The sequence below is a fragment of the Streptomyces sp. NBC_01116 genome (assembly GCF_041435495.1).
GTDB lineage: Bacteria > Actinomycetota > Actinomycetes > Streptomycetales > Streptomycetaceae > Streptomyces.
In genome coordinates this window covers 2,463,548-2,694,233 of the sequence record NZ_CP108644.1, presented here as the reverse complement: position 1 = coordinate 2,694,233, position 230,686 = coordinate 2,463,548, and the positions used below count along the sequence as shown (strand labels likewise).

195 protein-coding genes, 6 tRNA genes and 3 pseudogenes (2 of these 204 cut by a window edge) are annotated in these 230,686 nt (G+C 71.6%); 132 read left to right on the top strand and 72 right to left on the bottom strand.

All coding sequences use genetic code 11. The annotated features are described in order from the left end of the window. The 9 genes from OG245_RS11725 to OG245_RS11685 form a co-directional block, all read right to left on the bottom strand. Positions 1-952 carry the 5' portion of a hypothetical protein gene (locus OG245_RS11725; protein ID WP_371623460.1) on the bottom strand. 413 nt of this gene lie to the left of the window's left edge, so the window shows 952 of its 1,365 coding nt (coding positions 1-952); it begins with the start codon at positions 950-952; the stop codon falls past the left edge of the window. 118 nt (positions 953-1,070) lie between these two features. Continuing rightward, on the bottom strand, positions 1,071-2,108 hold the full coding sequence (locus OG245_RS11720; RefSeq protein WP_371623459.1) for a glutamate ABC transporter substrate-binding protein: 1,038 nt from the start codon (positions 2,106-2,108) through the stop codon (positions 1,071-1,073). Positions 2,109-2,119: 11 nt separating this feature from the next. Next, complete coding sequence (locus OG245_RS11715) at positions 2,120-3,508, bottom strand: hypothetical protein (RefSeq protein ID WP_371623458.1); 1,389 nt, start codon at positions 3,506-3,508, stop codon at positions 2,120-2,122. Positions 3,509-3,911: 403 nt separating this feature from the next. Continuing rightward, entirely contained in the window at positions 3,912-4,907 is a 996-nt protein-coding gene (locus OG245_RS11710) for an N-acetylglucosamine kinase (protein WP_371623457.1), read from the bottom strand. After that, on the bottom strand, positions 4,898-6,163 hold the full coding sequence (locus OG245_RS11705) for a 6-phospho-beta-glucosidase (protein WP_371623456.1): 1,266 nt from the start codon (positions 6,161-6,163) through the stop codon (positions 4,898-4,900). Before OG245_RS11705 ends, OG245_RS11710 begins: the two co-directional genes overlap by 10 nt. A 1-nt stretch (position 6,164) precedes the next feature. Further along, a complete protein-coding gene (locus OG245_RS11700; RefSeq protein ID WP_050360789.1) occupies positions 6,165-7,070 on the bottom strand; it encodes a carbohydrate ABC transporter permease in 906 nt (301 codons plus the stop codon). A 3-nt stretch (positions 7,071-7,073) separates the two neighbouring features. Next, a complete protein-coding gene (locus OG245_RS11695) occupies positions 7,074-8,015 on the bottom strand; it encodes a carbohydrate ABC transporter permease (protein WP_371623455.1) in 942 nt (313 codons plus the stop codon). 6 nt (positions 8,016-8,021) lie between these two features. Beyond that, positions 8,022-9,353, bottom strand: coding sequence for an ABC transporter substrate-binding protein (locus tag OG245_RS11690; protein ID WP_007455060.1), 1,332 nt, complete (start codon positions 9,351-9,353; stop codon positions 8,022-8,024). Positions 9,354-9,413: 60 nt separating this feature from the next. Continuing rightward, positions 9,414-10,637: an ROK family protein gene (locus tag OG245_RS11685; protein WP_371623454.1), complete on the bottom strand. Its 1,224-nt coding sequence runs from the start codon at positions 10,635-10,637 to the stop codon at positions 9,414-9,416. 236 nt (positions 10,638-10,873) lie between these two features. Between OG245_RS11685 and OG245_RS11680 the strand changes: the two genes are divergently transcribed. Then, the gene (locus tag OG245_RS11680) at positions 10,874-11,395 is read left to right on the top strand and encodes a hypothetical protein (RefSeq protein WP_371623453.1); all 522 of its coding nucleotides are present in this window, start codon (positions 10,874-10,876) and stop codon (positions 11,393-11,395) included. Positions 11,396-11,450: 55 nt separating this feature from the next. Here the strand turns inward: OG245_RS11680 and OG245_RS11675 are convergent, their stop codons facing one another. Further along, on the bottom strand, positions 11,451-12,518 hold the full coding sequence (locus tag OG245_RS11675; protein ID WP_371623452.1) for a mechanosensitive ion channel family protein: 1,068 nt from the start codon (positions 12,516-12,518) through the stop codon (positions 11,451-11,453). A gap of 314 nt (positions 12,519-12,832) precedes the next feature. Here OG245_RS11675 and OG245_RS11670 point away from each other — a divergent pair, with 314 nt between their 5' ends. After that, entirely contained in the window at positions 12,833-13,369 is a 537-nt protein-coding gene (locus OG245_RS11670; RefSeq protein ID WP_003969129.1) for an HNH endonuclease, read from the top strand. Between the two features lie 83 nt (positions 13,370-13,452). Here OG245_RS11670 and OG245_RS11665 read toward each other — a convergent pair whose 3' ends face one another. Then, complete coding sequence (locus OG245_RS11665; protein WP_371623451.1) at positions 13,453-16,443, bottom strand: beta-N-acetylglucosaminidase domain-containing protein; 2,991 nt, start codon at positions 16,441-16,443, stop codon at positions 13,453-13,455. 363 nt (positions 16,444-16,806) lie between these two features. Here OG245_RS11665 and OG245_RS11660 point away from each other — a divergent pair, with 363 nt between their 5' ends. The 5 genes from OG245_RS11660 to alc all read left to right on the top strand — a co-directional run bounded on the left by OG245_RS11660 (position 16,807) and on the right by alc (position 21,974). Further along, the gene (locus OG245_RS11660) at positions 16,807-17,118 is read left to right on the top strand and encodes a hypothetical protein (RefSeq protein ID WP_371623450.1); all 312 of its coding nucleotides are present in this window, start codon (positions 16,807-16,809) and stop codon (positions 17,116-17,118) included. Further along, positions 17,119-19,458 carry a 4-alpha-glucanotransferase gene (gene malQ, locus OG245_RS11655; RefSeq protein ID WP_371623449.1) on the top strand — a complete coding sequence of 780 codons (2,340 nt, stop codon included), beginning with the start codon at positions 17,119-17,121 and terminating at the stop codon, positions 19,456-19,458. A gap of 38 nt (positions 19,459-19,496) precedes the next feature. Continuing rightward, positions 19,497-19,709, top strand: coding sequence for a hypothetical protein (locus OG245_RS11650; RefSeq protein ID WP_003969133.1), 213 nt, complete (start codon positions 19,497-19,499; stop codon positions 19,707-19,709). 136 nt (positions 19,710-19,845) lie between these two features. Continuing rightward, a complete protein-coding gene (locus tag OG245_RS11645) occupies positions 19,846-20,754 on the top strand; it encodes a LysR family transcriptional regulator (RefSeq protein WP_371623448.1) in 909 nt (302 codons plus the stop codon). A 65-nt stretch (positions 20,755-20,819) separates the two neighbouring features. After that, positions 20,820-21,974, top strand: a complete 1,155-nt coding sequence (gene alc / locus OG245_RS11640) for an allantoicase (protein WP_371623447.1) — start codon at positions 20,820-20,822, stop codon at positions 21,972-21,974. 99 nt (positions 21,975-22,073) lie between these two features. Here alc and OG245_RS11635 read toward each other — a convergent pair. Continuing rightward, positions 22,074-22,607: pseudogene (locus OG245_RS11635) on the bottom strand (hypothetical protein). A 186-nt stretch (positions 22,608-22,793) separates the two neighbouring features. On the opposite strand from OG245_RS11635, the gene OG245_RS11630 reads away from it, so the two are divergent. Beyond that, the gene (locus tag OG245_RS11630; RefSeq protein ID WP_371623446.1) at positions 22,794-23,255 is read left to right on the top strand and encodes a hypothetical protein; all 462 of its coding nucleotides are present in this window, start codon (positions 22,794-22,796) and stop codon (positions 23,253-23,255) included. Between the two features lie 76 nt (positions 23,256-23,331). Here the strand turns inward: OG245_RS11630 and pepN (OG245_RS11625) are convergent, their stop codons facing one another. Continuing rightward, on the bottom strand, positions 23,332-25,908 hold the full coding sequence (gene pepN / locus OG245_RS11625) for an aminopeptidase N (RefSeq protein WP_371623445.1): 2,577 nt from the start codon (positions 25,906-25,908) through the stop codon (positions 23,332-23,334). 124 nt (positions 25,909-26,032) lie between these two features. On the opposite strand from pepN (OG245_RS11625), the gene OG245_RS11620 reads away from it, so the two are divergent. After that, on the top strand, positions 26,033-26,533 hold the full coding sequence (locus OG245_RS11620; protein ID WP_371623444.1) for a DUF1203 domain-containing protein: 501 nt from the start codon (positions 26,033-26,035) through the stop codon (positions 26,531-26,533). Positions 26,534-26,609: 76 nt separating this feature from the next. Here the strand turns inward: OG245_RS11620 and OG245_RS11615 are convergent, their stop codons facing one another. From OG245_RS11615 to pepN (OG245_RS11600), 4 genes are all read right to left on the bottom strand, one after another. Beyond that, positions 26,610-27,638, bottom strand: coding sequence for an aspartate-semialdehyde dehydrogenase (locus OG245_RS11615; protein WP_361868288.1), 1,029 nt, complete (start codon positions 27,636-27,638; stop codon positions 26,610-26,612). 302 nt (positions 27,639-27,940) lie between these two features. Continuing rightward, a complete protein-coding gene (locus OG245_RS11610) occupies positions 27,941-31,249 on the bottom strand; it encodes a S8 family serine peptidase (protein ID WP_371623443.1) in 3,309 nt (1,102 codons plus the stop codon). A gap of 406 nt (positions 31,250-31,655) precedes the next feature. Further along, positions 31,656-32,729, bottom strand: a complete 1,074-nt coding sequence (locus OG245_RS11605) for a hypothetical protein (RefSeq protein ID WP_371623442.1) — start codon at positions 32,727-32,729, stop codon at positions 31,656-31,658. A gap of 246 nt (positions 32,730-32,975) precedes the next feature. After that, positions 32,976-35,579, bottom strand: a complete 2,604-nt coding sequence (gene pepN / locus OG245_RS11600; protein ID WP_371623441.1) for an aminopeptidase N — start codon at positions 35,577-35,579, stop codon at positions 32,976-32,978. 163 nt (positions 35,580-35,742) lie between these two features. On the opposite strand from pepN (OG245_RS11600), the gene OG245_RS11595 reads away from it, so the two are divergent. After that, positions 35,743-36,393 (top strand): DsbA family protein, encoded by a 651-nt coding sequence (locus tag OG245_RS11595; RefSeq protein WP_371623440.1) that lies wholly within the window; start codon positions 35,743-35,745, stop codon positions 36,391-36,393. 75 nt (positions 36,394-36,468) lie between these two features. Beyond that, positions 36,469-36,816, top strand: coding sequence for a VOC family protein (locus OG245_RS11590; protein WP_371623439.1), 348 nt, complete (start codon positions 36,469-36,471; stop codon positions 36,814-36,816). Between the two features lie 75 nt (positions 36,817-36,891). On the opposite strand, the gene OG245_RS11585 is transcribed toward OG245_RS11590, so the two are convergent. Continuing rightward, complete coding sequence (locus tag OG245_RS11585) at positions 36,892-38,340, bottom strand: NCS2 family permease (RefSeq protein WP_371623438.1); 1,449 nt, start codon at positions 38,338-38,340, stop codon at positions 36,892-36,894. A gap of 336 nt (positions 38,341-38,676) precedes the next feature. On the opposite strand from OG245_RS11585, the gene OG245_RS11580 reads away from it, so the two are divergent. After that, on the top strand, positions 38,677-39,303 hold the full coding sequence (locus OG245_RS11580) for an XRE family transcriptional regulator (RefSeq protein ID WP_371623437.1): 627 nt from the start codon (positions 38,677-38,679) through the stop codon (positions 39,301-39,303). A gap of 170 nt (positions 39,304-39,473) precedes the next feature. Continuing rightward, positions 39,474-40,064 carry a hypothetical protein gene (locus tag OG245_RS11575; RefSeq protein WP_371623436.1) on the top strand — a complete coding sequence of 197 codons (591 nt, stop codon included), beginning with the start codon at positions 39,474-39,476 and terminating at the stop codon, positions 40,062-40,064. Positions 40,065-40,079: 15 nt separating this feature from the next. Here OG245_RS11575 and OG245_RS11570 read toward each other — a convergent pair whose 3' ends face one another. Further along, the gene (locus tag OG245_RS11570; protein ID WP_371623435.1) at positions 40,080-40,742 is read right to left on the bottom strand and encodes a CatB-related O-acetyltransferase; all 663 of its coding nucleotides are present in this window, start codon (positions 40,740-40,742) and stop codon (positions 40,080-40,082) included. Between the two features lie 192 nt (positions 40,743-40,934). On the opposite strand from OG245_RS11570, the gene OG245_RS11565 reads away from it, so the two are divergent. Further along, positions 40,935-41,669 carry a hypothetical protein gene (locus OG245_RS11565; protein WP_371623434.1) on the top strand — a complete coding sequence of 245 codons (735 nt, stop codon included), beginning with the start codon at positions 40,935-40,937 and terminating at the stop codon, positions 41,667-41,669. Between the two features lie 46 nt (positions 41,670-41,715). Here OG245_RS11565 and OG245_RS11560 read toward each other — a convergent pair whose 3' ends face one another. From OG245_RS11560 to OG245_RS11550, 3 genes are all read right to left on the bottom strand, one after another. After that, positions 41,716-42,465, bottom strand: coding sequence for a DUF2071 domain-containing protein (locus OG245_RS11560; RefSeq protein WP_371623433.1), 750 nt, complete (start codon positions 42,463-42,465; stop codon positions 41,716-41,718). After that, positions 42,462-42,806 carry a metalloregulator ArsR/SmtB family transcription factor gene (locus OG245_RS11555; RefSeq protein ID WP_371623432.1) on the bottom strand — a complete coding sequence of 115 codons (345 nt, stop codon included), beginning with the start codon at positions 42,804-42,806 and terminating at the stop codon, positions 42,462-42,464. The genes OG245_RS11560 and OG245_RS11555 overlap by 4 nt, the downstream gene beginning before the upstream one ends. 166 nt (positions 42,807-42,972) lie before the next feature. After that, positions 42,973-43,614: a superoxide dismutase gene (locus tag OG245_RS11550; protein ID WP_371623431.1), complete on the bottom strand. Its 642-nt coding sequence runs from the start codon at positions 43,612-43,614 to the stop codon at positions 42,973-42,975. A 329-nt stretch (positions 43,615-43,943) separates the two neighbouring features. On the opposite strand from OG245_RS11550, the gene tkt reads away from it, so the two are divergent. Together tkt and OG245_RS11540 are read left to right on the top strand one after the other, a co-directional pair. After that, the gene (gene tkt / locus OG245_RS11545) at positions 43,944-46,166 is read left to right on the top strand and encodes a transketolase (protein ID WP_371623430.1); all 2,223 of its coding nucleotides are present in this window, start codon (positions 43,944-43,946) and stop codon (positions 46,164-46,166) included. A 73-nt stretch (positions 46,167-46,239) separates the two neighbouring features. Continuing rightward, entirely contained in the window at positions 46,240-46,911 is a 672-nt protein-coding gene (locus tag OG245_RS11540) for a Dps family protein (protein WP_003969161.1), read from the top strand. A 30-nt stretch (positions 46,912-46,941) separates the two neighbouring features. Here OG245_RS11540 and OG245_RS11535 read toward each other — a convergent pair whose 3' ends face one another. The 4 genes from OG245_RS11535 to OG245_RS11520 all read right to left on the bottom strand — a co-directional run bounded on the left by OG245_RS11535 (position 46,942) and on the right by OG245_RS11520 (position 52,667). Further along, positions 46,942-48,177: an epoxide hydrolase family protein gene (locus OG245_RS11535; RefSeq protein WP_371623429.1), complete on the bottom strand. Its 1,236-nt coding sequence runs from the start codon at positions 48,175-48,177 to the stop codon at positions 46,942-46,944. Positions 48,178-48,271: 94 nt separating this feature from the next. Beyond that, on the bottom strand, positions 48,272-49,342 hold the full coding sequence (locus OG245_RS11530) for a glycerophosphodiester phosphodiesterase family protein (protein WP_371623428.1): 1,071 nt from the start codon (positions 49,340-49,342) through the stop codon (positions 48,272-48,274). A gap of 256 nt (positions 49,343-49,598) precedes the next feature. After that, positions 49,599-51,074: an amino acid permease gene (locus OG245_RS11525; protein WP_371623427.1), complete on the bottom strand. Its 1,476-nt coding sequence runs from the start codon at positions 51,072-51,074 to the stop codon at positions 49,599-49,601. Positions 51,075-51,194: 120 nt separating this feature from the next. After that, positions 51,195-52,667 carry an amino acid permease gene (locus OG245_RS11520; RefSeq protein WP_371623426.1) on the bottom strand — a complete coding sequence of 491 codons (1,473 nt, stop codon included), beginning with the start codon at positions 52,665-52,667 and terminating at the stop codon, positions 51,195-51,197. Positions 52,668-53,022: 355 nt separating this feature from the next. Between OG245_RS11520 and OG245_RS11515 the strand changes: the two genes are divergently transcribed. Continuing rightward, positions 53,023-53,616, top strand: coding sequence for a biotin transporter BioY (locus OG245_RS11515; protein ID WP_371623425.1), 594 nt, complete (start codon positions 53,023-53,025; stop codon positions 53,614-53,616). Between the two features lie 6 nt (positions 53,617-53,622). Here OG245_RS11515 and OG245_RS11510 read toward each other — a convergent pair whose 3' ends face one another. Next, positions 53,623-54,909 carry an FAD-binding oxidoreductase gene (locus tag OG245_RS11510; RefSeq protein WP_371623424.1) on the bottom strand — a complete coding sequence of 429 codons (1,287 nt, stop codon included), beginning with the start codon at positions 54,907-54,909 and terminating at the stop codon, positions 53,623-53,625. 99 nt (positions 54,910-55,008) lie between these two features. Further along, complete coding sequence (locus tag OG245_RS11505; protein ID WP_371623423.1) at positions 55,009-56,460, bottom strand: amino acid permease; 1,452 nt, start codon at positions 56,458-56,460, stop codon at positions 55,009-55,011. A 225-nt stretch (positions 56,461-56,685) separates the two neighbouring features. On the opposite strand from OG245_RS11505, the gene OG245_RS11500 reads away from it, so the two are divergent. The 3 genes from OG245_RS11500 (at position 56,686) to OG245_RS11490 (ending at position 59,447) form a co-directional block, all read left to right on the top strand. Further along, positions 56,686-57,174 (top strand): ribose-5-phosphate isomerase, encoded by a 489-nt coding sequence (locus OG245_RS11500; RefSeq protein ID WP_371623422.1) that lies wholly within the window; start codon positions 56,686-56,688, stop codon positions 57,172-57,174. A gap of 113 nt (positions 57,175-57,287) precedes the next feature. Continuing rightward, positions 57,288-58,112, top strand: coding sequence for an Fpg/Nei family DNA glycosylase (locus OG245_RS11495; protein WP_371623421.1), 825 nt, complete (start codon positions 57,288-57,290; stop codon positions 58,110-58,112). A 189-nt stretch (positions 58,113-58,301) separates the two neighbouring features. Further along, positions 58,302-59,447: a PP2C family protein-serine/threonine phosphatase gene (locus tag OG245_RS11490; RefSeq protein WP_371623420.1), complete on the top strand. Its 1,146-nt coding sequence runs from the start codon at positions 58,302-58,304 to the stop codon at positions 59,445-59,447. A 135-nt stretch (positions 59,448-59,582) separates the two neighbouring features. Here the strand turns inward: OG245_RS11490 and OG245_RS11485 are convergent, their stop codons facing one another. Continuing rightward, complete coding sequence (locus tag OG245_RS11485; protein WP_371623419.1) at positions 59,583-60,770, bottom strand: cation:proton antiporter; 1,188 nt, start codon at positions 60,768-60,770, stop codon at positions 59,583-59,585. 272 nt (positions 60,771-61,042) lie between these two features. Between OG245_RS11485 and OG245_RS11480 the strand changes: the two genes are divergently transcribed. Next, the gene (locus tag OG245_RS11480; RefSeq protein ID WP_371623418.1) at positions 61,043-61,543 is read left to right on the top strand and encodes an HD domain-containing protein; all 501 of its coding nucleotides are present in this window, start codon (positions 61,043-61,045) and stop codon (positions 61,541-61,543) included. A gap of 90 nt (positions 61,544-61,633) precedes the next feature. Here the strand turns inward: OG245_RS11480 and OG245_RS11475 are convergent, their stop codons facing one another. Further along, entirely contained in the window at positions 61,634-62,800 is a 1,167-nt protein-coding gene (locus OG245_RS11475; RefSeq protein ID WP_371623417.1) for an acyltransferase family protein, read from the bottom strand. A gap of 510 nt (positions 62,801-63,310) precedes the next feature. Here OG245_RS11475 and OG245_RS11470 point away from each other — a divergent pair. After that, positions 63,311-63,505, top strand: a complete 195-nt coding sequence (locus OG245_RS11470) for a hypothetical protein (RefSeq protein ID WP_371623416.1) — start codon at positions 63,311-63,313, stop codon at positions 63,503-63,505. 61 nt (positions 63,506-63,566) lie between these two features. On the opposite strand, the gene OG245_RS11465 is transcribed toward OG245_RS11470, so the two are convergent. Beyond that, a tRNA-Gly gene (locus OG245_RS11465) sits at positions 63,567-63,640 on the bottom strand. Positions 63,641-63,817: 177 nt separating this feature from the next. Here OG245_RS11465 and OG245_RS11460 point away from each other — a divergent pair. From OG245_RS11460 to clpX, 5 genes are all read left to right on the top strand, one after another. Further along, positions 63,818-63,894 (top strand) — tRNA-Pro (locus OG245_RS11460). A gap of 150 nt (positions 63,895-64,044) precedes the next feature. Continuing rightward, positions 64,045-65,457 (top strand): trigger factor, encoded by a 1,413-nt coding sequence (tig, locus tag OG245_RS11455; RefSeq protein WP_371623415.1) that lies wholly within the window; start codon positions 64,045-64,047, stop codon positions 65,455-65,457. 310 nt (positions 65,458-65,767) lie between these two features. Next, entirely contained in the window at positions 65,768-66,373 is a 606-nt protein-coding gene (locus OG245_RS11450) for an ATP-dependent Clp protease proteolytic subunit (protein WP_169808568.1), read from the top strand. Positions 66,374-66,455: 82 nt separating this feature from the next. Next, positions 66,456-67,139, top strand: a complete 684-nt coding sequence (locus tag OG245_RS11445; protein ID WP_007448931.1) for an ATP-dependent Clp protease proteolytic subunit — start codon at positions 66,456-66,458, stop codon at positions 67,137-67,139. A 156-nt stretch (positions 67,140-67,295) separates the two neighbouring features. Further along, positions 67,296-68,594 carry an ATP-dependent Clp protease ATP-binding subunit ClpX gene (gene clpX / locus OG245_RS11440; RefSeq protein ID WP_007448932.1) on the top strand — a complete coding sequence of 433 codons (1,299 nt, stop codon included), beginning with the start codon at positions 67,296-67,298 and terminating at the stop codon, positions 68,592-68,594. Positions 68,595-68,682: 88 nt separating this feature from the next. On the opposite strand, the gene OG245_RS11435 is transcribed toward clpX, so the two are convergent. Then, complete coding sequence (locus OG245_RS11435; protein WP_371623414.1) at positions 68,683-69,687, bottom strand: hypothetical protein; 1,005 nt, start codon at positions 69,685-69,687, stop codon at positions 68,683-68,685. A gap of 299 nt (positions 69,688-69,986) precedes the next feature. On the opposite strand from OG245_RS11435, the gene OG245_RS11430 reads away from it, so the two are divergent. From OG245_RS11430 to OG245_RS11340, 19 genes are all read left to right on the top strand, one after another. Continuing rightward, entirely contained in the window at positions 69,987-72,608 is a 2,622-nt protein-coding gene (locus OG245_RS11430; RefSeq protein WP_371623413.1) for a valine--tRNA ligase, read from the top strand. Between the two features lie 135 nt (positions 72,609-72,743). Continuing rightward, positions 72,744-74,276: a folylpolyglutamate synthase/dihydrofolate synthase family protein gene (locus OG245_RS11425; RefSeq protein WP_371623412.1), complete on the top strand. Its 1,533-nt coding sequence runs from the start codon at positions 72,744-72,746 to the stop codon at positions 74,274-74,276. 8 nt (positions 74,277-74,284) lie between these two features. Further along, positions 74,285-74,638 (top strand): DUF4233 domain-containing protein, encoded by a 354-nt coding sequence (locus OG245_RS11420; protein WP_371623411.1) that lies wholly within the window; start codon positions 74,285-74,287, stop codon positions 74,636-74,638. Between the two features lie 239 nt (positions 74,639-74,877). Further along, on the top strand, positions 74,878-75,291 hold the full coding sequence (ndk, locus tag OG245_RS11415) for a nucleoside-diphosphate kinase (RefSeq protein ID WP_217229759.1): 414 nt from the start codon (positions 74,878-74,880) through the stop codon (positions 75,289-75,291). Positions 75,292-75,579: 288 nt separating this feature from the next. Beyond that, positions 75,580-76,599 (top strand): rod shape-determining protein, encoded by a 1,020-nt coding sequence (locus OG245_RS11410; RefSeq protein ID WP_007448937.1) that lies wholly within the window; start codon positions 75,580-75,582, stop codon positions 76,597-76,599. Between the two features lie 200 nt (positions 76,600-76,799). Beyond that, complete coding sequence (mreC, locus tag OG245_RS11405) at positions 76,800-77,861, top strand: rod shape-determining protein MreC (protein ID WP_371623410.1); 1,062 nt, start codon at positions 76,800-76,802, stop codon at positions 77,859-77,861. An 11-nt stretch (positions 77,862-77,872) separates the two neighbouring features. Continuing rightward, on the top strand, positions 77,873-78,538 hold the full coding sequence (mreD, locus tag OG245_RS11400; RefSeq protein ID WP_371623409.1) for a rod shape-determining protein MreD: 666 nt from the start codon (positions 77,873-77,875) through the stop codon (positions 78,536-78,538). A 64-nt stretch (positions 78,539-78,602) separates the two neighbouring features. Continuing rightward, a complete protein-coding gene (gene mrdA, locus OG245_RS11395; protein WP_371623408.1) occupies positions 78,603-80,825 on the top strand; it encodes a penicillin-binding protein 2 in 2,223 nt (740 codons plus the stop codon). Continuing rightward, positions 80,825-82,018: a rod shape-determining protein RodA gene (gene rodA, locus OG245_RS11390; RefSeq protein ID WP_371623407.1), complete on the top strand. Its 1,194-nt coding sequence runs from the start codon at positions 80,825-80,827 to the stop codon at positions 82,016-82,018. Before mrdA ends, rodA begins: the two co-directional genes overlap by 1 nt. Before the next feature lie 30 nt (positions 82,019-82,048). Then, on the top strand, positions 82,049-83,575 hold the full coding sequence (locus tag OG245_RS11385) for a CHAD domain-containing protein (protein ID WP_371623406.1): 1,527 nt from the start codon (positions 82,049-82,051) through the stop codon (positions 83,573-83,575). A gap of 52 nt (positions 83,576-83,627) precedes the next feature. Then, the gene (locus tag OG245_RS11380) at positions 83,628-85,556 is read left to right on the top strand and encodes a TIGR03960 family B12-binding radical SAM protein (protein WP_371623405.1); all 1,929 of its coding nucleotides are present in this window, start codon (positions 83,628-83,630) and stop codon (positions 85,554-85,556) included. An 85-nt stretch (positions 85,557-85,641) separates the two neighbouring features. Beyond that, the gene (locus OG245_RS11375) at positions 85,642-86,844 is read left to right on the top strand and encodes a hypothetical protein (protein ID WP_371623404.1); all 1,203 of its coding nucleotides are present in this window, start codon (positions 85,642-85,644) and stop codon (positions 86,842-86,844) included. Positions 86,845-86,966: 122 nt separating this feature from the next. After that, positions 86,967-87,749, top strand: coding sequence for a TIGR03936 family radical SAM-associated protein (locus OG245_RS11370; RefSeq protein WP_371623403.1), 783 nt, complete (start codon positions 86,967-86,969; stop codon positions 87,747-87,749). 228 nt (positions 87,750-87,977) lie between these two features. Continuing rightward, positions 87,978-92,246: an Rne/Rng family ribonuclease gene (locus OG245_RS11365; protein WP_371623402.1), complete on the top strand. Its 4,269-nt coding sequence runs from the start codon at positions 87,978-87,980 to the stop codon at positions 92,244-92,246. Positions 92,247-92,579: 333 nt separating this feature from the next. Next, positions 92,580-93,698 carry a DegT/DnrJ/EryC1/StrS family aminotransferase gene (locus OG245_RS11360; RefSeq protein WP_371623401.1) on the top strand — a complete coding sequence of 373 codons (1,119 nt, stop codon included), beginning with the start codon at positions 92,580-92,582 and terminating at the stop codon, positions 93,696-93,698. After that, positions 93,695-94,714: a Gfo/Idh/MocA family protein gene (locus OG245_RS11355; protein ID WP_371623400.1), complete on the top strand. Its 1,020-nt coding sequence runs from the start codon at positions 93,695-93,697 to the stop codon at positions 94,712-94,714. The genes OG245_RS11360 and OG245_RS11355 overlap by 4 nt, the downstream gene beginning before the upstream one ends. Then, the gene (locus tag OG245_RS11350; protein WP_371623399.1) at positions 94,704-96,284 is read left to right on the top strand and encodes a glycosyltransferase family 4 protein; all 1,581 of its coding nucleotides are present in this window, start codon (positions 94,704-94,706) and stop codon (positions 96,282-96,284) included. Before OG245_RS11355 ends, OG245_RS11350 begins: the two co-directional genes overlap by 11 nt. After that, complete coding sequence (locus OG245_RS11345) at positions 96,281-97,897, top strand: glycosyltransferase family 2 protein (RefSeq protein ID WP_371623398.1); 1,617 nt, start codon at positions 96,281-96,283, stop codon at positions 97,895-97,897. The genes OG245_RS11350 and OG245_RS11345 overlap by 4 nt, the downstream gene beginning before the upstream one ends. A 4-nt stretch (positions 97,898-97,901) precedes the next feature. Further along, positions 97,902-99,188, top strand: a complete 1,287-nt coding sequence (locus tag OG245_RS11340; RefSeq protein ID WP_371623397.1) for a nucleotide sugar dehydrogenase — start codon at positions 97,902-97,904, stop codon at positions 99,186-99,188. Positions 99,189-99,285: 97 nt separating this feature from the next. On the opposite strand, the gene OG245_RS11335 is transcribed toward OG245_RS11340, so the two are convergent. Next, on the bottom strand, positions 99,286-99,888 hold the full coding sequence (locus OG245_RS11335; protein ID WP_371623396.1) for an acyltransferase: 603 nt from the start codon (positions 99,886-99,888) through the stop codon (positions 99,286-99,288). Positions 99,889-100,189: 301 nt separating this feature from the next. Between OG245_RS11335 and rplU the strand changes: the two genes are divergently transcribed. The 12 genes from rplU to OG245_RS11275 all read left to right on the top strand — a co-directional run bounded on the left by rplU (position 100,190) and on the right by OG245_RS11275 (position 116,370). Beyond that, positions 100,190-100,510 carry a 50S ribosomal protein L21 gene (rplU, locus tag OG245_RS11330; protein WP_003969204.1) on the top strand — a complete coding sequence of 107 codons (321 nt, stop codon included), beginning with the start codon at positions 100,190-100,192 and terminating at the stop codon, positions 100,508-100,510. Positions 100,511-100,524: 14 nt separating this feature from the next. Further along, complete coding sequence (rpmA, locus tag OG245_RS11325; protein WP_026291105.1) at positions 100,525-100,782, top strand: 50S ribosomal protein L27; 258 nt, start codon at positions 100,525-100,527, stop codon at positions 100,780-100,782. A gap of 145 nt (positions 100,783-100,927) precedes the next feature. Next, positions 100,928-102,364: a GTPase ObgE gene (gene obgE / locus OG245_RS11320; protein WP_371623395.1), complete on the top strand. Its 1,437-nt coding sequence runs from the start codon at positions 100,928-100,930 to the stop codon at positions 102,362-102,364. A 343-nt stretch (positions 102,365-102,707) separates the two neighbouring features. Beyond that, positions 102,708-104,207 (top strand): SDR family NAD(P)-dependent oxidoreductase, encoded by a 1,500-nt coding sequence (locus tag OG245_RS11315; protein ID WP_371623394.1) that lies wholly within the window; start codon positions 102,708-102,710, stop codon positions 104,205-104,207. A 225-nt stretch (positions 104,208-104,432) separates the two neighbouring features. Beyond that, positions 104,433-106,538, top strand: coding sequence for a hypothetical protein (locus OG245_RS11310; protein ID WP_371627861.1), 2,106 nt, complete (start codon positions 104,433-104,435; stop codon positions 106,536-106,538). A 196-nt stretch (positions 106,539-106,734) separates the two neighbouring features. Continuing rightward, complete coding sequence (locus OG245_RS11305) at positions 106,735-107,973, top strand: glycosyltransferase family 2 protein (RefSeq protein ID WP_371623393.1); 1,239 nt, start codon at positions 106,735-106,737, stop codon at positions 107,971-107,973. A gap of 194 nt (positions 107,974-108,167) precedes the next feature. After that, entirely contained in the window at positions 108,168-110,936 is a 2,769-nt protein-coding gene (locus tag OG245_RS11300) for a CDP-glycerol glycerophosphotransferase family protein (RefSeq protein WP_371623392.1), read from the top strand. A gap of 171 nt (positions 110,937-111,107) precedes the next feature. Then, on the top strand, positions 111,108-112,262 hold the full coding sequence (proB, locus tag OG245_RS11295) for a glutamate 5-kinase (protein WP_371623391.1): 1,155 nt from the start codon (positions 111,108-111,110) through the stop codon (positions 112,260-112,262). 128 nt (positions 112,263-112,390) lie between these two features. Then, positions 112,391-112,882, top strand: a complete 492-nt coding sequence (locus OG245_RS11290; RefSeq protein ID WP_371623390.1) for a hypothetical protein — start codon at positions 112,391-112,393, stop codon at positions 112,880-112,882. A 150-nt stretch (positions 112,883-113,032) separates the two neighbouring features. After that, a complete protein-coding gene (locus tag OG245_RS11285) occupies positions 113,033-114,316 on the top strand; it encodes a glutamate-5-semialdehyde dehydrogenase (RefSeq protein ID WP_371623389.1) in 1,284 nt (427 codons plus the stop codon). A gap of 127 nt (positions 114,317-114,443) precedes the next feature. Beyond that, positions 114,444-115,019, top strand: coding sequence for a hypothetical protein (locus OG245_RS11280; protein WP_371623388.1), 576 nt, complete (start codon positions 114,444-114,446; stop codon positions 115,017-115,019). 205 nt (positions 115,020-115,224) lie between these two features. Further along, positions 115,225-116,370 carry a hypothetical protein gene (locus tag OG245_RS11275; RefSeq protein ID WP_371623387.1) on the top strand — a complete coding sequence of 382 codons (1,146 nt, stop codon included), beginning with the start codon at positions 115,225-115,227 and terminating at the stop codon, positions 116,368-116,370. Here OG245_RS11275 and OG245_RS11270 read toward each other — a convergent pair. Further along, the gene (locus tag OG245_RS11270; RefSeq protein ID WP_371623386.1) at positions 116,285-117,451 is read right to left on the bottom strand and encodes a M48 family metallopeptidase; all 1,167 of its coding nucleotides are present in this window, start codon (positions 117,449-117,451) and stop codon (positions 116,285-116,287) included. The two genes, OG245_RS11275 and OG245_RS11270, sit on opposite strands and share 86 nt — an antisense overlap. A gap of 111 nt (positions 117,452-117,562) precedes the next feature. Between OG245_RS11270 and OG245_RS11265 the strand changes: the two genes are divergently transcribed. From OG245_RS11265 to OG245_RS11200, 14 genes are all read left to right on the top strand, one after another. Beyond that, on the top strand, positions 117,563-117,715 hold the full coding sequence (locus OG245_RS11265; protein ID WP_003969217.1) for a hypothetical protein: 153 nt from the start codon (positions 117,563-117,565) through the stop codon (positions 117,713-117,715). 84 nt (positions 117,716-117,799) lie between these two features. Next, positions 117,800-117,964 carry a hypothetical protein gene (locus tag OG245_RS11260; protein WP_371623385.1) on the top strand — a complete coding sequence of 55 codons (165 nt, stop codon included), beginning with the start codon at positions 117,800-117,802 and terminating at the stop codon, positions 117,962-117,964. A gap of 37 nt (positions 117,965-118,001) precedes the next feature. Continuing rightward, positions 118,002-118,619, top strand: a complete 618-nt coding sequence (gene nadD / locus OG245_RS11255; RefSeq protein ID WP_371623384.1) for a nicotinate-nucleotide adenylyltransferase — start codon at positions 118,002-118,004, stop codon at positions 118,617-118,619. A gap of 19 nt (positions 118,620-118,638) precedes the next feature. Next, positions 118,639-120,450, top strand: coding sequence for a LytR C-terminal domain-containing protein (locus tag OG245_RS11250; protein WP_371623383.1), 1,812 nt, complete (start codon positions 118,639-118,641; stop codon positions 120,448-120,450). Between the two features lie 183 nt (positions 120,451-120,633). After that, positions 120,634-121,065, top strand: a complete 432-nt coding sequence (gene rsfS, locus OG245_RS11245) for a ribosome silencing factor (RefSeq protein ID WP_007449662.1) — start codon at positions 120,634-120,636, stop codon at positions 121,063-121,065. After that, a complete protein-coding gene (locus tag OG245_RS11240; protein WP_371627860.1) occupies positions 121,062-121,715 on the top strand; it encodes a histidine phosphatase family protein in 654 nt (217 codons plus the stop codon). Before rsfS ends, OG245_RS11240 begins: the two co-directional genes overlap by 4 nt. 140 nt (positions 121,716-121,855) lie before the next feature. Beyond that, positions 121,856-121,928, top strand: a tRNA-Ala gene (locus OG245_RS11235). A 323-nt stretch (positions 121,929-122,251) separates the two neighbouring features. Continuing rightward, positions 122,252-122,485 carry a hypothetical protein gene (locus OG245_RS11230; protein ID WP_371623382.1) on the top strand — a complete coding sequence of 78 codons (234 nt, stop codon included), beginning with the start codon at positions 122,252-122,254 and terminating at the stop codon, positions 122,483-122,485. Positions 122,486-122,617: 132 nt separating this feature from the next. After that, positions 122,618-122,690, top strand: a tRNA-Ala gene (locus tag OG245_RS11225). A 380-nt stretch (positions 122,691-123,070) separates the two neighbouring features. Then, complete coding sequence (gene leuS / locus OG245_RS11220; protein WP_371623381.1) at positions 123,071-125,944, top strand: leucine--tRNA ligase; 2,874 nt, start codon at positions 123,071-123,073, stop codon at positions 125,942-125,944. Positions 125,945-126,102: 158 nt separating this feature from the next. Next, positions 126,103-126,897, top strand: coding sequence for a hypothetical protein (locus tag OG245_RS11215; RefSeq protein ID WP_371623380.1), 795 nt, complete (start codon positions 126,103-126,105; stop codon positions 126,895-126,897). Between the two features lie 130 nt (positions 126,898-127,027). Continuing rightward, positions 127,028-127,873 carry a DegV family protein gene (locus OG245_RS11210; protein ID WP_371623379.1) on the top strand — a complete coding sequence of 282 codons (846 nt, stop codon included), beginning with the start codon at positions 127,028-127,030 and terminating at the stop codon, positions 127,871-127,873. Positions 127,874-128,270: 397 nt separating this feature from the next. After that, positions 128,271-129,230 carry a helix-hairpin-helix domain-containing protein gene (locus tag OG245_RS11205; protein ID WP_371623378.1) on the top strand — a complete coding sequence of 320 codons (960 nt, stop codon included), beginning with the start codon at positions 128,271-128,273 and terminating at the stop codon, positions 129,228-129,230. Beyond that, positions 129,227-131,809 (top strand): ComEC/Rec2 family competence protein, encoded by a 2,583-nt coding sequence (locus OG245_RS11200; protein ID WP_371623377.1) that lies wholly within the window; start codon positions 129,227-129,229, stop codon positions 131,807-131,809. The genes OG245_RS11205 and OG245_RS11200 overlap by 4 nt, the downstream gene beginning before the upstream one ends. 26 nt (positions 131,810-131,835) lie before the next feature. Here OG245_RS11200 and OG245_RS11195 read toward each other — a convergent pair whose 3' ends face one another. Continuing rightward, positions 131,836-132,294, bottom strand: a complete 459-nt coding sequence (locus OG245_RS11195) for a pyridoxamine 5'-phosphate oxidase family protein (protein WP_371623376.1) — start codon at positions 132,292-132,294, stop codon at positions 131,836-131,838. Between the two features lie 278 nt (positions 132,295-132,572). Between OG245_RS11195 and OG245_RS11190 the strand changes: the two genes are divergently transcribed. Continuing rightward, positions 132,573-133,427 carry an arylamine N-acetyltransferase gene (locus tag OG245_RS11190; protein WP_371623375.1) on the top strand — a complete coding sequence of 285 codons (855 nt, stop codon included), beginning with the start codon at positions 132,573-132,575 and terminating at the stop codon, positions 133,425-133,427. Between the two features lie 219 nt (positions 133,428-133,646). After that, positions 133,647-134,528: a YceI family protein gene (locus OG245_RS11185; RefSeq protein ID WP_371623374.1), complete on the top strand. Its 882-nt coding sequence runs from the start codon at positions 133,647-133,649 to the stop codon at positions 134,526-134,528. A 66-nt stretch (positions 134,529-134,594) separates the two neighbouring features. Here OG245_RS11185 and OG245_RS11180 read toward each other — a convergent pair whose 3' ends face one another. Then, the gene (locus tag OG245_RS11180) at positions 134,595-134,840 is read right to left on the bottom strand and encodes a hypothetical protein (RefSeq protein ID WP_371623373.1); all 246 of its coding nucleotides are present in this window, start codon (positions 134,838-134,840) and stop codon (positions 134,595-134,597) included. Between the two features lie 125 nt (positions 134,841-134,965). On the opposite strand from OG245_RS11180, the gene holA reads away from it, so the two are divergent. Continuing rightward, positions 134,966-135,952: a DNA polymerase III subunit delta gene (gene holA / locus OG245_RS11175; protein WP_371623372.1), complete on the top strand. Its 987-nt coding sequence runs from the start codon at positions 134,966-134,968 to the stop codon at positions 135,950-135,952. A gap of 414 nt (positions 135,953-136,366) precedes the next feature. Here the strand turns inward: holA and rpsT are convergent, their stop codons facing one another. Then, complete coding sequence (gene rpsT / locus OG245_RS11170; protein ID WP_003969243.1) at positions 136,367-136,633, bottom strand: 30S ribosomal protein S20; 267 nt, start codon at positions 136,631-136,633, stop codon at positions 136,367-136,369. Between the two features lie 215 nt (positions 136,634-136,848). Here rpsT and lepA point away from each other — a divergent pair, with 215 nt between their 5' ends. Both lepA and OG245_RS11160 read left to right on the top strand, forming a co-directional pair. After that, a complete protein-coding gene (lepA, locus tag OG245_RS11165) occupies positions 136,849-138,723 on the top strand; it encodes a translation elongation factor 4 (protein ID WP_371623371.1) in 1,875 nt (624 codons plus the stop codon). Positions 138,724-139,036: 313 nt separating this feature from the next. Beyond that, a complete protein-coding gene (locus OG245_RS11160) occupies positions 139,037-140,926 on the top strand; it encodes a long-chain fatty acid--CoA ligase (protein ID WP_371623370.1) in 1,890 nt (629 codons plus the stop codon). Between the two features lie 68 nt (positions 140,927-140,994). Here OG245_RS11160 and OG245_RS11155 read toward each other — a convergent pair whose 3' ends face one another. Continuing rightward, positions 140,995-142,191 (bottom strand): MFS transporter, encoded by a 1,197-nt coding sequence (locus tag OG245_RS11155; RefSeq protein ID WP_371623369.1) that lies wholly within the window; start codon positions 142,189-142,191, stop codon positions 140,995-140,997. A gap of 335 nt (positions 142,192-142,526) precedes the next feature. Between OG245_RS11155 and OG245_RS11150 the strand changes: the two genes are divergently transcribed. From OG245_RS11150 to hemW, 3 genes are all read left to right on the top strand, one after another. After that, positions 142,527-143,024 carry a DedA family protein gene (locus OG245_RS11150; RefSeq protein ID WP_371623368.1) on the top strand — a complete coding sequence of 166 codons (498 nt, stop codon included), beginning with the start codon at positions 142,527-142,529 and terminating at the stop codon, positions 143,022-143,024. A 221-nt stretch (positions 143,025-143,245) separates the two neighbouring features. Next, positions 143,246-145,219 carry a SpoIIE family protein phosphatase gene (locus OG245_RS11145; protein ID WP_371623367.1) on the top strand — a complete coding sequence of 658 codons (1,974 nt, stop codon included), beginning with the start codon at positions 143,246-143,248 and terminating at the stop codon, positions 145,217-145,219. 106 nt (positions 145,220-145,325) lie between these two features. After that, on the top strand, positions 145,326-146,567 hold the full coding sequence (gene hemW, locus OG245_RS11140) for a radical SAM family heme chaperone HemW (RefSeq protein ID WP_371623366.1): 1,242 nt from the start codon (positions 145,326-145,328) through the stop codon (positions 146,565-146,567). A 15-nt stretch (positions 146,568-146,582) separates the two neighbouring features. Here the strand turns inward: hemW and OG245_RS11135 are convergent, their stop codons facing one another. The 3 genes from OG245_RS11135 to OG245_RS11125 form a co-directional block, all read right to left on the bottom strand. Further along, positions 146,583-149,459 carry an ABC transporter substrate-binding protein gene (locus tag OG245_RS11135; protein ID WP_371623365.1) on the bottom strand — a complete coding sequence of 959 codons (2,877 nt, stop codon included), beginning with the start codon at positions 149,457-149,459 and terminating at the stop codon, positions 146,583-146,585. A 171-nt stretch (positions 149,460-149,630) separates the two neighbouring features. After that, complete coding sequence (locus tag OG245_RS11130; protein ID WP_371623364.1) at positions 149,631-150,449, bottom strand: DUF3097 domain-containing protein; 819 nt, start codon at positions 150,447-150,449, stop codon at positions 149,631-149,633. Positions 150,450-150,483: 34 nt separating this feature from the next. Continuing rightward, positions 150,484-151,296, bottom strand: a complete 813-nt coding sequence (locus OG245_RS11125; RefSeq protein WP_371623363.1) for an MBL fold metallo-hydrolase — start codon at positions 151,294-151,296, stop codon at positions 150,484-150,486. 165 nt (positions 151,297-151,461) lie between these two features. Here OG245_RS11125 and hrcA point away from each other — a divergent pair, with 165 nt between their 5' ends. From hrcA to OG245_RS11090, 7 genes are all read left to right on the top strand, one after another. Then, positions 151,462-152,478: a heat-inducible transcriptional repressor HrcA gene (gene hrcA / locus OG245_RS11120; protein ID WP_003969255.1), complete on the top strand. Its 1,017-nt coding sequence runs from the start codon at positions 151,462-151,464 to the stop codon at positions 152,476-152,478. Continuing rightward, entirely contained in the window at positions 152,479-153,618 is a 1,140-nt protein-coding gene (dnaJ, locus tag OG245_RS11115; RefSeq protein WP_007449607.1) for a molecular chaperone DnaJ, read from the top strand. It abuts the gene before it with no gap. A 134-nt stretch (positions 153,619-153,752) separates the two neighbouring features. Then, a complete protein-coding gene (locus OG245_RS11110) occupies positions 153,753-154,826 on the top strand; it encodes a nitronate monooxygenase (protein ID WP_371623362.1) in 1,074 nt (357 codons plus the stop codon). Beyond that, positions 154,823-155,569 (top strand): 16S rRNA (uracil(1498)-N(3))-methyltransferase, encoded by a 747-nt coding sequence (locus OG245_RS11105; protein WP_371623361.1) that lies wholly within the window; start codon positions 154,823-154,825, stop codon positions 155,567-155,569. Before OG245_RS11110 ends, OG245_RS11105 begins: the two co-directional genes overlap by 4 nt. Before the next feature lie 89 nt (positions 155,570-155,658). Further along, positions 155,659-156,018: a histidine triad nucleotide-binding protein gene (locus OG245_RS11100; protein WP_371623360.1), complete on the top strand. Its 360-nt coding sequence runs from the start codon at positions 155,659-155,661 to the stop codon at positions 156,016-156,018. Positions 156,019-156,033: 15 nt separating this feature from the next. Next, the gene (locus OG245_RS11095; protein ID WP_371623359.1) at positions 156,034-156,945 is read left to right on the top strand and encodes a ribonuclease Z; all 912 of its coding nucleotides are present in this window, start codon (positions 156,034-156,036) and stop codon (positions 156,943-156,945) included. A gap of 71 nt (positions 156,946-157,016) precedes the next feature. After that, entirely contained in the window at positions 157,017-158,009 is a 993-nt protein-coding gene (locus tag OG245_RS11090; protein ID WP_371627859.1) for an adenosine deaminase, read from the top strand. Here OG245_RS11090 and OG245_RS11085 read toward each other — a convergent pair. Then, positions 157,994-159,334 carry an MFS transporter gene (locus OG245_RS11085; RefSeq protein WP_371623358.1) on the bottom strand — a complete coding sequence of 447 codons (1,341 nt, stop codon included), beginning with the start codon at positions 159,332-159,334 and terminating at the stop codon, positions 157,994-157,996. The two genes, OG245_RS11090 and OG245_RS11085, sit on opposite strands and share 16 nt — an antisense overlap. Before the next feature lie 423 nt (positions 159,335-159,757). Between OG245_RS11085 and OG245_RS11080 the strand changes: the two genes are divergently transcribed. From OG245_RS11080 to OG245_RS11060, 5 genes are all read left to right on the top strand, one after another. Further along, the gene (locus OG245_RS11080) at positions 159,758-160,891 is read left to right on the top strand and encodes a carbohydrate kinase family protein (RefSeq protein ID WP_371623357.1); all 1,134 of its coding nucleotides are present in this window, start codon (positions 159,758-159,760) and stop codon (positions 160,889-160,891) included. Between the two features lie 141 nt (positions 160,892-161,032). Then, entirely contained in the window at positions 161,033-162,097 is a 1,065-nt protein-coding gene (locus OG245_RS11075; RefSeq protein ID WP_371623356.1) for a PhoH family protein, read from the top strand. A gap of 12 nt (positions 162,098-162,109) precedes the next feature. Next, the gene (gene ybeY, locus OG245_RS11070; protein ID WP_003969265.1) at positions 162,110-162,607 is read left to right on the top strand and encodes an rRNA maturation RNase YbeY; all 498 of its coding nucleotides are present in this window, start codon (positions 162,110-162,112) and stop codon (positions 162,605-162,607) included. Further along, the gene (locus OG245_RS11065) at positions 162,604-163,902 is read left to right on the top strand and encodes a hemolysin family protein (protein WP_371623355.1); all 1,299 of its coding nucleotides are present in this window, start codon (positions 162,604-162,606) and stop codon (positions 163,900-163,902) included. Before ybeY ends, OG245_RS11065 begins: the two co-directional genes overlap by 4 nt. Beyond that, positions 163,899-164,252, top strand: coding sequence for an MmcQ/YjbR family DNA-binding protein (locus tag OG245_RS11060; protein WP_371623354.1), 354 nt, complete (start codon positions 163,899-163,901; stop codon positions 164,250-164,252). Before OG245_RS11065 ends, OG245_RS11060 begins: the two co-directional genes overlap by 4 nt. A gap of 64 nt (positions 164,253-164,316) precedes the next feature. Here OG245_RS11060 and OG245_RS11055 read toward each other — a convergent pair whose 3' ends face one another. Beyond that, positions 164,317-165,753 carry an MFS transporter gene (locus OG245_RS11055; RefSeq protein WP_371623353.1) on the bottom strand — a complete coding sequence of 479 codons (1,437 nt, stop codon included), beginning with the start codon at positions 165,751-165,753 and terminating at the stop codon, positions 164,317-164,319. 101 nt (positions 165,754-165,854) lie between these two features. Between OG245_RS11055 and OG245_RS11050 the strand changes: the two genes are divergently transcribed. The 5 genes from OG245_RS11050 (at position 165,855) to era (ending at position 170,858) form a co-directional block, all read left to right on the top strand. Beyond that, positions 165,855-166,748 (top strand): helix-turn-helix transcriptional regulator, encoded by an 894-nt coding sequence (locus tag OG245_RS11050; RefSeq protein WP_371623352.1) that lies wholly within the window; start codon positions 165,855-165,857, stop codon positions 166,746-166,748. An 86-nt stretch (positions 166,749-166,834) separates the two neighbouring features. After that, complete coding sequence (locus tag OG245_RS11045; RefSeq protein WP_361322160.1) at positions 166,835-167,188, top strand: cytidine deaminase; 354 nt, start codon at positions 166,835-166,837, stop codon at positions 167,186-167,188. A 240-nt stretch (positions 167,189-167,428) separates the two neighbouring features. Continuing rightward, positions 167,429-168,775, top strand: a complete 1,347-nt coding sequence (locus OG245_RS11040; protein WP_371623351.1) for a beta-xylosidase — start codon at positions 167,429-167,431, stop codon at positions 168,773-168,775. A gap of 100 nt (positions 168,776-168,875) precedes the next feature. Beyond that, positions 168,876-169,823 carry a WxL protein peptidoglycan domain-containing protein gene (locus tag OG245_RS11035; RefSeq protein ID WP_371623350.1) on the top strand — a complete coding sequence of 316 codons (948 nt, stop codon included), beginning with the start codon at positions 168,876-168,878 and terminating at the stop codon, positions 169,821-169,823. A gap of 60 nt (positions 169,824-169,883) precedes the next feature. Continuing rightward, on the top strand, positions 169,884-170,858 hold the full coding sequence (era, locus tag OG245_RS11030; protein ID WP_176739489.1) for a GTPase Era: 975 nt from the start codon (positions 169,884-169,886) through the stop codon (positions 170,856-170,858). A 25-nt stretch (positions 170,859-170,883) separates the two neighbouring features. Here era and OG245_RS11025 read toward each other — a convergent pair whose 3' ends face one another. Next, the gene (locus OG245_RS11025) at positions 170,884-171,150 is read right to left on the bottom strand and encodes a protealysin inhibitor emfourin (protein ID WP_371623349.1); all 267 of its coding nucleotides are present in this window, start codon (positions 171,148-171,150) and stop codon (positions 170,884-170,886) included. A gap of 59 nt (positions 171,151-171,209) precedes the next feature. Further along, positions 171,210-172,286, bottom strand: coding sequence for a M4 family metallopeptidase (locus OG245_RS11020; protein WP_371623348.1), 1,077 nt, complete (start codon positions 172,284-172,286; stop codon positions 171,210-171,212). 289 nt (positions 172,287-172,575) lie between these two features. Here OG245_RS11020 and leuA point away from each other — a divergent pair, with 289 nt between their 5' ends. From leuA to OG245_RS11000, 4 genes are all read left to right on the top strand, one after another. Continuing rightward, positions 172,576-174,381: a 2-isopropylmalate synthase gene (gene leuA, locus OG245_RS11015; protein ID WP_371623347.1), complete on the top strand. Its 1,806-nt coding sequence runs from the start codon at positions 172,576-172,578 to the stop codon at positions 174,379-174,381. A 223-nt stretch (positions 174,382-174,604) separates the two neighbouring features. Further along, positions 174,605-175,309, top strand: coding sequence for a TerB family tellurite resistance protein (locus tag OG245_RS11010; protein ID WP_371623346.1), 705 nt, complete (start codon positions 174,605-174,607; stop codon positions 175,307-175,309). 57 nt (positions 175,310-175,366) lie between these two features. Continuing rightward, positions 175,367-176,113 carry a DNA repair protein RecO gene (recO, locus tag OG245_RS11005; RefSeq protein WP_026237355.1) on the top strand — a complete coding sequence of 249 codons (747 nt, stop codon included), beginning with the start codon at positions 175,367-175,369 and terminating at the stop codon, positions 176,111-176,113. Positions 176,114-176,215: 102 nt separating this feature from the next. Then, entirely contained in the window at positions 176,216-177,061 is an 846-nt protein-coding gene (locus OG245_RS11000) for an isoprenyl transferase (protein ID WP_073958752.1), read from the top strand. Positions 177,062-177,142: 81 nt separating this feature from the next. Here OG245_RS11000 and OG245_RS10995 read toward each other — a convergent pair whose 3' ends face one another. The 4 genes from OG245_RS10995 to OG245_RS10980 form a co-directional block, all read right to left on the bottom strand. Next, complete coding sequence (locus OG245_RS10995; RefSeq protein ID WP_371623345.1) at positions 177,143-177,577, bottom strand: Fur family transcriptional regulator; 435 nt, start codon at positions 177,575-177,577, stop codon at positions 177,143-177,145. Positions 177,578-177,681: 104 nt separating this feature from the next. Beyond that, the gene (locus OG245_RS10990) at positions 177,682-178,581 is read right to left on the bottom strand and encodes a metal ABC transporter permease (RefSeq protein ID WP_371623344.1); all 900 of its coding nucleotides are present in this window, start codon (positions 178,579-178,581) and stop codon (positions 177,682-177,684) included. Beyond that, on the bottom strand, positions 178,581-179,387 hold the full coding sequence (locus tag OG245_RS10985) for a metal ABC transporter ATP-binding protein (RefSeq protein WP_371623343.1): 807 nt from the start codon (positions 179,385-179,387) through the stop codon (positions 178,581-178,583). The genes OG245_RS10990 and OG245_RS10985 overlap by 1 nt, the downstream gene beginning before the upstream one ends. Before the next feature lie 38 nt (positions 179,388-179,425). Beyond that, complete coding sequence (locus tag OG245_RS10980) at positions 179,426-180,442, bottom strand: metal ABC transporter substrate-binding protein (RefSeq protein ID WP_371623342.1); 1,017 nt, start codon at positions 180,440-180,442, stop codon at positions 179,426-179,428. Between the two features lie 188 nt (positions 180,443-180,630). Here OG245_RS10980 and OG245_RS10975 point away from each other — a divergent pair, with 188 nt between their 5' ends. From OG245_RS10975 to OG245_RS10965, 3 genes are all read left to right on the top strand, one after another. After that, the gene (locus OG245_RS10975) at positions 180,631-182,013 is read left to right on the top strand and encodes a glycine--tRNA ligase (RefSeq protein WP_371623341.1); all 1,383 of its coding nucleotides are present in this window, start codon (positions 180,631-180,633) and stop codon (positions 182,011-182,013) included. 100 nt (positions 182,014-182,113) lie between these two features. After that, positions 182,114-182,317 carry a hypothetical protein gene (locus tag OG245_RS10970; RefSeq protein WP_371623340.1) on the top strand — a complete coding sequence of 68 codons (204 nt, stop codon included), beginning with the start codon at positions 182,114-182,116 and terminating at the stop codon, positions 182,315-182,317. Positions 182,318-182,548: 231 nt separating this feature from the next. Continuing rightward, positions 182,549-182,770 carry a DUF6243 family protein gene (locus OG245_RS10965; RefSeq protein ID WP_371623339.1) on the top strand — a complete coding sequence of 74 codons (222 nt, stop codon included), beginning with the start codon at positions 182,549-182,551 and terminating at the stop codon, positions 182,768-182,770. 108 nt (positions 182,771-182,878) lie between these two features. On the opposite strand, the gene OG245_RS10960 is transcribed toward OG245_RS10965, so the two are convergent. The 4 genes from OG245_RS10960 to OG245_RS10945 are packed head-to-tail and all read right to left on the bottom strand — an operon-like array spanning position 182,879 to position 184,391. Continuing rightward, positions 182,879-183,250, bottom strand: a complete 372-nt coding sequence (locus OG245_RS10960; protein ID WP_371623338.1) for a hypothetical protein — start codon at positions 183,248-183,250, stop codon at positions 182,879-182,881. Between the two features lie 9 nt (positions 183,251-183,259). Then, positions 183,260-183,661, bottom strand: a complete 402-nt coding sequence (locus tag OG245_RS10955) for a hypothetical protein (RefSeq protein WP_371623337.1) — start codon at positions 183,659-183,661, stop codon at positions 183,260-183,262. A gap of 44 nt (positions 183,662-183,705) precedes the next feature. Continuing rightward, positions 183,706-184,086, bottom strand: a complete 381-nt coding sequence (locus OG245_RS10950; RefSeq protein WP_371623336.1) for a hypothetical protein — start codon at positions 184,084-184,086, stop codon at positions 183,706-183,708. Positions 184,087-184,124: 38 nt separating this feature from the next. After that, entirely contained in the window at positions 184,125-184,391 is a 267-nt protein-coding gene (locus tag OG245_RS10945) for a hypothetical protein (RefSeq protein ID WP_371623335.1), read from the bottom strand. A gap of 106 nt (positions 184,392-184,497) precedes the next feature. Between OG245_RS10945 and OG245_RS10940 the strand changes: the two genes are divergently transcribed. The 3 genes from OG245_RS10940 to OG245_RS10930 all read left to right on the top strand — a co-directional run bounded on the left by OG245_RS10940 (position 184,498) and on the right by OG245_RS10930 (position 185,924). Continuing rightward, entirely contained in the window at positions 184,498-185,325 is an 828-nt protein-coding gene (locus tag OG245_RS10940; protein WP_371623334.1) for a Scr1 family TA system antitoxin-like transcriptional regulator, read from the top strand. After that, on the top strand, positions 185,322-185,531 hold the full coding sequence (locus tag OG245_RS10935; protein ID WP_371623333.1) for a DUF397 domain-containing protein: 210 nt from the start codon (positions 185,322-185,324) through the stop codon (positions 185,529-185,531). The genes OG245_RS10940 and OG245_RS10935 overlap by 4 nt, the downstream gene beginning before the upstream one ends. A gap of 183 nt (positions 185,532-185,714) precedes the next feature. After that, entirely contained in the window at positions 185,715-185,924 is a 210-nt protein-coding gene (locus OG245_RS10930; protein ID WP_371623332.1) for a DUF397 domain-containing protein, read from the top strand. A 45-nt stretch (positions 185,925-185,969) separates the two neighbouring features. Here the strand turns inward: OG245_RS10930 and OG245_RS10925 are convergent, their stop codons facing one another. Continuing rightward, positions 185,970-186,824 carry a sigma-70 family RNA polymerase sigma factor gene (locus tag OG245_RS10925; RefSeq protein WP_371623331.1) on the bottom strand — a complete coding sequence of 285 codons (855 nt, stop codon included), beginning with the start codon at positions 186,822-186,824 and terminating at the stop codon, positions 185,970-185,972. A 133-nt stretch (positions 186,825-186,957) separates the two neighbouring features. Between OG245_RS10925 and OG245_RS10920 the strand changes: the two genes are divergently transcribed. The 4 genes from OG245_RS10920 to OG245_RS10905 all read left to right on the top strand — a co-directional run bounded on the left by OG245_RS10920 (position 186,958) and on the right by OG245_RS10905 (position 188,689). Beyond that, positions 186,958-187,314: a DoxX family protein gene (locus OG245_RS10920; RefSeq protein ID WP_371623330.1), complete on the top strand. Its 357-nt coding sequence runs from the start codon at positions 186,958-186,960 to the stop codon at positions 187,312-187,314. A gap of 145 nt (positions 187,315-187,459) precedes the next feature. Continuing rightward, positions 187,460-187,723, top strand: a complete 264-nt coding sequence (locus OG245_RS10915; protein WP_371623329.1) for a hypothetical protein — start codon at positions 187,460-187,462, stop codon at positions 187,721-187,723. A gap of 96 nt (positions 187,724-187,819) precedes the next feature. Next, a complete protein-coding gene (locus OG245_RS10910) occupies positions 187,820-188,080 on the top strand; it encodes a hypothetical protein (RefSeq protein ID WP_371623328.1) in 261 nt (86 codons plus the stop codon). Positions 188,081-188,116: 36 nt separating this feature from the next. Further along, entirely contained in the window at positions 188,117-188,689 is a 573-nt protein-coding gene (locus OG245_RS10905) for a hypothetical protein (RefSeq protein WP_371623327.1), read from the top strand. 170 nt (positions 188,690-188,859) lie between these two features. Here the strand turns inward: OG245_RS10905 and OG245_RS10900 are convergent, their stop codons facing one another. Beyond that, complete coding sequence (locus tag OG245_RS10900) at positions 188,860-189,681, bottom strand: trypsin-like serine protease (RefSeq protein ID WP_371623326.1); 822 nt, start codon at positions 189,679-189,681, stop codon at positions 188,860-188,862. A gap of 206 nt (positions 189,682-189,887) precedes the next feature. After that, positions 189,888-190,637 (bottom strand): alpha/beta hydrolase, encoded by a 750-nt coding sequence (locus OG245_RS10895; protein WP_371623325.1) that lies wholly within the window; start codon positions 190,635-190,637, stop codon positions 189,888-189,890. Positions 190,638-190,891: 254 nt separating this feature from the next. Here OG245_RS10895 and OG245_RS10890 point away from each other — a divergent pair, with 254 nt between their 5' ends. Beyond that, a complete protein-coding gene (locus OG245_RS10890; RefSeq protein ID WP_371623324.1) occupies positions 190,892-191,569 on the top strand; it encodes a hypothetical protein in 678 nt (225 codons plus the stop codon). Between the two features lie 116 nt (positions 191,570-191,685). Continuing rightward, the gene (locus tag OG245_RS10885; RefSeq protein ID WP_371623323.1) at positions 191,686-192,339 is read left to right on the top strand and encodes an HAD family hydrolase; all 654 of its coding nucleotides are present in this window, start codon (positions 191,686-191,688) and stop codon (positions 192,337-192,339) included. A 55-nt stretch (positions 192,340-192,394) separates the two neighbouring features. Here the strand turns inward: OG245_RS10885 and OG245_RS10880 are convergent, their stop codons facing one another. Next, positions 192,395-192,700 (bottom strand): cupin domain-containing protein, encoded by a 306-nt coding sequence (locus OG245_RS10880; protein ID WP_371623322.1) that lies wholly within the window; start codon positions 192,698-192,700, stop codon positions 192,395-192,397. Positions 192,701-192,996: 296 nt separating this feature from the next. On the opposite strand from OG245_RS10880, the gene OG245_RS10875 reads away from it, so the two are divergent. Continuing rightward, the gene (locus tag OG245_RS10875) at positions 192,997-193,965 is read left to right on the top strand and encodes a glutaminase (RefSeq protein WP_215103728.1); all 969 of its coding nucleotides are present in this window, start codon (positions 192,997-192,999) and stop codon (positions 193,963-193,965) included. A gap of 109 nt (positions 193,966-194,074) precedes the next feature. Here the strand turns inward: OG245_RS10875 and OG245_RS10870 are convergent, their stop codons facing one another. Beyond that, complete coding sequence (locus OG245_RS10870; RefSeq protein WP_371623321.1) at positions 194,075-194,812, bottom strand: class I SAM-dependent methyltransferase; 738 nt, start codon at positions 194,810-194,812, stop codon at positions 194,075-194,077. Between the two features lie 119 nt (positions 194,813-194,931). Beyond that, positions 194,932-195,858 (bottom strand): NADP-dependent oxidoreductase, encoded by a 927-nt coding sequence (locus tag OG245_RS10865; RefSeq protein WP_371627858.1) that lies wholly within the window; start codon positions 195,856-195,858, stop codon positions 194,932-194,934. A gap of 88 nt (positions 195,859-195,946) precedes the next feature. Here OG245_RS10865 and OG245_RS10860 point away from each other — a divergent pair, with 88 nt between their 5' ends. After that, positions 195,947-196,558, top strand: coding sequence for a TetR/AcrR family transcriptional regulator (locus tag OG245_RS10860; protein WP_371623320.1), 612 nt, complete (start codon positions 195,947-195,949; stop codon positions 196,556-196,558). Here the strand turns inward: OG245_RS10860 and OG245_RS10855 are convergent. After that, complete coding sequence (locus OG245_RS10855) at positions 196,539-197,717, bottom strand: PP2C family protein-serine/threonine phosphatase (RefSeq protein WP_371623319.1); 1,179 nt, start codon at positions 197,715-197,717, stop codon at positions 196,539-196,541. The two genes, OG245_RS10860 and OG245_RS10855, sit on opposite strands and share 20 nt — an antisense overlap. Positions 197,718-197,893: 176 nt before the next feature. Between OG245_RS10855 and OG245_RS10850 the strand changes: the two are divergent. The 6 genes and pseudogenes from OG245_RS10850 to OG245_RS10825 all read left to right on the top strand — a co-directional run. Beyond that, a pseudogene (locus tag OG245_RS10850) lies at positions 197,894-198,706 on the top strand (arginine deiminase family protein); the annotation flags it as partial. 301 nt (positions 198,707-199,007) lie between these two features. Next, positions 199,008-199,280 carry a hypothetical protein gene (locus tag OG245_RS10845; protein ID WP_371623318.1) on the top strand — a complete coding sequence of 91 codons (273 nt, stop codon included), beginning with the start codon at positions 199,008-199,010 and terminating at the stop codon, positions 199,278-199,280. A 122-nt stretch (positions 199,281-199,402) separates the two neighbouring features. Beyond that, positions 199,403-200,551 (top strand): tRNA dihydrouridine synthase DusB, encoded by a 1,149-nt coding sequence (dusB, locus tag OG245_RS10840; protein WP_371623317.1) that lies wholly within the window; start codon positions 199,403-199,405, stop codon positions 200,549-200,551. A gap of 561 nt (positions 200,552-201,112) precedes the next feature. Then, positions 201,113-203,824 (top strand): pyruvate, phosphate dikinase, encoded by a 2,712-nt coding sequence (ppdK, locus tag OG245_RS10835; protein ID WP_371623316.1) that lies wholly within the window; start codon positions 201,113-201,115, stop codon positions 203,822-203,824. 664 nt (positions 203,825-204,488) lie between these two features. Continuing rightward, positions 204,489-205,541, top strand: a complete 1,053-nt coding sequence (locus tag OG245_RS10830; RefSeq protein WP_371623315.1) for an ArsR/SmtB family transcription factor — start codon at positions 204,489-204,491, stop codon at positions 205,539-205,541. A 189-nt stretch (positions 205,542-205,730) separates the two neighbouring features. Then, positions 205,731-206,135, top strand: coding sequence for a VOC family protein (locus tag OG245_RS10825; protein WP_371623314.1), 405 nt, complete (start codon positions 205,731-205,733; stop codon positions 206,133-206,135). A gap of 66 nt (positions 206,136-206,201) precedes the next feature. Here the strand turns inward: OG245_RS10825 and OG245_RS10820 are convergent, their stop codons facing one another. The 3 genes and pseudogenes from OG245_RS10820 to nirB all read right to left on the bottom strand — a co-directional run bounded on the left by OG245_RS10820 (position 206,202) and on the right by nirB (position 210,490). Beyond that, on the bottom strand, positions 206,202-207,368 hold the full coding sequence (locus OG245_RS10820) for an alkaline phosphatase PhoX (RefSeq protein ID WP_371627857.1): 1,167 nt from the start codon (positions 207,366-207,368) through the stop codon (positions 206,202-206,204). A 171-nt stretch (positions 207,369-207,539) separates the two neighbouring features. Continuing rightward, positions 207,540-207,902: pseudogene (gene nirD / locus OG245_RS10815) on the bottom strand (nitrite reductase small subunit NirD); the annotation flags it as partial. Then, positions 207,902-210,490 (bottom strand): nitrite reductase large subunit NirB, encoded by a 2,589-nt coding sequence (nirB, locus tag OG245_RS10810; RefSeq protein WP_371623313.1) that lies wholly within the window; start codon positions 210,488-210,490, stop codon positions 207,902-207,904. The pseudogene nirD and the gene nirB, both read right to left, overlap by 1 nt. 177 nt (positions 210,491-210,667) lie before the next feature. Here nirB and OG245_RS10805 point away from each other — a divergent pair, with 177 nt between their 5' ends. Then, a complete protein-coding gene (locus OG245_RS10805) occupies positions 210,668-211,459 on the top strand; it encodes a TSUP family transporter (RefSeq protein ID WP_371623312.1) in 792 nt (263 codons plus the stop codon). Positions 211,460-211,474: 15 nt separating this feature from the next. Here the strand turns inward: OG245_RS10805 and OG245_RS10800 are convergent, their stop codons facing one another. The 4 genes from OG245_RS10800 to OG245_RS10785 form a co-directional block, all read right to left on the bottom strand. Continuing rightward, a complete protein-coding gene (locus tag OG245_RS10800; RefSeq protein WP_371623311.1) occupies positions 211,475-212,107 on the bottom strand; it encodes a class F sortase in 633 nt (210 codons plus the stop codon). A gap of 82 nt (positions 212,108-212,189) precedes the next feature. After that, a complete protein-coding gene (locus tag OG245_RS10795; protein ID WP_073801515.1) occupies positions 212,190-212,735 on the bottom strand; it encodes a hypothetical protein in 546 nt (181 codons plus the stop codon). Positions 212,736-213,133: 398 nt separating this feature from the next. Beyond that, positions 213,134-213,613, bottom strand: a complete 480-nt coding sequence (locus tag OG245_RS10790) for a DUF5990 family protein (RefSeq protein ID WP_371623310.1) — start codon at positions 213,611-213,613, stop codon at positions 213,134-213,136. Positions 213,614-213,686: 73 nt separating this feature from the next. Then, complete coding sequence (locus tag OG245_RS10785; protein ID WP_371623309.1) at positions 213,687-214,499, bottom strand: aminotransferase class IV family protein; 813 nt, start codon at positions 214,497-214,499, stop codon at positions 213,687-213,689. 95 nt (positions 214,500-214,594) lie between these two features. Between OG245_RS10785 and OG245_RS10780 the strand changes: the two genes are divergently transcribed. From OG245_RS10780 to OG245_RS10770, 3 genes are all read left to right on the top strand, one after another. Beyond that, positions 214,595-215,221 carry an NADPH-dependent FMN reductase gene (locus OG245_RS10780; RefSeq protein ID WP_371623308.1) on the top strand — a complete coding sequence of 209 codons (627 nt, stop codon included), beginning with the start codon at positions 214,595-214,597 and terminating at the stop codon, positions 215,219-215,221. A gap of 71 nt (positions 215,222-215,292) precedes the next feature. After that, positions 215,293-215,634, top strand: a complete 342-nt coding sequence (cutA, locus tag OG245_RS10775) for a divalent-cation tolerance protein CutA (protein ID WP_371623307.1) — start codon at positions 215,293-215,295, stop codon at positions 215,632-215,634. A gap of 8 nt (positions 215,635-215,642) precedes the next feature. Beyond that, complete coding sequence (locus OG245_RS10770; RefSeq protein ID WP_371623306.1) at positions 215,643-216,119, top strand: gamma-glutamylcyclotransferase family protein; 477 nt, start codon at positions 215,643-215,645, stop codon at positions 216,117-216,119. Between the two features lie 327 nt (positions 216,120-216,446). On the opposite strand, the gene OG245_RS10765 is transcribed toward OG245_RS10770, so the two are convergent. Continuing rightward, positions 216,447-217,235 (bottom strand): vancomycin high temperature exclusion protein, encoded by a 789-nt coding sequence (locus OG245_RS10765; RefSeq protein ID WP_371623305.1) that lies wholly within the window; start codon positions 217,233-217,235, stop codon positions 216,447-216,449. Between the two features lie 240 nt (positions 217,236-217,475). Here OG245_RS10765 and OG245_RS10760 point away from each other — a divergent pair, with 240 nt between their 5' ends. The 5 genes from OG245_RS10760 (at position 217,476) to OG245_RS10740 (ending at position 224,597) form a co-directional block, all read left to right on the top strand. Next, entirely contained in the window at positions 217,476-218,414 is a 939-nt protein-coding gene (locus tag OG245_RS10760; protein ID WP_371623304.1) for a sirohydrochlorin chelatase, read from the top strand. A gap of 53 nt (positions 218,415-218,467) precedes the next feature. Then, on the top strand, positions 218,468-219,817 hold the full coding sequence (locus OG245_RS10755) for a deoxyguanosinetriphosphate triphosphohydrolase (protein WP_371623303.1): 1,350 nt from the start codon (positions 218,468-218,470) through the stop codon (positions 219,815-219,817). A gap of 125 nt (positions 219,818-219,942) precedes the next feature. Then, positions 219,943-221,202, top strand: a complete 1,260-nt coding sequence (locus OG245_RS10750; RefSeq protein ID WP_371623302.1) for an NAD(P)/FAD-dependent oxidoreductase — start codon at positions 219,943-219,945, stop codon at positions 221,200-221,202. 127 nt (positions 221,203-221,329) lie between these two features. Next, complete coding sequence (gene dnaG, locus OG245_RS10745; RefSeq protein ID WP_371623301.1) at positions 221,330-223,252, top strand: DNA primase; 1,923 nt, start codon at positions 221,330-221,332, stop codon at positions 223,250-223,252. A gap of 262 nt (positions 223,253-223,514) precedes the next feature. Beyond that, positions 223,515-224,597, top strand: a complete 1,083-nt coding sequence (locus OG245_RS10740) for an RNA polymerase sigma factor (protein WP_371623300.1) — start codon at positions 223,515-223,517, stop codon at positions 224,595-224,597. A gap of 16 nt (positions 224,598-224,613) precedes the next feature. Here OG245_RS10740 and OG245_RS10735 read toward each other — a convergent pair whose 3' ends face one another. The 4 genes from OG245_RS10735 to OG245_RS10720 all read right to left on the bottom strand — a co-directional run bounded on the left by OG245_RS10735 (position 224,614) and on the right by OG245_RS10720 (position 230,382). Continuing rightward, entirely contained in the window at positions 224,614-226,542 is a 1,929-nt protein-coding gene (locus tag OG245_RS10735; protein ID WP_371623299.1) for an ABC transporter ATP-binding protein, read from the bottom strand. Continuing rightward, positions 226,542-228,275: an ABC transporter ATP-binding protein gene (locus OG245_RS10730; protein ID WP_371623298.1), complete on the bottom strand. Its 1,734-nt coding sequence runs from the start codon at positions 228,273-228,275 to the stop codon at positions 226,542-226,544. The genes OG245_RS10735 and OG245_RS10730 overlap by 1 nt, the downstream gene beginning before the upstream one ends. Positions 228,276-228,558: 283 nt before the next feature. Further along, positions 228,559-230,010 carry an FGGY family carbohydrate kinase gene (locus OG245_RS10725; RefSeq protein WP_371623297.1) on the bottom strand — a complete coding sequence of 484 codons (1,452 nt, stop codon included), beginning with the start codon at positions 230,008-230,010 and terminating at the stop codon, positions 228,559-228,561. A gap of 66 nt (positions 230,011-230,076) precedes the next feature. Beyond that, positions 230,077-230,382 carry a YtxH domain-containing protein gene (locus tag OG245_RS10720; RefSeq protein WP_371623296.1) on the bottom strand — a complete coding sequence of 102 codons (306 nt, stop codon included), beginning with the start codon at positions 230,380-230,382 and terminating at the stop codon, positions 230,077-230,079. Positions 230,383-230,564: 182 nt separating this feature from the next. Between OG245_RS10720 and OG245_RS10715 the strand changes: the two genes are divergently transcribed. Together OG245_RS10715 and OG245_RS10710 are read left to right on the top strand one after the other, a co-directional pair. Beyond that, a tRNA-Asn gene (locus OG245_RS10715) sits at positions 230,565-230,637 on the top strand. Positions 230,638-230,642: 5 nt separating this feature from the next. Further along, a tRNA-Asn gene (locus OG245_RS10710) sits at positions 230,643-230,686 on the top strand; it runs 29 nt beyond the window's last position.

Here is a 230,686-nt window from a genome sequence, read left to right as displayed (position 1 = left end):
GGAGGGCGGTCGGCGGCCCGCTGACCGCGGGCACCTCGGAGGCGGCGATCTTGGCCAGCACCTCGCCGCGCGCCGCCCTCGCCTCCGTCAGGGTGCGGTCGGCCCGCGAGAGCACGTCCCGCAGCCGCACCAGCCGCGCCTCGGCGTCCTGCCGGACCGCGAGCACCGCCTCGATCTCCCGCCGTACGTCCTCCAGGGCGCGGGCCGCCCGGTCGTAGCGCGAGGTGTCGGGGCGGCCGCCGCCCGGCGCGGCGCTGCCGGGCCCGGGCAGCCAGAACGCCAGCGGGTCGGAGATCACCTGAACCCGCAGTGTGGCCAGCTCCTCGGTGATCTCCGCCAGGTCGTCCCCGGCCGGATGCTCACCGGGCCGCACCCCCACGGAGTGCGCCAGCGAACGTGTGCGGTGCAGCTCGGCGGCGAGCAGATCGATCCGGGCGGGCAGCGCCGACCACACGGAGTCGGAGGAGACGACCATGTCCAGGGACCTGGCGTACAGCTCGTTCATCCGGGCGACCAGCTCCTGGAGGGAGAACCGCTCGGAGAGCCTGGCCGGACCCGCGACCGGGGGCGGCGGCACGGCGCCCGGGTTGGCGACGGTGACCGACTCGCCGCGCAGCAGTTCGGTCAGCGCGGTCAGGTCCTCCCGGTTCGGGTGGCGCCGCCGCGCACGGATCTCCCGGGCCTCGGACAGGGCGCCGGCGTACGCGTCGAAATAACCCCACAGCAGGGTGATCGACTGCTCGGTCGTGGCCCAGCGCTCCCGGGTGACGCCGGTCAGCTCGGCGCCCTCCAGGAGCCGGCGGCCGGCATGGTCCTGGAGCGCGAGGAGCGAGGTCTCGATGGCCTCGTGCTCCGCGCCGAGCCGGGCCAGCGCACGGTCCGCCTCCTCCCGGTCCAGGACCGGGCCGGGGGGCCTCCCCGCGAAGCTGGGGAAGGATCCCGCGACGCCCATCGATCACCTCTCCGCTCTCCCCGCCGGGCCGGTGGGCCCCGCGGGATCGGTCTGTCTCGGTCTGCTCGCCCTGTCCCGGTCCACCCTCCCCGGCCCGTGCGCGGGGGTGCGCTCCGGGTCAGTCGCCCCGGTACTTGGGGGCGGGCGGGCCCTCTATGCCGGGCAGCCCGGCCGCCAGCCACTTGCGGTACGACGTCATCCAGGGGCTGTTGTCGCCGCCCGCCCGGTAGTCGACGAGGACCTTGTTCACCCGGGCCACCAGGTCGTCGGCGCCCTTCTTCGTCGCGACGCCGTAGTACTCCGTGGTGAACGGGGCCTTCCCCTTGAGCTCCACCGCCGGGTCCTGCGCCGCCTGACCGGCCGCCAGGGCGTTGTCCGTGACGACCGCGTCGACCTCGCCGAGCTGGAGCCGCACCAGGCAGTCCAGTTGGTTGGGCACGGTCAGCAGGTCCCGGTCGCGCCCGGTGCCGTCGAAGTCGTCCTTGTAGAGAGCCCCGAACGACTTCCTCTCCAGCGCCTCGTACGCCGTGGAGCCCTCGGCCGAGCAGACCCGCTTGCCCTTCAGGGACTCGTCGTAGCCGGTGATGGTCGACCCCTTCGGGGCGAGCACCTGCTGCCCGGCCTGGAAGTAGGCGGTGGAGAAGGAGACCTGCTCCAGCCGCTTGCAGTTGATCGTCATCGTCCGCACGACGACGTCGACTCGGTCGTTCTCCAGGGCGGCGATGCGCTGGTTGGTGGGGATGGCACGGAAGATCACCGCGTCCGGGTCGCCCAGGACGTCCGTGGCGATGGCCCGCACCAGGTCGATGTCGAACCCTTCCAGCTCCCGGGCCTCCGGATTGCGGTAGCCCCAGCGGAAGCTGTTCTGGTCGACGCCCGCGATCAGCTTGCCGCGCTCCTTGATCTTCTCGATGCTGGGCCCGTCGGCGCTCGACGCGGGCAGGCTCGCCTCCGGCTCGGTGCACTCCTCGGCCCGGGCCCGGTCGGCCGTCACCGCCCCGCCGCCCGGGGCGTCCGCCCCTGCCGCCCCGCCGCTGTGGTGGGCCAGCGGCAGCAGGGTGACCGCGGCGGTGACCGCGCACGCCGCCGCCATCCCCGCCACGCCACCCCAGCCGCGCAGGCCTCCGCGTGCGGAACGCTCCCTCGACCTGCTCATCGCTGCCCCTCTCACCGGTACTCCGAGAGCCTGCGGTTGACCCCGACGATCACGGCGGCGGCCCCCAGGACCGCCAGCGCCGCGGCGCCGATCGGCAGGCCCCGCAGGGCCCCCCGCCCGTCCTCCGCCGCCGAGGTGAACTCGTCCTGCTCATGGGAGAGCGCCTTCTCCAGTGCGGCGTCCACCTGCTGGAAGGACTGCCCGGTGGACTCGTCGGTCCCGATGATCTGCTTCAGGGCACCGTCGTAGTCGCCGCGGTCGTCCGTGGCACGCGCCTCGCGGTGGCGGACCTGCCACTGGGCCACGCCCTTGGCCGCGTCGGCCACCGGCGCCTTCCCGCTCTCGTCGTCCGCGAGCCGGCCGGCCTTCTCCAACCGGTCCGTCAACGCCTTCATCCCCGTGCCGTAGTCCGCCTCGTACTGGTCGGCGGAGCCGTCGGGGGTCAGCACCGCGCCGCGCGCCACCAGCGTGAGGTTCTCGTTGGCGCGGGCCTTCAGGGAGCTGATCCGCGCGTCGTTGAGCACATCCAGGGACGCCTGGCCGTGCACCATCGCCGACCGCAGCTCCGCACGGGCCACCGCGTGCCCCACGGCCAGCCAGAGCACCACCACCGAGGCGGCGGCCGTCGCCGCCAGCAGCCCGTGGTTCAGCACCCGGTTCGTCCGGCGGTAGGTCCGCCGCTGCATCCACACCAGCGCGCCGAGCACCAGGATCCCGGCGCCGAGCGACAGGACGGGCCACTGCCGGGCGTCGGCGGAGTCCGTCTCCAGCCGACCCGTCTCCGCCGCGTACAGCCGCTCGGCGGCCGGCAGCATCTCGCCGGTCATCTTCTGGTTCGCGTACCGGAGATAGGCGCCGCCCAGCGGCAGGCCCTGGCGGTTGTTGGCGCGGGCGCGCTCGATCAGGCCCGTGTAGACCGGGAGCAGCTTGTTGAGGGTGGCTATCTCACGGCCGGCCGCGCTGTCGGAGCCGGTGTTCCCCGACGCCTCCACCAGCAGCCGGGCCGCCTCCTCGATGTCCTTCCGGTACTGCTCCTGCACGGCCTCGGGCTCCTGCGCGCCCGCGAGGAACCCACTGGCCGCCGTCGTGTCCGCGTCCGCCAGGAAGCGGTAGATGTCCGCCGCGTCGGCGCTCAGCGGCTGACTGCGGTTGACCACGTCGTCGGCCGACGACGCCCGCGACGAGATCTCCAGGGTGGTCACCGCGCCGAACGCCAGGACCAGCAGCGCCAGGACGGCCCCGATGATCTGGAGCCGGCCGGGCTCGGTCGTCGCCGCGGTGCGCAGGCGCTCCGCCTGCGCGGCCCACGTGGTGCGGCGCTGTGCGGGCATGCCGGTGTGCGCGGACACCGGGTCCGGCGTGCGCAGCGCCTGCGAGCCGCCGCTCGGCGGGTGTGTCACTCGACCTCCCCCTCGGTCACTGACGGTGGGCCCTCGTCCCCGGCCCAGGGACGCGCACCCGGCCAGAAGTATGGCCGCGGGGACGGACATCCACACCAGGAACGCCGGTTTCCCGCGACGGCCCCCGTCCCCGTCCCGGCTTCGGTCCCCACATCAGTCCCCGCATTCGATCAGGGCGGACGCGGCCGATCAAGACAAGCGGTGCAACGTGCCCTGAAACATCCCCATAAGCGAACGGACTCCCCATCAGGTACACGTTCCAGGAGGCCGATCGGTTCCCCCGTGCCCCGCCTGTCCCCGGCTTTCACCCGTACGAGGAACGTCCCCCCACGCGAACCGCGTGGGGGGACGTTCCGTGACGTACGGCGTGCTCCGGTCCTCGGACGAACGGTGCTCCTCGGACCTACCGCGCTCCTCGGACGTACTGTGCGCGCAGCCTCCGCTGGACCTCCGGCGTCGCGCCCGTACGGTCCAGGCCCAGCAGCGCCGCGCCCAGCACCGGCGGCTCGGACACGACGCGCACCCCGGCCTTCGGGGCGCGTGCCGCGAGGAGTTCGGTGATCCGGTCGTTCAGCTGCGGATGGCGCGCGGCCAGCACGCTGCCGCCCAGCAGCACCGGAGCCTCCTCCGCCAGCAGACCGAGCCGGCCCAGCGCGACCGACGCCATCGCCACCACCTCCTCGGCCAGCCGCTCCACCAGCGCGAGGGCCACCGGGTCGCCGCCCGCGGCCGTCGCGAACAGCACGGGCGTCAGCTCGTGCCGCCGCGCCGACGGGATCGCGCCCCGGTGCAGCGCCTCGATGAGCGCGTACATCGAGTCGAGCCCGAAGTGGCCGGGCAGCGCACGGGTCAGCTCGGAGGGTTCGCCGCGTCCGTCCTCGGCGCGCGCGGCGAACCACAGCGCCTCCTCCGCGAGCCCCGAACCGCCGCCCCAGTCACCGGATATCCGCCCGATCGCGGGGAAGCGGGCGGTCCGCCCGTCCGGGGTCATGCCCACGCAGTTGATCCCGGCCCCGCACACCACCGCGACGCCCCGGGGCTCGTCCACCCCGGCGCGCAGGATGGCGAAGGTGTCGTTGCGCACCTCCACCGAGGAGCCCCAGCCGCGGGCCTCCAGGGCCCCGGCCAGCTCGGCCTCCTCGACCGGCAGATCGGCGTTGGCCAGGCACGCGGAGACATGGGCGGACGCGCCGAACGCGCCACCGGCGTCCGGCAGCTCCGCGACGGCCCGTCCCAGCGCGGCGGCCAGCACGTCGATCGCGGCCTCCACCCCCACCACGGGCGGCTGGAAGCCGCCGCCGCGCGCCGAGGACAGCACCGTGCCGTCCTCGCCGATCAGTGCCACGTCGGTCTTGCTGTTGCCCGCGTCGATGGCGACGACCGACACGTTCACGCCCACGAAAGGTGCTCCCGGTTGTGCGCGATCAGCCGGTCGGTGAGGCCCTCGGCGTAGTCGTACTGGCCGATCAGCGGGTGGGCGAGGAGTGCCTTGAAGACCCGGTCCCGGCCGCCGCGCAGCGCGGCTTCCAGGGCGAGGTCCTCGTACGCCGTCACGTTGGCGATCAGACCGGCGTACAGCGGGTCCAGCGCGGGGACGGCCAGCGGTGTCGCGCCGTCGCGCCCGACCCGGGCCTGGACCTCGATCACCGCGTCGTCCGGGAGGAACGGCAGGGTCCCGTTGTTGTACGTGTTGACCACCTGGACCGGGGAGCCGCCGTCGCCCAGCAGGGAGGCCGCCAGGTCCACGGCCGCCTCGGAGTAGAACGCGCCGCCGCGCTTGGCGAGCAGCTCGGGCTTCGTGTCCAGCGTCGGGTCGCCGTACATCGCGAGCAGTTCCTTCTCCATCGCCGCGACCTCGGCGGCCCGGGACGGCTTGGTGCCGAGCTCCCTGACCACCTCGTCGTGGGAGTAGAAGTAGCGCAGGTAGTAGGAGGGGACGACGCCGAGCCGGTCGACGACCTGCCGGGGCATGTGCAGGTCGTCGGCGATGGCGTCGCCGTGCTCGGCGAGGAGCTTCGGCAGGACGTTCTCGCCGTCCGGGCCGCCCAGGCGGACCCCCAGCTCCCAGGTCAGGTGGTTGAGCCCGACGTGGTCGAGGTGCACCTCGGAGGGGTTCACGTCCAGCAGCCGGGCGAACTTCCGCTGGAAGCCGATCGCCACGTTGCACAGGCCGACGGCCTTGTGCCCGGCCTGGAGCAGGGCGCGGGTGACGATGCCGACCGGGTTGGTGAAGTCGATGATCCAGGCGTCCGGGTTGGCGCGGCGGACCCGCTCGGCGATGTCCAGGACGACCGGCACGGTGCGCAGGGCCTTGGCGAGGCCGCCGGCACCGGTGGTCTCCTGGCCGACGCAGCCGCACTCCAGCGGCCAGGTCTCGTCCTGGTTGCGCGCGGCCTGTCCGCCGACGCGCAGCTGGAGCAGGACCGCGTCGGCGTCGGCGACGCCCGCGTCGATGTCGGTGGTGGTCGTGATCCTCCCGGCGTGGTCCTGCTTGGCGAAGATCCGCCGGGCGAGACCTCCCACCAGGTCCAGGCGGTCGGCCGCCGGATCGACGAGCACCAGCTCCTCGATCGGCAGCGTGTCCCGCAGCCGGGCGAATCCGTCGATCAGTTCAGGGGTGTAGGTGGACCCGCCACCCACTACTGCGAGCTTCATGTCAGCCCTTTACTCCGGTCAGTGTGACGCCCTCGACGAATGCCTTCTGGGCAAAGAAGAAGACGGCGATCACGGGGGCCATGACCAGAACGGTCGCGGCCATGGTCAGGTTCCAGTCGGTGTGGTGTGCGCCCTTGAAGGATTCGAGGCCGTAACTGAGCGTCCAGGCGGCCGGGTTCTCCGAAGCGTAGATCTGTGGTCCGAAGTAGTCGTTCCAGGCGGCGAAGAACTGGAAGAGGGCGATGGCCGCGATGCCGGGCTTGGCCATCGGCAGGACGACCTTCATCAGCGTGCGGAACTCACCGCAGCCGTCGACCTTGGCGGCGTCCAGGTACTCGTTCGGGATGGTCAGCAGGAACTGCCGCAGCAGGAAGATGGAGAACGCGTCGCCGAAGGCCATCGGGATGATCAGCGGCCACAACGTGCCGGAGAGGTCCATCTGCTTCGCCCAGAACAGGTACATCGGGATGATGACGACCTGCGGCGGCAGCATCATCATCGAGATGACGAGCATCAGCGACAGCTTGCGGCCCCGGAAGCGGAACTTCGCCAGCGCGTACGCCACCGGGACGGACGAGACGACGGTCAGGACGGTGCCGACACCCGCGTACAGCAGGGTGTTGCGCCACCAGGTCAGGAAGCCCGGGGTGTTGAAGACCCGCTCGTAGTTTCCCCACTCCCAGGTGTTCGGGGTGAGGTCGCGGGTCAGCGCCTGCTGGTCGCTCATCAGTGAGGTCAGCACCACGAAGACGAACGGCAGCACGAAGAAGAGCGCGGCGGCGATCCCGAGCGAGTGCACGGCGATCCAGTGCAGCAGCGCCTTGCGGCGGGCGGTGCGCGCGGCGGGGGTCCGGCCGGAGCGCTCCGGAGAGGAGGCGGTGGCGGTCTTTTCGAGGAGTTGGGTCATGGCTCAGTCACCGGCCTGGATCAGGTTGTTGCGGCCCCGCATGAGCAGCGCGGTGAAGGCCATGGCCAGGGCGAACAGGACGAGGGCGACGACGCAGGCGGCGCCGTAGTCGAAGCGCTGGAAGCCCAGGTTGTAGACGAGCTGCGGGAGCGTCAGTGTCGACTTGTCGGGATAGCCGGGTTCGAAGGACTGGCCGGAGCCGCCGATGACCCCCGAGGCGACCTTCCCGGCGACGAGTGGCTGCGTGTAGTACTGCATCGCCTGGATGACGCCCGTCACCACGGCGAACAGCACGATCGGCGAGATGTTCGGCAGGGTCACGAAGCGGAACTTCTGCCAGGCGGACGCGCCGTCCAGCTCGGCCGCCTCGTACTGCTCGGTCGGCACGTCCAGCAGCGACGCCATGAAGATGACCATCAGGTCCCCGATGCCCCACACCGCGAGCATGGTGAGCGCCGGCTTGGACCAGGAGGCGTCGTTGAACCAGCCCGGCGTCGGCAGCCCCAGGTCCCCGAGGATCGCGTTGACGGGCCCCGTGCCGGGATTGAGCAGGAAGACGAAGGCGAGCGTCGCGGCGACCGGCGGGGCCAGGTAGGGCAGGTAGAAGAGGGTCCGGAAGACCCCGGTCCCCGTCTTGATCTTCGTGATCAGCATGCCGATGCCGAGGCCGAAGACGACCCGGCAGGTGACCATGACGAGGACCAGCCACAGGGTGTTGCGCAGCGACGGCCAGAACATCGGGTAGTCGCTGAACACGTACGTCCAGTTGGTCAGCCCGTTGAAGACCGGCGCCCCGAAACCGTCGTACTGGGTGAAGGAGAAGTAGACGGTCGAGATCATCGGGTAGACGAAGAAGACCGAGAACCCGATCAGCCACGGCGACATGAAGGCCGCCGTGCGCAGTGCCGACCTGCGGCGCTTGGAGCGGAGTGTGTGCGTCGTCATCGGGGGCTACTTGGCCTTGGCGATGTCGGTGTCGATCTGCTTCGCGGTCTTCTCCAGACCGGCCTGGAGGTCCTTCACCGCGCCCTTCTCGTACTGGTAGCCGAAGTCCTGGATCGTCTGCTGGTACGTGGATCCGTTGACGGCCCCGTCGGGGGTGTTGGACTTCGGGTGCTGCGCGATGTCCAGGAAGGTCTTGAAACGCGGGTCGAACTTCAGGTCGGGGGACTTCAGCGCCTCGAAGGTGGAGGGCACGTTGCGGATGCCGTTGGCGAAGTCCACGACCGCCTCGGTGTCGCTGGTCATGAACTTGACCAGCTCCCACGCGGCGTTCTGCTTCGTACTGGCCGGGGCGATGCCCACGATGGTGCCGGAGAGGAAGCCCTTGCCGTAGCTGTCCGCCTCGTCGTCGGCGACGGGCATCGGCGCGACGCCGATCTCGAAGCCGGGCTTGGTGTCCTCGGCCATCCCGAGCCGCCACTCGCCGTCCAGCTGCATGGCCACCTGCCCGGTGTGGAACGGGTGCTTGGCGCCCCACTCGTCACCGAAGGTGCCCCGGTACTTCTCCAGCCTGTCGTAGCCGCCGAGGTCCTCGACGAGCTTCTTCTGGTACGTGAACATCTCCGCGAACGCCGGGTCCTTGGCGATGTTGGACTTGCCGTTCTCGTCGAAGTACTTGTGGTCCCACGAGGACAGGTAGTGGTCGGCGACGGTCTCGTAGCCGTGGAAGGTCGGCATGAAGCCGAGCTGCTCGTAGCTGTCGCCCTTCTCGACCGTCAGCTTCTTGGCGACGCTCGCCAGCTCCGACATGGTCTTCGGCGGCGCGGTGATCCCGGCCTTCTCGAAGGCGTCCTTGTTGTAGTAGAGGCCGTAGGCGTCGGTGAGCAGCGGCAGGGCGCAGCGCTTGCCCTCGAACTGGGTGTAGTCGAGGAGGACCTTCGGGAAGGTCTTCTCCAGGTCGAGCTTCGACTTCTCGATGAACGGCTTCAGGTCCGCGAACGCGCCGGACGAGCAGAACTTGCCGACATTGGCGGTGGTGAAGGAGGAGACCACGTCGGGCCCGTTCGAACCGCCCGCGCGCAGCGCCTGGTTGAGCTTGTCGTCGTTGATGTTGCCGGAGACCTTCACCGTGATGTTCGGGTGGGCCTTCTCGAACCGGTCGATGTTGTCCTTGACCGCCTTCACCTCGGCGGGCGCGCTCCAGCCGTGCCAGAAGTTGATCGTGGTCTTCGCGTTCGGGTCGTCGGAGGCGCCGGCCTCGGACTGGCCCGTACACGCGGTGGCGAGCACCGATATCGCGGCGACGGCGACGGCGGTGGTGGTGAGACGGCTTGTGCGCATGACAAAACTCCCAGGGACGGGGAAGAGGCAGACGACGGGGAACGGGGGAGGAGCGGTGGTTCAGCGCGAGGTGTCGAACACTTCGTCGCGGGTGTCGGCGAGCGCCCTCTCCAGGGCGCCGCGCAGTACGGGGGTGCGGTCGATCTCGCCGACCACGAGCCGGGGGCGGGAGGCGGCGAGCTCGGCCAGCTCGGACTGGATCAGGGAGCGCAGGATCTCGCCGCCCGCCGCGACCGCCTGGCCGGAGAGCACGATCAGCCCGGGGTCCAGGACGGCGGTGACGGAGGCGAGGCCGGTGGCGAGCCGCTGGGCGTACTGGCGCAGCAGCTCGGTGAGCGCCTCGTCCCGCTCGTACGCGTCGGCCGCCCGCGCCAGCAGGTCGGCGGCGACCTTCGCGTACGGCTGCTGCGGGGTGTCGACGCCCAGCGCCTTCGCGAGCCGGGGCACCGCCTGGGCGCCCGCCAGCTCCTGGAAGCCGCCGCTGTTGGCCTTGACGACCTGGCGCACGAGCGGGGTACCCGGCACCGGCAGGAAGCCGACCTCGCCCGCGCCGCCGGTGAAGCCGCGGTGCAGCCGGCCGTTGATGACGAGGGCGGCGCCGAGGCCCTCCTCGTTCCAGAGCAGGACGAAGTCGTCGTGGCCGCGGGCCGCGCCCAGGCGCTGCTCGGCGACGGCGACCAGATTGACGTCGTTCTCGTACTCCACCGGCATCGGCAGGAACGCGGCCAGCTCGTCCAGCAGGGTGGGGGAGTGCCAGCCGGGCAGGTGCGAGGCGTACCGCAGCCGTCCGGTGCCCGGGTCGAAGGCGCCCGGGGTGCCGATGACGAGCCGGTGGACGTCGGCGCGGGTGAGCCCGGCGTCCTTCACCGCCCCGTCCAGCGCGTCGGCGACCTGACGCACCACGCTGTCGGCGCGCCGGCCCGGCGTCGCCAGCTCGAACTCCCCGACGGTCCGCCCGGTCACGTCCGCGACGGCGGCGACGATCCGCCGCCCGTTCACGTCGAGCCCGGCCACATGGGCGGCCCGCGCGTTCACGGTGTAGAGCTGCGCGTTGGGCCCGGGACGCCCCTCGCTGGTCCCGGTGGCGACGACCAGCCCGGCCGCCTCCAGCCGGGCCAGGAGCTGGGAGGCGGTGGGCTTGGAGAGACCGGTCAGCTTCCCGATCCGGGTCCGGGAGAGCGGTCCGTGCTCCAGCAGCAGATCGAGGGCGGCCCGGTCGTTCATGGCCCGCAGCACCCGTGGTGTGCCCGGGGTGCCGGGTGCGCCGGGAGTGGTTCCCGCCATCGTGGATGCACCGCCCTCTGTTCAGGACCTCCGGAGTGGATCCGGAGAGACTCTGTTAGGAAAGTTTCCTATTCGGTTGAGAGGACGGTAGGACGCAGGTCACCGGGGCGTCAATGGGTGACCCCCGTCCGGCAATCAAAGTGTTACCTCGCCCGGTCGGTATCGCGGCATCCTGGGGCGGACGTGTTTCTGTCCGGGAGGGGGGCTCGATGGGTGGGCGGATACGAAGACGTGGCGTGAGGAGGTGCGCGCGGGTACTCGCCGGGGTGGCCCCGGCGGTGATGCTGCTGACCTCGTGCCACCTGACCCCGCCGACCATCATGTACGCCGGCTTCCGCATGGACGGTTCCGAGCTGGTGGTGGCCATGCCGGTCTGCCGCGACGAGACGATCACGGGGGCGGCGGTCTACGTGCGGACGGAGGACGAGAAGAAGATCTCCTTCGAGACGCTGTGGAGCGCACGTGAGCCTCGTACGGCCGAGGCGCGCACCGGGGTGTTCCGGGTGAACAGTCCGCGCGACTTCGCCACGGTGACCGAACAGCTGTCCGGCGCCCTGCCGGACGAGTTCTACGTAGAGACGCGGCAGGAGAGGAAGGGCGAGGCCGGCAGCGCTTCGGGCTATGTCGACCTCGCCGAGCTGAAGTCCGCCGATCTCGCGGACGGCGAGTTCGTCACGCATGAGGGCAAGATCATGACGCGCGCCGAGATCAACGCCCAGCACCCCTGCAACCAGCGGAAGAAGACCACCGCGCCATGACAACGGAAGGGGCGCCCCACCCGAACCGGGTGGGGCGCCCCTTCCGCGCCGGCCGCTACTTGCTCAGGTTCGTCGGCGGCGGTATCGGCGTCGCCGCCAGCGACTGCGGCGAGGTCGCCGAGGCGTACGCGGAGGGGGCCGCCATCGCGGCCGTCGGGTCCGCAGTGGACTCGCCCTCCACCTGGAGCGGCAGGGTGCCGACCATCCGGATGCCCGCGTCGTCCAGCGCCTGCTTGATGCGCCAGCGCAGCTCGCGCTCCACTCCGAGGGCCTTGCCCGGCATCGTCTTCGCGGTGACGCGGACGGTCATGGAGTCCAGCAGGACCGCGTCCAGGCCGAGCACCTCCACCGGGCCCCACAGCCGCTCCGACCAGGGCTCTTCCTTCGTCATCGTGTCGGCGGCCGTGGCGATCGCCTCGCGGACGTGCTCCAGCTTCTCCGTCGGGCGCACCGTGACGTCGATCCCGGCCGTGGACCAGCCCTGGCTGAGGTTGCCTATCCGCTTCACCTCGCCGTTGCGGACGTACCAGATCTCGCCGTTGTCGCCGCGCAGCTTGGTGACGCGCAGCCCCACCTCGATGACCTCGCCGGAGGCCACCCCCGCGTCGACGGTGTCCCCGACCCCGTACTGGTCCTCGAGGATCATGAAGACGCCGGAGAGGAAGTCCGTGACCAGGTTGCGGGCGCCGAAGCCGAGTGCCACGCCCGCGACGCCGGCGGAGGCGAGGAGGGGCGCCAGGTTGATCTTGAAGGCGCCCAGGACCATCAGGGCGGCCGTGCCCATGATCACGAACGAGGCCACCGAGCGCAGCACCGAGCCGATCGCCTCCGAGCGCTGGCGTCTGCGCTCGGCGTTCACCAGCAGCCCGCCCAGTGCCGTGCCCTCCACCGCCTGGGCGCTGCGGTTCATCCGGTCGATCAGGTTGGTCAGGGCGCGCCGGATCAGGTAACGCAACGTGATCGCGACCGCCACGATCAACAGGATGCGCAACCCGGTGCTCAGCCAGGTGGACCAGTTCTCCTCGACCCAGCCCGCGGCGTTCCCGGCCTGTTCGGCGGCTTCGCCCAGCGAGCCGCCCGGCTCGGGAGACGGGGCTGCGGCCAAGAGGACGGACAGCGACACGACGGGGACCTCCAGGGGGACGACGGCTGGTCAACAACACTAACGAAGCCGGGGGAGTGGATCGTTGCCGTCGCGGGAGGAGAGACGGGTCTCACCGGGAACACCTCCGCTGTGGCCGATCGCACAGTGCGGACGGCCACCCAGGTGAAACACCTGTTCGGCACCGCCGAACGGTGTGCGGAGCCCGGAGTGAGAAAAATCCTCTCGGCCCGTTACCCGTACGTGGTGGCGCTTTGACCAGGCATGAGGAGAGACTGAGATCGGATCGTCCCGGCGCGAGCCACGCGCCGCCGGCGTACAAGGAGGCATCCACCGTGCCGCACGTCCTGGTTCTCAACGCGTCGTACGAGCCGCTCGGCGTCGTACCGCTCCGCCGCGCGCTCGTCCTCGTCCTGGAGAACAAGGCCATCTGCCTTGAAGAGTCCGGCTCCTTTCTGCACAGTGCCACCCGTGCCGTGCCCGCGCCCAGTGTGGTCCGGCTCAAGCGCTTCGTCCGGGTCCCCTACCGGGGCCCCGTCCCGCTGACGCGGCGGGCGCTGTTCGCCCGGGACGGCGGGCGCTGCATGTACTGCGGGGCCGCCGCGACCAGCGTCGACCACGTCATCCCGCGCAGCCGCGGCGGGCAGCACGCCTGGGACAACGTGGTGGCGGCCTGCCGCCGCTGCAACCACGTGAAGGCCGACCGCCATCTGCCCGAGCTCGGCTGGCGGCTGCGCCACCAGCCCGCCCCGCCGACCGGCCTGGCCTGGCGGATCATCGGGACCGGACACCGCGACCCGCGCTGGCTGCCGTATCTGCAACCGTTCGGCGCGGACGACGTGATGGCCCGGATCGACGGCGTGTCCGCCTGAGACCGGGCCTTCGTCGTCCCCCGGCCCTCTCCTGCCCTGCTCCCGCCCCGCCCTGCCCCGGACTGCTTCCGACCCGCTCCCGCTCAGTCGTCCGCGACCGCGTACGCCTCCACCGACCAGAGCGAGTAGCCGTACTCCGTCGCCCGGCCGTCCCCCTGCACCCGGATGAACCGGGTGCCCTTCGCGTCCATCCGGACCGACTCGCGCCCGCCCCGGCCCTCCGTCACCGTCGCGGCGGTGCGCCAGACGCGGCCGTCGGCGGAGACCTGCACGCGGTAGCGGGAGGCGTACGCGTCCTGCCAGTTCAGCACCACCTGGCCCAGGCGCACCGGCTCCGGCAGCTCGGCGCCCCACCAGGCCCCGTCCTCCACCGGCGAGGACCACCGGGTCTCCGGATCGCCGTCGGTGGCCGCCGAAGCGGGGAAGTCCGGGGTCTCGTCGCCGGACGACGAGGCCTTCGCCGTACGCGCCAGATCCGGTCCGCCCGTACGCGGGAAGGCCCGCACGGTCAGCGTGGACTCCTGGCCGCCGAAGGCCAGCGGGACCTCGTACTCGCCCGCCGGGGTGTCCGCCGGGACGGTGATGTCCACGGGCACGTCGGTGCGCGATCCGCGCGGCACGGTCGTCTGCTTCGGGACCTTCACCTCGATCCCCTCGGGGGCCTTCGCGGTGAGCTTGCCCTTCACCTCGACCGGACGCCGCCCGGCCAGCCGCGCCGCGACCCGCTGGGGCTCGCCGCCGATCTCCGCGTCGGTCTCGCCGCGCGTCAGGTCGAGCGTGGCGGCGGGCTCGTCGCCGAACCACGGCACCAGGGCGCGCACCTGAGGGGACCCCGCCACGACGGCGGGGGAGGGGGGCAGGGTGGGGCTGAGGTAGGAGGGCGGGGCGGTACGGGCGGCCTCCGGCACCGTGACCCGTACGGCGTCCGCGCGCAGCCCCTTCGCGGCGGTCTGGGTCCAGCCGCTCGGCGAGAGCTTCCCGAGCGCCCGCCACCCCTCACCGGGCACGTGCGCCTGGACGACCGCGTCGGTGAGGGCGCCTCCGGGCTCGGCGAGCGCCGTGACGGCCTCCACCGGGCGGGGTCCGGCCAGCCGGACCGTATAGCTGTGCGCGTCCTTCGTGACCCGGCCCGAGGCGCGGTCGGTGCCGTTCCACCCGGCCGACACCTTCGCCGCCCTGTCCAGGAACGGGTCCAGCACGCCCTCGCCCACCGTGGCCCGGCTCGCCGCGATCTCCTCGCGCAGCGGCTCCAGGGCCAGGTGGATGCGCCAGGCGGCGGCGCCGTCCCCGGCGGCCTGGGCCTGGAGCAGGTCCACCGCCAGCTCACCGGCCCGGCCGTAGCGGGCCAGCTGCTCCGTCCAGGGGCGCACCTCGTCGGTCAGGCGGCCGTCGGCGGGGGTCTTCAGCCGATCGGGGGCCCCGCGCATCACGGAGAAGGCCGCGCGCAGCTCGTCCGCCGCCCTGTCGCGGCGGGAGTCGTCCGCGCGGGAGCTCCAGAACGCGTCGAACAGGGGCTGGAGGTAGGCGGACTCCTTCGCGCCGAGCACCGAGCCCGCGCTGTTCCCGGCCAGCGCCAGCAGCGCCTCCCGGGCGCCCGCGTCGCCGCCCGCCAGATCCTCGACGGCCGCCCGCCACGACTCGTCCGGGCGGTAGCCCTTCGGGTTCCAGGCGAAGTCGGCGGCGGTGAACAGCGGGATCCGCGAGGCGGACGCCTGCTCCATCGCGTTGGCCAGCAGCGCCGCCGAACCGCTCGCCACCGCCGGGTCCCGGCCGGTGTACGGGCCGAGGAAGATGCGGTCCTGGGCGTAGTCGTTGACCGGGTAGTTGTCCATCGTCACCAGCGGGTGGCGGAACGCGGCGCGGGCCCCGGCCAGCTCACCGCCGGTGATCTTCTTCGGCACCACCCCGACACCGGTCCAGGCCACCTGCACCCGGTCGTCCAGCTCGGCCGCCAGCGCGGTGCGGTAGTCGGTCGCCCCGTCCTGGTAGAACTCCGTCGGCAGCACCGACAGCGGGGCCGCGTCCGGGTGCCGTTCCTCCAGATGCCGGGCGAGGGCGCCCGCGACCCGGGCCTGCGCGCGGGCCGCCGCCTTCGGACCGCTGCCGAAGGTCTCCGCGTCCAGGTCGCAGTGCCACTCGCTGTAGCTGACGTCCTGGAACTGGAGCTGGAAGACCCGGATGCCCAGCGCCCACATGGCGTCGATCTTCTTCGTCAGCGCCCGGACGTCCTGGTCCGAGGCCATGCACATCGCCTGACCGGGAGAGACCGCCCAGCCGAGCGGGACGTGCTCGGCGCGCGCCCGCTCGGCGAGCGCCCGGAAGTCGGCCCGCTTGTCGGCCGGATACGGCTCGCGCCAGCGCGCCAGCCGGTAGGGGTCGTCGCCCGCCGCGTAGAGATAGCGGTTCTGCTTGGTGCGGCCCATGAAGGAGACCTGGGCGAGCCGCTCCTCGCGGGTCCACGGCTCTCCGTAGAACCCCTCGGCCATGCCGCGTACGGCGGTTCCCGGCCAGTCCCGTACGGTCACGCCGGCCACCGAGCCGTCGGCAACCAGCTGGCGCAGGGTCTGGACGGCGTGGAAGAGGCCGTCCGCGCCGAGCCCGTCCAGCGCGACGGTGGCGCGTCCGGAGACCTGGCCGACCGCGATCCGGTAGCCGCCCGAGGGCAGGTCGGCCCGGTCGGGAGCGCGCAGCGCCCGCAGCGCCTCGCCGGCTCCCCTGCCGCCGACACGGATCACGGGCCCGCCGCCCGGCAGGCTCTCGTGCAGGATCCGGACGCCCGCCCCGCGCAGCAGTGAGCGCGCCTGCTCGACGGCGAAACGGTCGGCGTCCGGCGCGGCGACGAGCGTGGCCTCGGAGCCCAGCGGCACGGCGGGCCCGGTGGCCTTCATGCTCTGCGGCCGGGGCCATACGGACGGGGTACGCGTGCTGTCGGCGCGGTCGGCTGAGCCGACCGCGGGCCTGTCGGGATCGGCGGGAGCGGCCGTCGCGGCCGGAGCGACGGAGACGGATCCGAGGAGTCCGCCGATCACGGCGGCGGCCACGGCCGCCGCCTGCCTTCTGCGCCCGATCCGCACGTCGCGCTCCCCTTCGTCACGTCCAACTGCCGGTGGTGGACCGCCGTGCCGACCCCCTCGGACCGCAGGCGGTGGGCCCCGGTGGGCTCCGAGCCCACCACCCGGGCGCGAGGGTGTCAATGCGCATGGCCGTTCTGCCGTATTTGCCGGTAATAGCGACGTCTTCGAGCCCTCTGGGGCTGGTGTGGCGGGCGGGAGTGGCTGAAAACGGCCCATACCTGCCGTCCGGGGGAACGGAGTGTGACCCAGAGCACGTTGGGCTCGTTGGGTTCGTTGTCATAACGCCTGCATCACGTCCATGTCTGCCGCGGCGAGGCCTGGGTAGGTCTGCTGTGTCCTGTTCTCCACGGCCAGGAGGCCACCATGCCCGCTGCCGCGCAGCTTCTGCTCTCCGCCCTCTCCAAACAGGTACCCACGCACCCCGAATCCGCGCCCTTGACCAGCGAACTTCCCCTCGCCGACGTCTCCCACCTGATCAGTGGGCCGCCGCTCGCCGACGTCTCCCTCCTGCTCGGCGAATCCTCGTTCGCCGATTCCGCGCCGCTGACCAGCGAGCCTCCGCTCGCCGATGCCACCCCTCTCACGAGCGAGCCTCCGCTCGCCGCCGTCGCCCCTCTGACCAGCGAGCCGACCGCACCCGGCACCGCAGGGGGCATGGAGTTCCCAGGAGTCTGAATGGGCTTGTCCCGGCTCGCCGCACTGCACGGTGTCGCCACCTCCTACTCCCCGTCGCCGGATGTCACGGTGTCCGTCCCCGACGACACGGTCATCGCCGTGCTCGCCGCGCTGGGCGTCGACGCCGGCACTCCGGCGGACGTACGGAAGTGCCTCGTCGCCGCGGAGTCCCGCTCGCGCCTGCTGCCGCCGACCGTGGTGGTCTGGGTCGGCGAGCCCCTGCCGCCCGCCCTCACGGGACTGCCCCCCGGCTCGACCGTCACGGTCGAGCCGGAGCCGCCCGAGACCCCGGGACGCCCCTCGGGCCGCCCGCCCGCCCCGCTGAGCATGCGCGCCCGGGCGGCCGCCCCCGCCCCGCCCGTGCCGCCCCCGGGCGCCTCCGCCCCGCCCGTGCCGCCTGCGACGGGCACCGCGGGTGCCTCCGTGCCGGCGGTGACGGTGCCCGCGGGAGGCGCCACCGCCTCCGCGCCGCCCGCGGGCACCGTCAGCGCCTTCGCCACCGCCTCCGCCTCCGCGCCGCACCCGCAGCGCGCCGACGGGGTGCCCGGAGCTCCGGCGGCCGTCCCCGCCTGGTGGATCCCGCCCGCCCCCGGCGTCCACCGCGTCCACGTCCGTACGCCCGACCACCGCCGCGCCACGGCCACCCTGGTCGTCGCCCCGCCCCGCGTCCCGCAGCCGCCCGAGCGCTCCCACGGGTTCCTGGTCCAGCTCTACTCCCTGCTCTCCGCCCGCTCCTGGGGCATGGGCGACCTCGGTGACCTGGCGGACCTCGCCGCCTGGTCCGGGCGGACCCTCGGCTCCGGGTTCGTCCAGGTCAACCCGCTGCACGCGGCCGTTCCCGGGCGCCCCACCGACCCTTCCCCCTACCGCCCCTCCTCGCGCCGCTTCCCCGACCCGGTGCACCTGCGCGTCGAGTCGATCCCCGAGTACGGCCACGTCCGCGACCGGGCCGCCCTGGACGACCTCCGGCAGGACGCCGCCGCCCTCGGCGAGGCCGTGCTGAACAAGGGCGCGCTGATCGACCGGGACGCCGTCTGGGAGCTGAAGCGCCAGGCTCTGGAGCTGGTCGTCGAGGTGCCGCTCACCCCGGGCCGCCGCGCCGCCTACTGCGACTTCCTGGCCGAGCAGGGCCAGGCGCTGGAGGACCACGCCCTGTGGTGCGCGCTCGCCGAGGTGCACGGCCCCGACTGGAACACCTGGCCCGAGGCCCTGCGCGACCCCCGCTCCCCGGGAACGGCCCGTGCCCGCACCGAGCTGCTGGACCGGGTCGACTTCCACTGCCGCCTCGCCTGGCTGACCGCCACCCAGCTCGCCGACGCCCAGCGGGCCGCCGAGGACGCCGGAATGGGCATCGGGATCGTCCACGACCTCGCCGTCGGTGTGCACCCGGCCGGCGCCGACACCTGGGCCCAGCAGGACGCCTTCGCCCACGGCATGTCCGTCGGCGCGCCCCCCGACGCCTTCAACGCGCGCGGCCAGGACTGGGGCCTGCCGCCCTGGCGCCCCGACGTCCTCGCCGCCACCGGCTACGCCGCCTACCGGGGCCTGCTGCGCGGACTGCTGGCCCACGCCGGGGCCCTGCGTATCGACCACGTCATGGGCCTGTTCCGGCTCTGGTGGGTCCCCGAGGGGCGCCCGCCCACCGACGGCACCTACGTCGCCCAGGACGCCGAGGCGATGCTCGCCGTTCTCGTCCTGGAGGCCCACCGGGCCCGGGCGGCCGTCGTCGGCGAGGATCTCGGCACCGTCGAGCCCGGGGTCCGCGAGGCGCTCGCCCGGCGCGGTGTGCTCGGCACCTCGGTGCTCTGGTTCGAGCGCGACTGGGACGGCGACGGCCGGCCGCTCGCCCCGGAGAAGTGGCGGCGGGACTGCCTGGCCACCGCCACCACCCACGATCTGCCCTCCACCGCCGCCCGGCTGACCGGCGACCACGTGACGCTGCGCCACCGCCTCGGACTGCTCACCCGCCCCCTGGAGGAGGAGCTGACCGAGGACGTCACCGACACCGCAGAGTGGCTGGCCCTCCTCGCCCGGCTGCGGATGCTCCCCGAGGGCGACGGCGACGAGGAGGCCGCCGTCCGCGCCGTCCACCGCTTCCTGCTGCGCACCCCCGCCCGGATGACCGGTGTCTGGCTCCCCGACACCATGGGCGACCGCCGCCCCCAGAATCTCCCCGGCACCTGGGACCAGTACCCCAACTGGCGCCTCCCGATCGCCGACGCCGAGGGCCATCCGGTCACCCTGGAGGAGATCACCGCCTCCCCCCGGCTGCACGCGCTGATGGACGTCCTGCGGCCCCGAAAGCCTCGTACGGCACCCCCGGGCGAGCGCCGTCCCTAGCCGTTCGCTACGTTGGCACCGTGGAAAAGATGAACGCTATGCGCGCCGGCGTCGTTGCGGCCGGGACGACGCTGATGATGCTGCTCATGTCGAGCCCGGCGCTCGCGCTCACGCCCGACGACGGTGACGACCCGGCTCCGCGCCTGAGCGCGATGGAGACCATCGGTCTCTACGTCGTCGCGCCCATCGCCCTGTTCGTGGTGATCACGGGCCTGGTCATGGTCCTGGACAAGTCCAAGAAGCAGGTCTGACCCGCACACGTACGACATGCGTGAACGGTGCGCCGCCGGTGGGAACCACCGCGCGGCGCACCCGTGCGTCCGGCCCCGGACGGGAACAGGACGTCGGACCGTGCCGGGGCCCGGGCCGGGCCGGTAGGTTGCGCCCATGACCGAGTGGGACGTCAAGAAGCTCCGCATCCTGCGCACCCTGCGCGACCGGGGCACCGTGACGGCGACCGCCGAGGCGCTCCGGATGACTCCCTCCGCCGTCTCCCAGCAGCTCACCAACCTGGCCAAGCAGCTCGGGGTCGACCTCCTGGAGGCCCAGGGCCGCCGGGTCCGCCTCACCGACGCCGCCCATCTCGTCCTGCGCCACGCCGAGGCGGTCTTCGCCCAACTGGAGCGGGCCGAGGCGGAACTGACCGGCTATCTGCGCGGCGAGGCCGGCGAGGTCAGGGTGGCCGCGTTCTCCACCGCCGTGCCCGCCCTCGTCGTCCCCGCCGTCCGGCTGCTGCGCGCCGAGGACCGCCCGGGACCCGACGTACGCGTACGGGAGGCCGAGGCCGCCCAGGCGTACGAGCTGCTCACCGCGGGCGAGGTTGACCTGGCCCTGTCGCTGGCCGCCCACGCGCCCACCGCCCGCGACCCCCGCTTCAGCCTCTTCCCGCTGCTCGTCGACCCGCTGGACGTGGCGCTCCCCGCCGGCCACCCGCTGGCGGGCGCACCCGCGCCGCGGCTCGCGGACCTGGCCGCCGACCGCTGGATCTTCGGCGGCTCGGGACCCTGGTCCGAGATCACCACCGCCGCCTGCGAGGCGGCGGGCTTCGTCCCCGAGCAGGCCCACAGCGCCGCCGGATGGACCGCGATCCTCGCCCTGGTCGAGGCGGGCATGGGCGTCGCGCTGGTCCCCCGGATGGCCGCCCGGGAGCGTCGCGAGGGCGTGGTGATGCGGGTGCTGGAGGCGGACCGGCCGCGCCGCCACGTGGTGGCGGCGGTCCGGCACGGGGCCGAGAGCGGACCGGCGGTGGCCCGGGTCCTCGCGGCACTCACCAGCGCAGCCGCATCGTTCGGCTGAGCTGAAAGATATCTGCGAAAACTTTCGATGGACCTGATGGGTCCGGTTGCGTGAAGGTAGGAGCCATGACCTTCGACGCGAGCGAGACCGCATTCCAGGACCCCGACACCGACCCCCACGCCAATGACGCCGCGCCCTACGGCGGCGGCGACCCGTACGCCGACTACCGCGAAGCCGGAGACCTCCCCTTCACCGAGCTGGTCGACCTCGCCGACCGCCGCCTCGGCGCGGGCGTGATCGCCGCCAACGACGAGTTCTTCGCCGAGCGCGAGAACCTCCTGATCCGTGAGCGCGCCGTCTTCGACCCCGAGCACTTCGGGCACAAGGGCAAGATCATGGACGGCTGGGAGACCCGCCGTCGCAGGGGCGCGGACGCCGAGAACCCCTTCCCGGCCCCCGGGGACCACGACTGGGCCATCGTCCGGCTCGGCGCGCCCGGGATCGTCCGCGGCCTGATCGTCGACACCGCCCACTTCCGCGGCAACTACCCGCAGCGCGTATCGGTGCAGGCCACCTCCGTCGAGGGTGCCCCGAGCCCCGAGCAGCTCCTCGCCGACGACGTGAAGTGGGAGGAGATCCTCCCGCCCACCCCCGTACGCGGCCACGCCGCCAACGCCTTCGAGATCACCGGCGGCCGCCGCTACACCCACCTGCGCCTCTGCCAGCACCCCGACGGCGGCATCGCCCGCCTCCGCGTGCACGGCGAGGTCGTCCCGGACCCGGCCTGGCTCGCCGCGCTCGGCACCATCGACCTGATCTCGGTCCTCAACGGCGGTACGTACGAGGACGCCTCCGACCGCTTCTACTCCTCGCCCACCCAGATCATCCTGCCGGGCACCTCCCGCAAGATGGACGACGGCTGGGAGAACCGCCGCCGCCGGGTCCGCGACACCAACGACTGGGTCCGCTTCCGCCTCCCCGCCCAGGGCGCGGTCCGCGCGATCGAGATCGACACCGCCTACCTCAAGGGCAACTCCGCCGGCTGGATCGCCCTCCAGGGCCGCAACGGCGACATCGGCGAGTGGTTCGAGATCGTCCCGCGCACCCGCCTCCAGCCCGACACCCTCCACCGCTTCGTGCTGCGCGCCCAGGCCGTCGTCACCCACGTCCGCCTCGACGCCTTTCCCGACGGCGGGGTGGCCCGGATGCGCCTGCACGGCACGCTCACGGAGTCCGGCGCCGCCGAGCTGACCCGCCGCTACGAGGAGTCGGGCGCCTGACCCCGTAACCCTCGGGGCGACACCCCTCGAGTTCCCGCCCGGCGGACGGTTGCGCTCCAGCGCCCGCCCGCCGGGCGGTTTCCACACCGGGCAGGCGGCTCAGGCGACGTACGCGGAGAAGCGCAGCGTCTTCGCCAGCACCCGCCAGGTCCCCCAGGCGAACACCCGGTTCACCGTGTTGCAGAGGGCCTCGCCCGTGCAGTCGGTGGGCCGGTCCTGCCAGGCGCGGACCGTCAGGGAGTGGAAGCCGAGGGTCCGCGAGAAGGCGAAGCGGATGTGCATGCCCCGGCCCAGCTGGTGCCCCGGCAGCGTGTTGATCTGGAAGAAGTCGTTACCGATGTACTCCACCTCGACCGGATTGCCGCCCAGCAGCTCGCAGCGGGCCCCCGCCCGGATCCGCCCCGCACAGCCACCGCTGACCGGGAACAGTCAGAAGTGGTCGGTCAGCTGCTTCCGGACGTCGTCCGCGCCGGTGAACGGATGCAGCCCGAGGCTGTAGCCGTACGTATAGAGGTCGTAGCAGCCCGCCGGACCGGCCCGGCAGTCCGGCCGGCCGGCCACCGGGCCGGCGGGGCCCGTCAGCAGACCCGCGCACAGCGCCGGCGCGACCGGCACGGCGGCGAAGCCGGGCATCCGAACCCTCCCGTGGCCTGCGACCGAAGCTTCCTGCGACGACCCTTCGGACCGTAGGCCACGGGAGACCCCACCGCGCGCGGGCGGCCCCCGAACGCGCGAGGGGGCCGCACGGACGGCGCACGCGGGCACGGGCTAGCCTGCGGACGTTCACACCCGCTACCGCACTCCCCGGGGGACCAGCAGATGGCAGAGGCCGTGCTGTGCGAGGGGCTGGATTTGGACTACCCGGACGCCACGACGGTCGTCGTGGTCGTCTCGGACGTGGCGGACCATCACGAGCGCGCCGCGGCCCGCCTCGGGTCGTACGGGTACGAGGGGGAGAACTGCCTCTACCTGGTGCAGACGGACGGCTGGGCCGAACGGCGGCTGGACGGTGAGCTGCTGACCGTGGACATCGTCGCCCACCCCGCCCTGCTCCGAGGGCTGGAGGTGGACCGGGAGCGGTTCACCGCGCGCTCCGTGGGCGACCCGGCGGTGCTGCGGCTGCTGCGGGTGGAGGCGCGCGTCGACCCCGGGGCGTACGGCCGGGCCTCGGAGCTGACGCTCGTCCTGACCGTGCCCGCCGGGACCCCGGCCGGGCAGGCCGTGGAGCGGGTCCGGACCGGCGAGGACTGGCCGCTCGTCCTCACGCCGCGGCCGGAGTAGCGGGCCGCCGGGAACCGCAGGGGCGCCCCCTCCGCCGCGGCGGAGGGGGCGCCCCTCGGGGCCGTACGCGAAGGGGTCAGGCCGTGGCCGCCGCCGCGTCCGCCGCCCGGGCCTTCAGGGCGCGCTCCACACCGGACCGCGACTCCGACATCAGCCGGCGCAGGGCCGCGCTCGGCTCGGCCGAGGCCAGCCAGGCGTCCGTGGCCTCCAGCGTCTCCGGGGCGACCTGGAGGGCCGGGTAGAGGCCCACGATGATCTGCTGGGCCATCTCGTGGCTGCGCGAGACCGAGACGTCCTTCACCGAGGCGAAGTACTTCTCCGTGTACGGGGCCAGCAGCTCGCGCTGGTCCGTCTGGACGAAGCCGCTGATGACCGCTTCCTGGAGCGAGTTCGGCAGCTCGCCGGACTCCACGACCGAGGCCCACGCCTCGTCCTTGGCCTCCTGCGTGGGCTGGGCCGCCCGCGCGGAGGCCGCGTGGCGCTCGCCCGCCGCCGTCCGGTCGCGCTCGTACTCGGCGGCGATCTCCTCCTCGTCCAGCAGCCCGGTGGCCGCCAGCCGCTGCACGAACGCCCATCGCAGCTCGGTGTCGACGGCCAGGCCCTCGATGGTCTCCGTGCCGTCCAGCAGCGACTGGAGCAGATCCAGCTGCTGCGGGTTGCGGGCGGTGGCCGCGAAGGCGCGGGCCCAGGCCAGCTGGTGGTCGCTGCCCGGCTCCGCCGCGTGCAGGTGCGCCAGCGTCGCCTCGGTCCACTGGATCAGCGCGGCCTCCCGGGCCTCCGGCGCCGCGTACAGGTCGAGGGCCAGCTTCACCTGGCGGTGCAGCGACTGCACGACGCCGATGTCCGACTCCTTGCCGATGCCGGAGAGCACCAGGGCGAGGTAGTCGCGGGTGGCCAGCTCGCCGTCGCGCGTCATGTCCCAGGCCGAGGCCCAGCTCAGGGCGCGCGGCAGCGACTCGGTGAAGTCGCCCAGGTGCTCGGTGACGACCCGCAGCGACTCCTCGTCGAGGCGGACCTTGGCGTAGGAGAGGTCGTCGTCGTTGAGCAGGACGACCGCCGGGCGGGCCCTGCCCACCAGGGCCGGCACGTCGGTGCGCTCGCCGTCGACGTCCAGCTCGATCCGGTCGGTGCGCACCAGCTTGCCGTCCGCGTCGAGGTCGTAGGCGCCGATGGCGATGCGGTGCGGGCGCAGCGTCGGCTCGCCCTTCGCGCCGGCGGGCAGCGCGGGGGCCTCCTGGAGCACGGTGAAGGAGGTGACCCGGCCGTTCTCGTCGGTCTCGATCTCCGGGCGCAGGATGTTGATGCCCGCCGTCTCCAGCCACGCCTTCGACCAGGTCTTCAGATCGCGGCCGGAGGTCTTCTCCAGGGCGCCCAGCAGGTCGGAGAGGCGGGTGTTGCCGAAGGCGTGCGCCTTGAAGTACGCCTGGACGCCCTGGAAGAACGCGTCCTTGCCGACGTACGCCACGAGCTGCTTGAGCACGGAGGCGCCCTTGGCGTACGTGATCCCGTCGAAGTTGACGAGGACGTCGTCCAGGTCCTGGATGTCCGCCATGATCGGGTGCGTGGAGGGCAGCTGGTCCTGCCGGTACGCCCAGGTCTTCATGGAGTTGGCGAACGTGGTCCAGGAGTGCGGCCACTTCGATCCGGCGGCGTCCGCCTGGCAGGCGATCGAGGTGTAGGTGGCGAACGACTCGTTCAGCCAGAGGTCGTTCCACCACTCCATCGTCACGAGGTCGCCGAACCACATGTGGGCCAGCTCGTGCAGGATCGTCTCGGCCCGCACCTCGTACGCCGCGTCCGTCACCTTGGAGCGGAAGACGTACTGGTCGCGGATGGTGACCGCGCCCGCGTTCTCCATCGCGCCCGCGTTGAACTCCGGGACGAAGAGCTGGTCGTACTTGGCGAACGGGTACGCGTAGTCGAACTTCTCCTGGAACCACTCGAAGCCCTGCCGGGTGACGTCGAAGATGTCCTCCGCGTCCAGGTACTCCGCGAGGGAGGGGCGGCAGTAGATGCCGAGCGGGACGGACTGGCCGTCCTTCTCGTAGCTGCTGTGCACCGCGTGGTACGGGCCCACGATGAGGGCCGTGATGTACGTGGAGATGCGCGGCGTCGGCTCGAAGGCCCAGACGTCGCCCGCAGGCTCCGGCGTCGGGGAGTTCGAGACGACCGTCCAGCCGGCGGGGGCCTTCACGGTGAACTGGAAGGTCGCCTTCAGGTCCGGCTGCTCGAACGAGGCGAAGACGCGGCGGGAGTCCGGGACCTCGAACTGCGTGTACAGATAGGCCTGTTCGTCGACCGGGTCGACGAACCGGTGCAGGCCCTCGCCGGTGTTGGTGTACGAGCAGTCGGCGACGACCTTCAGCTCGTTGGCGCCCGCGCGCAGATGCGGCAGGGCGATCCGCGCGTCGCGGAACACGGCGGCCACGTCCAGGTCCTTGCCGTTCAGCACGACGTCGTGGACGGCCGGCGCGACCAGGTCGATGAACGACTCCGCACCCGCCTCCGCGCAGTCGAAGCGCACGGTGGTCACGGACCGGTAGGTGCCGCCCTCCTGCGCTCCGGAGAGGTCGAGGTCGATCTCGTACGCGTCCACGGTCAGCAGGCGCGCCCGCTCCTGTGCCTCTTCGCGGGTCAGATTCGTGCCAGGCACGCGGTCAGCTCCTAGGTGTGCGACTTGATAAGCGACGTTTCCACCCATCCTTCCACGCACGTGCTCCCAACGCGATGTCCGTTTTCCGCCGGACGCGGACGGTTCCGCGGGACACGCTCGGACCATGACCGGACATCAGCCACGCCCCATCGATCCCGCCGCCCTCGCCGAACTTCGCACCGCCGACGACGCGGGCCGGCCCTGCCGCCCGTACCCCGCGGCAGGGGGCGGCCACCCCCTGCGCTGCTGTCTGCGCGGCTGCCGGCCGGGGGAGCGCATCGCCCTCGTCTCCTACGCCCCGCTGCGACGCTGGGCCGCCGCGACCGGGGCGAGCCCGGGGGCGTACGACGAGCAGGGGCCCGTCTTCATCCATGCCGAGGAGTGCCCGGGACCGGCCCCGGAGCAAGCCGGATATCCCTTCGCGCGGGCGGGCGCGCTGCGCGCGGTGCGCCGCTACGACGCCCGGGGGCACATCGTGGGCGGCCGGCTGCTGGAGCTTCCGGCCGACCCGGAGAAGGGCTTCGACGCGGCCCTCGACGAGGCGTTCGCGGACCCCGAGGTGGTGGTGGCGCACGTGCGGGCCGTGGAGTACGGGTGCTTCCACTTCGAGGTGCGGCGAGGCTGAGGCGGTACGGGTACGGGGAGGGGGCGGCCACCGGTGTCCGGTGCCCGCCCCCTCCCCGTACGCGTGACGCCGCGGGTCAGCCCTTCAGCTCGGCCGCCACCAGCTCCGCGATCTGCACGGCGTTCAGCGCCGCGCCCTTGCGGAGGTTGTCGTTGGAGACGAACAGCGCGAGCCCGTGCTCGACCGTCTCGTCGACCCGGACGCGGCCCACGAAGGAGGCGTCCTTGCCGGCCGCCTGGAGCGGCGTCGGGATCTCCGAGAGCTCGACGCCCTCGGCGTCCTTCAGCAGCTCCAGGGCGCGCTCGACGCCGATCGGACGGGCGAAGCGGGCGTTGATCTGGAGCGAGTGGCCGGAGAAGACCGGGACCCGGACGCAGGTGCCGGACACCTTCAGCTCCGGGATCTCCAGGATCTTGCGGGACTCGTTGCGGAGCTTCTGCTCCTCGTCCGTCTCGAACGAGCCGTCGTCCACGATCGAGCCCGCCAGCGGCAGCACGTTGAAGGCGATCGGGCGCTTGTAGACGGCCGGCTCGGGGAAGTCCACGGCCTCGCCGTCGTGGGCCAGCTTCTCGGCCTCGGCGACGACCTTGGCGGCCTGGCCGTGCAGCTCGGCGACCCCGGCGACCCCGGAGCCGGACACGGCCTGGTAGGTGGCGACGGTCAGCGCTTCGAGACCGGCCTCGTCGTGCAGCGGGCGCAGCACGGGCATCGCGGCCATCGTCGTGCAGTTCGGGTTGGCGATGATCCCCTTGGGGCGGACCCGGGCCGCGTGCGGGTTGACCTCGGAGACGACGAGGGGGACCTCGGGGTCCTTGCGCCAGGCGGAGGAGTTGTCGATCACCACGGCGCCCTGGGCGGCGACCTTCTCGGCCAGCGCCTTCGAGGTCGCGCCGCCGGCGGAGAAGAGCACGATGTCCAGGCCCGTGTAGTCGGCCGCGGAGGCGTCCTCGACGGTGACGCCGGAGCCCTTGAAGTCGATCGTGGAGCCCGCGGACCGGGCGGAGGCGAACAGCCGCAGCTCGTCGACCGGGAAGTCCCGCTCGGCCAGGATCCTGAGCATGACAGTGCCGACCTGACCGGTGGCGCCGACGATTCCGACCTTCACGAGGACTCCTCTGTTCTGCACGTGCGGCGTCTGCTCGTCCGTGCGGCTGTACGGCCCGTTTGCCGCTCCATGATGCGTATGTCCTGGCCCGCCTTGTCCAATCCATTGTCCGACCTGCGGACTCTTCCCGCGAGGACCGCAGATTCTGCAACGTCCGTGCCCACGGGGGGAAACATCTGCGGCGGGCGGCCGGGGCTGTGACGAGGAACACGCGCAGCGGGGCGGGTGCTCGTGAGAGCGCCCGCCCCGCCGTCGTGCCGATGGGGTCCGTCACGGCCCCGTGGGAGCCGTTGCGGGGTCCGTTACGGCGTGACCTTCTCGATCACGACGCTGCCGGTGCCCGCGGCGGTGCCGCGCGCGTTGACCAGCTTGACCTCGCCGAAGAACTGACGGCCCGCGGGGGCCGCCCCGGCCACCACGACCTCGGCGCCGACCTGGGCCGACGCGCCGTTGGCCAGGTTCACCGCCTTGGTGGAGTCGACCTTGATCGTGCCGAGCGACGCCGCGTAGTACACGTCGCGGTAGTCGTACGTGGTCGACCCGGTCGGGACCGAGTAGCCGTCGATGACGACGGTGTACGTGCCCGCGGCGGGCTTCAGCAGGCTGACCGTCTCCTCGGAACCGGCGGTGGTCCCGCTGCCGACCTGCGTGGCGCCCCGGAAGACGTACAGGTCGAGGTCGGCGTTGGCGTCCGACGTGCCGCCGATGGCGACGTCGAGCTTCTCGACGCCCGCGCCGATGGTGACCGTGGTCTCACGGGTCTCGCCCGTCGAGATCGACGGCTTCGCCACCTTGGCCGAACCCAGCGAGCCGCCCTGGAGCTTGCCCTGGAGGTCGGCGGCGCCGTTGGTGACCGTCCAGTTCACCGCGGCCGGAGTGCCGATCTTCGCCTCGGCGATGGTCTGCACCGCCGGGTCGAAGGTCGCGCCGAGCAGCGAGACGTCCAGCTTGTACGGGTTGTCCAGCAGCGGCGACGTACGACGCGCCTCGACCTCGATCTCCCACACGCCGGGCTGCGGGTCCTTGTAGGAACGCGCGTCCGGGCGGCAGGTGTTGGCCGGGTTCTCGTAGTTCGGGTAGCAGAAGGTCGTCGTGGTCGGGTCGACCGGCGTCCCGTACGGGTGCAGGGAGACGAACCGCGTCTGGCTGCCCGAGCGCAGCGCGCTGAGGGCGACCTCAAGGGTCTTCGCGCCCTCGGGCACGTTGACGAAGTACGACGTGGTGCCGTTGCGCTGGACCGAGCCGGACGCCTTGTAGGCGTAGCCGGGCTGCTGCAGCTCGTGGGCGACGACGACCGTGGTCATGATCTGGTGGTCCACGCCGGAGGTCTTCTTGTCGTCGACCCGCAGGATGGCGCTGTGGACGCCGGCGGACTTCGCCTTCGCCTTGACCTTGACCTTGACCGGCGTGCCGAGCGGCAGCGAGACGTACTGGGGGCTGCTCAGCTCGAAGGTGCCGTCGTTGTTCCTCCAGGACAGCTTGTGCTGGACGTTGCGGTCCGGGCCCGTGGTGCGGGTGACGACGACGTCGTAGACCTTGGTCTCGCCGACCTTCAGGCCGCCCTCGCGGTCGTAGAGGCCGGTGCCGAAGCCCGGGTCCTTGAGCGCGAAGTCGATCGCGGTGTCGACCGGGGCCTTCACCGAGAACTCGTGCGCGGGCTTGCCCTGCTTGGCGATCTGCTTCCACGCCTTGACGATGTTGATCAGACCGGAGCCCTGGGCGTGCGCGGGCACGTCCTCGATGTGGGTCGCGGTGCTGGTCAGCGCGGTACGCAGGTCGGCCGGGGGAAGCTCGATGCCCTTCTGCTTCGCCGCCGACAGCAGCAGCGCCGCGGCGCCCGCCGCCTGCGGGGAGGCCATCGAGGTGCCCTGGAGCATGGAGTAGCCGGCCGGCAGGGCGTAACCCGCCTCCTTGACCGGACCGCCCGGCGCCCAGGTCTGGGTGGTGTTGATGGACGCGCCCGGCGCCGCGATGACCGGCGTGAAGCCGCCGTCCTCACGCGGACCGCGCGAGGAGAAGGGCTGCATGTCGTACTTCTTGGTGACGTTGGAGCCGTAGTTGGCCGCCCACGTCTCCTTGGAGATCGACGCGCCGACCGAGATCACGTGGTCGGCGACCGACGGGTCACCGATGGTGTTGAGCCCCGGGCCGCTGTTGCCGGCCGAGATGACCAGCTGCACGCCGTAGATGTCGATGAGCCGCTTGTACAGCTCGGCGCGCGCGTTGTTGCCGTCGTTCAGCGGCGGCAGGCCGCCGATCGACATGTTGACGATGTCGACGCCGCGGTTGACGACGAGGTCGATCATGCCCTCGGTCAGCGCGATGTTGGTGCAGCCGCCGGACCAGGTGCAGGCGCGCGAGGAGACGATCTTGGCGCCGGGGGCGGCGCCGTTCATCTCGCCGCCGAACAGCCCGTTGGCCGCGGTGATGCCGGCGACGTGGGTGCCGTGCGCGCCCTCGATGACGCCGATGTTGACGAAGTCGGCCTTCGCGCCGGAGGCGTTGAGGACGACGTTCTTGCGGGTCTCGACGACGAACGGGATGCGCTCGACGACCTGGGTGCGCGGGTCGTCCTCACCGAAGTAGGAGACCTGGAACTTCTCCTTGTACGGCTTGAGGACCGTGTCGTCGGAGAAGTCCGCGTTGTTGTTCAGGTCCACCCGGGTGGTGCCGGTGACCGGGTCGTACAGCACGCCCCAGACGTCGGTGGTGTCACCGTCGCGGTTGAGGTCGCCCGCCATCTCGCCGCCGGTGGTGGCCGCCTCGGCGAACGTGGCGAACTTGTAGCTGCCCGCCGGCGCCGAGTAGGTCTTCCCGCCGGACGTGAACGTCGGGCCGGTGACGGTCTGCGACATCTGCAGCCAGGTGCCGTCGCCGTCGTTCACCGGGTCGGTCGCGGTCACCCAGTCGACGATCTTGCGCTCGCCGGTGGTGGTCTTCTTCAGGGCCGGGTGACCGAGGTCGACGCCGGAGTCCAGGACGCCGATGGTGATCCCGCGGCCGTCGGCCGTCGGGTGCTTCTCGACGAAGTCGACCGCGCCCGTCTCGAACGACGGGTTGTACGGGTTCTTCGCCGGGGTCTTCTTGTCCGGCGCCGCGTAACTGCCCGTGGCCTTCGGCTGCTTCGCTCCGGCGGCCCGGTCGCCCTTGGGCGTCGGGTCGTCCAGCTTGATCTCCTGCTTGAGATCGATGCCGAGGACGGAGGAGAGCTTGGAGGCCGCCTTGATGGTGGCCTCGGCGCGGCTGGTCGGGACCGTCGCCCGGACGTAGCCGAGCTTGTCGTAGGTCCGGCCGAGCACGGAGCCCTCGACGGCGTCCAGCTGCTTGCTGACCTGCTCGGTCGCCCCCGGGGTGGTGGCGACCATCATCGTGACGCTCTTCTCGCCCTTGGCCTCGGCCTTCGCCAGGACATCGGCGTCGGCCTTGCCGAGCTTGTCGCCCCGGTCGCTCGTGGCGGCCGGTTTGACGGGTGCCGGTGCCGGGTCCTCGGCGGCGAACACCGGAGCGGCGCCGGAGGCGGCGAGTGCGGCCGCCAGTCCGGCAGCGGCCGCGATACGAGCCGCGCGTCTGGCCCCGGGTATGGAGCTGGGGGATTCCTTGGTCATCAGCATCCCTGTAATTGAAAGAGAGAGTCCGGAATTCGGTACCGGATGACCGCTCAGCCTGTCGTAAATGACAGGGGTTTGTGGAGAGTTGGCGGAGGCCAGTCAGGGACATGGCATAGATCCGCCAGGGGGCGCGATATGCCACGAGGGATGAATGAGGTCAAACAGTGCGTCCGTGGCGCCTGATGGCACGGATGGCGGCCGCCGTGGTCCGGACCAGGGGTGTCGGTGGCCGAGGCCGGACGGGTCGGTGGCCGGGAACAGTCGGGGCCCACGGGGCTGTTCGCCCCGTGGGCCGGCCCGGCCGCAGCGCCTTCCCGGCCGGCCCTTCTGTCCGGCCTTCCCCGTCGGCCGTCCCCGCCGGCCTTCCTGTCCGGCCTTCGGGGCCGGCCCCTTCACGCAGCCGCCCCGCTCAGCGCGGCAGCACCATCACGTACGCCGCCGGCTCCCGGTCGGCCGCCGCCATCAGCGCCGTCCGCACCACCGTCGCCTGCTGGTCCGCCGACTCACGCAGCTTCCTCGGCGTGAGGTGGACGACCGTGATCCCGAGCCGCTCCAGATGCTCACGCTTCGTGGCGTACGCCGACCACTGCGGGTCCTCCTCCGCCCGGCCTCCGCGCCCCGGCGCGCCGTACCGGGGCGCGCGGGCGTCCAGCTCCACCGCCACCGCCTGGTCGGGCCAGTAGGCGTCGACCCCGCCGAGCCGCGGCCCGCCCGGCAGCCGCAGCTCCACGTTCCACACCGGCTCCGGCAGCCCGTGCTCGCGCACCATCGCGTACAGCCGCGCCTCCGCCACCGCCCGCCCCTCGGCCAGCAGCGCATCGACCGCGCCCACCACGGCGGGCCGCCCCAGCAGCTTCGCCTCGCTCAACTCCCTTACCACGGAGGCCGGTTCGCAGTGCCCGTCACGGACCGCCTCGGTCAGCAGCCGGCGGACGACCGCCGCCTCGGCCGTGCCGGCCACCGCGTCCGCCAGGGCCCGTTCCACCGGTGCGACGGGCACCTCGCCCACCCGCACCGGGTTCGGCATCGAGGCGGTCCGCAGCACCTCCACGAACCGGGTGGACCGCAGCCGCCGGGTGCGCGGGACCAGCACGTCGATCCGGTGCAGCGCCGCCACGTCCCCGGCCGCGGCGAAGCCGTACAGCGCGAGCGCGGCGATCCCGGTGACCATCGACTCGCCGTACCCCGCGTCCGCGGCGTCCGCCGGGCCCGCCGGAGCGCGCCGCGCGGAGACCGGCGGCCGGCCCGCGTAGAGCAGCGCTCCGTGCAGCCGCTCCCGGCCGGTGGCCGGGCCCGGGTGCAGGAGATAGACCCCCGGCAACAGGTGCTGCCACGGGCCGCCGGGCAGGCACTGGGCGGACGTCTGCGCCGCGGACACGCCCCGTGCCCTCAACTGGGCGGCGGACAGGACGCGGTGCGCCACGTCCTCGGGGTGGCGGGGGAGGCGGGGGAGCCGGGGGGAGAGCGGGGTGTTCTGGGTCATGTCCCGGGGTTTCCCGCCCGTGGAGGGTGCCCTAACCCCTGTTACACGCCCGTCGACAATCCCGGACAACGCCGTCCTAAAGCACGAACGTTCGACAACCGAAATGGGCCGTCGCGCCGGGAATCGGAGCGGGGCGACTCGGGCGGGTGTACGAGCGCCGCTTCCACGCCGCACGCACGCCTCGCCCGAGCGCCCCCTGCCTCCCCGCTCGACCCACCGGCGGCGCAGGGGCGGGGCTGGTTGGTCCTACGCCGCGGCCCGGTCGCACTCCTGGCCGCGCAGTGCCCGCGCGAGATCGTCCCGGGCCTCCAGCACCAGCCGCCGCAGCGCCGGGGCGGCGTTCTCGTGCTCGCCCAGCCAGGCGTCGGTCGCCGCGAGGGTCGCGGCGCTGTCCTGGAGGCCGGGGAACATCCCCCGCACCACGTGCATGCCGATCTGGATGGACCGCTCCGCCCAGATCCGCTCGATCACCTCGAAGTAGCGGCTCGTGTAGGGGGCGAGCAGCTCCCGCTGGGAGGGCTGCCCGAAGCCGGAGATCGTCGCCTCGACCAGCGCGTTGGACAGCTTGTCCGACTCCACGACCGCCGCCCACGCCTGCGCCTTGACCGCCTCCGAGGGGCGCGAGGCCAGGCACCGCACGTGGTGGCGCTTGCCGGAGGCCGTGTCGTCGCGGGCCAGCTCGGCGTCGATCGCCGCCTCGTTCGCCGCCCCGTGGGAGGCGAGCGGGGAGAGGAAGGCCCAGCGCAGCTCCTGGTCGACGTCGAGACCGTCGATCCGGGCCGTGCCCTCCAGCAGCCCGCCGAGCAGCTGGAAGTCCTCCTCGGACGAGGCGACCGCCGCGAAGAAGCGGGCCCAGGTCAGCTGGTGCTGGCTGCCCGGCTCGGCGCTCCGCAGCTCGCGCAGCGCGCCGTCGGCGAGCGCCCGGCCGCCCTCCTCGCGCCAGTCGGGGGCCGCGTAGTTGACCAGCGCGGACTGCGCCCAGGAGTGCAGCATCTGGAGGACGCCGATGTCGCTCTCCCGCCCGGCGTGCGCCAGCACCAGCGCGACGAAGTCGCGGGCCGGCATCAACGCGTCCCGGGTCAGGTTCCACAGGGCCGACCAGCACAGGGCCCGGGCCAGCGGGTCCGTGATCGCGCCCAGGTGGTCGCGGAGCGTGGCCAGCGAGCCCTCGTCGAAGCGGACCTTGCAGTACGTGAGGTCGTCGTCGTTGACCAGGATCAGATCGGGCCGCTCGGAGCCGGCCAGGGCCTCCACCACGCTCCGCTCACCGGCCACGTCCACCTCGGCGCGCGCGTAACGCGTCAGCTCGCCCTCCGGCGTACGCCGGTACAGGCCGACCGCGACGCGGTGCGGGCGCAGCTCCGGATGCGAGGCTGCGGCCTCCTGGACGACGGCCAGTTCGGCCAGCTTCCCGTCGGCGTCGTAACGGGGCACGGGGGTGAGCACGTTGACGCCCGCCGTCTGGAGCCAGGAGCGCGACCAGGCCGTCATGTCGCGGCCGGACGTCTCGGCCAGCACCGACAGCAGGTCGCCCAGGCGCGTGTTGCCGTAGGCGTGGCTCTTGAAGTAGCGCCGGGCGCCTTCGAGGAACGCGTCGCGCCCCACGTACGCCACGAGCTGCTTGAGCACGGAGGCGCCCTTGGCGTACGTGATCCCGTCGAAGTTCAGCTTGGCGTCCTCCAGGTCACGGATGTCCGCCGTGATGGGGTGCGTGGAGGGCAGCTGGTCGGCGCGGTAGGCCCACGCCTTGCGGTTGTTGGCGAAGGTGATCCAGCCGTTGGTGAAGCGGGTCGCCTCGACCATCGAGAAGGAGCCCATGAAGTCCGCGAAGGACTCCTTCAGCCACAGGTCGTCCCACCACTCCATGGTGACCAGGTCGCCGAACCACATGTGCGCCATCTCGTGCAGGATGACGTTGGCGCGCCGCTCGTAGGCCGCCGAGGTGACCTTGCCGCGGTAGATGTACTCCTCGCGGAACGTGACCATGCCCGGGTTCTCCATGGCCCCGAGGTTGTACTCGGGCACGAACGCCTGGTCGTACTTCCCGAAGGGGTACGGGTAGTCGAAGTGGTCGTGGAAGAAGTCCAGGCCCTGCTTGGTGATCAGGAAGACGTCGTCCGCGTCGAAGTGCTTCGCGAGGCCCTTGCGGCACATCGCGCCGAGCGGGATCTCCAGCGTGGTGCCGTCGTCGAACGTACGGCTGTAGTGATCGCTGACGTAGTGGTACGGACCGGCGACGACGGCCGTGATGTAGGTGGAGATCGGCTTCGTCTCGGCGAACGTCCGCACCCCGCCCTCGTGGGACTCCTCGGCCCCGTTGGACCAGACCCGCCAGCCTTCGGGGGCGGCCACCCGGAAGCGGTAGGGGGCCTTGAGGTCGGGCTGTTCGAAGTTGGCGAAGACGCGGCGGGCGTCGGCCGGCTCGTACTGCGTGTAGAGGTAGACCTCGCCGTCCTCCGGGTCGACGAAGCGGTGCATGCCCTCGCCGGTCCGGCTGTACGCGCAGCGGGCGTCGACCACGAGCGTGTTCTCGCCCTCGACGAGCCCGTCCAGCGCCACCCGCGTCCCGTCGAACACGACCGCCGGGTCGAGGGCCGTGCCGTTCAGCGTCACCGCGTCCACCCCCGGGGCCACCAGGTCGGCGAAGGTCGAGGCGCCCGCACGGGCCGAGCGGAACCGGATCGTGGTCAGCGAACGGAAGGTCCGCGGACCGGACTCCCCGTCGCCCCCGTCGGCCCCCTCGGGCTCGCCGACGGCGGACCGCAGGTCGAGCTCGACCTCGTATCCGTCGACGGTCAGCAGCTCGGCCCTCTTCTGGGCCTCGTCGCGGGACAGGTTTTCACCGGGCACGGGCACTCCTTCGTGACGCGCGTCATGTGTCGTGTTCGAACCCTTTGATCCTTGCACGCGTCGTCGTGCGGCTCCCGTGCGGGGAATGGGAGCCACTCCGGAGGTGTTCTCGCCCGCAGGTGGAACACGCCCTTCTGTGGAACACGCCCTTCTGAGGAGAGACATGTCCGAGAACACCCCGGCCGACGGCAGGACCCCGGTCGACTTCTGGTTCGACCCCCTCTGCCCCTGGGCGTGGATGACCTCGCGCTGGATGCTGGAGGTGGAGAAGGTCCGCGACGTCGAGGTCCGCTGGCACGTGATGAGCCTGGCCGTCCTGAACGAGGACAAGCTGGACGAGCTGCCCGAGGAGTACCGCGACATGCTGGAGAACCAGGCCTGGGGCCCGGTCCGGGTCGTCGTCGCCGCCCGGCAGCTCCACGGCGACGCGGTCGTCGGTCCCCTGTACACCGCGCTCGGCACCCGCTTCCACAACAACGGCGAAGGCCCCACCCGTGAGGCCGTCGCCGCCGCGCTGAAGGACGTCGGCCTGCCCGCCGACCTCGCCGACTACGCCGACTCCGACCGCTACGACACCGAGCTGCGGGCCTCCCACCAGGAGGGCATCGACAAGGTCGGCCAGGAGGTCGGCACCCCGGTCATCGCCGTTCCCGGCGCGGACGGCGAGCAGGTCGCCTTCTTCGGCCCGGTCGTCACGCCCGCGCCCAAGGGCGAGGATGCGGCGAAGCTCTGGGACGGCACGCTGCTGGTCGCCTCCATCCCGGGCTTCTACGAGATCAAGCGGACCCGGACCCAGGGCCCGGTCTTCGACTGACACCCGGGTGGCCGACAACGGGCCGGGGGGTCGGCCTCCGGCCCGTTGTCAGTGGTGCGTCGTACGGTGAGCAGCATGCGCATCTCACCGGAAATGATCACGATCGACTGTGCCGATCCCCAGGCCCTGGCGGCCTGGTGGGCCGAGGCGCTGGGCGTCGAGGACACGCAGGACTACGACGCGTTCGTCGTCCTCGCGGCGACCCCGCTGGTCCTCGGATTCCAGCGGGTGCCCGAGCCCAGGGCCACCAAGAACCGGGTGCACGTCGACTTCTCCTCGCCCGACCGCCCGGCCGACGTGGAGCGCCTGGCGAAGCTGGGCGCGACCGTCGTCGGCGAGCAGTCGATGCAGGGGATGTCCTGGACCGTCCTCAGGGATCCGGAGGGCAACGAGTTCTGCCTCTCCGACGCCGGGAGCCACTGACGCGGGGTCACTGACACGGGGCCACCCTCCCGTGGGCCGCTGGGCGCGGCCGCCCCGCGGCCCGGCCCCGGGCGCCTACTTGAGGCCGAGGATCTGCTCCAGCGGGTCGATGATGAAGTAGACGAGGAAGAGCGCGGCGGTGCCCCACAGCAGCCAGTGGACTTCGCGCGCCTTGCCCAGGCACGCCTTGATGACCACGTAGGCCACGAAGCCGGCGCCGATGCCGTTGGTGATGGAGTAGGTGAACGGCATGACGACGATGGTGAGGAAGGCCGGGATGGCGACGTCGTAGCGGTCCCAGTCGATGTGCTTGACCTGGGTCATCATCAGGAACCCGACTACGACGAGCGCGGGCGCCGCCGCCTGCATCGGCACGATCGTCAGGACGGGCGTCAGGAAGAGGGCCAGCGCGAACAGCCCGCCGGTGATCATGTTGGCGAAGCCGGTACGGGCGCCTTCGCCGACCCCCGCGGCGGACTCGATGTACGTGGTGGCCGACGACGAGGACGCCGCGCCACCGGCGACGGCGGCCGCGCCGTCGATGAGCAGGACGCGGCCGAGGCCGGGCACCTGACCCCGCTCGTCGAGGAGCCCGGCCTCCGCCGTGACACCCACGACCGTGCCCATCGTGTCGAAGAAGTCGGACAGGATGAGCGTGAAGATGAGCAGGATGACCGTCAGGACGCTGACCTGACCGAACGACCCGAACAGGTCGAACCGGCCCAGCAGCCCGAAGTCGGGCGCGGCGACGGGGTTGCTGGGGATCGAGGGCGAGGTCAGGCCCCAGGACTTGATGGTGGCGATCTCGTTGATGACGATGGCGACGACGGTCATCAGGACGATGCTGATGAGGATCGCGCCCTTGACCTTCCGGGCGAGCAGCACGATCGTCAGGAGCACACCGAGGCAGAAGACGAGCATCGGCCAGCCGGTGAGCGTGCCGGTGCCGAGCTGGACGGGCACGGTGGAGTTCGCGGCGTCCGGGATGCGGGTGACGAACCCGGCGTCCACGAAGCCGATGAAGGCGATGAACAGGCCGATGCCGACGCTGATGGCCTGCTTGAGGGGCTGCGGAATGGCGTGCATGATCGCCTCGCGCAACCCGGTCACCACCAGAACGCAGATCAGCAGCCCTTCGAGCACGATGAGGCCCATCGCGTCGTCCCAGCTCATCAGGGGCGCGATCTGGTAGGCGACGACGGCGTTGATGCCCAGGCCCGCCGCCAGGGCCAGCGGCAGATTTCCGCCCACACCCATGATCAGCGTCATCACCGCGGCGACCAGGGCGGTGGCGGTGACCAGCTGCACGTTGTCCAGCTGCTTGCCGAACTTGTCCTCGGCCCCGCCCAGGATGATCGGGTTGAGCACCAGGATGTACGCCATCGTGAAGAACGTGGCGAATCCGCCGCGTATCTCCTGGAGGTAGGTCGAACCGCGTTCGCTGATGCGGAAGAACCGGTCGACGGCGCCCCCCGATCCGTCTGGCTTCGCGTCGAGCGGCGGGCTGGTCGTACTGGGGTGCATGACGGAGTCTCCTGAGCCTGCGAATGGTGGGGAAGGGGAGGTGCGACGGTGCTGCCCGAAGTGAGCGGCGGGCGCTGTGCGAACGCACATGCGGCACCTTGCGAGCGGATCATACGCGGCGACGACGGGATCGCAACTACCCGCGTAGAGCGTGCAGTTGGCCCCTTTTCGGCCCTGTGGCTTCCTACGGAATCGGCGGCGACCTTTTCCGCCAAACCGGCAGGCAGCCGACAGCGGGTATGGAAGTCCGGGTGACAGCACCCCTACGCTCCGTATGTGCACCCTCCACTCCCTTTCAACGCGCGGGCAGCGCGCGCCCTGCGCGAGAAACTCGGGATGGCACCCGGTCATGTCGCCTACGGCATGCGCGCGTCCTTCGGCACGTCACACGTCGGCCCCGAGCATGTGATCGCGTGGGAGCGCGGAACCCATGTACCGGACGCGACGGAGTTCACCGCCCTGGCGGGCGCGTTGTGGTGTCAGCCCAGCGAACTCATGGGCCATCCGCGCACCTTGCTCGAACACCGCATCGCGCGCGGTGTCTCGGCCGAAGAGGTCGCGCGGGCCACCGGCCTCACCCTCGACGCGTATCTGTCCATGGAGGAGGCCGGTCTGTGGACCGGCGACAAACGGCAGTCCGTCAAGCTCGGCGAGGTCCTCGCCCTTCCTCCGCGTGACTTCATCGCCATCACCAGGCTGGAGGAGGAGTTGGCCCGTCTCCTCACCGAGGCGGTCTCCACCCGCTGGCAGGCGCACATCCGCGACATCGCGAAGCTCGTCTCCATGGAGCGCCGCGACCTCAAGAGCCCCCTGTCCACCATGCACCAGGAGTACCAGGGCCTCCTGGCGGCCACCCTGAGCCGGGCCGGCGGCACCACGGCATCCGGCGAGGACGGGCGCCGCTACATCGAGGACATCGTCGACCACTTCTGGACCCGGCTGCCGGGCTCCTCCCGGGAGTAGCCCGGCGGGGCTCCCGCGCCCCGCCGGGTATCGCCGCCGCCGCACGTCCTTGGTGTCGCGGTCCTCCGCTGCCGGTCGGTCGCCGGACCTCACCGGGTTCCCCCGCGCGGGGGAGGCGGATCATCACGCGGGAGGACGTGCCGGGCCGTGCGGCGCGCGAGATTCGAGGTATGACGACGACGGATCCCGCCCCGCCGGAAACCCACCTGCCGCCACCGGCCCGGCCGTCGGTCCCGCCGCCCCCGCGCTGGGCGGTCCGTGCCGCTCAGGTCGCGGCGTGGTCGACGGTCCCCTCCGGGCTGTGGCGCGTCGCGCTCGTGCTGGGCGTGCCGGTCGGGGTGATGGAGCGCGAGGAGTTCCTCGCCGGGTTCCCGGACGACTCCCCGCTGCTCGCCCTCGCCTACGTCCTGCTGCTCGGCGCGGTCGCCGAGGCCGCCTCGTACCTCACGCTCGGCCTGGTGCGGCCCTGGGGGGAGGTGATGCCGCGCTGGATTCCGCTTCTCGGCGGGCGCCCGGTCAGGGCCGGGCTCGCGGTCCTCGCGGCTTCGCTGGGGGCCCTCACGGTCACTGTCCTGTGGTGGGTCCTCCTCTTCGGCGGGCTGCTCACCGCCGACAGCCCGGACCCCGGCGTCTCGGCCGGTGAAGTCCTCTTCGTCGCCGCCTACGCGCCCCTCCTGCTGTGGGGCCCGCTCCTGGCGGCGGTGACCTGGTCGTACCACCGCCGCTTCCACCTCGTACGGGCCGCGAGGCCGGGGACGTGAGCCACCCGCTCGTCCCTACCCGACCACCCCCGGCGCCGCCGCCTCCAACTCCGCGACCGTGCCCGACATCACCGTACGGATATGGCGCGTCAGGTGGTCCGCCGGCCAGTCCCACCAGGCCACCGCCAGCAGGCGCGCGATGTCCGCCTCCTCGTACCGGGTGCGGATCAGGCGGGCCGGGTTGCCGCCGACGATGCCGTAGTCCGGGACGTCCGAGACCACCACGGACCGTGAGCTGACGATCGCGCCGTGCCCGATGCGGACACCCGGCATGATCACGGCCTCGTAGCCGATCCAGACGTCGTTGCCGATCACCGTGTCGCCCCGGTTGGGCAGGCCCGTCAGCAGGTCGAAGTGGTCGGACCAGGAGCCGCCGAGCGTCGGGAACGGGAACGTGGACGGCCCGTCCATCCGGTGGTTGGAGCCGTTCATGATGAACCGCACCCCGGTGCCGAACGCGCAGAACTTCCCGATCACCAGGCGCTCCGGACCGTAGTGGTAGAGCACGTTGCGGGTCTCGAACTCCGTGGCGTGTTCGGGGTCGTCGTAGTACGAGTAGTCCCCGGCCTCGATCAGCGGCGAGGTGACCAGGGGCTTCAGCTGCACCACGCGCGGCTGGCCGGGCATCGGGTGCAGGACGGTCGGGTCGGCCGGTACGGGCGCGGGGGCAGAGGTCATGGGGTCGCTTCCGGGAAGGAGGTGCGGGGGAACAGGCGGACGGGTGTAGAGGCGGACGGGCGTGGATCATCGTGGCATTGGGGCCCGGCGAGCCGCGGGCATTTTCCCGCCCGGCGGGGATGGGACGATGCGGCGGTGCGGGGAACGCGAGAAGTGCGGGAAGCACCAAGGGAAGCGCGGAGAGTGCGGGAAGTGCTCGAAGCCATCGACGCGGTGGACTGGGACGGGCTGCCGGGCCCCGACGGCCTCAACGCCCCCGACGGGCTCTACAGTCCCGCCCGCGTCGCCACCGGTCTGCGCGCCCTCGCCACGGCCACAGGCCTCGTCCGCGCCGCAGACGCCGGCGCGCTCCTGGCGGGCGGCGGTCTTGTACACGACCACAGCGGAACGGTCTTTCCCGCGGCCGTGGTCGCGGCCCCCTTCCTCCTCGCCGTCGCACGGCACGGGCACCCGGAGGCCGGGGCGACCGCCCTGGGGCTGCTCGACGACGCCCTGGCGTTCGCGGCCCGTGACCGTCTGACCCGGGTGGCGACCCCGTACGCCGAAGCCGTCCCGATCTGCTGCGCCCTCGCCGACCACCTCAGAGGCGGGGCCGACCTTCTCGCCACGCGGGGGCGCGAAGGCGGGCAACTGCTCGCCGACGCGGCCGAGCACTGGAGGTTCGACGTCCAGGAGGTCGTGGCCGGGGGAGAGGGCGTCGCGGCCTTCGGGGCTCTCGCGGGGCGCTTCCCGGACGGTGCGCCGGCGGCGGAGCTCCACCGCGCCGGCCGCGTCACCGTGCTCGAACGGGTCGTCCTCCACTACCCGCCGGAGCCGGACGGGGGTCCCGACGCGTGCCTGCGCGTCGACGGCGTACGCCCCGACGAACTCGCCCCGCCCGCCGTCCTGTTCCCGGCCCGGTGCGGCCCCGGGCCCACGGACGGCTGACCGTCCTGCCCGGACACCCCGACGAGGACACCTCTGCGCGACACGCCTACAAGGTCACCGCTCCCGCCCCGCACCCCACCCGGAACGGCTCCCCCTGCGACCACTCCGCCGCCACGCCCCGCATCACCAGCGCGCTGTCCAGCACCGCGCTGCCCGGCGGGAAACGGTCCGGGTCCTCGAAGAACGAGGAGCGGACGGACCGGGGCCGGCCCGCCGTCACCTTCCAGGCGTCCGTGGACAGTTCGAGGACGTCCAGGTGGTCCCCGCCGGCGTCGGGGGAGAGGCCCCGGCTGCCGAGGCGGAAGAACTCCGACGCCTCCGCCAGGTCCGTGAACAGCCCGCTGCCGCGCAGCTCGTCGGCGGACTCCACGGTCGCGTCCACCTCCACCTCGCCGTCCCGGGTCGCGAAGGCCACCCGTACGGCGTCGGGCTCCTCCCGCACCGTGAAGTCCGCGCGGCCGTGCTCGCCCGGGTAGATCCGCCCGCCCGCGAAGGCGTTGAGGCGGGAGGCGGTGTCGCGGCGCGGGATGTAGACGCCGCGCTCGACACCGTCCGGCCCGTCCCACTCCACGGAGATCCGGTGCGCCGCGTTCTCGCTGGTCAGCCCGGTCGCGGCGGGGGCCCAGGCGGGGCGGACGCCGCCGATCCGCAGCAGGCAGATCCCGGCCACCGCCTGGCCGCGCACGAGGTGGGGCCGCAGCGGCGCGGGCAGCAGGGCCGCCGCGACGAGAGGGTCGACCCGGTAGTTCACCAGGAGGCGGCGTTCGATGACGCTGGAGAGCCGGGGCCGGATCACGAGGCGTCGCCTTCCGGCGCGGAGCGCCACTTGGTGGTGCGGAGCACGATCTGCTCGGGGCACACGGCGCTGAGGAAGCGTCCCACGCAGAGGGCGAGCCGCTCCTCGGCGAGGGAGTAGAGGATGCGGTTCGCGTCCCGGCGCTCGGTGACGAGTCCCGCGCCCTTGAGTACCCCCAGGTGGCGCGAGATCGACGGGGCACTGATCGGGAACCGGCTCGCGATCTCCCCGGCGGCCAGCTCGCCGCCCCGCAGATCCTCCAGGATCTGGCGGCGGGTGGGATCGGCGAGCGCGCGGAAGGCGCTCGCCTCTTCGTCGGCCGGAACGGCGGATGCATCCATGTGTGCATGTTTAGCACATGAGCTAAAAAGCTAAGCAGCCGTCATGGGAGAGCCCCCGCGAGTCATGTCCTCGCGGGGGCTCTCCGTCCATCCGCCTGCCGTGTGAAGGTTGAGAAGACGATCACGAGGCAGGACGCCTGTGGTGGTGCGGCGCGCCGGTGTCCGGTCAGGGGGCGAGCAGCAGCACGTCCGCGCGCTCCTTGGCGGCGGCGTAACGCTTAGCCACGTCCTGCCAGTTGACGACCCGCCACATCGCCTCGATGAAGTCCACCTTCTGGTTCTTGTACTGCAGGTAGAAGGCGTGCTCCCAGGCGTCGAAGACGAGGACCGGGACCGAGCCCTGGCCGACGTTGCCCTGGTGGTCGTAGACCTGCTCGACGATCAGCTTGCCGCTCACGGGCTCGTACGCGAGCACGCCCCAGCCGGAACCCTGGGTGGTGGCCGCGGCCTTCGTCAGCTGGGACTTGAAGCCCGCGTAGGAGCCGAAGGACTCGGTGATCGCGTCGGCGAGGTCGCCCACGCCGTCCGCCGCGAGGGGCTCGCCGCCGCCGTCGCCGGTCATGTTGTGCCAGTAGATCGAGTGCAGGATGTGGCCGGAGAGGTGGAACGCGAGGTTCTTCTGGAGGCCGTTGATCGCGCCCCAGGTTTCCTTGTCGCGGGCCTCTTCCAGCTGCTCCAGGGTGTCGTTCGCGCCCTTGACGTACGCGGCGTGGTGCTTGTCGTGGTGCAGCTCGATGATCTGCGGGTTGATGACCGGTTCGAGCGCCGCGTAGTCGTACGGGAGTTCCGGGAGCGTGTACGTGGCCATGATGCGAGCCCTCCGACTGCTGGGAATGCCGTCCAGTTGTTATTGCAAGCTATATGCAAGAGCAGGCTAACAGCAGGAACGTCCGCGAAGTGATCAGCCCTTCGGCCTAGGACTCACGGCGCTGCCCCTCCACTCCCTCCCTCTTCCTCCCGTTTGCCCGGCAAAGGTGATTTGCTCCCTATGCGGTGCTGCGCAATTCCGGGCCGCGCACACCGTCGCGCGTTTGGTTCCGCCGTTCCGGGGGACCCGGCCGAACAGCCGGGCGACCCGGGGCCGGACCGCGGTCGCGCCGCCTGCCGCACGCCCGCCCCACTGATCAGGAGGACTTGATGGCACCCGCCGAGACGCCGAACGGCCCGAACGACGGCCGCGACCCGCGACTGGCCCCGCCCCTCGCGGACGCGGCGGGCTGGGGGCCGCTCGACGTCCGTGCCGTCGACACCGTCCGCGTGCTGGCCGCCGACGCCGTGCAGAAGGCGGGCCACGGCCACCCGGGCACCGCGATGAGCCTGGCCCCCCTGGCGTACCTGCTGTTCCAGCAGGTGATGCGGCACGACCCGGTCGACGACCAGTGGCTCGGCCGGGACCGCTTCGTGCTGTCCTGCGGCCACTCCAGCCTCACCCTCTACATCCAGCTGTACCTGAGCGGCTACGGCATGGAGCTGGCGGACCTGGAGGCGCTGCGCACCTGGGGTTCCGCCACTCCCGGCCACCCGGAGTACCAGCACACCCGGGGCGTCGAGATCACCACCGGACCGCTCGGGCAGGGTCTGGCCTCGGCCGTCGGCATGGCCATGGCGGCCCGCCGCGAGCGCGGCCTCCTCGACCCCGAGGCGCCGCCCGGCACGAGCCCCTTCGACCACCACGTGTACGTCGTCGCCTCCGACGGCGACCTGATGGAGGGCGTGACGTCCGAGGCCAGTTCGCTGGCGGGACACCAGGAGCTCGGGAATCTGATCGTCTTCTACGACTCCAACCACATCTCCATCGAGGACGACACCGACATCTCCTTCAGCGAGGACGTCGCCGCCCGCTACGCCGCCTACGGCTGGCAGGTCCAGACGGTCGACTTCACCCGGACCGGCGACTACGTCGAGGACGTCGACGCCCTGCTCGCCGCCGTCGAAGCCGCGAAGAGCGAGCGCGGCCGACCCTCCCTGATCCTGCTGCGCACGATCATCGGCTGGCCCGCGCCCACCAAGCAGAACACCGGCAAGGCCCACGGCTCCGCGCTCGGCGCCGACGAGGTCGCCGCCACCAAGAAGCTGCTCGGCTTCGACCCGGACGCCGACTTCACCGTCGAGAACGACGTCCTGAAGCACGCCCGCGCGGTCCGCGAGCGCGGCGCCGAGGCACATCGCGCCTGGGAGCCCGGCTACCAGCAATGGCGCTCCGACCACCCCGAGCGCGCCGAACTCCTCGACCGGCTGCGGGAACGACGGCTTCCGGAGGGCTGGGCCGACAGCCTGCCCGTCTTCGACGCCGACCCCAAGGGCATCGCCACCCGCAAGGCGTCCGGCGACGTGCTCACCGCGCTGGCGCCCGTGCTGCCCGAGCTGTGGGGCGGCTCGGCCGACCTCGCGGGGAGCAACAACACCACCATGGAGGGCGAGCCGTCCTTCGTGCCGGAGAGCAAGCAGACCGGCGAGTTCCCCGGCGACCCCTACGGCCGTACGCTCCACTTCGGGATCCGCGAGCACGCCATGGGCGCGATCCTCAACGGCATCGCGCTCCAGAGCCTCACCCGCCCCTACGGCGGTACGTTCCTGATCTTCAGCGACTACATGCGCCCGGCCGTCCGACTCGCCGCCCTGATGAAGCTCCCGGTCACCTACGTCTGGACCCACGACTCCATCGGCCTGGGCGAGGACGGCCCCACCCACCAGCCCGTCGAGCAACTCGCCGCGCTCCGGGCGATCCCCGGCCTCGACGTCGTACGGCCCGCCGACGCGAACGAGACGGCCGTGTGCTGGCGCACCGTCCTGGAGCAGCACGACCGGCCCGCCGGCCTCGCCCTCACCCGGCAGCCGCTGCCCGTCCTGGAGCGGGGGGACCGGGGATACGCGGCCGCCTCCGGGGCCGCCCGGGGCGGGTACGTACTCGCCGACTGCCGCGAGGGGAAGCCCGACGTGATCCTCGTCGCCACCGGGTCGGAGGTCCACATCGCCCTGGAGGCCCGTGAGTTGCTGGACGCCGAGGGGTACGACGCGCGCGTGGTCTCCATGCCGTGCCGTGAGTGGTTCGCCGAGCAGCCCCACCCCTACCAGGACGCGGTCCTGCCGCCCGACATCCGGGCCCGGGTCAGCGTCGAAGCCGCCGTCGCCCAGGGCTGGCGGGATGTGGTGGGGGACGCGGGCCGCATGGTGAGCCTGGAGCACTTCGGTGCGTCCGCCGCCTACGAGCGCCTGTACGAGGAGTTCGGCATCACGCCCCGCGCGGTCGCCGACGCCGCACGGGAGAGCATCCGCGCGGCGGAGGTCGGACCCGTGCGACCCGGCGGGGAGCGGTCCGGGGCGGCCCCGACCGAGGGCGGCACGGGAGACGTCGGCTGAGCGACCTCACGCCCCCCGCCCCCCCACCACCACTCATCACCACCATCGCCGTTCTCATCCCGCAAGGAGTCCCATGTCCCCCGCACGCACCCCCCGCTACACCGTTCCCGGCCTCGGCGTCGACGAGGGCCGACAGGTCATCGACCTCCTGACGCTGCGCCTGCACGCGCTCAACGACCTCGCGCTCACGCTCAAGCACATCCACTGGAACGTCGTCGGGCCGCACTTCATCGCCGTCCACGAGATGCTCGACCCGCAGACCACCGCCGTACGCGAGATGGCCGACGCCGCCGCCGAGCGCATCTCCGCCCTCGGCGGCGAGCCGAACGGCACCCCGGGCGCCCTGGTCAGGGAGCGGACCTGGAACGACTACAGCGTCGGGCGCGCCGACGCCATCGCCCACCTCGGCGCCCTGGACCTCGTCTACACGGGCGTCATCGGGGGCCACCGCGAGGCGGTCGAGAAGGCCGGCGGGATCGACCCCGTCACCGAGGACCTGCTCATCGAGCACCTGCGCGGTCTGGAGCAGTTCCAGTGGTTCGTCCGGGCCCACCTGGAGTCCGGCTCCGGCACCCTGTCGAACGCCGGCGCCGACACCGAGGAGGCCGCCGCCGAGGCCGCGTCCCCGAAGCGGGCCGCCGCCAAGCGCACCCCCGCCAAGAAGACGGCGCTGCCCGCCCCGGCGAAGAAGACCGCGAAGAAGGCGGTCAAGAAGACCACGGCGAGCAGGCGCACCACCCGCTGACCGAACCCGGCAGGCCCTGGACGGGATCGTTCAGGGCCTGCGGCCGCGGAAGGTGCGGCGCAGGTCGCTCACCCACGCGTCGGGGTTCTCCCACGGGATGAAGTGGCCCCCGTGGTCATGCGCGTTGACGTTGACATGGTTGAACCAGGCCGCCTGCGGGCCGTTCTCGAACGCCCGGACGCGCTCGTCGGCGGTGTGGACGCCGGGCGGGTTCTCGTAGGTGACGAGGGTGAGGCCCACCGGGGCCTGCACGACCGGGGTGCGGTCGTGGGCCGGGGCCCAGGGGTAGCGGTTGGCGTTGGCGTAGTAACGCATCGACGTGGCGATGGAGTTGTTGACCCAGTAGATCGTGGCGTGGGTCAGCAGGTCGTCCTTGCTGAAGACGGACGACAGGTCGCCGCCGTTGTCGCTCCAGGCGTTCCACCGCTCCAGCAGCCAGGCGAGCAGGCCGGCGGGGGAGTCGCTGAGCCCGTGGGCCAGCGTGGCGCCGTCGAGCATGTGCACGGCGAGGTGCGGAGCCCAGCGGCGGTCCTGCTCGACGATGCGGGCGCGGACGTCGGCGGGCTGGTCGTCGGTGAGGGGGCGGTTCCGGGCGAAGTCCCAGGCGCGGGGGCCGGTGAAGAAGTCGAGCGGCAGCCCGGAGCCGATGTGGATGCCGTACAGCTCGTCGGCGTACTTGTGGCCGAGCTGGCTGGAGACGATCCCGCCGATGTCGCAGCCCCCGGCGGCGTATTTCTCGTATCCCAGCGTCCGGGTCATCAGGGTGTGCCAGAGGTCGGCCACCTTCCAGAAGTTGACGTCCGGAAAGCCGGTGAGCGGGCCGGGGAAGCCGAAGCCGGGCAGCGACGGCACGATGACGTCGAACGCGTCGGCGGGGTCACCGCCGTACGCCGCCGGGTCCGCCAGGGGGCCGATCACCTTCGACCAGTGCCAGAACGTCCACGGCCAGCCGTGGGTGAGGATCAGCGGGACCGGACGGGGGCCCCGGCCGGGCTCGCGCATGAAGTGCACGGGCACGCCGTCGACGCTCACCCGGTACTGCTCGTGGGCGTTGACGGCGGCCTCGGCGGCGCGCCAGTCGTAGCCGTCCCGCCAGTGGGCGACCAGCTCACGCAGACAGCTGTCCGGAACGCCGTAGGACCCGTCCTCGTTCCCCTCGTCCAGCGGCGGTCGGGTCCGCGCGAGACGGGCGCACAGATCGTCGAGGACCTGGTCGGCCACGCGTATCGGGGTGGGCTCCAGGGGGAAGACGGGCGGGGCGGTCATGGCGTGGTCCCTTCCGGGCAGGAGGAAGCGCTGTCACCCGAACGTTTCCACATCCGCCCCGCCCCGCGCGGCCGTACGCGACCCGTCCGCGGCGCTACCGCCGCAGGCCGTCCCTGGCCTGCGCCGCGAGGTCCGGGAAGTCCGTCACCACCGCGTCCACGCCCTGCCCGTAGTGGAAGGCGTACTCGGCGAACGCGTCGCCGAAGGCGGTGGGCGCACTGCCCCGGCGGTACGCGGCCGGGAGGTACTGGTTCTCCGCCCGGAAGGTGTACGCGCCGACCTTCAGGCCCGCCGCGTGGGCGTCGGCCAGCAGGGTGCCCGGCGGGACGAGCGAGGACTTGTCCGGGCCGATCCACTCCGCGTACGAGGCGATCTCGCGGAGCCCGGCCGGGGTCATCATGTCCCGGTAGGAGACCTCGTGCCCGTACGGGCCACCGCTCGTGCCCAGCGCCTGCCACAGCGGGAGTCCGAGGCGGGCCGCGGCCACCCGGCGCAGGCTCGCGGGCTCGAAGGACTGGACGACGCAGTCCCGGGCGGTCAGCCGGTTCCGGCGGATCACCCGGATCAGCTCCTCCTCCAGCGGCAGCCCGATCGAGCGGAAGTACGTCGGGTGCTTCGTCTCCGGGAACACCGCGATCCGGCGGCCCGACTCCCGGGACAGCCGCCGGGCCAGGTCGATCACCTCCTGGAAGGTCAGCACCGAGCCCCGCCCGTCGAAGACCGTGTTGCGGTCGCGGACCAGCGGAAGCCGTTCCACCGTGCGCAGGGTCCTCAGCTCGCGCAGGAGGAAGTCCTCGGTGAACCAGCCGGTCACCGCCTTGCCGTCGACGGTCTTCGTGGTGCGGCGGTCCGCGAACTCGGGGCGGCCGGCGACGTCCGTCGTCCCGCCGATCTCGTTCTCGTGCCGCACGACCAGGACATGGTCCTTCGTCGGCACGAGGTCCGGCTCGATCCAGTCCGCCCCGGCCCGTACGGCATAGGTGTAGGCGTCGGCGGTGTGCTCGGGCCGCCAGCCCGCCGCCCCGCGATGGCCGATGACCAGGGGGCCCGACGGACGGTGGGGGCGGCGCTCGGCGGAGGAGGCGGCGACGGCCGGGGCGGTGGCCGCGGCGGTGACGGCGGCGGTGGCCAGGAGGATCGAACGACGCCTGGGGGCAACGGACATGACGGCTCCTCGGGTGGGTGGAGCCACCACGGAAGCGAGGGCGGATGACGGCCCGGCGTACGGTACCCGGCCCTGCGATGTCCTGTTGGTCACGGGTGCACGCAGCGCCGGAACCACACACCGGAACGCCGGACGCCGAAACGCCGGGCTCCGCCCCGATCGTACGAGGAGGAGCCCGGCGTTCGTAGAGGCCGGGCGGGAACCGCTGCCGTGAGGCGTGCCGGACCCGGTCCCGCGAGGCGGTCGGGAGCGGCGGCTACTTCCGCTGCGCCGGGGTCTCGGCCGTGGCGTCGCCGCCGTCGAGGCCGTCGCCGCTCCCGCCGTCGCCGCCCCGCCGCCGCTGGCGTACGAGGCCGATGCCGATCAGCACCACGGTCAGCGCACCCGTGGCCAGCAACTGGTCCCGGGTGTCCGGCTGGCGCAGCATCAGCAGGAAGATGCCCACCATGGCCGCCAGGGCGACGATCGTGCCGACGGGGAAGAACCACATCCGCACGACCAGCTTCTCGGGCGCCTCACGCTCGGTGCGGCCGCGCAGGATCAGCTGGGAGGCGGCGATGAAGATCCACACCACCAGGATCACCGCGCCGATCATGTTCAGCAGCCACGGGAAGACGTCGTCCGGCCGCCAGTAGCTGAGCAGCACGCACGCGAAGCCGAAGACCGAGGAGAACAGCACGGCGTTGCGCGGCACCCCGGAGGAGATCTTCCCGAGCACGGCCGGGCCCTGGCCCCGGGCGACCAGCGACCGGGCCATGCGGGACGCGCCGTAGATGTTGGCGTTCATCGCCGAGAGCAGGGCGATGAGGATGACCACGTTCATGATCTGCGCGGCGGACCCGATGCCGAGGTGGTCGAGCATCGCGTAGAACGGGCCGACCTCGGCGACCTTCGGGTCGTCCCAGGGGACCAGCGTGACGATGACCGCCATCGAACCGATGTAGAAGACCGCGATGCGCCACATCGCCGTACGGACCGCCTTCGCGACGCCCTGCACCGGGTTCTCCGACTCGGCCGCCGCGATGGTGACGGTCTCCAGACCGCCGTACGCGAAGACGGAGGCGAGGAGTCCGATGATGAACCCGTCCATGCCCTTGGGGAGGAAGCCGCCGTCCCCCGTGAGGTTGGACAGGCCGGGCGCCTCCGTGTCGGGCAGCACGCCGAGGATCGCCAGCAGGCCGAGCACCAGGAACAGCGTGATCGCGATGACCTTGAGCGCGGCGAACCAGAACTCGAACTCGCCGAAGTTCTTCACGGCGGCCAGGTTCGTGCCCAGGAAGATCACCATGAACAGGGCGACCCACGCCCACTCCGGCGTCCCCGGCAGCCAGCCGCTGACGATCTGCGCGGCCCCGATGCCCTCCAGGCCCACGGCGACGCAGAGCAGGAACCAGAAGGACCAGCCCGCGGTGAATCCGGCCCACGGGCCGATCGCCCGCTCGGCGTGCACGGAGAAGGAACCGGACGCCGGGTTGGCGGCCGACATCTCGCCGAGCATGCGCATCACCATCATGACGAGCAGCCCGGAGATGGCGTACGCCACGATGATCGAGGGGCCCGCAGCGGCGATCCCGGCGCCCGAGCCGACGAACAGCCCGGCGCCGATCACCCCGCCGAGGGCGATCATCGAGAGGTGGCGCTGTTTGAGGCCGTGGGTCAGCGCGGAGTCCGCCGAGGGGCCGGCGGGGGCCGCGGAGTCAGCGGTGGGGGGAGACGCGGAGGTCCGAGGCATGGACGGGCTCTGTTCGGTAGCTGAGACAGGGGGCGAACCCACAGTCTGGGCATCCGCACCGCTCACAGGGAACAGGTGTCCGCTATACGGTCACCAGGCTCACACAAGGTGTACACCCGCCTACCGGTCGGCAGTGGGCGAACCCGCGCGCTTCTCCCGCCACTGCCGTCCCACCGCCACCAGCAGCACCAACGCCGTCGCCCCGGCCGACCACAGCACCTGCGGGCGCGCCGCCCCGTCGGTCAGCATCAGCACCAGCACCCCGAACAGCCCGGCCAGCGTCAGCCAGGTCAGATACGGGAAGCACCACATCCGCAGCGAGAGCGCCTCGGGAGCCTCCTGCTCCAGCCGGGCGCGCAGCCGCAGCTGGGAGGCGGCGATCAGCGCCCACACGAACAGCAGCACCGCGCCGACCGAGTTGAGCATGTAGAGGAACACCGTGTCCGGCCACAGCAGATTGAGCAGGACGGAGACGAAGCCGAAGGCCACCGAGGCCAGCACCGCCCGCCGCGGCACACCGCCCGACGCCTTCCGCGAGCCACTGCCCGCCGCTTCCCGCGAGCCGCCGCCCGAGACCTTCAGCAGCCCGCGCGGCGCCTCCCCGCGCTCCGCCAGCGAGAAGATCATGCGGGAGGAGCCGTACAGATTGGCGTTGAGCGCCGAGAGCAGCGCCACGAACACCACGATGTTCATGATCTGCCCGGCCGACGGCACCCCGATCGCGTCCAGCACCTTCACGTACGGGCTCAGGCCCGCCCGCTGCGCGGTCCACGGCAGCACGGTCACGATCACCAGCATCGAGCCGACGTAGAAGAAGAGGATGCGCACCACCGCGCTGCGCACCGCCCGCCCCACCGCGCGCGCCGGGTCGTCCGTCTCGGCGGCGGCGATGGTGACGACCTCGAGGCCGCCGAAGGCGAAGACCACGGTCAGCACGCCGGAGACGACCCCGCCCCAGCCGTTCGGCAGGAATCCGCCCTGTCCGGTCAGGTTGGTCATCCCGGCCGGATCGGTGTCCGGGAGCCATCCGAGGACGGCCAGCAGCCCGAGGACCAGGAAGACGACGATCGCGCCGACCTTCAAGGCGGCGAACCAGAACTCGAACTCGCCGAAGTTCTTCACCGCCGTCAGGTTCGCCGCGGTGAAGACCACCATGAACAGCAGCACCCACGCCCACGGTTCGACGCCCGGCACCCAGCCATGGGCGATCTGCGCGGCCGCCGTCGCCTCCACGGCGAGGACCACGACCAGCAGGAACCAGTACAGCCAGCCGACGCTGAACCCGGCCCACCGCCCGAGCGCCCGCTCGGCGTGCACGGAGAACGAACCCGAGGCGGGCATCGCGGCGGACATCTCGCCCAGCATCCGCATCACCAGCATCGCGAGCGCCCCCGCGATCAGATACGAGACGACGATGGCGGGCCCCGCCACCGCGATCCCCGCGCCGGAGCCCACGAACAGCCCCGCCCCGATCACCCCGCCGAGCCCCAGCATCGTCAGATGGCGCTGCTTGAGCCCGTGCGACAGCGGCTCGGCCGGGACGGCGGTGGACGCGGGAGCGGAAGCCGGGGTGGGGGGAGGGGCCTCGTGCATGAGGGAGGGGTCACTCTCGGATCAGCGGGTCGCAGCGGGGTGCAGCCGGTCGTGGCGGGTTGTTCGGGGGCCGACCAGGGCGAGCTGATCGTTTATGGGGAAGCTACAGTCTCGCCGATCGCCGCCCTCCTCGGCAAAATGCGCCGACACGCCCCTCACCTCCGTGACGAGCATCACGCGGGAGAGCGATTGAGGCCCGGCCTTTGTCCGAACCCCACCAAGCCATCAACCGCCGCTTTGTGGGCGGCTGATGGTGATCGAGCGTTAACCCGTGGGCTAACGTCGGCGGGAGCCCGACCCCACCCTGCCCGGCGGGGGCCCCAACGGCCCACCTGCCCTCACCCGCGGAGTCCCGATGAGCACTGCTGCCGCCCCCGTCCGCTCCGGAGCGGTCCTCGCCGACCTGCTGCCCGCAGCCCGGCACCGCTACGCCGTGGACGCGGCCCTCGTCCTCGGCGGCGCCGCCCTGACCGGCATCGCGGCCCAGATCGCCGTCCCGGTCCCCGGCTCGCCGGTCCCGGTCACCGGCCAGACCTTCGCCGCGCTCCTCATCGGCACCGCCCTGGGCGCCCGCCGCGGCTTCCTCTCCCTCGCGCTGTACGCGCTCGTCGGCATGGCCGGCATGCCGTGGTTCGCCGAGGCCTCCTCGGGCTGGTCGATCCCGTCCCTGGGCTACGTCTTCGGCATGCTCCTGGCCGCGACCGTCGTCGGCGCCCTCGCCCGGCGCGGCGGCGACCGCTCCGTGCTGCGCACCGCGGGCACGATGGTCCTCGGCTCCGCGATCATCTACGCCATCGGCGTGCCCTACCTCGCGCTGTCCACCGGGATGTCGCTGAGCGCCGCCGTCGCCGCCGGCCTCGTTCCCTTCCTGATCGGCGACGCCCTCAAGGCGGCGCTGGCCATGGGCGCGCTCCCCGCCGCCTGGAAGGTCCTCGGCCGCCGAGGCTGACACACCCTAGTAGGGACCCCCGAAGAGGCCCGCCGGATCGAACTGGGAGACCAGGCCGGCGAGCCTCTTCGCCGTTTCCGGCTCATGGAAACCGGCGGTACGGTCCCCGCCGCCGAAGGAGAAGTTCAGCGACCGCCCCCGGACGAGCGGCCCCAGCACCCCGGACACCTCCCCGTACAGCGAGCGCACCGCCGCCACGTCCGTCCCGTCCAGCGGCGACAGCAGCCGCAGGAGGAAGCCCGCGTCCCGGTGGGGCACCGCGTTCGCCACGTCCGGCCGCCGGGCCAACGCCCCGCCGAGGTGGTTGAGCTGCACCACCGTCATCATCGGGGCCCCGGGCCCGGTCAGCTCCAGCACCCGGGCCGCCCGCCCCGCGTCCAGCCCCCGGAGCATCAGCCCCTCCCCGTAGTACGCGTGCGGGAACGGCGGATCGCTGTGGATGGAGGGGCTCTCGGCGTACGGCATCTCGCGCAACGAGTCCGCGAGCACCGGACCGATCTTCCGCAACGGGGCCACCAGCCGCCCGCCCTCGGCCGCGTCCCCCGTGAAGGCGACCCGCACGGAGACGACGTACCGCCCGCGCAACTCCTCGGGCAGCTGCGGCAGATCCGGGTAGACCAGCGCCGCCAGCGACGAAGTGAGCGCATCCGGCACGGTCCGGGTCCACTCCGTGTAGCGGCCCGCCACCTCGGCCGCCCGCTCCCCGGCAAAGGCGATCGAGCCCCCGTACAGCCGCTCCACCGCCACCAGGCCGATCTCCAGGGCGGTCACCACCCCCAGCCGGTGCCCGCCGCCGCGCAGCCCCCAGAAGAGCTCCGGCTCGCGCTCCGGCGTGACCCGGCGCAGGACCCCGTCGGCGGTCACCACCTCCAGCGACCGCACATGGTCGGCGGCGTACCCGAACTCCCGGGCCAGGATGCCCAGCCCGCCGCCCAGCGTGTACGCGACCGCGCCCACCGAGGGCGACGAGCCGTTGAGCGGGGCCAGCCCGTGCGGGATGGCCGCCGCGGTCACCGCGCCCCAGGTCGCGCCCGCGCCGATCCGGGCGGTGCGGCGGACCGGGTCGACGGCGACGGAGTCCAGGGCGCGGGTGACGATGAGGACGCCGCCCTCGACCGCTCCGGGCAGCCCGTGGCCGGTGGCGTGCGCGGCGACGGGGAGCCCGCGCGCGGCGGCGTACGCCACGGCCTCCCGTACGTCGTCGGGGGTGGCGGCCTCGACCAGCCGGCCGGGCCGGATCGGGAAGCCGGTCTGGAAGGTGGCGGGTGCGGATCCGGTGGGCTGGGACGACATGGGGGGAGGCTCTCCTTCGCTCGCGTTTCGACGGTGCGAGGAAGAGCCTCCCCCCATTACCTGACAACCTCTGTCAGGTATCGAGCGGACGGGTGCGGATCACTTGGCGACGGCCTTGCGGCCGCGCACCTCCCGGAACAGCGAGATGCCCACCACCAGGGCCGCGACCAGCAACGACAGCACGACCTGCTCGCGGGCGGTGTCGTCGGTCAGCATGTAGACCAGGACGAAGGAGATCATCGCGATCGTCGCCCAGGTGAGGTACGGGAAGAGCCACATCCGTACGACCAGCTTGCCGGGGGTCTCGCGCAGGATGATCCCGCGCATCCGCAGCTGGGTGAAGCAGATGACCAGCCACACGAAGAGCGCGACCGCGCCGGAGGAGTTCAGCAGGAACTGGAACACCGTGTCGGGCCACTGGTAGTTGAAGAACACCGCCACGAAGCCGAAGACGACCGAGGACAGGATCGCCGTCTGCGGCACACCGCGCTTGTTGACCTTGGCGAAGGACTTCGGCGCGTCACCCCGCTCGCCGAGCGAGAACGCCATCCGCGAGGCGGTGTAGAGGCCGGAGTTGAGACAGGACAGCACGGCCGTCAGGACGATGAAGTCCATGACCTGCCCGGCGTGCGGGATCCCGATCACGTCGAGGGCGGCGACATAGCTGCCCTTCTCGACGATCGACGGGTCGTTCCACGGCAGCAGCGTCAGCACGACGAAGATCGAGCCGAGGTAGAAGACGGCGATACGCCAGATCACGCTGTTCGTGGCCTTCGAGACGGCCCGCTGCGGGTCCGACGACTCACCGGCGGCCAGCGTCACGATCTCACTGCCCATGAACGAGAAGACGACCATCAGCACACCGGTCAGGATCGCGCCCGGACCCTCGGGGAAGAAGCCGCCGCTGTCCGTCAGATGCGCCAGACCCGACCCCGCGTTGTCCGTCCCGGGCAGGAAGCCGAAGACCGCGAGGAAGCCGAAGACCGCGAGGAAGCCGATGACCACGAACGCGCCGATCGCCACGACCTTGATCCCGGCGAACCAGAACTCGAACTCGCCGTAACTGCCCACCGAGACCAGGTTGGTGGCGGTCAGCACGACCATCACGATCAGCGCCCAGGCCCACTGGGGCACCCCGGGGATCCAGCTCTCCAGGATCTTCGCGCCCGCCGTGGCCTCGACGGCGAGCACCACGACCCAGAAGAACCAGTAGAGCCAGCCGATGGAGAAGCCGGCCCAACGGCCGAGCGCCTGGTCGGCGTAGGCGGAGAAGGAACCGGAGCTCGGCCGGGCGGCGGCCATCTCGCCGAGCATCCGCATCACGAGGACGACCATCAGGCCGACCATCGCGTACGACACCAGGATCGCCGGGCCCGCGGCCGCGATGCCCGCGCTGGAACCGACGAAGAGGCCCGCGCCGATCACACCGCCGATCGCGATCATCGAGAGGTGGCGGTTCTTCAGACCTGCCTGAAGCCCGCCCGACGAGTCCGGCCGGTCCGGCTCACCGGGCTCCTGGCCCGGCTTCGCCAACGTCGTCTGCGACGTCATGGGGGGAATCCTTACGTTTGGTCCGTGAGGGTGTGCCCTGCTCCGCCGTGGGGTGGTGCGAAGACAAGGCCACGCATTCAAGCCCGGAAAGAGGCAGAAGCGGAACCCCTCATTCCGGATCGTTTGCCGGATCGTTGCCCGAGTGGTGCTGACCACATCGGACGCGGCGGGAGGCCCCGACCCCGCTGACGGCTACCCCGCGAAGTTCGTGCCACACTTCGCACCATGCGCGTGTACCTCGGATCCGACCATGCCGGCTACGAACTCAAGAACCACCTCGTCGAGTGGCTCGGCGCCCACGGCCACGAGGCCGTCGACTGCGGCCCCCACATCTACGACGCCCAGGACGACTACCCGCCGTTCTGCCTGCGTGCCGCCGAGAAGACGGCCGCCGACCCGGACAGCCTCGGCATCGTGATCGGCGGCTCCGGCAACGGCGAGCAGATCGCCGCCAACAAGGTCAAGGGCGTCCGCGCCGCACTGGCCTGGAGCGAGCAGACCGCCGCGCTCGGCCGCGAGCACAACGACGCCAACGTCGTCGCCATCGGCGGCCGGATGCACACGGTCGAGGAGTCCACGAAGTTCGTCGAGATCTTCCTCGCCACGCCGTACTCGAACGAGGAGCGCCACACGCGCCGCATCGAGATGCTCGCCGCCTACGAGACCACCGGCGAGCTCCCCCCGATCCCCGCCCACCACCCGCAGCAGGGCTGACCCGACCTCCTCGTCCCCGTGCCGCCGGGTCCCGTACCCGGCGGCACGGCCATGCCACCGGACCCCGTACCCGGCGGCACGCCTCCGTCCGCCCTTCCCGCAGGAGCCCCGCCGTGCCCGAGGGACACACCATCCGCCGCCTCGCCGACGACCACGCCGAACGGTTCGCGGGCGCGCCGGTACGGGTGAGCAGCCCGCAGGGCAAGTTCTCCGACAGCGCGGCCCTCCTCGACGGGCGGACCCTCACCGCCACCGACGCCCACGGCAAGCACCTCTTCCTCGGCTTCGGCGACACCGGCTGGGTCCACATCCACCTCGGCCTCTTCGGCAAGCTCGGCTTCGGCGCCGCCCCGCCCCCGCCGCCCACCGACACCGTCCGGCTCCGGCTGGTCAACGCCGACCACCACGCGGATCTGCGCGGCCCCACCACCTGCGCCCTGATCACCGGGCCCGAGAAGCGCGCGATACACGAACGCCTGGGCCCGGACCCGCTGCGCGGCGACGAGGACGGCGAACGCGCCTGGCAGCGGATCTCCCGCAGCCGCACCACCGTCGCCGCCCTGCTGATGGACCAGAAGGTCATCGCGGGCGTCGGCAACGTCTACCGCGCCGAGGTCCTCTTCCGCCACGGCATCGACCCGTACCGCGCGGGCAGGGACCTCGCCCGCGCCGAGTGGGACACGATCTGGGCGGACCTGGGAGAGCTGATGCGCGAGGGCGTGCGGAACAACCGGATCGACACCGTCCGCCCCGAGCACCTCCCCGAGGCCATGGGCCGCCCGCCCCGCGAGGACGACCACGGCGGCGAGGTCTACGTCTACCGCCGCGCGAACCTCCCCTGCCACATCTGCGGTACGGAGATCCGCACCGCGGACCTGGTCTCCCGCAACCTCTTCTGGTGCCCCCGGTGCCAGCCCCCCGGGCCCTCCGTCGACTGAGCGCCCGGTCGGCCCTCCGGCTCCCGACCGCGACCGGCAGCCGGAGGTCTCCGCGCGGCCCCCGACCCCGTGAATCCGTGTCATATGCCACGAGAAACCGGCTCGCGCCGTGCGGACGACCCCATTTCGAGCACATTGTCACCGGGGTCCCCCTGCACCGGAGGCGTTCGGGTGGATAAAGTCCCGGCAATGGCCCGTAGCGGAGGAGTAGACGACTTCTGGGCCCGGTGGCGCAGAAACCTGCACCGGGCCCGCATCGGCCTGCGCAAATCCGGGGTCGACTACTTCCGCGGCGACGGCTCCGACTGGATCGCCCTGGCCGGTCTGCTGCTGACGATCCCGGCCATCACCTGCGCCACCGTCGTGAGCCCGGTCTGGTTCGACCCGGCAGCCCTCGCCCTGCCCATCGTGGCGGGCGGCCTCCTGCTGCGCCCCGCCAGCCTGCTGGGCCTCTACGCCACGGCCGCCGGCGCGCTGATCATCGAGGCGCTCACCCTCGGCCCGTATCTGGACGGCCCCGCCCGGGTCACCCCGGGCACCGTGCTCGTGGTCGCCGCCTGCGGATTCTTCGGGCTGATCCTGGCCCAGTTCCGGGCCCGGGTCGGCGTGCCCTGGCGGCGCGGCGGCACGATGCTCTTCGATCTGCGCGAACGCATCCGGGTCCAGAGCTCCCTGCCCCGGCTCCCCCAGGGCTGGCACCGCGAGATGGCCCTGCGCCCGGCCGGCGGCCAGTCGTTCTCCGGAGACTTCGTCGTCGCGGCCCGCACCCACGGGGGCCGCACGCTGGAGGCCGTCCTCACCGACGTCTCCGGCAAGGGCATGGACGCGGGCTCCCGGGCCCTGCTGCTGTCCGGCGCCTTCGGCGGGCTGCTCGGCTCTCTGCCCCCGCACGCCTTCCTGCCCGCCGCCAACGGCTATCTGCTGCGGCAGGACTGGGACGAGGGCTTCGCCACCTCGATCCACCTGGTGCTGGACCTGGAGTCGGGCGACTACGAGGTCTACTCCGCCGGCCATCCGCCCGCCCTCCAACTGCACGCGGGCAGTGGCCAGTGGGAGGAGAAGTCGGGGGAGGGCCCGCTGCTCGGCGTCTACGACGGGGCCGAGTTCGACGCGGTGAAGGGATCGCTCGCGCCCGGCGACGTGCTGATGCTGTTCACCGACGGTCTCGTGGAGGCCTCCGACCGGGACATGTCCGAGGGCATCGACCGGCTCACGGGCGAGGCCGACCGCTATGTCTCCACCGGCTTCGAGGGCGCGGCCTGGCACCTGATCGAGGCCTGCGCCAAGGACGTCAACGACGACCGGGCCCTGCTGCTGCTCTCCCGCCGGGCCTGAGCGGCCCCCGACCGGGCACGGGCCACCGGACCGCGGAACGGCGGAGAGACGGAACGACGGAGAGGCGGAACGGCGGAGAGGCGCCCGTCACCCGGAGACCGGGTATCGGGGCGCCTCTCCGCCGTTCGGTGCCGCTCAGACCGACACCGGTACCTGTTTCCGGTCCTGGTCGTCGTCGTCCTTCCTGCGGCCGCCCGGCAGGACGCGGGCCAGCCAGTGGGAGCGTCCGGCGGCCAGCGGCGCGAGGACGGCGAGCAGGAGGACGTAACCGGCGATGAACGGCGAGAGCCGCTCGTCCAGTCCGGCGGCCGCCGCCATCGTGGCCAGGATGAGCGCGAACTCTCCGCGGGCGACCAGGGTGGTGGCGATGTTGGACGTGGCCTGCGCGCCGAAGGAGTACACCTTCGCCGCCGCGAGCCCGGCCGCGATGTTCATGGCGAGTGTCAGCACCACGGCGGCCAGCACCGGCCACAGCACGCTCGGGAGGTCACCCGGGTCGATGGAGAGGCCGAAGGCGAAGAAGAAGATCGCGCCGAACGCGTCGCGGAGCGGGTGGACCAGCTTCAGGATGCGGTCGGCGGACGAGGTGGAGCCGAGCATCAGGCCGACCATGAAGGCGCCGATCGCGTCGGCGACGCCGAACATCTCGGAGACACCGGCGACGAAGACGGCGACACCCAGGAAGGAGATGACGAGCAGCTCGTCGTCCTTGGTGTTCATGAGCTTGCCGATGAGCTTCGTGCCGAACCGGGCCGCCAGGGCGAGCAGCAGCAGGAAGCCGAAGGCCTTGCCGCCGTCGATCAGCGCGGCCGAGAGGCTGTCCGCACCGGACAGGATCGGCTGGAGCGCGGCGAGGTACAGGGCGAGGAAGATGTCCTCGACGACGATGATGCCGAGGATCGGCCGGGTCTCCGGATTCCCGATGCGCCCGAGGTCCACCAGGATCTTGGTGACGATCGCGGACGAGGAGATGCCGAGGACACCGGCGAGGACCAGCGCCTCCGCCGTGCCCCAGCCCAGCGCGAAGCCGAAGGCGAGACCGGCGCCGACGTTCAGCAGGAGATACGTCCCGCCGGCGATGGCCATCTTCCGGCCGCCCGTCTTGAGGTCGTCCATGTGGAACTCGAGCCCCAGGTAGAAGAGCAGGAGGACGAGTCCCAGCGCGGAGAGCATCTCCAGGTCGTGCGGGTTCTTCAGGAGCGTGTATCCGGGCGTGTGCGGGCCCAGGAGGATCCCGGCCAGGATGAACAGGGGGATCGTCGGCAGCCCGATGCGGCCGCCGAGGCGGGCGAGGACGGCAGCGGCCAGGAAGGCGCCGCCCATGGCGAGGAGGGTGTCTGCGTGTCCGATGAGCCTGATCCTTCGGGTCGGTCAAGAGCTGGTCAAGGGGGCATCAAGAATCCATCAGTAATTAGTTTACCGAACGATTGACACTGCAACTATGCTTCCGTCAGATTGTCAGCTTTTGTCTTGTTGATTCCGCTACGGGAGTCGCGCGGCCATGGCGTCAACGGCCCTACGAGCGCGTCGAGTTCGGCCGCGGTCCCGGCTGCGGTCCCGGCCGCGATCCGGGACCGCGGCCGTAGGGTCGGGCCATGACTGGACACGATCTGAGCGTCGCCGAGGTGGAGGCCATCGCTCGCGAAGCCCATGCGCGGCAGACCGACAAGGCGGGCCGCCCGTACGTGGAACACCTGGCGGCGGTGGCGAGAGGGGTACGGGAGCGGGGCGGCGACGACCGGCAGATCGCGGCGGCCTGGCTGCACGACGCGATCGAGGACGCCGCGCTCCCGGCCCAGTGGCTGGCGGCCGCCGCCCTGCCGCAGGAGGTCAAGGACATGGTCCTGGCGGTGACCAAGCGGCCGGGCGAGGAGCTGTCCTCGTACGCCGCACGGATCCTGGCCACCCCGGGCGCGCTGCTCGTCAAGGAGGCGGACCTCGCCCACAACGCGGATCCCGTCCGCCTCGCGGTCCTGGACGCGGCGACGCGTACCCGACTGACGGCGAAGTATGCGCAGGTGCGGGCGCTGTTGGGGCTGGCCGGCGACGAATCACCCCTGGACCGAAAGAATCCGGCCAACCCGGAGACGCACTGATCCACCCGCGGCCGGGCCGGCGGGTGGATCAGGGGAAAGGTGCGGGGAAGGGCGACGGGCGGACCGTGAACGCCCGGTCCGCCCAAGGGCTCAACGGCGCGCGGGGTCCTTCCGGAACGCCCACTTCAGGTCCGGCTCGGTGGCCCACCTCAGGGCGCGCCCCACCAACGGGGTGCACATGAGCGTCACGGCCACCGCCGCGGTGAGCGAGACGACCACCAGCCCGACCGGGCCGGAGAGCCAGGCGTAGCTGTCGAACAGACCTGCGTACTCGGCCCCCTTGATCAGGAAGCCGTGCAGCAGGTAGCCGCAGATCGTTCCGGCCCCGAGCGCCGTGAACCACCGGGCCCGGCCGGGCACCCAGGCCAGGAAGCCGACGGTCAGCGCCAGGGCGCAGCCGAACATCGCGAGGGTCATCACGGCGCCGGACCACCACGGCGCGTCCATCTCCTGCGCGCTGTTGGCGCGGTAGAACCAGCCGAGCTGCATGTGCGGGGCGACCCAGTACGCGAAGAGCAGCGCGCCGGCGAACAGCGGCAGCGACAGCAGCCGCACCTCGCGCCGCCTGACCAGCTGGAAGTGCTCGGGCTTCATCAGCAGGCCGAGCACGAAGAACGGCAGGAACTGCAGCACCCGCTGGAGGTCGAGGTCGTCGCCGATCTCGGGGGAGACGGAGGCGAGCACGGCGATGGCGAGCGCCACCGGCAGCGGATGGCGCAGCGTGCGCCAGATCGGCGTGGTCACCCGCCAGATGAACAGGGCGATCAGGAACCAGGTCAGGAAGAACGGGTCGATCAGGCTGATCGCCATGTCGGGCGAATCGTCCGCGTACCGCTTGAAGAGCGAATACGCCGTCTCGAACAGCACGTACGGCACCACGACCGAGGTGATCAGCCGCTTCACCTTGGGCGGGGTCATGTCGAACGAGCGGGAGAAGTAGCCGGAGATGAGGATGAAGGCCGGCATGTGGAACGTGTACACGATCATGTACAGCGCCCGGGTGGCGCGGCTTCCGTCCATCACGGGTTCCCAGGCGTGCGCCACCGCGACGAGAACGATGGCCAGATACTTCACATTGTCGAAGTAGGGATCACGCTTTTTCGCCGCCGCGGGTGCCGGAGCGGCGGCGCCCCGAGCGCTGGGAGCGTGGGTGGGGCGGGGTGCGGTGGCGGTGAGCGTCTGCTCGTGTCTGGGCTCCGGCTCCCGGGTCGCCGGGGGGAGCGGAGCCCTCTGAAATGCGCTCGGAGCTTGGAACATCTAAGGCACCTTAGACCGGTCGATTGCTTCGCGTAAAACAGCGGGGAGATATCGCGTGTTCCCCTCTATTCGAATGTGAAACCGTCGAACACCGCCCGCTATGACACGCTTGATCCCCCTTAAATAGGGCATATCGGCAGCGTGTTGAGCGAAGTGAATGACGTCGCATCCACGCGGTCAATTGCCTGTGAATGAACTGTGGGGATGCGGAAACGATCTCTGCGGCGATATTCGGCCGCGAGGATTTCACAGCAGGTGCACAGGGGGCGCGAGGGGGGCGTTACCCGGGCCCGTTCGCCGCCCGGGCGCCGGGCGCGGCACGGGGCGGGTGCCACTCCGCGCCGCCCGCGGTGACGGCGCCGTGCCGTGCAGGATGGCGGGATCCCGTCAGTACGTTCCGTCACCCGGCAGCAACCACGGGGGAGTTGGTGGCACGATGGGGGTGACGGGGCGCGCGGTGTTGCACGCTTCCGGGCCGGCAAGGCGGACCGACCGAGGGTGTGATCAGACGTGGCTATTTCACTGTCTATGGTGCTGCTGTTCGCGGTCATCCTGGTGGTAATGATCCGTGGTGGCTCCATCAAGCCCGGTCCCGCGCTCGTCGCGGTGCTCTTCGGCTTCTTCCTGGCCTCGACCGGCATGGCGCCGTCGATCAACAGGTTCATGAACTCGATAGCCGACACCATCAACCAGATCAGCTTCTGAGACACCGCGACGCACGAGGGCCGGGCCGGAGGATCATCCTCCGGCCCGGCCCTCGACTGCGTGGAGCGGGCGACGGGAATCGAACCCGCGTAGCTAGTTTGGAAGACTAGGGCTCTACCATTGAGCTACGCCCGCAAGCGTCGCACCGCAGGTCCGTGGACCGCGGCACGAAGAGCATCGTAGCGGGTCGGCGGCGGTGCCCGCACACCCGTTGTGCCGGCCACCGGTCCGGACCCGGACCGGGCCTCTGACGCCGCTCCGTAAAGCGGCGGATCAATGGCTCCGGTGCATGTACCCTACGTGTCGCACCGACGGGGTGTGGCGCAGCTTGGTAGCGCGTCCGCTTTGGGAGCGGAAGGTCGTCGGTTCGAATCCGGCCACCCCGACCACCAGCAAGATCGCATTGTGGGAGTCATCCCCCTTGCCGTTACTATGCAAAATGCGTGCCCGTGTGTCTGATGTACCGGGCTCGGTCCGCGAAGCCGCCAATCGGCGGCCCAGCAGAACCCCAAGAAGTCAGCCACCAAGGAGACCGAACCGTGAAGAGCGCCGTGGAGACCCTGAACCCGACTCGGGTTCGGCTCAGCATCGAGGTGCCCTTCGAGGAGCTCAAGGACAGCCTCGACGCGGCGTACAAGAAGATCAACCAGCAGGTCACGGTGAAGGGCTTCCGCAAGGGCAAGATCCCCGCCCGGGTCATCGACCAGCGGTTCGGCCGCGGTGCGGTGCTGGAGGAGGCCGTCAACGACGCCCTCCCGAAGTTCTACACCGAGGCGGTCAACGAGGGTGAGCTGAACGTCCTCGGCCAGCCCGAGGTCGACATCACCGAGCTGAAGGACGGCGAGCTGCTGGCCTTCACCGCCGAGGTTGACGTACGCCCCGAGATCGAGATCCCGGACTACTCCGGCATCGAGGTCACCGTCGACGCCCTCGAGGTCACCGACGAAGAGGTCGAGAAGGCCGTGGAGCAGCTCCGCGAGCGCTTCGCCGCCACCAACCCGGTCGAGCGCGCCGCCGCCGACGGCGACGTCGTCACGATCGACCTGCAGGCCAAGGTCGACGGCGAGGTCCTGGAGGACGGCGTCGCCGACGGTGTCTCGTACACCATCGGTTCCGGCGAGCTCCTCGACGGCATCGACGAGGCCGTGACCGGCCTGGAGGCCGGTGGCGAGGCCACCTTCACCTCCGAGCTGAAGGGCGGCTCCGCCGAGGGCAAGGCCGCGGAGGTCACCGTCAAGGTCACCGCCGTCGCCGCCCGTGAGCTCCCCGAGCTGGACGACGACTTCGCCCAGATGGCCAGCGAGTTCGACACGCTGGAGGAGCTGAAGGCGGACAGCCGCAAGCGCCTGGAGACCACCAAGCAGTACGACCAGGCCACCCAGGCCCAGGAGCGCGTCCTGGAGGAGCTGCTGAAGCTCGCCGAGGTCCCGATCCCGGAGAAGCTGCTCGCGGACGAGGTCCAGACCCGCAAGCACAACCTGGAGCACCACCAGCTCGGTCAGATGGGTCTCGACCTCGAGAAGTACCTCGAGATCCAGGGCAAGACCCTGGAGGAGTTCGAGAACGAGACCTCCGAGCAGGCCATCAAGGGCATCAAGACCCAGTTCATCCTGGACGAGCTCGTCAACAAGGAGAAGCTGAACGTCAACCAGGAGGAGCTCACCGAGCACCTCATGCGGCGTGCTGCCTCCTCCGGCATGAGCCCCGACCAGTTCGCCCAGGCCGTCGTCGAGGGTGGCCAGGTGCCGATGCTCGTCGGCGAGGTCGCCCGCGGCAAGGCGCTCGCCGTCGTCGTCGAGGCCGCCAAGGTCGTCGACACCAACGGTGAGGTCGTCGACCTGGAGGACGAGGAAGAGGCCGCCGAGGCCACCGCCGAGACCACGGAGGCGCCCACCGAGGCCGCCACCGAGGACAAGGCGGAGGACAAGGCCGAGGAGAAGAACGAGGCCTGAGCCTCGTCCCGATCCCAGGACGGCCTTCGCGCCGACCGGCACGACGGGCCCCGGACGCTCCACGCGTCCGGGGCCCGTCGCCGTATCGCGGCGCGGAGCGTCGTATCGCTGTGCGAGCCCCGGAACCCTTGTGCCCACTGCGGACCTTGCGCTCCCAGCGAACAGTTGCGGAAGCGGGATGGCGTTGTCCCACCTGCGCGTTAGGGTCCATGAAGAGGAAGGGTGGGGCAGTGACTTCACCCGCCCGGTACGAAGACGCTGAGACGGCCGGAGCCGTCAGAGACGAGCAGGTGGATACGTGACGAATCTGATGCCCTACGCCGCCGGAGAGCCGTCCCTCGGTGGAGGCCTCGGTGACCAGGTCTACAGCCGACTGCTCGGCGAGCGCATCATCTTCCTCGGTCAGCAGGTCGACGATGACATCGCCAACAAGATCACCGCACAGCTTCTCCTCCTTGCCGCCGAGCCCGACAAGGACATCTACCTCTACATCAACAGCCCCGGTGGCTCGGTGACGGCCGGCATGGCCGTCTACGACACCATGCAGTACATCCCGAACGACGTCGTCACCATCGGCATGGGCATGGCCGCCTCCATGGGCCAGTTCCTGCTCACCGGCGGCGCCGCGGGCAAGCGCTTCGCGCTCCCGAACACCGACATCCTCATGCACCAGGGTTCGGCCGGCATCGGCGGCACGGCCTCGGACATCAAGATCCAGGCGCAGTACCTGCTCCGCACCAAGACGCGGATGGCGGAGATCACCGCCCGTCACTCCGGCCAGACCGTCGAGACGATCATCCGCGACGGCGACCGCGACCGCTGGTACACGGCGGAGGAGGCCAAGGACTACGGCCTCATCGACGAGATCATCACGGTCGCGTCGGGCATCCCGGGCGGCGGCGGCACCGGTGCCTGATCCGGTTCCCACCGGACCGGCCGCACCACCTTCCGTACGCCTCTCGCACGCCGAGACCTCCAGCCCACAGAACGCCACCAGGATGGTGAACACCCACATGAACAACTTCTCCGGCGCCTCCGCGAGCGGCCTCTACACCGGCCCGCAGGTGGACAACCGCTACGTCGTCCCGCGCTTCGTGGAGCGCACCTCGCAGGGTGTGCGTGAGTACGACCCGTACGCGAAGCTCTTCGAGGAGCGCGTGATCTTCCTGGGCGTCCAGATCGACGACGCCTCGGCCAACGACGTCATGGCGCAGCTGCTGTGCCTGGAGTCGATGGACCCCGACCGCGACATCTCGATCTACATCAACAGCCCCGGCGGCTCGTTCACCGCGCTCACCGCGATCTACGACACGATGCAGTTCGTGAAGCCGGACATCCAGACGGTCTGCATGGGCCAGGCGGCCTCCGCCGCCGCGGTCCTGCTCGCCGCGGGCACCCCGGGCAAGCGCATGGCGCTCCCGCACGCCCGGGTGCTCATCCACCAGCCGTCCTCGCAGACGGGCCGCGAGCAGCTCTCCGACCTGGAGATCGCGGCCAACGAGATCCTCCGGATGCGCACGCAGCTGGAGCAGATGCTGGCCCGGCACTCGACGACCCCGCTGGAGAAGATCAGCGAGGACATCGAGCGCGACAAGATCCTCACGGCCGAGGACGCCCTGGCGTACGGTCTGGTCGACCAGATCGTTTCCACCCGCAAGACCACCGCGGGCGCATCGCTCTGACGTCGGTCTTTCCCCTTGGCACATTCCGTTTGCACGGTCACGGCCGTGTGAACCGTGCCAAGGGGGGCCCGAACGGGGGCCCAGGCAAGGTACCGTCGGATAGAGGCACCAGGAGCCGCTGAACCAGGCGTCTCCCAGGCGAAGGGGATTCACCTCGTGGCACGCATCGGTGATGGCGGAGACCTGCTCAAGTGCTCGTTCTGCGGAAAGAGCCAGAAGCAGGTGAAGAAGCTCATCGCGGGACCCGGTGTGTACATCTGCGACGAGTGCATCGATCTCTGCAACGAGATCATCGAGGAGGAGCTCGCGGAGACGAGCGAGGTGCGCTGGGAAGAGCTTCCCAAGCCTCGTGAGATCTACGAGTTCCTGGAGGGGTACGTCGTCGGGCAGGAGCCCGCGAAGAAGGCCCTCTCGGTCGCGGTGTACAACCACTACAAGCGGGTCCAGGCCGGGGAGAACGGCGGCGGCGCGAATCGCGAGGACGCGATCGAGCTGGCCAAGTCGAACATCCTCCTGCTGGGCCCCACGGGTTCCGGTAAGACGCTGCTCGCGCAGACGCTGGCCCGCATGCTCAACGTCCCGTTCGCCATCGCGGACGCGACGGCGCTGACGGAGGCCGGCTATGTCGGCGAGGACGTCGAGAACATTCTGCTCAAGCTGATCCAGGCGGCCGACTACGACGTCAAGAAGGCCGAGACCGGGATCATCTACATCGACGAGATCGACAAGGTCGCCCGCAAGAGCGAGAACCCGTCGATCACCCGCGATGTCTCCGGCGAGGGCGTGCAGCAGGCGCTGCTGAAGATCCTGGAGGGCACCACCGCCTCCGTACCGCCGCAGGGCGGACGCAAGCACCCGCACCAGGAGTTCATCCAGATCGACACGACGAACGTGCTGTTCATCGTGGGCGGCGCGTTCTCCGGCCTGGAGAAGATCATCGAGTCCCGGGCCGGCGCCAAGGGCATCGGGTTCGGTGCCACGATCCGCTCCAAGCTGGAGATCCAGGCGAGCGACCAGTTCCAGGAGGTCATGCCGGAGGACCTGGTGAAGTTCGGGATGATCCCGGAGTTCATCGGCCGTCTCCCCGTCCTGACCTCGGTCCACAACCTGGACCGCGAGGCCCTGCTGCAGATCCTCATCGAGCCGCGCAACGCCCTGGTCAAGCAGTACCAGCGCCTCTTCGAACTCGACGGTGTGGAGCTGGACTTCGAGCGCGAGGCGCTGGAGGCCATCGCCGACCAGGCGATCCTGCGCCAGACGGGCGCACGCGGTCTGCGGGCGATCATGGAGGAAGTCCTCCAGTCCGTGATGTACGAGGTCCCGTCCCGCAAGGACGTCGCCCGCGTGGTCATCACTCCCGACGTCGTCCGCAACAACGTCAACCCGACGCTGGTTCCGCGCGAGCCGCGCACGATCGGCAAGAACGACGGCGGCCGGCACGAGAAGTCGGCCTAGCCGCAGAAGACTTGGCCACGCCGAAGGGGCGCCCACCGGATGAACCGGCGGGCGCCCCTTCGGCGTTGAGCGGTCAGATCGGATCGGGTCAGATCTTGGTGCGGGAGGTGTTGTAGAGCTTGGCGGCGAGTGCGGCCACCTCGTCCTGGGACATCGACTTGTTGGTCATGGCCCCGCCGATGTCGACACCGATCACCGCGCTGACGGTGCTGTAGTCGGCCCAGACGCAGATCGGCATGGTCATGTCCTTGGGGCCGTTCTGGACCGTGCCGTCGGCCTTGTCATTGACGATCTTCATGTCCTGGCACTTCATCAGCGCGCCCTCGAAGCCGTCCGGGGTGACATTCTTCGGGCTGCCGACCAGCTCGCCCTCGAAACCCTCGTCCGCCATCACTTCCTTCTCGGCGTTCAGGAAGAAGCTGTCGATCACGGCATCGGGGTCCTCGACCTCTCCCCAGAGGCCCATGAGCATGAGCATCTTCGCGGTGAGCGGGTTCTTCTCGACGTCGCCGCTCTGGTACTGGGCACCGGCCTGGTTGGGGTTCTTGACCCCGATGGCCTCCATCTCGGCCTTCTCCTTGCCCATCAGCGGGCCGGCCGGCGCCTTCTCCTTCGTGTCCTGCTTGTAGTCGTCCACCGAAGCCGCCGGCGTCAGCTTGTACCCCTTCGTGGAGTCCGCCACGTCACCGCTGCCGCCGCCGGAGGTCAGGAAGTACACCCCGCCCGCGATGACCGCCAGGGCCACCACGGCCACGCCCACGATCAGGCCGGTCTTCTTCTTCGGCTGCGGCGGCTGGGAGCCGTACGGGGGCTGCCCGCCGTACGGAGGCGTGGGCGGCTGCTGGCCGTAGGGGCCGGGCTGCTGGGCCTGCGGGTAGCCGTAACCCTGCTGCGGCTGCTGCGGCTGCGCGTACGGGTTCGGCTGCTGCGGGGGGACGCCCTGCGGGGCCTGCTGCGGGTAGCCGTAGCCGGGCTGGCCCTGCGGGGGGCCCTGGGGCGGCGGGGCTCCGTACGGGCCCGGCTGCTGCCCGTACGGTCCGGGCTGGCCCTGCGGCGGCTGCCCGCCGTACGGGCCCGGCTGGTTGTAGCTCATTGCGGTGTCCCCTCCAGAATTCTCGGACCGGCCGGCACCCGAAGGGCGGCGTCGCGGGGCCGGGCACGCGCATCTGCGGCGTTGTCGTCCATCACCAACGCTCCGCGTTGGCTCAATCCTCCGCCGTGCAGCTGCACGCACCCAGCCCCGCTCCTTCTCCCGCCCTTCAGGTGCCGGTCGGTCCTTATGCGTTGCGAACATCCTGACCGAAGCAGCCCTGACATGGGGGATCGGGTCGGACACCGTTACTGAACCAACCCGTTTCAGTGCAGACCTGTGACGGCCCTAAACTGTCTCCCGTGACCGAGAACACTCAGCAGCCAAGCGCCAGCAACCCCGAACTGCCGACCCAGTACGCGCCGGCCGATGTAGAGGGGAAGTTGTACGAGCGCTGGGTGGAGCGCGGGTACTTCGAAGCCGACGAGCACAGCGACAAGCCGCCGTACAGCATCGTCATCCCGCCGCCGAACGTCACCGGATCCCTTCACCTGGGTCACGCCTTCGAGCACACCCTGATCGACGCCCTCGTCCGCCGGAAGCGGATGCAGGGCTACGAGGCGCTCTACCAGCCGGGCATGGACCACGCCGGCATCGCCACCCAGAACGTCGTCGAGCGCGAGCTCGGCAAGGAGGGCAAGTCCCGCCACGACCTGGGCCGGGAGGCCTTCGTCGAGCGCGTCTGGCAGTGGAAGGACGAGTCCGGCGGCCAGATCTCCGGCCAGATGCGCCGCCTCGGCGAGGGCGTCGCCTGGTCCCGTGAGCGCTTCACCATGGACGAGGGCCTGTCCAAGGCCGTCCAGACCGTCTTCAAGCAGATGTACGACGACGGGCTCATCTACCGCGCCGAGCGCATCATCAACTGGTGCCCCCGCTGTCTCACCGCGATCTCCGACATCGAGGTCGAGTACCAGGAGGACGACGGCGAGCTCGTCTCCATGACGTACGGGGACGGCGACGAGACCATCGTCGTCGCCACCACCCGCGCCGAGACGATGCTCGGTGACACCGCCGTCGCCGTCCACCCCGACGACGAGCGCTACAAGCACCTGGTCGGCAAGCAGATCAAGCTGCCGCTGACCGACCGCACCATCCCCGTCGTCGCCGACCACCACGTCGACCCGGAGTTCGGCACCGGCGCGGTCAAGGTGACGCCCGCCCACGACCCGAACGACTTCGAGATCGGCAAGCGCCACGACCTGCCGTTCCTCACGGTCCTGGACGAGCGCGCCGTCATCACCGTCCCCGGCCCCTTCCAGGGCCTGGACCGGCTGGAGGCCCGCTCCGCCATCGTCGCCGCCCTGCGCGCCGAGGGCCGGATCGTCGCCGAGAAGCGGCCCTACGTCCACTCCGTCGGGCACTGCTCGCGCTGCAAGACCACCATCGAGCCGCGCCTCTCCCTCCAGTGGTGGGTCAAGGTCGCCCCGCTCGCCAAGGCCGCCGGCGACGCGGTCCGCGACGGCAGCGTCAAGATCCACCCGCAGGAGATGGAGAAGCGCTACTTCGACTGGGTCGACAACCTCCACGACTGGACGATCTCGCGCCAGCTCTGGTGGGGCCACCGCATCCCCGTCTGGTACGGCCCGAACGGCGAGGTCGTCTGCGTCGGACCCGACGAGGCGGCGCCCACCGGCGAGGGCTGGACCCAGGACAGCGATGTCCTCGACACCTGGTTCTCCTCCGGCCTGTGGCCGTTCTCCACCCTCGGCTGGCCCGAACGGACCGACAGCCTCGCGAAGTTCTATCCGAACTCCGTCCTGGTCACCGGCTACGACATCCTCTTCTTCTGGGTCGCCCGGATGATGATGTTCGGCCTGTACGTCAACGACGGCGTCCCGCCGTTCTCCACCATCGTCCTGCACGGCATGGTCCGCGACGAGCACGGCAAGAAGATGTCGAAGTCCTTCGGCAACGTCGTCAACCCGCTGGACTGGATGGACAAGTACGGCTCCGACGCCCTGCGCTTCACCCTCGCGCGCGGCGCCAACCCCGGCACCGACGTGCCGATCGGCGAGGAGTGGGTCCAGGGCTCGGCGAAGTTCTCCAACAAGATCTGGAACGCCACCCGCTTCGCGCTGATGAACGGCGCCACGATCGAGGGCGAGCTGCCCCCGGTCGAGGAGATGTCCGTCACCGACCGCTGGATCCTGTCCCGTCTGAACAAGACGGTCGCCGACGTCGACGCGTTCTACGACGACTTCCAGTTCGCCAGGATCAGTGAGTCGCTGCGCCACTTCGCGTGGGACGAGGTCTTCGACTGGTACGTCGAGCTGTCCAAGACCACGTTCTTCGCGGGCGGCCGCCCGGCCGAGGTCTCGGGCCGGGTCCTCGGCGAGGTCCTGGACGTGATGCTGCGGCTGCTGCACCCGATCGTCCCGTTCGTCACGGAGGCGCTGTGGACCGCGCTCACCGGGCGCGAGTCGATCGTCATCGCCGAGTGGCCGGGCGACTCCGGCTTCCGCGACGAGGCGGCCGAGAAGGAGATCGAGCTGGTCCAGCAGGTCGTCACCGAGGTCCGCCGCTTCCGCAACGACCAGGGCCTCCAGCCCGGCCAGAAGGTCCCGGCCGAGCTGACCCTGACCGGCACGGAGCTCGCCCCGCACGAGGCGGCCATCCGCCAGCTCCTGCGGCTCCAGCCCGCCGGGGACGGCTTCCAGGCCACCGCGTCGCTCCCGGTCGCCGGGGCCACCGTCGCGCTGGACCTGTCCGGCACCATCGACGTCCCGGCCGAGCGCAAGCGCCTCACGAAGGACCTGGAGGCCGCGCAGAAGGAGAAGGCCCAGGCCACCGGGAAGCTCGGCAACGAGGCCTTCCTGGCCAAGGCCCCGGACAACGTGGTCGACAAGATCCGCGGCCGGCTCTCCAAGGCCGAGGCCGACATCGAGCGGATCGGCGCCCAGCTGGCGGCCCTCCCGCAGAGCTGATCAGCTCCGGGCGAAGCCCCCGCACCCCGACCGGCCGGGGACGCGGGGGCTTCGCCGTACGTCCTCCGCGCCCCGCCCGTCCCACTCCGCCGGGCGCTGCGCGCGATGTCGGTGCCCATCCGTAGACTGGGCCCCGTGAGTGAGCCCCGCCCTTCAGACCGGCACGACGCGCCCGATCCCGACGACACCTTCGAGGAGATCGTCGACGAGGCGACCCAGCGCGACCCCGACCTGGCGGTGATCGAGGCCGGGAGCCGCACACTGCGCGCCCACTCGGGTCAGCCGCAGGGCGAAGCGGTCCCGGCCCGCCCGGCCGACCCCGAGACCGACAAGGCGCTGCGCGCGGTGGAGCAGGAGCTCGCCGGACGCTGGGGCGAGACCAAGCTGGAGCCGTCCGTCACGCGCATCGCCGCGCTGATGGACGTCCTCGGCGAGCCGCAGCGCGCCTACCCCTCCATCCACATCACCGGCACCAACGGCAAGACCAGCACGGCCCGCATGATCGAGGCCCTGCTCAACGCCTTCGAGCTGCGCACCGGCCGCTACACCTCGCCGCACGTCCAGTCGATCACCGAGCGGATCAGCCTGGACGGCTCCCCGATCGAGCCCGAGCGGTTCATCGAGACGTACGAGGACGTCAAGCCGTACGTCGAGATGGTCGACGCCCAGCAGCCCTACCGGCTCTCCTTCTTCGAGGTCCTCACCGGCATGGCGTACGCGGCCTTCGCCGACGCGCCCGTCGACGTGGCGGTCGTCGAGGTCGGCATGGGCGGCACCTGGGACGCGACGAACGTCATCGACTCCACGGTCGCCGTCGTCACCCCCATCTCGCTCGACCACACCGACCGGCTCGGCACCACGCCCGCCGAGATCGCCGGCGAGAAGTCCGGCGTCATCAAGCAGGGCGCCACGGTCATCCTGGCCCAGCAGCCGGTGGACGCCGCGCAGGTGATGCTCAAGAAGGCCGTCGAGGTCGACGCCACCGTGGCCCGCGAGGGCATGGAGTTCGGCGTCACCTCGCGGGAGATCGCGGTCGGCGGACAGCTGCTGACGCTGCGCGGGCTCGGTGGCGCGGCCACCGAGTACACAGACATCTTCCTTCCGCTGTACGGAGCCCACCAGGCGCACAACGCCGCGGTGGCGCTCTCCGCCGTCGAGGCGTTCTTCGGCATCGGCGCCGAGCAGGCCCGCTCGCTCGACATCGACGCGATCCGCAAGGCGTTCGCCTCGGTGCTCTCGCCCGGCCGCCTGGAGGTCGTGCGCTCCAGCCCGACCGTCGTGCTGGACGCCGCGCACAACCCGGCGGGAGCCAAGGCGGCGGCGGACGGCGTCTCCGAGGCGTTCAGCTTCTCCCGGCTGATCGGCGTGGTCGGCACGAGCGGCGACAAGGACGCCCGCGGGCTCCTGGAGGCCTTCGAGCCGATCTTCGCCGAGATCGTCGTCACGCAGAACTCCACCGCCCGCGCGATGGACGCGGACGAGCTGGCCGCGATCGCCGTCGAGGTCTTCGGCAACGACCGGGTCCAGGTGGAGCCGCGGCTCGACGACGCGCTGGAGGCGGCGATCACGCTGGCCGAGGAGGAGGACGAGTACGCGGGCGCCGGGGTGCTGGTGACCGGATCCGTGATCACGGTCGGCGAAGCCCGGCTGCTGCTGGGAAGGGGCTGAGAAGAAGGATGCGGACGCTCTGCGCCTCGACGCTGATCGGTGAGTTCTTCGTGATCGGCTTCGCCGGTCTCGTCGCGATGAAGCTGGACGACGCTTCCATGGCCGTGGTCTGGACGGTGTGCGGCATCGGCATGGCCCTCTCCGTGCTGCTGTGCGGCATGATCACCCGGCCCGGCGGTGTCCAGCTGGGCTGGGCGCTCCAGGTCGCGCTGGTCCTGAGCGGGTTCGTGGTCCCGGTGATGTTCATCCTGGGGCTGGCCTTCGGCGCACTGTGGTGGGCCTCGATCCACTACGGCCGCAAGATCGACGAGGCCAAGGCCGACTGGGCCGCCCGACAGGAAGCCGAAGAGGCCACGGCCTGAGGTCCTGAGGCTCCGAGGCCCCGGTGCATCGGCCCCTGGGGCTCCGGGCCTGCTCCCTCCGCCCGGATCTCCGGATCGTGCGGGGCCGGGCCCGGCGACACGCGCGGCTCGACCCTCCCGGCCCCGGGAATCCGGGGCCTGAAGGTGACCCTGGGTGAACCCGGGCGCAGACCCGCCTCCGAACCCCTGTAATCTCGCCCTCACCGCACCCGTATGCCTGGCCTTGCAAGGAGCCGTACATGACTCAGCGCACTCTCGTCCTGCTCAAGCCCGACGCGGTCCGCCGTGGCCTGATCGGCGAGATCGTCGGCCGCATCGAGCGCAAGGCGGACTGGCGGATCACCGCGCTGGAGCTGCGCACCCTGGACCACGGGACGCTGGAGCAGCACTACGGCGAGCACCAGGGCCGCCCGTTCTACGAGCCGCTCATGGAGTTCATGCAGTCCGGCCCCGTCGTCGCCCTGGTGGCCGAAGGTGAGCGGGTCATCGAGGGCGTCCGTACCCTGGCCGGCCCCACCGACCCGATCGCCGCCGCGCCCGGGTCCATCCGCGGTGACTTCGGCACGATCACCCGCGAGAACCTCATCCACGCCTCGGACTCCGAGGAGTCCGCTGAGCGAGAACTGAAGCTTTTCTTTCCGGGACTTTCCTGACCCGATCGGCCAAACAGCGCTGTACGCCTGGGGCGACCGAAGTAATTCGGTCGCCCTTCGGCATAGGGTTTGGGATCGCGGGAACGCATCCCTCCGACGTAACGTCACCATGGGTAGAACGGGCACCCGTTCCGCTCACACTGGCGAAGGACCCTCGCGCTGTGTCCGTGCATACGGCACTACGATGGAAGCTTCCACGCCCGCAGCGCCAACCTCGCCTACCAGAACAAGCCATCTTCGCTACCTGGGAAGGCCCGACGCATCCTCATGGGGAACAAGGGGAACTCAATGTCGTTCATCGGCCGTGACATGGCTATCGACCTCGGGACTGCCAACACGCTGGTGTACGTCAGGGGGCGCGGCATCGTTCTGAACGAGCCGTCCGTCGTGGCCATCAACACCAACACCGGCGGAATTCTGGCGGTCGGCTCCGAGGCCAAGAAGATGATCGGGCGCACACCGGGCAACATCGTTGCCGTGCGGCCGCTGAAGGACGGCGTGATCGCCGACTTCGAGATCACCGAGCGCATGCTCCGCTACTTCATCCTCAAGATCCACAAGCGTCGCTATCTGGCCCGCCCCCGCGTCGTCGTCTGTGTGCCCTCCGGTATCACCGGGGTCGAGCGCCGCGCCGTCATCGAGGCGTCCACGCAGGCCGGCGCGCGCCAGGTGCACATCATCGAGGAGCCCATGGCCGCGGCCATCGGCTCCGGCCTGCCGGTCCACGAGGCCACCGGGAACATGGTCGTCGACATCGGCGGCGGCACCACCGAGGTCGCCGTGATCTCGCTCGGCGGCATCGTCACCGCCCAGTCGATCCGCACCGCCGGTGACGAGCTGGACAACGCGATCATCCAGCACATCAAGAAGGAGTACTCACTCCTCCTCGGTGAGCGGACCGCCGAACAGATCAAGATCACCATCGGTTCGGCGTTCGACCTGGAGAAGGACGAGCACACCGAGATCCGCGGTCGCGACCTGGTCTCCGGACTGCCGAAGACGGTCGTCATCTCGGCCGCCGAGGTCCGCAAGGCCATCGAGGAGCCGGTCAACGCGATCGTCGACGCCGTGAAGACGACGCTCGACAAGTGCCCGCCCGAGCTGTCCGGCGACGTCATGGACCGCGGCATCGTCCTCACCGGCGGCGGCGCGCTGCTGCGCGGACTGGACGAGCGGCTGCGCCACGAGACGGGCATGCCGATCCACATCGCCGAGGACCCGCTGGACTCGGTGGCGCTCGGCTCCGGCAAGTGCGTCGAGGAGTTCGAGGCGCTCCAGCAGGTGCTGGACGCCCAGCCCCGCCGCTAGAGCACCTCCGGGAGGCGGCCCCCTCGGGGGACACCACCCGATATCCGGCGAGCGGACGCTGACGCTCCGCCCGCCGGATCGTTGATATAGATCGTTGCTGCAGGTGCGGGACGCGGAGACACATCCACGCGTACGCACGCACGTACAGCGACGTACACACAGGCACGAACATTCCGACGAGGAAGGCACGGCCGCCGCACGTGAGGGACACACGAGAGAGCCGGCTGCTCCTGGTGCTGCTGATCGCCATCGCATTCGCCCTGATCACGGTGGATATCCGAGGCGGCGAGGAGTCACCTGTCGACGGCGCACGGCAGGCCGCGGCCACCGTCTTCGGCCCGGTCGAGAACGGCGTGGCGGCAGCGGTCGACCCGGTGGGCAACGCCATAGGCGCGGTACGGGACTCCGGCAACCGGCACGACCGGATCTCCACCCTGGAGCAGGAGAACGCCGCGCTGAAGGCCAAGCTCGGCAGCGACGACCGCACCAACAGCCGGGTCCGCCAGCTCGACGCCATGCTGAAGAACGCGGGCGCCGGACAGTACGGCATCAAGGGCGCCGAGGTCATCGCCATAGGAGCGGCCCAGGGCTTCTCCTGGACGGTCACCATCGACGCCGGGGCCGACGACGGCATCCGCCGCGACATGACCGTCCTCAACGGGGAGGGGCTGGTCGGCCGGGTCACCACCGTCGGCCCCGACACCGCGACGGTCCTGCTCGCCAACGACCCCGACTTCACCGTCGGCACCCGGATGGAGAAGACCGACGAGCTCGGCTTCGCCACCGGCCAGGGCTCGCGCCCGCTGTCGGTGCAGTTCCTCAACGGCAAGGCCAAGGTGAAGGCCGGCGACCGGCTGGTCACCTTCGGCTCCAGCAAGGACAAGCCCTTCGTGCCCGGAGTGCCGGTCGGCGAGGTCGTCCGCGTCGACCCCTCCGGCGGCGCGCTGACGAGGACCGTGTACGTGAAGCCGTACGTCGGGTTCACCAAGCTCGACATCGTCGGCATCGTCGTGCAGGCCCCCCGCGAGGACCCGCGCGACATGGTCCTGCCCAAGCAGCCCGTCAAGACGAAGCCGAAGCCGACCCCCACGGTCACCGTCACGGTCCAGCCCAACGGCGACCTGGTGGACGGCTCCGGCAAGGTCGTCGGCAACATCAACGAGCAGGGCGGCGACGCCGCCGGTGACGCGGCAGGCGACCAGCAGGGCAACGCCCAACCCGACAACGCCCAACCCGACAACGCGGCCAACGACCAGGAGTAGAGCTGATCCCCATGCGCATCAACCGGACTCTGCTCTCGATCGTCCTGGTCGTCGTCGCCCTCGTCGTCCAGGTCTCCGTCCTCGCCCGCCTCCAGCTCCCCGGAGCCGTCCCCGATCTGCTGCTCCTCACCGTCCTCGGGCTCGCCTTCGTGTACGGGCCGGTCAGCGGCTCCCTCATCGGCTTCGGCGCGGGGCTCCTCGCGGACCTCGCCCCGCCCGCCGACCACGCCGCCGGACGCTACGCCCTGGTGCTCTGCGTCATCGGCTACCTCGCGGGCATGATCCGCCCGGAGAACGGGCAGCTGAAGTCGGCCTTCGCCCCGATGGCCGCGGTCGTCGCCGCCGCGATCGGCTCGACCCTGCTGTACGCGGGTGTCGGCGCGCTCGTCGGGGACACCGCCGCCCGCCATGTGGGCCTGGGCAGCCTGCTGTTCACGGCCGCGGTCTACGACCTGCTGCTGGCACCCTTCGTGGTGCCGCTCATCATGGCGCTGGCCAGACGCACGGAGCACGATCCGCTCGCCGAGTCCTCGTCCGGCGGCAACGACGTCGCCGCCGGCTGGCTCGCCTCGGGCACCGGTCTGCGGATCGGCAACCAGCGCGGCGGGCTGCGCGTCAAGGCCGCCCGCAGCCGCGCCGCCCGCGCGGGCAGGATCAAGGGGGTCAAGCGACTGTGAGGCCGTGCTTCCCGGGGGACGACCCCCGTACCCCCAGCAGCAGCACCACCGACGGGGGCACCGCGTGAGCAACATTCCCGAGACCGGGCGGACCCAGCGGGTCCAGATCCGGCTCATCGTCATCCAGGTCCTCGTCTTCTCGCTGCTGCTCACCCTCGGCGGGCGGCTGTGGTACCTCCAGATCCGCAACGGCGACGAGTACACCGCCGAAGCCGCGGGCAACGGTGTGCAGCAGGTCGTCCAGCCCGCCGTGCGCGGCTCGATCCTCGACGCCCGCGGCGTGCCGCTCGCCGACAACGAGACCCGCCTCGTCGTCTCCGCGAGCCGCACCGAGCTGCTCAAGATGAAGGACGACGGCGTCGGCGTCCTCACCCGGCTCGCCGACGTCCTGGACATGAAGGCGAAGGACGTCCGGGACAAGGTCCGCCTCTGCGACTCCAAGACCCCCCAGCCCTGCTGGAACGGATCGCCGTACCAGCCGATCCCGGTCACCGACGAGGCCACCACGCAGCAGGCCCTCCAGATCCGCGAGCGCGCCGAGGACTTCCCCGGCATCACCGCCGAACCCACCGCCGTACGCCGCTACGCCGCACCCGGCAAGGCGAAGACCGCGCAGGTCCTCGGCTACCTCTCGCCCGTCACCGACGACGAGATCCAGAAGGCGCAGGACGGCCCGTCGCCCTACCTCCGCTCCGACCAGGTCGGCCGGTCCGGCCTGGAGCGCACCTACGACAAGGAGCTGCGCGGCAAGGCGGGCGTCACCCGCTACGAGGTCGACAACCTCGGCCGCGTCATGGGCGAGGCGGAGAACGACCCGGCCGTGTCCGGCTCCACCCTCGTCACCAGCCTCGACGCCCGCGTCCAGGCGGTGGCCGAGTACGAGCTCGCCGCCGCGATGAAGCTGGTCCGCGGCGAGACCGACAAGATCACCGGCCGGAAGTACGAGGCCGATTCCGGCGCCGTCGTCGTCATGGAGTCCAAGACGGGCCGCATCGTGTCGATGGCCTCCCAGCCCGACTACGACCCCAACGCCTGGGTCGGCGGCATCTCCGGCAAGGAGTACGCCAAGCTCACGAGCAAGAAGTCGAACTACCCGCTGCTCAACCGGGGCATCCAGGGCCAGGCCCCCGCCGGCTCGATCTTCAAGGTGGTGTCGGCGAGTGCCGCGGTGCGCGCCGGCCACGCCTTCAACGACCTCTACCAGTGCAGCAGCTCCTACAGCCTGGGCAACCAGACCTTCGCGAACTTCGAGTCCCAGGGCCACGGCCCCATCACCCTCGGCGACGCGCTGAAGTACTCCTGCAACACCGTCTTCTACCGCCTCGGTCACGAGGAGTGGGCGAAGGACGGCGGCATAAAGCCGAAGAAGGACGCCAAGGACTGGTTCTACCGCACCGCCCGTGACTTCGGCCTCGGCTCCGAGACCGGCATCGACCTGCCCAACGAGGTCAAGGGCCGCATCCCGGACCGCCAGTGGAAGCAGGACTTCTGGGCGGCCAACAAGGACGCCTGGTGCAAGGAGGGCAAGAAGGGCGGCACCTACGTCCAGCAGATCGCCTACGAGAGCTGCCTCGAAGGCAACCAGCTCAAGGCCTACGACAGCATCAACTACTCGATCGGCCAGGGGGACGTGCTCGTCACGCCCATCCAGATGGCCACCGCCTACGCCGCCATCAGCAACGGCGGCACGATCCACGAGCCCACCGTCGGCAAGGCCGTGATCAGCCCCGACGGCAAGACCGTCCAGGAGATCGAGCCCAAGGCCAGTGGCAAGCTGCCGGTCAGCGCCCAGACCATCAAGGACCTCGACAAGGGCCTCCGCTCCGTGGTCGAGCCCGGCGGCACCGCCGCCTGGCGGTTCGGCGGCTGGCCGCAGGACAAGATCCCGATGCGCGCCAAGACCGGTACCGCCCAGGTGTACGGCAAGCAGACCACCGGGTGGTTCGCGACCTACACCGACGACTACACGATCGTCATGACGATCTCCCAGGGCGGCACCGGCTCCGGCTCCGCCGGGCCCGCCGTCCGCAAGATCTACGACGCGCTCTACGGCCTCGACGCCGAGGGCAACCAGGACAAGAAGAGGGCCCTGCTGCCGAAGCCGCAGAAGGCCCTGCCGAAGATCCAGCCCGACGGCTCGATCTACGCCCCCAGGATCAAGCCCTACGACCCCACCCCGGTCACGCCGGAGGAGCAGCCGGGCGGACAGGAACCCCAGTTGCCCCTGCCGCCCGCAGGCCAGCCCGGACTCACCGGATCACCGGCGTCGAACGGGAGGCAGCCCTGATGGCCGATGGTTTCTCCGTCTCCCGCTACGGCCCCGAACAGGGCTCCTGGGCCAAGCTGACCGCCCGCGACTCCCTCGCACGGCGGCTGGACTGGCCGCTGCTCGGGGCCTCGCTGGCGCTCTCCTTCCTCGGCGCCCTGCTCGTGTGGTCCGCGACCCGCAACCGCGACCACCTCACCCAGGGCGACCCGTACTTCTTCCTGCTGAGGCACGCCCTCAACACCGGCATCGGCGTCGCCCTGATGATCGGCACGATCTGGCTCGGCCACCGCACGCTGCGCGGGGCCGTCCCGGTCCTCTACGGCATCTCGGTGCTGCTGGTCCTGGCGGTCCTCACCCCGCTCGGCACCACGGTCAACGGCGCCCACGCGTGGATCAAGCTCCCCGCGGGCTTCTCCATCCAGCCCTCCGAGTTCACCAAGATCACCATCATCCTGGTGATGGCGATGCTGCTGGCCGCCCGCGTCGACGCGGGCGACCAGGTCCACCCCGACCACCGGACCGTCGCCAAGGCGCTGGGCCTCGCGGCCATTCCCATGGCCATCGTCATGCTGATGCCGGACCTCGGCTCGGTGATGGTGATGGCCGTCATCGTCCTCGGCATCCTGCTGGCCTCCGGGGCCTCCAACCGCTGGGTCTTCGGCCTCCTCGGCGCGGGCGTGGCCGGAGCCGTCGCCGTCTGGCAGCTCGGCCTGCTCGACGACTACCAGATCGCCCGCTTCGCGGCCTTCGCCAACCCCGCGCTCGACCCGGCGGGCGTCGGCTACAACACCAACCAGGCCCGCATCGCGATCGGCTCCGGCGGACTCACCGGCACCGGGCTCTTCGAAGGCACCCAGACCACCGGTCAGTTCGTGCCCGAGCAGCAGACCGACTTCGTCTTCACCGTCGCCGGCGAGGAGCTGGGCTTCCTCGGTGCGGGACTGATCCTCCTGCTCCTGGGCGTCATCCTGTGGCGCGCCTGCCGGATCGCGCGCGAGACCACCGAGCTGTACGGCACGGTCGTCGCCGCCGGGATCATCGCCTGGTTCGCCTTCCAGTCCTTCGAGAACATCGGCATGACGCTCGGCATCATGCCGGTCGCCGGGCTGCCGCTGCCCTTCGTCTCCTACGGAGGATCCTCGATGTTCGCCGTCTGGGTGGCGATCGGGCTGTTGCAGTCCATCAGGGTGCAACGGCCGATGTCCGCCTGAACCCGGCGCCCGCCGGGTAGGTGTCCGTACATGGCGGACACCAAGCGCGAGATCGAGCGGAAGTACGAAGCCACCGACGACACCCGGCTGCCCGACCTGACCCGGGCGGCCGGGGTCGACCGGACGGTCCACCGCGGCCTGACCGAGCTCGACGCCGTCTACTACGACACCGCCGACCTCCGACTCGCCGCCGACGCCCTCACCCTGCGCCGCAGGACCGGCGGGGCGGACGAGGGCTGGCACGCGAAGTTCCCCGTCGCCGTCGGCGTCCGGGACGAGATCCACGAGCCGCTCTCCGAGGCGGTGCCGCCCCCGCTGGCGGCCCTGCTCCGCTCCCGGGTCCGCCACGCGGAGATCGCCCCCGTCGTCCGGCTGCTCTCCTCCCGGGACGTCCACCACCTGCTGGCCGCCGACGGGACCCTCCTCGCCGAGGTCAGCGTCGACCACGTGCTCGCCGAGCGCCTCGCGGGGGAGGGGACCGGCGCCACGGCCGCCTGGACCGAGATCGAGGTGGAGCTGGCCGACGACGGCGACCCCGCGATCCTGGACGCCGTCGAGAAGCGGCTGCGCAAGGCGGGGGTGCGCCCCGCCGACACGTCGTCGAAGCTCGCGAGGGCCCTGGCGGAGACGACGGCGGAGCGCGACGGAAGCGGCCCCGGCCAGGAGGTGCCCCGCACCGCGGGCGACCACGTCCTCGCCTACGTACGCAAGCAGATCCGCACGATCGTCGACCTCGACCCCGCCGTCCGCCGCGACCTGCCCGACGCCGTGCACAAGATGCGCGTCGCCACCCGCAGGCTGCGCAGCACCTTCAAGACCCACCGCAAGATCCTCGACCGCGAGGCCACCGACCCCCTCGGCGCGGAGCTCAAGTGGCTCGCCGCCGAGCTGGGCCTCGACCGCGACCAGGAGGTCCTGGACGAGCGCCTCGGCTCCCGCGTCGACGCCCTGCCCGCCCCCCTGACCCTCGGCCCGGTCCGCGGCCGGCTCCGCGCCTGGTCCGCCGCCCGCCGCACCGGATCGCGCCGCAGGATCGTCGACGTACTGGACGGGAAGCGGTATCTGGACCTCCTGGACGCCCTCGACGCGCTGAGCACCGACCCGCCCCTGCGCCCCGCCGCAGGCCGCGCGCCCGGGAAGACCCTGCCCCGGGCGGTGCTCAAGGACTACGAACGCCTCGCCGCCCGCGTCGGCCACGCCCTCGGACAGCCGCCCGGGCCGGAGCGCGACGCGGCGCTCCACGAGGCCCGCAAGGCCGCCAAGCGCGCCCGGTACGCGGGCGAGGCGGCCCGCCCCGCGCTCGGCAGGCCCGCCAAGCGCTTCGCCAAACGTGTCAAGGCCGTGCAGACCGTCCTCGGCGACCACCAGGACAGCGTCGTCGCCCGCGAGGCCCTGCGCGCACTCGCGATCCAGTCGCACGCGGCGGGGGAGACCGCGTTCACCTGGGGCCTCCTGTACGGGCAGGAGGAGGCCGCCGCGGAGGCCCGGGAGCGCGAACTGCCCGAGGTCTGGGCCCGCGCGTCGGACCCGGGACTGCGCGCGGATCTGAGGACCTGAGGACCGGGGTACGCTGGATGGTCACCCCTGCCGGCTCACGAAGGTTCGCGAGATGTCTGCCGCATCGGTCTTCCCACAGCTCGAAGCTCTGCTCCCGCATGTGCAGAAGCCCATCCAGTACGTCGGCGGTGAGCTGAACTCCACCGTCAAGGAGTGGGACAGCTGCGACGTCCGCTGGACCCTCATGTACCCCGACGCCTACGAGGTCGGACTCCCCAACCAGGGCGTCATGATCCTCTACGAGGTGCTCAACGAGCGCGAAGGCGTCCTCGCCGAGCGCACCTACAGCGTCTGGCCCGACCTCGAAGCGCTGATGCGCGAGCACGGCGTGCCGCAGTTCACCGTGGACAGCCACCGCCCCGTCGGCGCGTTCGACGTCTTCGGGCTGAGCTTCTCCACCGAGCTGGGCTACACCAACATGCTCACCGCCCTGGACCTCGCGGGCATTCCGCTGGAGTCCAAGGACCGCACGGTCGACCACCCGATCGTCCTCGCGGGCGGCCACGCCGCGTTCAACCCCGAGCCGATCGCGGACTTCATCGACTGCGCCGTCGTCGGCGACGGCGAGCAGGCGGTCCTGGAGATCACCGAGATCATCCGCGCCTGGAAGGCCGAGGGCCGCCCCGGCGGCCGCGACGAGGTGCTCTTCCGGCTGTCGAAGACCGGCGGCGTCTACGTCCCGCGCTTCTACGACGTCGAGTACCTCCCCGACGGCCGCATCGGCCGTGTCGTGCCCAACCGGTCCGGCGTGCCGTGGCGGGTCTCCAAGCACACGGTGATGGACCTCGACGAGTGGCCCTACCCCAAGCAGCCGCTGGTCCCGCTCGCGGAGACCGTGCACGAGCGGATGTCCGTGGAGATCTTCCGGGGCTGCACCCGCGGCTGCCGTTTCTGCCAGGCCGGCATGATCACGCGCCCCGTGCGGGAGCGAAGCATCACCGGCATCGGCGAGATGGTCGAGAAGGGTCTCAAGGCGACCGGCTTCGAGGAGGTCGGCCTCCTCTCGCTCTCCTCCGCCGACCACAGCGAGATCGGCGACATCGCCAAGGGCCTCGCCGACCGCTACACCGAGGACAAGGTCGGCCTCTCGCTGCCCTCGACCCGCGTCGACGCGTTCAACGTCGACCTGGCCAACGAGCTGACCCGCAACGGCCGCCGCTCCGGCCTCACCTTCGCCCCCGAGGGCGGCTCCGAGCGCATGCGCAAGGTCATCAACAAGATGGTCTCGGAGGAGGACCTGATCCGGACGGTCGCCACGGCCTACGGCAACGGCTGGCGTCAGGTGAAGCTGTACTTCATGTGCGGCCTGCCCACCGAGACCGACGAGGACGTCCTCCAGATCGGCGACATGGCGGTCAACGTCATCGCCAAGGGCCGCGAGGTCTCCGGCCAGAACGACATCCGCGCCACGGTCTCCATCGGCGGCTTCGTCCCCAAGCCGCACACGCCCTTCCAGTGGGCCCCGCAGCTCAGCGCCGAGGACACCGACGCCCGGCTGAAGAAGCTCCGCGACAAGATCCGCGACGACAAGAAGTACGGCCGCTCCATCGGCTTCCGGTACCACGACGGCAAGCCCGGCATCGTCGAGGGCCTCCTCTCGCGCGGCGACCGCCGCGTCGGCTCCGTCATCCGCGCGGTCTACGAGTCCGGCGGCCGCTTCGACGGCTGGCGCGAGCACTTCAGCTACGACCTCTGGATGAACTGCGCCGGGAAGACGCTGCCCGGGTTCGGGGTCGACGTCGACTGGTACACCACCCGCGAGCGCACCTACGAGGAGGTCCTGCCCTGGGACCACCTCGACTCCGGCCTGGACAAGGACTGGCTCTGGGAGGACTGGCAGGACGCGCTCGACGAGACCGAGGTCGAGGACTGCCGCTGGACCCCCTGCTTCGACTGCGGCGTCTGCCCGCAGCTCGACCTGGACATCCAGATCGGCCCGACCGGCAAGAAGCTCCTGCCGCTCAGCGTCGTGAACAAGTAGCGCCGTGAACGAGTAGCGCGTCCCCGAACGGCCCGTCAGGCCCGGCCCGGCAACCCCGGACCGGGCCTGACGCGTCCTCGACGGCATGGACTACGGCAAGCACCAGGCCCCCCAGGGCTACGAGCCCGGCGAGGGCGTCCTGACCATCCTGATCAGGATCCCGGTGCGGATCGTGGTCGTGGTGCTCGTCCTGCCCGTCCGCATGGCCTGGGACGCGCTCACCGCGCTCTGGCACGCCGCCGACCGCGTCCTGCTGCGCCCGCTCGGCCGCGCCCTGGCCCGGCTCCTCGACACCCTCGTACTGACTCCGCTGACCTGGCTGTACACCTGGGTCCTCACACCGCTCGGCAAAGCCGCCGCCTGGCTGGCCGCCGCCCTGTTCGTCCGGCCCTGGACCGGCCTGTGGCGGTACGTGGTCGTCCCCGTCGCCCGCTACGGGATCGCCGTGCCGGCGGCATGGCTGTACCGGGCCGTCCTCACCCCGCTGGGCCACGGGCTGCGCTGGACCGGCACCGCCCTGCTGGCCCCGGCGGCACGCGGCCTCGGGACGGGGCTGGCCCGGCTGCTCGCCACCCTGCTCGTCCTGCCGGTCGCGGCGCTGTGGCGGTACGCGATCGTCCCGGTGGTCCGCTACGGCCTGATCGTCCCGGCGGTGTGGCTGTACGAGGCCGTCCTCGCCCCCGTCGGCCTCGGCACGGCCCGGGTCCTGGGCAGGCTCCGGCAGGGCACGGCCTGGACCCTCGGCCTGCTCCGGCGGGGGATCGCGGCCACCGGACGCGGGCTGGGCATCGCCCTCACGTGGCTGGTCACGACCCTGCTCGTCGCCCCCGTCTCCTGGACCTACCGCCACCTCCTCACCCCGGTCGGCCGGGAGATCGCCGCCGCGTTCGAGGTCGCCTGGCGGATCGCCGGGTACGTCTCCCGAGCCGTCGGCCGGGCCCTCGCGTGGCTGGTCGTGACGCTGCTCGTCGCGCCCGTCTCCTGGGCCTACCGCACCCTGGTCACCCCGGTCGGCCACTTCCTGCGCGACTCCGTGGGGGCCCCGGCCCGCCGCGCCGCCGCCGAAGCGGGCCGGGCCGCCCGCGCGGCCCTCGCGTCCGCCCGGGAAACCGTGCGCCGGGCCCGCCGCGACGCCTGGCGGGCACTGGCCGGCACCACGGGCGGCGCACGGTCCGGGGAACCGCTGGGGATCCCTGCGCGTACTCTGGGTAGTACAACGACTGTCCCCAGCGCGGCGCAGGCGTCCGATACCCCTCCGCTCGGCGAGAAACTCGTCGGGCGGGGGTGAGCCGGAGCGGCACCCGGGGGTCACCCGAATTTCGTGGGCGGCGCGCCACCACGCCCGCCCCGCACCGAGGAGAAGAACCACTGGGCAAGCGACAGCCCGAAGGCCCGCCGCCCGCACCGGCAGTGCAGCGCATCCGCCTGCGCTACACCAAGCGCGGCCGCCTCCGGTTCACCAGCCACCGAGACTTCCAGCGGGCCTTCGAGCGGGCACTGCGCCGCTCCGAGGTGCCGATGGCGTACTCGGCGGGCTTCACCCCCCACCCCAAGGTCTCCTACGCCAATGCCGCACCCACCGGCACCGGCAGTGAGGCGGAGTTCCTGGAGATCGCCCTCACCGAGACGCGGGACCCCGAGGTCCTGCGCGGACTGCTCGACGCGTCGATGCCGGACGGCCTCGACATCATCGACGCGGTGGAGGCCCGCACCTCGGGCCTGGCCGAGCGGCTCACCGCGTCCGTCTGGGAGATGCGCCTGGACGGCGTCGAGCCCGAGGACGTCCGCACCGCCGTGGCCGCGTTCAACGACGCCGAGTCCGTGGAGGTCCAGCGCAAGGCGAAGAACGGCATCCGGACGTTCGACGCCCGTGCCGCCGTCGCCGACCTGCGCGTCGTCGACGCTCCGGCCGATAGGCCGGTCGAGCGGCCCTGTGCGATACTGCGCCTGGTTGTTCGGCACGTGACACCTGCCGTGCGACCCGACGACGTCCTGTCCGGTCTCCGAGCTGTGGCCGACCTGGCGCCGCCCGTCCCCGCCGCGGTGACGAGGCTGGCGCAGGGGCTCTTCGACGAGGAGTCCGGCACGGTGACCGACCCGCTCGCGCCCGACCGCGAGGCCGCCCCGACCGCACATCCCGCGGTCGCCGGGGCAGCCGTCGCGACGGCGCCGGAAGGTGCAGGTTCCGCGTAAGGCGGTCGTTGTAGCGCAGCCCTCCGACTCGGGAGCCACCTGGGTCGGGCCGCGCACTGACCCATAAGACTTTCGCCAGGCCGTAGGCACACCGCATACGGAACCGGCGAGCCAGACATCAGTTCCCGTGCGGCGCCCGCGCCCCGGACGGCGGTATCGCACCACTGCGGACCGTGCCGGACCGGAATCAGACGCGGCGCCCGGGAGCACGACGGGAGAACCGCCCGCATGCCTCAGCCGAACGAACCCGGCACGACCGGGAACAACGAAGAGAACACCCCCGGGGACAAGCTGCCGCCGCGCCGCAGGCGCCGCGCCGCTTCCCGCCCGGCGGGCCCGCCCGGTGCGACCGCGGCCTCCGCCGAGGACGTCACGCCGGCCATACCGGCCGACGCGTCCGCCGCCCCGGCCGCGGACGACACGCCCGGGGAAACGGTCGCCGAGACCGCCCCGCCCGCCCGTACGCGCCGTCGCGCCGTGCGGAAGGCCACCGCGCCCGCCGGAGCCCCTGAGCCGGTGGAGAACACCGAGCCCGCCCCGGTCGCCGAGGCCCCCGCGCCCGTCGCCGCCGAGGAGGAGCCCGCCGCTCCCGCGCCGCGCACCCGCCGCCGCGCGGTCCGCAAGGCCACCGCTCCGGCCGGCGCGCCGGAGGCCGCCGAGACCGTGGCCCCGGTCGTCGAGACCCCGGCCGCGCCCGTCGCCGACCTCGACCCCGAGGCCGTCGACCCCGAGGAAGAGGCCGTGGTCGCCGTGGAGACCGTCGAGGAGCCCCCGGCGCCCCGCCGCCGTCGCGCCTCCCGCAAGGCCACCTCACCCGCGGGCGCCCCGGCAGCGGCCGAGGCCGCCGTCGTGGTCGAGCCCGCCGTCGTCGCCGAGCCCGCTGTCGTGGTCGAGCCCGCCGTCGTCGAGCCGGAGCCCGCCGAGGCCCCTCGCGGCCGTGCCCGCCGCCGTGCCTCGGCCCCCGCCGGTACGCCGGGCGCCGCCGCGCCCGCCGCCGGGACGGTGACCGAGCCGTCGCCCGTCGCCGCCGAGGCACCCGTCGCCGAAGCCGAGGCCGTGGAGGAGGCCCCGGCCCCGCGCGCCCGTCGCCGCGCGTCCCGCAAGGCGTCCGCGCCCGCCGGTACGCCGCAGCCGGCCGTCGAGGCCCCCGCGGAGCCGGTCGAGGCCGGCGAGAGCCTGCCCGCCGCCGTCGCCGAGGAGCTCGCCGCCGAGGTGGAGGAGGTCGAGGACGCCGCCCCGCGCGGACGCCAGCGCCGCCGGGCCACCGCCGCCGCCGGTCGCCCCGAGTTCACCGCCAAGACCGACGAGCCGTCCCGCAAGGGCCGGCGCGCGGCGCGCCCCGCCGTCGCCGTCTTCCAGGCCCCGGTCTTCGCCGAGCCGATGTTCCAGACCCCCGAGACCGCGGCCGCCGCCGCTGCCGCGGCCGGTTCCTCCTCGGCGCCCGAGGAGACCGACGAGGTCGAGGAGCAGCAGACCGCCGAGGTCGAGCAGAGCGCCCCGCCCGCCGAGGCCGCGCCGCAGGGCGGCTCGCGCCGCCGTCGCCGCCGCCGCGGCGAGGCCGACGCGACCGAGCAGGCCGCCGAGCCCGCCGCTCCCGTGGAGGTGCCCGCGGAGCAGCCCGCCGACGAGGCCCCCGAGGCCGAGACGGACGAGCACGAGGGCGAGGACACCGACGAGTACGGCGACCGCCCCTCGCGCCGTCGCCGTCGTGGCGGCCGTCGCCGCCGTCGTGGCGAGGCCAACGACACGGACGACGAGCAGCAGCCCGGCGATGAGACCGCGCCCGCGTCCCGCGCCGAGGAGTCCCGCTCCGAGGACGAGCAGGACCGGGGCCGGGGCCACGCCTCGGACGCCGCCGACGAGCACGACGAGGACGACGACTCCTCGGCCTCCGGGTCGAGCAGCAGCCGCCGTCGCCGCCGTCGCCGTCGCCGCAGCGGTGACGCCGCGGCCGAGGCCGACCACGGCACCACCGACGACCCGGAGCGTACGGTCGTCAAGGTCCGCGAGCCCCGCAAGAAGGAGGAGCGCGAGCCCGGCACCGGTTTCGACGAGGTCCAGTCCATCAAGGGCTCGACCCGTATGGAGGCCAAGAAGCAGCGCCGCCGCGAGGGCCGCGAGCAGGGCCGCCGCCGGGTCCCGATCATCACCGAGGCGGAGTTCCTCGCCCGCCGCGAGGCCGTCGAGCGGGTGATGGTCGTCCGCCAGAGCGGCGAGCGCACCCAGATCGGCGTCCTCGAGGACAACGTGCTCGTCGAGCACTACGTCAACAAGGAGCAGGCCACCAGCTACGTCGGCAACGTCTACCTGGGCAAGGTCCAGAACGTGCTGCCGTCCATGGAGGCCGCCTTCGTCGACATCGGCAAGGGCCGCAACGCCGTCCTGTACGCCGGTGAGGTCAACTTCGAGGCGCTCGGCATGGCCCACGGGCCGCGACGCATCGAGACCGCGCTCAAGTCCGGCCAGTCGGTCCTGGTCCAGGTGACCAAGGACCCGATCGGCCACAAGGGCGCGCGTCTGACCAGCCAGGTCTCGCTGCCCGGCCGCTACCTCGTCTACGTGCCCGAGGGCTCGATGACCGGGATCAGCCGCAAGCTGCCCGACACCGAGCGCTCCCGCCTCAAGACCATCCTCAAGAAGATCGTCCCCGAGGACGCGGGCGTCATCGTGCGCACCGCCGCCGAGGGCGCGAGCGAGGACGAGCTGCGCCGTGACGTCGAGCGGCTCCAGGGCCAGTGGGAGGACATCCAGAAGAAGGCGAAGGGCACCAGCGGCTCCAACGCGCCGACGCTGCTCTACGGCGAGCCGGACATGACCGTCCGGGTCGTCCGCGACATCTTCAACGAGGACTTCTCCAAGGTCATCGTCAGCGGCGACGAGGCGTGGGAGACCATCCACGGCTATGTCTCGCACGTCGCGCCCGACCTCACCGAGCGGCTCTCCCGCTGGACCTCCGAGGTCGACGTCTTCGCGACGTACCGCATCGACGAGCAGCTGATGAAGGCGCTGGACCGCAAGGTCTACCTGCCCAGCGGCGGTTCGCTGGTGATCGACAAGACCGAGGCGATGATCGTCGTCGACGTCAACACCGGCAAGTTCACCGGCCAGGGCGGCAACCTGGAGGAGACGGTCACCAGGAACAACCTGGAGGCGGCCGAGGAGATCGTGCGCCAGCTGCGGCTGCGCGACCTCGGAGGCATCGTCGTCGTCGACTTCATCGACATGGTGCTGGAGTCCAACCGGGACCTGGTGCTGCGGCGGCTCCTGGAGTGCCTGGGCCGCGACCGCACCAAGCACCAGGTCGCCGAGGTCACCTCGCTGGGCCTGGTCCAGATGACCCGCAAGCGGGTGGGCCAGGGTCTGCTGGAGTCCTTCTCCGAGACCTGCGTCCACTGCAACGGGCGCGGTGTCATCGTCCACATGGAGCAGCCGACGTCCGTCGGCGGCGGTGGCGGCGGCAAGAAGTCCAAGAAGCGCCGCGGGGGCGCGGGCCAGGACCACGAGCACGGTCACGACCACGAGCACGGTCACGACGAGCACGCGGCCGAGCCCGCCGAGACCGAGGCCGAGCTGGCCGCCGAGGTCGCCGCCCCGGTGGCCGTCGAGCCCGAGGTCACCGCCGACGAGGAGTTCTACAGCAGCCCCGCCGAGGCCGAGGCGGCCGCCACGCGCGGCCGTGGCCGCCGTCGGGCCTCCCGCAAGGCGTCGGCCCCGGCCGGCGCCCCGCGGGCCGAGGCGCCCGCCCCGGCCGTCGAGGCTCCCGTCGCCGAGGCCCGGCCCGAGCCGGTTGCCGACGCGCCCGCCGAGGCCGCCGCTGCGGAGGCCCCGGAGACCGCCGAGGTCACCGAGGCTCCGGTCGAGGCCGGGCCCCAGGGCCGCCCGCGCCGCCGGGCCACCCGTAAGGCGACCGCCCCGGCGGGTTCGCCGAAGCCGGCCGAGGCCGAGGCCGCTGAGCCGGTCAGGCCGGCCGAGCCCACCACGGACCCGGTCGCGGCCGAGGACCCGGTCGTCGAGGCGCCCGCCGCCGAGACGCCGGCCCCCGAGGCCCCGGAGGAGAAGGCCCCCGAGGCCGGGGCCCCCGTGGCCGCCCCGCCGCGCGCCCGGCGCAGGGTGACCCGCAAGGTCACCGCACCGGCGGGCTCGCCCACCGGGTCGGACGACGCGGAGGTCGTCGTGGTCGCTTCGGCGCCCGAGGCGAAGACCCCGGAATCCGACGGCCAGGTCGCCGAAACGGCCACGGAATCCACCGGAACGACGGAATCCGAATCCGCTGAGCCTGCCCCGGCGAAGAAGACGGCCCGTAAGACCGCGGCCAAGAAGGCCCCGGCGAAGAAGACGGCCGCCAAGAAGACCGTCGCGAAGAAGGCCGCCGCGAAGAAGACGACGGCCAAGACGGCAGCGAAGAAGACGACGAAGAAGACCGTCGCCGCTGAGCAGTCGTCGCCGTCCGTAACGGCTTCCGCGCCTTCCGTGGAAGGCGAGTCGTCGGCCGGCTGATGAATGCGTAACCGGCTGTTCATCTTCAGGTGTCCCGCTCCGAGCGCATGGGGGCGGGACACCTGCTTTGTTTCAGAACTGATGCAAGGGCCGGTTAACGAGCCCGAAATGGGATGAGAAATCCCTGATAATGTGACGGCGGTTGCCATGCGTGTGAGCTTTCATCACGAAACTACGGTTGGTGACAAGGCCCGGCGAAGATACCGACCGGGCCGGATTCCTCGGCAGGGCGTCGGCTTCGCGCCGGTGGGGTTTGCGCGACCTCGGTAAGACGTCCCGCACCTCGAAGCTCTGCCTGGTTACGAGCTCTTGCGGTGTTCAAGGAGGACGTTCATGACGAGCATCAACGAGCAGCCGATTCCTGCTGCCCGCCCGGTCATCGGGGAAGACGAGATCGAGGCCGCGGTGCGTGTGCTGCGCAGCGGTCGCGTCGTGCAGGGCCCGGAGGTCGCCGCCTTCGAGGAAGGCTTCTCCCGCCTGGTCGACGACCGGCACTGCGTCGCCGTCAACTCGGGGACCTCGGCACTTCACCTGCTGCTGCTGGCCCTGGGCATCGGCCCCGGCGACGAGGTGATCGTCCCCTCCTTCTCCTTCGCCGCCTCCGCGAACGCGGTCCGCCTCGTCGGCGCCGACGTGGTGTTCGCCGACATCGAGCCGGGCAGCTTCGGCCTCGACCCGGCGGCCGTCGAAGCCGCGATCACGCCGCGCACCGCCGCGATCATGCCGGTGCACCTCTACGGCCACCCCGCCGCGATGGACAAGCTCATGCCCATCGCCGACAAGCACAAGCTCGCCGTCGTCGAGGACGCCTGCCAGGCCCACGCCGCGGCGCTGAACGGCACCCCGGTCGGCGCGTTCGGCGCGGGCGGCACCTTCAGCTTCTACCCGACCAAGAACATGCACTCCCTCGAAGGCGGCATGGTCACCACGGCCGACGCCGAACTGGCCCGTACCCTGCGCCTGCTGCGCAACCAGGGCATGGAGCAGCGGTACGCCAACGAGATCGTCGGCGCCAACATGCGGATGACCGACGTGTCCGCCGCCGTCGGCCGCGTACAGCTCGGCAAGGTGGAGGGGTGGACCGAGCAGCGCCGCGCCAACGCCGCGTACCTCGACGCCCACATCACCGCCCCGGCCGTCACCACGCCGCCGGTGGCCGAGGGCGCCCGGCACGTCTACCACCAGTACACCGTGCGGATCAGCGGTGACCGGGACGCCGCGATGGCGAAGCTCACCGAGGCGGGCATCGGCAACGCCGTCTACTACCCGACGCCGATCCACCGGCTCAAGCCCTACTGGGAGCCGGACCAGAAGGCCGGCCGCACCTGGGACCTGCCCGAGACCGAGCGGGCCGCCGCCGAGGTCGTCTCGCTGCCCGTCCACCCCTCGCTCACCGAGGGCGACCTGGAGCGGATCGCCGCCGCCGTGAACGCGCTGGGGGAGAACCTGTGAGCGCCGTACTGAAGGCCGGGCTCGTCGGCCTCGGCTCCATGGGCCGCCACCACGCCCGCGTCCTCGCGAGCCTGGAAGGCGTCGAGCTGGTCGGCGTCGTCGACCCGATGGGCGACAAGAACGGCTGGGCCCAGGGCGCTCCCGTCCTGTCCACCGTCGAGGAGCTCCTCGCCCTCGGCATCGACTACGCCGTCGTCGCCTGCCCGACCGGGCTGCACGAGGAGGTCGGCCTCCAGCTCGCCGACGCCGGTGTCTGCGCCCTCATCGAGAAGCCGCTCGCCGACACCGTCGAGGGCGCGCGCCGCCTCGTCGAGGCGTTCGAGTCGCGCGGCCTGGTGGCCGGCGTCGGCCACATCGAACGCTGCAACCCGGCCCTGCTCTCGCTCCGCGCCCGCCTGGAGGCCGGTGAGCTGGGCGACGTCTACCAGGTCGTCACCCGCCGCCAGGGCCCCTTCCCGCACCGGATCGCCGACGTCGGCGTGGTCAAGGACCTGGCCACGCACGACATCGACCTGACGGGCTGGGTCACCGGGCAGACGTACACCTCGATCGCCGCCCACACCGTCTCCAAGTCCGGCCGGCCGCACGAGGACATGGTCTCCGCCGTGGGTCAGCTGTCCGACGGCACGATGGTCAACCACCTGGTCAACTGGCTGAGCCCGCTCAAGGAGCGCTTCACCTCGGTCACCGGCGAGCGCGGCTGCTTCATCGCCGACACCCTCACCGCCGACCTCACCTTCCACTCCAACGCCGCCGTCACCACCGAGTGGGAGGCGCTGCGCGCCTTCCGCGGGGTCTCCGAGGGCGACATGATCCGCTACGCCATCCCCAAGCGCGAGCCGCTGCTCGTCGAGCACGAGCTGTTCCGCGACGCCGTACAGGGCAAGCCCGCGGACATCTGCACGCTGCGCCAGGGACTCCGTACGGTCGAGGTGGCGACTTCGCTGCTCGACTCGGCCAACACCGGCCGAACAGTTGTATTCGAGACAGGAGAGCACGCTCGTCATGGCGATTGACAGCCTGGCCACAGGGCCGGCGCGCAGTTCCCGGGGAAAGATCGTCATGCTCGTCGACAACGGCGTCAACGGCGATTCCCGGGTGCAGAAGGAAGCTCGCTCAGCTGCGCAAGCCGGTTGGGACGTGGTGCTTCTGGGCAAGTCGCCCATCAAGAAGAGCAAGCGATGGTGGCTCGGCGAGGCCCAGGTCCGCCTGCTCCACGTGCCGACGCCCATGCACCGTCGCCGTCACGAGTACCGTCGACCCGGGCTGCGCTCCCCTCTCGCGTATCCGCCCGGTCCGCTCGCCGAGTACCGTAAGCAGCGTATGAAGGCCTGGCGTGCCGAACTGAACATCCGGGGTGTGGAAGCCAGGCGCAGCGGTTCGACGCTGAGCGCCGCGCGTCTACTGCCTCCACGTCTGCTGGCGAAGGCGCTGAGCAAGTGGGTGCACCTCCGGGCCGACCGCACGGAGGCGCTGGCCCAGCGGCGCAAGAGCATGGACTCGATGCTGGATCGTTTCACCACGGCTTTCTGGGTTCGTACCATGGGTGACCGGGCGTGGCGTCGGCTCGACCCGGCCCTGTGGGACTTCGAACTTGCGTACGGTAGGGTCATCGACCGGCTTGAACCCGACCTGATCCACGCGAACGATTTCCGCATGCTCGGTGTGGCCGCGCGGGCGAAGCTTCGCGCCGAAGCCAAGGGCAGGTCCGTCAAGCTCCTCTGGGACGTGCACGAGTTCCTGCCCGGCATCAAGCCGTGGAACCCGCACCCGCGCTGGCACATCGCGCAGTGCGGACACGAGCGCGAGTACGCGAAGTACGCCGACGCCGTCACCACGGTCTCGTCCACGCTGGCGGAGATGCTGGTCGAACGTCACGGGCTGAAGGCTCTGCCCGAGGTGGTCCTCAATGCTCCGGACGCCGAGATCTCTCCGGAGCAGGCCGCGGAGCCGGTGCCGGACCTGCGTGAACTGTGCGGGATCGGGCCCGAGGTCCCGCTGGCCGTCTACAGTGGTGCGGCGGCGCCGCAGCGAGGCCTTGACATCATGGTCGAGGCGCTTCCTCAACTCCCCGGCACCCACGTCGCGTTCGTGGTCCTGCGCACCAATTCGGCGTACATGCAGGAGCTCACGGAGCGCGCTGACGAACTGGGCGTATCGGACCGGCTGCACATCCTGCCCTACGTGCCGCACTATCAGGTCGTGCCCTTCCTGTCCGCCGCGGACGTGGGCGTCATCCCCATCCATCACTGGCCCAACCACGAGATCGCCCTGATCACCAAGTTCTTCGAGTACTCGCACGCCCGACTGCCGTTCGTGGTGAGTGACGTGCGGACGATGGGCGAGATGGTGGCCCGGACGCGCCAGGGCGAGGTGTTCACTGCCGAGGACGTATCCGACTACGTCAGGGCGGTCAAGTCGGTGCTCGCCGATCCCGCCAAGTACCGTGCGGTCTACGAGAGCCAGGGGCTGCTGGAGGACTGGACCTGGGAGGCCCAGGCAGAGGTGCTCGACGGCGTGTACTCCCGGCTCGTCGAGGGGGCCCGTACCAAGGTGGACCGGACGGACAATCAGGTGATGGCATGACACGTAGCCCCGACGTCAGCGTCGTCGTCGCGGTCTACAACACGATGCCCTACTTGACGGAGTGCCTGAACTCCCTGGTCCGGCAGAGCATCGGGCTCGACCGGCTGGAGATCGTGGCGGTCGACGACGGCTCGACCGATGACAGTGGTGCCGAGCTCGACCGGTTCGCCGAGCGCTACCCCGGCGTCGTCAAGGTCCTCCATCAGGAGAACTCCGGTGGCCCGGCGGCGCCGAGCAACCGGGCGCTGGAGATCGTGTCCGGTCGCTTCGTGTACTTCATCGGCTCGGACGACTACCTGGGCGACGAAGCGCTGGAGAGAATGGTCTCCTACGCCGACGAGCACGATTCGGACGTCGTGGTCGGCAAGATGGTGGGCACCAACGGCCGTTACGTCCACCAGAAGCTCTACGAGGAGACTTCTCCGGACATCAGCCTGTACGCGTCGAGCCTGCCGTTCACACTGGCCAACACCAAACTCTTCCGCAGGGAGTTGGTGGAGAAGCACCAGCTGCGCTTCCCGGAGGACATGCCGGTCGGGAGCGACCAGCCGTTCACGATCGAGGCGTGCGTCCGGGCCCGCAAGATCTCGGTCCTCGGCGACTACACGTGCTACTACGCGGTCAAGCGCGGTGACGCCAGCAACATCACCTACCGGGCCGACCACCTGGCTCGGCTTCGGTGCGCCACCAGGATCATGGAGCACACGGCCGCACTCATCGAGGCCGGACCGCAGCGCGACGCCGTCTTCAAGCGGCACTTCGAGTGGGAGCTGTCCAAGCTGCTGCTCGACGACTTCCCCGCCCTCCCCGTCGAGACGCGGCGGCAGATCTGCGAGGGTCTGGCCGTTCTCCTGGAGGCCTACTTCACCGACGGTCTGCGCGACGCGACCGGAGTGAAGAGACGGGTGCGTTTCGGCCTGGCGCAGCGCGGTGCCGTCGATGAGCTCACCCGTGCCATCGCGGACGAGGCGGAGCACGGAACCCCGCCCTTCCTCCTGGAGGGAGACCGTGCCTTCGCGCCCTATCCGGGCTTCCGGGATGCCGCGGTCGGACTCGATGACCGGTGGTACGAGGTGCGGGAGACGGTGGCAGGCCGCCTCTCCGCCGGTACGCGCCTGGAGTCGGCCGACTGGGAGCAGCACGGCACGGAGCTGTCCTGCGTCGTGAGGCTGCGCACCGGCATCACCGGTGACACGTCCTCGGCCGTCATCGCCCTCGCCCAGGGCGCCATGCCGCAGAGCGCGGACAAGCCCGGCGCGCGCAGGCTCCCGAAGGACGCCCCGCGCCCGAAGCGCAGCGGCACGCTCACCGCCGAAGCGGCCAACGACGGCGGCACCCTGCTGACCGCCCGTATCCCGCTGGCACTCACGCGCACCAAGAGGGGCGTCCGCCTCTACGTGGAGGTGGCGGGCTCGTGGTACGAGATCCCGGTCCGCACCGAGGGGCTGCCGATGCCGCTGGCGCGCCGCTGGGGGAGCACCGACCCCCACCGCGTGGCGGCGAACACCAACACCAAGGGCCGGCTCGTGATCACGACCGCCCCGCTGTGGGAACCGAAGTCCGGCGTGGGCGCACGGCTGCGCCGAACGCTATCCAGGTCGAAGAGGAAGTAACCCGATGAATATCTGTGTAGTCGCGCTCGGCAAGATCGGACTTCCGCTCGCCGTGCAGTTCGCCGCCAAGGGCCACAAGGTCATCGGCGCGGACGTCAACGAGAAGGTCGTCGAACTCGTCAACGCGGCCACCGAGCCGTTCCCCGGTGAGCACGACCTCGACCGTCTGCTCAAGGAGACCGTGGGCGCCGGCCTGCTCTCCGCCACGACGGACACCACGGCCGCGGTCGCCGCGTCCGACGCCGTCGTGGTCGTCGTCCCGCTCTTCGTGGACGCCGAGGGCACGCCCGACTTCGGCTGGATGGACTCCGCCACCAAGGCCATCGCGGCGGGCCTGAAGCCCGGCACCCTGGTCAGCTACGAGACCACGCTGCCGGTCGGCACCACCCGTACCCGCTGGGCGCCGATGCTGGCCGAGGGCTCGGGCCTGACCCCCGGCGAGGACTTCCACCTGGTCTTCTCCCCGGAGCGGGTGCTCACCGGCCGGGTCTTCGCCGACCTGCGCCGCTACCCCAAGCTCGTCGGCGGCATCGACGAGGCGTCCGCGGAGCGCGGCGTCGCCTTCTACGAGGCCGTCCTCGACTTCGACGAGCGCGAGGACCTGCCTCGCCCCAACGGCGTCTGGGACCTCGGCACGGCGGAGGCCTCCGAGCTGGCCAAGCTCGCCGAGACCACCTACCGCGACGTCAACATCGGCCTGGCCAACCAGTTCGCCCGGTTCGCCGACCGGAACGACATCGACGTCAAGAAGGTCATCGAGGCCTGCAACAGCCAGCCCTACAGCCACATCCACCAGCCCGGCATCGCCGTCGGCGGCCACTGCATCCCGATCTACCCGCGGATGTACCTGTGGAACGACCCGGAGGCCACCGTCGTGCGCTCGGCCCGCGAGGCCAACGCCGCGATGCCCGCGTACGCCGTCGACCTGCTGGCCGCCGCCTACGGCGACCTGGACGGCGTCGGGGTCCTGGTGCTCGGCGCGGCCTACCGCGGCGGTGTCAAGGAGACCGCGTTCTCCGGCGTCTTCGGCGTCGTCGAGGCCCTGAAGGCGCGCGGCGCGGTGCCGTTCGTCTCGGACCCGATGTACACCCCCGAGGAGCTGACCGCCCTCGGCCTCGTCCCGCACGACGCCCACCAGGCCGTCACCGCCGCGATCCTCCAGGCCGACCACGCCGAGTACCGCGAGCTGTCCGCCGCCGACCTCCCGGACGTCCGCGTCCTGGTCGACGGACGCCGCACCACGGACCCGGCGAACTGGGCCGGCGTACGCCGCGTCGTCATCGGCGGCTGATACCGCCAGGCGGAACCGAGGAGCCCCCGGCCGTCGTACGACGGCCGGGGGCTCCTCTTTGCCACGTGCGTGCGGCGCGTCTGCGGCCCGGGTGCGCCTATGCGGCGCGCTCCCCGAGAACCCCGTCCTTCTCCGCGTACACCGCCCCGCTCTGCGGGCACTCCCACACCCCCGGCTCGCCCTCGCGCGCCACCAGGCGGACACCGCTGCGGCCCACCCAGCCGATCTGCCGGGCCGGCACGCCGACGACCAGAGCGAAGTCCGGGACGTCCTTGGTGACCACGGCACCCGCCGCGACCATGGACCACCGGCCGATCCGCACCGGGGCGACACAGACCGAGCGCGCGCCCAGCGAGGCGCCCTCGGCGACCTTGACGCCCACGGCCTCCCAGTCGCCACCGCGCTTCTGCTTGCCGTCCGGGTCGACCGAGCGCGGGTTGTGGTCGTTGGTGAGGACGACGGCGGGGCCGACGAAGACGCCGTCGCCGAGCTCGGCGGGCTCGTAGACGAGGGCGTAGTTCTGCAGCTTGACGTTGTCGCCGATGCGGACGCCGGTACCGACGTAGGCACCCCGCCCGACGACGCAGCCCTCGCCGAGCCTCGCTCCCTCACGGATCTGCGCCAGCTCCCAGACGCTGCTGCCTGCCCCGATCTCGGCGGTCTCGTCGACCTGGGCGGTGGGCTGGACCCTGTAGTTCACGGCATGCCTTTCGGAGAGCTGGTGAGCCCCGAAAGCATAAGGCGGGCGGTGCGCCGCCTTCCCGGCCGGAGGCCCGGCCCCGGCCCCTCACCCCGGTTTGACCCCCACACCCCCGCCCCGTAACCTTGACCCTCGGTGTGTTTCCTTAACGCGCCTACCCCTGAGCACATCCCTCCCGGTAACGGTCGGTGTTCGCGCCGTCCGCCAGGAGAGGCCGCTCATCCTTCCGGATCGCCCCGGGCTTCGGCCCGTGCGAGCGGCTGGCATCAGGGGATCCGTTCCGAGCGAGAGAGAGATCCGCGTGTACGCCATCGTGCGCAGCGGTGGTCGCCAGCACAAGGTAGCTGTCGGCGACATCGTTGAGGTTGACAAGATTTCCACTGCCAAGGTTGGCGACACGGTCGAGCTCTCGACCCTGCTCGTTGTCGACGGTGACGCCGTCACCAGCGACCCGTGGGTGCTGGACGGCATCAAGGTCACGGCCGAGATCGTGGACCACCACAAGGGCGCGAAGATCGACATCCTTCGCTACAAGAACAAGACCGGCTACCGCCGTCGCCAGGGTCACCGCCAGCAGTACACGGCGATCAAGGTCACCGGTATCCCCGCGGCTGCGAAGTAAGGGACTGAGAACACATGGCACACAAGAAGGGCGCATCTTCCACTCGGAACGGGCGCGATTCCAATGCTCAGCGGCTCGGCGTGAAGCGCTTCGGCGGTCAGGCCGTCAACGCCGGTGAGATCCTGGTCCGCCAGCGCGGCACCCACTTCCACCCGGGCACGGGCGTCGGCCGTGGCGGCGACGACACGCTGTTCGCGCTGGCCGCCGGTGCGGTGGAGTTCGGTACGCACCGTGGCCGCAAGGTCGTGAACATCGTTCCGCTCGCCGTCTGATCCTTCTCAGCGCGCGCAGAACGACACACAGCACCTTCCGAGGGCGGATCTCAGCTTTCCCGGCGAACGGGGAAGCGGGTCCGCCCTCGGCGTGTTACGACAGAGACAATTCCGTATTTTCCTGCTGTACCTGGAGGCACCAACCATGACCACCTTCGTGGACCGCGTCGAGCTGCATGCCGCCGCGGGTAACGGAGGCCACGGCTGCGCCTCCGTCCACCGTGAGAAGTTCAAGCCGCTGGGAGGCCCCGACGGGGGCAACGGCGGACGCGGCGGCGATGTGATCCTCGTCGTCGAGCAGTCCGTGACCACGCTGCTGGACTACCACCACAGCCCCCACCGCAAGGCCACCAACGGCCAGCCCGGCGCCGGCGACAACCGCTCCGGCAAGGACGGCCAGGACATGGTCCTGCCGGTCCCCGACGGCACCGTGGTGCTCGACAAGGCCGGGAACGTGCTCGCCGACCTCGTCGGCCAGGGCACCACCTTCGTGGCCGGTCAGGGCGGCCGCGGCGGCCTCGGCAACGCGGCGCTGGCCTCGGCCCGCCGCAAGGCCCCGGGCTTCGCGCTGCTCGGTGAGCCGGGGGAGAGCCGGGACATCGTCCTGGAGCTCAAGACCGTCGCCGACGTGGCCCTCGTGGGCTACCCGAGCGCGGGCAAGTCCTCGCTGATCTCGGTGCTCTCCGCGGCCAAGCCGAAGATCGCGGACTACCCGTTCACCACCCTCGTGCCGAACCTCGGCGTCGTCACCGCCGGCTCGACCGTCTACACCATCGCGGACGTCCCCGGGCTCATCCCCGGCGCCAGCCAGGGCAAGGGCCTCGGCCTGGAGTTCCTGCGGCACGTCGAGCGCTGCTCGGTGCTCGTGCACGTCCTGGACACCGCGACCCTGGAGTCCGACCGCGACCCCGTCTCCGACCTCGACATGATCGAGGAGGAGCTGCGGCTCTACGGCGGCCTGGAGAACCGGCCCCGCATCGTCGCCCTCAACAAGGTCGACATCCCGGACGGCCAGGACCTCGCCGACATGATCCGCCCCGACCTGGAGGCCCGCGGCTACCGCGTCTTCGAGGTCTCCGCGATCGCGCACAAGGGTCTCAAGGAGCTCTCCTTCGCGCTCGCCGGGATCATCGCCGAGGCGCGCGCCACCAAGCCGAAGGAGGAGGCGACCCGCATCGTCATCCGCCCCAAGGCCGTCGACGACGCGGGCTTCACGGTCACCGCCGAGGGCGAGGACCTCTACCGGGTGCGCGGCGAGAAGCCCGAGCGCTGGGTCCGCCAGACCGACTTCAACAACGACGAGGCCGTCGGCTACCTCGCCGACCGGCTCAACCGCCTCGGCGTCGAGGCCGCCCTGATGAAGGCGGGCGCCCGGGCCGGCGACGGCGTCGCGATCGGCCCCGAGGAGAACGCGGTCGTCTTCGACTGGGAGCCGACCGTGACCGCCGGCGCCGAGATGCTCGGCCGCCGCGGCGAGGACCACCGCCTGGAGGAGCCGCGCCCCGCCGCGCAGCGCCGCCGGGACCGTGACGCCGAGCGCGACGACGCGGAGAAGGAGTACGACGAGTTCGACCCCTTCTAGAGGGCGCCCCCGAGCGGCTCCCCCGGAGGCCGCCCCTCGGGGAGCCCCCGGTCATGGCCGACGGCCCGTCTCTCCGGAGGCGGGCCGTCCGGTAGCCTCGGGGCCGGGCGTCGGCGGTTTTCGCCGGTCACGCCGGGTACACGCGCCGCGGATGTGCGGATTGAGCAACACATCTGTGGAGTCGGTCACCCCGCGCGACCGCCCCGAAGCGCCCAACCTCCCTGGCCAGAGGGTGAACTGCGGGTATCCGCAGGACGATCGGCGGACGACGTCCACCTTGCGAGACGGTCACGGAGAGTGCGAACATCACACTGTTCCCTCGTCATAGCAAGGTAGGTCGTCTGTGTCTGTGCCGCATGAAGCCAAGCCCCGGACCACAGCGGTCGTGCTCGCCGGTGGGACCGGCCAGCGCGTGGGCCTGTCGATCCCCAAGCAGTTGCTGAAGATCGCCGGCAAGGCCGTCATCGAGCACACGCTGACCATCTTCGAGAACGCCGAGGGCATCGACGACGTCATCGTGCTGATGGCGCCCGGTTTCGTGCCCGATGTCGAGAAGATCGTCGCGAAGGCCGGACTGACCAAGGTCACCCGGATCATCGAGGGCGGCAGCACCCGCAACGAGACCACCGAGCGTGCCATCGCGGCGCTCGGCGAGGGCCTCGCCGAGGGCGAGGACCGCAACGTCCTCTTCCATGACGCGGTGCGCCCCCTGCTGTCACAGCGCGTGATCACGGACTGCGTCGACGCGCTCGACCGCTACCAGGCCGTCGACGTCGCCATCCCGTCCGCGGACACGATCATCGTGACCCGCACGCACGGCGAGGACGGCGAGTTCATCACCGAGGTACCCGACCGCTCCCGGCTGCGCCGCGGCCAGACGCCGCAGGCCTTCAAACTCTCCACGATCCGCAGGGCGTACGCGGTCGCGGCGGGCGACCCCAACTTCCAGGCCACCGACGACTGTTCGGTGGTCCTCAAGTACCTCCCCGACGTGCCGATCTACGTGGTCGCGGGCGACGAGTACAACATGAAGGTGACCCAGCCGGTCGACGTCTTCATCACCGACAAGCTCTTCCAGCTGGCCTCCACCGCGGCCCCGCGCCAGGCCGACGAGGCCGCCTACCGGGAGCTCCTCACGGGCAAGACCCTCGTGGTCTTCGGCGGTTCGTACGGCATCGGCGCCGACATCGCCTCCCTGGCGGAGAGCTACGGCGCGAAGGTCTACGCGCTGGGCCGCTCCACCACCGGGACGCACGTGGAGAACCCGGAGCACATCGACGACGCGCTCTCCAAGGCGTACGGCGAGACCGGGCGTGTCGACTACGTCATCAACACCGCGGGCGTGCTGCGGATCGGCAAGCTGGCCGAGACCGACAACACGACGATCCAGGAAGCCCTGAGCGTCAACTACCTGGCGCCCGTCCAGATCGCCCGCGCCTCGTACAAGTACCTCGCCGAGACGCAGGGCCAGTTGCTGCTCTACACCTCCAGCAGCTACACCCGGGGCCGCGCCGAGTACAGCCTCTACTCCTCCACCAAGGCCGCCATGGTCAACCTCACCCAGGCGCTCGCCGACGAGTGGGCGGGCGAGGGCATCCGGGTCAACTGCGTGAACCCGGAGCGCACCGCGACCCCGATGCGCACCAAGGCGTTCGGCCAGGAGCCGGAGGGCTCGCTGCTCTCCTCCGAGGCCGTGGCCCGCACCTCGCTGGACGTGCTGCTCTCCGCCCTGACCGGTCACGTCATCGACGTACGGCAGCAGGACCCGACGGCGGGAGCCGCCGAGTCCTCGGGCTTCGAGCAGGCCCTGGCCTCCGTGCTGGACCGTCAAGCAGATGTGTAATAATTCTTGACAAATGTGTTTTCCCGGGCCTCTGTTGTCGCTTCGTGCGATAGCAGAGGCCCGAATGCGTGAAGCCTCCCCTTCACATTTCCGCCAATACGTGAATCAACCGGCACCCCCTGGAGCAGGTTCTTCGTGATCTCGACAGCCATTCGCCTGGCCCGTGTGGGCAGCAGGTCGGAACTGGCGGCAGCGTTGTTGATGGGGCTGGGATATCCCTGCGTCATGCTCGCCGCGCTCATTCCCCATATCTGGTTCTTCGCGGCGGCCACCGCTGTCACGTATGCCGCCGACTGGTATCTGCACCAGAAGGGGAGTTATCTGGTCAACCGCCTGGGCAAGGTGCGCGCCGGGCTGTCGATCCGCTTCCTGCTGCGGCAGTTGATGGTCATCCTGCTGCTGGCCCGTCTGGATCTCGCCGAGTCGCCGCTGTTCTACTCGGCGGTGGCCTGCTTCCTGCTCTTCTACGGGCTCCAGGCGCCGCACGGCGCCCTGACGACCCTGATCCGGCTCCGCCGCACCATGCCGGTCGTCACCCGCAACGTGGACCTGCACGCGGTCCGTATCCCCGACGCCCCGCCCGGCGCGCTGCTGCGGCGCTCCGCCGAGAAGATGCTGCACCTCGACATCCCGGCCGTGCTGGGCATCCTGATCGCCGCGGGCACCGGTGAGGACGCCATCGGTTACGCGGGCATCGGCCTGACGCTGCTGCTGGCCCTGCTCTACCTCGGGATGCTCGTCCCGTACGTGCGCCGCGGCCGGCTGGCGCCTCCGGCCCCCGTCGTGCTCAAGGCCGTCGACAGCTGGCTGCGCGACTACCAGCCGACCGTGGTGCTCTACTTCTCCGGCTCCAACGAATCCGCCTACCAGGGCAACATGTGGCTGGAGACGATGGCCCGGATCGAGGGCCGACCGCTGATCATCATGCGGGAGCGCGGCCTGGTCCCGCAGCTGGCCGAGACCTCCGTCCCGGTCATCTGCGTCCCGGCGGGCACCCACCTGATGAACCTGGACCTCTCGACCGTCCGGGTCTGCCTGTATCCCGCCAACGTCGGCAAGAACATCCACATCCTGCGGGTCCCGACGATGAAGCACGTCTTCATCGGTCACGGCGACAGCGACAAGCTCGCCAGCGTCAACCCGTACTCCAAGGTCTACGACGAGGTCTGGACCGCGGGCCGGGCCGGCCGCGACCGTTACGCGCTGGCCGACGTGGGCGTCCTCGACCAGGACATCGTCGAGGTAGGGCGTCCGCAGCTGGAGCCCATCAGGAGCTGGACGGGCGCCGTCAAGAACCCCATCCCGACCGTGCTGTACGCGCCCACCTGGGAGGGCTGGGACGACAACCCGGGCAACACCTCCCTGCTGCTGGCGGGCGAGAACATCGTGCGCCGGCTGCTGAAGGCCGCCGACCCGGTGCGGATCATCTACAAGCCGCACCCCTTCACGGGCATCCGCAGCGGCAAGGCCACGGCCGTCAACATCCGGATCCTGGCCATGCTGGAGCAGGCCGCGGCCCAGCGGGCCGCCGAGCCCCGCTGGGCGAAGGAGGCGTCGTCCGCCGCCGCCGGGCAGAGCGCCGCCAAGGCCGAGCTGGCCCGGATCGAGGCGCGGCTCGCGCAGCTGGCGGCCACCGGCCGCTCGGGCGGCGACGACGCGGAGGAGTCGCGGCTCTCGCTCGCCGACCCGGACCGCGAGGCGGAGACCGCCCGGCTGCGGGCCGAGTGGAACGACGCCTACTGGCGCTCCTTCGGCTGGTGGGAGCACCGTACGGTGACGGGCGCGCAGCCCAAGCTGTACGACTGCTTCAACGAGTCCGACGCCATGGTCTCGGACATCTCCAGCGTGGTCTCCGACTTCATCGCGAGCGGCAAGCCGTACGCGGTGACCGACTCCGCGGCGCTCGGGGCCGAGGAGTTCAAGCGGCAGAACACCGCGGTACGCGCCGCGGTCATCCTGTCCAACGGCGCCGAGGAGCTCGACGCGCTGCTGGCCGCGGTGGCCGACCCGGCGGCGGACACGCTGGCGGACGCCCGCCGCGAGCTGAAGACCTACCTCCTGGGGCCGGACGAGCCGACCTCCATGGAGCAGTTCAACGCCGCCGTACGGGCGCTCGCCGCCAAGGCGGAGGCCCGCAACCTGGGCGTCGCCCAGCGGCTCGGCGACCAGGCCGTGGCGGTGCCGGACGAGGAGGCCGCCACCAGCGGCGTCGGAACCGGCGATCCGCAGGCGGTGGCCGAGGCCGACGCCGCGGCGGACCCGGACGCACCGGAGGCGGACGCGGCGGAGGCGGACGCCGCCCTCGCCGAGGGTTCCTCGTCCGTGCGCTGAGTGACGAACCGCCGGACGGGCCGCGTACCGCCGAGCGCCGCACATCTGATCGAACTGGCTGAAAAGCAGGCAACCCCGATCACGACCCGTACGTCTCTCCTGAGGGAGGGATGTACGGGTCGTTCGGCATGCGGATGCACAAAGGGTGCAGAGTCGGGCAATCTGCCTTCTTTCGTGATCAAATCGACAGGTGCACATGGCCGACATGCCCAGGAAGAACGACGAGCCCGATGTCAGTGTGATCATCGGAGCTTATGACGCGATGCCCTACCTGGTCCGGTGCCTGGAGTCCGTCGAGGCGCAGACCATCGGCGCGGACCGCATGGAGATCGTCGCGATCGACGACGGCTCCACCGACGGCACCGGCGCCTGCCTGGAGGAGTTCGCCGCCCGGACCGCGATTCCCATGAGAGTCGTCCGGCAGGAGAATTCCGGCGGACCCAGCGGCCCCCGCAATCGGGGGCTCGGTCTCGCCCGCGGCCGGTACGTCTTCTTTCTCGACGCGGACGACTACTTCGGCGAGGAAGCCCTGGAACGCATGGTCGCCATGGGTGACCGGGCGGGCACGGACGTGGTGCTCGGGAAGATCGTCGGCGTCAATCGCGGTGCCGCGAAATCGATGTGGAAAGAGACCGTCGAGCACGCCGACCTGTACGCGTCCAACGTCAAATTCACGTTGAGCGCGCAGAAGCTGTTCCGGCGCGACCTCCTCGTACGGCTCGGCATGACCTTCGACGAGAAGCTCCGGACGGGCGAGGACGCCCTGTTCACGATGGAGGCGTACATCCGCGGCAACGGGATCTCCGTCGTCGCCGACTACACCTGCTACTACCTGGTGGGCCGCGAGGACCGCAACCAGATGACCAAGAAGGGCGGCTACAGACGCCGCTTCGACTCGGCCCGCGCCCTCATGGGGCTCATCGCCGAGCACGTGCCCCCGGGCCCCCGGCGCGACGTCCTGATGGTGCGGCCCTTCGTCATCACGCTGCTGCCCCAGTTCGGCCCCGGACTGGTGAAGCAGAAGGCCGAGGTCCGCGAGCGGAAGATGGCGCTCGCCGCACCCCTGATGAGGGCGTACTGGACGCCGGAGCTCGGCCGCAACCTCAAGGTGAACGAACGGCTCCGCCTGATGTGCCTCGCCGAGGGCCGGCTCGACCTGCTCCTGGACCTCGGGGCCTTCCTGCGCGACAAGAAGGAGCCCGAGCTCGTCCGCCGGGGGAGCCCGCCCCGCCTCCACCTCGCCTACCCGCACTTCGGCGAGAGCTCCGTGCTCCCCGACCGGGCCTTCGAGGTGACCGTCACCGAATGGGTCGGCGGACGGCGGATCGAGGCGCCGCAGGGCAGGTCCCGTCTCTCCCTCGCCAGGCGCGTGGTCCGCAAGGCCCGCCGGACGGTGCTCAGCGCCCTGCGCACCCCCCGCGCCCACCGCGTCTGACCGACGCCCGGAGGAGGTCCGGAGAAGGCCCGGGCCTCCGTCCGCCCATCCCGGCGGCGACCGGGGCGGGTTCGTCTGTGAGAGGTGTCACGTCATACTGTGGGGCAACCATGAGACCGTTGGAGACGTCTCATTAACGCCCCGTCCTCCTGGGGTTCATCATCTGCACGTCCCCCCGGAAAGGCCCTCCACCCGTGGCGTCCCTCGAAGCGATCCCCGACGAGCTCAGCCGGCTCATGAAGTACTTCCCGGAGACTCCGGTCGAGGAGCGCCCCGAATTCCACCGAGCGGCCAAGGACTTCCTGGCCCGGGCCGCACCCAAGGTCGTGCGGCAGTTCTCCCCGATGGCCCGGGTCAAGTGGCACCTGGCCGCCAACGGCCGCGGTGACGAGCTGGTGGACCTGCTGCACTACGAGCGCGAGAACCCGGGAGCCTTCTCCGTCCGCGGCCTGCGGCGCGCCCGCATCGAGCTCCCCGGCGTCGAGAGCTCCTCGCTCCCCTCCTCGGTGCGCAACTTCAACCGCAGCGAACTCCCCGTACGCGGCAAGCTCCTGGACCTCGGCTGGGAGGACGGCAAGCTCCTCGTCAAGGGCTACGCCTACATCCCCAACGTCTCCTCGGCCACCGGCAAGCGCTCGCTGCGCGTCGCCGTGCTCCGCCGCCAGGGCAGCCGCTCCACCCTCCCGCTGCGGATGCGCACCGTCCTGGAACCCCGCGCCACCGCCGAGGCCAAGGGCGCCCTGCACAACTACGACTGGTCCGGCTTCGAGATCGGCATCGACCCGTCCAGGCTGCGCGTACGCGGCCAGTGGCAGCCCGGCACCTGGCGCCTGGGCATCGGCATCCCGCGCCCCGGCGGCATGTCCGTGGGCAGCATCACCAAGAACAACTCGGGCGCGTCCGGCCACAGCTACACCCGGGTCCTGGACGACGGTGTCCGCCTCGTCGCCGGCTTCGACCGCAACCGGCTCAAGCTCTCCGTGGACGTCGTCCCCGCCGAGATCATCGCCCAGGAAGCCGACGGCGAGACCCTCACCGTCACCCTGCGCTCCCGCGTCACCACCCCCGCGGGCAAGTACCCCACCGCCCTGCGCATCGACCACGAGCCGAGCGGCTTCGCCACCGACCTCCCGCTCCAGCAGGGCGGGACCGGCGCCGACGGCTGGCTCCGCCACACCGCCCGCCTCGACCTCGCGGACCTCCCCGTCACCGGCGTACGCCCCGGCAAGGCCGTCAAGTACCGGGCGCTGATCGTCTTCGCCGACGGCACCACCCGCCGAGCCACGGGCGGCGCGAAGCCCTTCACCGGAGTCCACCCGCTGCCCGAGGGACGCGAGCTCGCGATCCTCACCGACGGCGCGGGGAACTTCACCCCGCAGGTCCGCACGGTCCAGCCCCTCGTCGACAGCGTCGAGTGGACCACCGGGGGCGAGCTGGTGCTGTCCGGCGTCTACGCCGGCCCCGCCGAGCAGATGAAGATGGTCCTGCGCCACACCGGCCGCAACGAGGACCGCCCGCTGCCCGTCGAGTTCGCCGACGGCCGCTTCACCGCCCGCCTGCGCCCGGACACCATGCCCACCTACGAGGGCACGGTGCCGCTGCGCGCCGGCCGCTGGATGCCGCGCCTGCGCCTGCGCACCGAGTGGGACCACACCCGCGACCTCCCCGTCACGATCCGCCCCGACCTCGTGGACACGCTGCCGCTGGCCCACCGGGGCGAGCACCGCACGTACACCGTCGAGCGGCTCGACTTCGACCGGATCTTCGTGGAGTCCGGGCCGGTCCTCGACCTGGAGCTGCGCGGCGCCTACCGCCAGCGGCTGATGCGCGACGTCTACACCCCCGAGCAGCGCAAGCTGCCGCTGCGCGAGGCCGTGCTCTACAACAGCTTCGGCGGCAAGCAGTTCTCCGACTCGCCCCGCGCGGTCTACGAGGAGCTCAAGCGCCGCGGCACCGAGGTCGAGCACATCGCGATGGTCCACGACCAGCAGGTCGTCCTGCCGCCCGGCGTCCGCGGCGTCGAGTGGGGCAGCAAGGAGTGGTACGAGGCGCTGGCCCGCAGCCGGTACGTCGTCACCAACGGCGGCATCCGCGAGTGGTTCGTCCGCCGTGAGGGACAGGTCGTCGTCCAGACCTGGCACGGCACCCCGCTCAAGCGCATCGGCGCCGACCTCCTCGGCACCCCCAAGGCGAACCTGGCCTACATCGCGAGCCTCCCGCAGCGCTCGCGCCAGTACAGCCTGTTCATCACGCCGAACTCCTTCACCACCCCGATCATGACCAACTCCTTCCGCCTCCAGTGCGAGGTCCTGGAAGCGGGCTACCCGCGCAACGACGTCTTCCACGCCCCCGACCGCGTCAAGCGCGCCGCGGCCGTACGGGAGAAGCTCGGCATCCCCGCGGGCAAGAAGGTCGTCCTGTACGCGCCCACCTGGCGCGACGACCAGCGCTACGGCGGCCGACGCTTCAAGCTGGACAACCAGATCGACGTCGAGGCCGCCAAGCGCGAGCTCGGCGAGGACCACGTGCTGCTCTACCGCAAGCACCACAAGGTCCTCGACTCCATCCCCGGCGCCGGACAGGGCTTCGTCTACGACGTCACGTACTACCCGGACATCGCCGACCTCTACCTGATCGCCGACGTGCTGATCACGGACTACTCCTCGGTGCTGTTCGACTTCGCGCACTCCGGGCGGCCGATGCTCTTCTTCACGTACGACCTGGAGCACTACCGCGACACCCTGCGCGGCTTCTACTTCGACTTCACCTCCCGCGCCCCCGGGCCGCTGATCAAGACCTCCGAGGACCTGGTCTCCGCGATCCGGAACATCGACGCGGTCAGCGAGGAGTACAAGGAGAAGTACGCCCAGTTCCGGGTCGACTTCTGCGAGCCCTCCGACGGCCGCGCCGCCGCCCGCGTCGTGGACCGGATGCTCGCCGTCAAGGACGAGCAGCAGGGCTGAGCCCACCGCGGCCGCCCCCGCCGCCCGCCCGCATCCCGCTCACCGGCGCCCCCCGGCGTCCACCGAGCGGAACGGGCAGGCGGCGGGGGCGGCCGCTCGCGTACTGTGCTGTGCCGGGGCGGCACGATCGCCCCGCGTCGGACACCGGGGCGATCCAGAGCGGGGAAGCACGTGGCAGAGCAGAGGCCGTCGGGCCGCGAGCAGGCGGTGACCGGCGCCCGCAGGGTCGTCGTCAAGGTCGGCTCCTCCTCGCTCACCACGGCGTCCGGCGGCCTCGACGCCGACCGGGTCGACGCCCTCGTCGACGTCCTGGCCAAGGTCAGGGACGGCGGCGAACGCGAGGTCGTCCTCGTCTCCAGCGGAGCCATCGCCGCCGGACTCGCGCCGCTCGGCCTCGTCCGCAGGCCCAAGGACCTGGCCCGCCAGCAGGCCGCCGCCAGCGTCGGCCAGGGCCTCCTCGTGGCCCGCTACACCGCCTCGTTCGCGCGCTACGGCGTCCGCGTCGGACAGGTGCTCCTCACCGCCGACGACACCAGCCGCCGCGGCCACTACCGCAACGCCTACAGCACCCTGGACAAGCTCCTGGAGATGGGCGCCGTCCCCGTCGTCAACGAGAACGACACCGTCGCCACGGACGAGATCCGCTTCGGCGACAACGACCGGCTCGCCGCCCTCGTCGCCCACCTCGTCCACGCCGACCTGCTCGTCCTCCTCTCCGACGTCGACGGCCTCCACGACGGACCGCCCGGCACCCCCGGCGCCTCCCGGATCGCCGAGGTCACCGGCCCCGAGGACCTGACGGGCGTCACCATCGGCAGCGCCGGGAAGGCGGGCGTGGGCACCGGCGGCATGGTCACCAAGGTCGAGGCCGCCCGCATCGCCACCGCCGCCGGCGTTCCCGTCGTCCTCACCTCCGCCAGCCGGGCCGCCGACGCGCTGGCGGGCCGCGACACCGGCACGTACTTCCACCCCACCGGACGCCGCTCCGCCGACCGGCTCCTGTGGCTGGCCCACGCCTCCACCCCGCAGGGCGCGCTCACCCTCGACGACGGCGCCGTACGGGCCGTGGTGGAGCGGCGCACCTCCCTGCTGCCCGCCGGAATCTCCGCCGTCGAGGGCGAGTTCAGCGCCGGCGACCCGGTCGAGCTGCGCGACCCGCACGGAACCCCGGTCGCCCGCGGGCTCGTCAACTTCGACGCGAAGGAGATCCCCCAACTGCTCGGCCGCTCCACCCGGGACCTCGCCCGCGAGCTGGGGCCCGCCTACGAACGCGAGGTCGTACACAGGGACGATCTGGTCCTCCTCGCACCGCGCCTCACTCCCTGAAACGGCTGAAAGTCCCGCCATCCAGCGGGGACCTTCCCCAAAACCACCCCACGCCCGGCCGTGGACTGGTCCACTTTGTAGTGGGGAAACAGGGGTACCGCACAGCAACACATCACAGGAGGCCGCCGGTGAGACGAGTGCGCCCGGGGGCGCCGCCCCGAGGCACGGCCAACCGCGCCCTGACGAGTGTCGGAGCGGGGGCGGATCTCGACCGGAACCCCCTTCCGGCGGACGCCGTCGAACGGGAGCCGGTCGCGACGGCGAAGGAGGAGTCCCCGCAGTCCAAGCTCTGGCACATCACGCTCACCGTCTCGGGCGCCGAGACTCCGCTGGGGGAGGTCAGACGCGGCCTGGAACAGCTCGCGCACGACCATCCCTTCCTGCTGACCAGCCGCTACGCGAGCGACCACGCGGAGATCCGCTACTGGGAAGAAGCCCGCGACCTGCACGACGCGGCCGCGGTCGCGCTGCGGCTGTGGGGCGAGCACCGCTCCAGCGCCCAGCTCCCGCCCTGGGAGATCGTCGGCCTCGAAGTCATCGACCGCGAGACCTACCACCTGCGGATCGCCGAGGGCTACGGACCGCCGCCCGCGGCCCCCGTGGGCGTCCACCCCTACTGACCCCGGGCGAGCCACGGGCGGAGCGGGGCGATCAGGACCGGCCCCGGGGTGCTCCTCGGGCCGACCGGGACGCGTCCGCCTCCCGATGCGACCGTCTCGCATCACGGGATACGTGCCGGATGCCCGCAGAGCGCGCATTACTCTGCGGGCATGACCACGCTCTCGCCCTACGACAACCTCTCCCCGGTCGCGCAGACCGCCTACCGGGCCCGTGCCGCCGCCGCCGACATCGCGCCACTTCCGCGCGCGGCCAAGGACGACGCGCTGCTGGCCATCGCCGACGCCCTCGAAGTGCGCACGAGCGAGATCGTCGAGGCCAACGCGAAGGACATCGAGCGCGCCCGCGAGGCCGGGACGAGCGAAGGCATCATCGACCGCCTCACCCTCACCCCGGAACGCATCCGCGCCATCGCCGCCGACGTACGGGACGTCGCCGCGCTGCCCGACCCGGTCGGTGAGGTGGTGCGCGGCTCGACCCTGCCCAACGGCATCGACCTCCGGCAGGTGCGGGTCCCGCTCGGCGTGGTCGGCATCATCTACGAGGCCCGGCCCAACGTCACCGTCGACGCGGCCGCGCTCTGCCTGAAGTCCGGCAACGCGGTCCTGCTGCGCGGCTCCTCCTCCGCCTACGCCTCCAACACCGCCCTCGTGCGGGTCCTGCGCGACGCGGTCGGCGGCTCCGGCCTGCCGGCCGACGCGGTGCAGCTCGTCCCGGGCGAGAGCCGTGACTCCGTGCGCGAACTGATGCGGGCCCGCGGCCTGGTCGACGTCCTCATCCCGCGCGGCGGCGCCTCGCTGATCCGCACGGTCGTCGAGGAGTCCACCGTGCCCGTCATCGAGACCGGCACCGGAAACTGCCACGTCTACGTCGACGCGGAGACGGACCTGGCCATGGCGGTCGACATCCTGATCAACTCCAAGGCCCAGCGCCCCAGCGTCTGCAACGCGGCCGAGACCCTGCTCGTCCACAAGGACGTGGCGGACGCCTTCCTGCCGCTCGCCCTGGACGCGCTGGCCGAGGCCGGAGTCACCATCCACGGCGACGAGCACGTCCTGGCCCACGCCGAGGGATCCAAGGCCACCGTGGTCGCGGCGACCGCCGAGGACTGGGAGACCGAATACCTGTCGTACGACATCGCGGCGGCGGTCGTCGACTCCCTGGACGCGGCGGTCGCCCACATCCGGCTCTGGTCCTCCGGACACACCGAGGCGATCGTCACCACCTCGCAGGCAGCCGCCCGCCGGTTCACCCAATGGGTCGATTCGACCACGGTCGCCGTGAACGCCTCCACCCGCTTCACGGACGGCGGACAGTTCGGCTTCGGCGCCGAGATCGGCATCTCCACGCAGAAGCTGCACGCCCGCGGCCCGATGGGCCTGCCCGAGCTGACCTCGACGAAGTACATCGTCACGGGGGACGGGCACATCCGCTAGACCTCCGTCCGGCCCTCCCGGTCGGCCCCTCCCACCGGGAGGGGCCGACCGCGTGTTCCCCCGTGCCGATCCGGGGGAGTTCGCGGGGTCCCTGCCCAAAAGGTCCCTTCCGGGCTACGCTGAACCCGTGCCGGACGACGTGGGGGGCAAGCCGTTTCCTGACGGCTGGGAGCCCGACGACGACCGCGGGGGCGCGGACGAGGACTTCGCCTCCGTGGTGTTCGACGAGGACTTCGTCCGGTCGGCGCCCGTCCACGAGCCCACCGCCGTGGAGCGGCTGCTCGCCGCCGCCGAGGCCGACGCCGCCCGCGCCCGACGGATCCGTCGCGCGGACGACGACGCGTACGGCCCCTACGGCGGCCCCCGGGGCTACCACGACCCCCAGGACCTCGATTACGACCCGGACCACGGCATCGGGGACGACGACTACGCCCCGGGCCCCTACGGCCGTCACGGCGGCTCCCTGCGCCCCTACCGCAACTCCGCCCGCTGGCACCGCCCGGTCGCCTGGCTGCTGGCCCTGGTGATGGGCGTCGGCCTGGTCTCCCTCGCCTTCTCCGCGGTCTACCGGGGCGCCTCGAACAACCGCCAGGACCAGGTGCCGCCGCCCGTCACCAGTGGCGTGGACAAGCCCGGGGCCGCCCCGTCGGCCTCGGCGGACTACTCCCGCCCCACGGTCTCCGCGGAGCCCCGGGTGCCCTGAACCCGGCCCTTCCGTCACCCGTTCGCCGACGGCCGTCCCGGACGCCCCGCAGTTCCCCGCCGCCTCCGTGTTTACGCGGGCCGCAATCGACCTACCCTCAAGATGTGACCCCTCGTTCCCAGGGGGGCTTCTCGCTGTGGACGCCGCCCGGCCGAAGCAGACCGTTGCGCACCGACCGACCGGTGTGGAGATCGGGAGAGAAGTCATGACAGGCCGCTCAGATCCACCGGACGGTGCGCCCGAGAACCCCTCGGGCGGCGAGGACGAGTACCGCTCGCTCGTCTTCGACGAATCGTTCGTCCAGGCTGCGCGGATGCAGGAGTTCTCGGCGCGGGAACGGATGGGCGAGCACGCCCGCGCCGTCCGCGCGCTGCCCGACGGGCACGTCTCCGTCCGCGGCGGCGGCTCCCGGGCCGCCATAGCCCTGGTCGTCCTCATCGCCCTGGCCTTCGCGGTGGCCGTCTACATCGGATTCCGCAGCCCGTATCCCCAGCCGGCCACCCGGCGTGCCGAACCCCTGCGGACCACCGTCGTCCCCCTGGCCCCCCGCGGCGCCGTACCGGGCGGGTCACCCGAGCGGCTGTACCGGGCCGAGCCGGTCTCCACGTTCCGCACGGGCGCGGCAGGCATCAACTACCCCGCCGTGGAGCGCACCCAGAACTTCTCCGACAGCCAGATCACCGCCGCTCTCGCCACGGCCAAGGACTACCTGGTGGAGTCGTCCCTGAACCCCGACGTCCTCACCGGCTCCGTACGCCGGCCCGTCGAGCACCTCCTCGACCCGGACCAGCGCCCGCAGTTCGAACAGAGCCTGAGCAGCCCGGCGGACGACGGGAGCGGAGCCGCCACCGGCTGGTTGGTGCGCTTCGACCCGGAGCAGGTGGAGCTCGCGGACCCGCGGATCCGGGTCCACGGCACCCTCCGCTACGAGGAGGAGGCCCCGGGCATCCTCGGCGTCGTCTCGGACCACACGTTCACCTACGCCCTGCGCCCGGCGGACGGGCCACACCGGGATGACGACGCCTCCCTGTTCACCGTGCGGCGCGAGTTGCACTTCCGCTTCGACCGGGAGGACCTGCGACTGCACCGCCTGGAGCTGCGCACCGCCCATGTCCAGGCCGGGCCGCAGTCCTGCTCGGCCGACGCGACCGGGATGCTCCGCCCGCTCCTCGCCGGGGAACGGGCGGACGCCCGCGGACCCGCCGCCACCGACCCGTACGCCACGGGCCGGCCCACGGCGGCGCTGTGCGGGGCCCTGGAGGCCGTCAGCTCCCCGACGGCCCCGACGACGACGTCCCCGGGCCCTCCTCAGGGTCCTGAGGCCGGCCGGACGTCCCGTCCCCGCCCGTAGCGGAACCGCCGTCCGTGGCGGAACCGTCGGACGGGCCCTGCGCCCCGCCCTTGGCGCCCCCGGCTCCGGTGAACCGGTCGCGCAGCTTGCCGCCGAGGTCTCCCGCGCCGCCGGCGATGTCGCCCACGAGCTTCATCAGCGGGTCCTTGCTGGTGCGCACCGTGTCCGCGTAGTGCGAGGCGGACTCGCGGAACGAGTCGGTCACCGAGGTGTCCTTGTCCTCGTCGCGCCGTGGGTAGTGGCCGTCCATGATCCGCTGGAAGTCGCGGGTCTCCGACCACTTCTTCAGCTCGGCGGCCCGCACGGTGGTGAACGGGTGCGTGCGGGGCAGCACATTGAGGATCTTGAGGACGGAGTCCCGGAGGTCGCCGCCCTTCTCGTACTCGTCGGCCTGGGCGAGGAAGGCGTCCACGTTCATCTCGTGGAGGTGATTACCGCCCGCGATCTTCATCAGACCGCGCATGGAGGCCGTGATGTCCTGGCCGACCAGCAGCCCGGCCCGGTCCGCGGACAGCTCCGACTTGCGGAACCACTCGCGCAGCGCCGTCACTATCGCCATGATCGCCACATTGCCCAGCGGGATCCAGGCGACCTTCACGGCGAGGTTGGTCAGGAAGAGCAGTATCGTCCGGTACACCGAGTGACCGGAGAGCGCGTGGCCCACCTCGTGGCCCACCACCGCCCGCATCTCCTCCTCGTCGAGCAGCTCGACCAGGCCGGTGGTGACCACGATGATCGGCTCGTCCAGCCCGATGCACATGGCGTTGGGCTGCGGGTCCTGCTTCACGTACATCGGCGGGACCTTCTCCAGGTCCAGGATGTAACACGCGTCCCGCAGCATGTCGTTCAGGTGGGCGAACTGCGCGTCGCTCACCCGGACGGAGTCGGAGAGGAAGAGCAGCCGCAGGCTGCGCTCCGGGAGCAGCCCGCTGAGCGCCTTGAACACGGTGTCGAACCCGGTCAGCTTGCGCAGGGCCACCAGGGCCGAGCGGTCGGCGGGGTGCTCGTAGGCCCGGGAGGAGATCCCGGGGAATCGCCGGCGCTGCCTGCTCGGCACGTTCTCGTGACTGCTGTCGGTCATGGATGGCCCCCTGTTCGTACGAGACGTTGCTCGTCCCCCGGACAAAACCCAGCGTATGCGCTGGCGCTACGGTGTGCGGGGGGCTGTGGATAACCTTGAGGAGCGCCCGAAATGCCGCACACCGCCGTACTGCTCGCCGCCGCGTCCGAGGAGCAGGGACCGGGTGACACCCTCCGGATCGTGCTGCTCGTCTCGATCCTCGGAGCGGTGCTGCTCGCCTGGTTCCTGCTGCGCGGATACCGCAACGACGACAACAACGACTGAGTCGCCGTGAGCGTGCCCGAGGGTCCCGCATACGATGGGGCCGACGTCTTCCTTCCGATTCACGATCGATAGGTCCTGCCGAAGATGAGCCTCACGAGCACCGCACACCAGCTTGCCACTCTTGCCTCCGGGGGCGGCGAGGGCGGCGGCAACCACGAAAGCCTCAACCCCTACTTCGTCGGCGCCGGGGCCTTTGTCGCGCTGATGCTGCTTCTGTGGATCACCATCAGCTTCAACCGCGACCGCTGAGCCGGGGCGTACAGCTGTGCCAGTAGGCTCTGCACGCATGGGAGAGCAGGAAGTGCCTACCGGCCCCGGCAAACGCCGTATCGGCGTGATGGGCGGGACATTCGACCCGATCCACCATGGACACCTGGTGGCGGCCAGTGAAGTGGCCGCCCAGTTCCATCTCGACGAGGTCGTCTTCGTCCCGACCGGGCAGCCGTGGCAGAAGAGCCACAAGACCGTCTCCCCGGCCGAGGACCGCTATCTGATGACCGTCATCGCCACCGCGTCCAACCCGCAGTTCTCCGTGAGCCGCAGTGACATCGACCGTGGCGGACCGACGTACACCATCGATACGCTGCGGGATCTGCGCGAGGTCCACGGCGAGGCGGACCTCTTCTTCATCACCGGCGCCGACGCGTTGTCCCAGATCCTCACCTGGCGCGACGCGGAGGAGCTGTTCTCGCTCTCCCACTTCATCGGTGTGACCCGTCCGGGTCACGTGCTCACGGACGACGGACTGCCCGAGGGCGGTGTCTCCCTCGTGGAGGTGCCCGCGCTGGCAATCTCGTCCACGGACTGCCGTGAGAGGGTCGCGCAGGGGGAGCCGGTCTGGTACCTGGTGCCGGACGGGGTGGTCCGCTACATCGACAAGCGCCAGCTGTACCGCGGCGAGTGAGCCACGGAGAGGGGCACCGGTGAACGACCGACAGAACCCGTACGACCCGTACTACCAGGAGCCGCAGATCGTCGGCTACGACGCGTACGGGCAGCCGGTCTACCAGCAGCAGGGCCACCAGCAGTACGACCAGCCGGGTCAGCAGGGTCAGCAGGGCCAGGTCTACGACCCCTACGCCGCCCAGCCGGGTCAGGGCCACCCAACCCAGGACGCCGGCTACGGCTACGACGCCTACGGCAACCCTCAGCAGCAGCCCCAGGGCTACGACCCCTACGCGGGCCTGCACCCGGGCCAGCCGTCCCAGCAGGGCCAGGGCGCCGACCAGGGGTACGGCTACGGCTCCTACACCGACTACGGCTACGCGACCGGGCAGCAGCCCGCCGCGGTCGACACCGGCCAGCACTGGAGCGTGCCGCAGCAGGGCGTGGCCCCCGCACCGGAACAGGCCCCGCAGCAGGCTCCCGCACAGCAGCCGCAGCCGCAGCCGCAGCCGCAGCCGCAGCCGCAGTCGCCTGGAGCGGCGGAGGCGGAGGTGGAGGCGGAGGCCGCGCTTCCGGGGCAGCGCAAGCCCGCCCCCGACTACCGCACCGAGCAGTTCTCGTTCATCGAGGAGCCCGACGAGGACTCCGAAGACGTCATCGACTGGCTGAAGTTCACCGAGAGCCGCAGCGAGCGGCGCGAGGAGGCGCGGCGCAAGGGCCGCAACCGGATGGTCGCCCTGGTCGTCGTCGCCGTTCTCGTCGTCGTCGGCGGGGCCGGCTACCTCTGGTCCGCCGACATGATCCCGGGCCTGTCCGGATCGGACGAGAAGAAAGCCGTGGCCGCCGGCGCGCAGCAGCGCGACATGATGGTGGTGCACCTGCACGACACGAAGAAGGGCGGCACCTCGACGGCGCTGCTCGTCGACAACGCCACCACCAAGCAGGGCACCACCGTCCTGCTGCCCAACTCCCTCGCCGTCGCGGGCGACGACGGGACCACCACCACACTCGGCAAGTCCGTCGAGGACGACGGCAGGACCGGCACCCGTGAGGCGATCGACACCCTCCTGGGCACCCGGATCACCGGCACCTGGCGGCTGGACACCCCGTACCTGGAGAACCTCGTCGAGCTGGTCGGCAACATCGAGGTCGACACCGACACGGCAGTGCCCGGCGCGAAGAAGGGCGAATCGCCCCTGGTGAACAAGGGCGAGGGCCAGACGCTCAGCGGCCCGATGGCCGTCGCGTACGCCACGTACCGTGCGCCGGGGGAGCCCGAGGCCAAGCAGCTGACGCGGTTCGGCGAGGTCATGCGGGCCACGCTGCGGAAGATCTCCGAGGACCCCAAGGCCGCGACCGTCACCATCGAGACGCTGCTCCAGGTGCTGGACCCGTCGCTGCCCGAGAAGGACCTCGGGGCCTCGCTCGCCAAGCTGGCCTCGCGGGCCAAGGTCGGCGACTACAAGACGGCCCTCCTGCCGGTCCAGGAGGACGGCACGCTCACCGAGGCCGACACCCGCGGCGTCGTCAAGAACATCCTCGGCGGCACGGTGAAGGCTCCGGAGGCGGGCGCTCCGCTCCGGGTCGCCGTCCGCAACGCCACCGGGAACCAGAAGGCGGCGGAGGCCGCCCGGGTCCAGCTGGTCAACGGCGGTTACGCCTTCGTGGACAGCGGCAAGGCAGGGGCCGAGGCGTCGTCCCTCGTGCTCTACCGGTCCGCGGAGGACAAGGAGAAGGCCGTCGAGGTGGCCAAGACCCTGGGCCTTTCCGCAGGCGACGTGAAGAAGGGCGAGCCGGCCGCCAACGCCGACGTGTCCGCGGTCCTCGGCCAGGACTACGAGGTCCCGTAGCCCGCTCGGGGGCACCGGCCGGCGCTCCGGCACCGGCCGGTGACCGTCGTGGGAGCCGTTCGGTGTCCGCCGTCGAGTCCGGCCCGATCCCCGTCCGGAGCCCTGCCGGGAAACGCAGTAAGGCTCTGTCGGCGGTCCGTGAGACCCTAGAGGTTGCATCCGACCGCCGACGAAAGCCTGCATGTGACCGCCACGGACCGCTCCATCGAGCTCATCAACGCCGCCGCTCAGGCGGCCGCCGACCGGCTCGCGCACGACATCATCGCCTACGACGTCAGCGACGTGCTGTCGATCACCGACGCCTTCCTGCTCGCCTCGGCCCCCAACGACCGCCAGGTCAAGTCGATCGTCGACGAGATCGAGGAGCGGCTCCAGAAGGAGCTCGGCGTCAAGCCGGTGCGCCGCGAGGGCGACCGCGACGCCCGCTGGATCCTCCTCGACTACGTCGACATCGTCATCCACGTCCAGCACAGCGAGGAGCGCGTCTTCTACGCGCTGGAGCGCCTGTGGAAGGACTGCCCGGAGATCGCCCTCCCCGAGGACGCGATCAAGACCCGTGGCAAGGCCGAGGAGCACGCACAGCTCAACGGCGGCACGGAAGGTGACCAGAGCTGAACGGCAGCGGCAGCGGCACGGGCCGCAGGATCGTCCTCTGGCGGCACGGCCAGACGGCGTGGAACCTGGAGCGCCGTTTCCAGGGCTCCACGGACATCGAGCTCACCGAGGTGGGCGTCGGGCAGGCCCGCCGTGCCGCCCGGCTGCTCGCCTCGCTCAAGCCGGACGCCATCGTGGCCTCAGACCTGCGACGGGCGGCGGCCACCGCCGCCGAGCTCTCCGCCGTCAGCGGCCTCGCCGTCGCACACGACGCCTCACTCCGTGAGACGTACGCCGGCGCCTGGCAGGGGCTGACCCACCAGGAGATCGTCGAGCGCTTCGGCGACCAGTACGCGGCCTGGAAGCGCGGCGAGCCGGTGCGCCGGGGCGGCGGCGAGCTGGAGACCGAGGTCGCCGACCGGGCGGCGCCGGTCGTTCTGGAGCACGCGGAGAAGCTCCCGGAGAACGGCACGCTCGTCGTGGTCAGCCACGGCGGCACGATCAGGACGACGATCGGCCGCCTGCTCGGCCTGGAGGCGCACCACTGGGAAGGGCTCGGCGGGCTGTCCAACTGCTGCTGGTCCGTCCTCGGCGAGGGCGCGCGCGGCTGGCGTCTGCTGGAACACAACGCCGGCACGCTCCCGGAGCCGGTCCTCGGCGACGACGACTAGGCCGTCGTCGGGAGGCAGTCGAGAGGCCGTTCGCGGGTCGTCCTCGGGCGGCCCGGGCCGGATTTCACTTTCCGGCCGGTCGCAGGCTAAAGTTCTTCTTGTTCGCAGCGCGGAAACGCAGGGAAACAACAGCGAACAGCGGGGCTATAGCTCAGTTGGTAGAGCGCCTGCATGGCATGCAGGAGGTCAGGAGTTCAATTCTCCTTAGCTCCACAATCAGGATCCCGTCCCTACCAGGGGGCGGGATCTTCTGTATAGGGGCGCCGGGCGGGCTGACCCCCTTGCGGGGCCATGGCAGAATCGGAACGCCGGAGGGGGCGACGTACCGATCGGGAGGGAGCGCGATGCCTGCGAGTCGCGAACACGTCCCCGACCAGCCTCTCGTCTCCGCCCAGACCTCCGGCCCCGTACCGTTCGAAGATCGATCCCGTCTCGGCTGTCCGTCCTGCGGTTCGTCCCATGTGGCCCAGGTTCTGGGTGACAACGGAGGGGTCTCCTACGTGTGCACGGCCTGCGGCCACAGCTGGAGCTGACTGATGGGTGCACACAGGCGTAAGTGCGACTGGTGCGGCAGCGGTACGCCCATCGTCAGGGACATGGACCCGGTCAACACGGAGTACCAGTACTGGTGCGAGGAATGCGCACGGGCGCTGATCATAAAAGGCGACCCGATCGAGACCTATCGGGAGCTGGAGGGGGAGCCGATCTACGGGCGGCTCCTGGAGGAGCACTGCACCCTCAAGCGCTTCTACTCCTTCGCGACCGCCTGACCTGCGGCTGACGATCCGCCGATCGGGATGATTCGGGCATATCAGTGCGGACCGGAAACGATTTGGTGAAGCACCGGGGGGACCGTGTAATGTTCTCGATGTCGCCAAGGGAAACCGGGCGGCAAGCAGCGAGGGGCTATAGCTCAGTTGGTAGAGCGCCTGCATGGCATGCAGGAGGTCAGGAGTTCAATTCTCCTTAGCTCCACAAGATCGACAGTGAGAAGCGGGCCACCCGGATCGGGTGGCCCGCTTCTTTTGTCCGGTCGGATCTGCTCGGCCGGGTCTGCCCTCAGGTCTACCCTGTCAGGTCTGCTCGGTCGGGTCTGTCTGTTCGATCGCGTCCGTCCGGATCGGGCCTGTCCGGATCGCCCCGCGCGCGATGTCCGCCCCCTGGTTACTCCCCGCTCCCTTCCGGGCCCGTGCGGTACCCTGACGCCATGCGTGCCGTACGCCTTCTGCTTAGCGAGCCGCGCTGAACAGTCCCGACCGGTGAGAACGCCTGGTCGGAGTCAGCGCGGCGTCCCCTCCTGTGCGAGGGGATTTTTCGTTTCCCGGCAGATGACGATCGATGGAGCTTTGAGGATCATGAGCGAGACGAATTCCGCAGCCGAGACGGCCGCGCCGCACCGCTACACGGCGGCGATGGCCGCCGACATCGAGGCACGCTGGCAGGACTTCTGGGACGCCGAGGGGACGTACGAGGCCCCGAATCCCACCGGTGACCTGGCGGGCGACCCGGAGCTGGCCGCCAAGCCGAAGAAGTTCATCATGGACATGTTCCCGTACCCCTCGGGTGCGGGCCTGCACGTCGGACACCCGCTGGGCTACATCGCCACCGATGTCTACGCCCGCCACCAGCGGATGACCGGCCACAACGTGCTGCACACCCTGGGCTTCGACGCCTTCGGCCTGCCCGCCGAGCAGTACGCGGTGCAGACGGGCACCCACCCCCGGGTCTCCACCGAGGCCAACATGGAGAACATGAAGGCCCAGCTGCGCCGGCTGGGTCTGGGCCACGACAACCGCCGCTCCTTCGCGACGATCGAGGCCGAGTACTACAAGTGGACGCAGTGGATCTTCCTGCAGATCTTCAACTCCTGGTACGACTCCGAGGCCGACCGGGCCCGCCCGATCGCCGAGCTGGTCGAGCAGTTCGAGAGCGGCACGCGTGCGACTCCCGACGGCCGTGAGTGGAGTGCGCTGAGCGCCACCGAGCGCGCCGACCTGCTGAGCGAGTACCGCCTGGCGTACGCCTCCGACGCTCCCGTGAACTGGTCGCCCGGCCTGGGCACCGTCCTGGCCAACGAGGAGGTCACCGCCGACGGCCGCTCCGAGCGCGGCAACTTCCCCGTCTTCAAGGCCAAGCTGCGCCAGTGGAACATGCGCATCACCTCCTACGCCGACCGGCTGCTGAACGACCTGGACGGGCTGGACTGGCCCGAGGCCATCAAGCTGCAGCAGCGCAACTGGATCGGCCGCTCCGAGGGCGCCCGGATCGAGTTCCCGGTGGACACCGCCGGGGGCATCACCGTCTTCACCACCCGCCAGGACACCCTGTTCGGCGCGACGTACATGGTGCTGGCGCCCGAGCACGACATGGTCGAGCGGATCATTCCGGCCGCCTGGCCCGAGGGCACCCACCCGGTGTGGACCGGCGGCCACGCGAGCCCGGCCGAGGCCGTCACCGCGTACCGCAAGCAGGCCGCCGCCAAGTCCGACGTCGAGCGGCAGGCCGAGGCCAAGGACAAGACCGGCGTCTTCACCGGCGCGTACGCGACCAATCCGGTCAGCGGCGAGAAGGTCCCCGTCTTCATCGCCGACTACGTCCTGATGGGCTACGGCACCGGCGCGATCATGGCCGTACCGGCGCACGACACGCGCGACTTCGCCTTCGCGCGCGCCTTCGAGCTGCCGATGCGCTGCGTGGTCCAGCCGTCGGACGATCGCGGAACCGACCCCTCCACGTGGGACGACGCCTTCGTCTCGTACGACGCGGAACTGGTCGACTCCGCGAACGAGGAGATCTCGCTGGACGGCCTGGGCGTCGTCGAGGCCAAGGTGAGGATCACCGACTGGCTGAAGGAGCACGGCGCCGGCGAGGGCACCGTCAACTTCCGCCTGCGCGACTGGCTGTTCAGCCGTCAGCGCTACTGGGGCGAGCCGTTCCCGATCGTGTACGACGAGGACGGCGTCGCCCACCCGCTGCCCGAGTCGATGCTGCCGCTGGAGCTGCCCGAGGTCGAGGACTACTCCCCGCGCACCTTCGACCCGGAGGACGCGACCGCCCAGCCCGAGACCCCGCTGTCGCGCAACGCCGACTGGGTCAACGTCACGCTGGACCTGGGCGACGGCGCCGGTCCGCGGAAGTACCGCCGCGAGACCAACACCATGCCCAACTGGGCGGGCTCCTGCTGGTACGAGCTGCGCTACCTGGACCCGAACAACGACCGGCAACTGGTCGACCCGGCGATCGAGCAGTACTGGATGGGCCCGCGCGAGGGTCAGCCCACCGGCGGTGTCGACCTGTACGTCGGCGGCGCCGAGCACGCCGTGCTGCACCTGCTGTACGCGCGCTTCTGGTCCAAGGTGCTGCACGACCTGGGCCACATCTCCTCCGCCGAGCCGTTCCACAAGCTGTACAACCAGGGCATGATCCAGGCCTTCGTATACCGCGACAGCCGGGGCATCGCCGTCCCCGCCGCCGAGGTGGAGGAGCGCGACGGCGCGTTCTTCCACGAGGGCGAGAAGGTCAGCCGTGTTCTGGGCAAGATGGGCAAGTCCCTGAAGAACGCGGTCACGCCGGACGAGATCTGCGCCGAGTACGGTGCGGACACCCTGCGCCTGTACGAGATGGCGATGGGCCCCCTGGACGTGTCGCGCCCCTGGGACACCCGGGCGGTGGTCGGCCAGTACCGGCTGCTGCAGCGACTGTGGCGCAATGTGGTCGACGAGGAGACCGGTGGGATCACCGTCGTCGACACGGAGCCCGGCGAGGACACGCTGCGCGCCCTGCACAAGGCCATCGACGGGGTCGGCCAGGACATGGCGGGGATGCGGTTCAACACCGCCATCGCCAAGGTCACCGAGCTGAACAACCACCTGACGAAGGCCGGCGGTCCGCTGTCGCGCTCCGTCGCCGAGCGGCTGGTCCTGCTGATCGCCCCGCTGGCCCCGCACATCGCGGAGGAGCTGTGGCGGCGACTGGGCCACACCGGGTCGGTCGTGCACCAGGACTTCCCGGTGGCGGACCCGGCGTACGTGGTGGACGAGACCGTCACCTGCGTCGTCCAGATCAAGGGCAAGGTCAGGGCCCGCCTGGAGGTCTCGCCCGCCATCGCGGACGAGGAGCTGGAGGCGCTGGCCCTGGGCGACGAGGCGGTCGTCGCGGCGCTGGGCGGGGCCGGGATCCGCAAGGTGATCGTGCGCGCGCCGAAGCTGGTGAACATCGTTCCCGCGTGACGTCCCCTCGACGTCGCTCCGAGACGTTCCCCTGAACAGTGGGGGCCATCCCCTACGGGCAGGTTGGGGGTTCCGAAGGAACCCTCGGCCTGCCCGTTCCGTTTACGGTGGAGGGGCGACCGGTATCGGCGGCCGCATCGAGATATCGAGGGGCATTCATGGAAGCCGCGATCACGATCCTGGCGTTGCTCTTGGTCGCGTTCGTCGCGCTGGGTGTCTACGCGACGGTGAAGGCCGTCGGCGCGGCCAAGCGGGGCGTGGACCGCACGATCACGCAGGCCCGGCGCACCGTGGAGGACACCACGCTCCGGGCCAAGAGCTTCGGGCAGACGGGTGTCGCCGGTGAGCTGGCGCAGCTCCGGCTCGCCCTGCGCACCTCGATGCGGGCCACGCAGGACGCCCTGCACGCCGGCGTCGCCGAGGACGCGTCCCTGGCGGAGTCGGTGGCGCTGTTCCGGCGGCTGAGCGAGCACGGCCTCGAACTGGACGACGAGCTGAAGCGGCTGGAGCGCGAGCCGGACCGGGCGACGGTCGCGGGTCTGCTGCCCAAGCTGAAGGAACGCACACAGCGGATCACGCACTCGGCGGAGTCGCTGCGCTGGGCGGCGCGGGACCGGGCGCGGCAGTTCGCCGACGACGACCTGGACGCGCTGAACGCGCAGATCGACATCGAGGCCGGCGCGCTGCGGCACTGGACCGTCGAGGAGCCGTCGCAGGCCTCCGGCGCGGGGGCCTCCGCCTCGACAGCGGCCCACGGCCCCGGGACGGACTGGCCCGAGCCCGCCTCGGCGGATCCCTCGGCGGACCCCTCGGCCGGGAACAGCAGCACGGCCGACCAGGCGTGGTCCGGACCCACCCGCGAGGAGGGCCCGCAGGCGATCACCGCACCGGACCCGCGGCTGCGCACGACCTACCCCTGGCAGAAGTCCACCCGGCCGGAAACGACGAACTGACGCACACCTGGCCGTGCGACCTCGCTTGAGTGCCTATGACCCGGCCGGATACGCTCCGAAGCGGCTATGAACGATCAGAGGGCCGGGGCCGGGCTGCCGCACTCCCACCACGCCAGGTAACCTCCGGCTCATGTCCCGCCATGTCGCTATCGTCACCGATTCCACGGCCTACCTGCCGCGCCCGACGATGGAACGGCACGGCATCACCGCAGTGCCGCTGACCGTCGTCCTCGGCGACCGGGCGCTGGAGGAGGGCACGGAGATCTCGGCCCGCTCGCTCGCCCTGGCTCTGCAGAAACGCCACTCCGTGACCACGTCCCGCCCCAGCCCCGAGGTCTTCGCCGCGGCCTACCGGGCGGCGGCCGAGGACGGGGCCGACGCGGTGGTGTCCCTGCACCTGTCGTCGGAGTTCTCGGGCACGTACGACGCGGCGCTGCTCGCGGCGAAGGACGCCCCCGTTCCGGTACGGGTGGTGGACACCGGAATGGTCGCCATGGCCCTGGGGTTCTGTGCTCTGGCGGCGGCGGAGAGCGCCGAGGCGGGCGGCGGCCCGGACGATGCGGTGTCGGCTGCGGAGAAGCGGGCCGCCGGCACCTCGGCGTATTTCTATGTCGACACGCTCGACTATCTGCGCCGGGGCGGACGCATCGGCACGGCCCAGGCCCTGCTGGGATCCGCGCTGGCGGTGAAGCCGATCCTGGAGCTGGACGCGGGACGGATCGAGATGCTGGAGAAGGTGCGGACGGCTTCCAAGGCCATTGCCCGCCTGGAGGAGATCGTCGCCGAGCGGGCGGGGACGGCCCCGGTGGACATCGCCGTCCACCACCTGGCCGCCCCGGAGCGCGCGGAGCGCCTGGCCGAGCGGCTGCGCGAGCGCGTTCCCGGCCTGGTCGATCTCCACGTCAGCGAGGTCGGCGCGGTGATCGGGGCGCACACGGGGCCGGGGCTGCTCGGCGCGGTGATCTCGGTGCGGTGAAACGCGCTGCGTGGATCGCGCTGCGGAGATTCACCCCGGGGAGTGGCCGAGTTGTCCACAACTGCCGGACTGTCCACAGGAATCGAGGCTGCTCAGCGGGTTCGGGCGGATGTGCCTAACGTCGTGAGGCATGGCCCTTCGACCTCCTCGGGCGTCGGCTTCCGACGCTCTGCCCACCGCTGCCCCGTCGTCCGATTCCTCGTCCGCCCCCGTCTCCGCCCCCGCCTCCGTCCTCACCTCCTCGTCCACCGACGCTTCTACGTTCCTGGCTCCGCCCGACCCGTTGTCCGGGCGGAGGCCCGCACGGGCGCGGCACGGATCCGGCACTCGCCCGGGCGGCCGGGCGGGAGCGGGCCCCGGCGCTCGTGCCGGGGCCCGCCACGGTGGACGGCGGGCCGTGCGAGGGCGTTCCGCCCTCGCGGCGGCGGCCGCGCGTCGCCGGGCGGACGCGCTGATGGCGGGCGCCTCCGGGCCGGGGAGCGGTGCCGGACCCGCAGCTGTACGTGACAACGAACCCGTACTCGTACCCGAACCCGTACCTGAGACCGAGCCCGTACCGGTACGTGAGATCGACCCCGTACCTGTGCCGGCGTCCGACACCACGGGGGAGGCGTCCGGTGGCACGCCCGGGGTCCGCCGTCTTGCCTCGGCCGTCCGGGAGCGGCTGCCGTTGTGGGTGCGGCTCCGGTGCGGGATGGCGCCGCGCACGCCGATGGTGCTCGGGCTGGTGCTGCTCGCCGCCGTGGGCGTCGCCGCGTTTCACTTCTGGTCCGTACGCCCCCAGACCGTGACTGCGCCGGTCGCGGACGAGGCGGCCGCACCCGTGCTGCCACCGGATCCGTTACGGTCCGGCGTCCCCGATCCGGTTTCCCGTCCGTCGGCAGGGGAGCCACCGGGCGGGAGCGGGCAGATCGTCGTCGATGTGAGCGGCAAGGTGCGTCGGCCGGGGGTCCGTCGGCTTCCGGCGGGCTCGCGGGTGGCGGACGCGCTCGACGCGGCGGGCGGTGTGCGCACCGGCACGGATATGACGGGGCTCAACCGGGCGCGGGTCCTGATGGATGGCGAGCAGGTCGTCGTGGGTCTGCCGCAGGGCCCACCGGTCTCCGGGGCGGCGGCGGGTGGTGTGCGCGCCGGGGCCGGCGCGTCGGGCGGGCCCGGCCCCTCGGCACTGCTGAGCCTGAACACGGCGACCGCGGAGCAGCTCGAAACGCTGCCCGGGGTCGGGCCCGTGCTGGCCCAGCACATGATCGACTACCGCACGGAGAACAACGGATTCCGGTCCGTCGACGAGCTCCGGCAGGTCAACGGGATCGGCGACCGCCGCTTCGCCGATCTCCAGCCGCTCGTACGGCCATGAGCAGCCGGGAGGCCCGGCTCGGCCCCCGGAACGCGGGCGGTCCGGGATGCGCACCGCGTACCCCGGGAGCACCGAGGGGCTCGGGAACGCCGAACGTCTCGGTTGCGCAGGGTGACTCGCGTGCGCCGGGTGGGGGCGGCTCGTGGCGGGAGGGGCCCGCGGACCTGCGGCTCGTGCCGCCCGCTCTGGCGGTCTGGGCTGCCGCGGCGTCGACGCTGGGGCTGCCGGGGAAGTGGGTGGCCGCCGTGGCCGTCGCCTGTCTGGTTCCGGCGGTCCTTCTGCTGGTGGCGGCCGCGCGCACCTCTCGGGAGGGGAGGCCCGCCGGGCGCTCCCGGGCCGTGGCCGCCGGGGGAGCCGTCCTGCTGTGCGCGGCGGCGGGCGCGGCCGTGGCCGGGCTTCACGGGGCCGATGTGCGGCGCGGTCCCGTTCCCGGGCTGGCGGAGCAGTACGCGCGCATCGACGCCGACGTACGGGTGACCTCGGATCCCCGGACGACCCGCCCGGCGGTACGGGGCAACCACAGCACCCCGGACCTTCTCCTGATCGACGCCGAGGTCGTCGAGGTGCGGACACCGGGCGGTCCTGGTGCCCGGGTCAGGACACCGGTGCTGCTCATGGTCGCGCCGGGTGACCACCGCGCGGACTGGCAGAAGCTGCTGCCGTCCACCCGGCTCCGGCTCGGCGGCAGGCTCTCGCCTCCCGCACACGAGGGCGAACGCCTGGCGGCGGTCCTCCGGGTGGATGACGAGGGGGCGCCCCGGATCACCGGGCCCCCGACGTGGGTCCAGCGCACGGCCGGGGAGCTGCGCGCCGGGTTGCGGGAGGCGACGGACGGCCTGGACGCGGACACGCGTGCGCTGTTGCCGGGGCTGGTGGTCGGGGACACGTCCAGGGTCCCGGCCGAGCTGTACGACGCCTTCAAGGCGACTGATTTGACACACCTCTTGAGCGTTTCCGGTGCGAATCTATCGATTCTTCTCTTCCTTCTCGTCGGGCCGCCGGGGTCGGCGCTGAGCGCGGAACGGCGCGGGCTGGCACCTCTGTTGGGGCTCTCGCTGCGGGCGACCGCGGTGGCCGGCGGTGGGCTGACGCTCGCCTTCGTCATCGTGTGCCGTCCGGAACCGAGCGTGCTCCGCGCGGCAGCCTGCGGTCTCATCACGCTCCTCGCGATCGGAACGGGCCGCAGGAGGTCCCTGATTCCCGCGCTGGCGGGGGCTGTCGTCCTCCTGGTGCTCTTCGACCCCTGGCTCGCCCGGAGTTTCGGTTTCCTGCTGTCGGTGCTGGCCACCGGTGCGCTGCTGACCCTCGCGCCGCGGTGGAGCGCCGCCCTGCGGGCGCGGCGGGTGCCGGGCAGGCTCGCCGAGGTCCTGGCCGCGGCGGCGGCCGCGCAGGCCGTGTGCGCGCCCGTGGTGGTCGTCCTGGCCTCGCGGGTCAGCCTGGTGGCGGTCCCGTGCAATCTGCTGGCGGAGTTCGCGGTGGCGCCGGCGACGGTGCTCGGGTTCGCGGCCCTCGCCGTCGCCCCCGTCGCCCAGCCGGTGGCCGAGCTGCTGGCTTCGATCGCGAGCTGGCCGGTCGGGTGGATCGCCACGGTCGCCCGCGCGGGGGCGGGCCTTCCCGGGGCGGAGGCCCAGTGGCCCGGAGGGTGGTCCGGTGCGGCGCTGCTCGCCGGCCTCACGGTGGCGGCCGTGCTCCTGGCGCCGAGGCTGGTCCGCCACCCCTGGATCTGCGCGGCCGCCGGGCTGCTACTCGTGCTGGCGGTGCTGAGACCGGTTCCGCTGACCCGGATCATGACCGGATGGCCGCCGCCCGACTGGGCGTTCGCGCTCTGCGACGTGGGGCAGGGCGATGCGATGGTGCTCATGGCGGGGGAGGGCACGGGCGTGGTCGTCGACGCCGGCCCCGACCCCGGTGCGGTCGACCGGTGCCTGCGCGACCTCGCGGTGACCCGCGTCCCGCTCGTGGTCCTCACCCACTTCCACGCCGACCATGTGCGCGGGCTGCCGGGCGTGCTCCGGGGCAGGGCGGTGGGCGCGATCCAGACGACGAGCCTCGAAGAGCCCCCGGAACAAGCCGCGTTCGTGCGGCGGACAGCGGCTGCGGCGCGGGTCCCGACGGTGCGGGCCGTCGCCGGTGAGCACCGCCGGGCGGGCCCGGTCGGCTGGCGGGTCCTCTGGCCGCGCCACGGGCCCGGGGGAGCGGGGGCGGTGGAGCGGGAGCCGAACGACTCCAGTGTCACCCTGCGCGTACGGGCGGCCGGCGGGCTGACGCTGCTGCTCCTCGGCGACCTCGAACCTCCGGCCCAGCGGGAGTTGCTGCGTGGCCAGGAGGCGTCGGGGCCGGTGGACGTCCTCAAGGTGGCCCACCACGGCTCGGCCTTCCAGGACGCCGGGCTGCTCCACAGCGTACGGCCGAGGCTGGCGCTCATCTCCTGCGGCGCGGACAACCCGTACGGCCACCCCTCGGCCCGCACGGTGGGCGCCCTCAGGGCGGCCGGGGCCCGGGTCCTGCGCACCGACACCGACGGCCCGATCGCGGTGACGGGCACCGGGAAGGAGCTGCGGGCGGTGGGCCGGTCGTGACACCGCCGGAACCCGCCCCGCGCCGGTCAGGCCAGCCACTCCCCGGCGAGCATCAGATCGCGGCCGGCGATCTCGTTCGACTCGCGCCAGGCGCGCACGGTGTGGGGGGTGATGCGCATGAACACCCAGGCGGGGGCGGGCGGGTTCCATCCGAACTTCGCGACGAAGGCGTCTCTCGTCGCGGTCGGCAGGTCCGTTTGCTCCAGTACCCTCGCGTCGCCCTCGATCAGCACCACATCGCGGGTGGGGCCGAGTGTGATCCGGATCGGGCCGGCGGGAGTGACGTTGACGGCCGTCGGATTGGTCCGCCGGGTGCACATCAGCAGAGTGCCCCTGTCGTCCTCCCAGAGGAACGACAGCGGCACCAAGGTGGGCAGGCCGTCCCGGGACGCCGTGGCCACCCACGCGTCCTCGTCCTGGCGCAGGTGGTCCATAGCCTCCTGCTTGCGCTGTTCGCGGCTGCGCGGGGGATCGTAGTCGGTCATGCCCGACACGCTAGAGGACGATCACCGCACAGCACCTCGGGCAAGGGGCCTCGGGCGGGAGTCCTAGGGCGTGTTTCGAAAGTAGCGCCGTCCGCCCGGAGGGCGGGCTCGGCGGCGTCTGGTGCGTGCGATCGCAAGGCGGAGGGTCGCCCCGATACTGGATGTATCGGGGTGAACCCGACAACGCGGCGAGCGTGCGTGCCAGGCGTCGCCGAGCAGGCGGGACTTTCGAAACACGCCCTAGTGCCCTCGCGCCGGAGCGGGCGCAGACTTGGGACATGACCTCGCAGACACCCACGACATCCGGCGCCTCCGTCCCGGGACCCGACGAGGGCGTCACCGACGCGGTTGTCGACGCCTATCTCGTCCGGATAGGCGCGGACCGTCCGGTGCGGGCCGACGTCGAAGCGCTGCGCGACCTTCAGCACCGGCATCTGCTCGCCGTCCCCTTCGAGAACCTCTCGGTCCATCTGGGCGAGGACATCGTGCTGGAGGAACGGGCGCTCATGGCCAAGGTGACCGGCGGTCGCGGCGGCTTCTGCTACGAACTGAACGGCGCGTTCGGGGCGTTGCTGCGTGCGCTCGGCTTCCGTGTGACCCTGCTCCAGGCCCGGGTCTTCGGCGACGGCGGCCGTCTGGGCATTCCGTACGACCACATGGCGCTGCGGGTGGAGACCGAGGACGGCACGGGGCCCTGGCTGGCGGACGTCGGGTTCGGCGACAACGCGCTGTGGCCGCTGGCGCTCGACGACCGGGCGGATCAGGAGGACCCCCGGGGCGTGTTCCGGCTCCGTCAGGCGCCGCAGGGGGACCTGGATCTGCTGTGCGGCGGATCACGGCAGTTCCGGCTCGACCTGAGGCCGCGGACGCTGCCGGAGTTCCGGGGCGGGGCCTGGTATCACCGCACCTCGCCGGACTCGCACTTCACCCGGTCGCTGGTGTGCTCCCGGTACACGGAGACCGGGCGGGTGACACTGAGCGGACGGACCCTGGTCACCACGGTCGGCGGGGATCAGCACCATACGGAACTGGCCACGGACGAGGAGGTGCTCGCCGCCTACCGGGACCACTTCGGGGTGCGGCTCTCCCGGGTTCCCGTACGGGGTGGAGCCAGGGATCCGGACCGCCGGTGACACTGCGTACAGCTCGTCACGGATCGGCGCGGCTCGCCATACATGCGTACGGCCCATTACACCTTGTGGCAGCTCAGTACAACCCCTTCCGAGGCTCTCCGTTTGCCTCGAACGCCGCATTAGTGATCGAATGCATGCTCGTCGGCGGGCCACTGATCCGACAGAGACGTCCACCTGTCAGGGGCCCGAAGCGCGCAGCGCCCCTGGGGGTACGTAGAGATGTTCGGCCGTTGGCTGGGAAACAGAGGCCAGGCGGGTGGGCGCGGTGGGGCCCTCGCCGGATTCCAGATGCCCCGTACCGCGGGCGTGCTGAACTGCCGGGTGCTGGATCCGGTCAACGAACCGGTTCAGCAGGCCGAGTACGTCGTGACCGACAGCGCCGGCCGCAAAGTGACGGGCGGCGAGACGGACCCCTTCGGCAGTGTTCTCGCCACGGTCCCGGCGGGCGACTACCGGCTGGCGGTCACGGCCGAGGGCTTCACCCCGTTCCACGGGGCGGTGACGGTGGCCGAGGGGGCGCACGCCACCCTGGGCGATGTGACCCTCCAGGTGGCGCAGCCCCCGCAGTTGCCCGACCCCGGCGACTGGGACGTCGAGCCGAACCACTCGCAGATCGGCTTCACCGCCCGGCACATCGGGCTGGCGCGCATCCACGGCAGGTTCAACAACTTCGCCGGGGCGGTCCGGATCGCCGACCGCATGGAGGACTCCGCCATGCACGTGATCATCGACGCCGCCTCGATCGACACCAATGTGCAGATGCGCGACGACCACCTGCGCTCCGGGGACTTCCTCGACGTCGGCCGTTACCCGACGCTGGAGTTCTACAGCGAGCGCTTCGTCCACCGGGGCGGCAGCCGCTGGGGCGTCACCGGTGCGCTGACCCTGCACGGCGTCAGCCGCACGGTCACGCTGGACACCCAGTACCTCGGAATCGGCAACGGCCTGGAGGGCGAGACGCGCGCCGCCTGCCGGGCCACCACCGAACTGCACCGCGAGGACTTCACCCTCACCTGGCAGACCATGCTGGCGCGCGGGATCGCCGTGGTGGGGCCGAGCATCGTCATCGACCTGGACATCCAGATCGTTCCCAAGGGCTGAGCCGCCCGGTTCGTCCAGGGGCCGAGCCGCCCGCCCGGATCGCTCTCCGGGCTGTGCGGCCGGGCGTTACGGCTTCTCCAGCCAGCCCTCGTACTCCTCCGCGAACGCGTCGAGCGCGGCCGGGTCCAGGCGTCCGGCCGTGTCCTCCACGACCACCAGCCACTGGGCGTCCTCGGCGTCGTCCTCGCCGGCCAGCGCGTCCCGTACGAGCTGAGGCTCCTCGGCGACCCCGAAGCGGTCCGCCAGCTCCTCGGCCACCTCCTCCGCGGCGTCGCGGTCGGGCAGCACCAGTACATGTCTCACATCGCTCACCCGGGTCATTCTCCGGTACGGGCGTCCGTGCTTCGTGCCCCGGGCCGCCCCGCCCCGGATGCCGTGCCCGTCGATGCTGTCCGGGCTGTCCGGGCTGTCAGTGGGGCGTGGGATGCTGGATCGCGATGGCCACCAGGAAGAATTCCACCGACGATCCGCTCGCGCCCCTCACCCTCGCCGTGGGCCAGGAGGACCTCCTCCTGGACCGTGCGGTGCAGCAGGTGGTGGCGGCCGCCCGTGCTGCCGACGCCGACACGGACGTCCGTGATCTGGCGTCCGACCAGGTGCAGCCCGGCACGCTCGCCGAACTCACCAGTCCCTCGCTCTTCGCCGAGCGCAAGGTCGTGATCGTGCGCAACGCGCAGGACCTCTCGGCCGACACGGTCAAGGACGTCAAGGCGTATCTCGGCGCGCCGGTCGAGGAGATCACGCTCGTCCTGCTGCACGCGGGCGGCGCCAAGGGCAAAGGGCTCCTGGACGCGGCCCGCAAGGCCGGGGCACGGGAGGTCGCCTGCCCGAAGACCACCAAGCCCGCCGAGCGGCTCTCCTTCGTACGCTCGGAGTTCCGGGCGCACGGGCGGTCCGCGACGCCGGAGGCCTGCCAGGCGCTGGTCGACTCCATCGGCAGCGATCTGCGGGAGCTGGCGAGTGCGGTGTCCCAGCTGATCGCGGACGTCGAGGGCACGATCGACGAGGCGGTCGTCGGGCGCTATTACACCGGGCGGGCGGAAGCCTCGTCGTTCACCGTCGCCGACCGGGCGGTCGAGGGGCGCGCGGCGGAGGCGCTGGAGGCGCTGCGGTGGTCGCTGTCGACCGGGGTCCCGCCCGTCCTGATCACCAGTGCGCTGGCGCAGGGTGTGCGGGCGATCGGGAAGCTGTCCTCGGCCCGGGGCGGGCGGCCGGCCGATCTGGCCCGGGAGCTGGGTATGCCGCCGTGGAAGATCGACCGGGTGCGGCAGCAGATGCGGGGGTGGACGCCGGACGGGGTCGCGGTGGCCCTGCGGGCGGTGGCGGCGGCGGACGCGGGGGTGAAGGGCGGAGGGGACGATCCCGAGTACGCCCTGGAGAAGGCCGTCGTCGTCGTCGCCCGGGCCGCGAGGGCGGGGCGGTAGGGGGTCTCCGGTTCGCCGCCGGGCGCGGGGCCCTGTGGTGACCGGTTCCGTCCTCAAGCGCCGGACGGGCTGGGATGGTGCACGTCCTCGTGCGAGTGCCGGTTCCGTCCTCAAACCCCGGATGGGCTGGGGGCGCCCCGGGGCGGGCTGGGGGTACCCCCGGACCGGGCCGGGGGTACCCCGGACCGTGCTGAGGGTGTCCCCCGACGGGGCCGGTGGGTTCCCCACGTGCGGAAGCCCCGGAGCGCTGATCTGGGGAGATCAGTGCCCGGGGCTTCCGGTAACGCTCTGGGTGCGCCGCACCCGCGTGGCGAACGCAGGTTCGGTGTGCGGCGCGGGGTGCCGGTCAGGGGCGGGAGAGAGGGCCCGTCTGGTCCGTTCCGGCGGTCACATCAGTGAGCTTCGGGAAGAAGCTCAGGCCTGCAGGGAGGCAACCTTGGACGCCAGCGCCGACTTCTTGTTGGCGGCGGCGTTCTTGTGGATGACACCCTTCGAGACAGCCTTGTCGAGCTGACGGGAAGCGTCGCGGACGGCCGTGGTGGCCTTCTCGACGTCACCGGCAACGACGGCCTCGCGGGCCTTGCGGATCGCGGTCTTGAGCGACGACTTGACGGCCTTGTTGCGCAGGCGCGCCTTCTCGTTGGTCTTGTTCCGCTTGATCTGGGACTTGATGTTCGCCACGAAAGAGCCTTTTCAGGTTCGTTGGATCTTCTAGGTGAGCCCCGCCGCTCGTATGAGCCACGAGGCACAGCTGTCCACGGTAGCAGTCACCCTCCGACCGGCCCAAACCGGTCGCTGCCCCGCAGGCGTGGGACGATGGAGCCTACGTATCGATCCGACCGACCCGACATCGACCCGAGACACGGCGTTCGGCGTCTCAAGAATCAGGACCCTGCGTGCCCGCGACTCCTTCCAACGTGCCCGAGCCGAGCCGTACCGACCCGGCGCTGATCCGCAATTTCTGCATCATCGCGCACATCGACCACGGCAAGTCGACCCTCGCCGACCGGATGCTTCAGCTGACCGGAGTGGTCGACCAGCGGCAGATGCGTGCTCAGTACCTCGACCGGATGGACATCGAGCGCGAGCGCGGCATCACCATCAAGTCCCAGGCGGTCCGGCTGCCCTGGGCCCCGAACACGGGTGAGGACACGGGCACCACCCATATCCTCAACATGATCGACACCCCGGGCCACGTGGACTTCACCTACGAGGTCTCCCGTTCGCTCGCGGCCTGCGAGGGCACGGTCCTGCTGGTCGACGCCGCGCAGGGCATCGAGGCCCAGACGCTGGCCAACCTCTATCTCGCGATGGAGAACGACCTCACCATCGTCCCGGTGCTCAACAAGATCGACCTCCCCGCCGCGCAGCCGGAGAAGTTCTCCGAGGAGCTGGCCAACCTCATCGGCTGCCAGCCCGAGGACGTGCTCAAGGTCTCGGCGAAGACCGGCATCGGCGTGGACGCGCTGCTCGACCGGGTCGTGCGGGACGTGCCGGCCCCGATCGGCGTCGCGGACGCTCCCGCCCGCGCGATGATCTTCGACTCGGTCTACGACTCGTACCGCGGTGTCGTCACCTACGTCCGTGTCGTCGACGGCCAGCTCAACAAGCGCGAGCGCATCCGGATGATGTCGACCGGCGCCACCCACGAGCTGCTGGAGATCGGGGTGTCCTCCCCGGAGATGACCCCGGCCGACGGCATCGGCGTGGGCGAGGTCGGCTACATCATCACCGGGGTGAAGGACGTCCGGCAGTCCAAGGTCGGTGACACCATCACCTCCCTGCAGAACGGGGCGACCGAGGCGCTGGGCGGCTACAAGGACCCGAAGCCGATGGTGTTCTCGGGGCTGTACCCGCTGGACGGCTCGGACTACCCGGACCTGCGCGAGGCGCTGGACAAGCTCCAGCTCAACGACGCCGCCCTGGTCTACGAGCCGGAGACCTCCGCCGCGCTCGGCTTCGGTTTCCGCGTCGGCTTCCTCGGACTGCTCCACCTGGACGTGGTCCGTGAGCGGCTGGAGCGCGAGTTCGGCCTCGATCTGATCGCCACCGCCCCCAACGTGGTCTACCGCGTCGAGATGGAGGACGGCACCGAGCACATCGTCACCAACCCGAGCGAGTTCCCCGAGGGCAAGATCGACAAGGTGCACGAGCCGGTCGTCCGCGCCACGGTGCTGGCCCCGAGCGAGTTCATCGGCGCGATCATGGAGCTGTGCCAGAACCGGCGCGGCACCCTGCTCGGCATGGACTACCTCTCCGAGGACCGGGTCGAGATCCGCTACACCCTGCCGCTCGCGGAGATCGTCTTCGACTTCTTCGACCAGCTGAAGTCCAAGACCCGGGGTTACGCCTCCCTCGACTACGAGCCCACCGGCGAGCAGTCGGCCCAGCTCGTCAAGGTCGACATCCTGCTGCACGGCGACAAGGTGGACGCGTTCTCCGCGGTCACCCACAAGGACAAGGCGTACGCGTACGGCGTCCGGCTCGTCGCCAAGCTCCAGAAGCTCATCCCCCGGCAGAACTTCGAGGTGCCGATCCAGGCGGCCATCGGCGCCCGGGTCATCGCCCGTGAGACCGTCCGCGCCATCCGCAAGGACGTCCTCGCCAAGTGCTACGGCGGTGACATCTCCCGTAAGCGGAAGCTGCTGGAGAAGCAGAAGGAGGGCAAGAAGCGGATGAAGATGGTCGGCAACGTGGAGGTTCCGCAGGACGCCTTCATCTCCGTCCTGTCGACCGACGAGTCCGCGGGTGAGAGCAAGGGCAAGAAGTAGTCCGCTCCCCGTCCGTTCTCCATCAGCTCTCCAGGGGCCCCCATGCGGCAGTACCGGCGTGGGGGCCCTTTCGTTATGAAAGCCGCGGTCCGTTGCCTCTTACGTGACGGACAAGTGCGCTCTACTCTGATCACGACTCGATGGTTACTGGTCAGTTAAACAAGCCCGAACGAGCAGGTTGCGCGGTAGCGCGAGACCAGCGGGCAGCAGGACGAGAGCAGCAGGACGAGAGCAGCAGGCACGTAGGACGACAGCAGCAAGTCGCCGTATCAAAGAAGCCGGTCGTAGCAATGCCGCAGGCCCGGAGGACGTCGTGAGCGACACACAGACCTTGATCGATAACCGGCCGCCCTCCGTGGCGGCCCTCTTCATCGACCGCGTGGCGGCGACCCCGGACGGGGAGGCGTACCGCTATCCGGTGCCGTCGGCCTCGGGCGCGGGTCCCGACGACTGGAAGTCGCTGAGCTGGGGCCAGGCATCGGAGCGGGTCTACGCGATCGCCGCCGGGCTGATCGCGCTCGGCGTGCGGCCCGAGGAGCGGGTCGCGCTCTGCTCGGCCACCCGGGTGGAATGGATCCTCATCGACCTCGGGGTGATGTGCGCGGGCGCCGCGACCACGACGATCTACCCCTCCACGAACGCCGAGGAGTCCGCGTTCATCCTCGCCGACTCCGAGAGCCGGATCCTCATCGCGGAGAACGCCGAGCAGCTGGCCAAGGCCCGGGAGACCCGCGCCGACCTGCCGGACCTCGCCCATGTCGTGGTCATCGACCCGGCCGGCGTCGAGCCCGCGGCGGGCGACCCCGAGGGCTGGCTCGTCACCCTCGCCGAGCTGGAGGCCCAGGGCGCCGAGCTCCTCGCCAAGACCCCGGACGCGGTCACCGAGCGGGTCGCCGCGATCACCGCCGACCAGCTCGCCACCCTCATCTACACCTCGGGCACCACCGGCCGCCCCAAGGGCGTACGGCTGCCGCACGACAACTGGTCGTACATGGCCAAGGCCACCGTCTCGACCGGGCTGATCAACGCCGACGACGTGCAGTACCTCTGGCTGCCGCTCGCCCACGTCTTCGGCAAGGTCCTCACCTCCGGGCAGATCGAGGTCGGCCACGTCACCGCGGTCGACGGCCGCATCGACAAGATCATCGAGAACCTGCCGGTCGTCCAGCCGACCTACATGGCCGCCGTGCCCCGGATCTTCGAGAAGGTCTACAACGGGGTCGCCTCGAAGGCCCGCGCGGGCGGCGGGGCCAAGTACAAGATCTTCCAGTGGGCGGCCGGGGTCGCCCGCGAGTACGCCAAGGTCTCCCAGGACAACTTCCGCCGCACCGGCAGGGCGTCCGTCCCCTTCGCGCTCGGCGCCAAGCACAAGGTCGCCGACGCCCTCGTCTTCTCCAAGATCCGTGAGGCCTTCGGCGGCCGGCTGCGCGCCTGCGTCTCCGGCTCCGCCGCCCTCGCCCCGGACATCGGCTACTTCTTCGCGGGCGCCGGCGTCCACATCCTGGAGGGCTACGGCCTCACCGAGACCAGCGCCGCCTCCTTCGTCAACCCGGGCGAGGCCTACCGCACCGGCACCGTCGGCAAGCCGCTCCCCGGCACCGAGGTGCGCATCGCCGACGACGGCGAGATCCTGCTGCGCGGCCCCGGTGTCATGGAGGGCTACCACAAGCTGCCCGACAAGACCGAGGAGGTCCTGGAGTCGGACGGCTGGATCCACACCGGGGACATCGGCGAGCTGTCGGCCGACGGATACCTGCGCATCACCGACCGCAAGAAGGACCTGATCAAGACGTCCGGTGGCAAGTACGTCGCCCCGGCCGAGGTCGAGGGCCAGTTCAAGGCGGTCTGCCCGTTCGTCTCGAACATCCTGGTGCACGGCGCGGACCGTAACTTCTGCACCGCGCTCATCGCGCTCGACGGCCCCACCCTCCTCGGCTGGGCCGCCGAGAACGGCATGGAGGGCAAGTCGTACGCGGAGGTCGTCGCCGCCCCGCAGACCGTCGAGCTGATCGACGGGTACGTCAAGCGCCTCAACGAGGGCCTCCAGCGCTGGCAGACCATCAAGAAGTTCCGCCTCCTGCCGCGTGACCTGGACGTCGAGCACGGCGAGCTGACTCCCAGCCTCAAGCTGAAGCGGCCGGTCGTCGAGCGGGAGTACCGCGGGCTCATCGACGAGATGTACGCGGGCTCGCGCGAGGCCTGAGTCACGCGGCCGGCGCGACCGCACCCGACCACCGCTGCGAACGTGGTCGAGTTGCGGTCGCGCCGGCCTCAGTCGGACCGGCCCCGCAGGACCCTGGCGAGCGCCACCACCAGCAGTCCGGCGCAGGGGATCACCAGCAGCCCGGTGCGCAGACCGGCCGCGTCGGCGACCTGACCGACGACCGGCGGGGACAGCAGGAAGCCCAGGCGCATGAGCCAGGAGACGATCGTCAGACCCGATCCGGGCTTGAGGCCGGGCAGGGCGTCGGCTTCGTGCATCGCCGCGGGCACCAGCGTCGCCACCCCGAATCCGGCCAGGGCGAAGCCCAGGATGGTTCCGGGCAGCGTCGGCACCGCCAGGGCGAGGCCCATGCCGACCGCGGTGATCAGGCCGCCGGTCCGGGCCACGGCACGCTGACCGAAGCGGTCGACGAGGCGGTCCCCGATGATGCGCCCGATGAACTGGGCGCCCACCAGGGCGATGAAGCCCCAGGCGGCGAGCGCCGCGGAGGTGTGCAGGGAGTCCGTCAGGTAGAGGGCGGCCCAGGAGTTGCCCGCGTCCTCGACGAGCGTGCCGGCCGTGGCGATCAGGACGAGCGCCGCCAGCACGAGTCCGACGCGCGAGGCGCCGACCGCTCCCTCGGCGCTCCGCGGTTGCGGGCCGGTCTCCTCCGGTTCGTTGTCCGGGCCGGGCAGGCAGAAGCGCCATGCGGTCGCGGCGGCGAGCACGAGGACGATCGCCGAGATCGTGAGATGGACGCCGAGCGACAGTCCCAGCGACATCGCTCCGGCGGCCATCAGCCCTCCCGTGACGGCGCCGATGGACCAGATCGCGTGGAACGAGTTCAGGATGGAGCGGCCGTAGAGCCGCTGCACCCGTAGACCGTGCGCGTTCTGTGCGACATCCGTCAGTGCGTCCATGGCTCCGGCCAGGAACAACGCGCCCGCGAACAGCACGGCTGACGGGGCGAGGCCGGCGGCCAGGAGCCCCATCGCCGTCAGCAGGGTGCCGAGGACCGCGACCTGCGCCGAGCCGACGCGGCGGATGAGCACCCCCGCCGCGAGGCCGGCCGCGATGGCGCCCGCCGGGAAGGCGGCGACCGCCAGTCCGTAGGCGCCGTTCCCGATCGCCAGATCCTCCTTGATCTGCGGATACCTCGGCAGCAGGTTGGCGAACAGGGCCCCGTTGGTGAAGAACAGAACGGCTACGGCGGTCCGCGCGTTCCGCCCGGCGCGGAGAGGCTGTGCCTCGGTGTCGACGGTCATGCGGAGGACCCTAACCCCCGAGCGTACGAACGTACACTCCCATGGGGAAGAAATCCCGACCGGGTGGTAAGTATTGCGTCCGGCGGCCGACGGCCACCGCGCCGCGTCCCCGGGTGAGCGTTCGGTTAGGCTGGCCTTCCTTGGTGGGGGCCGGGGGTGTGCGGGGCCGGGTTCCGGCACCGCAGGTGAAGAAACCGGCGGACCGAACGGACACCGGCAGGGCGCAGGTGAGAGGCCGCGACCGGACTCGCGCGCCTCGTGCGCCCGGCGGGGCGGGACCGCTCACGAGGATGACGGAGAACGCGGGTTCGGGCCCGCGTGCGAGGTGGGGCACTGTGGATGGGATCGCGCTCGCGGCCGGGGCCCTGTACGTCATCGTCCTGCTCCGCGCCGGAGGGACGTTCGCCGTCGGGTGGCTCGCGGGAGCCGGGGTCCGGCGCGGCAGGTTCGTGAAGCTGACCTCCTCGGAGAAGTTCCGGCGCGCCGAGCGCGCCATCCAGCGGTGGGGCGCGCCGGTCGTGGCCGTCTCCTTCCTGACGGTCGGGTTCCAGACCGCCGTCAACTTCCTCGCGGGCAGCATGCGCATGCCGTTGTCGCGCTACCTCCCCGCGCTGTTCGTGGGCGGAGCGGCCTGGGCGCTGATCTACGCGACCGCGGGGCTCGGCGTGCTGGAGGTCCTGGGAAGGCTCTTCGCCGAGCGGACGGTCTTCGGGGTGTCCGCCGTGGCGGTGCTCCTGCTCGCGGTGTGCGCGGTGGTGGTCCACCGCAGAAGAAGGGCGGCACCGTCCTCCGACGACACCGTCTCCGACGGCACGGCTGCCGACGCTTCATAGATCCGGCCGACGGAGGCCTGGTGGCCTGAAGGCGTAAAGGCCTGAAGGTCTGGTGGTCTGGAAGTCTCACCTTCGATCCGGCTCCGGCCCTCGCGGTGGTGCCTTTTCCGAAGCCTTGCGTTCGAATCTGCTCGATTTTCTGCCCACTTCGGTAACTCGGTGCTTATGGATGCGGCCGGTCTGTCACTCTGTCGGTGTCGTCGGACCGGAGGAGCCGCACCGTGGTGCCCATTCCCTTGCAGCGGGACACCGTGCAGCGTGCCGGCACCACCCGTGCCGGGCACGCGCACGGACCGCGCCCGGCCAGCCGCACCAGCCTGCCCGGCATCCCGCTCGCCCCGTCCGCCGCCCGCCGGTTCGTGCGGGCCGCGCTCGCCGAGTGGACCGGGATCGGGGTGCCCGCGGCCGTGGGCTTCAGCGACCGGCTGGCCGACGACGCCGTGACGGTCGCCAACGAGCTGGTCACCAACGCCGTGGTGCACGCCGGGACCACCGTCGACCTGGTCCTCAGGCTGGAGGAGGAGGGCGGCGACGAGCCGTCCGCCGCCCTCGTCCTGGAGGTCACCGACCACCACCCGGCCCGCCCGGTGAGCGGCGACGAGCCCGGCACGGGCCCCGGACCGGCCGGGACGCGCCCGGGGGAGCTGCCCGACCCCGCCGAGTACGGCCGGGGCCTCCAGGTCGTCGCCACTCTCGCCGACTCCTGGGGCATCACCTACCGCACCGGCCTCAAGACCGTCTGGGCCCGCCTCCCCGTCGACGACTGGAGCGTCCCGCCCGCCCCGCCCGACGGCGAGGCCCTCAGACGCGGCCTGCGCGCCGCCGAGATCCTCGCCCCCGCGCCCAGGCGCACCGAGCGCGACGACGCGGTCTGGGACAGCCGGGGCGCCCCGGCCTTCCTCGCCGAGGCCTCCGACCTGCTCGCCGGGCAGCTCGACGAGGACCTGGTGGCCGCCATAGCGGGCCAGCTCCTGGTGCCCCGGCTGGCGGACTGGTGCGCGATCTGGCTGGAGGCCGAGGGCGGCGGACCGGCCGCCGAACCCCGGCTCGCCCGGGTCTGGCACAGCGACGAGACCGACACCGAGCCCCTGCGCGCCGCCCTGGAGAGGGAGCCCCTCCGCCTCCCGGCAGGCGTCGGCTCCGGGCCCGTCCCCGTCCCCGTGCCCTGGTCCGCCCACCCCGCGGAGGAGGGCCGGGCGGACACTCCCGCGCCGCCCCCGCACCCCGGCGGCCGGGACGGGGCCGCGCTCGCCTTCCGGATCACCGCGGGCGGCCGGGCGCTCGGCACCGTCCTGGTCGGCCGCGAGGGCGTGGCCCAGGTGCCGGAGGCGGTCGCCTCGCTGATCGAGGACTTCGTCCGCCGCCTCGGCCTCGCCGTCGGCGCGGCCCGCGCCTACACCCGGCAGGCCACCATCAGCCGGATCCTCCAGCGCGGCCTGCTCCCCAGCAAGGTCGCCGAGATCCCGGGCGTCACCAGCGCCCTCGTCTACGAACCGAGCGACGACGGGGTGGTCGGCGGTGACTTCTACGACATCTTCCCGTGCCCCGGCGACCGCTGGTGCTTCGTCCTCGGCGACGTCCAGGGCTCAGGACCCGAGGCCGCCGTCGTCACCGGCCTCGCCCGCCCCTGGCTGCGGCTGCTCTCCCGCGAGGGCTTCGGCGTCGGGGAGGTCCTGGACCGGCTGAACCGGCTGCTCCTCGACGACGCCATGGAGGCCGCCGAGGCCGCCGCCCTGATGGTCGCCGCCGCCGGGGGCCAGCAGCTCCACGACGGCACCCAGTCACGGTTCCTCTCCCTGCTGTACGGGGAGGTCGTGCCGCTCCCCGACGGCGGGGTCCGCTGCACGGTGGCCAGCGCCGGGCACCCGCTGCCGCTGCTGCTGCGCCCCGACGGCTCCGTACGCCCGGCCGCCGAGCCCCAGGTGCTGCTCGGAGTCGTCGAGGACGTGGCGTACGAGAGCCAGGTCTTCGACCTCGCGCCCGGCGACACGCTGCTCTGCGTCACGGACGGGGTGACCGAGCGCCGGTCGGGCGCGCTGATGTTCGACGACGGGGACGGGCTGGCCCGGGTGCTGGCCGGGTGCGCGGGGCTGCCCGCCGAGGCGACGGCCGAGCGGATCCGGCGGGCCGTCCACGAGTTCGCCGAGCAGCCCCCGGACGACGACGTGGCCCTGCTGGTGCTGCACGCGGACTGAACGGGCCGGCGGGCGGGAAGCCGTCCGGTCCGGAAGACCGTCCGGTCCGGAAGACCGTCCGGTCCGAGGAGCCGCCCGGTCCGGGAAGCTCCCGCGGCGAGCGACAATGGTCGGTATGCCTTCCGTACTGCCCGATGGTGAGCCCGTGCCCGACGACGGGGCGCTGCCCCGCCACGCCCTGGAAGGCGCAGCCGACCGCCCGCTCGGCTTCTACCTGCACGTCCCCTACTGCGCCACCCGCTGCGGCTACTGCGACTTCAACACCTACACCGCCACCGAGCTGCGCGGCTCCGGCGGGGCGCTGGCCTCCCGCGACAACTACGCCGCCCACCTGATCGAGGAGGTCCGCCAGGCCCGCAAGGTCCTCGGCGACGACCCCCGTCCCGTGCGCACGGTCTTCGTCGGCGGCGGCACGCCCACCCTGCTGCCCGCCGCCGACCTCGTACGCATGCTGGCGGCGATCAGGGACGAGTTCGGGCTCGCGGACGACGCGGAGATCACCACCGAGGCCAATCCGGAGTCCGTCGACCCGGCCTACCTCGCCGCGCTCCGCGAGGGCGGCTTCAACCGGGTCTCCTTCGGCATGCAGAGCGCCAAGCAGCACGTCCTGAAGATCCTGGACCGCACGCACACCCCCGGCCGCCCCGAGGCCTGTGTCGCCGAGGCCCGTGCGGCGGGCTTCGACCACGTCAACCTCGACCTGATCTACGGCACCCCCGGCGAGTCCGACGACGACTGGCGGGCCACGCTGGACGCCGCGATCGGCGCGGGCCCCGACCACGTCTCCGCGTACGCCCTGATCGTCGAGGAGGGCACCCAGCTCGCCCGCCGCATCCGGCGCGGCGAGATCCCGATGACCGACGACGACGCGCACGCCGACCGCTACCTCATCGCGGACGAGGCGTTCGCCGCCGCCGGCTTCGACTGGTACGAGGTCTCCAACTGGGCCACCACCGAGGCGGGCCGCTGCCTGCACAACGAGCTGTACTGGCGCGGCGCCGACTGGTGGGGCGCGGGCCCCGGCGCCCACAGCCACGTCGGCGGGGTCCGCTGGTGGAACGTGAAGCACCCCGGCGCGTACGCCCAGGCGCTCTCCGAGGGCCGCTCACCCGGCGCGGGCCGCGAGGTCCTCGGCCAGGAGGACCGCCGGGTCGAGCGCATCCTGCTGGAGCTGCGGCTGCGCGAGGGCTGCCCGCTCTCCCTCCTGAAACCCGACGGCCTCGCCGCCTCCCGCCGGGCGCTGACGGACGGGCTGCTGGACCCGGAGCCGTACGGGAAGGGCCGCGCGGTCCTCACCCTGCGCGGACGGCTCCTGGCCGACGCCGTCGTGCGCGACCTGGTCGACTGACCTCGGCCGGCCCCGTCACGGCCGGCAGTCGTCGGCGGTCAGCGGAGGCGCGACCCCGGCCGGCTTGCCGCAGACCAGGGCCCGCTCGGCGCTCGGCCCGGGGCGGACCACCTTGACGATGTTGAGGCCGTGCACGTTGTCGGAGACCGAGGACCTGGCCCGGCTGAACGAGATCGTCCCGGTCGGCATGTTGTTGAGGTCCACCGTGTGCAGCGTCGCCCAGGTCTCCGCGGCGCTCCGGCGCCGGTCGCCGCGGGCCGCCGCGTCGTACAGGGCGGCCGTCGCGCTGTAGGAGATGACGGTCTGCCCGCTGGCGAACAGATCGTCCTCGTACGCCGGCCCTCCCGACGCCAGCTCGATGACCTCACCCTCGGGGTGCAGCGCACGGAGCGTGCGATACGCGTCCCCGTAGAAACCGAGGTTCTTCCCCCGGTCCAGCGGGGCGAGCGAGCTGTGGTAGAGCGTGACGTTGGCCGCGATCGACGTGCTGTCGTCGAACGTCCCCTTCGTCAGATCGTCCCCGGTGAACACCGTCATCCGCCGGTCCGAGCAGCCGGTGGTCTCCGACAGGCCCCGCATCAGCGTCGGCACGTCCTCGACCCGCCCCGCGAAGTACAGCGCGTCGGGGACCCGCTCGGCCCGGCAGATGGACGTCAGCGGGGCGTTCAGGCTCGCCCCGCCCACCAGGTCGTACGTCACGTCCTTGCCCAGGCCGAAGCCCGCGTCCTTCAGCATCTTCCGGCCCGCGTCCCGCTGCTCGATGGTGTACCGGTCCAGGTCACCGTTGACGTCCTCGCGCGACAGCACGATCCCGTGCGGGCGGTCGAGCTTCTTCGCGATCTGCCGGGCGACCAGCCCCAGCACATGCGTCTGCTCCTCGTCCGTGGCCGCGAGGCCGAAGTAGTTGGGGAGCTCCCGGGGCAGGTCGCTGCTGGAGTTCGTCGTGTTCACCAGCGGCAGCCCGGCCTCGCGCAGCAGCTTCGTCGCCTTCTCGCTCTCCTGGGTGTTGCGGCCGAGACCGACCACCCCGACCACCGACCGATCCCGCCGGGCCACGTCGATGATCTTCCGTACGGCGATGAGCTGCCGCAGCATGTCCTCGCCGCCGTTGGCGGTCAGCACCCGCAGCTTCACCGAGCGGCGCACGGTCTTGTTCACGGCCCGCTGCTGGAGATAGACGCCGGTCAGCTCCTCCAGGCCCTTGCGGGTCGCCTCCCGGTCCCTGCCCGTCGCGGTGAGCGGCCCGGCGTACACGACCGTCACGTACGCGTCGTCCGCCGCGATGTCGTCGTTCTCCTCCCGTATCGCCTGCTCGATCCGCTCGAAGGTGATGCCCTTCCCCGCCCCGTTCAGCTCCAGGCCGTTGCCCCGCGCGAAGAGCACCTCGGGCGCGGTCGCCACCCCCACGCACTCCCGGTCGTCCCCCTCGCCGTCCCAGATCGCGTCCGTGTTGCGGTCGGTCAGCGGCCCGTGGCAGTACGTGTCGCGCCAGTGCCCGGCCCACAGGAACGCCCCCAGCAGACTGCCCACCACGAGCACGGCGATGCTCGCCCGCGACATCACCCACCACGCCCAGGTCCGCCGCACCCGGTGGGTGACGAGCTGCGCGTGCGCGTGCTCGTGGGTCAGCTTCTCGGTGGACAGCGGCAGCAGGAGCACCCACGCCAGGGTCGCCGCCGCCACCGGCGACTGGCCCAGGCTCAGATCGTCGACCCAGCGCTCGTAGCGGGCCCGCGCCCCGGAGGAACCGGTCGTCGCACCGGGACCCGGCCGCTCCGGGGGCAGCGGCGGGGTGTGCCGCATGATCTCGGGGGCCTGGAGCGAGGCGAGCAGCAGCAGCGGATCCACCTCGCTGCGCCGCGACCGTACGCTGTTGATCGCGTTGATCAGCAGGATGCCGCCGTTGTCCTGCGTGGCCCGGGGCAGGAACACCACCGGCGGGACCGTGCGCTTGCTGCGCCGCCAGTCCAGGGAGTGCGGGCGGTAGTTGTGCCGCAGGTCCTCCAGCAGCGCCTGCACCCGCAGCTCCAGATGGAACTGGCGCGCGTACTCGTCGCCCGCCCCCGCGTCCGCCACCCGCTCCGCGACCGCCGCCGCCCGAGCCCGGATCACCCGCCACGAACCGCTCGGCGACAGCCACGACCAGCCGTCCGACGGATAGCCGGTGCTGGACGCGGCCAGGGACGAGGTGGTGGCGAACCACCGGCTGGCCCGGCGCAGCCACAGCAGCGGCGGCGCGGCCCGGCTCGCCAGACCCACCACGGCGAGCCCGATCAGCGCGACGGCCGCCACCAGGGCCGTCAGCAGCCAGTCGATCTCCCCGAGCAACACGCTGAGCAGGGCGATGAAGAGCGCGCCGACGAACGTCTCGGGCCGCACCGACTGCCGCAGCGAGGCCCACCGGGTGCCCCCGCGAGGGCGGCCGGACCGCCAGCGCAGCCGGCTCAGCTGCTCCAGAATCCTTTCCTCGCGCACCTCGGAGGTGTTCCCGTCGGACTGCTCGACCACCGTCGCGGTGGCCTGCTCGATCGCCCCGAGCAGCCGGGAGCGGGGAAAGGCGAAGGTCTTGTACTGGGTGTTCTCGCGGGTCTCCCACGGCTTCTCGGAGAGCGTGCGCACCATGTCGAGCGCCGCCTCGTACGGGGTCGCCCCCTCGCCGTCCAGCAGCCGCACCGGAACCCGGCGCAACTCGTTGGCCCGGTGCACCTGGTGCACGAGCTGCTCCACCCGCGCGTCGATCTCCGGTCCGGCCCCGGCGTCCGCCGCCTGGACCACCACGAGCGGCATCACCGGCCGGTTGACCCGGTACCGGTCGATCAGCTGCTGTATGAGGTGGAAGACGGCCGAGGCCGCCTCGTTGTCCGCACTGTCCCGCCAGACCTCGCGCGCCATCGGCCGCTGCCCTTCCCCCGTGAGCCGTCCGGCTCGTGAACCGCCTGCCCGTTCTCCCCCTTCACTATCCGATGGTGCGTGTGGGGCGCAGGCATTCATAGGGATCGGTACGAGATCCTCTTCAACAGTCCCGCAACAGGCCGGAGCCGGACCGGAATCAGGCCCCGGACATCAGTCCGGAAGGGTGACGAAGTCGATCAATTCCTCTACTCTGCCCAGGAGTTGGGGCTCAAGGTCCTTGTAGCTGCGGACCTTGGACAGGATGTGCTGCCAGGCCGCCCCCGTGTTCTCCGGCCACCCCAGCGCCCGGCACACGCCCGTCTTCCAGTCCTGCCCCCTCGGCACCACCGGCCAGGCGTCGATCCCCACCGAGGACGGCTTCACCGCCTCCCACACGTCGATGTACGGGTGGCCCACCACCAGCACGTGCGCGCCGGTCACCCGCTCGGCGATCCGGGACTCCTTGGAGCCGGGCACCAGATGGTCCACCAGCACCCCCAGCCGGGCGTCGGGCCCCGGCGCGAAGTCGCCGACGATCGCCGGAAGGTCGTCCACGCCCTCCAGGTACTCCACGACCACGCCCTCGATACGCAGGTCGTCGCCCCACACCCGCTCCACCAGCTCCGCGTCGTGCCGGCCCTCCACATAGATCCGCCCGGCCCGCGCCACCCGGGCCCGCGCCCCGGGCACCGCCACCGAACCGGAGGCCGTACGGGTGGGGCGCACCGGGCCGCCGGGCCCCGGGCGCACCAGCGTGACGACCTTGCCCTCCAGCAGGAAGCCGCGCGGCTCCATCGGGAACACCCGGTGCTTGCCGAAGCGGTCCTCCAGGGTCACCGTCGGCCCCTGGGCCGTCTTCTCGCAGCGGATCACCGCCCCGCAGAAGCCGGTGGAGACCTCCTCCACGACCAGATCGGGCTCGGCGGGCACCTCGGGCACGGGGGCGGACCTCTTCCACGGCGGGGTCAGGTCCGGCTGGTAGCTGCGCATGGCACGACGATATTCGCCGTAACCGCGTCAGGGCTCATCCCACGTCGAGTCCGGCGTTGAGGTCCGCGTCGGCTCCCACGCCGGCCCCCACGTCGAGGCGCACGTCTCCCGCGTCGAGGCGCACGTCGAAGCGCTCCGCCAGCGACGCCCGCTGCGCCCGCACGAACGCCGCGTCCACCACCGCCCCGTGCCCCGGCACGTAACGAGCGCCCTCGCCGCCGAGCGCCAGCAGCCTCTCCAGCGCGGCCGGCCAGCGCGAGGTGATCGCGTCCCGGCCCGCCTGCGGCTCGCCCGACTCCTCGACCAGATCGCCGCAGAACACCACCGGAGGCTCGCCCGCCGTGCCCGGCACCAGCGCCGCGAGGTCATGGCCGCTGTGCCCGGGGCCCACGTTCGCCAGCAGCACCTGACGGCCGCCGCCGAGGTCGAGCGTCCAGTCGCCGCACACCTCGTGGTGCGGGACCACCAGCGTGTCCGCCGACCGGGCCGCCTCCTCCTCCGGCACCCCGTGGCGCACCGCCGAGGCGCACAGGCTCTCCGCCCCGCCGCGCAGCAGGGCCGCGACACCCACCGCCCCGTACACCTGGGCCCCGGCGAACGCGGCGGTGCCCAGCACATGGTCGAAGTGCGGATGGCTCAGTGCGATATGTGTCACCCTCCGCCCGAGCAGCGCCTCGGCCTGCCGCCGCAGCTCGACCCCCTCGCGCAGCGTGGCGCCGGTGTCGTACAGCAGCGCGCCGTCCTCACCGGCGACCAGCGCGGCGGTGGCGTCCCAGCCGGGCAGGCGCCGCCTGCCGATACCGTTGCCCAACCGCTCCCAGCCGAAGTCTTCCCAAGCGACGTCCATACGACGACGCTAGCGGCAACGACCTGCGCGGTCTCGTGGAGGCGTGGCCGGTCGCCCTTGCCCCCGCCCCACCCCACCCCCGTACACTGACCGCGGGGGATTGCTGGCACTCGAACGCACCGAGTGCCAGACAGACACCGAGAGACACCGCTGGAGGTGTGCGCGATGCTCAGCGAACGCAGACTCGAAGTGCTGCGCGCCATCGTCCAGGACTATGTCGGCACCGAGGAGCCCGTCGGCTCCAAGGCGCTGACCGAGCGGCACCGGCTGGGGGTCTCCCCGGCCACCGTCCGCAACGACATGGCGGTGCTGGAGGACGAGGGCTTCATCGCCCAGCCGCACACGAGCGCGGGACGCATCCCGACCGACAAGGGCTACCGCCTCTTCGTCGACAAGCTCGCGGGCGTCAAGCCGCTGTCCTCGCCCGAGCGCCGGGCCATCCAGAACTTCATGGACGGCGCGGTCGACCTCGACGACGTGGTCGGCCGGACGGTGCGGCTGCTCGCGCAGCTGACCCGGCAGGTCGCCGTCGTGCAGTACCCCTCGCTGACCCGCTCGACGGTGCGGCACGTGGAACTGCTGGCGCTCGCCCCCGCCCGGCTGATGCTCGTCCTGATCACGGACACCGGCCGGGTCGAACAGCGTATGATCGACTGCCCTGCGCCGTTCGGCGAGGCATCGCTCGCGGATCTGCGGGCCCGGCTCAACAGCCGGGTCGTCGGACGCCGCTTCGCGGATGTCCCGCAGCTGGTGCAGGAGCTGCCGGAATCCTTCGACAGCGAGGACCGGGGGACGGTTTCCACGGTCCTTTCCACCCTCCTCGAAACCCTGGTCGAGGAGACGGAGGAGCGGCTGATGATCGGCGGCACCTCCAACCTCACCCGCTTCGGACACGACTTCCCGGTGATGATCCGGCCGGTGCTGGAAGCACTGGAGGAACAGGTCGTCCTGCTGAAGCTGCTCGGTGAGGCAACGGACTCCGGCATGACCGTACGGATCGGGCACGAGAACGCCCACGAGGGGCTCAACTCCACGTCCGTCGTCGCGGTCGGCTACGGTTCGGGCGACGAGGCAGTCGCCAAACTCGGCGTGGTCGGACCGACCCGCATGGACTACCCCGGAACGATGGGAGCGGTACGCGCAGTGGCACGTTACGTCGGACAGATCCTGGCGGAGTCGTAAGTGGCCACGGACTACTACGCCGTACTCGGCGTGCGCCGCGACGCATCTCAGGACGAGATCAAGAAGGCATTCCGTCGGCTCGCCCGCGAGCTGCACCCGGATGTCAACCCGGACCCGAAGACCCAGGAGCGGTTCAAGGAGATCAACGCCGCTTACGAGGTGCTCTCGGACCCGCAGAAGAAGCAGGTCTACGACCTCGGCGGCGACCCCCTCTCCGCCAGTGGCGGCGGCGGTGGCGCGGGCGGTTTCGGAGCCGGCGGCTTCGGCAACTTCTCCGACATCATGGACGCGTTCTTCGGCAACGCCGCGCAGCGCGGGCCCCGTTCGCGGACCCGGCGGGGCCAGGACGCCATGATCCGGCTGGAGATCGACCTCAACGAGGCGGCCTTCGGCACCACCAAGGACATCCAGGTCGACACGGCCGTCGTCTGCAACACCTGCAGCGGCGAGGGCGCGGCCCCCGGCACGTCCGCCCAGACCTGTGACATGTGCCGCGGCCGCGGCGAGGTCTCGCAGGTCACCCGGTCCTTCCTGGGCCAGGTCATGACCTCGCGGCCCTGCCCGCAGTGCCAGGGATTCGGCACGGTCGTGCCCACCCCGTGCCCGGAGTGCGCCGGCGACGGCCGCATCCGCTCGCGGCGCACCCTGACCGTGAAGATCCCCGCGGGCGTCGACAACGGCACCCGTATCCAGCTCGCGGGCGAGGGCGAGGTCGGCCCCGGCGGCGGCCCGCCCGGCGATCTGTACGTGGAGATCCACGAGCTGCCGCACGCCGTGTTCCAGCGGCGCGGCGACGATCTGCACTGCACGGTCACCATCCCCATGACGGCCGCGGCCCTGGGCACCAAGTGCCCGCTGGAGACGCTGGACGGCCTGGAGGAGATCGACATCCGGCCCGGCACCCAGTCCGGCCAGTCCGTGCCGCTGCACGGGCGCGGCATCACCCATCTGCGAGGTGGCGGCCGGGGCGACCTGATCGTGCACGTCGAGGTGATGACCCCCTCCAAGCTCGACGCCGAACAGGAACGGCTGCTGCGGGAGCTCTCCAAGCTGCGTGGCGAGGAGCGTCCCCTGGGCCAGTTTCAGCCAGGTCAGCAGGGGCTCTTCTCCCGGTTGAAGGACGCCTTCAACGGCCGCTGAACCCGCTTTTCGCCTTTCACCGCACCGCCCGCCGGTTCCGAACCGGCGGGCGGTGCGGCGTACGGCGGCAGAACCGGTCACGGCATCGGCTGGCTGATTCGGCCCCGTTGGGCGGGACGTGGCACGATGCGGTCATGTCCTCCGAGTTGACCGATCTCTGCCGGTATCCGATCGTGCAGGCCCCCATGGCGGGCGGCACGTCCGGACCTCAGCTCGCCGGGGCCGTCGCCGAAGCGGGCGGGCTCGGATTCCTGGCCGCCGGATACAAAACGGCGGACGGGATGTACAACGAGATCAAACAGCTGCGCAGGCTCACCGGCGGGCCGTTCGGCGTCAACCTCTTCATGCCGCAGCCCGCGCTCGGCGACCCCAGCGCCGTCGAGGTCTACCGCCACCAGCTCGCCGGCGAGGCCGCCTGGTACGAGACCCCGCTCGGCGACCCGGACAGCAGCGGCGACGACGGCTACGAGGCGAAGGTCGCGATCCTGCTGGAGGACCCCGTTCCGGTGGTCTCCTTCACCTTCGGCTGCCCGACCCGCGACACCCTGGACGCCTTCGCCCGGGCCGGGACGCACACCATCGTCACGGTCACCTCCGCCGAGGAGGCCCAGAGCGCCCAGTGGGCGGGCGCCGACACCGTCTGCGTCCAGGGCGTCGAGGCGGGCGGCCACCAGTCCACCCACCGCGACGACCCGCAGCTCGACCAGACCGGCACCGGGCTGCTCTCCCTCGTCGCCCAGGTCCGCGAGACCGTGCAGATCCCGATCGTCGCGGCCGGCGGCCTGATGCGCGGCGCGCAGATCGCCGCCGTCCTCGCGGCGGGCGCCGACGCCGCCCAGCTCGGCACCGCCTTCCTGGTCTGCCCCGAGTCCGGGGCGCACGCGCTGCACAAGCAGGCCCTGACCAACCCGCTGTTCGTCCGCACCGAGCTGACCCGCGCCTTCTCGGGGCGGCCCGCCCGCGGCCTGGTCAACCGCTTCGTCCGCGAACACGGCCCCTACGCCCCCGCCGCCTACCCCCAGGTCCACTACGTCACCAGCGGGCTGCGCCGGGCCGCAGCCAAGGCCGGGGACGCCCAGGGCATGGCCCTGTGGGCCGGACAGGGCCACCGGATGGCCCGGGAACTGCCCGCGGGCGAGCTGATCGAGCTGCTCGCCGCCGAACTGGAGGCCGCCCGGTCGGCCCTGAGCATGAGGAGCCCCCGGTGACCGCACCGGTCTTCGTCGTCGAACGGATGCCCACCGGGCCGGAGTTCGTCCTGGACGGCCCCGAGGGACGGCACGCCGTCTCCGTGAAGCGGCTCCACCCCGGCGAGGACGTCGTCCTCACCGACGGGCTCGGCCACTGGGCGGAGGGCGTCGTGCGGGCGGCCGAGGGCAAGGACCGGCTCACGGTCACCGGCCTCGGCAGCGTCCACGAGGAGCCCGCGCCCGTCCCGCGGATCACCGTCGTCCAGGCGCTCCCCAAGGGCGACCGCGGCGAGCTGGCCGTCGAGACGATGACCGAGACCGGCGTCGACGCGATCGTGCCCTGGCAGGCGGCCCGCTGCATCACCCAGTGGAAGGGCGAGCGCGGTGCCAAGGCCCTGTCGAAGTGGCGCGGCACGGCGCGGGAGGCGGGCAAGCAGTCCCGCCGGGTCCGCTTCCCCGAGGTGGCCGAGGCCATGACGACCAAGCAGGTCGCCGCGCTGCTCGCCGCCGCCGACTTCGCCGGCGTCCTCCACGAGGACCGCGACCACGACAGCACCCCCCTCGCCACCGCCGCACTCCCCGCCGAGGGCACGATCGTGCTCGTCGTCGGACCGGAGGGCGGCGTCTCCCCGCAGGAGCTGGCCGCCTTCGCCGAGGCGGGCGCCCGCCCCTACCGGCTCGGCCGCAGCGTGCTGCGCACCTCCACCGCCGGGACGGCGGCGACCGCGCTGCTGCTGGGGCGCACGGGGCGCTGGGGCTGAACAGGGCCCGGCGGGCCGGGGATAGCATGCCCCTGTACCGATCACCCGATCACCTGTACCGACTCACCAGCGAACGAGGAGGCCCGGCCATGGCGGGAGAGCCGCAGTCCGACTGCCTGTTCTGCAAGATCGTCTCGGGAGAGATCCCGGCGACCATCGTCCGCGAGAGCGAGACCACCGTCGCCTTCCGCGACATCAACCCGCAGGCCCCGACCCACGTCCTGGTGATCCCGAAGGTCCACTACCCGGACGCCGCCTCGCTCGCCGCCGCCGAACCGCTCGTCGCGGCGGACGTGCTGCGCGAGGCCGGAGAGGTCGCCGCCGAGGAGAAGGTCGACGGCAGCGGCTACCGGATCATCCTCAACACGGGCTCCGGGGCGGGCCAGACCGTCTTCCACGCCCACGCACACGTCCTGGGCGGCCGCGGCCTCCAGTGGCCCCCCGGATAACGGAGCGCCCCGACCATGTCCGTACGCGAGCTGGTGGTGCTCGGCACCGCCAGCCAGGTCCCCACCCGGCACCGCAACCACAACGGCTATCTGCTGCGCTGGGACGGCGAGGGCATCCTCCTCGACCCCGGCGAGGGCACCCAGCGCCAGATGCTGCGGGCCGGGGTCGCCGCGCACGACATCCACCGGATCTGCGTCACCCACTTCCACGGCGACCACTCCCTCGGGCTCGCCGGGGTCATCCAGCGGATCAACCTCGACCAGGTGCCGCACCCGGTGACCGCGCACTATCCGGCGAGCGGGCAGCACTTCTTCGACCGGCTGCGGTACGCCACCGCCTACCGCGAGACCGTCGAGCTGAACCAGGCCCCGGTCGCCGGGCCCGGCGGAGTCCTCGCCACCACCCCGGCGTACACCCTGGACAGCAGGAAGCTCTCGCACCCCGTCGAGTCGTACGGCTACCGCCTCACCGAGCCCGACACCCGGCGCATGCTGCCCGCCCTGCTGAAGGAGCACGGCATCGCCGGACCGGACGTGGGCCGCCTCCAGCGTGACGGCGTCCTCGGCGGCGTCACGCTGGAGCAGGTCTCCGAGGAGCGGCGCGGCCAGCGGTTCGCGTTCGTCATGGACACCCGGCTCTGCGACGGGGTGTACGCGCTCGCCGAGGGCTGCGACCTGCTGGTCATCGAGTCGACCTTCCTCGACGAGGACGAGAAGCTGGCCGTCGACCACGGGCACCTGACCGCCGGACAGGCCGCCCGGGTGGCGAAGGAATCGGGTGTCCGCCACCTCGTCCTCACCCACTTCTCCCAGCGCTACGGCGACCCGGAGCTCTTCGCGACCCAGGCCCGCGCCGCCGGATTCGACGGCGAACTCACCGTCGCCCAGGACCTGATCCGGGTCCCGGTCCCCACCCGGCACCACTGATCCCCACCCGGCACCACGGAACCGACCCGTCCTCCCCGCTTTCCCATCAGCACCACCGTTTGCGAGACACCGTGCACCTCCCCAAGGCAGAACTCCACCTCCACATCGAAGGCACCCTCGAACCCGAGCTGGCCTTCGCCCTCGCGGAGCGCAACGGAGTGGCCCTGCCCTACGCCACCACCGACGAACTGCGCGCCGCCTACGAGTTCGAGGACCTCCAGTCCTTCCTCGACCTGTACTACGCGCTGATGGCCGTCCTGCGCACCGAGGACGACTTCGCCGAACTCGTCGACGCCTACCTCGCCCGCGCCGCCGCCCAGGGCGTCCGGCACGCCGAGATCTTCTTCGACCCGCAGGCCCACACCGCCCGGGGCGTCCCGATCGGCACCGTCATCGAGGGGATCGGCCGGGCGCTGGAGCGCAGCGAGGAGAAGCACGGCGTCTCCACCCAGCTGATCATGTGCTTCCTGCGCGACCTGTCCGCCGAATCGGCCCTCGGCACCCTGGACGCGGCCAAGCCGTATCTGCACCGGATCAGCGCGATCGGCCTCGACTCCGCCGAGGTCGGCCACCCGCCCGCCAAGTTCCGCGAGGTGTACGAGGCGGCCACCGCCCTCGGCCTGCGCAAGGTGGCCCACGCGGGCGAGGAGGGCCCGCCGGAGTACATCAGGGAGGCCCTGGACGTCCTCGGCGTCGAACGCGTCGACCACGGGCTGCGCTGCCTGGAGGACCCGGAGCTGGTGGAGCGGCTGGTCGCCGACCGGGTGCCGCTCACGCTCTGCCCGCTGTCGAACGTGCGGCTGCGCACGGTCGACACCCTCGCGGACCACCCGCTGCCGGCGATGCTGGCCGCCGGACTCCACTGCACGGTGAACTCCGACGACCCCGCCTACTTCGGCGGATACGCCGGGGACAACTTCGACGCCGTCCGCGACGCGCTCGCCCTGGAGCCGGAGCAACTGCGCACCCTCGCCCGCAACTCCTTCGAGGCGGCCTTCCTCGACCACGACGAGGAGCGCCGGGCGCGCTACCTGTCCGAGGTCGAGGCCTACGCGTTCGACTGACCTGAACCGCCGTCCGGACCGGCCGTCCGGATCCCGCTGCGCACCAGCCGCCTGCGCCGCAGGGCCGGGACCCGCAGCTCCGTGACGGCCTGCTCCGGCGAGCCGAGCTTCGGCACCGCACCGGGCAGGCTCCCGGTGGTGGCGGCGAGCAGGGCGGCCGGGGCGCCACCGCGACGGCGCACCGAACCGGGCACCAGCGGACGGCCGCCGGTGTGCAGCGCCACGGCGGTCACCGGGGCGGCGACCAGCAGGGTGGCCGCCCCCAGGATCAGCCCCATCGCGGGATAGCCGGCCTCCGAGGAGAGCACGCTGCCCAGCAGCGGACCGCAGGCCACCCCCACGGAGGAGGCCGAGCCCGCCAGCACCGCCCAGCGGCCGCGCACGTCCAGGGAGGCTGCCAGCCCGATGAGGTAGGAGAGGACCACCGGGTAGAAGGTGTTCCACACGATCTCCCCGGTCGCGAACGATCCGAGGTCCCGGGCCGATGAGCTGAGCACGATGCTCCCCGCGATCACCACGGTCCCCAGCCCGATCGGCACCGCCCGGCCGAGCCGCGCGCCGAGCAGACCCGCACCCGTCACACCGAGCAGCCCCGCTCCGAGCGCGGCGGCGAACACCGCGCCGACGGTGACCTCGGACAGCCCCACCTGCACCACGCCGATGCGGCTGCTCACTCCCCACAGCGCGTTCTGCGCCATGGACCAGACGAGCATGCCGCCCGCCAGGACGAGCCCGGAGCGGCGGTGCGGAAGCCGGCCGATGATCGGCGAGGCGGTCTCCTCGGCCGTCGTCGCACCGCCGAGCCGGGCGGTCGCGGGCCAGACGAGCAGGGCGACCAGGGCGATCGCGGCGAACGGAAGCCGGTGGCCGCCGCCCAGGTGGGGGATCGTCAGATAGAGGACGCCCGCGGTGGCGGACACGGTGAGCAGCCCGAGCGACGACGTCCGGTGCGGGTCGCGCCGGGCGGCGATCCCGGCCGCGGCGACCGCCGTCGCCGTGCCGGACCCGAAGCCGCCGACCACCACGCAGAGCACCACCAGCGGTACGGACCCGGCGAGCGCGGCGGACCCGTAACCGATCGCGGCCAGCACCAGCCCGACGCGGGCGGGGGTGCGCGGCCCGTACCGCTCGACCCGGCCGGCCAGGGAGAAGCCGGCGCTGGCCGAGCTGAGGAGCAGGGCGCTGCCGACCAGGCCCGCCTGGGCGGGACTCAGCCCCAGCTGGGCGCTGAGCCGGCCGACGATCGTGGGGAGCAGGTAGGAGGCGAGGTAACCGGCGGTGAACACGGCCACCAGGGGCCACGCGGCACCAGGGCGCGAGGACATGGGCGTTCCTGAAGACATGCCTGAGCAGGCAGAGGGAGGGGAGGGAGGGGGTGGAGCGAGGGCGGAGCGGTGGAGCAGGGCACGGCGAAGCGAACGGGGGCATGCGAAGGCATGCGGGTACGACGGGGATTTACAGCGGATTGCTGGGATATGCGGCTCTCGTCGGAGAAGACCCCGAAGGTGCTCGCGGGGCAATTTGTATCAAGCGCCTCCGGCTCCCCGAAAGCCGCCTCGCTGTGATCTGGGCCACTTATGCGTTTATGCAGGAAAACCCGGGGTATTAGCGCATGTTTATGCAGGTCAGGCGTGCTGCGAACACATGGCCGCAGACACTGCGTTCCCCTGGGCGTATCGGGCAGACTGGCCGCACCTCACACGGTCCGGATCCCGCCGAGATCCGCCGCACGACCCCGGGAGCGCACGGTGAGCACAGACACTCCGGGCATCGACCCGCTACAGGCGCTGCGCGCCCCCCGGGATCCCGCCTGCGACGTCTTCCTGACGGGCCCGGTCTTCCTCGACATCATCTTCACCGGCCTGGACAGCGCCCCCGTGCGCGGGACCGAGTCCTGGGCCCGGGGCATGGGATCCAGCCCCGGCGGCGTCGCCAACATGGCCACCGCCCTCGCCCGCCTCGGCCTGCACACCTCCCTCGCCGCCGCCTTCGGTGACGACCACTACGGGGAGTACTGCTGGGACGCCCTCGAACAGGGCGAGGGTATCGACCTGTCGATGTCCCACACCGTCCCCGGCTGGCACTCCCCGGTCACCGTCTCCATGGCGTACGAGGGCGAGCGCACGATGGTCTCGCACGGCCACGAGGCACCCGCCCCCACCGGAACCGCAGCCCCCGCCCATGCCCCCGCCCATGCCCCCGCACCCGCCCCGGCCTTCCCGCACTGCCCGCCGCGCGCCCGCGCCGCCGTCGCCTCGCTCGCCCCGGGCCGGAGCGAGCCCTGGGTGGCCACCGCCGCCCGCAACGGAGCGCTGATCTTCGCCGACGTCGGCTGGGACGAGACCGGCCGCTGGGACCTGGACGCCCTGCCCGACCTGGCGCACTGCGAGGCGTTCCTGCCCAACGCCGAGGAGGCGATGCGCTACACCCGCACGGACTGCCCGCGCGCCGCCGCCCACGCGCTCGCCGAACGGGTCCCGCTCGCCGTGGTGACCCTGGGCGCCGAGGGCGCGTACGCGGTGGACGGCCGCACCGGGGCCGCCGCGGCCGTGCCCGCCATCGAGGTGGAGGCGCTCGACCCCACCGGCGCCGGGGACGTCTTCGTCGCCGGTTTCGTGACCGGCACCCTCGCCGACTGGCCGCTCGCCGACCGCCTCGCCTTCGCCGGGCTCACCGCCGCCCTCTCGGTCCAGGAGTTCGGCGGCTCGCTCTCCGCGCCCGGCTGGACCGAGGTCGCCGCCTGGTGGCAGCTGATCCGCACCTGCGACCGCCAGGACCCGGCCGCCCTGGAGCGCTACGCCTTCCTGGACGACCTCCTGCCCGCCTCGGCCCGCGCCTGGCCGCTGCGGCGCGCGGTGCCCACGATCGGCTTCCGCCAGTGAGCGGACGCCGGCCCGGGTCGCACACACGGGCGGTAAAGCACTCTGCGTTGTCACCGCCAGGTCGTAGGCTTGGATGTCCAGAGGTTGTCGAGCAGCGAGAACCCTGCAACGGGAGGTATGCGCAGGCCCGAGGGCCGGCCCATGACTCAGACACCCACACAGCCGCAGGCGCGTGCCCAGATCAGGATCCCGGCCGCACACCCCATGGTGATGCTCCTGGGATCGGGTGACTCGCTGTTGCGCGTGATCGAAGAGGCTTTCCCGGCGGCCGACATCCATGTCCGGGGCAACGAGATCAGTGCCACGGGCGAGGCAGCCGATGTCGCTCTCATCCAACGCCTGTTCGACGAGATGATGCTCGTGCTCCGCACCGGAGCGCCGATGACGGAGGACGCAGTGGAACGGTCGATCGCCATGCTCAGGGCGGCCGGCAACGGGCAGGGAGATCCTCAGGGCGAGACGCCCGCCGAGGTGCTCACGCAGAACATCCTCTCCAACCGCGGCCGCACCATCCGCCCCAAGACGCTCAACCAGAAGCGGTACGTCGACGCGATCGACCAGCACACGATCGTGTTCGGCATCGGTCCCGCCGGTACGGGCAAGACCTACCTCGCCATGGCCAAGGCCGTCCAGGCCCTCCAGTCCAAGCAGGTCAGCCGGATCATCCTGACCCGGCCCGCGGTCGAGGCGGGGGAGCGGCTCGGCTTCCTGCCGGGCACCCTGTTCGACAAGATCGACCCGTATCTGCGCCCGCTCTACGACGCCCTGCACGACATGCTCGACCCCGACTCGATCCCGCGGCTGATGGCGGCGGGCACGATCGAGGTCGCGCCACTGGCGTACATGCGTGGTCGCACGCTCAATGACGCGTTCATCATCCTCGACGAGGCGCAGAACACCAGCGCCGAGCAGATGAAGATGTTCCTCACCCGCCTCGGCTTCGACTCCAAGATCGTCATCACCGGTGACGTCACCCAGGTCGACCTGCCGAGCGGCACCAAGAGCGGGCTGCGGCAGGTCCAGGACATCCTGGAGGGCCTGGACGACGTGCACTTCTCCCGGCTCACCTCCCAGGATGTCGTCCGGCACAAGCTCGTCGGCCGTATCGTCGACGCGTACGAGAAGTACGACAGCCGAAACGGTCAGCAGGACGGTCAGGCGGAAGGCCGCGAAGACGGCCGACGCGACCGCCGAAAAGGGAAGTAGTCGCAGCGCACCATGTCGATCGACGTCAACAACGAGTCCGGAACCGAGGTCGACGAGCAGGCGATCCTCGACATCGCCCGCTACGCACTGGCCCGGATGCGGATCCACCCGCTGTCCGAGCTCTCGGTGATCGTGGTGGACACCGACGCCATGGAGCAGCTGCACATCCAGTGGATGGACCTCCCCGGCCCGACCGATGTCATGTCCTTCCCGATGGACGAGCTGCGTCCGCCGGCCAAGGACGACGAGGAGCCCCCGCAGGGGCTCCTCGGTGACATCGTGCTCTGCCCGGAGGTCGCGAAGAAGCAGGGCGAAGAGGCCCCGACGCAGCACTCCATGGACGAGGAGCTCCAGCTCCTGACCGTCCACGGAGTGCTGCACCTGCTGGGGTACGACCACGAGGAGCCGGACGAGAAGGCCGAGATGTTCGGTCTCCAGGCCGCCATCGTGGACGGCTGGCGCGGGGAGCACGGGCTCACCGGCGCGTCTCCCGCCCCCACCGTCTCGTGAGCGCGCCCCTGGTCATCGGGGCCGTGCTGCTGGTCGTCGTCGGCTGGCTGGCCGCCTGCGCGGAGGCCGGCATCGCCCGCACCTCCAGCTTCCGGGCGGACGAGGCGGTCCGCTCCGGCCGGCGCGGCAGCGCGAAGCTGGCGCAGATCGCGGCCGACCCGACCCGCTATCTCAACGTGGCCCTGCTGGTGCGGGTCGCCTGCGAGATGTCGGCCGGCGTCCTCGTCACCTACGCCTGCCTCCAGGAACTGCCCGAGACCTGGGAGGCGCTGGCCGTCGCGATGGGCGTGATGGTGCTCGTCAGCTACGTCGCCATCGGCGTCTCCCCGCGCACCATCGGCCGCCAGCACCCGCTGAACACGGCCACGGCCTCGGCGTACGTCCTGCTGCCGCTGGCCAGGGTCATGGGGCCGATCCCGCAGCTGCTGATCCTCGTCGGCAACGCGCTGACCCCGGGCAAGGGGTTCCGCAAGGGCCCGTTCGCCAGCGAGGCCGAGCTGCGCGCCATGGTCGACCTCGCGGAGGCGGAGTCGCTCATCGAGGACGACGAGCGCCGCATGGTGCACTCCGTCTTCGAGCTGGGCGACACCCTGGTCCGCGAGGTCATGGTGCCGCGCACCGACCTCGTCTCCATCGAGCGTTACAAGACGATCCGGCAGGCCCTCACCCTCGCCCTGCGCTCCGGCTTCTCCCGGATCCCGGTCACCGGCGAGAACGAGGACGACGTCGTCGGGATCGTCTATCTGAAGGACCTGGTCCGCAAGACGCACATCAACCGCGAGTCCGAGGCCGACCCCGTCTCCACCGCGATGCGCCCCGCCGCCTTCGTCCCCGACACCAAGAACGCCGGGGACCTGCTGCGGGAGATGCAGCAGGACCGCAGCCACGTCGCGGTCGTCATCGACGAGTACGGCGGCACCGCGGGCATCGTCACCATCGAGGACATCCTGGAGGAGATCGTCGGGGAGATCACCGACGAGTACGACCGGGAGCTGCCGCCCGTCCAGGAGCTGGAACACGGCTGCTACCGGGTCACCGCCCGGCTCGACATCGGGGACCTCGGCGACCTCTTCGGCCTCGACGAGTACGACGACGAGGACGTGGAGACCGTCGGCGGCCTGCTCGCCAAGGCGCTCGGCCGGGTCCCGATCGCCGGAGCGTCCGCGCCCGTCGAGCTGCCCGACGGCCGTAGGCTCCGGCTCACCGCGGAATCCCCCGCGGGCCGCCGGAACAAGATCGTCACGGTGCTCGTGGAGCCGGAGCACCAGGAGACCGAGGAGAAGGAAGCGGAATGACGCCGGAGCGGCTGCGGGCCTTCTGCCTGGAGTTCAACGCGAGCGCGGAGGAGTTCCCGTTCGGCCCGGAGACCTCCGTCTTCAAGGTGCTGGGCAAGATGTTCGCCCTCACCGCGCTGGACGGACGGCCGCTGACCGTCAACCTCAAGTGCGATCCCGACGAGGCGATCCGGCTGCGCGGGACGCACCCCGCGATCGTGCCCGGCTGGCACATGAACAAGCGCCACTGGAACACGGTCACCGTCTCCGGCGTCCCGGACCGGATGCTGCGCGAGCTGGTCGAGGACTCCTACGACCTGGTGGTCGCCGGACTCCCGAAGGCGGAGCGGCTGCGGCTGGACCGCCCGTAGAAGACGTGCGTACGGGAACGGGCCCGCCTCCCCTCGTGGGGGCGGGCCCGTCCTCGCGCTCGGCTCAGCTCCGCCGCAGTCCCGCCGCCACCGCCGCGCCCGCCGCCAGCAGGACGGCCCCCGCGACCGCGACCACCGTCCGTACGCCGTCGAACAGGGTGTCCTGCGTCGTGGCCAGCACGCCCAGCAGCGGGATGCCGACCGTGAGGCCGACCTGCTGGGTCGTGGTCACCAGACCGGTCGCCAGGCCCTGCTCCTCGTTCGGGACGCCGGACGTCACGGTCAGCCCGTACGAGATGATCGCGCCCAGGTGGAACATGCTGGCCAGCGACACCGCGGCCGTCGCCAGCAGCACCCCCGCGTCCGACCCCAGGCCCAGCAGCGCGCCGATGAACAGCCCCTGCCCGAGCAGCGACAGCGCCAGGGTCCGGCGGGCGCCGATCCGGCCGATCAGCTTCGGCGCGTACATCCCCGCCACCACCGACAGCACGCCCTGCACTCCGAAGACCAGACCGGTGGAGAAGGGCGAGAGGTCCAGGACCTCCTGGAGGTACAGGGTCAGGACGAAGACGACGGTGCTCATCATCGAGAAGGTCACCAGGCCGCCCAGGTTGCCGAACGCCACCGTCCGCCGCCGCAGCATCGGCAGCGACACCAACGGGGCCGCCGAGCGGGACTCCACCACGACGAACGCCGAGAGCAGCGCGACGCCGAGGACCAGGGTGACCAGGACGTCCACGCCGCCGAAGCCGCGCTCCGCCGCCGTCGACAGCGCGTAGATCAGCGCCAGCAGACCGCCGGTGACGCTTACCGCGCCCGGCACGTCCAGCCGCGGCCGGTCCTGCGTGCGCGACTCGGCCAGGACCCTCGGGGCCGGCACCAGCACCACGACCGAGGCCACCGCCAGCAGGCCCATCGTGGAGCGCCAGCCCAGCGTCTCGGTCAGCACACCGCCCGCGACCATGCCCACCGTGAAACCGAGCGACATCAGCGTTCCGCTGATCCCGAGCGCCCGGTCGCGCAGCGGCCCCTCGGGGAACGTGGTCGTCAGCAGGGACATCCCGGTCGGCACGATGACCGCCGCCCCCAGGCCCTGGAGCGCCCGCCCGGCGAGGAAGGAGGCCGGGTCCCGGGCCAGGGTCGCCAGCAGGGACGAGGCGCCGAAGAGGGCGAGCCCGATGAGGAACAGCCGGCGCCGCCCGTACAGATCGGCGATCCTCCCGAAGAGCAGCAGGAAGCCCCCGGACGGCAGCGCGAACGCGGTGACGGCCCACTGGAGGCCCGTGGTGCTCAGCCCGAGGTCCTTGCCGAGCACCGGCAGCGCCACGTTCAGCACGGAGAAGTCCAGGGCCACCATGAACTGGGCGGCGCACAGCACGAAGAGGACCAGCCGGGCCCGGCCGGAGAGCCGGGGCGGACCGGCCTCGGGGAGCGCGGGGGACGGCGGAGGGACCGGGGGAGCGGGAGCAGCGGCAGAGGGGGAAGGGGATTCGATCGCCATGCGTCCCACCCTGCGGCGGCCGGAATAACCGTGGGGAGCGGGAACTTATCCTGTTGCCCGCACCACCAGGCAGGCGCATTCACGGACACCAGGGGGAGTACGTGGCCACAGCGGCCCAGCAGGCGACGGACGACACGAAAGCCCACCGCCTCGCCGAACTGCGCGCGTTCCTCAGGAGCCGCCGGGCCCGCGTCACCCCGGACGAGGCCGGACTGCCGGGCGGCGCCCGCCGCCGCACCCCGGGGCTGCGCCGCGAGGAGGTCGCCGTCCTCGCCGGGGTGGGCGTCTCCTGGTACCAGTGGCTGGAGCAGGGCCGCGACATCACCGTCTCCCCGCAGGTGCTGGACTCCGTCGCCCGGGTGCTGCGCCTGAGCAGCGCGGAGCGCCGCCATCTGTACGCGCTGGCCGGGCTGAACCCGCCGCCGCCCGAGGTCGATCCGGCCGACGCCGACATGTGCGAGGGGCTGACCAGGCTCATCGACGCCTGGATGCCCTATCCGGCCCACATCATGGACCGGTACTGGAACACCGTTCTGTACAACGAGGCCGCCGCCTCGGTGCTCGGCATGCGCCCGGGCATCCGGCAGAACTGCCTCGTCGCCTTCTTCACCGACCCCGTCTACCGCACCCGCACCGGGGCGAGTTGGGACGCGCTTGCCCCCCAGGTGGTGGCGCAGTTCCGGGCGGCCTGCTCGGAGGCGCCCGAGGACGAGGGTTTCCGGGCCGTCGTCGAGGAGGCGAAGGCGGCCAGCCCCCTCTTCGCCGAGCTGTACGAGCGGCGCGACATCGCCCCGGCGGGACAGAACCGCAAGGAGGTCGAGCACCCGGTGGTCGGCCGCCTGTCCCTGGAGGCCACCCAGCTGCGGGTGCCCGCCCGGCCGGACCTGGCGATCGTGCTCCACACCCCGCTGCCCGGCACCGGATGCGAGGCCAGGCTCCAGTGGCTCGCCTCGCCCGAGGGGCGGCGCGGCTCGTTCTACCCGGTGCCGGGGTGACCGGCTCCGGACGGCCGGAGGCTCCCGGCACTCCCGGGGCCGGGGTGACCTGCGCGGGCCCGCCGCCCGCTTCGTATGCTCGTGCCATGACCGACACCACGGAGCTCGACGCCGAGGACCGCAAGATCGTCACCCTGGCGCGCAGCGCCCGTGCCCGCAACGGGGTGCCCGAGGGCGCCGCCGTACGCGACGAGACGGGACGCACGTATGTCGCGGGCACGGTGGCGCTGGATTCGCTGAAGCTCAGCGCCCTCCAGACCGCCGTCGCCATGGCGGTGGCCAGCGGCGCGACCTCGCTGGAGGCGGCGGCGGTCGTCTCCGCCGCCGAGACGCCCTCGGACGACGACCGGGCCGCGGTGCGGGACCTCGGCGGACCGGACACCCCGGTGCTGCTCGCGGGCCCGGACGGCACGCTGCGGGTCCGCGTCACGGCGGGCTGAGCGGGGCGTGTGACGGCGGCCGATCCGGCGTGCGACGGCGGGCCGAGCGAGCCGCCTGATGCCGCGCGGCGGCGGGCCGGACAGGGAACGCCGCCCGGCCCGCCGATCATGCCATCATCTGATGGGCCATCAGTCGCCGCATTTCGTCTGCATTGACTTCTTTTTCGCCCGGGTCATCAATGGCCCCCTGCCGGTACGGAAGAGCCGCCGTACCGCTTTCCGCAGGAGGGCACCGAATTCATGCGACCGACCATGCGAAGATCCACCGAACCGCGGCGCCGCTGGGCCGCCGCCCTGGGCATCACCGCACTCGTCGTCACCGGGGGAGGGCTGCTCGGAGGTCCGGCGCAGGCCGCCGCGACGGCCTCCGTCGAGGTGGACTTCCCCACCCACTGCATCCCGCCGCCCATCGCGGGCATCCCGCCCATCGACGGCACCACGACCGCGAAGATCACCGTCGACGACACGACCCCGCAGGTCGGCGACACCGTCACCGTCACCTACACCGTGGTCGCGCCCGCCGCCAGCAACCCGGTCGACCTGGCCCTGCCCGCCGACATCATGACGCCGACCGGGAAGGTCACCCTCGGCGGCGCGCAGAGCGGCGGCGTCACCGTCGCGGGGCCGAAGAAGAACCCCCCGGTCCCCGGCAAGGGCGCCTTCCCGTCGTTCTCCATGACGGGCACGTTCACCGTCACCGCACCCGGCGCGATCACCCTGTCGCCCGGCGACTACAACATCCACACCAGCTACATCATGGAGCTGGACACCCCCTGCACGGTGACGGGCCCGCCCGCCCCCGTGTCGGAGACCGTCGTCGCCACGGGCGGCGGCCAGGTCAACGAACGAGCCGTCCGGCTCTCGGCCGCCTCCGGGCAGGCGGGCGACGAGGTCACCGTCACCGGCACGAAGTTCACCCCGGGCGCGGACGTCACCGTGGCGGGCCGCGACGGCGGCGCGCAGACCGGTGACACCACCACGGCCACCGCCGACGCGTCCGGGGCCTTCACCGCCCGGCTCGCCGTCAGCGACCCGGACACCACCGGCATCGTCGCCTACGAGGGCGGCGCCTGGGACGCGGAGAAGGGCGCGGGCCCCCTGGCGTACACCGTCACCGGGGGCGGTGAGATCCCCGACGGCAGCCAGCAGCTCACCACGACCGTCCGGGCGGGCACCCTGTCCATGACCCAGGCCGGCGACAGCGTCCAGCTGTCCGGGGTCGACTTCGGCCGGGGCGGCGCCTCCACCGGCGATCTGCGCACGGTGACCGTCGAGGACTTCCGCGGCGGCCCCGCGGGCTGGTCCCTCACCGGAAAGGTCACCGACTTCACGGGCCCGGGCGGGGCACGGATCAGCGCCGACGCCCTCGACTGGACCCCGTCCTGCGCCACGAAGCCCGGCAGCCCGAGCACCTGCGCGGCGGGCAGCGCCGGAACGGTCGGCAGCGCCGGGGCCACCCTGGCGTCCACGCCCGACGGGGCGGCCACCGGAGGGGAGTTCACCGTCGACGCGGGGCTCTCCCTGGACGTGCCCGCCTTCACCGGGGCCGGTTCCTACGCGGGCGTGCTGACCCTCACGCTCACCTGAGGCGCCGACCCGCACCCGAGGCCCTCGGCCTCACCACCGTGGGCCGGGCGCGCACCCGGCCGGCCCACTCCACCCGGACGCGACCTGGGGGTCCCGTACCGTGCGCAAGCTCTCCGTGCTCCTCCCGACGGCTGCCCTGCTGCTCCTCCTCGGCGCGCCCGCCGCCCACCCGGCGGACAACGGCAGCTGGTCCGTCCGGCCGGCCACCGGCCCGTCCGGGACGCGCCCCTCCCTCTTCCTCTTCGCCGCCCCGGGCAGCACGCTCACCGACCGGGTCACCATCACCAACAAGACCGCGAAGCCGCTGACCCTGCGGCTGTACGCGGCCGACGCCTACAACACCCCGCGCGACGGCGGCTTCGCGGTCCGCGACCGGAAGGAGAAGCAGCGCTCCATCGGCGCGTGGGCCCGCACCGACCGCGACACCGTCACCGTGGGCCCCAAGGCCTCGGTCACCGTGCCCCTGACCATCACCGTCCCGGAGAACGCCGAGCCGGGGGACCACCCCGGCGCGCTGATCGCCCTGGACGAACGCGTCGGGGCCACCCGCCGCGGCGCCCTGGCCGTCGGGGTCCGCCGGGCCGTCGGCGCCCGTATCCACCTGCGGGTCAACGGGCCCACCGTCCCCGCGCTCTCCGTCGAGGACATCCGGATCGAGCAGGACCGGCCCCTGGTCCCGGGCACCGGCACGAGCCGCGCCGTCATCTCGTACACCCTGCACAACCGGGGGAACGTCACCCTCGCCCCCGCCGTCGCCCTCCGCGCCGAGGGCCTCTTCGGCCGGACCCTGCTGAGGCGCGGCCTGACGAAGCCGCCCGCCGAGCTGCTGCCCCGCCAGCAGGTCCGGCTGACCGAGACCTGGGACGGGGCGCCGCAGCTGGACCGGGCCGAGGTCGAGCTCACCGCCACCGCGAAGGGCACCCGGGAGTCGGCGGCCGTCACGTTCCTCGCCGTGCCGTGGCTCCTGGCCGGAGTGCTCACGGTGCTCGTCGCCGCCGGAGGGGCCCTCTGGGCACGGGCCCGCCGACGCCGTACGCGCACGGAGTGAGGCCCCCGTGAGGACCCTCGCGCGGCCCACTGTGCTCGGGTGCCGCCGGGATCGGGGAGAATGGTCGCCATGAGCGCTCGACCGAACCAAGAATCCGCTGCCGCGCAAGCGGAGACCACCTCCCCCCACCGGGCCGGCTTCGCCTGCTTCGTGGGCCGCCCCAACGCGGGCAAGTCCACCCTCACGAACGCTCTCGTCGGTCAGAAGGTGGCGATCACCTCCAACCGCCCCCAGACCACCCGGCACACGGTGCGCGGCATCGTGCACCGTGACGACGCGCAGCTGATCCTGGTCGACACCCCCGGCCTCCACAAGCCGCGCACGCTCCTGGGCGAGCGGCTCAACGACGTCGTGCGGACCACCTGGGCCGAGGTCGACGTCATCGGCTTCTGCCTGCCCGCCGACCAGAAGCTCGGCCCCGGCGACAAGTACATCGTCAAGGAGCTCGCGGGGATCAAGAAGACCCCCAAGATCGCCATCATCACCAAGACCGACCTGGTCGAGTCGAAGGCGCTGGCCGAACAGCTCCTCGCCGTCTCCGCGCTCGCCGACGAACTGGGCTTCGAGTGGGCCGAGATCATCCCGGTCTCGGCGGTCAAGGACCAGCAGGTCGGCCTGCTCGCCGACCTCATCGCCCCGCTGCTCCCCGTGAGCCCGCCGCTCTACCCGGAGGGCGACCTCACCGACGAGCCGGAGATGGTCATGGTCGCGGAGCTGATCCGCGAGGCGGCGCTGGAGGGCGTACGCGACGAGCTGCCGCACTCCATCGCGGTCGTCGTCGAGGAGATGCTGCCGCGCACGGACCGCCCGGCGGACAAGCCGCTGCTGGACATCCACGCCAACGTCTACATCGAGCGCCCCAGCCAGAAGGGCATCATCATCGGCCCGAAGGGCCAGCGGCTGAAGGACGTCGGCACCAAGTCCCGCAAGCACATCGAGGCCCTGCTCGGCACGCCGGTCTTCCTGGACCTGCACGTGAAGGTCGCCAAGGACTGGCAGCGCGACCCGAAGCAGCTGCGCAAGCTCGGGTTCTAGAGACGTCCGGCGGAAGGTGCCGATCTCACGCGCCCTCCTTGAGGACGCGTGAGATCAGCGTGCGCTGCGCCCCGGTCAGATCGGGGTCAGCGCAGTACACGGTGCGGTCCCCGACGGTGATCGCGTACCGGAAGCCGTCCGGTACGCCCGTCGTCGGGCTGTCCCGCGCGGAGGCGAGCGCCTCCTCGGCGAGCGTGTGCCACTCCTGGGCGTCCGCCCGGCCCTCGGTGTCGACCTCATGGCGGCGGGCGATGCCGGCGAAGCCGCCGGTCCGGCTGACCTGAATACGCATGGGGTCCTGTCTATCGGGGGCCGCGCGGACGCTCAACCCCGACTCCTCGGCGGGCCGGGTCACGCCTTGGTCGGCACGCCCACCTCCGACCAGGCCTTCAGGACCGCCTCCCGCTCGTCGCCCGCGCCGAAGCGGTCGCCCGCCGCCGTGACCGTCAGCCGGGCGAACTCCGCGAAGTCCGCGGTGGCCGTCAGCTCGCCGCCGGTCAGCACGTCGAACCAGATCTGCCCGGCACGCTCCCAGGAGTTGCCGCCCAGCGCGGTGGCCAGGAGGTGGAACGCGCGGTTGGGGATGCCGGAGTTGAGGTGGACCCCGCCGTTGTCCTCCTCCGTCTCGATGTAGTCCGCCATGGAGCCCGGCTGCGGGTCCTTGCCGAGGACGTCGTCGTCGTACGCCGTGCCGGGGGCCTTCATCGAGCGCAGCGCGTCCCCGCTGACCCGGGGCGCCAGCAGCCCGGCCCCGATCAGCCAGTCGGCCTGCTCCGCGCTCTGGCCCAGCGAGTACTGCTTCACCAGCGAGCCGAAGACATCGGAGACCGACTCGTTGAGCGCGCCGGACTGGCCCTCGTAGCGCAGGTTGGCGGTGTACTGCGTCAGGCCGTGGGCCAGCTCGTGGGCGATCACGTCGACCGCGACGGTGAAGTCGAGGAAGATCTCGCCGTCGCCGTCCCCGAAGACCATCTGCTCGCCGTCGAAGAACGCGTTGTTGTACTCCTCGCCGTAGTGCACGGAGCCGATGAGCGGCAGCCCCTTGCCGTCGATCGAGCTGCGCCCGTACGCCGAGAGCAGCAGCTCGAAGGTGGCGCCGAGGCCGGCGTACGCGCGGTTGACGCTGGCGTCCGAGGTGGGCTTGTCGCCCTCGTCGCGGACCTGGCGGCCGGGCAGGGCGGTGCCGTTCCGGCAGTCGTACAGGGTGCGGTGGGGCTTGGTGGGGACCGCCAGTACGCCGGGGGTGCTCGGGACGGCGGCGAGGGCCTTCGTCCGACGGCCCTCGCGGCGGAGGCCGTCGGCGGCCAGCGTGCGGCGGGCCGGATCCGCGAGCCGGGCGTCGGCGGACCGGGACAGGTGATCGAGGACGTGGGGCGGAACGATGGTGCAGAAGACGGGGTGGAGATCGCCGTCGGTTCGAAGGTGCATACAACGACTGTGGCACTCCGTCACGGCCCTGTCACTGGTTGCGACGATGATTGACGAAATGGAGTGATGAGTCACCGTTTACCCGTCATCGATGCCCGGTCCCGCATACTGATACGGACCGACACCACGGGCCACACTCGGTTACGCTCGTCGCATCATGCGTTTCGGGCTGCTTCTCCTTAGCTGCCGCGGCGAGGGCCTGTAGTCGTAGGCCGACCCCCTCCCCGCGGAGTCTGGTGCTGCAGCGACACAGTCGGCCGACCCCCGCTGGACCGAGGAGCCCTACGCCATGACCACCGTGAATCCTGCCGGTAACACCGTGAATCCCGCCCGTGATTCCGTCGGCCGCCCCACCCCGATCACCAACGCGACGCAGCTCCAGAAGCCGTCCGGGATGCCGGTCCACAAGTACCGCGGCTACGAGGCCGTCGACATCGCCGACCGCACCTGGCCCGACAACCGGATCACCGTCGCGCCCCGCTGGCTGTCCACCGATCTGCGCGACGGCAACCAGGCGCTGATCGACCCGATGTCCCCGGCCCGCAAGCGCGAGATGTTCGACCTGCTGGTCGCGATGGGCTACAAGGAGATCGAGGTCGGCTTCCCGTCCTCCGGCGAGACCGACTTCAACTTCGTCCGCTCCATCATCGAAGAGGGCGCGATCCCCGAGGACGTGACGATCTCCGTCCTGACGCAGGCCCGCGAGGAGCTGATCGAGCGCACCGTGGAGTCACTGGTCGGCGCCCGCCGGGCCACCGTCCACCTGTACAACGCCACCGCCCCCACCTTCCGCCGCGTCGTCTTCCGCGGCTCGCGCGACGAGGTCAAGCAGATCGCGGTGGACGGCACCCGGCTGGTCATGGAGTACGCCGAGAAGATCCTGGGCCCGGAGACGGTCTTCGGCTACCAGTACAGCCCGGAGATCTTCACCGACACCGAGCTGGACTTCGCCCTGGAGGTCTGCGAGGCCGTCTGCGACGTCTGGCAGCCGGAGGAGGGCCGCGAGATCATCCTCAACCTGCCCGCCACCGTGGAGCGTTCGACGCCCTCCACCCACGCGGACCGCTTCGAGTGGATGTCCCGCAACCTGACCCGCCGCGAGCACGTCTGCCTGTCGGTCCACCCGCACAACGACCGGGGCACCGCCGTCGCCGCCGCCGAGCTGGCCATCATGGCGGGCGCCGACCGCATCGAGGGCTGCCTGTTCGGCCAGGGCGAGCGCACCGGCAACGTCGACCTGGTCACCCTGGGCATGAACCTCTTCTCCCAGGGCGTCGACCCGCAGATCGACTTCTCGCAGATCGACGAGATCCGCCGCACCAGCGAGTACTGCAACCAGATGGAGATCCACCCGCGCCACCCCTACGCGGGCGATCTGGTCTACACCGCCTTCTCCGGCTCCCACCAGGACGCCATCAAGAAGGGCTTCGACGCGATGGAGCGGGACGCGGCGGCCCAGGGGAAGACCGTCGACGACATCGAGTGGGCCGTGCCGTACCTGCCGATCGACCCGAAGGACGTCGGCCGCTCCTACGAGGCCGTCATCCGGGTCAACTCGCAGTCCGGCAAGGGCGGCATCGCCTACGTCCTGAAGAACGACCACAAGCTGGACCTGCCGCGCCGGATGCAGATCGAGTTCTCCCGGATCATTCAGGCCAAGACCGACGCCGAGGGCGGCGAGGTCACCCCGGCCCAGATCTGGACCACCTTCCAGGACGAGTACCTGCCGAACGCCGACGACACCGCGGCTCGGTGGGGACGCGTCCAGCTCCGCTCCGGCCAGACCACCACCGACACCGACGGCCGGGACACCCTGACCGTCGAGGCCACCGTCGACGGCGCGGACACCGTGCTGAGCGGCACCGGCAACGGCCCGATCTCCGCGTTCTTCGAAGCGCTGCAGGCCATCGGCATCGACGCCAGGCTGCTGGACTACACCGAGCACACGATGAGCGAGGGCGCCAGCGCCCAGGCCGCCTCGTACATCGAGTGCGCGATCGACGGCAAGGTCCTCTGGGGCATCGGCATCGACGCCAACACCACCCGCGCCTCGCTCAAGGCGGTCGTCTCCGCGGTCAACCGCGCGGCCCGCTGACCCGACCGGCCCCTCCCGGGCCTTCGCGTCCCCTCTTCGTACGGACGTCCGGTTCGACCCCGTACGACGGCATTGACGGACCCCGACCGCCCGCACCGGGTGGTCGGGGTTCGGCCATATCCAGGGGTTGTGACGTCCCAGAGGCTGACGCCGCATCGCGCGTGTGGCTAACATCACGTCCAACACACGGCAATGTTGCCGGAGCGTTACGGAGGTGTGCGACGTGCGGTCAACCAAAGGACAACGCGCTCTGAGGCCGGTCCTCTGCGGCGTTCGCACCATCTGGGACGCCGTCGGCGACGGCGCCTTCTTCTGCCCCGGCTGCGGGGGAGACCGCAACTACCGCCGGCTCACCGGCCGCCGCCGCCTCACCGTCCTCGGCGTCCCGCTGGTCCGCCGGGGCGAGACCGAGCCCGTCGTCGAGTGCGCCGCCTGCCTCACCCACTACGCCCCCGAGGCGCTGGACCACCCCACCACGACCCGGTTCTCGACGATGCTCCGCGAGGCCGTCCACACCGTCACCCTGGCCGTCCTCGCCGCCGGGGGCACCACCTCCCGCACCGTCCTGGAGGCCGCCGTCGCCACCGTGCGCGACGCCGGGCTCGACGACTGCACCCAGGAGCAGCTGTTCACCGTCGTCGAGGTGCTGGCCGCCGACACCGGCCGGGGCTCCGGCTCCGACCCGGCCGCCGAGGCCTGCGGCCCGACCCTCGCCATCGAGCTGCACGAGGTGCTGGCCCCGCTCGCCCCGCACCTGGCCACCGCCGGCCGCGAGTCCGTCCTCCTCCAGGGCGCCAGGATCGCGCTGGCCGACGGTCCCTACTGCGCCGCCGAGCGCCAGGTCCTGACCACGGTCGGCAGCGCCCTCCAGCTCCCCGCCGACGACACCGCCCGCCTGCTGGCCGCGGCCGCCCGTACGCCCTCGTAGCGGCCTTCTCCGGGCCGCCCCCGCCACGGGAGGCCCCAGGTGGGCGACAATGGGCCCATGAGCTTGTTCCGGGACGACGGCATCGTGCTGCGTACGCAGAAACTGGGCGAGGCCGACCGGATCATCACGATCCTGACCCGCGGCCACGGCCGGGTGCGGGCCGTCGCCCGCGGGGTGCGCCGCACCAAATCCAAGTTCGGCGCCCGCCTGGAGCCCTTCTCCCACGTCGACGTGCAGTTCTTCGCGCGCGGCAGCGAGCTGGTCGGCCGCGGGCTGCCGCTCTGCACCCAGAGCGAGACGATCGCCCCCTACGGCGGCGGGATCGTCGCCGACTACGCGCGCTACACGGCGGGCACCGCGATGCTGGAGACCGCCGAGCGGTTCACCGACCACGAGGGCGAACCGGCCGTCCAGCAGTATCTGCTGCTCGTCGGCGGCCTGCGCACCCTCGCCCGGGGCGAGCACGCCCCGCACCTGATCCTGGACGCGTTCCTGCTGCGCTCGCTCGCGGTCAACGGGTACGCGCCCAGCTTCGAGGACTGCGCCAAGTGCGGAATGCCCGGTCCGAACCGGTTCTTCTCCGTCGCGGCGGGGGGCGTCATATGCGGTGACTGCCGGGTCCCCGGCAGCGTCGTACCCTCGGCACAGGCCCTGGCCCTGCTGAGCGCGCTGCTCAGCGGCGACTGGGCGACGGCGGACGCGTGCGAGGCACGTCATGTCAGGGAGGGGAGCGGACTGGTGTCCGCCTATCTGCACTGGCATCTGGAGCGCGGACTGCGTTCGCTGCGGTACGTCGAGAAGTGACGCGGCACGTGGAGAAGTGACGCGGTGCGCGGAGAAGTGACGCGGTGCGTCGGGCAGACGGCGCGGCGCGTGGAGAAGTGACACAGGGAGACTGAGAAGCTCATGGCAGTACGCGGGATCCTCGGCGGCCGTAACCGGCGCACGTACAAGACCCCCGAGCCGCACCCCACGGGCGCGACGCCTCCGAAGATCCCCGGCGAGCTGGTGCCCCAGCACGTCGCCGTCGTGATGGACGGCAACGGCCGCTGGGCCAAGGAGCGGGGTCTGCCGCGCACCGAGGGCCACAAGGTCGGTGAGGGCGTCGTCATGGACGTTCTCAAGGGCTGTATCGAGATGGGCGTGAAGAACCTCTCGCTCTACGCCTTCTCCACGGAGAACTGGAAGCGCTCGCCGGACGAGGTGAAGTTCCTGATGAACTTCAACCGCGACGTGATCCGCCGCCGCCGCGACGAGATGGACGAGCTCGGCATCCGCATCCGCTGGGTGGGCCGCATGCCCAAGCTGTGGAAGTCCGTCGTCCAGGAGCTCCAGGTCGCCCAGGAGCAGACCAAGGACAACGACAGGATGACGCTGTACTTCTGCGTCAACTACGGCGGCCGCGCCGAGATCGCGGACGCCGCGCAGCGCATCGCCCAGGACGTGGCGGCCGGGAAGCTCGACCCCTCCAAGGTCAACGAGAAGACCTTCGCGAAGTACACGTACTACCCGGACATGCCGGACGTGGACCTCTTCGTGCGGCCGAGCGGCGAACAGCGCACCTCGAACTACCTGATCTGGCAGAGCGCGTACGCCGAGATGGTCTTCCAGGACGTTCTCTGGCCGGATTTCGACCGTCGGGACCTGTGGCGGGCCTGCCTGGAGTACGCCCAGCGCGACCGCCGCTTCGGCGGGGCGGAGGCGGTGGAGGCGGCGAAGGCCGCCGAGGCCGCCGAGGCCGCCAAGAAGTGACGCGAAAAGTGACGTGAAAGAGGCGGGTCCGGGACGCTGACAGCGTCCCGGACCCGCCTCTTCTCGTTCGTGTCCCGCTCGTTACGCCTTGCTCGCGGCGCACTCCGCGCAGGTGCCGAAGACCTCGACGGTGTGCGCGACGTTCACATAGCCGTGCTGGGCGGCGATCGTCTCGGCCCACTGCTCGACGGCCGGGCCCTCGACCTCCACCGCCTTGCCGCAGAGCCGGCAGACCAGGTGGTGGTGATGGTCACCGGTCGAACACCGCCGGTAGACGGCCTCGCCCTCGGTGGTCCGCAGGACGTCGACCTCACCCGCGTCGGCGAGGGACTGCAGGGTCCGGTAGACCGTGGTCAGGCCCACGGAGTCGCCGCGGTGCTTGAGAACGTCGTGCAGCTCCTGAGCGCTGCGGAACTCGTCGACCTCGTCGAGCGCCGCCGCCACCGCCGCCCGCTGCCGGGTGGACCGGCCGCGCACCGGCGCTGCGTTCGTGCCACTGATCGGCGCCGTGGCCACAGCTGCCTCCTCGTGTCGCCCGTACATGTGTCGGGCCATTGTGCCAGCCCGGCCGGGCACCGCCGGCGAACACGTACGGTGCGACTCGGTCACACGTACCGCTGTCACACGCTTACGTCGTCCCGCTCCCGGCGGGCCCCCGGTACTCCAAGGGTGCACTCGGCGCCCTTCGCCTCGCTCGCCCGCGCCCGGCGTCGCGCGAGCGGAGCGGCCAGCGCGGTCAGTGCCACGAACACCGCGATGGCCAGCAGCACGATCGTCGCGCCGGGCGGGACGTCCTGGTAGTACGAGGTCACGGTGCCGGTGAGGGTCACGGCCGTGCCGATCACCACGGCCAGCACGAAGGTGACCCTGAAGGACTTGGTGATCTGCTGCGCCGCCGCCACGGGCACCACCATCAGCGCGCTGACCAGCAGCAGGCCGACGACCCGCATCGCGACGGTCACGGTCACGGCGGCGGTCACCGCGATCAGCAGGTTCAGCACCCGCACCGGCAGCCCGGACACCCGGGCGAACTCCTCGTCCTGGCTGACCGCGAACAACTGCCGCCGCAGCCCCACCGTGACCAGCACCACGAAGGCGGCCAGCACGCAGATCGCGATGACGTCCGACTCGGAGACGGTGGCCAGCGAGCCGAAGAGGTACGAGGTCAGATTGGCGTTGGAGCCCGTGTCGGACAGGTTGATCAGCATGACGCCGCCCGCCATGCCGCCGTAGAACAGCATCGCGAGGGCGAGGTCGCCGCGGGTGTGTCCGTACCAGCGGATCAGCTCCATCACGACCGCGCCGGCCACGGCGACGGCGGTGGCCATCCAGACCGGGCTGGTGGAGAGCAGGAAGCCGAGGCCGACGCCGGTCATCGCGATGTGCCCGATGCCGTCGCCCATCAGGGCCTGCCGGCGCTGCACCAGGTAGATGCCGATGGCGGGCGCGGTGATGCCGACCAGCACGGCCGCGATGAGCGCCCGCTGCATGAAGGGAGGGTTCAGGAATTCGAGGAGCATCAGGTCAGCAGTCCCGTCCGGACGGGCTCGGCGGCCGCGTGGGGGTGTACGTGGTCGTGGCCGGGCAGGGCGTGCTGGCCGAGGGCCTCGGGCGGCGGCCCGTCGTGGGTCACGCAGCCGTCGCGCAGGACGACGGCCCGGTCGATCAGGGGCTCCAGCGGGCCCAGCTCGTGCAGCACCAGCAGCACGGAGGTGCCCAGCGCCACCTGCTCGCGCAGGGTCGAGGCGAGGATCTCCTGGCTGGCCAGGTCGACCCCGGCCATCGGCTCGTCCATGATCAGCAGCTCCGGCTCGGAGGCCAGGGCGCGGGCGATCAGGACCCGCTGGTGCTGGCCCCCGGACAGCGCGCTCACGGAGTCCTTGGCGCGGTCGGCGAGGCCCACCAGCGCGATGGCCCGGTCCACGGCCGCCCGGTCCGCCTTCCCGGGCCAGCGCAGCCCCGTACGGGACAGCCGGCCGGAGGCGACGACCTCGCGGATCGTGGCGGGCACGCCGCCCGCGGCCGTGGTGCGCTGCGGGACGTAGCCGATCCGGCCCCACCGGCGGAAGCGGCGCAGCGCGGTGCCGAACAGCTCGACGCTGCCGCCGGTCAGCGGGACCTGCCCGATGACGGACCGTACGGCGGTGGACTTGCCGGAACCGTTGGCGCCCAGCAGCGCGACGACCTCGCCGCGGCGCACGGTCAGGTCCACCCCGCGCAGCACGGGGCGTGCGCCGAGGGTGGCCGTGGCGCCGCGCAGGGCTATCACGGCCTCGTGGGCGGGCTCGCGTGCGGCCTCGCGGGTGGTGCTCTCACGCTCCGGCATGAGCGCCTCCGATCCGATGGCTGTGCGGGTGCTGCGGGTCACTTCGCGCCGAGTGCCTTCTGGAGCGCGGTGAGGTTGGACTCCATGACCTCGATGTAGTCAGCGCCCCGGGACTTGTCCGTGATTCCCTCCAGCGGGTCCAGGACGCCGGTCTTCAGCCCGGTGTCCTTCGCGAGGGTCTTCGCGGTCCGGTCACTGGCGAGCGTCTCGAAGAAGACCGTGGTGGCCTTCTCCTTCTCCGCGATGGTGTGGATCTCCTGGATCCGGGCGGGGCTCGGCTCGGCCTCGGGGTCGATGCCCGCGATGCCCTGCTGGGTGAGTCCGTAGCGCTCGGCGAGGTAGCCGAAGGCGGAGTGGGTGGTGATGAACGTCGTGGTGGAGGTGTTCTTCAGCCCGGTCTCGTACGCCGTGTTCAGCTCGCCCAGCTCGGCGACGAGGGCGTCGGTGTTCTTCCTGTAGTCGGCGGCGTGGTCGGGGTCGGCCTTCTCCAGCGACTTGCCGACGCCCTTGGCGACCTCGGCGTACTTCACCGGGTCCAGCCAGATGTGCGGGTCGGCGCCGCCCTCCTCGCCGTGGTTGTGGCCGTCGCCCTCGGAGTGCTCCTCGTGCTCCCCGTGCTCCTCGGGGGCCTCTTCCGCGTGGTCATGGCCGTGGTCGTGGCCGCTGACCTCGGAGCCGTGGTTCTCCAGGGTGGTGAGGGTCGCGGCGTCGACGGTGTTCTTCACACCGGACTGCTTGATCGCGTCGTCCACGGCGGGCTGGATGCCCTTGAGGTACAGCACGTAGTCGGACTCGCTGATGGAGCCGATCTGGCGGGGGGTGAGCTCCAGGTCGTGCGGCTCGACGCCCGGCTTGGTGAGGCTGGTGACCGCGACGTGCTCGCCGCCGATCCTCTCGGTCAGGAACTGCATCGGGTAGAACGACGCCGTCACCTTCAGCTTGTCGCCGTTGCCCCCGTCCGCTGCGTCGGAGGTGGAGCAGGCCGAGAGAGCGGTCAGACCGAGGACGACTGCTCCGGCGACGGCGGTGGTGGGTATGAGGCGGCGTACGTTCATGACACTCATTTTCAACTAAAGTGGAAACGATTGTCAACAAGGCTGATGAGATGCCCGGAAGGTCACATAGGGGCACCGGGAAGATCACCGGCAAGATCCTTCACGTCCCACCGATTTGATCCCAGGGGTGCGCCCGCCGGTAATCTGAGGCATTCGCCGTTCGTCACCGTCGTAATGAAGAGAGCACCGTGGCCGCCGACAAGATCGACACCATCGTCAGCCTGAGCAAGCGCCGTGGCTTCGTCTACCCCTGCAGTGAGATCTACGGTGGTCAGAAGGCCGCCTGGGACTACGGGCCGCTGGGCGTCGAGATGAAGGAGAACCTGAAGCGTCAGTGGTGGCGCTACATGGTCACCGCGCGCGAGGACGTGGTCGGCATCGACTCGTCGGTCATCCTGGCCCCGGACGTCTGGGTCGCCTCCGGACACGTCGCCACCTTCTCGGACCCGCTCACCGAGTGCACCTCCTGCCACAAGCGCTACCGCGCCGACCACCTGGAGGAGGCGTACGAGGAGAAGCACGGCAAGCCGCCGGTCAACGGCCTCGCCGACCTCAACTGCCCCAACTGCGGCAACAAGGGCACCTTCACCGAGCCCAAGCAGTTCTCGGGTCTGCTCTCCACCCACCTCGGCCCGACCCAGGACTCCGGCTCGGTCGCCTACCTGCGCCCCGAGACCGCCCAGGGCATCTTCACCAACTTCGGCCAGGTGCTCCAGACCTCGCGCAAGAAGCCGCCGTTCGGCATCGCGCAGATGGGCAAGTCCTTCCGGAACGAGATCACTCCGGGCAACTTCATCTTCCGGACCCGTGAGTTCGAGCAGATGGAGATGGAGTTCTTCGTCAAGCCGGGCGAGGACGAGGAGTGGCAGCAGTACTGGATGGACCAGCGCTGGAGCTGGTACACGGACCTCGGCATGCGCGAGGAGAACATGCGCTGGTTCGAGCACCCGAAGGAGAAGCTCTCCCACTACTCCAAGCGCACCGCCGACATCGAGTACCGCTTCCGCTTCGGCGGCAGCGAGTGGGGCGAGCTGGAGGGCGTGGCCAACCGCACCGACTACGACCTCAAGGCGCACTCCGAGGCGTCGGGCACCGACCTCCAGTACTACGACCAGGAGGCCAACGAGCGCTGGACGCCGTACGTCATCGAGCCCGCGGCCGGTGTCGGCCGCGCGATGCTGGCGTTCCTCCTGGACGCCTATGTCGAGGACGAGGCCCCCAACGCCAAGGGCGTCATGGAGAAGCGCACCGTCATGCGCCTCGACCACCGCCTGGCCCCGGTCAAGGTCGCGGTCCTGCCGCTCTCCCGCAACCCGCAGCTCTCGCCGAAGGCCAAGGGCCTGGCGGCCGACCTGCGCAAGAACTGGAACATCGAGTTCGACGACGCCGGCGCCATCGGCCGCCGCTACCGCCGTCAGGACGAGATCGGCACCCCGTTCTGCGTCACCGTCGACTTCGACACCCTCGACGACAACGCGGTGACCGTGCGCGAGCGCGACACCATGAAGCAGGAGCGCGTCTCCCTGGACCAGATCCAGGCGTACCTCGGCTCCCGCCTGCTCGGCTGCTGACACCCGCACCCGTGCGTGAGGCCCCCGGTTCCGGGTACGGAACCGGGGGCTTCGTCGTACGGTCCACCGGAGCCCCCGCCGCCGTTCCGGGAGGTACGCGATGCCGTCCAGCACCACGAGCAAGGTCAGCAGATGGGACCAGCACGGCCGTGAACACGTCGTGCGGGTGAGGAAGTCGAGCGTGACGCGCCAGCTGACGTGCTCCACCTGCGCGTGGCAACGCCCGGCGCAGTTCCTGCCCTGGCTGAAGGCCGAGGAGCACCTGGCCGAGGCCCATCAGGCGACGGTCGACCCGACGGCCTGAGACCCGGGCCTCGCGTCCGGGTCGGGTCGGACCGGGGCGCGGCCCCGGGCGGCCGGAAAACCTGGTGCGGGGCGCTCCGGGGGCGGGGTACGGTCTCCGCATGTCTTCGTTCTTCCAGATCTACGAGTGAGAGCGCGGCGGGTGCGCACACCCCGCCGCAGCCCGGGACCGGCGCGACCGGTCCCGATCACGTTCACCTGATTCACTTCACACGTCACATGGGAGAACGCCATGGCCAAGAGCCGTAACAACCTCCTCGGCGTCGGCGGACAGCGCAAGAAGCTGTCCCGCGCCGAACAGCAGGGCGCGGGTTCCGCGCGAGGCGCCGACCGCAAGGCCGCCGAGGACAAGAAGCAGGAGCTGGTGCGCAAGATGCGCGAGCGCGCCGAGACCCAGGCCGCCGCCACCGCCTCCGAGCCGGGCGAGCAGGACGCGTCGCCCGCGCAGAGCTGACGCCTGAGTACTACGCCGTAATAGGGTCGTGGGCCCGGATCATCCGTGATCCGGGCCCACGGTCGTGATCCGGGCCCGATCCCCGATCTCCCGCCCGTACGCGGTCCGTCACCGGCGGAACAGATGCGGGTGCCGCCGCGCCAGCTCGCGCGTGATCGCCTCGTCGGTGGGGTCGGTGACCTCCCAGCCGTGCCCCGGCGGGTGCCCGGTGAACAGACCGCAGGCCGCGTCCTCGTCCCGGGGATCGTGGACCGCGCACCAGGGGAGCGGCAGCAGCCGGACCTGCCCAGCACGCCACCGCGCCCAGACGGCGCTCCCCGGCCGCCCGCCCTCGTCCCACAGCATCGTCGCGTGCGTCCCGTCGTGGCCCTCCGCGAGTTCGCAGAGCAGGTGTCCGGCCTCCGGACGGCGATCCGGGACCGAGAGGGCGAGCACATGCTTGGGGGGCGGCAGCAGAGCGACGGCGGTGCACTGGTTCACGGGTACGGGTCACCCTTCGGGGGAGTGGTCGCCTGATAGGAGCCGCTCCGCGATCAGGTCGCCGAGCGGATCGCCCACGTCCCAGGAGTGGGGCGCGGTGTGGTGGTCGAAGAAGGAGCACTGCCGTACGACGTCGGTGCCGAGCCGGCGCAGGAGCGCGGGACACCAGGGCGCGCGGTCGGTCCGGTGGGCGCGTTCCGTTCCGTCGCCGGTCCAGAAGAACCACTGGGCCGCCGAGTCGGGCGTCCGGCCCGGTCGGAGGAAGGCGGCGTGTTCGGTGTGCGTGCCGTCGTGCTCGCCGAGTTCGCACAGGACGTACGGCTCCGGATCGCCGGAGTCGTCCAACCCGGCGGAGGGGAGCCGCAGCACGGCTTCTGGAGGGAGAAGCGTGACGGCGGTGCACTGGAGCACGGCGTTCAACTCCGTTTCGGGCGGCGGGACTTTCGAAACACGCCCTAGTGGTCGGCCGGGTGGCCACGCCACCCGGCGAGGGTCAGGCTGAGCCCGACGGCGGGATCGAGCACGGTGAACAGCGCGGGGAACCCGGCCTCCAGGGCCCGTATCGCGTGGTCCTGGTGCGCGCCGTCCGTGGCCCAGTGGCGCAACTCCTCCGGCGCGTCGGAGCCGTGGAAGCGGACCGGGCGTACGTCGCCGGTGGGCGGCGTTACGGGTTCGGGAGCGAGCAGGAGCCCATGACCGTTGGCCAGGCGGAGCGCCTGGCGCCGGAGCCAGAGGAGGACGAGCCGCCGGTTCCGCACGACGACCCCGCCGAGCGAGGCGGACCGCTGCCCGTCGGAGAGGGTGACCTCGGCCGCGTAGACCGGCACGCGCGTCATGCGGACCGGCGCGGTCCGTCGAGCGGCCGGCGCGACGTTCACAGGACCTCGCCCCGGCTACGGGCGTTGAGGCGCGCGGTACGGGCGCGGAGCTGCTCTATCAGGATTGCGGGCCGCACATGGCGGGGCTCGACCTCCCACTCCGCGCCGCCCCCTACCGGCCGCAGTGACCAGTAGGGGCCGGCGACCCCTCGGAACTCACCCACGCGGTCGGCGCGGCTGGTGTCGACCAGGAGGGTTCCGAGGGCGGGGGTGGAGGTGGTGGAGGGCGTGGGCGTATTCGGGCGTACGTTCTCGCCGTACATCGATCGCTCCTCTCCGTAGCCGTTCGGCTACCGGGGCGATTCAGCGTGGCCTAGGGTCGGGCTGTCTTCAACCTGCGCCTTTTGCTCAGAGAGTTAGGGCTTCGACATGGTGAATCGCAAGCAGCTCGACCCCGACGACCCGGACGTTTCCTTCGGCTTGCAGTTGAGGCAGGCCAGAGACGCGCGGGGCTGGACGCAGGACGAGTTAGCCGGGCGCATGGGGTGCTCCGGAACCCATATTTCGGCCGTGGAAACTGGTCGGCGTCCTCCGACTCCCCGTTTCGCGAGAAGTGTTGACAGAGCGTTGGGGACCGGCGACAAGTTCGGCCGCATGGTCCAGGCGATGAAGGACCTGACCCTGCTGGAGGGCTTCCCGGAGTACGCGCGCTACGAGGGCCGAGCGGTGGAGATCAGGCTCTACGAAGTTGGGATCGTCCCTGGGCTGTTGCAGACGCCGGAGTACGCGCGGGTCTTGGCCGACAGTGCCGTACGGCGGGGAGCGATCACACCGGAGCAGGCCGACGATCGCGTGTCTTTCCTTGCGGAGCGCCAAGCGGCTCTGGCACGGCCGAATCCGCCCATGCTCTTCGTGACCATGGACGAAAGCTGCATTCGCCGTCCGGTCGGAGGCTCCACTGTCATGAACGCCCAGCTGGAGCAGCTGCTGGAGTTCGCCGAACTGCCCAACACCCTGCTTCAGGTGGCTCCGTACGAGATCGGTGAACAGCGGACGTTCGACCTGCCGGTCAACATTCTGACGCTGCCGGACCGGTCGGTGATCTGCTACGCCGAGTCGCAGACTCAGGGACACCTCGACCGCGAAAGCTCGTTCGTGCTGCCCATACTGACGGCCTACCATCAACTTCAGGGCGCGTCGCTGTCGCAGACGGCGTCGGTGGCCAAGATCAGCCAGTTGCGAAAGGGCACCCTGTGACGACCGAATCCCCCCGATGGTTCAAGTCCTCGTACAGCAACAACGGCGGCAACTGCATCGAGGTCGCCGCGAATCTCGCCGCCTCGCGCGGCGTCGTCCCCGTCCGTGACTCCAAGGTCGCGGGCGGCCCGGTGGTCGCCGTCCCCACCACCGCCTTCGCGGCGTTCGTCGCGGGCGTTCAGGGCGGGACGTTCGACACCGTCTGAGGAACCGAGCAGCAGGAACCGAGCAGCAGGATGCCCCACCCTGCGTGGCAGGGTGGGGCATCCTGCTGCTCGGAGAGAAAGGGCGCCGTTTGAGCGCTACCACCGACTTCGCGCCGGGCATTCTGGTGTCCTACACGTGCTGTCATGCATGGTGGTAGTTCCTGCGGCGAAGGGATACCCATGATGCCCCCCGAATCCCCCCGATGGTCTAAGTCCTCGTACAGCAACAACGGCGGCGACTGCATCGAGGTCGCCGCGAATCTCGCCGCCTCGCGCGGCATCGTTCCCGTCCGTGACTCCAAGGTCGAGGGCGGCCCGGTGGTCGCCGTCCCCGCTACCGCCTTCGCGGCGTTCGTCGCGGGCCTTCGCGACGGGACGTTCGACACCGTCTGATGAACTCGACCGAGGAAACCGCGCTGTCGGCGCGTCGGAGCACCGTCAGAGCTCCGGGGCGTCGAACCGGTCGTCGGTCCGCACCAGGCGCAACGCGATACGGGTGACCCGCCCGCCCGCCGTGCTGATCCCGATCGTGGCGAAGGGGTGTCCGCCCGGGGCGATGACGTACATCGGCCGGCCGTTGACGGTGAGTCGGCAGGCCGCCCGGATGCGGTCGCGGAACTGGGCGGTCTCGGCGGCGATGTCGGCCGCGCCGGTCACGGTGGTGCGGCCGCCGTGCGGCAGGAGCGCCGCCTCGGCGTCGCGCACGCTGTCGGGCGCGAGCAGCCGGATCATGCCGCGCGTGTCCCCGGTCCGGGCCGCCGCCATGAAGGCGTCCACGATCCGCTGATCCGCCCGGCCGGCCTCCTCCGCGTCCTGCCGGGCGGGGGCGAGGCGTCGGCGTGCGCGGCTGGCGTGCTGCTTGGCGCTGGGCACGGTCGCGCCCAGCACCTCCGCGATCCGGTCGAACGGTGTGGAGAACAGATCGTGCAGGACGTACGCGACCCGTTGGGGCGGGGTCAGCCGGTCCAGCAGGACCATCAGCGCCCGGGAGACGTCATCGGCGCGGAGGACCGCCTCGTCAGCGGCCAGGTCTTCCGCCGGGACGGCGTCCGCCAGCAGCGGCGCTTCGGCGCGGCGGCGTCGGGCACGCAGTTCGTCCAGGCAGACCCGGGCGGTGACGGTCGTGAGCCAGGCGGACGGGTTCTCGACCGACGTGGAGGGCCGGGCGGTGGCCGCCCGTACCCATGCGGTCTGGACGGCGTCCTGCGCGTCCTGGGCCGAGCCCAGCATGCGGTGGGCGACCGACAGGAGGCGTGGCCGTGCGGTCTCGAACTCTTCGACCGTGATCGGCATGGGGGTGTCACCTTCCGGGGCGGGCGGACGTCAGGACGGTCGGATGAACCCCTTCCTGTCCGCCTTCCTGCCGCGCCTTCCCGCGCGGCTCCCGAGGAGATGAGAATGCCATGCACCGACAGACGGTGAGGACATGACCTCCGTACTGCTCATCGCCACGGTGACCTGTGCCGTCGCGAACGTTTCCGTCGCGGTCGCGGACTACCTACGGGCGCCGTTCGTACGGGCCAACTCGGCGGAGGTGCACGTTCCGCCCTGGGCGGTGCCGTATCTGGCGACGCTCAAACTCGCGGGTGCGGTGGGCCTCGTCGCCGGCCTGCTGGGTGTCCACCGGCTGGGCCTGGCGGCGGCGATCGGCCTGACCGTGTTCTTCGTCGGAGCGGTGCTGGTCCACGTCCGGACGCGCGTCTTCCACAACATCGCCTTCCCGGGGGTCTACCTGCTGCTCGCCGTCGCCAGTACCGGCTTCTTCGCGCCCGGCGTGCGGTGACCGCCGCCGGTGCGGCCCTTCGCACCGACGACGGCCGACCTTCGCCGGACCCGGGTGGATGGGCCCGCGCGGGACGGCTTCCGTGGCTCTGTCACGTACGGGTGATCACCGCGTGACCTGACAGGAGGGTCCGCGTTCATCAGCCATGCGAAAGATCATCACGTGCGGCCTGCTGGCCGCCGCGGCCCTGTCCGCCTCCGCCGCCGCGCCCGCCTTCGCCGACAACGACAGCAACTTCGGGAGTGGAGTCAACGCGGCGAACAACGGGAACTTCACGGCCGCGGACGTGTGCGTCCAGGAACTCGCCGTCGTCCCCGCACTGGCCGACTGGACCGGCAACCACCAGAACAACTGCTCCAACGGCAACGTCATCGATCACTCCGGCACCGAGGCGCGGCCCGGCCACTGAACCGGCGACCAGGGAACACCACGAGGGCGGGGCCCGCGCGGCACTCGCGCGGGCCTTCGCCGGTTTCGAGCCGCGCCCCGGGGGCAACCGGCCGCCATGGACACCAACGCGCACACCGAAGAAGTGGCCCCGACCCAGGGGGACGAGCACCACGTCCTCCTCAGCGCCGACACCAACGGCGACGGCAAGCCCGATGTATGGATGACGGACACCACCGGTGACGGGAGAGCGGACCTCTACCAGTTCGACACCACCGGCGACGGCGCGATCGATGTGACGGTGGTCGAGGGGGCGGACGAGCCGGGCACGGACCGGCTCGTCATCGAGGGCGACGGCGGCCACCCCCAGCAGACCTGAAGCCATGACGTCCCAGCGCGGCGGGGAGGCGGGGGCGTGACCGCTTCGGCCGGAGAAGCACACGACGGTGCGGGACGCTGGAGCCTGGCAGGGCCCGTCCTCGCCGTCCTGCTGGTGGCGGCGGTGGGAGGCTTCCTGGCGGGGGCGGTCCTCGGCGAGGGGGAGAGGGGCGTTCGGCAGGGGCTGTTCGTCGCCGGCGCCTTCGTCCTGCTCGGCACGGGCGCGTACGCCGGAGCCTGGTGGTGGCACCGGCGCCGGGCGGCGAAGTTCGGGATGAGCGCGGGCCGCTACCTGCGGGTGGGCCGTCTGATCCGGCGCGGCCAGGCGCCGGACGACGCCGCAGAGCGCGCGGCCGCGGCCGACATCGCCGTACGCATGCGGCGTGCGCTGGGCTCTTCCTCGCGCCGGTGGGTGTGGTGGCTCCTGGGAGCGGGTGCGCTGCTGTGGTTCGTCAGCGGGGTGTTCCTCGTCGTCGACGGCAACTACGGACGTGCCTCCTACAACCTCGTCATGGCGGGCCTGCTCCTCGTCAACCCGCTGACCATGCGCCGTCGCCGCCGCCGGATGGAGGCCGCGGAGCGGGCCCTGGGCATCTCCCCGCCTGCCTGATCCTCCGACGCGCTGCTGCTCGCGGTCGCCGTCACCGCCCACGTCACGGGCGGACGGTGCCGCCGACGCCGGACCCAGGACCCCGCCGGCCACGACGCCCGTGTGACGCCGTATCGGTGTCGGGCGGAAGGGCATGGCCGGCGCGACGGGCCGGCGAGGGAGGTCCTGCATCAGCCGTGGCGGCGTATCGCCTCACGGATCCAGCCCGCGTAGGCGGGTGCGCTGGTGTAGAGCCCCGGCCCGTCGCTGCAACGCACCCCCGGCGCGCCGGGGCCGGAGGTGACGCCGATCAGCTCCCAGCGTCCCTTCCGGTCCCGCCGGAGCTGGGGGCCGCCCGAGTCGCCGTTGCACGCCATGGCCTCGGGTGTCCGGCTGACGGTGCACAGGCGGGTGCTGTCCGCGTAACCCGGTGCGCAGTCGGTCACCGCTCCCCGGCGGGTGTCGAGTTCCTGGAGCCGGTCGGGGAAGACCCATGGGGCGTCGGGTGCGTCGTCGGTCCTGCCGAAGCCGAGGATGCGGGTCGGGGCGCCGGGCCGTCCCGGGCGGTCGGCCATACGGACGGGCTGCTCCGCGACCGGGCGGTTCAGACGGATCAGGGCGATGTCGTCGCGATTGGGTCCGGTGTTCTCGCCGCTCCGGTAGCCGGGGTGGGACACCGTCTTCGCGACGGACCGGACCGTGCCTCCGGAGTCCTTCCACTCGCTGCCGACCCTGACGGTGCCGTCCAGGGTGACAAGCCCCGGGTCCACACAGTGGGCAGCCGTGAGCACCCATCGGGAGTCGATCAACGATCCCCCGCAGACCCCCGTGAACGTCGGGTCGTCCGCACCCGTCACGGGGATCGACACCATGGACGGGTAACGCTGCGTGGAATCCTCTCCGTTGACGATGGCTCCGGCGCTGCCGGTCATCGTGGCGGCGCACGCCGCTCCGGCCAGGACGACTGCGGCGGCGCGCGCCACCGTACGGCGTGGGGACTTCAAGCGGAACACTGGTTCTCCGATCGGCTGAGCAGGTTCGACCTGCTCAGCCTCCGCGATCACGGAGAACTGATCCATCCGGCCAGCGGGCCTGTCCTGGGTCGGGCCCGCTGGACCGGGCGGGGTAGGGAGACCCCCCGGAGGCGGAGGGCCATCGACGTCCGGTGTGCCGCCCGGGCTGCCGGAGCGGCCGGCGCGCGAGCGTGCTGGACGAAGCCCTACGACACGTGCGGCTTCAGGTGCCGGGCGAAGAACCTGGCCCCGGTGTCCAGCTCGAACTCCGGGACGCCGGTGTGCCCGCCGAGGTTGGCGTGCAGGGTCTTCTCCGTGGAGCCGAAGGCGTCGAAGAGGTCCAGGGCCGCCTGCCGGTCGTTCCCCTCGTCGTCCCACTGGAGCAGGATGTGCAGCGGAATGGTGACGCGGCGGGCCTCCTCGAACACGGCGGCGGGCACGAGACTTCCGGCGAAGAGCCCGGCGGCCACGATGCGCGGTTCGACCGCGGCGAGACGGACGCCGATGGAGATCACTCCGCCCTCGTATCCGACCGGGCCGCCGATTCCGGGCAGCGCCAGGAGCGCGTCCAGGACGGCCTGCCATTCCGGGACCGCCCGGTCGACCAGCGGCAGGATGAGGGCGTCGACGATCTCGTCACCGACCGGCCCGCCCGCCTCCATCGCCCGGCGCAGGTCGGCGCGGGCCTGTTCGGCGGCGGCCCAACGGGGCCGTTCACCGCTCCCGGGGAGCTCGATGGTGGCCGAGGCGAAGCCGTACTCCGTCGCGTAGTGGCGGGCCCGGCCCGCCAGCCGGGGGTACATCCTGCGCAGCCCGAGCGGGGGATGGCCGATCAGGATCAGTGGCGTCGGCGCGGACGCGGCAGCCGGTGTCCACAGGATGCCGGGGATGTCGCCGAAGCTGAATTCGCGTTCGAGGGCTCCGCCGTCGAGACGCCGTTCCGAGGTGACGTGCATGGTCGTGCCTTTCGGGAGGCTCGTGAGCGGCGCTCCCGGGCGACCTACCGCCCGACCGTGACCCCGAAGGGGAGCACCCATGTCGATACAGCGTTCACGGGTACCACCTCCTCGTTCTCCAGCACGGTCACCGGGAACGTAGCAGCGGTCCCGGTGGTCCGCCAAGCGGATTCCGCGCGGGCCGGGAATCCTGCGAAGCTGCTCTCCCCGCATCCCCGCCCCGTCCGTGTGATGGTGTGGGGCACACTCTGCGTGTGTCCTCCACCGTGAACCTCGCAGGCGCCGACGAGATACGCGCCTATCTCGTCGACCAGTTGAACTCTGTCCTGCGCCGTCCCGGCATGTACTCGCAGGGTGACAGCGCGCTGTGGATGCTGATGGATCACTTGCTCTTCGTGGAACGCCGGCCCGAGCTCTGGGCTCAGGAGCGGCGCAGTCGGGTAAGCCGAGGGGCCGGGACGAGCATCGGTCTGGCGGGCATGTTCCAGGATCGGATACCGGGAGGCTACGACCAGAACTGCGTCGCCTCGGTCTACGTCGAGTTCGCGCACCGCTGCGGCTGGCTCAGGCCCGATCGCGTTCTGCCGGTCGGGGAACACCACGCTCTGCTGGCGAAAGTGCGCCAGTGGGCGCGGACCGACCGCTCGTGGGCGGATGTCGTCGCCGAGTTCGGCCCGCCGTCCGTCCTGTGCGGAGGGACCAACCCGCTGTACAGCAAGACGCTGGGCTACCTGGGAGAGGACCCCGACGAGCCGATGGTGTTCTTCCATCTCTGGAATGGCAGCGGCCCGGCACCCGAGTCGGCATGGCCCGAGCTCGACGAACCTGTTCTGCTCGCTGTCCGCCTCGGAGACGCGCCCTTCGACGAGGCGTTCACCTTCACCCCCGAGGGACAACGGCGGTGCCCCGGGCCGGACTCGCCCTGCCGCTGAGCACCGGAGAGTCGCGCGACACCAGCAGGACGGGCCTCCGCCCTGCTGATCCATCCCGGCCTCGGGTCCGTCACCGCCGCCGCGTGACCGGGATGGCCTCCGGCTAACCTGCGGGCATGATCCAACCGATCGAACTCGTCATATTCGACTGCGACGGCGTGCTCGTCGACAGTGAGCGCATCGCGGTGCGCGTGGACGCCGTCGTCCTGGCCGGGTTGGGATGGGAACTCACCGAAGCCGAGATCATCGACCGGTTCATGGGCCGCTCCAGCCTGTCGATGACGCGACAGGTGGAGGAGCACCTCGGGCGCAGCCTGCCGGCCGACTGGGAGGAGGAGTTCGCGCACCTCTACCACGATGCGCTCGCCGCCGAACTCACCCCCGTCGAGGGCATCGTCGACGCCCTCGACTCCCTCACGCACCTCTCCACCTGCGTGGCATCCAGCGGGAGCCACGAGAAGATGCGCTTCACGCTGGGGATCACCGATCTCCACCCGCGCTTCGAAGGCCGCATCTTCAGCGCCACCGAGGTCGAGCACGGCAAACCGGCCCCGGATCTGTTCCTCCACGCCGCACGGCGGATGGGGGTCCCGCCCGAGGCGTGCGCCGTGGTCGAGGACAGCCAGTACGGTCTTCGAGCAGCCCGGGCCGCAGGCATGCGCGCCTTCGCCTACGACGGGGGAATGACTCCCGTGGAGCGACTCGAAGGGCCCGGCACCGTCGTCTTCGACGACATGCGCAGACTGCCCGGTCTCCTCGCGGATCAGTGACCGCCACCCGACGCGGAGCCGTCGGCCGCCGTGCCGGCCTTCACCGAACGCCCGGTCAGGGCTCCGGCAGTTCCACGATCACCAACGTGCCCCGGCTCCCGGGGCGGACCGCGTGTGCGGTCCCCGCCGCCACCATGAACAGCTCGCCCGCCCCCACCGACACCGGCACGCCTTCCACCTCCAGCTCCAGCCTGCCGTCGAGGACCAGCAGGGCCTCGCCGGCCCCATGGCTCTCCTCGACGACGGGCAACCCGTCCATGCGCAGTACCTTCACGCAGGCCGCCCCCACCGTGCCCAGCACGCGGGAGCTCCACGCCTCCGGCAGAGCGGCCGCCGTCTCCGCAAGGTCGATCGCCCTCATGGCACACCCCTCCCACGGACCCGGTCGGTCATGCCGAAAAGGGCCCGTGCGTAACGATCATCGGATGCCCTGAAACGTATCCGACCAGGAAAAACAAGTGGTCGACCGTTCGGCAAAGCCTGTCGCAGGGCCGTGCGCCGGGCCTGTCGCCGGGCCCGGTCCCGGCGACAGACAGTCGTTCCCGGAGCACGGCACGGGGGGATTCCTTGCCGCCGGGGTGGGCGGGTCAGACTGGGGGCGGCCCCGCTCCCGCTCCGCCCGCCGGGCCTCCTCGCCTCTCTCCGTCAGGAATCGCCGTGTCCCACCCCTCCGCCGCCCCTCGGGCGAGCAGCGCCGCTCCGCGCGCCGAAGCGCACCGCTTCAGCTCCGTCATCAGCCGCATCGCCGAGGAGATGGGCGCACTCGCCGACCACGGCACTCCCGCCGACTACATCCCGATGCTCGCCGGAGCCGACCCCCGGCGCTTCGGCATGGCCGTCGCGGAGCCGGACGGAACCGTCTACGGCGTCGGCGACTGGCGGCAGCCGTTCTCGACCCAGTCCATATCCAAGGTGTTCGCCCTGGCCCTGGCGCTCTCCCTGGACGGTGAGCAGATATGGCGGGGAGTCGGCCGCGAGCCTTCGGGCAACCCGTTCAACTCCCTGGTGCAGCTGGAGTACGAGAACGGCATCCCCCGCAACCCGTTCATCAACGCCGGGGCCCTCGTGGTGACCGACCGGCTCCAGGCCCTGACCGGGGACGCCGCCGGCCAGGTGCGGGAGCTGCTGCGCTCGGAGAGCGGCAATCCCGCCATCGACTTCGTACCGGAGGTCGCCGCCTCCGAAGCGGCCTTCGGCGACCGCAACGCCGCGCTGGCCCACTTCATGGCCTCCTACGGAAACATCACCCTCCGGGTCCCCGAGCTGCTCTCCGCCTACTTCCGCCAGTGCTCGATCGAGGCGTCCTGCGCGGACCTGGCCCTCTCCGCGGGTTTCCTGGCCCGGCGCGGCATCCGGGCCGACGGCTCCGCGCTGCTGACCCGCAGCCAGGCGAAGCAGATCAACGCGGTCATGCTCACCTGCGGGACGTACGACGCGGCCGGCGAGTTCGCCTACCGGGTGGGGCTGCCGGGCAAGAGCGGCGTCGGCGGGGGCATCATCGCCATCGTGCCGGGGGAGTGCACCCTGTGCGTGTGGAGCCCGGGGCTCGACCGGCGCGGCAACTCGGTGGCGGGCGTGTCCGCCCTCGCGCGCTTCACCACGCTGACCGGGCTGTCCGTCTTCTGACGCGTCCTGTGCGGAGAGCGGCCGGGACGTGGACCCGGGGCTCGTCGCGGGAACGTGACCACCGCGTCGCGGAACCTCGGCCCACCGGTTCCCCACCGCCGCCGCGATGTCACGCCTTCAGGGCGACGAGGCGGTACAGCGGGTCCGGGCGGGGTGCGTCCTGGTCCGGCAGCGCGGCGAGGCGGCGGCACACGTCGGCCACCTGGTCCCGGGGCGCGTGGGCGCACCAGGAGATGCGGCCCGCCCCGATCGCCTCGCGCCAGCCGCGAGGACTGCGGCCCTGCCCCGTGCCGGGGAACCGCGTCCGGCCCGCCGTCCCCAGTCCCTGTTCCGCCGCCCAACGGAGCAGCCGGGCGGAGTGGTCGGGCACCTCGGGCGCGTACCGGCCGCGCAGGTCCGCCGTGACCTCGGCTATGTCGCTGTCCTCGGCGAAGTACGCGTCGTTCTTGTCGACGGTGGTGACCAGCACCCCGCCGGGCCGCAGCACCCGGGCCGCCTCGGTCAGCACGGGCACCGGGTCCGGCAGCAGATGCAGCAGCCAGATGATCACCACGGCGTCCACCGCCTCCGACGCGAAGGGCAGCCGTGCGCCGTCGCCCCGCACGATGCCTCCCGGCACCCGCCGCGCGGCGAGGCCCAGCATCCCGGGTGAACGGTCGACGCCCACCACCGTCCGCCCCGGACGCCGGAGCCGTTCCGTCACGATGCCCGTGCCGCAGGCGAGGTCCAGGACGGTGCGAGGTCCTCGCGGCAGGAGCCGTTCCACCGCGTCCGCCGCCGCCCGGGCCCTCGGTTCACCACCCCGGGACGCGTCGTAGTGCCGGGCCTCGTCGTCGTAGTCGAGCATGTCCGTCCCCTGTCCCCGCGCCGGTGTCCGCCCGCCCCTGTTCCTGGGACCCTACGGGCCGTGATCTGCCCCTGTTCCCGGGACCGTACGGGCCGTGATCCGGCCCTGTTTCCGGCACCCTACGGCCGTGACCCGCTCGACCCGCCCCGCGGTCGGACGATCAGGACACGGCGGCCCCGCGTGTGCCCCGCCCGGCTGTCGATGTGTGCGGCGGCTGCCTCGGCGAGCGGGTAGGACTTCTCCACCGGGATGTGCAGCCTGCCGCGTGAGATCAGCGCCGCCGCCTCGGCCAGCGCGTCCGGCACGCTCCCCGCCACGCCGGAGAACCGGACGCCGAACTCCGGTGCGCCCAGGTCCGCGATGGTGACCACCTTCCCCGGGTCGCCGGTCAGTTCGACCAGCTCGCCGAGCACGCCAGAACCCGCCAGGTCGAGTGCGGCGTCGACACGGCCGAGCTGCCGTACCCGCTCGACCCAGCCCTCGCCGTACGTCGTGGCGAGCGCGCCCAGGCCGCGCAGATACTCCTGGTTGGCGGCGCCCGCCGTGCCGATGACCGCGATGCCCCGGACGCGGGCGATCTGCAGCACCGCCGAACCGACCCCGCCGGACGCGCCGTTGACCAGCAGCGTCTGACCGGGGAGGACACCGACCTCCCGGATGACGCGCAGCGCGGTCTCCACCACGGACGGATAGCCGGCCGCCTCCTCGAACGTCAGGCCCTCCGGCATCCGGGCCCAGGCCGACAGCACGGCGAACTCGGCGTACGTGTCGGAGCCCTCGCCGAACACGTGGTCGCCCACCGCCACTCCTTCGACGCCCTCACCCACCTCGTCCACCACTCCGGCGGCGTCGAGGCCCACTCCTGACGGCAGTTCGACCGGTTGGGCTCCCAGGACCTGGCCCTCGCGAATGCGCCAGTCGACGGGATTCACTCCGGCGGCCCGTACCCGGACGCGTATCCGGCCGGGGCCCGCGTGGGGTCGGTCGGCATCGATGAGGCGCAGTACGCCGGGGCCGCCGAACGCGGCGAAGCTCACCTTCTTCATGCTCCTTGTGCTCTCCATGCTCCCGAACGTAACACTAACTGTTAGCTTTTCCGATCGGTTCCACTTTTGTATTTGCTAGTGTCAGCGCATGAACGAGCCCAGCGGACGCCGCGAGCGCAAGAAGGCCGCGACCCGCCAGAAGATCGCCGACACCGCTCTGCGGCTCTTCCTGGAACGCGGGTACGACGCCGTGGGCATCCGTGACGTGGCGGCCGAGGCGGACGTCGCCGTGACCACGCTCTTCTCCCACTTCGCCTCGAAGGAAGCGCTGGTCTTCGAGCAGGACCAGGGCTTCGAGCAGGGCCTCGTCCGGGCGGTCGCCGACCGGACTCCGGACGAGCCGCTGATTCCCGTGCTGCGCCGGGAGATCCACGCCCTGGTGCGCCACTGCGCTGCGCCCGGGGCCGCCCCGGTCCGGAACATGATCGAGTCGTCGCCGTCCCTGCGGGAGTACGAGGAGTCGATGCGGCTGCGCCACGCGGAGGCGCTGGCCGCCGCGATCGCCGCCGACCTCGGCGTACCGGAGACGTCGACGGCCTGCCGGACCGTCGCGAGGTTCGCGATCGACGCCTACGCGCTCGCCCGCGAGGCGGCCGATCCGCAGGCCGCGGTGGACGAGATCTTCCGGATGATCGAGGCGGCCTGGGGGGCCTCCAGCCTTGCCCGAGGAGCGTCCGAGCTCAGGCGTCCGACCGGCTGATCCCGCCGCGAGGGCCCTGCCAGTCCAGACACAGGACGGTGGCGTCGTCCTTCGGCGGCCGGCCGCCGAAGGCGTCGGCCACCGCTGCGACCAAGGTGCGGACGACCTCGCGCGGATGCTCGGCCGCGGTCCGCAGCAGGAGACCGGGCAGGTCGACCGTCGCCGCTTCGCGTTCCTGCATTCCGTCGGTGAACAGCACGAGACGGTCGCCGGGGCGCAGGTCGATGTCCTGAACCTCGTAGGCGTCCTGCGCGGTGAACCCGAACGGCATGTTGACGGCCAGGCCCAGTTCCTCGACCGCGCCCTCGCGGAGTCTGAGCGGCCCGGGATGGCCCGCGTTGACCATCTGCGCGCCGCTGCCGTCCAGGGCGATGCGGAGCAACTGGCCCGTGACGTAGGTGTGGTGGCCGTGGTCGAGGAGGGCCTGGTGCATGTGGCGGGCCTGTTCGGCGAGGTCCGCTCCGGCGCGACGGGCGCCGCGGGAGGCGTTCACGACCAGGGTGGCGGTGAGGGACGCGTCGACGTCGTGGCCCATGGCGTCGGTGACGGACAGATGCAGGGTGTCGTGGTCGAGGCTGTAGTCGTAGGTGTCCCCGGCGATGTCGGAGGCCGGGACCAGGGCTCCGGCGAGGGCGAATTCGGCCGCCTCGCAGGAGGGCGCCGACGGGAGGAGCTGGCGCTGGATCTCCGCCGCCAGGCTGACCGTCGTGGTGCGGTTCCCCCAGTGGTAGAGGTCGGTGAAGCGGCGGTCGGTGACGATGATGTACGCCAGTGCGTGCGCGGCCTCCTCGACCTGCTCCAGCACGCTCTCGGTCACGACATCGAGGTACAGCTCCAGCACGCCGATGGTGTCGCCCCGGTTGGTGACCGGCGCGAGCACGCGCTGCCCCAGGGCGACCTCCTCCGCCAGCATCGTCTTCTGGGCGCGCAGAACCTTGTCGTAGATGCCACTGCCGGCCAGTGGCACTCGCTCGGTCCGCTGCTCCTGTGCGGAGCCGGCCGTGTCGTTGACCCGCAGCAGACGGCTGCCGACCATGTCGACGAAGAGGAACGACACGTACCGCGCACCGAACCGGGCGCGCAGATTGCGCGCCACGACATCGATCGAGTCCACCGGGGCCGCGCTCTCCGCCGCCGCCAGCACTTCGGCCAGTCCCATCCGGTCACCCGTCACCACAGCCTCCAAAAGTCGATAGTGCTTCTGCCCGCTGACGCCTCTCTCATGGCACCGGTCGAGAAATCCTGCGGTGGCGGCGAGCGATTCCGACCCTCGCGGGCGAGCGCCACGTACCCCGAGCGGAACGCGTCGGGGAGGTCGGCGGTGGCGAGGCCGCCGGGGCCGGGGCGCGGGAGTACCTGATGCCGCCGCTGCCCAACACCCTGTACACCCGTGACACCACCTGCTGGCTGTACGGCGGAGTGACGCTGAACCCGCTCTACTGGTCCGCCCGGCGCGACGAGACCCTGCTGATGAAGGCGATCTACGCCTTCCACCCCGACTTCCGGGGCAGCACCGTCTGGTGGGGCGACCCCGAGAAGGACTGGGGTCAGGCCACGTTCGAGGGCGGGGACATCATGCCCGTCGGCAACGGCGTCGTCCTCATGGGCATGAGCGAACGGACCTCCCGCCAGGCCATCACGCAGGTCGCGGCCGCGCTGTTCGAGCAGGGCGCTGCCGAGCACGTGATCGTCGCCGGGATGCCGAAGCTGCGTTCGGCGATGCACCTGGACACGGTGTTCACCTTCGCGGACCGGGACATCGTCACGCTGTACCCGCGCATCATGGACGGCGTCCGCGCCTTCTCGCTGCGGCCGTCCGACCTGGCGCCCGGGATCGAGATCACCGACGAGGGCGGCACCCCGTTCACCGAGGTCGTGGCCCGCGCCCTGGGCCTGCCCCGGCTGAGGGTGATCGAGACGGGCGGAGACGTCTACGCCTCCGAGCGCCAGCAGTGGGACAGCGGCAACAACGCGGTGGCGCTGGAGCCCGGCGTGGTCTTCACCTACGACCGCAACACCCAGACCAACGCGCTGCTGCGCCGGGCCGGGGTGGAGGTCATCACCATCGTCGGGGCGGAGCTGGGCCGGGGCCGGGGCGGCGGGCACTGCATGACGTGCCCGCTGATCCGCGACGCGGTGACGTTCTGACCCGGGGAACACCGTACGTCCCGTCACCTCGGCCCCAAGGGCTGTCCCGTGATCCCTGGCGGGCGCGCGACGACAGCTACGGCACCTCGCCGCGTTGTCGGAACATCCCCATACATCCCGTATGCGGACGTCCCTCCGCCTTGCGATGCACCGCATCCGACGCCGCACGCTGATCCACCAGGGATGACGGGACAGCCCTTAGTCAATTGACCGTGTAGGCAAGGGACTTCGGGGCACACGATCGACAGACCGGTCCGCTTCGGGACCGGACTCCGGCGCGATCGTCCCGAAGGAGCGACAGATGGCTACGCAGTACGGCAACCGACCGACCGGGCAGGGGCACCGCGGTGCGTCGCGGGGAGGCGCCGAAGGCAACGTCTTCAGCATCATCGCGATCGTCCTGGGCGTGATCGGGCTGATCTTCCTGCCGATCGTCTTCGCCCTGGGCGGACTGATCATGGCCATCATCGCCAAGGCCGTCCGGCACGAGCGGCTCGCCACGGTCGCCATCGTGGTCAGCGCCGTCGGACTGGTCGGCGGAATGGTCCTCGGCGCCGTCTTCGCCAGTATGTGACCGAGCCGAGCGATGCCGATGGGCCCGGGGCGGGCCCCGCCCCGGGCTTCTGGCGGGCCCGGCGCCCGACGGGGTCACCCCGCCGAGGCGGTCACCCCTCCGGCGTACGCGACAATGGAGCCATGACCACGCTCGCCCCCGCCCTCCCGCAGCTCCGCATCGGCCCGCACACCGTGCAGCCGCCGGTCGTGCTGGCCCCGATGGCCGGCATCACCAACGCCCCGTTCCGGACGCTGTGCCGGGAGTTCTCCGGCGGCAAGGGCCTGTTCGTCAGCGAGATGATCACCACGCGGGCGCTGGTCGAGCGCAACGAGAAGACCATGCAGCTCATCCACTTCGACGCGACCGAGACGCCGCGCTCGATCCAGCTGTACGGAGTGGACCCGGCCACCGTCGGCAAGGCGGTCCGGATGATCGTCGACGAGGATCTGGCCGACCACATCGACCTGAACTTCGGCTGCCCGGTCCCCAAGGTCACCCGCAAGGGCGGCGGCTCCGCACTCCCGTACAAGCGGCCCCTGCTGCGGGCCATCCTCAAGGAAGCCGTCGCCGGCGCCGGGGACCTCCCCGTCACCATCAAGATGCGCAAGGGCATCGACGACGACCACCTCACCTTCCTCGACGCCGGCCGCATCGCCGTCGAGGAGGGCGTCACCGCCGTCGCCCTGCACGGGCGCACCACCGCCCAGCACTACGGCGGCACCGCCGACTGGGACGCCATCGCCCGGCTCAAGGAGCACGTGCCGGAGATCCCCGTGCTCGGCAACGGCGACATCTGGTGTGCCGACGACGCCCTGCGGATGATGCGGGAGACCGGCTGCGACGGTGTCGTCGTCGGGCGCGGCTGCCTGGGGCGGCCCTGGCTCTTCGCCGACCTGGTGAACGCCATGGAGGGCCGCGAGACCCGGCACGCGCCCGCACTGCGCGAGGTCGCGGACGTCATGGTGCGCCACGCGACGCTGCTGGGGGAGTGGATCGGCGACGAGGCCCGCGGCGTGATCGACTTCCGTAAGCACGTGGCCTGGTATCTCAAGGGCTTCGCGGTCGGCTCCGAGATGCGCAAGAAGCTGGCGATCACCTCCTCGCTGGAGGAGCTGAGCGGTCAGCTGCACGAGCTGGACCTCGACCAGCCCTGGCCGGACGGCGCCGACGGGCCGCGCGGGCGGACCTCGGGCAACAACCGGGTCGTCCTGCCGGACGGCTGGCTGAAGGACCCGTACGACTGCGCGGGCATCAGCGCCGACGCGGAGCTGGACACCTCCGGCGGCTGAACCCGTACCGGCCCTCCCCGCACAAGACCTCATCCCCCTCACCCCCGCCCGCCCACGCCCGGCGCGGCGTGGCGCTCCGGCGTGTCCGGAGACCCGGTCCGGCGTCGGAGCCCGCGCGGGGGCGGACCTTCGCCCGTAGCCTGGAAGAGGCCGGCCCCGGGGTGCCCGGCCATGGCCCGAGGCGTCCGGATCCTGAAATCCGGGATCCGAAACGAGCGTGATTCGCGCCACCCTTGATCGGGGTTGCGCTCAGATGAGCATTTTCCACATGGCTGCACTTCTGGAAGACGTGGCACTCAGTGCCACCTGGCTGGATTCAAGAAGTGAACTCACCTGGCGAGTCGCCCGCTCAGGTGAGCGGATACAGTCAAGTTTCGGCCATGTCGCATTCGGGAGGTGAAGGCGGAACGTCAGGTGCTTCGGCCGGGCGAGCCTTTCGATCTGCTGGCGGACGGGTGGTTGCGGCCGTATGACGACCAAGTGGACGTACCCATCCACCTTCGATCTGGGTATGTTCCTCGCCGTCAGGGCAGCCACCGCGTCCTCGAGGAGTCGAGACCCGTGTCGGAAAACAAAGATCCCCAGAAGTTCGTCTACGACTTCACCGAGGGCAACAAGGATCTGAAGGATCTTCTGGGCGGCAAGGGCGCCAACCTCGCCGAGATGACCAACCTCGGGTTGCCCGTCCCTCCGGGCTTCACGATCACCACCGAGGCCTGCAAGGTCTACCTGGACAGCGGCGACGCGCCGACCGCGCTGCGCGACGAGGTGAGTGCGCACCTCACGGCGCTGGAGGAGCGCATGGGCAAGCGGCTCGGCCAGGCCGACGACCCGCTGCTGGTCTCCGTCCGCTCCGGCGCCAAGTTCTCCATGCCGGGCATGATGGACACGGTCCTGAACATCGGCCTCTCCGACGACTCGGTGGCCGGTCTCGCCACCCAGTCCGGCGACGAGCGCTTCGCCTGGGACTCCTACCGCCGGCTCATCCAGATGTTCGGCAAGACCGTCCTCGGGGTCGACGGCGACCTCTTCGAGGAGGCGCTTGAGGACGCCAAGGCGGCCAAGAAGGTCACGGTCGACACCGACCTCGCCGCCGCCGACCTCAAGAAGCTCGTCAAGCAGTTCAAGAAGATCGTCGAGTCCGAGGCCGGACGCGCGTTCCCGCAGGACGCCCGCGAGCAGATGGACCTGGCCATAAACGCGGTCTTCGACTCGTGGAACACCGACCGCGCCAAGCTCTACCGCCGCCAGGAGCGCATCCCCGGCGACCTCGGCACGGCCGTCAACGTCTGTTCGATGGTCTTCGGCAACCTGGGCCCCGACTCCGGCACGGGCGTCGCCTTCACCCGCGACCCGGCCAGCGGCCACCAGGGCGTCTACGGCGACTACCTCCAGAACGCGCAGGGCGAGGACGTCGTCGCCGGCATCCGCAACACGGTGCCGCTCGCCGACCTGGAGTCGATCGACAAGAAGTCGTACGACCAGCTCATGCAGATCATGGAGACCCTGGAGAACCACTACAAGGATCTCTGCGACATCGAGTTCACCATCGAGCGCGGCCAGCTCTGGATGCTCCAGACCCGGGTCGGCAAGCGCACCGCCGGAGCCGCCTTCCGGATCGCCACCCAGCTCGTGGACCAGGGCCTGATCGACGAGGCCGAGGCCCTCCAGCGCGTCAACGGCGCCCAGCTCGCCCAGCTGATGTTCCCGCGCTTCGACGACGAGGCGAAGACCGAGCTGCTCGGCCGGGGCATCGCCGCCTCCCCGGGCGCGGCCGTCGGCAAGGCCGTCTTCGACTCGTACACCGCGATCAAGTGGTCCCGCTCCGGCGAGAAGGTCATCCTGATCCGCCGCGAGACCAACCCCGACGACCTCGAAGGCATGATCGCCGCCGAGGGCATCCTGACCTCGCGCGGCGGCAAGACCTCGCACGCGGCGGTCGTGGCGCGCGGCATGGGCAAGACCTGTGTCTGCGGCGCCGAGGACCTGGAGGTCGACACCAAGCGCCGTCGGATGACGGTCGGCGGCCGGGTGATCGAGGAGGGCGACCTCGTCTCCATCGACGGCTCCACCGGCAAGGTCTACCTGGGCGAGGTACCCGTCGTACCGTCCCCGGTCGTCGAGTACTTCGAGGGCCGGATGCACGCCGGGGCCGACGACGCCGACGAACTGGTCGCCGCCGTGCACCGGATCATGGCGTACGCGGACCGGGTGCGCCGGCTGCGGGTGCGGGCGAATGCCGACAACGCCGAGGACGCCCTGCGCGCCCGCCGCTTCGGCGCCCAGGGCATCGGCCTCTGCCGCACCGAGCACATGTTCCTCGGCGAGCGCCGCGAGATGGTCGAGAAGCTGATCCTCGCGGACACCGACGACGAGCGCGAGAGTGCGCTGGCCGCTCTCCTCCCGCTCCAGAAGGCCGACTTCATCGAGCTGTTCGAGTCGATGGACGGGCTGCCCGTCACCGTCCGCCTGCTCGACCCGCCGCTGCACGAGTTCCTCCCCGACATCACCGAACTGTCGGTCCGCGTCGCGCTCGCCGAGTCCCGCAAGGACGCCAACGAGAACGACCTGCGCCTGCTCCAGGCGGTGCACAAGCTGCATGAGCAGAACCCGATGCTGGGTCTGCGCGGGGTGCGCCTCGGCCTCGTCATCCCCGGCCTGTTCGCGATGCAGGTGCGGGCCATCGCCGAGGCCGCCGCCCAGCGCAAGAACGCCAAGGGCGACCCGCGCGCCGAGATCATGATTCCGCTCGTCGGCACGGTCCAGGAGCTGGAGATCGTCCGCGAGGAGGCCGACCGGGTCATCGCCGAGGTCCAGGCGGCCACCGGCACCGACCTCAAGCTGACCATCGGCACCATGATCGAGCTGCCGCGCGCCGCGCTGACGGCGGGCCAGATCGCCGAGGCCGCGCAGTTCTTCTCCTTCGGCACGAACGACCTGACCCAGACGGTGTGGGGCTTCTCCCGCGACGACGTGGAGGCCTCGTTCTTCACCGCGTACCTGGAGAAGGGCATCTTCGGGGTCTCCCCGTTCGAGACGATCGACAAGGACGGCGTCGGCGCGCTGGTCCGCAGCGCCGTCGAGGCCGGCCGGGCCACCCGCCCGGACCTCAAGCTCGGCGTCTGCGGCGAGCACGGCGGAGACCCGGAGTCGGTGCACTTCTTCCACGAGGTGGGCCTGGACTACGTCTCCTGCTCGCCGTTCCGCATCCCGGTAGCCCGCCTGGAGGCGGGCCGGGCCGCAGCCGAGTCCCGGGGCAGTGACAGCCGCTGAACCGGACTCACCGGCCGGTGGCTGCACGAACAGCCTCCGGCCTCATGGGCAGGGCTGCACGAACAGCCCTGCCCACCGACCAGGGCCGCACGGACGGCCCGATCCTCCGGGGCCGCCCCCGAAGCCGAGTCCGGCCCTCACCGGCTCATCGGCCCGCCGGCGGCCCCGGAACACCGAGAAGCGGCGGCACCCTGTGCGGGGGTGCCGCCGCTTCGCCCTGTGCCGCCCGTGGCGGTTCCGTACGGGAGTGGCGTGTGCGGAAATGGCGGGCGATACGGGGAAGTCGTCAGAAGCGTGCACCGAATGCCGCGCGAAGAATGTGGCGCAGAGCACATTGCTTCGTTTACGGCGCAAAGAAATTCGGGTGACCGGTCGGGGACCGGGGTGCGGTCCATGGATCCCCACCCATGGACCGCACCCGGCTTACCCCCGTCGGGTACGGAGCCGCACCGTCGCCCACCGCCGCCGAACACACAAAGCCCCCCACGGCCTTCACGTGCTCATCCGGTGGGCACCGGATGCGTACCCGACGTCGTACAGCTTTTCGGGTGGAGCGGAACGGGGCGAGACCTTTCACTTCTGGCCGAAACCCCGTGGTGACCTCCTGTGACGGTCCGCATACCCTTCGGTGGGGGCAATTGCGGATGCAACAGGTGGGGGAGCGGTGCTGCGTATCCATGTGTCCAGGCTGGACCTTTCGCGGGTGCGGATGGCCACGAGGCCGGACGCGCTGTGGGAAACCATTCTCAGCTTTCACCGGATCAGGGACCGGCGTGCTTCGACGGTGTTCGGGAAATGGCGTTCGGAATCCCGGGCGCGGTTGAATGGTGAAGCACAGTTGCTGGCGGCGGTCGTCCCGCCCCGCGGCTATTTCCCGGATTTCCTGACGCCCTCCCAGGAGGGGGCCGAGCCTTTCGGGCTCGACGTCGGAATGGAGGCGCTGCGCGACACTCCCGCCGACCGTGTCCACGCGGAGCTGGAACTGCTGGCGGCCGGGCGGATACGGCAGCGGGCCGGCCTGCCCGCCGGCCCGCGTCAACGGGACCCGGGAGCGGGGAGAGCGGGCGCGGGGCTGCCCGCCGTGCTCATGGAGGGCCGGGCCGAGCCGCTCGCCCGTCTCATCGGGGCCCTCCGCAGCTACCACCACGCGGCCGTGGAGCCCTACTGGCCGCACATCCGGGCCAGCGTCGAGGCGGACCGGGCCCTGCGCGGCCGGGCTCTGCTGGACGGCGGGGCCGACGGGCTCCTGGCCGCCCTGCCGCCGATGATCCGGTGGCGCCCGCCCGTGCTGGAGGCGGACTACCCGTTCGACCGTGATCTGCACCTGGACGGGCGCGGGCTGCTGCTCCAGCCGTCCTTCTTCTGCCGGGGCACCCCCGTGGTCTACCGCGACCCGTCGCTGCCGCCGGTGCTCGTCTACCCGGTGGCCACCCCCGGAGCCCCGGTCTTCGCCGAGCCGGGGCCCTGGCTCGGCCGGCTCGTCGGACACACCCGCTCGGCCGTCCTCTCCTCCATCGGCGACGGCTGCACCACCAGCGAACTCGCCCGCCGGGCCGGGGTGTCGCTGGCCTCCGCGAGCCAGCACGCCTCCGTGCTGCGCGAGGCGGGCCTGGTCCTGACGCTGCGGCACGGCAGCTCGGTCCTGCACACCCTGACCCCGCTCGGCGGCTCCCTGCTGCGAGGCGGCGCCCCGCTCGCCCTGCCCGAAGGAGCCTGAAGGGGCCAAGGAATCCGGCGGGGCCGAAAGGCCGCTGTCCGGGGGCCGTTGCCAGAGGGCCGTTGTCAGAGGGCCGTGCAAATCTTCTTCCCGTACACCGATGAGTTCCGCGCGGCCCCGCCGTCCAACCATCGAAAGCGCCGGACGGACCACCGCGGGCGCCACGGGACAGAGGAAGAGGAAAAGACCATGGCTCGGATGATCTTCGTGAACCTGCCGGTGAAGGACCTGGAGACGACCGTGGGTTTCTTCGGGAAGCTCGGCTTCACGACCAACCCGGCGTTCAGCGACGACAGGACCGCGTGTCTGGTCATCAGCGACACGATCTTCGCCATGCTGATGACGGAGGAGCGCTTCAAGGACTTCACCAAGAAGGACGTCGTCGACGCCTCGAAGGCGACCGAGGTCATCCTCGCCCTCAGCGCCGACAGCCGCGAGAAGGTCGACGAGATCGTCGACGCGGCGCTGGCCTCGGGCGGGTTCCCCGCGGGCGAGACGCAGGACATGGGCTTCATGTACGGCCGCTCGTTCCAGGACCCCGACCACCACATCTGGGAGGTCATGTGGATGGACGAGGCCGCCGCCCAGGGCTGAGCGGTCCGGCCCGCAAGGGCGTGCGCCGGGGGCACGGGGGAGCCCCGGCGCACGCGGGCGCCCGCGTCAGTCGCGGAACGGCCCCTTCACCTCGTACGTGATGCCGCCGGAGGAGCTGCCGCTCGTCCCGCGCTGCGAGGAGAAGTAGAGGCGGCTGCCGTCCGGCGAGAACGCGGGACCGGTGATCTCCGAACCGGACTGGCCGGTGATCCGCAGGAACGGGGCCACCGTGTCGTCCGGCGTGATCAGGCAGATCTCCATGTTCCCGCCGTCCTCCGCGATGTAGAGGTCCCCGGACCCGGACCGCGTGACGTTGTCCACGCCGGTCAGCGGGGCCGAGCCGCTCGTCACCAGCGAGTCGTCGTAGGCGAGCGAGATCGACGAGGCGTTCGCGTCGTACGCCCACACCCGGTTGTCGCCCTTGGTGGTGAACCAGCAGGTGCCCGCCGCGTAGAAGCAGCCCTCACCGCCGTTGAACACCTTCGCCCCGGACACCTGGTGCCGCGTCTGGGTGGAGGAGGCGGCCGGATCGGGCACGTTCGCCCAGGTGACCGGACCGGAGACGGCCGTGCCCGCGACCAGCACCTGAAGGGTGCCGCTCGACAGGTTCCCCCAGGTCGTGGGCCGGAAGCGGTAGAAGCGGCCGTCGCTCTCGTCCTCGGTGAGGTAGACGTACCCGTGGTCCGGGTCGGCGGCGGCGGCCTCGTGCTTGAAGCGGCCCATCGCCGGACGCCGCACCGCCGCGTTCACGCCCCAGGGGTCGGTCTCGTAGACGTACCCGCGGGTGACCTCCTCGCAGGACAGCCAGGTCTTCCACGGGGTGGCGCCGCCCGCGCAGTTGTTGTTCGTGTCGGCCAGGATCCGGTAGGCGGACGTCACCGTCCCCGAGGAGTCGAACCTCACCGCGCTCGCCCCGCCCCCGCTGCTCGGGGACACCTCGGCGTTGGAGACGTAGATCCAGCCCGAGCCGTCGGCGTAGGTCGCCCCGCCGTCGGGCGCGCTGTGCCAGCGGTAGGAGGTGCCGGGCACGGTCTGCCCGGAGCGGGCGACGACGCGGCTGGTGAAGCCGCTGGGCAGCTGGATGCCGTTGCCGTTGGCCGCCTGGAGCGCGCCGTACGGGCCGGGGGCCGGCTGGGCCGGGTCGGCGAAGGCGGCGCCCCGCCACAGCGTGCCGCCGAAGGCGGCCGCCGAGCTGCCGATCACCGCGGTGCGCAAGAAGGTCCGACGTTCCACGATCACTCCACGCATGAGTGTGGGGCCCGCCGCTCCGGACGGACCGGCGGGTCGCGCGTCAGGACTGTAGGGGAGCGGAGTTGACGGAGCGTCACGCGCGGGTGAACGGGCGGCGGACGAGTTGCGCAGGCCGCGTCTCCCACGGCCCGGCACCTCCGGGCCGGCCGGTCGGTCCGCCCGTACGGCGAAGACCGGCACCGCCGTCCCGTCGTCGTCCAGGCACGCGCCCGTCGCCAGGTCGAACCGCTGCTTCAGCAGCGGGGAGGCCACGAACGGCCGCCCGCCCGCGGAGCCGAGCAGGCCGCGCGAGAGGACGTACGCCCCGGTGAACGGGTCCCGGTTGCCGATCGCGTACACCTGACCGGCCCGGTCCATGAAGACGGCCGCCTGGTCCCCGTCCGGCAGCAGCACCGCCACGCCCCGCCCGGGGGTCAGCAACGCCCGGTCGCAGACCGTCAGCCAGTCGTTCCCGTGGGCGAGCCGGACGCTTCCGGTACCGGTGTCCCGCTCGGTCGTGATCGTCGCGGTGGTCATCAGGATGCGGCCCCTTCGAGGGTGCGGACGGCGAGCACGGGTCCCGCGAGCAGTTCCAGATCCGGCTTGATCTGGTCCCTCTCCGGAACGAACCTCACCGAGGGGTCGGGGGCGTCGGGGGCGTTGACGAAGGTGACGAAGCGCCGCAGCCGCTCCGGGTCGTCGATGGTCTCGGCCCACTCGTCGCGGTATCCGGCGACATGGTCGGCCATCATCCGCTCCAGCTCCTCGCAGAGCCCCAGCGAGTCGTGGACGACCACGTCCCGGACGTGGTCCAGGCCGCCGTCGATCCGCTCCAGCCACGCGGAGGTGCGCTCCAGACGGTCGGCGGTGCGGATGTAGAACATCAGGAACCGGTCGATGAGCCGCACCAGTTCGGCGTCGGAAAGGTCCTGGGCCAGCAGGTCCGCGTGGCGCGGGGTGGCCCCGCCGTTGCCGCCGACGTAGAGGTTCCAGCCCTGGGCGGTGGCGATGATCCCGAAGTCCTTGCCCCGGGCCTCCGCGCACTCGCGGGCGCACCCGGAGACCGCCGACTTCAGCTTGTGCGGGGCGCGCAGGCCCCGGTAGCGCAGCTCCAGGTCGATCGCCATCCGCACGGAGTCCTGCACGCCGTAGCGGCACCAGGTCTGCCCCACACAGGACTTCACCGTGCGCAGCGACTTCCCGTACGCGTGCCCGGACTCGAAGCCCGCGTCCACCAGCCGGGTCCAGATCAGCGGCAGTTGATCGACCCGGGCGCCGAAGAGGTCGATGCGCTGGCCGCCGGTGATCTTCGTGTAGAGGCCGAAGTCGCGGGCCACCTCGCCGATGACGATGAGCTTCTCCGGGGTGATCTCGCCGCCGGGGATGCGCGGCACGATCGAGTACGACCCGTTGCGCTGGAGGTTGGCCAGAAAGTGGTCGTTGGTGTCCTGGAGTGCCGCCTGCTCACCGTCCAGCACATAGCCGCTCGCGCCGACGGTCGGCGCCAGCGAGGCGATGACCGAGCCGACCGTCGGCTTGCAGACCTCGCAGCCGTCCCCGCCGCGCGCCTCCTCGCGGCCGTGCGAGTCGAGCAGGGAGGCGAAGGAGGTGACCTCCAGGGTGCGGACGATCTCGTACACCTCGCTGCGGCTGTACGGGAAGCAGCCGCACAGCCCCGCGTCCGCCGGCGGCGGCATCAGCTGCCCGATCACCTTCAGGCAACTGCCGCAGCCCGTGCCGGCCTTGGTGCACTTCTTCACCTCGGTCAGCGCCGTGTGCTCGCAGATCGCGCCCTTGGTCACGTTGTGGCAGGAGCAGATCACCGCCTCGTCCGGCAGCGCGGAGGGGCCGAGCGCCACCGGACCGCCCGCCCCGGCCGGCAGCACCAGCTGCTCGGGGGCGACCGGCAGCACCGTGCCCGTCATCGGCCGCAGCGTGCCGTACTGGTCCGCGTCCCCGACCAGCACGCCGCCCAGCAGCGTTCCGTCCGGCCCGATCACCAGCTTCTTGTAGACCCCCGACCGGGCGTCGGAGTACACGACGTCGAGCGCCCCCTCGGCGCTCCCGTGCGCGTCGCCGAACGAGGCCACGTCCACCCCGAGCAGCTTCAGCTTCGTCGACAGGTCCGCACCCGTGAACGCGGACCGGCCGCCCGCGATCACCTCGGCCGCCGTCTGCGCCATCTCGTAGCCCGGCGCGACCAGCCCGTACACCCGGCCGTCCGAGGCCAGCGCGCACTCGCCGATCGCGAACACCGCCGGGTCGGAGGTCCGGCACTCCTCGTCCACGACGATCCCGCCGCGCTCCCCGACCGCCAGACCGCACTCCCGGGCCAGCTGGTCCCGGGGCCGCACGCCCGCCGAGAAGACGACGAGATCGACGGCGAGCGAGGACCCGTCCGACAGCGCCATCCCCGTCACCGCCCCGTCCTCGCCCGCGGTGACCTCCTGCGTCCCGACCCCGGTGTGCACCGCGAGGCCCATGTCCTCGATGGTGCGCAGCAGCGCCGCGCCCCCGCCCTCGTCCACCTGGACCGGCATCAGCCGCGGCGCGAACTCCACCACATGGGTGGCGAGCCCGAGCCCCTTCAGCGCCCCGGCCGCCTCCAGACCGAGCAGCCCGCCGCCCACCACCGCACCGGTGGCCGCGCCCTTCGCGTACTCCTCGATCGCGAGCAGGTCCTCGATCGTCCGGTACACGAAGCAGCCCCGGGCGTCCTTCCCCGGCACCGGCGGCACGAACGGGTACGAGCCCGTCGCCAGCACCAGCGTGTCGTACGGGAACACCGCCCCGGACCGCGCGGTCACCGTCCGCCCCGCCCGGTCGACGCCGGTCGCCGGGTCGCCGACGTACAGCTCGATGCCGTGCCGGTCCATGAAGTCCGCCTCCACCAGGGAGAGGTCCTCGGGGCTCCGCCCGTCGAAGTACGAGGTGAGCCGCACCCGGTCGTAGGCGGGCCGGGGCTCCTCGCAGAGCACGACGACCCGGGCGGCGCCGGCCGCCGGGGTCAGCCCGCGGTCGGCGAGTGCCTCCAGGAACCGCTGGCCGACCATGCCGTGCCCGACGACCACGATCGTCGGAACGGCGGTGTGCGCCAGGGCGTTCGGGGTGGTGGGCTCCGGCATCTCAGTGGCCTCCGTCGGTTGTCCTCATGCCCCGAGCGTGGGCGGGAGGTGTTACCCGGCCGCATCCCGCCTGTTTCCCGGGCGGAACCTTGCGCTCAGCGACGGCGCCGGGGCCCTGTGAGGGCCAGGAAGCGGACCGGGAGGAGGGAGGGAACGACAGGCGTCTAATGTCGGGTCGTGCCTGACATAACCCTGACCACACTGGTGCTCCTCTGCCTCGCCGCGGCCGCCGCGGGCTGGATCGACGCGGTGGTGGGCGGCGGCGGACTGCTGCTCCTGCCCGCGCTGCTGCTCGGCCTGCCGAACGTCCCGGCGGCCCAGGTGCTCGGCACCAACAAGGCCGTCGCGATCGTCGGCACCTCGGGCGCGGCCGTCACCTTCCTGCGCAAGGCGCCGGTACGGGTGGGGCTGGCGGTGCGGGTCGGGCTGATGGCGCTCGCCGGGTCGATGGCCGGGGCGTTCTTCGCCGCCGGGATCAGCAGCGAGGTGCTCCGGCCGGTGATCATGGTCGTGCTGCTGGGGGTGGCGGCCTTCGTGCTGCTGCGCCCGTCCTTCGGTACCGCAGCGGCGGGCGACGGCACGGACCGGCCGGTCGCCCGAGCCAGGGTCGTCACGGCGATCGTGCTGGTCGGCGGCGGCATCGGCTTCTACGACGGGCTGTTCGGGCCGGGCACCGGCACCTTCCTCGTGCTGGCCCTGAGCGCCGTGCTCCACCTGGACCTGGTGACCGCGTCGGCCACCGCGAAGATCGTCAACGTGTGCACCAACGCGGGGGCGCTGGCGATGTTCGCGTACCAGGGCACCGTGCTGTGGCAGCTCGCGGCCGTGATGGCGGTCTTCAACCTGGCGGGCGGGATGATCGGGGCCCGGATGGCGCTGAGCCGGGGGAGCGGCTTCGTCCGGGCGGTGCTGCTGACCGTGGTCTTCTCGCTGGTCGCCAAGCTGGGCTTCGACCAGTGGAACGCGTGAGGACGACGAGGGTTCTCAGCGGACTTCGGTGAGGTGCGCGTACGCCACCACGTTGCCCTGGTAGCCGGTCTCCTTCGAGAAGCCGCCGCCGCAGGTGATCAGCCGGAGCGAGGCGTGCGGGGAGTCGCCGTAGACGCGCTGGTCGGGGAAGTCGTCGTTGTCGTAGACCTCGATGGCGTCGATCGAGAACACGGCCGTGCGCCCGTCCTCGCGGACCACCTCGACCGTGGTCCCCTTGATCAGGGCCCCCAGGGCGTAGAAGACGGACGGGCCGTCCGCGTTGTCCACGTGCCCCGCGACGATCGCGGTGCCCCGCGCGCCGGGCGGGACGCCGTCCGCGTACCAGCCCGCGAGGTTGCGGTCCTCGTCCGGCGGCACGTCGAGGCTGCCGTCGGCGGCCAGCCCCAGCCGGGTCATCGGCGCGTCCACCTCGATGCTCGGGATGCGGATGCGGACCGGCTCGGAGGGGTTCAGCGGCTCGGCGACCGGGGAGCCGGGCTGGAGCTGGGGCCCGGCGGCGAAGGCCTGGGCGCTGGAGGGCTGCGGCGGGATCAGCTGGCCGCCGGGGCCGTTCTGGATGAGCCAGATGCCGCACAGCACGGCGATGCCCACCAGCCAGCCCTTGGCCTTCTGCGCGCTCGGTGACACGGCGTCGTCCTCGGTCGGTGGTCCGGGGCGGACGGGGCGCGCTCGGGGACGCGCCCCGCCCGGTCAGGGGGGAAGCGGCGGTTCAGCTTCCTTCGGCGCCCTCGGTGCGGCGGCGCAGCAGCCACAGCCCGCCGACGGCGGCCAGGCCGATCACGCCGACGCCGAGGGCCACCTGCGTGGAGTCCGGTTCGACGCTGCCGCCGACCCCGGTCCGCACATGGCCGGACGGGCGGTCGTGGATGGGCTTCTCGTGCTTGCCGCCGCCGATCACTTCCAGATCGCCGACCGCGTCCTTGCCGTTGTCGCAGGAGACGATGATCTCGTAGGTGCCGGGCCGGGTGTCGTGCGGCACGGTGAACTTGCCGACCACGACCTCCTTGTGGGTGCCGGGACGTACCTCGAAGTCCCCGGCGTCCAGGGAGTTCGCGTCCCCGATGCCCGAGCCCTTCTTGCCGCAGGCGGTGGTGTTCACGGTGACGGTGGCACCGGGTGCCGCGGTCGACGGGGTGATCTCCAGACGGCCGAATTCGCCCGCGTACGCGGACGGAGCGGCGGCGGTGAGACCGAACGCGATGACGGTGAACGCGGCACCGACGGTGCCGGTCACGAGGCGGGCAGGACTGCGCATGGGGATCCTCCGGGCAGACGGCGCGAGCGGGTGTGTCCTGTCCCGAGCCAACGGGGGCCCGGCCCGCCACGCCTTCTGACGCGAAGTCAGCTTTCACCCGTACGGACCGGCGCGGCACCCTTGCCGGAATGGATCACCGCAGGTCGCGGCGGTGCGGCTGGGCCGTTCGGTCCGTGCTGCCGCTCCGGGTGCCGATCGGGTGAGGAGCGCCGTAAGGTGTGACGCAGGTCACATGTGTGACCTCGTGGGCCCCGGGCACACGCAAGACACCCCCCACGGGACGGATCCCCCCCGCCCCCCAGGGCGCCGCCCCCTCCGGTCCACTCCCCCCTGGACCGGAGGGGGCGGCGTCGCGTCCGCCTCCGGCCGCTGCCGCTGCTTCCGGCGCCCGGGGCTCCTCAGGCCTCTTCCGCGCCACCCGTCCCGCCGGTGGCGCTCCAGGTGATCCGCGGCGGACGCACCCGGGCGCAGAGCGGCTGCCCCTTGGCGTCGGTGAGCCCGAGCCGTCCGGTGAGGTGGCCGGAGCGCGCGGCGGCTTCGAGGACGGCCGGGTCGATGTCGTCGAACATCAGCTTGGCGCGCCGGAACATGGTGAAGACCCCGGCCCCGTCCACCGTGCCCCACGACAGATAGACGAACCGCCCGCCCAGCCGGTTCTGGACGTACGGCCCCGACACCTCGATCCCGTCCGCCGTCGCGGTGGCCGTGCAGTCGAGCACCCACGAGGCGGAGGGGGCGTCGCCGGGGTGCGGGTCGAGCAGTTCGCCCGGCCGGTCCTTGCGCTGGACGCCGACGTGGATGTTCGCGTACCCGGGGAAGTCGCTGTCCGGGCCGCAGTCGCGGCCGGGGAGGGCCGATGCCTCGATATGGATCTGCATGCCCCCATGGTCCGGCACGGCCGGAGCGGACGCCCCGCCCACCCCGCGCGGGGCGTCGCCCGTGTGGGGTGTCTCACACGGTGTCCTCCGGAGTGCCGTCGTACACGGCGTCCAGCTCCCGCATCAGCTCCTCGTCCACCGCGAACGCGGTGTCGTCGATCCGCCGCACCGGCGCGATGCCCTGGGAGTTGCAGATGAACGCGGCCGGATAGCGGGCCACCCCGTCCGGGCCCTCCAGCGTCACCGGGCGGCGCGCCGACGGCCGTCCGGCCCGCTCCAGTCCCTGCTCCAGCAGGGTCATCGTGATGCCGATGAGTGCCGGGGCGTCGGGCCACACCACCGAACTCCCGTCCCAGAAGCCGATGTTCGTGATCGCTCCCTCGGTCACCACTCCGCCCGGCGCGGTCAGCAGCGCCTCGTCGAACCCCGCCCGCCCCGCCAGGATTCCGTAGTACGTCTGCCCGAACTCGCCCGGCCGTTTGATGTGCGGGGCCGTGCGCGCGTACGGCACCGACATCAGGCTCCGCGGCCCGGCCGGCATGACGGAGGGCTCCCGGACCGTGACCATCAGCGTCGTGCGCGTCGCGCCGGGCGGCAGATAGCCGTTCACCCGCACCGAGGCGTCCCGCAGCCCCGCCCCGACCAGGGCGTGCCGGATCAGCTCGCGCACCTGCTCGCCGTCCATCGGCAGGTCGAACAGCTCCCGGTTCGCCGCGTCCAGCCGGGCGAGATGCGGTCCGAGGCCCCGCACCCTGCCGTCCCGCACCTGTAGGGCGGTGAAGTGGCCGTAGCCGTGCAGCGCGGGGATCCGGAGGTCCTCCTCGGTGGCCGGGCGGCCGTCGAACTCGATGTGGGGCAGGGGTGTGTCCGGCCGGTGCGTCGTCATGCGGCCACCGTAGGCGGGCCGTCCGCGGCCGGACCGGCAGGCTCCGGACGGGGCCGCTTGACCTCAACCATGGTTGAGGCGGAAGGGTCGACGCCATGGACATCACAGCCGCATCCACGTCATCCACCGTGCCCGCCGCCGAGCCCGCCCCCCTCAAGGTGGCCGTCATCCTCGGCAGCAACCGCGACGGCCGTTTCGGACCCGTCGTCGCCGACTGGCTCCTGGCCCGCGCGGCGAGCCACCCCGGTATCGAGACCGACCTGGTCGACGTCGCCGAGGCCGATCTCCCCACCGCGATCACCTTCAGCCCCGGGCCCGAGGAGGCGGCCCGGCTCGGCGCGGTCTCCGCCCGGCTCGCGGCGGCCGACGCCTTCGTCGTCCTCACACCCGAGTACAACCACTCGTTCCCCGCACCGCTGAAAACGCTCATCGACTGGCACAGCGCGGAATGGCAGGCCAAACCCGTCGCCTTCGTCAGCTACGGAGGCATCTCCGGCGGGCTGCGGGCCGTCGAACAGCTCCGGCAGGTCTTCGCCGAACTGCATGCCGTCACCGTCCGCGACACCGTGTCCTTCCACAACGCCGGCGCCCTCTTCGACGACGAGGGACGCCATCTGGACCCGGAGCCCGCCGACGCGGCGGCCAAGACGCTGCTGGACCAGCTGGTGTGGTGGGGCACCGCCCTGCGCGAGGCCCGGAACCTCCGTCCGTACGGCGCCTGACCCGTCGTGGGCCGACAATCGCATCGAAGGCCCACGGGCGAAGAGCCCGCCGTACTCCGAGGAGACCGACGATGACAGCGCCGCCGGCATGGCTGACCGTACTGACCACGACCGACAGCGAGGACAAGGCCCACGCCCTGGCGCAGTCGGCGGTGGAGGCCAGGCTGGCGGCCTGCGCGCAGATCTCCGCACCCGTCACCTCCGTCTACCGGTGGCAGAACGCCATCGAGACGACCGAGGAGTGGCAGGTGCTCTTCAAGACGACGACGGAACGCTACGACGAGCTGGAGGAACACCTCCAGCGGGAGCACGACTACGAGACGCCGGAGATCATCGCCCTGCCGGTGATCCGGGGCAGCGCCTGCTACCTCGGCTGGGTGACGGCGGAGACGGCGCCCCCGGCCGCCCTGTGACGGCGGCCATGACCACGACCGCACCCGGCGGCCCCGACGCCGCCGAACTGCCCTTCTTCGTGTACGGGACGCTGCTGCCGGGCGAACCCAACCACGACCTGTTCCTCCGGGGCCGCACGGCGGCGGAGCGGCCGGCGGTGCTGCCCCGGGCCCTGCTCTACGACGGCCCCGGCTACCCGTATGCGATCGAGGGCCACGGCCGCGTGCACGGCACCCTGCTCGCCGCCGCGCCCGGGGTGTACGGGGAACTGCTCGGGCTGCTGGACCACCTGGAGGAGTTCCTCGGCCCCGGCCACCCGCGCAACCTGTACGAACGCGTCGTCCGCGAGGTCGAGCTGCCGGGGCGGGGCGCGTCGGAGGCCGGGGAGCCGGTACGGGCCTGGGTCTACCTCGCCGCGGCCGCCGTCACCCGCTCGCTGCGGACCGGCGGCGTCCTCATCCCCGAGGGGCGGTGGACCACCGGACGCGCGGCGGACGACTCCTAGGGCGTGTTTCGAAAGTCCCGCCTGCTCGGCGACGCCTGGCACTTCCCCAAGCTCTCGGCTTCGCTCGAGCAGGGGAGGCCCCATCCCTCGCCGCGTTGTCGGGATCACCCCGATACATCCAGTATCGGGGCGACCCTCCGCCTTGCGATCGCACGCACCAGACGCCGCCGAGCCCGCCCTCCGGGCGGACGGCGCTACTTTCGAAACACGCCCTAGGAGACGCCCGGCCGAGCCGTCGGCGCGGGGCCTCACCCGCCTGCGCCGACGGCTCGGCACCGGGCCTCACCCGTCCGGCGCACGCAGCGGCCGCGCCGCGCCGCGCGGCCGTCAGCGCCCCCCGGTGGCCAGCGCTTCCGTCACACCCCGCTCCTCGGGCCCGAGGAAACGCGGGTCGGGCCGGAGCAGGGCGTCCAGCGCGGCCTTGCCCGAGGCCGCCAGCTCCCGGGCGCCGCCGTAGTACCAGGTGGCGTCCCGCGGCTCGTCGACCCCGACGCCGTACGCGTCGATCCCGGCCGACCGGCACAGGGCGACCGCCCGGTGGATGTGGAAGCCCTGGCTCACCAGCACCGCGCGGTCGACCCCGAAGATCTTCTTGGCCCGCACACAGGAGTCCCAGGAGTCGAACCCGGCGTAGTCGCTCACGATCCGCTCGTCCGGCACCCCGCGCCCGGTGAGATACGTGCGCATCGCGTCCGGCTCGTCGTACTCCACGCGGCTGTTGTCCCCGGTGACCAGGACGACCTTCACCTTCCCGGTGCGGTACAGCTCGGCCGCCGCGTCCAGCCGGTGCGCGAGGTACGGGGTCGGCCGGCCCTTCCACAGCCCGGCGCCGAACACCACCGCGACCTCCCGCGCCGGGGCCTCGGCCGTCGTGCCCACCCGTTCACCGGCCTCCACACGCATCCAGGTCGCGGGCGCCAGGACCAGCACACAGGCGGCCACCAGCCCCTGCACCAGCAGCCGTTGCACCCGCCGGGTGCGCGGCAGCCGCAGCGCGAACCGCTCGGACGTCCGCAGGCCGATGGGCCGCGCCGACCGCCGGTGCTCCTTCAGCCACCGCCCGAGCGCCGCCCGTCTCTCCCCGGCCGCCCCGCTCCCGCCGTTCCTCCCGCGCACCTGAACCCCCCTGTCGTTCCTCTGTCCGTCGCGCCGTCCGCGCCACCCGCCCCCACCCCTCCTGACGACCGGAACGCCGCAAAGGTTCGCCGGCCGCCCCGGTTGTGGCCTGCGACACCGACAGGGGAAGCGGTGTGCGGGGGCCCGCGCACACCGCCGCCGACCTCACCGTGAGGCGGCGGAAAACGCCTGTGACCCTCGCGCAACGGCCCGGCAACCTCCGCCCGGCACCATCGGTCCATGACGGAGCAGCCCCCCGAACAGCCCCACCGGCCGGCCCCGATGGCCGACGGCACCACGCACCTCCCCACCCGCGTCACCGACCGGCTCGGCGACCGGCTCGGCCCCGCCCCCCGGAACGGAACCAGCGGCCCCGTGCACCGCACCCGGCAGCCCGACCGCCCCGCGGAGGAGCGACACGGCGCGTCCGCCCCGTCCCTGGTCGCCGTGGCGCACGGCAGCCGCGACCCGGAGGCCCCGCGCACCGTGCTGGCCCTCCTGGACCGGGTGCGCGACCTGCGCCCCGGCCTCGACGTCCGGCTCGGCCACATCGAGCTGAACCGGCCGCTGCTCCCGGACACCCTGGACGGCCTGCGCGGGGCCGACGCCGTCCTCGTACCGCTGCTCCTGGGACGCGGCCACCACGTCAAGCACGACCTGCCCGGCAGGGCGGCCGCCGCACCCGGCGTACGCACCCGGATCGCCGCGCCGCTGGGCCCCCACCCCCTGCTCGTCGAGGCCCTGTACGGGCGGCTCGCCGAAGCCGGCTGGGACCCCGCCGACGAGGGCGGCCGGCGCGCGGGCGTGGTCCTCGCCGCCGCCGGATCCCGCGACCCCGACTCCGCCCGGGACACCCGGCACACCGCCCGCATGCTCGCGACGCGCCTCGGCGTGCCCGTCGTCCCCGCGTACGCCTCCGCCGCCGCGCCCACCGTCCCGGCCGCCCTGCGCGCCCTGGCGGCCCGGGGCCGCCACCGGACCTTCGTCGCCTCGTACTTCACCGCACCCGGACGCTTCGCGAGCGCCTGCGCCGACGCCGTGCCGCACGGGGCCGCCGCCCCGCTCGGCGCCCACCCGGCGATGGCCCGCCTCGTACTGCACCGCTACGACCGGGCACGGGCCGCCGCGGAGGGCGCCCCGGCCCCCGCCGACGCGGTGAGCCTGCTCGCTTCCGCCTGACATCCGGGCCCGCACACGCCACGTTGTCCGTCCCGGTCGCTACTGTCGGAGCCATGGACGGCACACAGGGCGCACACGGGGCAGATCCGGCACACGGCGAACACGGCGCACGGAGCGGACGAGGGGCGAGCCCCTACGGGCCCGCCGACACCGAGCGCTTCGACACCGAGGAGGACAAGCGCCCCGGCCGCACCGCCTTCCAGCGCGACCGCGCCCGGGTCCTGCACTCCGCCGCCCTGCGCCGGCTCGCCGGGAAGACCCAGGTCGTGACGCCCGGCACCCGCTCCCTCGTCTGGGACGCCAGCCCCCGCACCCGGCTCACCCACTCCCTGGAGTGCGCCCAGGTCGGCCGCGAGCTGGGCGCGGTCCTCGGCTGCGACCCCGACCTGGTGGAGACGGCGTGCCTGGCCCACGACATGGGCCACCCGCCGTTCGGCCACAACGGCGAACAGGCCCTCAACGACTTCGCCTCCGACTGCGGCGGCTTCGAGGGCAACGCCCAGTCGCTGCGCCTGCTGACCCGCCTGGAACCCAAGCGCTTCGTCCGCGACCCGCGCACCGGCGACCTGGTCAGCGTCGGCCTCAACCTCACCCGGGCCGCCCTCGACGCCGCCACCAAGTACCCCTGGCCGCGCGGCGCGCACCCCACCGACCCGCACTCCGCCAAGTTCGGCGTGTACGCCGACGACGTCCCGGTCTTCGCCTGGGCCCGCGAGGGCGCCCCCGAGGGCCGTACCTGCTTCGAGGCCCAGGTCATGGACTGGTCCGACGACGTGGCGTACAGCGTCCACGACTTCGAGGACGGCCTGCACGCCGGGCACATCGACCCCAACTGCCTCTACGCCGAGCCGGAGCGCCAGGAGATCTGGGCGGTCGCCATCGGCCGCTACGTCCCCGCCGGCACCGACCCGCAGGAGCTGTCGGAGGCCCTGGACCGGCTCATCGACCAGGACTGGTGGCCGCACGGCTACGACGGCTCCGCCGTGGCCCAGGCCCGGCTGAAGGACGCCACCAGCCAGCTCATCGGCCGCTTCTGCACGGAGGCCGAGACCGCCACCCGTGCCGTGTACGGCCCCGGCCGCCTCGGCCGTTACGGCGCCGAGCTGGTCGTCCCGCGCGCGGTGCGCCACGAGTGCGCGGTGCTCAAGGCGGTCGCCGACCGCTACGTCATGCAGCGCGCCGAGCAGGAGGCCATCCGCGCCGAGCAGCGCGTCGTGATCGCCGAGCTGGCCGCCGCCCTCACCGCCCGCGCCCCCGAGGGCCTGGAGCCGCACTTCCGCGCCCTGTTCGACCAGGCGCCCGACGACCACGCCCGCAAGCGGGTCCTCGTCGACCAGATCGCGGCGCTCACGGACGCCTCCGCACGATCCCTGCACGCCGCGCTCACCGCTCCTCGCGGGTGACCGGCAGACTGGAACCTGACCACTGGGGGTGACCAGTTCCGGGCACCCCCTCTTTCGCCATCACGCTGCGTGCGGGACGCTCGCAGCTGGGGGCGCCGCGCAGCACAGCACTGAGGAGGCATCAAGTGGTCGACGCACACCAGACGTTCGTCATCGTCGGAGCAGGACTCGCAGGGGCGAAGGCGGCCGAGACGCTGCGCGCCGAAGGGTTCACCGGCCGGGTGATCCTCATCGGCGACGAGCGCGACCACCCCTACGAACGGCCGCCGCTCTCCAAGGGCTACCTGGACGGCAAGGCCGAACGCGACAGCGTCTTCACCCATGAACGCGCCTGGTACGCGGGCGCCGACATCGAACTGCACCTCGGCCAGCCGGTCACCGCGCTCGACCGGTACGCGAAGACCGTGCAGCTCGGCGACAACACCGTCATCCACTACGACAAGCTGCTGCTGGCCACCGGCTCCGAGCCGCGCCGCCTGGACGTCCCCGGCACCGACCTGGCCGGCGTCCACCACCTGCGCCGCCTCGCCCACGCCGACCGGCTGCGCAACGTGCTCGCCGCCCTCGGCCGCGACAACGGCCACCTGGTGATCGCCGGAGCCGGCTGGATCGGCCTGGAGGTCGCCGCCGCCGCCCGCGGCTACGGGGCCGAGGTCACCGTCGTCGAGGCCGAGCCCACCCCGCTGCACCAGGTCATCGGCCCCGAGCTGGGCCAGATCTTCACCGAACTGCACAGCGCGCACGGCGTCCGCTTCCACTTCGGCGCCCGCCTCACCGAGATCACCGGCCAGGACGGCATGGTGTTCGCCGCCCGCACCGACGACGGCGAGGAGCACCCCGCCCACGACGTGCTCGCCGCGATCGGCGCCGCCCCGCGCTCCGCGCTCGCCGAGGCCGCGGGCCTGGAGATGGCCGACCGCGCCCACGGCGGCGGCATCGCCGTGGACGCCTCCCTGCGCACGTCCGACCCGCACATCTACGCCGCCGGGGACGTCGCGGCCGCCGCCCACCCGCTGCTCGGCGCCCGGCTCCGCGTCGAGCACTGGGCGAACGCCCTGAACGGCGGACCGGCCGCCGCCCGCGCCATGCTCGGCCAGGACGTGAGCTACGACCGCGTCCCGTACTTCTTCTCCGACCAGTACGACCTGGGCCTCGAATACTCCGGCTGGGCCCCGCCCGGCTCCTACGACGAGGTGATCATCCGGGGCGACGCCGGGAAGCGGGAGTTCATCGCGTTCTGGCTGAAGGACCGCCGCGTCCTGGCCGGGATGAACGTCAACGTGTGGGATGTCACCGAAACGATCCAGGAGCTGATCCGGGAGCGCCGGCAGCACGACCCGGAAGCCCTCGGGGACCCGTCGGTCCCGCTGGCCTCCCTGCTCTGAGCACCCCCGCCGCGCGCCGGACAGCCCTTAGGTCGTGTCGGGGTGCTGTCGGGGTGCCTGACCATCCTGCGTGGGCGGGCGGCGTCCGATTGTCAGGCACCCCCCGGCCCACCCGTAGACTTCACCCGTGGCTGGCAGGATCAACGACGACGACGTGAAGGCGGTACGGGACGCTGTCCCGATCGACTCCGTCGTGTCCGAATACCTCCAGCTGCGCAACGCGGGCGGCGGAAACCTCAAGGGCCTCTGCCCCTTCCACGACGAGAAGTCCCCCTCCTTCCAGGTCAGCCCCGGCAAGGGCCTGTTCCACTGCTTCGGCTGCCAGGAGGGCGGCGACACGATCGCCTTCGTGATGAAGATCGACCACCTCTCCTTCTCGGAGACGGTCGAGCGCCTCGCCGCCAAGGCGGGCATCACCCTCCGCTACGAGGAGGGCGGCTACAACCCCTCCCACCAGCGCGGCGAACGCATCCGCCTGATCGAGGCCCACCAGGCCGCCGCCGATTTCTACGTCCGCGCACTGGAGAGCCCCGAGGCCGAGATCGGCCGGAAGTTCCTCGCCGAGCGCGGCTTCGACCAGGACGCCGCCGCCCACTTCCGCGTCGGCTACAGCCCGGCCGGCTGGGACCACCTCACCCGCTATCTGCGCGGCAAGGGCTTCAGCGACAAGGAGCTGATCACCTCCGGCCTCTCCCAGGACGGCCGCCGCGGCCCCATCGACCGCTTCCGCGGCCGGCTGATGTGGCCCATCAGCGACACCGCCGGGGAGATCGTCGGCTTCGGCGCCCGCAAGCTGCGCGACGACGACAACGGCCCGAAGTACCTCAACACCCCCGAGACCCCGGTCTACAAGAAGTCCCAGGTGCTGTACGGCATCGACCTGGCCAAGAAGGACATCGCCAAGGCCAGCCGCGCCGTCGTCGTCGAGGGCTACACCGACGTCATGGCCTGCCACCTCGCCGGGGTCACCACCGCCATCGCCACCTGCGGCACCGCCTTCGGCAACGACCACATCAAGATCCTGCGCCGCCTCCTCATGGACAACGGCAGCGCCCGCGTCATCTTCACCTTCGACGGCGACTCGGCCGGGCAGAAGGCCGCCCTGCGCGCCTTCGAGGACGACCAGAAGTTCGCCGCCGAGACCTACATCGCCATCGCCCCGGACGGCATGGACCCCTGCGACCTGCGGCTCGCCAAGGGCGACGACTCCGTACGCGACCTGGTCGAGCCGCGCACCCCGCTCTTCGAGTTCGCCCTGCGCCAGATCGTCGGCCGGTACGACCTGGAGACCCCGGCGGGCCGCGCCGCCGCCCTCGACGAGGCCGCCGCCGTCGTCGCCAAGATCAAGACGAGCAGCGTGCAGCGCGAGGTCGCCGTCCAGCTCGCCGGCCTCGTCGGCATCCTCGACCAGGAGTTCGTCGTCCACCGCGTCGCCCAGCTCGCCCGCTGGGCCCGCGACAAGGGCGGCGACCACGGGGAGCGCGGCGGCCGGCGCGGCGGCCCCCAGGGCCCGCGGGGCGGCGCCCCGCAGCAGTCCGCCCCCGCCCCCGGCTTCTCCGGACCCGCGCTCAACCTCCGCAGCCCCGCCCACCGCACCGAGCGCGAACTGCTCAAGCTCGCCCTCCAGAAGCCCGCCCTGGTCTCCCCGGCCTTCGACGCGTACGGCGTGGACGAGTTCACCGCCCCGCCCTACGCCGCCGTGCGCCAGTGCATCGCGGAGGCGGGCGGCGCCGAACAGGGCCTCGCCGACGACCGCGAGTATCTGGTCGCCGTCATGGACGCCGCCCCCGACAACACCGTGCGCAGCCTCGTCACCGAGCTGGCCGTCGAGGTCTTCATCGGCAAGACCATCGACGAGACGTACGCCGGCATGCAGCTCGTCCACGTCCGGCTGCGTGCCGTGGACCGCCGCATCGACGACGTCCAGAGCAGCCTCGCCCGCCTCGGCAGCAACGTGGCGCCCCAGGACCTGGCCGCCGCGCAGAACGAGGTCTGGGTGCTCCAGCAGTACGCCCAGTCCCTGCGCGCCCACGGCGCCGCCGCGCTCTGAGGGGCTGCCGGGCCCACCCGGCAGCCCCCGGGCCGAGCCCCCTCGCGCGTGCCGCCGGGCCCAGGCGCGACCGGCCGCGGTAATCGGCCGGTGACGGACCGGAACCAGAAAGTCCCCGCACGCCCCTCGTGACAGTCGTGTGTCGTACCCCACACTGGGGAATGTCTGAGTCATCGGAGCACGCCGGTCCGCAGGAGAGCACCTCGGGGCCGGAGACCTCCATCCCCCGTCAACCGGCAGCGATCACCTGGAGGTCGCCCCCGTGCAGACCCGGACCGTGACGACCACGACCGAGCCCATCCCGGCGCAGAACAGGTACCTGCACCACCCGGAGGCCACCGCCGGCCCGCCCGGACGCGCACCCGAGGCAGTCATGGTCGAAGCGACGCACCTCCCCGACCCCCCGGAGCCGCGGAACCGGGCGGACTCCGGCGGCCCCACCTCCGACCTGTTCCGGCAGTATCTGCGCGAGATCGGCCGCATACCGCTGCTCACCGCCGCCGAGGAGGTCGAACTCGCCCGCCGCGTCGAGGCCGGGCTCTTCGCCGAGGAACGCCTCGCGGGCACCCCCGACCTCGACTCCCGTCTCGCCGGGGACCTGGACCGGCTGGTGGTGATGGGCCGCACGGCCAAACGCCGCCTCATCGAGGCCAACCTCCGCCTCGTCGTCTCCGTCGCCAAACGCTACGTCGGCCGCGGGCTGACCATGCTCGACCTGGTCCAGGAGGGGAACCTCGGACTGATCCGGGCCGTGGAGAAGTTCGACTACGCCCGGGGCTACAAGTTCTCCACGTACGCGACCTGGTGGATCCGCCAGGCCATGTCCCGCGCGCTGGCCGACCAGGCCCGCACCATCCGCGTCCCGGTCCATGTCGTGGAACTGATCAACCGCGTGGTGCGGGTCCAGCGCCGCCTCCTCCAGGAACGCGGCGTCGAGCCGACCGCCGAGGACATCGCCCGCGAGCTCGACCTGACGCCCGAGCGGGTCACCGAAGTCCTCCGCCTGGCCCAGGAGCCCGTCTCCCTCCACGCCCCCGTCGGCGAGGAGGACGACGTCTCCTTCGGCGACCTCATCGAGGACGGCGACGCCGCCTCGCCCGTCGAGTCCGCCGCCTTCCTCCTGCTGCGCGAACACCTGGAGGCGGTGCTCTCCACCCTCGGCGAGCGCGAACGCAAGGTCGTGCAACTGCGGTACGGACTGGAGGACGGGCGGCCCCGCACCCTGGAGGAGATCGGCCGGATCTTCGGCGTGACACGCGAACGTATCCGCCAGATCGAGTCCAAGACCCTCAAGCGGCTGCGGGACCACGCCTTCGCCGACCAACTCCGCGGCTACCTCGACTGATCCGCCGGGGCCCTCTCTAGTCCACCTCGGCCAGCGCCTCGGCGAACTGGGCGGCGTACAGCCGGGCATAGGCGCCCCCGGCGGCCAGCAGCTCCTCGTGCGTGCCCTGTTCGACGATCGAGCCGTTCTCCATCACCAGGATCACGTCCGCGTCCCGGATCGTGGAGAGCCGGTGCGCGATCACGAACGACGTACGCCCGTGGGCCAGGCGCGCCATCGCCTTCTGGATCAGCACCTCGGTCCGGGTGTCCACCGAGCTGGTCGCCTCGTCGAGCACCAGGATCACCGGGTCGGACAGGAACGCCCGCGCGATGGTGATCAGCTGCTTCTCGCCCGCGCTGACCCCGGAGCCGTCGTCGTCGATCACCGAGTCGTACCCGTCGGGCAGCGTCCGGACGAACCGGTCCGCGTGCGCCGCCCGGGCCGCCTCCTCGATCTCCTCCCGGGTGACCTCGCGCGAAGCGCCGTACGCGATGTTCTCCGCGATCGTCCCGCCGAACAGCCACGTGTCCTGGAGCACCATGCCGATGGAGGACCGCAGCTCGTCCCGCGACATCTTCGCCACGTCGACCCCGTCGAGCGCGATCCGCCCGCCGGTCACCTCGTAGAACCGCATCAGCAGGTTGACCAGCGTCGTCTTGCCGGCGCCGGTCGGACCGACGATCGCGACGGTCTGCCCGGGCTCCACACGCAGTGACAGATCCTCGATCAGCGGCTTCTCCGGGTCGTAGCGGAAGGCCACCTTCTCCAGGGAGACCCGGCCCTCCAGCCGCTCCGGGCGCTCGCCGTGCTCCGGGTCCGCGTCCTGCTCCTCGGCGTCCAGCAGCTCGAAGACCCGCTCCGCCGAAGCGATGCCGGACTGCACCAGGTTGGCCATCGAGGCGACCTGCGTCAGCGGCATCGAGAACTGCCGCGAATACTGGATGAACGCCTGCACGTCACCGATCGACAGCGCGCCCGAGGCGACCCGGAGCCCGCCGACCACCGCGACCAGCACGTAGTTGATGTTCGAGATGAAGAACATCAGCGGCTGCATGATCCCGCTGGCGAACTGGGCCTTGAACCCCGCCTCGTACAGCGCGTCGTTCTGCTCGGCGAAGTCCCGCGCGGACTCCTCCTGCCGGCCGAAGACCTTCACCAGGGTGTGCCCGGTGTACATCTCCTCGATGTGGGCGTTGAGCTTCCCCGTCACCCGCCACTGCTGCACGAACTGCGGCTGCGACCGCTTGCCGACCCGCGTCGCCACGACCACCGACAACGGGATCGTCACCAGCGCGACCAGCGCCAGCAGCGGCGAGATCCAGAACATCATGATCAGCACGCCGACGATCGTCAGCAGGGAGTTGATGAGCTGCCCCATCGTCTGCTGGAGGGTCTGCGAGATGTTGTCGATGTCGTTCGTCGCCCGGCTCAGCACCTCACCGCGTTTGGCCCGGTCGAAGTACGACAGCGGCAGCCGCGCCAGCTTCGTCTGGAGGTCCTCGCGCAACTGGAACACGATCCGGTTGATGATCCGGATCGACACCCGCGTCGCCACCAGCATCAGCAGCCCGGCACCGACGTAGATCACCAGCGCCACCAGCAGGACGTTCCCCACCGCGCCGAAGTCGATGCCCTCGCCCGGGGTGAAGTCCACCCCCGAGAGCATGTCGGCCATGGAACCGCGGCCGTCCTCACGCAGTGCCTCGATCGCCTGCGCCTTCGTCGTGCCCTCGGGCATCCCGCGCCCGACGACACCGCCGAAGATCAGGTCGGTCGCCCTGCCGAGGATCTTCGGCCCGGCCACCGAGAGCGCGACGCTCACCGTCACGGCGGCCAGCATCAGCCACAACGAGGTCTTCTCCCGGCCGAACCGCCTCAGCAGCCGCTTGCTCGACCCCTTGAAGTCCATCGACCGGTCGGTGGGCGCGCCCCCGGCCATCATCCGTCCGCCCGGACCGGCCATTACGCGGCCTCCGCTTCCGTCAGCTGGGAGAGCACGATCTCCCGGTAGGTTTCATTGCCGTCCATCAGCTCGTGATGGGTGCCCGTGCCCACGACCCGGCCCTCGTCCAGCACCAGGATCCGGTCCGCGTCACGGATGGTGGACACCCGCTGCGCCACGATCACCACGGTCGCCCCGGCCGTCTCCCGGCCCAGCGCCGCCCGCAGCGCGGCGTCGGTCGCGTAGTCCAGCGCGGAGAACGAGTCGTCGAACAGATAGATCTCCGGGCGCTGCACCAGCGTCCGGGCGATGGCGAGCCGCTGTCGCTGACCGCCGGACACATTGGTGCCGCCCTGCGCGATCGGCGCGTCGAGCCCGTGCTCCAGCGCCTCGACGAACTCCTTGGCCTGAGCCACCTCCAGCGCGTGCCACAGCTCCTCGTCGGTGGCGTCCGGATTCCCGTACCGCAGGTTCGTCGCCACCGTCCCCGAGAAGAGGTACGGCTTCTGCGGCACCAGGGACACCGTCTTCGCCAGCAGCACCGGATCCAGCGTCCGCACGTCCTCGCCGTCGACCAGCACCTCGCCGTCCGTCACATCGAACAGCCGGGGTACGAGCCCGAGCAGCGTGGACTTCCCGCTGCCCGTCGACCCGATGACCGCGGTCGTCTCCCCGGGCCGGGCCACCAGCTCCACGGCCCGCAGCACCGGCTCCTCCGCGCCCGGATAGCGGAACTCCGCGCCCCGCACCTCCAGATGCCCGTGCCGCCGCAGCTCCGTCACCGGCGCGACGGGCGGCACGACGCTCGACTCGGTCCCGAGGACCTCCTCGACGCGCTCGGCGCACACCTCGGCGCGCGGCACCATCATGAACATGAAGGTGGCCATCATCACGGCCATCACGATCTGCATCAGATAGGCGAGGAACGCGGTCAGCGCGCCGATCTGCATCCCCCCGCTGTCGATCCGGTGCGCGCCGAACCACACCACCGCGACCGACGACAGATTGACCACCGTCATCACGGTCGGGAACATCAGCGCCATCAGCCGCCCGGTCGCCACCGACACATCGGTCAGCTCGGTGTTCGCCCCCCGGAACCGCTCCTCCTCGTACCCGTCCCGGACGAAGGCGCGGATGACCCGGTTGCCGGTGATCTGCTCGCGCAGCACCCGGTTCACCCCGTCCAGCCGCTCCTGCATGGTGCGGAACAGCGGCCGCATCCTCTTCACGATCAGACCGACCGAGACGCCGAGCACCGGCACGACCGCCAGCAGCACCGCGGAGAGCGGCACGTCCTGGCCGAGCGCCATGATGATGCCGCCGACGCACATGATCGGGGCCGACACCATCAGCGTGAACGCCATCAGCACCAGCATCTGGATCTGCTGGACGTCGTTGGTGGTCCGGGTGATCAGCGAGGGAGCCCCGAAACGCCCCAGCTCACGCGCGGAGAAGGACTGCACCCGGTCGAAGACGGCGGCCCGCACATCGCGCCCGAGGGCGGAGGCGGTCCTGGCCCCGTAGTACACGGCCCCCACGTTGCAGAGCACCTGAACGACGCTGACGGCGATCATGAGACCGCCGAACTCCAGGATGTAGCCGGTATCGCCCGAGACGACACCGTTGTCGATGATGTCGGCGTTCAGGCTGGGCAGGTACAGCGTGGCGCAGGTCTGGAGCAGCTGGAGGAACACCAGCAGCATGATGGGTTTCTTGTACGGGCCCAGGTGGGCCCGCAGGAGTTTTATGAGCACGCGGGTCTCTCGGAATCGGCGGACGGCTGAGGCCGCCCCAGTTTCGCGTACGCCGTACTCCGATCGCGAACCTTTTTCGCCAAGCCCAGGTCAAACCTGGAGCGCGCGGGAGAGCCCCACGCGCTCCGGCATCACGGGCGCACGCCCTCGCCCGAGCCCACCCGGGTGTGCGCGTGGGCGATGTGCACGGGTCCGGGTCCGGGCGTGCGCGTGTGCGACGGGCACGGGTCCGGGCCTACTCCGGGTGTGCGCGTGTGCGATGCGCACGGGTCCGGGTTCGGGCCTACTCCGGGTGTGCGCCGCCGAAGGCTCCGGGGTGGATCTGGTCCCGGGTCGCCGCGTACTGCTGACGCACCGCGCCGCCGACCGCCAGATCGTCGCCGGGCTCCAGCACCTGGGCCGCCGCGCCCTGCCAGGCCGGGGGAGTGCGTGGGTCGAGGGAGCCCTGGGAGACCCCGAGCGCCCACGCCGCCTGCCGGGCCGCGCCGATCGCCGCGTACTGGGCGGGCTGCGGCACCACGACCTGGGTGCCGAACACCGCTGGAGCGATGGCCTGCACGGCGGGCAGTTCGGCGGCGGCGCCGAGCAGGAAGACGCGCCGCACCTCCACCCCCCGCCCCCGCAGTACGTCGAGGGCGTCGGCCAGCGAGCACAGCATCCCCTCGAACGCGGCCCGCGCCAGATGCTCCGGCTTCATCGACTCGCGCCGCAGCCCGCTCAGCGTGCCCGCGGTGTGCGGGAGCTGCGGGGTGCGCTCGCCCTCCAGATACGGCAGCAGCACCAGCCCGGAGGCGCCCGGCGTCGACTTCAGCGCCAACGCGGACAGCTCCTCCAGCCCCTCCACGTCCAGCATCTCGGCGGTCCCGCGCAGCGCGCGCACGGCATTGGAGAGGTGCACCACCGGCAGGTGCATCCCGGTGGCGTCGGCGAACGAGGTGATCATCCCGCTGGGGTCGGCGAGCGCCTCGTGGTGCACCGCCATCACGGACCCGGAGGCCCCCAGCGACACCACCGCGTCGCCCACCGCGACCCCGAGCCCGAAGGCCGCGGCCATCGTCTCGCCGGTGCCCGCGGAGATCAGCAGCCCTTCCGGCGTCATCCCGGCGGAGTCGGCGGGGCCGAGCACCTCGGGCAGCCCGGCCGAGTGGCCGAGGGCCAGCTCCACCAGATCGGGCCGGTAGGAGGCGGACCCGGCCGACCAGTAGCCGGTACCCGAGGCCGCGCCCCGGTCCGTGGTCCGCCGGGCGGGCCGGCCCAGCAGCTGCCACACGAGCCAGTCGTGCGGCTGGAGCACGGCGGCCACCCGCTGGGCGTTCTCCGGCTCGGTCCGCGCCAGCCAGCGCAGCTTCGCCACCGACTGCGCGGCCCTCGGCACGGCCCCGACGGCTTGCGCCCAGGCCTCCCGCCCGCCCAGCGCGTCGACGAGATCGGCCGCGGCGACCTGCGCCCGCCGGTCGTTGCCGAGCAGGGCCGGGCGCACGAGATTGCCCTGCTGGTCCAGCGGGACGAGCCCGTGCTGCTGCGCGGAGACCCCGATGGCCTGCACGCCTTCGAGCAGCCCGCCGGAGGCCGCCTCGCCGAGCGAGAGCAGCCAGGCCTGCGGATCGACCTCGGTGGCCTTGGCCTCGACCGGATGGGCGGCGTACCCCTCCCGGAGTACGGCGCCCGAGTCCGTGTCACAGACGACGATGTGAGTGAAGGCGGAAGAACTGTCCAACCCCGCGACTATGCCCATGGGGAGATTCTGCCGCACCTCGCGACTTACCGGTAACCGCCGCCGTACGCGACGGGACCCCGGCCCCTAGGTGTTGGTGGTCCCCCAGTCGTCCTCGAAGCCGTTCTGGCCGCTGCGCTCCCGCAGCGACCGGACCCGCTCGGCGACGGAGGCGGGCACCTTGTCCCCGACCTTCTCGCTGACCGAGTGGTACGCCTTGCCCGCGAAGTCCCGCCCGCTGTGCGCGGCACTCTCGGCGGCGTTCCGCACGGCGGGGTTCTCCGTGAACTGCCGGGCCGACTTCTTCAACTGCTCGTAACGCTCGCGCCCGGCTCGCGTGCCGAGCACGTAACCGAGGGCCACTCCGGCGATGAACGTGAGCCGGTACCGCATGGCTGCCACCCTTCCTACGCTTCGTGCGACGTGTGCAGCCCGCCTACCCGCGAGCACCCGAGATCACCCCGGACGATACCGATTGGCGGAGCACCCCCCTGCTTGCGCTAATGTATGTGTCGCAGCGAACGCGCGCCGCCCGGCAGCCGCCAGGCAGGTAAGATTTCGCAGCGACGCAGCAATCCCCTGTAGCTCAATTGGCAGAGCAGCCGGCTGTTAACCGGCAGGTTACTGGTTCGAGTCCAGTCGGGGGAGCGCGATCCCCTGTAGCTCAATTGGCAGAGCATTCGGCTGTTAACCGGAG

Bases quoted from the DNA above. Each gene is read 5' to 3' on its own strand.
- OG245_RS11575 (WP_371623436.1), top strand. From the start codon at position 39,474: ATGACGACGACGGATCCCGCCCCGCCGGAAACCCACCTGCCGCCACCG.
- OG245_RS11660 (WP_371623450.1), top strand. From the start codon at position 16,807: ATGCCCGCTGCCGCGCAGCTTCTGCTCTCCGCCCTCTCCAAACAGGTA.
- OG245_RS11620 (WP_371623444.1), top strand. From the start codon at position 26,033: ATGACCGGACATCAGCCACGCCCCATCGATCCCGCCGCCCTCGCCGAA.
- OG245_RS11530 (WP_371623428.1), bottom strand. From the start codon at position 49,342: ATGTCCGTTGCCCCCAGGCGTCGTTCGATCCTCCTGGCCACCGCCGCC.
- OG245_RS11605 (WP_371623442.1), bottom strand. From the start codon at position 32,729: ATGACCCAGAACACCCCGCTCTCCCCCCGGCTCCCCCGCCTCCCCCGC.
- OG245_RS10990 (WP_371623344.1), bottom strand. From the start codon at position 178,581: ATGCTCCTCGAATTCCTGAACCCTCCCTTCATGCAGCGGGCGCTCATC.
- OG245_RS11645 (WP_371623448.1), top strand. From the start codon at position 19,846: ATGACCGAGTGGGACGTCAAGAAGCTCCGCATCCTGCGCACCCTGCGC.
- OG245_RS11265 (WP_003969217.1), top strand. From the start codon at position 117,563: ATGCCGCACACCGCCGTACTGCTCGCCGCCGCGTCCGAGGAGCAGGGA.
- OG245_RS11590 (WP_371623439.1), top strand. From the start codon at position 36,469: ATGCGCATCTCACCGGAAATGATCACGATCGACTGTGCCGATCCCCAG.
- OG245_RS11435 (WP_371623414.1), bottom strand. From the start codon at position 69,687: ATGAGCTACAACCAGCCGGGCCCGTACGGCGGGCAGCCGCCGCAGGGC.
- OG245_RS11420 (WP_371623411.1), top strand. From the start codon at position 74,285: ATGCGGACGCTCTGCGCCTCGACGCTGATCGGTGAGTTCTTCGTGATC.
- OG245_RS11135 (WP_371623365.1), bottom strand. From the start codon at position 149,459: ATGGCGCGCGAGGTCTGGCGGGACAGTGCGGACAACGAGGCGGCCTCG.
- hemW (WP_371623366.1), top strand. From the start codon at position 145,326: ATGGTCGGTATGCCTTCCGTACTGCCCGATGGTGAGCCCGTGCCCGAC.
- OG245_RS11475 (WP_371623417.1), bottom strand. From the start codon at position 62,800: ATGTTCCAAGCTCCGAGCGCATTTCAGAGGGCTCCGCTCCCCCCGGCG.
- OG245_RS11410 (WP_007448937.1), top strand. From the start codon at position 75,580: ATGTCGTTCATCGGCCGTGACATGGCTATCGACCTCGGGACTGCCAAC.
- OG245_RS10860 (WP_371623320.1), top strand. From the start codon at position 195,947: ATGAACGAGCCCAGCGGACGCCGCGAGCGCAAGAAGGCCGCGACCCGC.
- OG245_RS11020 (WP_371623348.1), bottom strand. From the start codon at position 172,286: ATGCACCTTCGAACCGACGGCGATCTCCACCCCGTCTTCTGCACCATC.
- OG245_RS11380 (WP_371623405.1), top strand. From the start codon at position 83,628: ATGTCTGCCGCATCGGTCTTCCCACAGCTCGAAGCTCTGCTCCCGCAT.
- OG245_RS11185 (WP_371623374.1), top strand. From the start codon at position 133,647: ATGTTCGGCCGTTGGCTGGGAAACAGAGGCCAGGCGGGTGGGCGCGGT.
- OG245_RS10725 (WP_371623297.1), bottom strand. From the start codon at position 230,010: ATGGGCATAGTCGCGGGGTTGGACAGTTCTTCCGCCTTCACTCACATC.
- OG245_RS11695 (WP_371623455.1), bottom strand. From the start codon at position 8,015: ATGACGACGCACACACTCCGCTCCAAGCGCCGCAGGTCGGCACTGCGC.
- ndk (WP_217229759.1), top strand. From the start codon at position 74,878: ATGACTCAGCGCACTCTCGTCCTGCTCAAGCCCGACGCGGTCCGCCGT.
- malQ (WP_371623449.1), top strand. From the start codon at position 17,119: ATGGGCTTGTCCCGGCTCGCCGCACTGCACGGTGTCGCCACCTCCTAC.
- rpmA (WP_026291105.1), top strand. From the start codon at position 100,525: ATGGCACACAAGAAGGGCGCATCTTCCACTCGGAACGGGCGCGATTCC.
- OG245_RS11480 (WP_371623418.1), top strand. From the start codon at position 61,043: ATGACTGGACACGATCTGAGCGTCGCCGAGGTGGAGGCCATCGCTCGC.
- OG245_RS11085 (WP_371623358.1), bottom strand. From the start codon at position 159,334: ATGTCCTCGCGCCCTGGTGCCGCGTGGCCCCTGGTGGCCGTGTTCACC.
- OG245_RS11505 (WP_371623423.1), bottom strand. From the start codon at position 56,460: ATGACGTCGCAGACGACGTTGGCGAAGCCGGGCCAGGAGCCCGGTGAG.
- OG245_RS11720 (WP_371623459.1), bottom strand. From the start codon at position 2,108: ATGAGCAGGTCGAGGGAGCGTTCCGCACGCGGAGGCCTGCGCGGCTGG.
- OG245_RS11550 (WP_371623431.1), bottom strand. From the start codon at position 43,614: ATGGCCACGTACACGCTCCCGGAACTCCCGTACGACTACGCGGCGCTC.
- OG245_RS11305 (WP_371623393.1), top strand. From the start codon at position 106,735: ATGGCCGACATGCCCAGGAAGAACGACGAGCCCGATGTCAGTGTGATC.
- OG245_RS10825 (WP_371623314.1), top strand. From the start codon at position 205,731: ATGGCTCGGATGATCTTCGTGAACCTGCCGGTGAAGGACCTGGAGACG.
- OG245_RS11060 (WP_371623354.1), top strand. From the start codon at position 163,899: ATGACGCCGGAGCGGCTGCGGGCCTTCTGCCTGGAGTTCAACGCGAGC.
- OG245_RS11270 (WP_371623386.1), bottom strand. From the start codon at position 117,451: ATGACCGACAGCAGTCACGAGAACGTGCCGAGCAGGCAGCGCCGGCGA.
- OG245_RS10865 (WP_371627858.1), bottom strand. From the start codon at position 195,858: ATGAAGAAGGTGAGCTTCGCCGCGTTCGGCGGCCCCGGCGTACTGCGC.
- OG245_RS11450 (WP_169808568.1), top strand. From the start codon at position 65,768: ATGCCCTACGCCGCCGGAGAGCCGTCCCTCGGTGGAGGCCTCGGTGAC.
- OG245_RS10780 (WP_371623308.1), top strand. From the start codon at position 214,595: ATGGACATCACAGCCGCATCCACGTCATCCACCGTGCCCGCCGCCGAG.
- OG245_RS11700 (WP_050360789.1), bottom strand. From the start codon at position 7,070: ATGACCCAACTCCTCGAAAAGACCGCCACCGCCTCCTCTCCGGAGCGC.
- OG245_RS10880 (WP_371623322.1), bottom strand. From the start codon at position 192,700: ATGAGGGCGATCGACCTTGCGGAGACGGCGGCCGCTCTGCCGGAGGCG.
- OG245_RS11000 (WP_073958752.1), top strand. From the start codon at position 176,216: ATGGCAGTACGCGGGATCCTCGGCGGCCGTAACCGGCGCACGTACAAG.
- leuS (WP_371623381.1), top strand. From the start codon at position 123,071: ATGAGCGAGACGAATTCCGCAGCCGAGACGGCCGCGCCGCACCGCTAC.
- OG245_RS11130 (WP_371623364.1), bottom strand. From the start codon at position 150,449: ATGCGCAGCTACCAGCCGGACCTGACCCCGCCGTGGAAGAGGTCCGCC.
- OG245_RS11350 (WP_371623399.1), top strand. From the start codon at position 94,704: ATGGCGATTGACAGCCTGGCCACAGGGCCGGCGCGCAGTTCCCGGGGA.
- OG245_RS11045 (WP_361322160.1), top strand. From the start codon at position 166,835: ATGACCGACACCACGGAGCTCGACGCCGAGGACCGCAAGATCGTCACC.
- OG245_RS11595 (WP_371623440.1), top strand. From the start codon at position 35,743: ATGTCCGAGAACACCCCGGCCGACGGCAGGACCCCGGTCGACTTCTGG.
- OG245_RS11685 (WP_371623454.1), bottom strand. From the start codon at position 10,637: ATGGCGGGAACCACTCCCGGCGCACCCGGCACCCCGGGCACACCACGG.
- OG245_RS10735 (WP_371623299.1), bottom strand. From the start codon at position 226,542: ATGGCCGGTCCGGGCGGACGGATGATGGCCGGGGGCGCGCCCACCGAC.
- OG245_RS10760 (WP_371623304.1), top strand. From the start codon at position 217,476: ATGACGGAGCAGCCCCCCGAACAGCCCCACCGGCCGGCCCCGATGGCC.
- OG245_RS11360 (WP_371623401.1), top strand. From the start codon at position 92,580: ATGACGAGCATCAACGAGCAGCCGATTCCTGCTGCCCGCCCGGTCATC.
- OG245_RS10970 (WP_371623340.1), top strand. From the start codon at position 182,114: ATGCCGTCCAGCACCACGAGCAAGGTCAGCAGATGGGACCAGCACGGC.
- dusB (WP_371623317.1), top strand. From the start codon at position 199,403: ATGACCACGCTCGCCCCCGCCCTCCCGCAGCTCCGCATCGGCCCGCAC.
- OG245_RS11570 (WP_371623435.1), bottom strand. From the start codon at position 40,742: ATGACCTCTGCCCCCGCGCCCGTACCGGCCGACCCGACCGTCCTGCAC.
- leuA (WP_371623347.1), top strand. From the start codon at position 172,576: ATGACCACCGTGAATCCTGCCGGTAACACCGTGAATCCCGCCCGTGAT.
- OG245_RS10915 (WP_371623329.1), top strand. From the start codon at position 187,460: ATGCGAAAGATCATCACGTGCGGCCTGCTGGCCGCCGCGGCCCTGTCC.
- OG245_RS11125 (WP_371623363.1), bottom strand. From the start codon at position 151,296: ATGGACGTCGCTTGGGAAGACTTCGGCTGGGAGCGGTTGGGCAACGGT.
- OG245_RS11210 (WP_371623379.1), top strand. From the start codon at position 127,028: ATGTCCCGCCATGTCGCTATCGTCACCGATTCCACGGCCTACCTGCCG.
- nadD (WP_371623384.1), top strand. From the start codon at position 118,002: ATGGGAGAGCAGGAAGTGCCTACCGGCCCCGGCAAACGCCGTATCGGC.
- OG245_RS11365 (WP_371623402.1), top strand. From the start codon at position 87,978: ATGCCTCAGCCGAACGAACCCGGCACGACCGGGAACAACGAAGAGAAC.
- OG245_RS11200 (WP_371623377.1), top strand. From the start codon at position 129,227: ATGAGCAGCCGGGAGGCCCGGCTCGGCCCCCGGAACGCGGGCGGTCCG.
- OG245_RS10795 (WP_073801515.1), bottom strand. From the start codon at position 212,735: ATGCGCAGTCCTGCCCGCCTCGTGACCGGCACCGTCGGTGCCGCGTTC.
- OG245_RS10755 (WP_371623303.1), top strand. From the start codon at position 218,468: ATGGACGGCACACAGGGCGCACACGGGGCAGATCCGGCACACGGCGAA.
- OG245_RS10965 (WP_371623339.1), top strand. From the start codon at position 182,549: ATGGCCAAGAGCCGTAACAACCTCCTCGGCGTCGGCGGACAGCGCAAG.
- OG245_RS11215 (WP_371623380.1), top strand. From the start codon at position 126,103: ATGGAAGCCGCGATCACGATCCTGGCGTTGCTCTTGGTCGCGTTCGTC.
- OG245_RS11340 (WP_371623397.1), top strand. From the start codon at position 97,902: ATGAATATCTGTGTAGTCGCGCTCGGCAAGATCGGACTTCCGCTCGCC.
- OG245_RS11110 (WP_371623362.1), top strand. From the start codon at position 153,753: ATGTCCTCCGAGTTGACCGATCTCTGCCGGTATCCGATCGTGCAGGCC.
- OG245_RS11385 (WP_371623406.1), top strand. From the start codon at position 82,049: ATGGCGGACACCAAGCGCGAGATCGAGCGGAAGTACGAAGCCACCGAC.
- nirB (WP_371623313.1), bottom strand. From the start codon at position 210,490: ATGCCGGAGCCCACCACCCCGAACGCCCTGGCGCACACCGCCGTTCCG.
- OG245_RS10785 (WP_371623309.1), bottom strand. From the start codon at position 214,499: ATGACGACGCACCGGCCGGACACACCCCTGCCCCACATCGAGTTCGAC.
- OG245_RS10720 (WP_371623296.1), bottom strand. From the start codon at position 230,382: ATGCGGTACCGGCTCACGTTCATCGCCGGAGTGGCCCTCGGTTACGTG.
- OG245_RS10885 (WP_371623323.1), top strand. From the start codon at position 191,686: ATGATCCAACCGATCGAACTCGTCATATTCGACTGCGACGGCGTGCTC.
- OG245_RS11515 (WP_371623425.1), top strand. From the start codon at position 53,023: ATGAGCACTGCTGCCGCCCCCGTCCGCTCCGGAGCGGTCCTCGCCGAC.
- OG245_RS11195 (WP_371623376.1), bottom strand. From the start codon at position 132,294: ATGACCGACTACGATCCCCCGCGCAGCCGCGAACAGCGCAAGCAGGAG.
- OG245_RS10945 (WP_371623335.1), bottom strand. From the start codon at position 184,391: ATGTACGGCGAGAACGTACGCCCGAATACGCCCACGCCCTCCACCACC.
- OG245_RS11230 (WP_371623382.1), top strand. From the start codon at position 122,252: ATGGGTGCACACAGGCGTAAGTGCGACTGGTGCGGCAGCGGTACGCCC.
- OG245_RS11485 (WP_371623419.1), bottom strand. From the start codon at position 60,770: ATGGGCGGCGCCTTCCTGGCCGCTGCCGTCCTCGCCCGCCTCGGCGGC.
- holA (WP_371623372.1), top strand. From the start codon at position 134,966: ATGGCCACCAGGAAGAATTCCACCGACGATCCGCTCGCGCCCCTCACC.
- alc (WP_371623447.1), top strand. From the start codon at position 20,820: ATGACCTTCGACGCGAGCGAGACCGCATTCCAGGACCCCGACACCGAC.
- OG245_RS11690 (WP_007455060.1), bottom strand. From the start codon at position 9,353: ATGCGCACAAGCCGTCTCACCACCACCGCCGTCGCCGTCGCCGCGATA.
- OG245_RS10950 (WP_371623336.1), bottom strand. From the start codon at position 184,086: ATGACGCGCGTGCCGGTCTACGCGGCCGAGGTCACCCTCTCCGACGGG.
- OG245_RS11500 (WP_371623422.1), top strand. From the start codon at position 56,686: ATGCGCGTGTACCTCGGATCCGACCATGCCGGCTACGAACTCAAGAAC.
- OG245_RS10910 (WP_371623328.1), top strand. From the start codon at position 187,820: ATGGACACCAACGCGCACACCGAAGAAGTGGCCCCGACCCAGGGGGAC.
- cutA (WP_371623307.1), top strand. From the start codon at position 215,293: ATGACAGCGCCGCCGGCATGGCTGACCGTACTGACCACGACCGACAGC.
- OG245_RS11100 (WP_371623360.1), top strand. From the start codon at position 155,659: ATGGCGGGAGAGCCGCAGTCCGACTGCCTGTTCTGCAAGATCGTCTCG.
- OG245_RS10930 (WP_371623332.1), top strand. From the start codon at position 185,715: ATGCCCCCCGAATCCCCCCGATGGTCTAAGTCCTCGTACAGCAACAAC.
- rodA (WP_371623407.1), top strand. From the start codon at position 80,825: ATGGCCGATGGTTTCTCCGTCTCCCGCTACGGCCCCGAACAGGGCTCC.
- era (WP_176739489.1), top strand. From the start codon at position 169,884: ATGGTCGCCATGAGCGCTCGACCGAACCAAGAATCCGCTGCCGCGCAA.
- OG245_RS11585 (WP_371623438.1), bottom strand. From the start codon at position 38,340: ATGCACCCCAGTACGACCAGCCCGCCGCTCGACGCGAAGCCAGACGGA.
- OG245_RS11190 (WP_371623375.1), top strand. From the start codon at position 132,573: ATGACCTCGCAGACACCCACGACATCCGGCGCCTCCGTCCCGGGACCC.
- OG245_RS11525 (WP_371623427.1), bottom strand. From the start codon at position 51,074: ATGCCTCGGACCTCCGCGTCTCCCCCCACCGCTGACTCCGCGGCCCCC.
- OG245_RS11535 (WP_371623429.1), bottom strand. From the start codon at position 48,177: ATGACCGCCCCGCCCGTCTTCCCCCTGGAGCCCACCCCGATACGCGTG.
- obgE (WP_371623395.1), top strand. From the start codon at position 100,928: ATGACCACCTTCGTGGACCGCGTCGAGCTGCATGCCGCCGCGGGTAAC.
- OG245_RS10770 (WP_371623306.1), top strand. From the start codon at position 215,643: ATGACCACGACCGCACCCGGCGGCCCCGACGCCGCCGAACTGCCCTTC.
- OG245_RS10870 (WP_371623321.1), bottom strand. From the start codon at position 194,812: ATGCTCGACTACGACGACGAGGCCCGGCACTACGACGCGTCCCGGGGT.
- OG245_RS11490 (WP_371623420.1), top strand. From the start codon at position 58,302: ATGGCCCGTAGCGGAGGAGTAGACGACTTCTGGGCCCGGTGGCGCAGA.
- OG245_RS11285 (WP_371623389.1), top strand. From the start codon at position 113,033: ATGACCACGCTCTCGCCCTACGACAACCTCTCCCCGGTCGCGCAGACC.
- OG245_RS10980 (WP_371623342.1), bottom strand. From the start codon at position 180,442: ATGAACGTACGCCGCCTCATACCCACCACCGCCGTCGCCGGAGCAGTC.
- OG245_RS10790 (WP_371623310.1), bottom strand. From the start codon at position 213,613: ATGCAGATCCATATCGAGGCATCGGCCCTCCCCGGCCGCGACTGCGGC.
- OG245_RS11520 (WP_371623426.1), bottom strand. From the start codon at position 52,667: ATGCACGAGGCCCCTCCCCCCACCCCGGCTTCCGCTCCCGCGTCCACC.
- OG245_RS11580 (WP_371623437.1), top strand. From the start codon at position 38,677: ATGGCACCCGGTCATGTCGCCTACGGCATGCGCGCGTCCTTCGGCACG.
- OG245_RS11510 (WP_371623424.1), bottom strand. From the start codon at position 54,909: ATGTCGTCCCAGCCCACCGGATCCGCACCCGCCACCTTCCAGACCGGC.
- OG245_RS11310 (WP_371627861.1), top strand. From the start codon at position 104,433: ATGCTCGCCGCGCTCATTCCCCATATCTGGTTCTTCGCGGCGGCCACC.
- hrcA (WP_003969255.1), top strand. From the start codon at position 151,462: ATGCTCAGCGAACGCAGACTCGAAGTGCTGCGCGCCATCGTCCAGGAC.
- tkt (WP_371623430.1), top strand. From the start codon at position 43,944: ATGGCACCCGCCGAGACGCCGAACGGCCCGAACGACGGCCGCGACCCG.
- OG245_RS11260 (WP_371623385.1), top strand. From the start codon at position 117,800: ATGAGCCTCACGAGCACCGCACACCAGCTTGCCACTCTTGCCTCCGGG.
- OG245_RS11445 (WP_007448931.1), top strand. From the start codon at position 66,456: ATGGTGAACACCCACATGAACAACTTCTCCGGCGCCTCCGCGAGCGGC.
- OG245_RS10855 (WP_371623319.1), bottom strand. From the start codon at position 197,717: ATGGGACTGGCCGAAGTGCTGGCGGCGGCGGAGAGCGCGGCCCCGGTG.
- OG245_RS11610 (WP_371623443.1), bottom strand. From the start codon at position 31,249: ATGCTGATGACCAAGGAATCCCCCAGCTCCATACCCGGGGCCAGACGC.
- mreD (WP_371623409.1), top strand. From the start codon at position 77,873: ATGCGCATCAACCGGACTCTGCTCTCGATCGTCCTGGTCGTCGTCGCC.
- OG245_RS11040 (WP_371623351.1), top strand. From the start codon at position 167,429: ATGCGACCGACCATGCGAAGATCCACCGAACCGCGGCGCCGCTGGGCC.
- OG245_RS11055 (WP_371623353.1), bottom strand. From the start codon at position 165,753: ATGGCGATCGAATCCCCTTCCCCCTCTGCCGCTGCTCCCGCTCCCCCG.
- OG245_RS11630 (WP_371623446.1), top strand. From the start codon at position 22,794: ATGGCAGAGGCCGTGCTGTGCGAGGGGCTGGATTTGGACTACCCGGAC.
- ybeY (WP_003969265.1), top strand. From the start codon at position 162,110: ATGTCGATCGACGTCAACAACGAGTCCGGAACCGAGGTCGACGAGCAG.
- OG245_RS10985 (WP_371623343.1), bottom strand. From the start codon at position 179,387: ATGCCGGAGCGTGAGAGCACCACCCGCGAGGCCGCACGCGAGCCCGCC.
- recO (WP_026237355.1), top strand. From the start codon at position 175,367: ATGAGCTTGTTCCGGGACGACGGCATCGTGCTGCGTACGCAGAAACTG.
- OG245_RS10920 (WP_371623330.1), top strand. From the start codon at position 186,958: ATGACCTCCGTACTGCTCATCGCCACGGTGACCTGTGCCGTCGCGAAC.
- OG245_RS11705 (WP_371623456.1), bottom strand. From the start codon at position 6,163: ATGAAGCTCGCAGTAGTGGGTGGCGGGTCCACCTACACCCCTGAACTG.
- OG245_RS11025 (WP_371623349.1), bottom strand. From the start codon at position 171,150: ATGCGTATTCAGGTCAGCCGGACCGGCGGCTTCGCCGGCATCGCCCGC.
- OG245_RS11075 (WP_371623356.1), top strand. From the start codon at position 161,033: ATGACTCAGACACCCACACAGCCGCAGGCGCGTGCCCAGATCAGGATC.
- OG245_RS11275 (WP_371623387.1), top strand. From the start codon at position 115,225: ATGACAGGCCGCTCAGATCCACCGGACGGTGCGCCCGAGAACCCCTCG.
- OG245_RS10940 (WP_371623334.1), top strand. From the start codon at position 184,498: ATGGTGAATCGCAAGCAGCTCGACCCCGACGACCCGGACGTTTCCTTC.
- OG245_RS11540 (WP_003969161.1), top strand. From the start codon at position 46,240: ATGTCCCCCGCACGCACCCCCCGCTACACCGTTCCCGGCCTCGGCGTC.
- OG245_RS11375 (WP_371623404.1), top strand. From the start codon at position 85,642: ATGGACTACGGCAAGCACCAGGCCCCCCAGGGCTACGAGCCCGGCGAG.
- OG245_RS11095 (WP_371623359.1), top strand. From the start codon at position 156,034: ATGTCCGTACGCGAGCTGGTGGTGCTCGGCACCGCCAGCCAGGTCCCC.
- OG245_RS11345 (WP_371623398.1), top strand. From the start codon at position 96,281: ATGACACGTAGCCCCGACGTCAGCGTCGTCGTCGCGGTCTACAACACG.
- OG245_RS11555 (WP_371623432.1), bottom strand. From the start codon at position 42,806: ATGGATGCATCCGCCGTTCCGGCCGACGAAGAGGCGAGCGCCTTCCGC.
- OG245_RS10895 (WP_371623325.1), bottom strand. From the start codon at position 190,637: ATGCACGTCACCTCGGAACGGCGTCTCGACGGCGGAGCCCTCGAACGC.
- OG245_RS10845 (WP_371623318.1), top strand. From the start codon at position 199,008: ATGGCTACGCAGTACGGCAACCGACCGACCGGGCAGGGGCACCGCGGT.
- OG245_RS10925 (WP_371623331.1), bottom strand. From the start codon at position 186,824: ATGCCGATCACGGTCGAAGAGTTCGAGACCGCACGGCCACGCCTCCTG.
- OG245_RS11155 (WP_371623369.1), bottom strand. From the start codon at position 142,191: ATGACCGTCGACACCGAGGCACAGCCTCTCCGCGCCGGGCGGAACGCG.
- OG245_RS11650 (WP_003969133.1), top strand. From the start codon at position 19,497: ATGCGCGCCGGCGTCGTTGCGGCCGGGACGACGCTGATGATGCTGCTC.